The following is a 230,686-nucleotide window of genomic DNA, read 5'->3' as shown; positions in this document are numbered from 1 at the left end:
TTGCTATGGTTCCTTTGCAAGCTCAAAATTCACTAAAGTCATTGCATAATGTAAAGAAAATGATTGTTGGTGGTGCAAAAATGGACAAGGTTCTTGAAAATGAGTTGTCAAAAGTGACAACAAAAGTGTATGAAACCTATGGCATGACAGAAACTATTACTCATATAGCTGCTAAAAAAGTTGGGGAAAATTTCTTTTCGGTTTTGCCTAATATTAAAATCTCCCGAGATGACCGAAATTGCTTGGTTATTGATGCACCTTTAATTTCAAATGAATCGATTGTTACGAATGATTTGGTAGAAATTAATGAATACAATCAATTTGTTTTCTTAGGCCGAGTTGATAATGTAATAAATAGTGGCGGAATAAAATTGATTCCTGAAAAAATTGAACAAAAACTATCTGCTAAAATAAAGGAAAGATTTTTCGTCTCTAGTATTAAAGATCCTGAACTTGGAGAGAAATTAATTTTAGTTATTGAAGGAGAAAATCAATTGTTATCCGATGATTTTTTTGATGAATTAGACAAATATGAAAAACCTAAAGCTGTTTTTTATGTCCCAAAATTTTTAGAAACAGAAAATGGTAAATTAATACGAGCTGACATTGTAAATACTTTATAATCGAGTTACACTAAATAAAAAAGCATCCTAAAATATATTTTCAGGATGCTTTTTTATAAATGGTAAGAATGTTATACTTGGATAACGCCTAAATTGAATTTCTTTTCAATAGGAGCGTGGTTTGCCGCCTCAATCCCCATAGAGATCCAAGTTCTTGTGTCTAATGGATCAATAATAGCATCAGTCCATAATCTTGAGGCTGCATAATAAGGAGACACTTGTTCGTCGTATCTTGCTTTTATTTTATCAAATAACTCTTTTTCTTTGATTTCATCAACTACTTCTCCTTTTGCCTTGAGCGATGAAGCCTCTATTTGTGCAAGTACTTTTGCAGCTTGCGTTCCGCCCATAACGGCTAATTCAGCACTTGGCCAAGCAAAAATTAATCTAGGATCATACGCTTTACCACACATGGCATAATTTCCAGCTCCATATGAATTACCAACAATTACCGTAAATTTTGGTACCACAGAGTTGGACACTGCATTTACTAACTTGGCTCCATCTTTTATAATTCCGCCATGTTCAGATTTTGATCCCACCATAAAACCAGTTACATCTTGAATAAAAACTAATGGGATTTTTTTCTGATTGCAATTAGCAATAAATCGAGTGGCTTTATCAGCACTATCCGAATAGATTACGCCTCCAAATTGCATTTCTCCGTTTTTAGTTTTAACAACTTTTCTTTGATTCGCAATGATTCCTACGGCCCAACCATCAATTCTAGCATAACCAGTAATTATTGTTTGTCCATAACCATCTTTGTACGTGTCAAATTCAGAGTTGTCTATTAATCTGTTAATGATGTCCATCATGTCGTATTGCTCGCTACGTGCTTTAGGCAATATTCCATACATTTCATTTTCATCAAATTTTGGTTTTTCAGCTTTTATACGGTTGTATCCAGCTTTGTCAAAATCGCCTATTTTGTCAACAATATTTTTTATACGATCAAGTGCGTCTTTGTCATCTTTCGCTTTATAATCAGTCACTCCAGAAATTTCGCAATGGGTTGTGGCTCCGCCAAGAGTTTCATTATCAATACTTTCTCCAATTGCTGCTTTTACCAAGTAACTACCCGCTAGGAAAATACTACCTGTTTTGTCCACAATCATGGCCTCGTCACTCATGATAGGTAAGTACGCGCCACCAGCTACACAACTACCCATTACAGCGGCAATTTGGGTAATACCCATGCTGCTCATTTGTGCGTTATTTCTAAAAATACGACCAAAATGTTCTTTGTCAGGGAAAATTTCATCTTGTAATGGTAAATAAACTCCAGCACTATCTACTAAATAAATAATAGGCAATCTATTTTCCATTGCAATCTCTTGAGCTCTAAGGTTCTTTTTAGCAGTTATAGGAAACCAAGCACCTGCTTTTACAGTAGCATCATTAGCAACTACAATGCATTGTTTGCCTCGGATATAACCTATTTTTACAACAACTCCACCAGAAGGGCAGCCACCGTGTTCAGCATACATTCCTTCTCCAACAAAAGCGCCAATTTCTATACTTTTAGCCTTTGCGTCTAGTAAATAATCTATTCGTTCACGGGCAGTCATTTTGCCCTCACTATGTAATTTTTGAATGCGTTTTTCTCCACCTCCTAATTTTACGGCACTTAATTTTTGACGTAATGCAGAGAGTAGAAGTTTATTGTGGTCTTCATTTTTATTGAAGTTCAAATCCATGATTTATTAGATTAAAAAGTTTGTGCTAAAATACAAATTACTACAAAAATACGTTTATTATTTTGTCTAGTAAAATCAAAAAAATGTTTTTATTTTGGTTTTAAATAAAAAAACAGAAGCGAACTTCTGTTTTTTTTATGAATATGATAAAAATTATGTCTTTATTTTTTTGACTCGTTGACTAGTCTTTTTAAAATAGCCCATTGTTTTAAGGCATCACGAGCTTCAACAGCTGGATACCCTAACATTGTTTTTCCAGGGGCTATATCACCTGTAACACCAGATCCTGCTCCTACAATAGCACCATCTCCTATAGTTGTATGGTCTTTTATGGAAGCACTTCCACCAATAATAACTCCGTTACCTAATGTTACTGAACCCGCAAGTCCGCTATTGCCTGCCATGATACAAAATTTCCCTAATTTGCTGTTATGACCTATTTGTACAAGGTTGTCAATTTTACATCCGTCACCTAGTACAGTTGAACTAAATTTACCTCTATCTACGCAAGAATTGGCACCAATTTCAACATTATTACCAATGATTACATTACCTATTTGAGGGATTTTAACCAATCCGCGTTGAGGATCAGGTCTAAAGCCAAAGCCATCTGCGCCAATTGTTGCATTGGGATGTATGATGCAATCATTACCAACATGACAGCGTTCTCTGATCACGGTACCAGACCAAATAACAGTATTCTTACCAATGGTACATTCATCTAGAATAGTCACATTAGGATATATAGTACTGTTATCACCTATTACTACATTAGGACCCACATAGCATCCTGCACCAATCTGCACACCATTGCAAATTTTTGCACTAGCATCAATCACGGCTGTGGGATGAATGGCTGTATTGAATAGTGGAGTAGGTGGAGCAAAAAGTTCAAGAACTTGAGACATGGCTAAATCGGCATTCTTTACTTTAATAAAAGCACGATTATCACCAGGTTCAATACTAACATCCTCATTTACAACAGCTGCACAAGCTTTTGATGAAATCCAATATTTTTCGTATTTTTTATTTCCAATAAATGAAATTTCAGTGGCACCGGCTGCATCTAATTGCTCTGGTGCGGTAATACCGGTTAGGGTTGATCCAATAATTTCGCCTTGCAGAATTTCATTGATTTCTAGAATTGTATAGGATTTCATTAAAAAATAGAATGTTTTGAGTTATATTTTTCAAATAAAAGAATTTACTCGTAGTTATCCTAATTAATCTTTGATTTTAGCTAGAATGTCTGACTAATGCATTGTTATCTTGCAATTAAATGCTAATAGAAAGTTTGTGTTTTATTGCAGTTACTTTACCATCAACTTTTCCAGGTATCCATTTTGGTCCTTTAACTAAAGTCTTTATTGCCGCTAGATCAATTTCTTTTTTCACACTTTTTATTACTTCAAAATGATTTAAAGAACCGTCCAACTCTACATAAAATTCAAGTATGACCTCGCCCAAGCGATTATTTACTGATTTGAAATTTTGATCTAAATAACTAAAAAAAGCTTCTTTTCCACCAGGGAATTCTGGTTTTACGTAGTAAGGGAAAAACGCAATTTCTGTTCCATTTTCATCAAAACATTTTCCATCAACAAAGGAACCATTTAGGAAGTTTTCGATTCGCTTTACTTTTCCAGATTCATAGTAACGTGTTTGTGGACCTTCTTGTTTTCCTTTTACATAAATCGCTAAATACTCCTTTTTTCCGTTTGCATACCATCTTTCAGACGTACCATCAATTTGCCTTTTTTTATAGTTAGAATAGTTATCCTTAGAGTAAATGGTGTCATTTATATAAAAAGTAGTTCGGATTGTAGCTTTATCTTTTTGCTCATAAATACTGTAATATTTTGCTGTCTCTGCGTTTGGAAGTTCTTTAAAATCTTCTGTAAAATAAATTTTGTTTTGTGCAAAAACGTTAAAAGAAATCAATAAAATAAGTGATGTAAAAAAGGTTTTCATAAGTGTGATGTTTTTTTCAAAAATAATAAAAAATCCTACACAAAATAGAATTGTGTAGGATTTTATCTTTTATGATTCTTTTTGTCCCATCATCATCAGATAGGCTTTTAAGAATTCGTCTATTTCACCATTCATTACTCCATCAACGTTGCTGGTCTCATAGCCTGTTCGAACGTCTTTAACGAGCTTGTAAGGTTGCATTACGTAATTGCGTATTTGTGAACCCCATTCAATTTTCATTTTTCCAGCTTCAATATCAGCGCGTTGTGCTTGCTTCTTTTTAAGTTCAATTTCATATAATTGCGAACGTAACATTTGCATGGCTCGTTGCCTATTGTCTTGTTGCGAACGGGTTTCAGAGCATTGAATTTGAATTCCGGTAGGTTTATGAAACAGCTGTACTTTAGTTTCTACCTTGTTGACATTTTGTCCACCTGCACCACTAGAGCGTGAGGTAGTAATTTCGATATCTGCAGGGTTAATTTCAATTTCTATACTGTCATCAACTAAGGGGTAAACATATACTGAAACAAAAGAGGTATGTCTTTTAGCATTACTATCAAAAGGCGAAATACGCACCAATCGATGTACGCCGTTTTCTCCTTTTAGATATCCAAAAGAATAATCTCCTTCAAACTCAAGAGTTACCGTTTTTATTCCAGCAGCATCTCCTTTTTGAAAGTTCAATTCTTTAATTTTATAACCGTATTTTTCGCCCCACATCATGTACATTCTCATGAGCATTTCGGCCCAGTCGCAGCTTTCTGTTCCACCTGCACCAGCTGTAATTTGCACTACAGCACTAAGCGTATCACCTTCATCCGAAAGCATGTTTTTAAATTCAATAGCTTCAATGTGATTGTTAGTAGCATTGAATTGTGTGTCAAGTTCATCGGGTGTAAGTTCACCTTCTTTATAAAATTCGTAGGCAAGTTCCAATTCGTCTGTCATTTCAACAGCTTTATTGTAATCTTCTATCCACTTTTTTTTATTTCGAAGATTTTTCACTAGTAGTTCTGCCTCTTTTGGACTGTTCCAAAAATCAGGGGCAAAGGTTTTTTCTTCTTCGTTTGAAATCTCAATTAATTTGGCATCAACGTCAAAGATACCTCCTCAACGCACCAAGGCGCTCTACAATACCTTTTATTTGTTCGGTAGTTGTCATAAATTATTATTTTAATTTTTTAAAAATCGATTTGTAGTATTCCTTTTGTGCAATTGTTTTAGTTTTAACGGAACTTTTTGCAATATACAAACCGTATTATGTAAATTTGTGCTGCAAAAATAGAAATTTTTTACAAAGGGACAATTCGCGAACCATTCGCAATGAAAATAAAAGAATAATATGGAAATAAATTTAATTAGCGATACGATTACAAAGCCATCTCGTGAAATGCTTGTTCATATGTTAAATGCTGTAGTTGGTGATGATGTGTATAAACAAGATCCTACTGTTATTGAACTTGAAGCTAGGGTAGCACAAATGTTTGGAATGGAGGCAGGTCTCTTTTTTCCATCGGGAACAATGGCAAATCAAACCGCAATAAAATTACACACGCAGCCAGGGGAACAGTTAATTGCTGATAAATATGCACACGTATACCATTATGAAGGAGGCGGAGTTTCCTTTAATAGTGGAGTGTCTTGTTGTTTACTAGATGGAAATCGAGGAATGATTACCGCAGATCAAGTAGCTGCTGCTATCAATGATCCAGAGTTTTATCACAGTCCATTAACAAGTTTAGTGTGTGTTGAAAATACTACTAACAAAGGTGGCGGTGCTTGCTATGAACTAGAAGATTTACAAAAAATTAAAGCAGTTTGTGATGCGCATAATTTAAAGTTTCACTTAGACGGAGCTCGTATTTGGAATGCTTTGGTTGCTAAAAATCAAGATCCTAAAGAGTTTGGTAAACTTTTTGACACCATTTCAGTATGCTTGTCTAAAGGTTTAGGAGCTCCTATTGGTTCTGTACTATTGGGCGATAAAGAAACAATTCACAGAGCATTGCGTATTCGAAAAATACTTGGTGGCGGAATGCGTCAAGTAGGTTATCTAGCGGCAGCGGGATTATATGCTCTTGAAAATAATATCACGAGGTTAGCCGAAGATCACCGTAGAGCAAAAGAAATTGCCGAAGTGTTGAAGAAAACAAGTTGGGTAGCATCTGTAGAACCAGTTGAAACCAATATTTTAATTTTTTCTTTGGTTCCAAATTGTATCGAGAAAAATCTTATTGAACTCTTGAAGCAAAAAAATATCTTTATCAGTTCTATGGGTCACGGAAAATTAAGAATCGTGACACATCTTGATTATAAAGAGGTTATGCATACATATGTGCTTGAAACCTTGCAGAAATTAGTGTAAATAAAGTATAAGTTATGAATTATGAGTTTATAAATATCTTATAAACTCATAATTCATAAACTCATAATTCATAAACTCATAGTTACTGATTACTTGAACAAATTATCCATTCCAGGAATCATTGGCATGTCCATTTTAGCTACTGCATCAAGTTCAGCTTCGTTTGTTTTAGTAGCCTTTACAATCGCTTTGTTTAATACCAGGATTAAATAATCTTCTAATTGTTCTTTATCTTCAAGTAAAGCGTTATCAATTTGTATTGATTTTATTGCTCTATTAGCAGTTAGAGTTACTTTTAATAAACCATCAGTGCTTTGTTCATCAATAAGAACAGTATCTAATCTTTTCTTAGTATCTTCAATTTTTTGTTGGGTTTCTTTTAATTTACCCATCATGCCCATTAAATCCATGTTAAAATCATTTTAAGTTTTAAATACAAAATTACTACATTAGTGTTTCAATTCAATAAAAGAATCATGAAAAATAAAGCCTTACTAAGTGGTCTTTGTCTTATTTTTGCACTTTCAATAATTAAAATAAACGCACAGCAAATGTCCGAAAATATAAAAGCACCTTTAGCAAAAATAATTCCAACCGTTTTAGAGAAACACGGTGATACTCGTGTGGATAATTATTTTTGGTTAAACAAAAGAGAAAATCCAGAGGTTATTGATTACTTGAATCAAGAAAACAGTTACTATGAAGCTATGACTGCAGATACCAAAGGTTTTCAGAAAGAATTGTACGAGGAAATGAAATCTCGTATTAAGGAAGATGATGAATCAGTACCTTACTTATATAATGGATATTACTACATTACTCGTTTTGAAACAGGAAAAGATTATCCTATTTACTCTAGAAAAAAAGGAAGTTTAACTGCTGCCGAAGAAATTCTTTTTAACTGTAATGATTTAGCTAAAGGGCATTCTTATTTTCAATTGGGTGGATTAAGTGTAAGTCCAGATAACAAGTTTGCTAGTTTTGGTGTTGATACCATTGGAAGACGTATTTATACCATTCAAGTAAAAAATTTAGAAACAGGTGAAATCCTTTCTGATAAAATAGAAAATGCAACTGGTAGTTCTGTGTGGGCCAATGACAATAAAACGATTTTTTATACCAAACAAGATGAAGTTACACTGCGTTCTGATAAAGTATTTAAGCATAAATTAAATACAAGTTCGGATCAAGATGTACTGGTGTTTTTTGAAAAAGACGATACTTTTAACGTATCCGTTGGGAAAGAAAAATCAAAAAAATATATTGTAATAGGATCGGGGAGTACCTTGACTACCGAGTATAGAATCTTAAATTCAGAAACTCCTGATGCTGAATTTAAGGTTTTTCAACCTAGAGTTCGTGGTTTAGAGTATAGTATTTCACATTTTGGAGATTCGTTTTATATTTTAACCAATAAAGACAAAGCAACAAATTTCAAGTTGATGAAAACCCCAGAAAGTGCTACTGCAAAAGCGAATTGGGTCGATGTCATTGCGCATAGAGATGATGTTTTGCTGGAAGATATTGAAATTTTTAGAAATTATTTAGTAGTTGAAGAACGTTCTAATGGTTTAAACCACATTCGCATCAAGCCGTGGAGTGGTGAGGGAGAATATTATCTGCCTTTTGGTAGTGAAACCTACAATGCCTACACTACTACAAATGTAGATTTTGATACTGATATTTTGCGTTACAGCTATCAATCCTTGGCAACCCCATCTTCTGTAATTGACTTTAATATGAAGACCAAAGAAAAAGAGGTTAAGAAAGAGCAACAAGTTCTAGGTGGAAAATTTGATAAAAACAATTACACAGAGGAGCGTGTTTGGGCCACAGCAACTGATGGGACTAAGGTGCCAATTTCAATGGTTTATAAAAAAGGTTTGAAAAAGGATGGTACTAATCCGGTGTTACTTTATGCGTATGGTTCTTATGGCGTGACTATGGATACTTACTTTTCATCAACACGTTTATCTATTTTAGACAGAGGTTTTGTTTTTGCCATTGCGCACATTCGTGGTGGCGAAGATTTAGGAAGACAATGGTACGAAGACGGGAAATTGCTTAAAAAGAAAAATACTTTTACCGATTTTATTGATTGTTCCAAGTATTTAATTCAAGAAAAATATACTTCTCCACAACATTTGTATGCCGAAGGCGGATCAGCAGGTGGATTGTTGATGGGAGCAGTAGTAAATATGGCACCAGAATTATACCATGGAGTGATTGCTCAAGTGCCATTTGTAGATGTTATTTCAACTATGCTTGATGATACCATTCCTTTAACAACGGGTGAATATGACGAATGGGGTAATCCAAATGAAAAAAAATATTACAAATACATGTTGTCTTATTCTCCTTATGATAACGTAAAAGCACAAAAATATCCTAATATGTATGTTTCTACAGGCTTGCATGACTCACAAGTACAATATTGGGAGCCAGCAAAGTGGGTTGCAAAGCTGCGTACGCTAAAAACTAACGATACGGTGTTGTATTTAAATACAAACATGGATGCAGGGCATGGCGGGGCTTCAGGTAGGTTTGAGGCTTTAAAGGAATTAGCAAAAGAGTATAGTTTTTTATTAGATTTAGAAAAAATTAAAAACTAATTAGAATATTTTTGTTAAATTTGCACTGTTCGTAGTTGAATTAAAATTTGCTGCGACTAACTATTTTTTTTATGAAAAAAGAGATATCTGCTTATAATAATGTCTTAGAATTAATAGGTAATACTCCACTTATTAAGCTAAATAAAGTTACTGAAGATTTAGTTGGAAATTTTTACGCAAAAGTAGAAGCTTTTAATCCAGGACATTCCTCTAAAGATAGAATTGCATTATATATTATTGAAGAAGCTGAAAAAAGAGGCATTTTATCACCTGGTGATACTATAATTGAAACTACATCTGGTAATACTGGGTTTAGTTTGGCTATGGTAAGTATTATCAAAGGGTACAATTGTATACTAGCAGTAAGCTCAAAGTCATCAAAAGATAAAATTGATATGTTGCGTAGCTTAGGTGCAAAGGTTTATGTTTGTCCAGCTCACGTATCTGCAGATGATGAACGTTCCTACTATAACGTAGCCAAGCGTTTACATGAAGAAACCAAGGGTTCGGTTTATATTAACCAGTACTTCAATCAGTTGAATATTGATGCACATTACAATTCTACAGGTCCAGAAATTTGGAAACAAACTAATGGCGCCATTACGCATCTTGTAGCATGTAGTGGAACTGGTGGAACTATTTCGGGAACTGCAAAATACCTAAAAGAGCAAAATCCTAATATTAAAATTTTAGGTGTTGATGCTTTTGGTTCAGTGTTGAAAAAATACCATGAAACTAGAGAGTTTGATAACGAAGAAATTTATCCATACAGAATTGAAGGATTAGGTAAAAATCTAATTCCATCTGCAACCGACTTTGATATTATAGATAAGTTCATGAAGGTGACAGATGAGGAAAGTGCTCACACTGCCAGAGAAATTACTAAAAAAGAAGGTTTATTTGTGGGATATACTTCTGGAGCAGTAATGCAAGCAATTAAGCAATACGCAGAAGAGGGAGAGTTTGACGAAAATAGTAATGTAATAGCTATTTTTCCAGATCATGGATCTCGATATATGAGTAAAGTTTTTAGTGATGACTGGATGAATGAGCAAGGATTTTTTGACAGTATCAATGAAGAAGAAGTTCAAAAAATTGAATTCATAAAATAGATTATCTTACTATATTATCATATAAAACTCCAGAATTTTTCTGGAGTTTTTTTTTGCTATGTTTTTAGATTATTAATGTTGTGCATAGACAAAAAAAAACTCCTGATTGCTCAAGAGTTTTTAGGTTTTTAAGAAAGGAATTATTCTTCCATAGTATGATACACGTTCATCACGTCATCATCCTCTTCAATTTTTTCAATTAATTTTTCAACATCAGCCATTTCTGCTTCGGTTAGCTTTTTTGTAATTTGAGGGATACGTTCAAAACCTGATGATAAAATTTCAATGCCTCGACTTTCAAGTTCTTTTTGAATGGTTCCAAAACTACCAAAAGGAGCATAAATTAAAATTCCATCTTCATCAGCAAAAATTTCTTCGGCACCAAAGTCGATAAACTCTAACTCAAGTTCTTCTATATCTTGATTGTTATTTGGAATTCTAAAATTACAAGTATGATCAAACATAAACTCAACAGACCCTTGAGTACCCATAGTACCATTGCATTTGTTGAAATAACTTCTAATGTTTGCAACAGTTCTATTGTTATTATCAGTAGCAGTTTCAATTAAAATTGCAATACCGTGCGGAGCATAGCCTTCAAACAATTGTTCCTTGTAATTTGCTGTATCTTTGTCAGTCGCTTTTTTTATAGCACGCTCCACATTTTCTTTAGGCATATTTACTGCCTTAGAGTTTTGGATTACAGCTCTTAGTCTCGAGTTGGCCTCAGGATTGGGACCACCTTCTTTAACAGCCATTACAATATCCTTACCTATTCTGGTAAATGCTTTGGCCATTGCTGACCAACGTTTCATTTTTCTTCCTTTTCTAAACTCAAACGCTCTTCCCATTACTATTTGTTATTTTGAACTGCAAAAATACAATAATTATGCAGGTTTAAAAATCATTTTATTTCTTATAAAAAGGCAATTTTACCACCTTAGCTAATACATCATTTTTTCTAATACGAATAAAAATATCGCTATCTAGTGCGCTATTGGCAACTGTAACATAACCCATTCCAATTCCTTTGTTCATTGACGGAGACATGGTTCCAGAGGTCACAATTCCTATCACACTTCCTGATGCATCTACAATTTCGTAATCATGTCTTGGCACTGCTCGCTCTTGCATTTCAAATGCAACTAACTTTTTAGTTACTCCAGTTTCTTTCTGATTTTTCAGATTTTCAGCATTTGTGAAATCCTTAGTAAATTTAGTAATCCAACCCAAACCAGCTTCTAACGGAGATGTGGTATCATTGATATCATTGCCGTATAAGCAAAAGCCCATTTCTAAACGTAAAGTATCACGAGCCGCAAGTCCTATGGGTTTAATGCCAAAAGGAGCGCCAGCTTCAAAAACCTTATTCCATATTTGTTCTACCTCATCGTTCTTACAATAAATCTCAAAACCACCTGAGCCAGTATAACCCGTTGCAGATATAATTACGTTTTCAATTCCAGCAAAATCACCTACCTCAAAATGGTAATACGCAATGGCTGATAAATCTTTTGAAGTTAAGGATTGCATTGCTTCAACCGCTTTTGGTCCTTGAATGGCAAGTAAAGAATAATCATCCGAAATGTTTTTCATATCTACACCCAAATCGTTTTGAGCTGAAATCCAGTTCCAATCTTTTTCAATATTTGAGGCGTTAACTACCAGTAAATATTGCTCTTCCTTCATTTTATAAACCAGTAAATCATCAACTATTCCACCATCATTATTTGGTAAACATGAATATTGCGCTTTGCCAATCGTTAAACTTGATGCATCATTTGAAGTTACTTTTTGTATCAAAGCCAATGCATTTGGTCCTGTAAGCAAGAATTCTCCCATGTGAGAAACATCAAAAACGCCTACTGCATTACGAACCGTTTCATGTTCTGCATTGACTCCTTCGTATGAAATTGGCATGTTGTATCCAGCAAACGGTAGCATTTTTGCTCCCAAACTCTCGTGTATGTGCGTTAGCGCAGTATTTTTCATGGTGTTTTTGATATAAAATTTAAAGTCGCTAATTTATTGATTTTATTTTGGCTTACAAAGGCTGTAGGAGCAAAGTTTCAAACGTTTTCGGTATTTTTTAGTTTGTTAAAAAAAATAATTTTAAGGAGCTATTTCCTGCTATTCGCTTTATCTTTATTTACAAGTTACAGCCATTTTGATGGCTGTAACTTGTAAATAAAGGATACCGCTGCTATCAGGGCTATCAAATTTACTATATTGATGAATGTTTTTCTTATTAAAATGAATATCAAAAAATATATTATGATAACAAATCCCATTTACGTTTCGCTTAAAGAAAACCCTTAAAGTAATTTTTAAATAAATTGGATTAAATGCTCTTATTTGTTTTTTTATTTAAGTTCGAATTTTTGTAAATAATTAATTGTAGATTAAATTATTTGTACGGGTTTCTTGTTTTAAATTAATTATTGTATTTTTAAAAAAAAAAATGTCAATATTGATACCTATTAATCATTCTGAAATACTAAAGATTTATAAAGAAACCGATCAGTTTACACATAAAGGAATTCAGGGACATGCAATGATTATTGGTGGAAGTTATGGAAAAATTGGTTCAATAAGTTTAGCGTCAAAAGCTTGTTTAAAGACTGGTTGCGGATTGGTAACCGTTTTTATTCCTAAATGTGGGTATACTAGTATTCAAACTTCAAATCCTGAAGTTATGGTGCTAACTGATGAAGATGAAGAAGTTATATCAGAGATTCATTTTGAAATTAAACCACAAGCTGTTGGTATAGGTCCTGGATTAGGTCAATCGGATAAATCACATAATGCCTTACAACTGTTTTTAAAAACCTATAAAATCCCCATGGTTATTGATGCTGATGCTTTGAATATTATTTCAAAGTTTAAAAAATTATTAATCCATGTAGAACCCAAAACAATCATTACTCCACACCCAAAAGAATTACAATTGTTGATAGGTAGTTGGATTTCTGAAAAGGATAAGTTAAACAAAAGTATTTCTTTCTCTAAAGAACATCAACTTATCATTGTCATGAAAGGTTCTCCTTCTCGTGTTATTGATGGTGAAACAGTTTATGAGAATACGACAGGAAATGCTGCCCTAGCCACAGCTGGAAGTGGGGATGTATTAACAGGAATGATTACTAGTTTATTAGCGCAGTTATATTCTCCTCTTCATGCAGCTTTGATTGGTGTTTATCTTCATGGTTTAACAGCAGATATTGCACTTCCAGAAACGGGCTGTCAGTCCTTTATTGCTTCAGATATTATTGCCCATATTGGCAAAGCTTTTTTGAGTTTAGAAAAGGAACAGAAAATAAATTAAGACCGTAAAATCATTTCTTAATTTGTAAATTTGTGCCATAGCAAAATTGCTTTATCCAATTCAATTATGGAAAAACAACCCCATCTTAGGACCGTAAATGTTACGCGATACATCACACCCTTACGGGAAGGCGGTTCTTTACCAGCTCTTGCTGAGGCTGATGATGATTTTAAATATGTCCTAAAATTTAAAGGCGCCGGGCATGGCGTAAAAGCTTTGATTGCAGAATTGATAGGGGGTGAGATTGCCAGAGTTTTGAACTTAAAAATGCCCGAATTAGTATTTGCAAATCTAGACGAAGCTTTTGGGCGTAGTGAAGCTGATGAAGAAATTCAAGATTTATTACAAGGCAGTCAAGGACTTAATTTAGCCTTGCATTATTTATCTGGAGCTATTAATTTTGATCCTGTAGTAACTGCGGTTGACGCTAAACTAGCTTCACAAATAGTTTGGTTAGATGCTTTTATTACTAATGTGGATAGAACATTTAGGAATACCAATATGCTTATTTGGCATAAAGAGTTATGGTTAATTGATCATGGAGCAAGTTTTTATTTTCATCATTCTTGGAGCAATTGGGAGAAACATGCAAAAAGTCCTTTTGCCTTGATAAAAGATCATGTTTTATTACCAAAAGCCTCGTTATTACAAGAAACAAATCTTGAATTCAAATCGATTTTATCAACAGAAGTTATTAGAAACATTGTCAATCTTATACCTGATGTTTGGCTTCATTGGGAAGAAACTCAGGAACAGCCCGAAGCCATTAGGGAAGTTTATTTTCAATTTTTAAGTACTCGTTTAGATCATTCCGAAATTTTTATAACAGAAGCACAAAATGCAAGAGCAACACTTATATGAGTATGCCGTTATTCGTGTTGTGCCTAGGGTAGAGCGCGAAGAATTCCTTAATGTTGGGGTTATTCTTTTTTGTAAAAGAGCAAAATTTATAAAAGTTTTATTTGAAATTAATGAGGCTAAACTCAGTCTTTTTTCGAATGACTTAGACATAGAACAATTGAAATTAAACATTCAAGCTTTTGCAAAAGTAGCTCATGGTGAAAAAGATGCTGGGCCAATTGGACAATTTGATCTCCCTTCACGATTTCGATGGTTAACGGCGCTGCGTAGTTCAGCCATTCAAACTTCAAGACCACATCCAGGATTATGTGACAATTTAGACCATACAACTCAACGCCTTTTTGAAGACTTAGTGTTGTAGCATCTTGGTATTCAAAAATATCCTTTTAAATGCTTTAATTCAAAAGGGTATTTTCACTTTAAAGTCTTTCAGGTGAGGTTATGGTTTTACTAAGTACCATAAATTCTAAAGGTTCATTAGCAATAGGAATATGTACTTCACTTGACGGAAACGGTTCTCTCGCGCCAGTGTCCTCATAACCATTACGAAGGTACCAAGCAATTAATTCTTCACGTACCGTAATTACGGTCATGACAATTTTTGGCAAACCTAGTTCCAAAGCATGAATTTCAGCTTGCTGCAATAATTTTTTTCCAACACCTCCATTTTGCAAATGTGGTGCAACGGTCAACATGCCTAAGTACAAGTGCTCGGTTTTGTCAACTAGTAAAACGCAACCTACAATTTCGTTATTACTACTAAATTTTAGTATTGTATTTTTTGTATTTAAAATGGTTTCTTTTAATTCAGTCTCTGTGGTACGCAATCCTTCCAGAATGTTAGCTTCGGTGGTCCAACCTTTCTTGGAGGTTTCTCCGCGATAGGCTGAATTAATCAATTGATTCAATGCTGTAAGGTCTTCAAGTGTAGCTTTGGTAATCATATAGGACTGTTTTTTTAGATACCAAAGGTAAAAAAAACCATTTCACTATTACAATAAATTTGTTTCTTTTCAAGGGAACTGCAATTGCGTTTATTCAGAAAATTTAATATTTATCCTTTAATTAATTACTATTATTTTGCTCACAAAGAGGGGGCTAATGAGCAATTTTAATTGCTGTAAAACTTCCTTTTTTGTGAATTATCGGCATCGATATAGTTGATTTACACTGCAATTAAATTGACTTTTTGTAAATACTAAAGGAGGAAGTTAGTAATGTGCTGACTTCTGATAAATAGGATTAGCTTTTGCAAATAGATATTCTTATTCTACAATTGTTTATCGTTAATTACATGCTAAACTTTTAGTCCTTTTTTAAATTTTTTATTGCTACTGAGATCTTTTTTCAAGAACTGAAGTACTGGTTTTAGACTTTCAATGGGGCTTTCTTCCATTGGAGTATGACCGGTATTTTGTATAATAGCTAAGGAATTATGAGGCAAATCTTTATGAAACTTCGTTGCATTTTCTAATGGAATTAATAAATCTTCAGATCCCCATAGTATCAGTGTAGGCTGCTTGATTGTTTTGATGTTCTTGTAAGCTGAAGTGTCTTTTTCTATCGTAAAACGGTCTACAAATGCCTGACGATTACCTTCTCTCAAAGTTAGTTCATAGTAACGATCAACTAAATCTGGCGTCACTTTCGATTTGTCAAAATAAATATTTTCGACACTTGCTTGTACTATAAAATGCGGCGTAATATAAGTTAGAATTTTATTTAAAACGGGAGTTTGGCCAATTTTAAAAGCAACTGGTACACTTTTAGAAATTTGCCGATATCCTGCTGCATCTATTAAAATCAATTTTTCAACCATTTTAGGTTGTGCAACCGCAAAATTCCAAGCGATTTCTCCTCCTAGAGAATTACCAGCTAAAATGCATTGCTTAACTTTTATAGCATCCAAAAAGGTTTTGATAAATTCAGTGTAATGTTGAATCGAATAATTGCGATCAGGAAATGGTCCGGTTAAGCCATAGGCAGGCAAATCCATTCGGATCACGCGATTGGTTATTTTTAAACGGTTCGCCCACGCATCAAAGGTATGCAAACTGGATGCCGTGCCGTGAATAAGGACAATAGGGATGGTATCCTGTTGATTGCCTTCATCACGATAATGAACATTCATTCCGTCAATTGAAATAAAGGAGGAAGCCTCATTCGTATACTTTGTTTTCAAGTATATAAATGGAATATCACGATGACCAAAAAACAGCAGTATGGCGATAATAGCGATAGCTAAAAAGCCTCCAATAATTTTTATAAACTTAATTAAGTATTTCATCGACCTCCACTGATTGTTTGATGATAATTTCTTCCAATTTTTTGAAAGGAATTTGGTCCATCGCATGTTCTGCAATTGCTGTGATAGACAAAGATGGATTTACCCCAGGATTTGCTGAAATCATTGAACCATCTATGATATAGAGATTTTCGTATCCAAAAACTTTATTGTTTTTATCAATTACACCTTCACTAGCATTTGATCCCATCACTGCACCACCTAATATGTGAGCTGTAGAAGGAATTCCAGCGATAGTTTCTACGGCAAAAGAAGTACTGACACCATTTACAGCCTCACTGTATTCTTTGATCAATTGAACAGACTCTGGAATAAAAGGAGACGGTTTTTTACCTTTACTAACGGTTGAATTCATGAATCCAAAAAAGTTGATTTTGAGTTTTAGTGTACTGTCTAATGTTTGCATAAAAAGCAGTACTACCGTTTTTTTTGCCCAACTGTTTCTCAAATAAATTGTAAAATAATTTGCTGGCGACTTTACTAAAGCACCAATAACTTTAGCAATCCGAACAAAAGCGTTACTGCCTGTTACATATGGAAAGTGAATTAATTTCCACGCATTTGAACCTTCAGAATAGCGGCAAATTTCTAGGTGACTGTTTTCATCTGTATCTAAAATACTTCCGATGGCAACTCCTTTTGAAAAGTTTTTCTCTTTGTCAAGTGTGGAAACACTAACAAGAGTTTCATTATTAGTTCTAATGTCTTCCCCCAATCGATCTGAAATATTGGGTAATGATTTTGTCTTTAGTTGCAGTAGTAATTTAATAGTTCCTAACACACCACCAGAAAAAATGACTCCTTTGCTCTTAATGGTGCTTTTTTTGGTAAAAAATTGTGTACTTGTTTTTATGGAAACTTCGTAGCCATGGGTGCCATCTGAAGTATTGATTGGTTTAACATCATAGACTTCCTGCTCCGCCATAATAACCGCTCCATAATGTTGTGCGAGGTACAAATAATTCTTGTCAAGGGTGTTTTTAGAATTGTTTCTGCAGCCTGTCATGCAAGCACCGCAAAAATTGCAACCTGTTCTTTCAGGTCCTATTCCGTCAAAATAGGGGTCTTTTTTAGTAACGTTTTCTTCTCCAAAATAAACGGCAACATTTGTGGCATCAAATTTATCTTCCATACCCAATTTCTGGGCTACTTTTTGTAATCCAAGATCACCATCAAATAATTTAGGATTTTTAGCGGCGCCAAGCATTTTTAGTGCTTCTTGATAAAAAGGCGCGAGTTCTTTTTCCCAATCGTTCAAGGTACTCCAGCTTCCAGTTTTAAAAAAGGTAGATTTTGGAATGGGTAGCGTATTGGCGTAGACCAAAGAACCTCCACCAACACCAGTTCCCGAAAGAACAGCGACATGTTTAAAAATGGTAAGTTTCATGATACCAAAAAAACGGAGACTAGGTAACCAAAGCCATTTTTTAAAATTCCAGTTGGTTTTGGGAAAATCCGCTGCTTGAAACCATTTTCCTTTTTCGATCACGACTACTTTATACCCTTTTTTTGATAGTCGCAAGGCACTCACAGAACCACCAAAACCAGTACCTACAATAACATAATCGTATTCCATTGTATTTGTTTGATTATAATTTACCGCAAAGTTTGGATCGATGCTTTTGTAATTTTGTTTTTCTCAAATGTATAAAATGTTTTAATCTTAATAGAATAGTCTTGTCAATAATTCGTTGACTTTGTAAAATATATTTGGCTGTACTGATGTGATTGGCAAACTCAAAAATGAAATTCACTTTTTAAGGCAACAGTCTTTATTGGCTATAATAGCCGATACATTGCTAAAATTATCCATTTTTATGCTAACGTAAATTGAGGTCTTGAAAAAAGCTTATGCAATGCTATATTATTTAATCCATCCAACTTTTTTTTTCCAAAGATTAATTTCTATTTCTCTTTCAAAAAGGTTTTTTGGAACTGTTTGATTTTCATTTTCTGCTTGTAGTCTTATTTTTTGTGTTTGTTCTTCTATAGTATTTAAACCAATTTTTAATCTTCGAATGTTTACCATCGATAAATCATCGCACATATTTGGACTTAAGACACCATTTTTGTCCCAATCAAATTGAGTCCCAAATAATTGAGGTTTTCTCTCCAATACCGCTATTCTATCTGATAAACGAGCCAAATTTTCTTCGTAATTTTTATTTTCAACTATCCTGTTCTCTAAAATCTTCAAACATTTTTCATGAATTCAGGTTCGCTAATCGCATGTTGTATAATTAGCCACGCAGATTCACTTGCTTCAATTCCAACTTTTTCAACAGTAGGAAAACCTACTTCATCAATAATCGTATTGAGTTTTTTTGCATTGCTAATGTGAAGATTTTCCATTTCAAGAGCATAACCATGAGAGAGCTTTTTTTGCTCAATCAATTTTTGTCTTAATTCTAAATCCTTATTTTTTAATTTGATTATTTCATTTGCAATTTCAGAATAATTCATTTTATTAGAAAATTTTCGGTTTTAAAAATAGCTATTCCTTTCAGTCTATCTAAAAAAATGTTTTAAAAGTTGGAAGTTTTTCAGTTGTTATTTTCCAACCTTTTCAATTGGCCTGAAACGTAAAGCACTCCAAGTCTCATCAATAGATATTGCAGTTACTGTCGTAATGCCGAAATCTTCACCTGTCATACTAATTGTGTCTCTATTGATATCAGTTTTAATTTTTGATGTGCCTTTTGGATATGCAAACCATAAAACACTATCGTGTTCAATATTTTTTAAAACTGTTGTAAGAAAGTCTAAATATTCTTTCTTATTGTTTATAAAAATTAACGTGTTTGTGCTTTTATTTTTTTTATCAAAAGTTAGTTTAAAATCAAGTTTTAAAAATTCACTCTCCAAGGCTGATGGAGCATTAATGATTACTCCATTGTTTTTAAATTTAAATTTTTTTATGATCTCTTGCATTTTTTTTGTAAATATTCTATTAAAAATTGACGAGGGTTAAATGATAAAAATAGCAAATAATTAGGTCTAATATTTCCCATCTGATTTGATTTTTAAAACTTCAAATTCCTAAGCTTTGTATTTTCATCAATCATATTATTTAAAAGTATTTCTCTTTTCTCCATGTTTTTTTTAAAATATTTCACCACTTTTTAATGTGATTACAGTAGGTTCTATTTGTGAAAAACAAATGTTAATTGTAAAAATCAATAGCATTGATAGTAATTTTTATTTCATAGTTTGTAAGTTATTATCCGATTAATTTTCGGTTTTAAAAATAGCTATTCCTTTCAGTATGTCTTAAAAACTGCTTTTAACGCTTTTAAGTTATTGCAACTTTTTTGATCTTATAAAAATCATAGCAATGGCAGTTGTCACGATTCCCATCAGCAAAGCACCTATTGCACCTTGTTTAGCATAATTTGAATAGTTAAAGTTTGCTTCTGCTTCAGCAATCGATTTGAAGTAACCAATTTCAACAGAGCGTTTAATCACATTCGGAAAATATTCTGGTGAAATTATATATGAAATGATCCATTGAGTCAACGGACTTAATAATGCAATGATAACAGACAAAATTATACCCGAAATAAGCCCTTGTTTATAACTCATTTGGCCACCATAATAAACCTTCTTTTTTTCTTGTAACGCCATAACCATAAATCCTATAGCTGGAATTGCAAACAGGTTTGTAAGATAAAAATGGTAGTCAATATAGGTACTATGGAGTCCGCTCAACTTTTCTAATACCATCCAAAGTAATGTCATAATAGAGAATAAAATTGCCCATTTGATTTCAATTTTTAATTTTTTCATGGTCTATTTTTTAAGTTAGTTTCATATAGTTTTATCCATTCCCTAAGCCGTATCTTTCATAATATTACCATAAACTTAAGTTATATAAAAACTTTTAAACGAATACGTTATGGTTAATTATATAGTAAATATATTTGATTTAAATTACAAATTAAATTTTTTCTGGTAAAAGTTGCTTTTTGAGTATAAGAATAAACCGAAGTATAAAATGATTTAAAATCGCTATTTGAGTTCTAAAAAAGTAAATTCTTCCACTTCCAGTTCTAGTTATGAAAAATCTAGAAACAGCTGAATGAGCAGCACATGTTGGCTTGAGAGATGGTTACATCGCGTGATGCGAAAAGGGTATTTAACTTCAATCTTCTAATATGATGTACTGTATTATGACCTTAGAGTTTAAGAATAATTGGCTGGTTGCTAATCACCAAAAAGTACGTTCTTTCAGACATATACGCACGTATTTAAAAGTATATTTTGGGTGAAAACCTCATATACAATTTGACGTTGTTGCCGTTTTGATTGCGGAACTTAATGCATCAATTAAAGTGTTATTGTACCACAACTGCTTATTTTTTTCATCTATAGACGTAAAGAAACGCTGCTGATACAATCAGTTTTTGGTTTATTTATAGTATTATTTAGTTTTCTTTGCAGGTAATGTAAAATAAAAAGAAGAACCTGCGCCTTCTGTACTTTCTACCCAAATTTTACCTCCATTTTTTTCTACAAAGCCTTTCGATAATATTAATCCGATACCGGCTTCTTTATCCTTTTTCCATGTATTTGAAATAGTGGTTATTTCAGGTGTAAAGAGTTTATCTTTTATATTTTTTGTAATGCCAATTCCATCATCTTTTATCTCAATGATAATTGAATTTTCTTTTGTTTTCGCACGAACTACAATTTTGCCGTCTTTATGCGAATATTTTATTGCATTGTTGAGTAAGCTATGGAGTATAGAAGACAGCATTTCGCTGTCTGCAAAAACATTTATATTTTTCTTTATGTTGTTATGAAGGTGAACCTTATTTGCAACAGCAATGTCATTTAGCGCATCAAACACTTTTTTAACATCGGTATAAAGATCAATTTTTACGGGAGCAAAAGCTTCTGATGCATATTTTATTCTTGCCCATTCTACTAAATAATCCAACAGGTTTAATTGCTGTTTTGACGTTATATGAAGTAGTTGGAGCATTTCTTTTGTTGCATCCTTATCCATTTTATCAAAATTTTTATTCAGATATTCAGCAGTACCTGTTATACCTGTTAGTAGGGTTCTAAAATCATGTGAAAGTATAAAAAGTATACTTTCTTTATGCACGCTAAGTTCTTCTACATCTCTTGCATACTTTTCTGCATTCTGTCTCTCGGTTAGGTCTCGAAGGATTTTAACATACCCTTTTAATTCTCCATCTTCACCTTTTAAAGGATAAACTAGTCCGTATACATAAAATTTGCTTCCGTCTTTACGAATGTGCCATCTGTTGTCTGCAGCTTTTCCGTCTTGTAGTGCTTTTTTAATTTCAGCTTTTGGCAGGCCTTTGGTTTTGTCATCTTCAGTAAAAATGATATCAAAATCTTTCCCCAATATTTCTTCTACTTCATATTGAAATAATTGTGTTGAGCCTGAACTCCAGCTGTTTATTTTTAAGTCATTATCCATTGAAAAAATGGAATAATCAGGCATGCTGTCTATGACTTGACTAAAAAACTCTGCTGAAAGGATGTGCTCACCTTCGGGTGCGCTTGATTTTTTATTTTTCATCTGATTGGTTTAGAAATACTTTTTAGGGTTAAATTGCTGCTATTTGATTCCTTTTTTCTAGCGTTAATAATTCAAATTCACTCCAAAACCTAATCCCATATCACTATCGAAATGTGTTTTAATGCTAACGTTTCTTTTAATAATATAGCGTATTCCTGCCATGTATTCTTTATCGGTATTCCACATCAAATCCATTCTTAATCTTTTTGAAACGGGAATGTCCATTCGTTCAAATTGCAATCTGAAATTACCATCTGTAAAAACTTCGGCTTGTGCTTTTATAAGCATGGGCAATGTGTATTCTAATCCTGCACTAAATACAGAACGTTCGTCTTTGGTGCTACCTTGTCCAAAAACATTTTTCTCCATTTCACCATCTTCCATTTTTCTGTATCGCCAATCAAATCCAACAAACGGCATAATCCATTGCATTTTGCCAATGTAACGCCCAATGTGTGTTTCTGTTTCATAACCGTGCATGTTGTTATAACCCAATCTCCATTCTGTTCCGATGCTCCATCTTGTGTTGCTAAACATTGCCATTCCGTCGTTTCCATTCGTAGCAAAATCATTTTCTGCCATAAGATGAAATTTTCGGTCTTCGCCAAATAATTTTCGTTGTGCTAATTTTGGATTTGGTATTAATGGATTTGGTGCTTGATTTTCATACGTAAAAACTCTGCCCATTCCTGCCATCATGTGATAGAGGATATGACAATGAAAAAACCAATCGCCCTCTACATTAGCGTTAAATTCTAAAACATCCGTTTCCATCGGCATAATGTCGATGATGTTTTTGAGTGGTGCGTAATCGCCTTGTCCGTTAAGAATTCTAAAATCGTGTCCATGCAAGTGCATCGGGTGTCGCATCATGGAACCGTTGTATATTGTGATGCGAACATTCTCGCCTTTTTTGATTAAAATTTTATCGGTTTCAGAAACTACTTTATTGTCTAAACTCCAAACATAACGGTTCATATTTCCTGACAATTCAAATCGCAATTCTTTAACCGGTGCGTCTTTAGGTAGCGTTGTCTTTGTTGGAGACTTTAACATGGCGTAATTTAACGTTACAATTTCCGAAAGTTTATTACTGTTATAATCGTCTTCGTTGCTGCTTGATGCATGCGCGGCCATTTTCATTTCATTCCCATTGTGTTTAGAATGATCCATTTTTTTACCGTCACTTTTTTCTGCTTTGTCTTTACTCTTGCCGTTTTTCTGATCTCCAGTAATTTCGGGATACATAACTACGTTCATATCCATCTGATTGTAGGACATACTCATTCCCATATCGTCTAAATCACCGTTCATTTTCATCATATCATTCATCATTTTCATTCCTTCAAAATATTTTAATTTTGGTAGGGGAGAGGTAAGCTGTTTGATGCCATCACCTAAATAAAGTGATGCTGATTTTGTGCGGTCTTCAGAAGTAACCAAAAATTCATAAGCGGTTTTATCGGCAGGAATGGTAACAATTACATCGTAAGTTTCGGAAACGGCAACAATTAATCTATCCACTTCTACTGGTTCTACATCGTTACCATCATTAGCAACAACAGTCATTTTTCCGCCTGCATAATTGAGCCAAAAGTAGGTTGATGCACCACCATTTGAAATTCGTAATCGCACTTTATCGCCACCTTTGAATTGAGATAATTGGCTTTCGTTTTTACCGTTAATTAAGAATTTATTGTAATAGACATCACTCACATCCATTGCGTTCATTCGTTTCCATTCGTTCGTTACTTTGGTTTTGAAATGTCCTTGTTGGATTGCTTCGGCATAACTTTGCGTGGTACCTTTTTGAATGGCAAACCAATCGGTTGCGTTATGCAACATGCGGTGTACGTTATTTGGATTTACGTCTGTCCATTCACTTAAAAGTATTGGTACGCTTGGCAAATCATCAATTCCTTTTCTAAATGTTGGATCGTTTGGTTTTTTGAGCATTATAAAGCTGCCGTACATCCCGATTTGTTCTTGTAAACCCGAATGACTATGGTACCAATGTGTTCCGTTTTGAATGATTGGAAATGTATATTTGTGAGTAGTGTTTGGTTCAATTGGCATTTGGGTTAAATAAGGAACGCCATCTTCTTTGTTTGGTAAAAATAATCCGTGCCAATGCAATGAGGTACTTTCTTTTAGCTCGTTATGTACATAAATTTCTGCAATGTCACCTTCGGTAAAAGTGAGGGTTGGCATCGGAATTTGTCCGTTTACAGCAATGGCATGTTTTGGTTTGTCACCAAAAGTTACTAGTGTATCACGAACAAATAAATCATAACGAACGATTTTTTGAGCTGATGATATTGTTGAAATAAAAGAAAGACACAAGCTTAAAACAATTATTTTTGAGTTGTACGTATTGCAGCCCGACTTGAACGGAGCTCTTTTTTGCGAAGCGTAACGGGGCAAAAAAAGCGGGAGTGGAAGGCGGAATAGCTGCCCAAATGATTTTAATTTCATAATTTTTTTTTAAATCAGTATACATAACATAATGCCACTCATTGCAATCATCAATGCATCTTCAATAATAGTTACAGTACTCATGGGTAAATTGAAAACTGCTCCCAAACAGGCACATTGAATTTTCTTTTTGTTTAAGACGGATTGTAATACGCCAATGATACTGATACTCATTACGACTACTGTAAGTGAATTAGTTAGTATGGGATTAAAATTGATTAGAAACGCAATTCCCAATCCTAATTCAATAAAAACATACAGGTATGCCCATGCTGGAATTTTTTTTGCTAGAACATCATACATCACATAACTTTCAGCAAAACCTTTGATATTTAGTAATTTAAAAAAAGAGAAAATAAGAAAGAATCCTGACATAAAATGTCTCATTGCTTGCATAAAGTCAAATTTTGTATTTTGCGTTTGCACCAATGTAGTTACTAATAAAATGTAGAAAAAGATCAGCAAAATGGGTTTGTAGGTTTCAAACCATGATTTTGTTTTTTTACCAATTTCACTGTGATTGATTGCTGATATTTGGTATTTTGTGTCTAAAACGTGTTGTAAGTTGGGTAAAGCAATGTGTTTATCCATTGTAATAGTTGCGGTTTCAGTATCTTTTGAAACGGTAACATTTGTAACATTTTCTATTGTTAGTAGAGCCGATTTTACTTTTGCTTCACAACTTGAACAGGTCATTCCTAGTACTGTGTAGGTGTGTGTCATGAGTTTGTATAATTAAAATCAACTTCACAAAAAATAATGCAAAGTTGATTTATTAGATTTTAAAATAGTATTGAATTACATAACAGTTTCAGTTAATGGCATTCCGCATTTTGAACATTCACTGTTTAATTCACCTTGAACTTCTGGGTGCATCGGACAAGAAAAAATTTTGGTTGCCACTTCCTTTTTGGTTGTTTCTTTTACAAATACGGTGTCTTTTTCAATCAGTACAGTATTACTATCTGTACTTGTTCCATCATTTGTAATCACAGTTGTGTCAGTTACTACTATTTCATTTTCAGTTGTTGTTGCTTCTTTGCTTTTTTGGTTGCAAGAAATAGTTACTAATGCCAATACTACGGCTGTTAAAATTACATTTTTCATTTTTTTTATTTTTAAAAAACAAAACAAAATACTTTTTTAGATAAGTAGTTAGTCTTGAATTGATTATATTTTTACTTCTTGCAGATTTCTGCACATTTTCTATCTGCAATATTACAATGTCTTTGTATTTAGAATGTTACAGATTTATTTGTTTAAGTTGTGTAATTCACATTTCAATTACTTTATAGTCTCTACAACTTTACCACAGCTCAGCATCATTGAGCCATAATACGGATTTTTAACTGTATTTTCTTTGCTTAACCAGTTGGCCCCTTTACCATTGTTTGCCATTGGACAAAATTGGTAGTATGTTGGTGTTTTTTGTTTTGAGACTTTAATTAAAGCGTACATATTTGCTGAAAGCGTATCAAAATGATCTCTTTGTTTTTTCGCTTCTTTTGTGTTTGCAATGATTTGAGTATCTACTTTTATGGTTTTTAAAACTTTCATCCAAACGGTGTGTTGGTTTGTATTTAAAGTTTCCATTTTGACAGCATTTATTGCTGAAAGCAATTCTTTTGCTTTTGTAGATGCTGTGTTTCCGTCTGTTTTTACTAAAGCATTTTTAACCTCAAAATAGTTGTCGAAAACAGCTTTTAGTTGGTTGGTTTCCATCGTCTGTTTACTAGCACTTGGTTTTTTTGCTTCAACCGTTGTTTTTTCTGAATGATTTGCGTGTTCACTGTGGTCTTCTGCAACAATTTCTTTTTTAGGTTCTGTTTTTACATCAATTTTTGCTTCTCTATCGTATTGGCAACAGCCAGGAAGTTTTGAATATGCGTTATCAGGCGCAAGAAATTTTTCACTGTCATAACCAGATAATGCGATACGTTTTAAAATTTCATCTGGATTTGTTTTTTTGCTATCATACGTTACTGTAGCCATTTTTGTATCTGCGTTCCAATCTACAGTAGCTACATTTTTTATATTACCAGCTTTTTCGATTGCTGTTTCACACATCCCGCAGTTCCCATATATTTTTACTGTTTGTTGCGACAGTTCGGTATCGCTCGAGTTGGTTACTGAACTATTATTTTGTGCGTTGGATACTGTAAAAGATACCAATACTGTGATTGCTACCCATGTTTTTGACATTAGTTTCATTTTAATAAATTTTAATATTTGATATATAAATAATTTTGAAAACAATGTATTTGTTTTCGACAAGACCGTTTTATGGGTGTTAAAGTTCTAAATTATTATATTTTTGGCGGAAGCCAAACGGAGGTAAAACCTGAAGAAATAAAGGTTTCTGAATGGTGAAATTTTGGTTTTTCAGTGGAAAAATTAAAATTATTGTTGTTAAATTCTATTTCGTTGAACGAAATTAAACTAAAGTTTACTGTTGATGTGGTGCAGTTTGAATGACCACATTTTCCGCCACAACTATTGTCTTCTTCATTAGATTGTGTTTTTTTACAACACTCTTTCTTTTCGGTTTTAGAAGTCGCTTCTTTTTTGTTACACTCTTTTTCAGTTTTAGTTCCACATGCATAACCCAAAGATGGCAACAAAAAGAAGCCAAGCGATAGCATTATAATTAATATGTGTAACCTTTTTTTCATTTGTCAAAGATAAGGCGTAATTCTAAAATATTATGTTAATTTTCAGCAGGGTTTTGAGTGATTTGTGTAGCAAAGCGGTAGCAGTTACTATTTCGTTGCCAGATAACAGGCGTGGAGTAGCAAACGTATTTTTCTATTTTATAAAAACCAAACAAAGGAAGATAAACATCCTGAAAGTGAATTCTAGAGGTCGTTTTTGACAGCCTGATGTGCGTTCGCTTTTTTCTAGTTGCTAATTTTTTTTCAGCTATCTTCTGATAAATTGTAGTCCAAAATACCCTGGTGTATGGTCCAAAATGTTTAGGATCTCTGAGAATATTTGATCTTCATTATAAAAGATAATTTACTCAATCGGTTTTTTGGAGCGCCTTAATTATTTTACTGTATAGCAGTTGTTCATCAACAGGTTTAGAGACATAATCGTTCATTCCCATAGCTTGGGCTTTTTCTAAATCAACAGAAGTAACATCTGCAGTTAGTGCTATGATGGGAATATCAGATTTCATAATGTTACGCACGTATGCGGTTGCATCAAAGCCATTCATTTCGGGCATTTGTAAATCCATTAGCACCAGGTCGTACTTATTTTGTTCTAGTTTTTCAATCGCAATTTTTCCGTTGCCCGCAATGTCTACATCAAAGCCAAAGTCAGCAAGTATAATTTTAATTAAAAGTTGATTCAGTGGCATGTCTTCGGCAACCAATATGTTTATTTTTTTAACCTCGGCTTGAATGTTTGAAACCGATTCCGATTGCTGTTCTATTTTTTGATTTGTTTTAGCAAATTTTAATTGGAAACTAAAGGCTGATCCTTTGCGTAATTCGCTTTCCACGCGTATAGTGCCACCTTGTTGTTCTATTAATTTTTTAACGATGGTTAGCCCAAGACCAGTACCTCCATATAGGCGTGAGTTTTCATAAGTTGCTTGTCCAAAATCTTCAAAAATATGTTCGAGTTTGGTTTTGTGGATTCCAATTCCGGTGTCGGTTATGGTAAATTCAATAGTTATTTGCTCTGAATCTTGTTTAAGCAAGGAAACACAAATGGTTATTTTTCCTGCGTTCGTAAACTTAACAGCATTGCTTATTAGATTCAAAATGATTTGTCGCAACCGAATAGAATCGCCCATTATAATTTCGGGTATTGCGGTGTCAAATTGTTTTACCATTTCTAAATTTTTCTCCTTTATTTTCATATCGAATAATTGGAGCATTGATGAGAGCGAATCAGCTAAATTGAACGGAGTTTCTTCAAAAGTCATTTTACCAGCATCTACTTTGGCAAGGTCAAGAATATCGTTAATTAAAACAAGCAGGGCATCCCCTGAATCCTTAATTGCCGTTAAGTAGTCTTCCTGACTTTTGTCTAATTTCGATTTTAAGAGTACATTCGTAAACCCTATAATGGCGTTCATAGGAGTTCGTATTTCGTGGCTCATGTTGCTCAAAAATTGTTGCTTGGCTTGCATGGCATCCTCAGCAGCAATTTGCGCAGTTTCGGCTTTGTATTTAGCATCTTTCTGCTCGTGAATATCGGTATTAGTTCCTACCCACATTTTTATTTTTCCGTTTTCATCTTTAATGGGTAAAGCTCTGCTTAAATGCCATTTGTATGCACCGTGTTTATTTAAGATTCGGCATTCCATATCAAAAATTTCTCCTGTTTTAAAGGAGTTTGACCAATTTGTTTTAGTCATCTCCACGTCATCGGGGTGAATTACTTTTTCCCATCCCCAACCTTTTAATTTTTCAAACTCTAGTCCGGTGTCATCCAACCATTTTTTATTAAAATAAATCACATTACCCTTTGTGTCGGCATTGGTTATTTTTTGAGGCATAGAATCTAAAATCTGTCTTAAATTCCTTTCGCTTTCTATAATTCCCCTTTTTGCAATCACCTGCTCAGTTACTTCATTACCAATAATAGTAATACCTGAAATAGTTTGGTCCGCTTCTAAATAAGGCTGGAAAACAAAATTGAAAAAATACTCTTCCTTTATATTTCCATGCATATTTTTGGGGCTCTGTACTTCAATACCATGAAAAGGAATACCGGTGGCACGCACCTCATCAAGCATATCTAGGAATGTGGTGTTTTTAAGTTCGGGCATAATTTCAAGTAGCGATTTACCTTCTATATCGTTTCCTCTTCCCCACACTTCTTTAATCTGGTCGTTGGCAAGTTCAATAATCAGATCTTTACCTTTTAACACGGCAAAAGTAAATGGCGAATTCATCAGCATCATGTTATATCGCTTATCGCTTTCTTCTATTTTTTTGCGCGCCATCACCATTTCTGTTACTTCATACGCTATTTGTGTAACACCAGAAATGGAGTTGTCTGCGTCATAATAGGGTTGGAAAACAACGTTAAAATATTTATGCTTTAGCTTACCATTGTAGGTTACTTTCCCGAGTATTTCATTGGCATAGAATGGAATACCTGTTGTGTATACTTTGTCAATCATTTCAGGAAATGGCTGATCCTTAATTTCCGGTAATATTTCCAAAAGCGTTTTTCCTTCTACATCTTTACCTTTTCCCCAAAAATCTTTCATTAAATCGTTAGCAAGGGTAACCACCATGTCTTTTCCTTTTACTACACAAAAAGCAAATGGCGAATCCATAAGCATCATGTAATACCGATTGCTAATTTCTTCTATTTTCTTCAATGCTTTCTGGTCTGCATTGTGTAGTGTGGCTAATGCATTTTTTACAATCACAGCTGCTGTTACTTCATAAGCAATAATGGTTATCCCAGAAATAGTCTCATCTGCTTCCAAATAAGGTTGATACACAAAATTGAAATAAACATCCTCCAATTTACCATTGCGAAAAACCGGGCAAAGTACCTCATCTCCGCAAAAAGGAGTACCGCTGGTATAAACCTTATCGAGCAAATCGGGAAATTCGGAATCTTTGATCTCAGGTAAAACTTCAAGTAGAGTCTTTCCTTCTAAGTCCTTGCCTTTTCCCCACATTTCTTTTACGGAATCATTGGCAAGAGTAATTACCATATTTTTTCCCTTGAGTATAGCAAAACCAAAAGGTGATTTAAGAAGCATCATGTTGTATCGCTTTTCGCTTTCCTCCAGCTGCTTTATGGCTTTTTGCTCTGCATCAAGTTGCGCTACCAGTGTTTCATTTTCAGTAACATCATCAGAACGCTGAATGATATATTGTACGTTATTATTATGATCTAGAATAGGGGAGTTCACTACTTTCCAATACTTTGTTTCAAATCCACCACCTTCGGATGCGGGTTTAGGAATATCGTATCTTATTACCGGCAAGGTATCGGCAGTTTTATTCTTCATCACGCGGTTGAAAGAAGCTCGAATCGTACTTTCTCCATTTGGGTTTTTATTGTCTGGATTAGATGGAAAAACATAAAAAATGTCTTGTCCAGTAATGCACTCACGGGTAGTTTTGGTTTTTCTAATAAAATCGTCTGAAGCAGCAATAATGATAAAGCTGATATCTATAACAAGCATCAATGCGGGAGACTGCTCGAATATCCTGATGTAATCTTTTGCATCCATATGTTTGTAAATATCAGATAAAAAATCCGATTAATGAATGTAAAAGGTTGCCAATGATTTTATATTTGCTTGCTTAAAAATATCGGTATATCAAATGAAGTTCGCTTTATCAGAATTTTGACTGATGGGAAGCATAAGGATTTGCCACTTAGAAATGGCTGGGAGTTAGTAAACGCTCATTTGTCGTATAAAGGGAAGCTTAGAAAAAGGTAATTCTACAAAATACAGCTAGCTAAAATTGCTAGTATGGGAATGTGGTTATTTTTGAATTATTTTAAATGGAAGATTATCTAAAAACCTCAAAAAAAAAATTATTTTTTAGAGTATTAAAGTAAAGGATTTAAATTATAATTAAAACCATTCTCGGTAAAAACTGCTTTCTATAATAAAAATAAAACAAAGCGTAAAAAAGCCATAAAAATCACTATTTGAACCCCAAAATATAAAGCTTTCCCTTTTTGAAGTTTTTTAATAAATTATTCATCAGGAATATTATGTTCGTGCTATGGATGCAAAGGAATTCTTGTTATTGGCAGTAGTTTTTACTTATTATTTATATTTCTTTTATAATTTGGGTCAAAATCTACTATCCATTCTATACCAAATTGATCTCTAAACATTCCGAAATAAGAACCCCAAGGACTGTCATTAATTGGTATTTCAATATTTCCACCTTCTGAAAGGCCATAAAATAATTGACGAGCTTCTTCTTTACTTTCAGCGCTAATTGAAATTTTACTTCTAGTTTCATTTTCGTTATGTTTTCCCATTATTTCGGGAGTATCACTCGCCATTAAGACATTGTGTTTCCCAATTGGCAAAGCAATATGCATAATGCAGTTTGCTTCGCTTTCTGAAATTGGAAATTCAGGATTTGAAAAATCTTTGAAACGACTTATCATTGCAAATTCTCCACCGAAAACGGATTTATAAAATGTAAATGCAACTTCAGCATTCCCATTAAAATGGATATAAGGGTTTATTTGTGCCATTTTATTTTTTTTACATTTAACTCAAATTATTATTTTGGTTCTTCAGTTGGAAATTTTGAAACGTCCATATAAAAAATTTCCCATGTGTGTCCATCAAAATCTTCAATAGTTCGTTGCTGCATAAAACCATAATCTTTCATTTCTGTTGGTTCAATACCCCCTGCTTTAAGTCCATTTGACATTAAGTTATTGACTTCGTTCATACTATCTAATGATAATGAAAAAAGTCCTGCAATATTAGTTTTTGTGTCAGCAATAGGTTTAGATGTAAAACTTGTAAACTTCTCATGTGTTAAAAGCATTACAAAAATGTTTTCACACCAAACCATACATTTTGCGGTTTCGTCTGAAAATTGTGGATTATTTGTAAATCCTAATGCAGTATAAAAGTTAACTGATTTTTCAAGTTCTTTAACTGCTAAATTTATAAAAATTTGTTTTCCCATTTTTTATATTTTATGTGGTTCTCTTTATTGTAGTTCTTCGTGAAGCAATTATGGTCAATGTCATTTAGTTTAAAAATCTTTAAACAAACATTATTGGATTAATTTTTAAGTAAATATATTTGATTTGAACTACAATTAAAATTCTTTTAGATAAAAGTCAACTTATGGTTAAATAGGTTTAAAATTCGGCTTAGGTTGTGTAGTTTATAAATACGAATCCAATATAAGCTGAATTGAGAGTTTGATTGTTTTCATAGTTCCTGTCAAAATTGGTTTTAAGGGTAGGTGCAGGTTTGCTAAAAAGTAAAGGAAAAACACTAAAAAAACAAGCTAAAAACCGCTCCAAAAAAAATAAGATACTAAATCCTAATGATATTCTGAATATAATTGTTGCGGTATGTTATTTTTCTTGTCATTCAGTTTTCCCTTTGAATGTTGCATAAATTGCCATTGCGTGTCCGTGTCCTAATTCAAATTCTTCTTTGAGCCAATTTGTAATTTCGGAAGCCTTAATTTCCGGATTAAGTTTTCCGTCAATTATAAATTCTTTTGCTTCAGCCATTTTTTTAAAGTCAGCAGGAGTCTTTCCTGTTTTGGCTTTTATATTGTCTATGTATGCTTGAAATGACATAAATTTTTAATTTTCGTTAGAATTTAATTTATGATAGTAAATATATGAAATAGCCAAAATTCCGAATACAACCAATGGGAAAAATGTTAGTCCATTTAGTCCGTCAACTGCTCCGTGACTAATTGTTGCAAAAACAAAGTTAAATGCAAATCCGGCATAAGCCCATTCTTTTACTCGTTTCGGAACTTGTGGAATAACTAACGCCAAAACTCCTAAAATCTTAAAAACAACCAATGCGTTTCCAAAGTATTCTGGATAACCCAAATGTTTAATTCCATCTTTTGCTAATTCTGTTTGTGAAGTCAATGCAGGCATTAGTCCTTCAAATAAAGCAATGATTGTTGTCGCTGTCCAATAAATTATTTTGTCTTTTTTCATTTTTTTATAATGTTAATCTTCTGCCGTGAGTTGCGGTACAATGATCGCTAATGTTCCCTTGCTATGCGACTTTGCGTTCAAAGCGGGAGGAGTATTCTTCGCTAAGATAGAATTTATTCCTAAAAATAGAATTGAAGCTACTGAAAACCAGTAATAATTGCATAGGAAGTGTTAGCGGTTCTGACTTAACCGGATTCTTTTTTTTTATAATCTCTATGTATTTTTTTTGGACGAGATAAAATATGAAGTTTTTGTTATGATAAATTGTATTCCGGGTTTTACTATTAGATATAAAACCGCTCCAATTAAGCTAAGAATTGATATTATTCCGATGGGTAGCACACCACCAAAAGTAAAAGTCATACCAAGAACAAATCCTAGAAAACATTCAGCCTTGTAAATAGGCAAGAAAATTGCAAGAACTAACAATGAAACAATCATATAGAATGGTATTTCAGAATATCCTAAAGTAAAAAAAACGGATAGCAATAATCCGAAAGATAATGCTGCAATGAAGGCATAAAATATATTTACTGGGAATTTAGAAATAGTTGAATTATTTCTAATTCTCTTTTGTATTCTGTATAATAGAAACCACGTAAGCAATGGAATTAGAATTCCTCCCAACCAATTTGAAAATTTAGGTAAGTCTTCATTTTGTAGTATGTGATGGCTAGGTACACCATAATGGAAATGATCCCAAATTAAAAGCACCCAAATAGCAGCAGTAGTTATTGCAGTGAAATATAAACGAATCTTATAAAATTCCCTTTCTCTCATTTTATTTTACATTTTAGGATTTCAAATCTCTAGCAGTTTTCCATTGGCGCCTTGCATAACTGCTAAAATTCAGGTAACACAAGCAGTTTGGTACTAAATTAATCCCTATTTTAGGATTTGCCAAATCATCCAAATACAAACCAATTTCAAATTAAGCCTAATTCCCAAATTGCTTGTAGCGTGCGTTGTAAGCATTTCTATTTATTCAGCGCGGATAAATAATATTGGTTTATTCGTTTTTGGCTCTAATACTTCCATTACTGATTCAGTAAGCTTTACAATTTTGAGATTCAGTTTCTGTTTAGAAAACTCGTAATGAATAGTATTATTAACGGTATCAAATTTATAAGAACTACTAAATCTCTCAATTAATTTTTTGTTAGCATACATTTCAAATATTAAACTGTCTTTTTTGTAAGTTGTTTTTTCTACTACATTTTGTCCAGTTTGGTTAATAACATTTAGCATTTTCCAACTACCTATTAGCTTTTTTGACTCAATGTTTTTGCATGAAACTAATAATATGAGAATTCCAATTACGAAGATACTTTTCATTTGAAAATGATGTTTACGAATTGCTTAAAGTTCCGGCGCTTGACAAGGTTGCGAACTTCGGAACCGATTATTTTCTGGGAAAGATAAAATTTCTTGCGAAATGTAAACGTGAATTTACCATAAACCTCGCTTAAAAATCCTTAAACGAGGTTGTTTTTTATGCTTATCTTGAAATTTTACTTTTTTAAGAGAGTTGCGCAACAGCTACGTGTAGTGGGAGTAGCTTTTTTATTTATTCTACTAATCGGTTTTCAATGTCCATCCTTTCGTGTAAAACTCTCACAACTTCAATTTCATTAGTTTTATCTTTCTTAAATAAAATTAAATGTGATTTTACTTTTGAATATTTATATGATTTTCTAATTTTTCCAATGTCACGAGCCATATCAAAATTATCTACGATATATTCAATTTCGTCAATAATTAAGTTATAATATCTATTTGCTTGTTCAACTGACCAGTTTTCTGCTGTATAAATCCAAATGTTATTGATATCTTCTATTGCCTTTTCACTAATTATGTACTCTGACATTATTTTTGCAAATTAGCTTTTAGCATTTCAAGGTTTTTATTGCGGTCAAAATTTCTGATTTTACTACTCTTTTCGCCAATTTTTAGTTCATTGATCAAAGATTTTGTTTTAGTTTCTTCTTGTTCAAAAACTCTTAAAGCAGTTCTAACAACTTCACTTACTGAACTATATTTTCCTGTAGAAATTTGTTCATTAATAAAGTTTTCAAAATAGTCTCCTAATAATATTGATGTATTTCGTGCCATGATTTTTATTTTCACCAAAGATACCAATAATTGGTATTAAATTCAAAATTTTTTCGGCTTTTTTGAGCAAAATTTACTGCTAACGTTCTGGTAATAAAGCGATTTTGGGTTTTCAATTAAGCCCATTATTCGGATTTACTAATCTTCCAAATACAAAACCATCTTTCCATTAAGCCCAATGCCCAAATCCGTTGTAATGGCTGTTGTTCGTTCGGTTACTTTTAACATTATTCTCTTGTAACATACAATCCATTAATAATATTCTTGGAATTAATGTTAGTAAAAACTCTTTTAACTTTATTTAAAATTTTATGTTCAATTACTTCTCTTTGATATTTATCTGAGTAATCAATATCAAAGTTTAAATATAGATTGAAATTTTTAAGATTTTCTTTATTTTCAATTTCTTTCATTATTTCATTAAATATTATTTCTTTATCAGCAAGACTATATTTCCTTGAAACTTCAATAAAAAAATACAGTGTATAGTACAGATTTTTTTGATTAGCTAAAAAAAGAGTTGCTTCTTTTTCTATTTTTTATTTTCTTCACTTTCTTCATACATATTAACAAAAATATGCACAATACCGTATTTTGAGTAGTCAATTCTTGAATACTTAATTTCTTCTCCATTATACTGATAGTGAAGTTTTTCTTGTCCCATGTTAGTATAGGAAATAAAAAGAAGAATTATAATGAATATTTTTTTCATTTTTTTGTTTTAACATTACCGCAAACGTCAGACTATGAAAAAACTTCACACCCGAGCGATAGCGAATAGACGGAGTAATCTTTCAAACAAATATATTAAAAATATTGTAAGAAAAATAAATATTTTGTGTCCTTAAACATGCAATACATACAAGGAATACAGTGTAATCAACTGTAAATAGTGATTCTAGAAGACACGATAAGCCAAGACAATCCAGTTCTCCCGAAGCTTCGGGATTATCGATGCTTTTGTAAATAGCACCATCTTCTCTAAAAACAGCTTTCAATGACGTGAAAACCGACTTTTAAGGCTTTATATTTTTACAAACTAAAACCTAAAGCCAAAAATAAACCTCGCTTAAAATCCTTAAACGAGGTTGTTTTTTATGTTTATCTTGAAATTTTACTTTTTAAGAGAGTTGCACAACTGCTACGTGTGTTGGCAGTAGTCGCTTTATATAATGCTACTTAAATACTCTTCAGCTGTCATAATTGGAATTGTAGAGTGCTTAAAGTCTTTTCCGTTTCTGGTTATAATCATTGAGCAGTTAGATTGTAAAGCAGAAAAATATTGAACAGCATCTTCAAAATCTTTGAAATTCGAATTCAACGCTTTGTCAATTGTTTCCTCATTGACCTCACAAACTTCACAGATTATTTTAAACTTTCGAAGTTTATTCAAAACAGATTCGGATTTTTCATATTTATTTAAAACATAATCTATTGTCGTGAATGAAAGAGGTGAGACAATTAGAGTAAGTTTTTTTTGGTCTGCCAAGGTAGCAACCTTAGCAATTGAATCAAAAAAAGGAACTCTTTCTCCCAACAAATCTAATATGACGTTGGTATCTAAAAATATCCTGCTCATTTGTATTTTTGTTCTAAATAATCAGCACGATCTTTTTTATAATCATAATCATCTGGAATTTTAATTCCTGAAGAAAGACTTTTTACGAATGGCGAAATTTGTATGTCATTATTTATTTTATCTGAAGTCAAAGAATTAAGGTAATTTTCTATAATTCGAGATAAGCTTAATTTTTTTTCAGACGCATAATGTTTAGCTTTTTCAATTATCTCTTGGTCAAGCTTTAATGTGAGTTTAGTATTCATAATATAAAATATTTATACGTACAAATATACAAATTCAGGACGTAATAAATGTGAATTTCGATTTTTTTTTTGCGATTACTGCCAAAGTCAGTCTGTGAAAAAACTTCGGTTTACTTACAAACAAATATAACAAAAAAGTTGCGTAAAGACAGGATTTTTCGTATTTTTAATAATGCAACATATCCTAGGTATTTCTCGTCAACAACTGCGTTTTATAAGTTTAGAAGACACAATAAGTCCCGATAATCAGGTGCGATTTATAGATGCCTTTGTCGAATCTATAGACCTCTCTAAGCTTGGTTTTTCGGTAAAAACGCTCAAAACTGAAGGCCGCCCAAGTTTTAATAGTAAAGTGTTTCTAAAGATCTATTTATATGGGTATCTCAACGGAGTCAGAAGTGCTTGAGATTTAGAAAAGGAATGTATTAGAAACATGGAAATGCAATGGCTTTTAGAAGCTATTATTCCTAATTACCACAGCATATCCGATTTTAGAAAAAACAATCCTATTGCCTTGAAAAAGCTATTCAAACTCTATGTTCTTTTTTTAAAAGATGCCGATTTGATAGGTTGCGAAACCATTGCTATCGATGGTACCAAAAGCCGAGCCCACAATAGCAAGAAAGCCAATTTCAATCAAAAGAAAATCGACAAACATGTAGATTATATTGAAGTAAAAACCCAAGAATACTTAGATGCTTTGGAAGAAAATGATGCCAAAGATAACCCCGCTATAATTCCTGCCTTGCCGGCAGGCAGGCAAAATATCCAACAAAAGTTAGACCACAGCATTCACAAAGAGCACTACGATCGAATGCACCAAAAACTGACTCAAAACGCACGCTATGCCAAGCAAATGGTGCGAGTGAGAAGTAAAACCGTAGAACCAGTAATAGGAACGTTGGTCAATTTTACCAATATGAAATGCGAAGCATTCACGAACACCATTTAAAATCAATAAAAACTTGTGAGTAATCGCGTAAACACAAGAGGAATCAAGCAAGCCAACAAACACGTTTTGATGGCAGCATTAACCTATAATCTCAAGAAATACTTGAAGTTTATCACCAAAAAAACAAAAACAAAAGCCGGAGTTGTAAGTGTAATACAAGCAAAAGTACCAACTTCTCTAAAAACAGCTTTCATTGACTTGAAAACCGACTTTTTAAGGCATTTTATTTTTACAAACTACAACCTAAAACCAAAAATAAACCTCGCTTAAAAATCCTTAAACGAGGTTATTTTTTATGCTTATCTTGAAATTTTACTTTTTTAAGAGAGTTGCGCAACAGCTACTGCTGTTGTGCGTAGTTCTTATTATTTTTTCTTACAATATATTTTACTGTCTTTAAGTTTAAATCCAACGCTTGAATATAAATTTATTGCAGCCAATCTATGGTCTTCTGTAAAAAGAAGTATTTCAGAAAGTTCTTTTTCTTCACCTACTTTAACTAATAAGTTTATCAGTTTTCTTCCTATTCCTTTTCCTCGTGAAGCTGAGTCTACAACTACATCTTCAATCCACCCCTTGTTTCCGGATATAACTTTGTAAGTACACATTAATGCAATTCCAATTATTTTATTATTATCCTCACAATATGCAATTGTAATTTGGTTTTTCTCATTCAATATTTCTTCAAGTTCTAACTGAATTTTGTTTGGACTTAATTGACGGAATAATTCAGAAACTTGCACTTTAATGTCTTTGTTTAATTCATTTTTGTTTAAAATAGCTGTTTTCATTTTTTTTAAGTATTTTTTTCAAAAATACAATTTTATTAAGTTACTATTTTATTTCAAATTTTGAATAAAAGTCATGATTTTCTGGTAACACGGTAGAATTACGCACAACGTCCCCGCGCTAAAAGCAGTTTGGGACTAAATTAATCCCATTTTTCGGATTTGCCAAATCTTCCAAATACAAAACCAATTTCAAATTAAGCCTAATACCCAAATTGCTTGTAGCGTGTGTGCTTGTTGCACAACTCGAACAAATATATCAAAAAAAACTTGCAAAAAAGTAAAAGAAATTGTATTTTTAACTATGCAAGGAAGAAAAGAACTCACGCCAAAAATGCTCTATCAAGTTCATTTACAGGACCTGATTCCTGAGCATAATTTTTATCGATTGCTTGATACAGCTATTGATTTTCATTTTTTATATAAAGCTACTGCAAAGTATTATGGAGACGAAGGACAGGAGAGCATTGATCCCGTTGTGTTTTTCAAAATCTGTTTGGTTGGCTATTTAAACAACATAAATTCGGACAGGAAACTCATCGAATATTGCTCAAATTGTTTAGATGTTCGCCTTTTTATTCGGTATGACATTGATGAGGCTTTACCTTGGCACAGCACCATTAGTCGCACGCGTCAGTTATATGGTGAAGAAGTGTTTTTAAGTTTGTTTAAAGCCGTTTTAAAGCTGTGTGTTTCTAAAGGTATGATTCGCGGCAAGCGTCAAGCCGTAGACAGCGTTTTTATCAAAGCCAATGCCTCTATGGATAGTTTGGTAGAGAAAGAAGTATTGGAAGATGCCAGTGCCTTTGTAGATGAATTAGAAGAAAACAGTGAATTTAAAACTACCAGCACCAGAAAGAAACTAGTAGTACAACACCACAATTGGAAAAAAGAAGCTTATAAGAGCCAACCCAATCCCAACTTCAACATTGATAAAGTAGATGAACACGGCAATTCAATACGTCCGAGATTTGTATCGAATCATACGCATTATTCTCCCACAGATTCTGATGCTAGGGTAAGTGTAAAACCAGGCAAAGCAAGGCAGTTAAACTATTTTGGCCAAATCGCTGTAGACGATGCCCATCATGTAATAACAGGCGCCTGTTCTGATTTTGCAGACAAACGCGATAGTCAGTGTGTGGAAAAAATAGTAGAATTAACAGAGGAAAACCTAAATGAAAACGGCATTGAATTAGAAGAACTTTTAGCCGATGGAGGTTACAGTAGTGGAGAAGCTTTAAAGTATTTGAACCAAAAAAACATCGATGCCTATATTCCAAACTTCGGACAGTACAAACCCGAGCGAGAAGGTTTTATTTTCAACAAAGAACTGAACCAATATGAATGTATCAAAGAAGGTTCCAACAAGGCAATTTTGCTTTTTAAAGGCGAAAAGAACGATAGCAAAAGCTACACCAAATACAGCTATCGAAGTAGTGAGCGCGATTGCAAAAACTGTCCACTACGAGAACAATGCTGCGGAAAAAGCACTAAGTATAAAAAGATAGATCACAGCATCCACAAAGAACACTACGATCGAATGCACCAAAAACTGACTCAAAACGCACGCTATGCCAAGCAAATGGTGCGAGTGAGAAGTAAAACCGTAGAACCAGTAATAGGAACGTTGGTCAATTTTACCAATATGAAGCGCGTAAACACAAGAGGAATCAAGCAAGCCAACAAACACGTTTTGATGGCAGCATTAACCTATAATCTCAAGAAATACTTGAAGTTTATCACCAAAAAAACAAAAACAAAAGCCGGAGTTGTAAGTGAAATACAAGCAAAAGTACCAACTTCTCTAAAAACAGCTTTCATTGACTTGAATACCGACTTTTTAAGGCTTTTTATTTTTACAAACTACAACCTAAAACCAAAAATAAACCTCGCTTAAAAATCCTTAAACGAGGTTGTTTTTTATGCTTATCTTGAAATTTTACTTTTTTAAGAGAGTTGCGCAACAGCTACGTGTGTTAGCAACAGTAATTATTTCACGATGTATTTCGTTTTGTTCAGATTTCCAACACTTTCAAACATGTTTAATTCGATTCCCTTTTTCAAATCTCTACTAGCAGTTGCAGAAGAAAGGTCTTTGAAAATATTCATATAATCTTTTCTAGTAAATTCTTTTATGCCAAGTTTTAGAAAGTATTCTAATCTGTCTAAGTCTTTTAAAATTCTATTATTGTAATTAAGTAAACTGCCTAAAGATTTATCAATTACATCAAGCATGTATTCTATAAAATATGTTGATTTTCCTGATTTATCACTTAATGACAAAGATCTATAATAATCATCTTGCGTTTGGCTGATTAATGTTTCAAATGGCAAAAACTCAAAAATTGGATATTCAGACATTAAAATTAAAGTTTGCCATAATCTTCCCATTCTTCCATTACCATCTAAAAAAGGATGTATGAATTCCATTTCATAATGAAAAACACAACTTTTTATTAATGTCAATTCATCAGAGTCTTTAAGATATTCAAATAAGTCTTTCATTAGATGCGGAACATTTTCATGAGGAGGGGCAATGTGTTCTACTTTTGTTCCTTTAACTATTCCAACACCTTGTTTTCTATATTTTCCTGCACTCTCAATTAGACCATTCATTAACTCAAGATGTGCTTTTAAAAAGTTTTTATCAGATGAAAACTTATATTCTTCAAGTTTGTCATAAACCGTAATTGCATTTAATACTTCTAAGACATCTTTTTTTGGACCAATTACTCTTTTGTTTTCAATCAATGCAGTAATTTGTTCCTCAGTTAATGTATTACCTTCAATCTGTAAAGATGAGTGTATAGTTTTGATTCTATTTTGTTTACGAAGTTGTGGAGATTGCTTATTTAGATAATTAGCATTTACTTCTCCAATTTTTTCGGAAATAGAACTTATCAATTTTAAAATTTTAAGCGTTATGTCGTATGGTGGTTTCATTGATACTATCATTTGATATTATCAAAAGTAGCATTTTTTCTGCAGTCTCCAAAATTATTGTTGCTAACGTTCCGCGGCTTCGCGAGGTTTGGGACTAAATTTAGACTTGTTTTTCGGCTAAACACAAATTTCCCAAATACAGAACCAATTTTAAATTAAGCCTAAAATCCAAATCTTGCGAAACCGCTGTTACCAGCAGTATTTATTTTCTTTCAATTTTCACTAATCCTTGACGGGTTGCTAAATATAGATTTCCATTTCTATCAAAAGTCATTTTAGAAATATAAGATGTTGGAATTTCAGAATTTTCATTATGGTAATTCTCCCAATTATTGTTTAAATCATATCTTACTAAACCAGCTCTGTCGGTTGATATCCAAAGAACTTTTTCTGCCTTGTCATAAAGAACACAATTAGTATGATTAAAAGGCATTCCTGAATTAGCTGTTGTAAATTGTTTGAAAGTTCCGTCTGCATAGCATATTGCTATGCCTTCATCCCTGTTTACTTGTCCCGCATTTTTATCTCCAAATTCATAAAGTGAAAAATAAATATTTCCATTCTCATCTTCATCCATTGAAGTTATACATTTTCCTTTCAATACGGTTGATGTATTTTCAAAGCTAGTTGCCTTACCATTTTCATCAATCATAGTTGATCCGTTAAATGTTCCAATCCAGATTCTGTTTTTTGAATCTTTTTTAGCAAAATATACTCTATTTGACGGTAATTCTTTTACAATTTCTTTATTTATAGTTTTCCATTTTCCATTTGAGAAAATAGTTAATCCTTTGTCTGAACAAAAGAAAAGTTCATCTGTTTTTGAATTATTAATTATATCATATGCTCCATCAATTCCAATTTCATTGATATCATGTTTATTCCAAATTTTATTATAACTATAAATACTTTGTAATCCGTCAAACCATTTTGTATTGTTGTTATCTACTCCAATAGCGAAATAACTTTCTTTAACTTTAGTGTTTGTATTGTTTGCTTCAAGATTGCTAAATTCTGAACCATTAAATAATTGAACGCCATTATCTACAATCAACCAAAGCACTCCATCTTTGTCGAAAGAAATATTATCTAGGGAATTGTCTGTGAGTTTGGAATTTTTTGTATTCCAAACAGTCATTTTATAATTTTTTATATTTTCATTTTTATAAGTGTAGTTTTTGTTAAATATTTCTGGGCTATTTGGTTTGTCAAAAGACATTTTAAAAGCATCAATATCTACTCTTTCAATTTTGCCAGAGATTATGTCGTCCTTTACTGTAAATAACAATGTTATTGAAACTTTTTCTTCTTTCTTGTTTTTAGTTATTGCAGGTAACCATTTATTGAAATTATTTAACTCTTCAATGGCTTTTAGAGAAATTGGACTATTTGATTTATCATTATGACTAAGTACACAACCTTTACCTTTTGAATCAACCAAAACTTGAAACTTAACAGTACCGCTAATACCCTTAAGGTTTAACGATTCGTTTAATCGTTCTTGTAATTTTTCAAACTCTTTCTCTTTAAATGTTGTTTTAGTATCCCCACAGTCAAGACAAAACTTGTCTGCCTTACAGTTTTCTAATTTAACAGGAAACAAATTTTGAGCATTTAAATTGAAAGAGAAATACGTAGTCAATAAAATTAATATTGTTTTTTTCACTTGATAATTATTTTTTAAGTTTCTGTTGAGGCAATATTGCTGGTAACGTCTTGGCACTATAGCGGGTTTGGGACTAAATTAAGCCTATTCTTCGGATTTGCCAAATCATCCCAAATACAAAACCATCTTTCCATTAAGCCCAATGCCCAAATCCGTTGTAGTGGCTGTTACCAGCAGTTGTTCTTTGTCACGGCATCTATCTTTTTTCAAGAGATATAGCTTCTATATTTACTTTTTGACCATCTTTCAGCTTTTCTTTAGTGAATGGTTCAGCAAAACTTTCTGAACCATAATAACCTCTTCTATTAAGCATAAATCTGTACCCACAAGTACTATCAATTTTAATTTTAACTGAACCCATAGAATCTGTAATATATTTTCCATCTATTGGATAACGTCTCATTAAGTTCCATCCTATTTTTTCTTTTCTAACTTCAATGGTATCAAACGTGTTAATTCTGCGTTGTTTGGTTTCACTGTCAACTGAATTTATTGTTATAGTGATTTTGTTTTCAGAATCAGTTTTTCTGTTGCAATTTGTAATTAACAAAGCTACTACTGAAATACAAACTACTATTTTTGTTTTACTGATGTTTGATTGCATATTGATTTAAAAATTGCGCTAGATTCTTGAGTTGCGTTACAATTGCTGGTAACGTTCCGCTACTACAGCGGGTTTGGGACTAAATTAAGCCCTATTTTCGGATTTGCCAAATTATCCCAAATACAAAACCAACTTTCCATTAACCCTATTGCCCAAATCCGTTGTAGTAGCTGTTACCAGCTGGTTTTTATTCAAAATTCGGATTATAAATTTCCATTTTCAAATTTGTATTTTTTGTAATAAATTCGATTGCCTTATTTGAATTTTGCTCTTTGACTAAACTCAATACTTTCTTCTTTTCTGTATGATTTTCATTCAAAAGGAATAACTGAAATGAATTTGATTGATAATTTAAATTTGGTTCCCAACGTGTCACATTGCTCGGATGACGCTTTTCATAATTATAATTGGTTGATTTTATAAATTGAAGCAAAGTAATAATTTTCATATTTTCAGTTTCTACTTTTTGCTTAAATAGTTTTAAACCAAACAAATAATAACCAATATGAATTAACTTATTTTCAATTACAATTCCTTTTTTCAATAGCATTAAACAAACACAAACGACGACTGCTATTCCACAAATGAGTTTTAATAGGTTCATTATTAAATCAGGCTCAACTTTCATTAGCATCAGGAATACAAACACACACATGAAATTGAGAATAAATACATTTTTGAATTGATGAAAGTCTAAATTCCGTTCTAATATTATTTCCACTATAAATATGTTTTTTTTGGATTCTGTTGCTCTAAACTAGCTGGTAACGTTCCCGCGCTAAAAGCAGTTTGGGACTAAATTAAGCCCATTATTCGGATTTGCCAAATCTTCCAAATACAAAACCAATTTCAAATTAAGCCTAATACCCAAATTGCTTGTAGCGTGTGTGCTTGTTGCACAACTCGAACAAATATATCAAAAAAAACTTGCAAAAAAGTAAAAGAAATTGTATTTTTAACTATGCAAGGAAGAAAAGAACTCACGCCAAAAATGCTCTATCAAGTTCATTTACAGGACCTGATTCCTGAGCATAATTTTTATCGATTGCTTGATACAGCTATTGATTTTCATTTTTTATATAAAGCTACTGCAAAGTATTATGGAGACGAAGGACAGGAGAGCATTGATCCTGTTGTGTTTTTCAAAATCTGTTTGGTTGGCTATTTAAACAATATAAATTCGGATAGGAAACTCATCGAATATTGCTCAAATTGTTTAGATGTTCGCCTTTTTATTCGGTATGACATTGATGAGGCTTTACCTTGGCACAGCACCATTAGTCGCACGCGTCAGTTATATGGTGAAGAAGTGTTTTTAAGTTTGTTTAAAGCCGTTTTAAAGCTGTGTGTTTCTAAAGGTATGATTCGCGGCAAACGTCAAGCCGTGGACAGTGTTTTTATCAAAGCCAATGCCTCTATGGATAGTTTGGTAGAGAAAGAAGTATTGGAAGATGCCAGTGCCTTTGTAGATGAATTAGAAGAAAACAGCGAATTTAAAACTACCAGCACCAGAAAGAAATTAGTAGAACAACACCACAATTGGAAAAAAGAAGCTTATAAGAGCCAACCCAATCCCAACTTCAACCTTGATAAAGTAGATGAGCACGGCAATTCAATACGTCCGAGATTTGTATCGAATCATACGCATTATTCCCCCACAGATTCTGATGCTAGGGTAAGTGTAAAACCAGGAAAAGCAAGACAGTTAAACTATTTTGGACAAATAGCTGTAGACGATGCGCATCATGTAATAACAGGCGCCTGTTCTGATTTTGCAGACAAACGCGATAGTCAAATCGACGAAGGAGATTCATCGAATACCTATGAAAATAAAATTATAATGAGATAATGTGTGCAAAAAATAGTTGAACTAACACAGGAAAACCTAAATGAAAACGGCATTGAATTAGAAGAACTTTTAGCCGATGGCGGTTACAGTAGTGGAGAAGCTTTAAAGTATTTGAACCAAAAAAACATCGATGCCTATATTCCAAACTTCGGACAGTACAAACCCGAGCGAGAAGGTTTTATTTTCAACAAAGAATTGAATCAATACGAATGTATCAAAGAAGGTTCCAACAAGGCCATTTTACTCTTTAAAGGCGAAAAAAACGATAGCAAAAGCTACACCAAATACAGCTATCGAAGTAGTGAGCGCGATTGCAAAAACTGTCCACTACGAGAACAATGCTGCGGAAAAAGCACTAAGTATAAAAAGATAGATCACAGCATCCACAAAGAACACTACGATCGAATGCACCAAAAACTGACTCAAAACGCACGCTATGCCAAGCAAATGGTACGAGTGAGAAGTAAAACCGTAGAACCAGTAATAGGAACGTTGGTCAATTTTACCAATATGAAGCGCGTAAACACAAGAGGAATCAAGCAAGCCAACAAACACGTTTTGATGGCAGCATTAACCTATAATCTCAAGAAATACTTGAAGTTTATCACCAAAAAAACAAAAACAAAAGCCGGAGTTGTAAGTGAAATACAAGCAAAAGTACCAACTTCTCTAAAAACAGCTTTCATTGACTTGAAAACCGACTTTTTAAGGCTTTTTATTTTTACAAACTACAACCTAAAACCAAAAATAAACCTCGCTTAAAAATCCTTAAACGAGGTTGTTTTTTATGCTTATCTTGAAATTTTACTTTTTTAAGAGAGTTGCGCAACAGCTACGTGTGTTAGTGGCAGTACTTTTTCAATTTGATTGTTTTCAATGCTTTTATAAAATCTTTTTCAGTTTTCTCTTTAAGGTTTTCTCCATAAAATGAAAATCTAGTTTTATTTGAATTTTGATCTCCACCTTTTAAGCTATCAATATACATTCCAGTTGTTCCAAATCCTTTATTTCTTGTTGTAATTATTTTTGCTTTGAAACAATCAATTTTTACATTTTCAGATTTTTGACGTAAATAATTTTTAAAATCAATATTTCCAGTAATTGAATCAACAATTAAATGTTTAGTTTTCTTTAAGAGTATTTTCTGCTTTTCATTAAGTTCGGCGTAACTTTTTTTATCGAAAACCAATGGTAAATCATTTTTTGAGACATCTGGAGAATACGCTCCAATATCAAAAATTAATGTGTCATTTTCACTAGTTTGAATACCGCCAACATAACTATCAATGCTTTTCAATTCTATTTCATTCCAATTTTCAGGAACAGTTATTTCAAAAGTATCAAAATCCATTTTTTTAAATTCAGATTTCGGTTGACAAGAAATAAAAGCAATAGAAATAATTATTAAAATACTATTTTTCATAGTTAAAGTGTTGTTTTTCCGTTTCTGCGCTCGTATTGCCACTAACGTTATCGGGCTAGGCGAAGTGCCTTCTTTCGCCCGCTTCACTAATAATTGCTAAAATAGCCAAATTTTTTAATTTGTACTATTTTATCCAAAGAAGCGGAAGGCATTTTGCTTAGCCCGTGTTATGCGTAGTTACTGATCTATTTACAATCTATATCCTTATCAGTAACGGAGTTGGATAGACTACTCTTATCTTTTCTTTCAGCACAACCCAAATCAATGAAACCAATTATTTATTGCGCTTAGCAAGCCTGCTAGGCGAAGTTAATAATAGGGGTTTTAGGGCTCTATTTTTTTTGTGATGTTTAAGTTTTCGAAACTAAAGTATTGACTTTGTCATTTATTTTCGATAACTTAGCCAAGTCTTTTACGTTGTCAAACGTATTGAAAGTGAACTTTCTACGATTCTCAATCGAAAGACTTGAAGCCTAAATGCTTTATTCTTCCAAACATCCCAAAAAAAATATCCCAAAAATTCATTGTGCAAGAAACACTGTAGTCTACTGCCAATTACGCATAACGTTCCCGCGCTACAAGTAGTTTGGGACTAAATTAAGCTCTATTTTCGGATTTGCCAAATCTTCCAAATACAAAACCATATTTAAATTAAGCCAAATACCCAAATTGCTTGTAGTGTGTGTTAGCAGTAGTCTTAATATTTATTTCGATTTATAGTTCCGTGACATAATTTAATTGCTTCTTCAAGATTAAGTCTATGTTTTAGATTTAATGTTGATATTTTTTTACTATCAATTTCAGTTTTCTTATGAAATGATTTATCAATTAAATCATATTGTAAGATTGAATTTTCAAGTTTTTTATTTCTAATATTATTGTCAATAACTGATAGGAAAATATAGCAAATGTTTTTAGGCATAACAGACATCGTATCAACTTTATCTTTTAATAAATAGGAAGCACAAGAATATTTATTATGCTTTGTTTTTATGCTAAATAGACTTTGTTCATTTAGTTCGTCTTCTTTGTATTTTATTCCATTTACAGGAAGTTTTATTAATTTCTGAGTTGGATTATAAATTTTAACTACTAAATGAACGTTTTCTTGTTTTGGAAGTTCAGGTACTGTTTCAATAATTACTTTTTCGATTGAAAATTCTAATTTATTTAAAGTGAAAATTTCGCTGTCCAAAGTTGAGTTTTTATCTTTTTTACAAGATATTAAAAGTAATAAAATGAATATTTGAATTAGTTTTTTCATAAAAATCTTAATAACTTTTATTCATATTAAAACGCTTGTTTTTAGGTTATTGCGAAAGATTACTGCTAACTAGTATATATGCGAAACAAACTTTCGTGTATACGCCCAAATTTGGGTAGATTGGCGAAGGTTTGTTTCGCTTTTTGTTTTTTCAAATATAGTAAATTTCTCTTATAAATCATCAAACGGACTTTTAATTTGTTGCAAACTTTTCGTACTTACGTGCGTGTAAATTTCGGTAGTTTTACTGCTGCTATGCCCTAGTAATTCTTGAATGTAGCGTAAATCGGTACCACTTTCTAGTAAGTGTGTAGCAAAACTATGTCGCAACCAGTGCAAAGTGGCGGGCTTTGTTATTCCTGCTTTTTTAAGCGCCTGTTTCAATATGAGTTGTAAACTTCTGGCATCATAGGGTTGACCTTTGATTTGTCCTTCAAATAAGTATTTCATGGGTTTGTGAATGATATAATATTCCCGAAGCATTTCTAAAATTTTGGGCGACAATGGAGCAATGCGATCTTTTTGACCTTTTGCTTTTTTTAGTAAAACCAAGTTTCTTTTGGAATCGATATGAACGGGTTGCAGTGCTAATAATTCACCACAGCGCAAGCCACAACTATAAATCAAGGAAAGCATTGTTTTGTGTTTGAGGTTGCTGTGGGCATTCAAAATTAGTTTTACTTCTGCCTTGCTCAGTACATTGGGTAATACTTTGGCGCGTTTTGGTCTATGTATTTTGTCAATGTCAATTTTAGTGTCCATTACTATTTTAAAAAAGAGTTTGATGGCATTTACAATTTGGTTTTGATAGGATTCAGATAATTTTTTATTAAGAATGTAGTTGTTGTTGAATAGGATTACATCATTATTGTCAATGTCGGGGATGTTTTTTTCTGGAAAAAAGAGCAAAAATGTTTTTAGGGCCTCAGAGTAGGTGGTTATGGTGTTTTGGCTATAGCGTTTGGATTGCAGCCATTGTTTGAATTTTTCCAAATAATGAATTGCTTCTAGAGAAATTTGCTGTGTGGGGTCTGCTTGAATTTGAAACTGGATTCGGTTTTCAATAGTATCGGGTATGTGCCACAGTTTTTTTTGTTGGCTCCATCTAGCGCCGCTTATTTGCTTGACTTGTTGAATAAGATCTTGGTTTTTTTCAAAATAGAGAGCAATTCTATTTTCGTCTTTGTGTTTTAAGGGTGCTGCTTTCCAGTTCATTGTGCCTCTTTTTTGGGGTTGAAAGATACAATTTTTTTTTAAGATTTTTACTCCATCTTGTAGAATGAAGGGGTGTCTTTTTTTGTGTAAGGGATAGAGGTGGTATCCTTGTAGTGTAACGGAAAGATAAAGCCGAAAGCCCGACACGAAGTTTTTACGTAGGGGTACACCCAAAAGGAAATGAATGCTGTTTTGTGGGAATGGAGTGTAGGAAGGTGTTTTTTGATTTGGATTTTGTTTTTTTACCAGTACCAAAAAAAATCCCACCGAAGTGGGACTCTTAAAATGTGGATTGATTTATAAGATGTCGGTTTCTGAAACGGCATGAATTAATTTCTTATTTACAAATTCATCCATCCCCAATGCTGAAAGTTCTCTACCATAACCCGATCTTTTTGTTCCGCCAAAGGGTAAACTTTCGTTTGATTTTGTGGGTTGATTGATGAAAACCATTCCAGAATCGATTTGTTTTGCCATATTTTTTGCTCTTTCCATGTCTTTTGAAAAAATGGAACTTCCTAGACCAAATCGAGTAGCATTGGCCAATTCAATGGCTTCTTCATCATTTTTTACGCGGTAAAAACTGGCTACAGGACCAAATAATTCTTCTTGATACGCGAGCATATCTGGTTTTAAATGGGTTAAAATGGTAGGTTGCATGAAAGCGCCTTTTAAATTTGCTTGCTTTCCTCCAGTAACAACCGTTGCGCCTTGTTTTATGGTGGTGTTAACTTGGTCTAGTAAGGTGTCTAGGGCATCTTGACTGGATAATGGACCCAGTTGCGTTTCTTTGTCCATGGGATCACCCAGTTTCAAGGCTTCCATTTTTTTTGTAAATTTTTCTAAAAACGCATCGGCTACTTGCTCTAAAACGATAAATCTTTTTGAAGCCACGCAACTTTGTCCGTTATTGATCATTCGGCCTTTAATTGCTAAGTCGGTAGCACGGTCAATATCGGCATCTTCCAAAACAATAAACGGATCATTTCCGCCCAGTTCTAGTACTGATTTTTTAATGTTTTTCCCAGCAAATTGGGCTAGTGATGCGCCTGCTTTTTCACTTCCGGTTAAACAAGCACCTTGAATTTTTGGGTTTTCAATTAGTTTTTCAATCTTTTTCGAAGATAAAAACAAGTTGGTGTATAAACCTTTTGGAGCTTGTATTTGGGTAAAAATATCTTGAAATGCTTGGGCACATTGCGGCACGTTTGAGGAATGTTTGAGCACGATGGTATTCCCAATCATTAAATTTGGAGCAACTACGCGGGCAACTTGATAGAATGGAAAATTCCAAGGCTCAACGGCAAGAATAACACCAATTGGGGCTTTGGTCAAAACGGCTTCGCCTACTGCAGTAGTTATTTTTTGATCGGCTAAAAATTCAGCTCCATTTTTGGCATAATATTCAAAAATATTGGCGCAATATTCAATTTCATATTCTGATTGTCCGATTAATTTCCCCATTTCGGTGGTGATCATTTCAGACAATTCTTTCTTTTTTGATCGAAAGGTAGCAGCAATTTTATGTAGTAAATCTGCACGATCTGCGTAGCTTGTTTTTTTCCAGTCTAAGTAAGCGTCATGCGCATTGTCAATTGCTTGTTCTAACTGGGAATCTGTAATTTCGTCAAACGTTTTTAGCGTTTCTAAGGTATATGGATTAACGGATTTGATAGCCATAATGATGTTTTTAAGGGATTATTTAGTGTCGCTTTCGCTGTAAAAATTATTTTCTTCGTCTTCACTGCCCACTTGTTCTTGAGCGTCATCCAGTTCTGAACCGGGAATGTCTAAATCACTTCCAATTCCTTGTGTTGGCAACGCATTTTCGTCCCAAAGTTCTGGTTTATTTTCTAATTTCTTATTATTCGGAATCGCATCTATATCAATTTTTTTGTCTTGGTCCAATTGAACAAAAATATCCTCTGTGGCTGGATACTCTAATTTTTCCAGGTTTTTCTCAATAGTACTTTTAGAACTTTCGGCAGCAACCTTAGTGGTATCCTTTTTCATGATTTCTATGTTTTATTTTTTTGTAATTCGGCTAATAATCCAAACGATCACTGCTATTACGGCAATGACTATAAATATGCCAACTCCCATTCCTGCTTTAAAGATACCTTCTACTACCGAGCAACTAGTAAAAAAAAATGAAATTAGAACTAACGGAATGATTTTTTTGAGTATAGTTTGCATGATATTTTAGTTTTAAATTGTTACCCCAAATTTCAGTATTTTTTACTTTAAGAGTGTTACAGTATTTCTAAATTAAGTTATAATATTCTTGTTATAAGTGCTATTATTCATTCAAAATAAGAAATCAGTATTAAAAAAACAGAATTAGGTATTCCCAAATTGTAATTCTGTTATCTTTGCCAACAGTAAAAAAGTTATATGAAGTTTGATTTATTAAAAAATGATCCGCTATCTAAGGCCAGAGCGGGAACAATTACAACAGATCACGGTGTGATTGAAACGCCAATTTTTATGCCTGTAGGTACTGTAGCCTCTGTAAAAGGAGTACACCAAAGGGAATTAAAAAACGATATTAATCCAGATATTATTCTGGGGAATACCTATCACTTATACTTGCGTCCGCAAACTGAAATTCTTGAAAAAGCAGGCGGTTTGCATAAGTTTATGAACTGGGATCGCAATATTTTGACTGATTCTGGTGGGTACCAAGTATATTCTTTGAGTGCCAATAGAAAAATTAAGGAAGAGGGCGTTAAGTTTAAATCCCACATTGATGGTTCTTACCATTTTTTCACGCCTGAGAATGTTATGGAAATTCAGCGAACAATAGGTGCTGATATCATAATGGCATTTGATGAGTGTACGCCTTATCCTTGTGATTACAATTATGCCAAGCGCTCCATGAAAATGACGCACCGCTGGCTAGACCGTTGCATCAATCACCTGGACACGTTACCGTTTAAGTACGGGTATGAGCAAACTTTTTTCCCAATTGTTCAAGGAAGTACGTATAAAGATTTACGAAGACAATCAGCTGAATATATTGCCAATTCTAACCAACAAGGTAATGCCATAGGTGGCTTATCTGTAGGGGAACCAGCTGAGGAAATGTATGCCATGACCGAAGTAGTGTGTGAAATATTACCTGAGGATAAACCAAGATATTTAATGGGTGTGGGAACGCCCATAAACATTCTTGAAAATATTGCTTTGGGTATTGACATGTTTGACTGTGTGATGCCTACACGTAATGCCCGTAACGGAATGTTGTTTACGGCTCATGGTACCATAAACATAAAGAACAAGAAGTGGGAAGCTGATTTTTCAGTCATTGATGAAATGGGAATCACCTTTGTTGATACAGAATATACAAAAGCCTATTTGCGTCACCTTTTTGCAGCAAATGAATACTTAGGAAAACAAATTGCTACCATTCACAATCTTGGATTTTACATGTGGTTAGTGCGCGAGGCTAGAAAACACATCTTAGCAGGAGACTTTAAACCTTGGAAAGAGATGATGGTTAAAAACATGAGCCAACGTTTGTAAAAAAATGTTTCAGGTTTCAAGTGTAACGTTCTGGCGTTTGCTTTAAACCTGAAACTTTAAACTTGAAACAAAAACATGCTTACAATAATAGACAAATACATTCTTAAAAGATATTTAGCCACATTTGCGGTAATGTTGTTGTTGTTTATTCCAATAGGGATTGTGGTGGATGTATCTGAGAAGATTAATAAACTGCTTGAAAATAAGGTTCCTATTGTTGAAATAGCGCTTTACTATTACAATTTCACGGTTTATTTTGCCAATTCTCTTTTTCCTATATTTTTGTTTTTATCGGTGATTTGGTTTACTTCAAAACTGGCCAATGATACTGAGATTATTGCCATACTGAGTTCAGGAATCTCATTTACACGATTTTTGAGGCCTTACATTATGGGTGCTTCTATAGTATCAGTCTTTGTTTTGTTGATGGGATTTTTTGTGGTACCATCGGCTAGTGAAGGCTTCAATAATTTTAGGTACATGTACTTAAAAGGAGGCGGTAAAGAAGCCATGAGAGGCGATAACACCGATGTGTACAGGCAAATAAATGATACCGATTTTATTTATGTAAACAGTTTTAATACTGATACTAAGACGGCTTTTAGTTTTTCGCTAGAGCGTTTTAAAAACGATAAACTGGTACATAAAATTACAGCCAGTAGAATTACTTGGAACCCAAAAGACAGTACCTACACTTTGTTTGACTATGCAAAAAGAACAGTAGGCCCACTAAATGATGTTATTGTTAAACTCCCAGAAAAGAAGGCTGTTTTTGATTTTGACTTAGAGGATTTAACGCCAGTTGTGTATATAGCAGAGACCTTAAGTTTAGGTAAATTAAATGCATTTATTGACAAAGAACGCGAGCGGGGTTCTTCAAACATAAATGTATATCTCGTAGTTTTATATAAAAAGTATAGTGTACCCATTTCAGCATTTATTTTAACCATTATTGCAGTCGCTGTTTCATCCATGAAACGAAGAGGCGGAATGGGAACCAATCTAGCCATAGGAATTGCACTTGCTTTTTCATTTGTATTTTTTGATAAAATCTTTGGGGTACTAGCAGAAAAGTCCAGTATTCCGCCATTACTAGCCGTATGGTTACCCAATATTGTTTTTGGAATTTTAGCCATTTATTTACTACGAAATGCAAAACGATAATTTAAAAAGTTATTTAAACCTCCATTTAATTGTTTTTATATGGGGTTTTACCGCCATTTTGGGCGCTTTGATTACTATATCTGCTGATGCATTGGTATGGTTCAGGATGTTATTTGCAGGCATTTTTATAGCCGCTTTTTTAGTGTTTTCAAAAAAATCTTTTAAAGTTCCGGTAAAATCTTTATTGAAGTTAATGTTTGTTGGATTGTTAATCGCATTGCATTGGATCTTTTTCTTTAAAGCCATTCATGTCTCAAATGTGTCTATAACATTATCGGTGTTTTCATTAGGTGCTTTTTTTGCATCCATATTGGAGCCCTTGTTTTATGGCAGAAAAGTTTTGTGGTATGAAGTTTTTTTTGGACTCATCATCATTGCCGGGTTAGCCTTAATAATGCAAGTAGAAATCAACTATCTTGATGGGATGTTGTATGCATTGGTATCTATATTACTAGGAGTTTTATTTACCTTGATGAACGGTAAATTAATCGCTAATCACGATCCTTCGGTTATTTCTTTTTATGAGTTTGTAGCGGGAGTTGGATTTATATCTGCCTACTTTTTCATACAAGGAAAGTTTACAGCCGCTTTTTTTGAAATGACAGTAAACAACTGGATTCTAATATTAATACTTGCCTCAGTGTGTACCGCTTATGCTTTTACCGCCTCGGTCAAAGTAATGCAAAAACTCACACCTTATACCGTTATGCTTACCACAAATTTAGAGCCTGTTTACGGGATAATCTTGGCTTATTTTATTTTGGGTGGCAAAGAAAAAATGAGTTTTGAGTTTTACATTGGTGCCATAATAATTGTCATTACTGTGATTCTTAACGGAGTGATCAAACACTACCAGAAATCCAAAACGACATAGCTTTTGGCACGGTTTAGGAATCAAAATTTTTCACATAAATACTAAATTTACCTTTTTGAACGATTTAAAATTTTATATTTGCTGTTCGAAATAAAAACAAAAACGCAAAAATCCTATGGAATATTTAGATTTTGAGCTTCCAATAAAAGAACTTGAAGATCAATTGGACAAATGTCTTATTATTGGTGAAGAATCAGATGTTGATGTAACGAATACTTGCAAACAAATCAGCAAGAAACTAGAAGAGACAAAAAAGAATATTTATAAAAACTTAACGGCTTGGCAACGTGTTCAGCTTTCTAGACACCCAAATAGGCCTTATGTTTTAGAGCATATTACGAATCTTACCAAAGGTACTTTTTTGGAACTTTTTGGGGATAGAGGCTTTAAGGACGACAAAGCAATGATAGGTGGTCTTGGACAAATTAATGGACAATCGTTTATGTTTGTTGGTCAACAAAAAGGGATCAATACTAAAATGCGTCAGTTTCGTAATTTCGGGATGGCAAATCCAGAAGGATATAGAAAAGCATTGCGCTTGATGAAAATGGCCGAGAAATTTGGTATTCCAGTGGTAACACTTATTGATACTCCAGGAGCTTATCCAGGTCTTGAGGCTGAAGAGCGCGGACAAGGAGAAGCTATTGCGAGAAACATTTTTGAGATGATTAACTTGAAAGTGCCAATTATTACTATTATTGTAGGTGAAGGTGCATCAGGTGGAGCATTAGGAATAGGAGTAGGGGACAAGGTATACATGATGGAAAATACATGGTACTCTGTTATTTCGCCAGAATCTTGTTCGTCTATTTTATGGAAAAGTTGGGAGTACAAAGAACAAGCCGCCGATGCTTTGAAACTGACTTCAGCTGATATGAAAAGGCAAAAATTAGTTGATGATATCATACCAGAACCGCTAGGAGGAGCTCATTATGATAAAGAAACTACCTTTAAAACAGTAGAGCAGTATATCTTAAAAGGCTATAACGAACTGAAAGACTTATCAACAGCTGATCTTATAGCTCAGAGAATGGAGAAATACAGTAAAATGGGAGAGTTTAAAGAATAAAATCTTACAAATTTATAGTTCATCCGTCTCGTACTAAAACCTAGGTCGAGACGGATTTTTTTTGGGTTATGAACAAAAAATAGTTAGTTATCAACATTTATTTGTAACAACTCATCGCTGATTTTTTTTTAATTTATGTTACTTTCGCCTTATGGAAAATTTCAGAAATATTAATCCTGTAAAGGTTGATAAAAGCACAATAATAAGCTTAGAAAAAGGAAAATTGCAGCCTCAAGTACTTGAACTAGAGGAAGCTGTTCTAGGCGCAATGATGATTGATAAAAAAGGGGTTGATGATGTAATTGATATTTTGCAACCAGATGCTTTTTACAAAGAAGCACACAAACATATTTTTGAAGCCATCGTTCAATTGTTTACTGAGACACAACCTATAGATTTATTGACGGTATCGGCTCAGCTGAAGAAAAACGCAAAACTAGAGTTGGCAGGTGGCGATTTCTATTTAATTCAGCTTACGCAAAAGATATCCTCATCAGCGCATATTGAATTCCACTCTAGAATTATACTTCAAAAATTCATTCAGCGAAGTTTAATTCGGATTTCAACTGAAATTATTGAGGATTCTTATGATGAAACTACAGATGTTTTTGATTTATTAGACAGAGCCGAATCGAAGCTTTATGAAGTTACTCAAGGAAACATAAAACGAAGTTCAGAAACAGCACAAAGTCTTGTACTGCAAGCCAAAAAACGTATTGAAGAAATTGCAGGTCAAGAGGGATTAAGTGGTGTAGCAACTGGTTTTGATAAGCTAGACAAAATTACATCAGGATGGCAACCAAGTGATTTAATTATTATTGCTGCAAGACCAGCCATGGGAAAAACAGCATTTGTATTATCTATGGCTAGAAACATGGCTATTGATTTTAAAATGCCGGTTGCCTTATTTTCTTTAGAGATGGCATCGGTGCAATTAATTACACGTTTAATTTCATCCGAGACTGGATTATCATCTGAAAAACTGCGTACAGGTAAATTAGAAAAACACGAGTGGGAGCAATTAAGTACCAAAGTTAAAAATTTAGAAAAAGCACCTCTTTTTATTGATGATACTCCATCCTTATCTATTTTTGATTTACGTGCCAAGGCAAGACGTTTGGTTTCCCAACATGGTATCCGTATTATAATTGTTGATTATTTGCAGTTAATGACTGCAGGAGGTAGTGGTAAAGGAGGCGGAAACAGAGAGCAAGAAATATCTACTATTTCCCGAAATTTAAAAGCATTGGCTAAGGAGTTGAATGTGCCCGTTATTGCACTTTCTCAACTTTCGCGTGCGGTAGAAACGCGTGGTTCTAGTAAACGTCCGTTACTGTCTGATTTACGTGAATCTGGAGCTATTGAGCAGGATGCTGATATTGTATCCTTCTTGTACCGTCCGGAGTATTATAAAATAGACGAATGGGATGATGACGAAGCTTCGCCAACCACAGGTCAAGCCGAAATCATGATTGCAAAACACCGTAATGGTAGTATAGAAAACGTACGATTAAAGTTTATAGGACACTTAGGTAAATTTGACAACTTAGAGGATTATAGCGGCGGTTATGATGATTTGCCTTCTAGTATGAACCAAGATGACAATCCTTTTATTACAAAAAATTTACCATCGGCAAATGAAGCTTTTGGAAGTAATTTTAATGATGATGAAGATGATAGTGATGTGCCCTTTTAAAAGCATATCTTGATAATCTAAAAAATGCCCTCGAATGAATATTTTTTGAGGGCATTTTTTTTGGTGAAATTATCATTGTATTATTAATGAAATTATAATGTTCTTTTTTGAAAAAAATTAAATATCTTAGCTTCGCTTATTTAGTAAACTAAGTACTATAAACTAACCAATAAAAATATAACAATGATCAACGAAAACTTATCCGATCCTATTGAAGTTTCATTACAAACTGCTGAAAAGTGGACCAAAGCTTACAGGGGTAATCAAGAACTTGAAGATGCAAACAAGAAAGTAAATGCTTTTTTAATTCCAAGAGAAAGTCTAGAGGCGGTATTAGCCTTAAAAACAGATGCTGTGCGTGCCTATATTGGTATTAATGATAAAAAAGAAAAAACACTTTTGTTTGTAGGAGCAAATAAGGATGAAAAGGGCATTTATAGAGATGTTTTTGGAACTTCTCAAGTAGAAAAAGATGGAAACCTAGGTGAAGAAAGTGTTGTTTATGATTTTTCTAGACCTTGCCCTCCAAACGGTGACCCAGATAGCCCACTGCAAAATTAATAAACGTGTATTTGATTTTTGTTTACATAGGATATTTTCTATTAATACTAAATTTTATTTTATACTGGAATGGTTTTTCTAAACATGGAAAAACCTTTCAGTATCTTGTTTGTTATCTTACAGTTTTAGTGATTGTACAGGTAATTATGGAAATTTTAGTGTTACAAAGTAAAAATAACTTGTTCCTAGTTCATGCTTATTTTATCGGACAGTTTTTGTGTTTGGGATTTTTTTATAAAACATTAATGAAGACAAAAACACAAGTTGCTATAATACAATACAGTATGATAGCAGGTTGTGTACTACTTATTTTTGATTATGCACTCTATCCTGAACAATTTTTTAAATTTAATTTACTTGAAATTGCTCTTACCTCATTACTTGTTGTTTTGTATGCTGTAATGCATTTGTACAACATGTTGTTAGAACATAAGCAATATTACTTTCTAACTATAGGAATAATCACTTATTTATTAGCTAGTACCGTTCTTTTTTTTGTAGGAAACATAACAACTGGACTAAGTGATGAATTTAAATTATTGACTTGGAATGTAAATTCATTTTTAATAATTCTTTTTCAATTGCTTATTTTCGTTGAATGGAAAAAAAGTTTTTCTAAAAAAGCATTAAGAATTTATAATGGAAGAAAGTCAAATGTATGAAAAAGAGATTGTTGCGGTAATATTGTATACTTCTCTATTTTTTATACTACTAGCTGTAGGTTTAATCGTTTTTTTTTATTTTTCTCGTAAACGTATTATTGAAAAAGAATTAGAAAAAAAAGATTTAGAAATTCAATTTAAACAAGATCAAATTCAAGCCGTAATTTTAACGCAAGAAGAAGAACGAAAAAGAATTGCTCAGGATTTGCATGATGACATAAGTTCAAAATTGAATGTGGTGGCCTTAAACAGTCATTTGTTAAACAGTCCTAATTTGTCTGTGAACGAAGTTCAGGAAATAACGCAAAATATAATTGATTTAACAGGCAAAGCATTAGACAGCTCCAGAAAAATTGCACACGCGTTGCTACCGCCTGTTTTAGAAAAATTTGGTTTACACGCAGGAGTCGAAGAACTGTGTTTAGAGTATAGCAATTCAAAGGCTGTAATGGTAAATTATAGCTGTAGAACTGAATTCAACATAGCAGAAAATGATCGTCATTTACATGTGTTCAGGATTTTACAGGAACTAATGAATAATTCATTGCGCCATGGAAAAGCAACAAAAATTGCTATTCTTTTTGAGGAAATTGATAATAAAAAGCAATGCACGTATTCAGATAATGGCATAGGTTTTCTAATGCATAATTCCGAAAACATGAAAGGTTTAGGAATGAAAAATATTGAAAGCCGAATTGCTTTTTTAAAAGGTACTATCGATATAATATCAGCACCAAATGAGGGAGTTATAATTATTTTTAATTTTGAATGATGAAAAATAGCATAAAAATTATTATAGTTGATGATGAAATACTTTTTAGAAAAGGAATTTCATTTTTATTGGATAGAGAAAATAATATTGATGTAATTTATGAAGCTTCAAGTGGTGGAGAACTTTTGGCTTTTCTTGAAAGCAATCATGACAATCATCCTGATATTATCATAATGGATTTGAAAATGCAGGGTATAAATGGTGTAGAGGCTACAAAAATAATTCATACCGTTTATCCTAATATAAAAATTATTGCTTTAACAAGTTACAATACAAAATCCTTTATATTAAACATGATTGCTGTAGGAGCAGTGGCTTATCTAGTAAAAAATTCTACTCCACAAGAACTATTGGTTACTATTAATGAAGTCGCCGAGAGAGGATATTATTATACGGATTACATTATGAAGGTAATTCAAGAGGATATTTCAACAGTAAAGAAACCTAAATGTTTATTAGATTCTAATTTTTTGACAACTAGGGAAATTCAAGTATTAAAACTTATTTGTGATCAAAAAAGTAGTACTGAAATTGCAGACGCTTTGTTTATAAGTCCGAGAACTGTTGAAGGACATAGAAATAATCTACTTTTGAAAACAGAATCAAGAAATATTGCAGGTTTAGTATTATTTGCAATTCAAAACGAAATCATGGCTATTGATTAGAACAATCTAAAAAGTTAAAAATGTACAGAGATTTTAAAGTAATTATTTTGTTATTGACAATTATTGAAATAAAGGGGCTTGTTGAAGTTTTTGACTAATAAAAAGTTTCATAGTTTCCTCTAATTGCTCGTTTAATAACTCACTATCATAATAATTGAAAATAGTTTTTTTTAATGTAATACTTTGAATTACAAAATGAATCCTATAATCCATTTCTTGTATAGACATCTTTTTTACAAACTTAGAGTGAAAAGGATTCACAAAATAACTAAAACCCAAACGCATTGTTGATTTTTTTAAAATTCCAAACTCAATATCATTCAAAGAAATTTCAGTATGGGCAATTCGTATTCTTTTTAAGTTATACCTACTGTTCAAGTCAATATTTTCTTTTTTCATGATTAAAAAGTAAGCGTAATAAATATTGATCCAGAATGTTTTTTTTAAATCATCTGTATTTAAGTTTTTTTCTAATTTATCAGCACGAGTGAAATAAAGCTGTCGTCTTAATGAGGTTGTATCCCCATTTGATTGCGCTACAGATAAAATTTTAGCTGATAAAGTGGTGTAATAATTTTTCAAGGTTATTTTATTTTAAAATTATTTTAAGAAAGGTATTGGAAACATAGTACGTAGAAAAAAATTATGAATAAGACTAATAAGCAGAGGCCTATTTTTTTTAAAATATCCAAAGGGTTCATAGGTGTATTGTTAAAGCTGTTATTCCAAGTTTCATTTTTCATGGTTCGTTTATTTAGTTATTGCAAGTTAAGTTTAAACCTATAAGTGAGTACGCGTATTAATACGTGTTTTTATTCTCTATATTTAAATTAAATAGTTAAAATTTTTAACCATGAGTATCTTAGTTACTATATTTGGTTTATAAATAAATTAAACATGCAAAAACGTTTTATTATACTTGTATTATTCTTGTTTTCTTGTACCATCAAAGCTTCTTTTCTATTGTTGCCAATGGATGAATCGGTACAAAAAAATCATTTAAAAGCATACGGAATAACGTTTTGGTGTCTAAATAAAAATTACAAAGCCAGTTGGTTGCTTAATTATAGAGGCGGTTCTTTTTTGTTACCAGACGCTGATGAAATTAGAAAAGAATGTCAGATACGGGGAGTGAGTTTTGAAATTCTTTCAGATCAAGAACAAGCCACTATTTTAATTGAGATTTCAAGTCCATCACAAAACATGGAATCGGTAGTACTTGAAAAAGCCCCAAAGATTGCAGTGTATACTCCAAAAGGGAAACAACCTTGGGATGATGCAGTAACGCTTGTATTGACCTACGCTGAAATTCCATTTACGCCCATATATGATGAAGAAGTTTTATCGGATCAATTGTTGCTTTATGATTGGTTGCATTTGCATCATGAAGATTTCACTGGACAATACGGAAAATTTTATAATGCATTTAAAAATGTTCCTTGGTATATAGAGCAAAAGAAAGAAGCTGAACTGCTTGCAACCAAATTAGGGTACACAAAAGTTTCACATCAAAAAGGAGCTGTTGCCAAAAAAATTAGAGATTTTGTTGTAGGTGGAGGTTTTATGTTTGCTATGTGTTCTGCTACAGATAGTTTTGATATTGCATTGGCAGCAGATGGAGTTGATATTTGCGAGGCTATGTTTGATGGTGACGCTAGCGAAGGCAATTATCAAACCAAGATGAATTACAGCAGTTCATTTGCTTTTAAAGATTTTACATTAGAACGAAAACCAGAGGTATATGAATTCTCGGATATTGATATGACGCCTAAACGCAGAATACCACCAGATAAAGATTATTTCACACTCATGGACTTTTCGGCAAAATGGGATCCCATTCCTAGTATGTTATGCCAGAATCATACCCAGTTAATCAAGGGATTTATGGGACAAACGACAGCTTATGATGCAGGGTTGATAAAATCTAATGTTTTAGTCATGGGAAGCTGTGAGTTAAATGCAGAAGCTAGGTACATTCATGGTCAAAAAGGAAAAGGAATGTTTACCTTTTACGGAGGTCATGATCCTGAGGATTTTCAGCACCAAGTGGGTGATCCACCTACTGTTTTGGATTTGCATCCCAATTCTCCCGGATACCGCCTGATATTGAACAACGTATTGTTTCCGGCTGCCAAAAAGAAAAAATTGAAAACGTAAATCGTATTGAAAACAAAAAACCAGTCTTATGAACTGGTTTTCTGTTTTTTTAGCCCTGATGGAAGTGGCATCTCCCGATTTTAAAAAACAAGGCTTTTTGCCGTAGTTTTTTAAGCGGGAATATAACGGACAGCAGGAATAGCTCCAAGAAAAAAAACTAAAACGTCTCTTTTTCGTTTTCTTTGTCAAGGTATTCTTGAACTATTTCGATGGCATTAGTTACTACATCACTCAATGCGGTGATAAAACTGCCTTCTTCGGCGCAATTGATAGCGTGTTTTATGGCTTCAGTTTCTTTTGGAATAATTTCGTAAGTAACATCTTTACCTGAGGTTTTAATACCTTCAAGAATTAAATTGATAATTTCTTCTTCGGTTCTTCCTCTTAAAAACTTTTCTTGTCTTATGATAATGTGATCAAACATGCGTGCTGCAATGTGGGCACATTCTCTAATATCCTCATCTCTACGATCTCCTACGCCTGCTATAATTCCTATTTTTTTGGATGCAGTTACGCTTTCCAAATAATCAGCAACTCCTTTATATCCAGATGCATTGTGTGCAAAATCAATAAGAACTTTGAATTTTTTAAACTCGAAAATATTCATACGTCCAGGTGTTTGCGCTGCACTGGGAATAAAAGTTTTTAAAGATTGACTAATATCACCTGTTTTAAATCCCCATAAATAACTTGCTAGTGTTGCAGCAAGAACATTGGCAATCATGAATTTAGCTTTTCCTCCTAATGTTAGAGGGACTAGTGTGGCTTTTTCCACTCTTATTTTCCATTCCCCTTTTTTTATGGTTATAAAACCATTTTCATAAACGGCTACAGTTTTTCCTTCTGCGCATTGTTTTTTTATGAATTCGCTATCTTCATTTAAACTAAAGTATGCTACATTGCACTGGAGTTCGCTTGCAATTTTAATGCAATGTTCATCATCACCGTTTAATACTGCCCAACCATTCTTTTTAACACTTCTTACCACAGTTGCTTTTACTCTGGCAAGATCACTCAGGGTGTGAATGTCACTTAAACCCAAGTGGTCTTCTTGAATATTTGTTATAATACCAATATCGCAACGGCTAAATCCTAGTCCAGATCTCAGGATTCCACCACGTGCTGTTTCTAGGACTGCAAATTCTACTGTTGGGTCTCTTAGGATATACTCGGCGCTTAATGGTCCTGTTGTATCACCTTTTTCCATCATGTGGTTTTGTACATAAATACCATCTGATGTTGTAAAACCGACTTTGAAACCATTATTTTTAACAATATGTGCTAGGAGTCGGGTAGTGGTCGTTTTACCATTTGTTCCTGTCACCGCAATAATAGGAATTCTACATGATTTTCCGGGAGGATAGAGCATATCAATTACTGGAGCGGCAACGTTTCTTGGCAATCCTTCTGAGGGAGCCAAATGCATTCTAAAACCTGGTGCTGCATTAACCTCTAGAATGACTCCGCCATTTTCTTTTAAAGGTTGTGTTAAATTCTCGGCCATGATGTCAACTCCGCATACATCAAGTCCTATTACTCTAGAGATACGCTCTGCTAGAAAAATATTTTCAGGATGCATCATATCAGTCACATCAACTGATGTGCCTCCAGTACTTAAATTTGCAGTTGATTTTAAAAATACCGTTTCACCATTGTTAGGAATGGTTTCAAGTGTGTAGTTTAGTTTTTCTAGTAAATCTTCGGTATCACGATCAACATCAATTTGAGTTAATACATTTTCATGACCATAGCCTCTCCTTGGATCTAAGTTAGTCGTATCTATTAATTGCTGTATGGTATCAACGCCATTACCTACAACATGAGCAGGAACTCTTTTTGCTGCTGCTACTAGTTTGTTATCAATTACAAGAACTCTAAAATCAAAACCTGTAATGAATTTTTCTACAATCACTCGTTTGCCATAGGTTTGAGCAAATACAAGTCCTGATAGTGCATCTTCCCAATTGGTTACGTTTATAGAAGCACCTTTTCCGTGGTTTCCTCCCAATGGTTTAAGCACAATAGGATAGCCTATCTTTTTGATCACATCGGCTAAGCTTTCTTCATCAACACAAATACTTCCGCTGGCTACAGGAATAGAAGCATTCTCTAGCATTTTTTTAGTTTGTTCTTTGTTGCAAGCGATATCAACTGCTATACTACTTGTTTTACAGGTAATTGTAGCTTGAAAGCGCATTTGATTTATGCCATATCCTAATTGTACTAATGAGTTAGTTCCAAGACGTATCCATGGAATATCACGCGAAACGGCCTCATCTACTATACTCCCTGTACTTGGTCCTAACCGAACTCGTTCTCTAATTTCACGCATTTTTTGCAAGTCGGCATCAATATCATATTCCTTACCCGCAATTAAGGCTTCGGCAATTGCCACCGACGCTTCGGCAGCAAATAAACCTACATTTTCTTCAGTGTAACTAAAAACAACATTGTAAGTTCCTGGAGTTTTAGTTTCTCTGGTTCTACCAAAACCAGTTTCCATACCTGCTAAAGTTTGAATTTCGAGCGCAATGTGTTCAATTACATGTCCCATCCATGTACCTCGATCTACCCTTGAGAAAAATCCACCTCTACAACCTTCAGAGCATCGGTGTTCTATCATGCTGGGCAACATAGCTTCTATTCTTTCCCTAAAACCTTCGATTTTATTGGTAGGAAATTGTTCCATTTCCTCCAAATCCAATCGCATTTGGATTAATTTTTTTCTTTGAATACTCCAAATATTCGGTCCACGTAGGGCTTGTATTTTAATAATTTTCATAAAAGCAAAATGATTTTTTTAGGTGAAAGCCAAACAGATGTTTTTATTCTAGAATTTGAGTTTTGAAATATTTTTCAAAAACAATGTATTAGAAATTAAAATAAAAGCAAGGATTTTACTAATGTAGCCATTTTTGATTTGAAATAAAAATTTTATGCAATAATAAGTTTCAAATTGTATTTTTTTTAAATAAACGCCCTTGCAAATGGTACTTTTTAAGTTTTTAGTTATTTTTGCCAAATGAATATACTTGGAAAACTGATAATTATAGGTGGTGCTGTAGACAAAGGAAGTTTTACAGAAACTGATTTAGATAAAAATGCGAATACCAATTTAAATTTTTTTGAAACTGGAATTTTAAAAAGAATTCTTAACGAATCAAAGTATAAAGAGGAATCTAGAATAGAGATTGTTACAACGGCATCTGTAATTCCGCGTGAAATTGGTCCCGAATATGTAAAAGCTTTTACTTATTTAAATGCAAAGAACGTTGATATACTGACCATTGAACGAAGAGAGCAAGCAGCTGATCCCGAAGTTTTGGCACGATTAAAAGCGGCTGATATTGTAATGTTTACAGGAGGAGATCAATTAAGATTGAGTTCTATTTTGGGCGGAACTCCTTTTCACGATATGTTGCTTGATAAATATCATAATGAAGAGTTTATTTATGCTGGAACATCAGCAGGTGCAGCAGCAGCTTCAAACAATATGATTTACCAAGGCAGTAGCTCTGAAGCCTTGTTGAAAGGAGAAGTTAAAATAGCGAGCGGTTTAGGACTTATTGATGGCGTTATTATTGACACGCATTTTGTTCAGCGTGGGCGTATTGGTCGATTATTTCAAGCAGTTGTTGGGAATCCAAGAGTTTTAGGAATAGGTCTTGGAGAAGATACGGGTTTGTTAATTACCAATAATAAAGAGATGGAAGCCATCGGGTCTGGACTTGTAATTCTCGTGGACGGCCGAGAAATAAAAGATACTAATTTGACTAAAGTAGAATTGGGGCAACCCATTTCCATTTCGCATTTGGTCACACACGTAATGAGTAAGTTTGACACTTATAATTTGGATACACATAAAATGCACATTCAATCTTCGCATTATTTATAGATTCATCAGACTTAAATTCTAAATTTCATTATGAAACTAATTATACACGGCGGTTTTTTTTCGGAATCATCAACTTCAGATGATACTAAAATTGCAAAACAGAAAGCACTAGAAGAAATAGTAATGCGTTCTTATGAGTACTTAAAAACTCATACTGCAACAGAAACTGTTGTTTATGCAGTAACCCAACTTGAAAATGATACTCTTTTTAATGCAGGAACGGGTTCACAAATTCAAAGTGACGGAAAAATTAGGATGAGTGCTGCTCTTATGGATGGCGAAACACAAAAAATGAGTGGTGTAATCAATATAGAAGCTGTAAAAAATCCTATTGAGGTTGCAGCTCTACTGATGCATCAAGATGATCGAATTTTAGGAGGATCTGGAGCTACTAATTTTGCTAGAGCGAATGGGTTTGAGTATTTTTCGACAGAAATTCCGCAACGTAGAGCTGAATTTGAAGCCAAATTAAAAGCTACCGGAACAGGAACTGTAGGATGTGTAGCATTAGACCAAAATGGAAAAATTGCTGTAGCTACATCTACTGGTGGTAAAGGTTTTGAAATCCCAGGTCGAATTTCAGATTCGGCTACTGTAGCAGGAAATTATGCCAATGCCTTTTGTGGCGTAAGCATGACAGGAGTAGGAGAAGATATTGTAAGTAATGCTACGGCTGTAAAAATTGTTACCAGAGTAACTGACGGAATGCAACTAAAAGATGCTTTTGCTAAAACCTTCAATGAGTTACTACCTTATGATGGTTTTGCAGGTGCTATTGCTATAGATCACAACGGTACTATTTACCATCAAGATTCACATCCTAATATGGTTTATGCTAGTTTTGACGGAACCGAATTTGAGGTTTTTAAATAAATTAAAGCAACTTAAATGACATCCAAATAGGAATGTGATCAGATACTTTTCTAGCTTCTTCTAGTGAATTGAATTTATTGTAAAAATGAATTACTCCTGTATTTAAAAACGAAATTCGATTTGAATTGTAAAAGATATTGTCAAATTCTGACGCCAAACAATTGTTGTTTTGGCACTTCCTTTTCAAAGATGTTTTTTGGTTTTGTAACGCCGATTTATATCCTAATTTTTTTAGCGGGCCAAAAACAGAATGCGACTGTGGACAATTAAAATCACCTAAAAAAATCAAATTGAGATTGGAATACAAATTGGGTAAAAACTTGAAATGTTTGATTTCTGTTTCTGGCTGTCTACTTTTTGTAATGGCGTGAAAATTTACTAATGTGAATTGTTTTTTATCAAATTCAAAAGTGGCGTAATACGGTTCTCTATCTATTTCTAGATGGTATTTTTTTTCTAACCAAGGAGTTCCAATAAGTTTTACTCTGCTTGTTTTCCACAAAAAAGCATATCGCTCTGTTTTATAAGCGCTACTGGACGTAGGATTGCTGATGGAGTAATCCCATTTAGATCCTTTTCTATTTAGCTCATCTGCAAGCCTTGCCACTGCTTGTGCGCCACCGTAACCAGCAACTACTTCTTGTATGGCAATAATATCGTAATCTCTAGTGGTTTGTGCAATAAAATTGACGGTTTCATTGCTCTTTGATTTACCAAGATTTTCAATATTCCAAGAAATAACTTTGACTTGTCCAGTTAAAGACAACTGAACAAGTAAGAGTAAAAATAAAAAAATTGGTTTCAACGGTAAGTGTATTATAAGGATAAAAATCTTCGCAATTCTTAGTTTAGAATATCTTTTTTGGTTAACTGGATTTTAAAAAGGATCAGCAGTAACTCTAAATCTCATATTAGCTTTTACAGTAATATCCTGAGTCAAGGTTTCTTTTACAACAGCTCTAGTTCTAATAGTGTAAGATGGAGCTTTAACGTATTTGTCAAGTTTTGCCGAAGTGCACGTTAGGTTCAAAGTAGTGGCAGTTGAATTAATGTCTTCTAGAAATGCCAGTTCAATCTCGTCATTTGCATCTGTTGAAATAAACAATCGTATCGATTTTAGAAAACTAAATGATTTATTGCTAGGGTTAGTAATCGTTAATTTCAAATCAGTAATTTTCACATCCTTAACTAAATCGGCCTTCGTATTATTGTTTTCAAATGTGGCACTTGAATTTGTCGTAACATCAGGAGTAATAATTGTAAAAGCTGTTCCAACAGGAAAAGCACTGTCAATTTGTATACTTGTTTCATTGTCAATATTAAAAGTGAGTAAATCATCAATTACATTGCAAGAAGTTACTATTAATAACAATACAGCTATGGCTAAATAAATTTTTGTTTTCATAATTACATTTTGTGAATTTATTTTGGGATGTACGTAAATTTCTGTAGTATGGATTTTAGAAATTTAAAGTTTACAAGTTGAGAATAACATTGCAAGCAAATTAAATGAATATTTTTCAAAATTCAATTTTTCAATTCAAAATATAAAAAGTATTTTTGCGCATGCAACACAACGTACTTATTTTAGATTTCGGATCGCAATACACACAGCTTATTGCGCGTAGAGTTCGCGAATTAAATATATTCTGCGAAATTTTCCCATATAATCATTTTCCGAGTGATTTATCATCTTATAAAGCAGTAATTCTTGGAGGTAGTCCATTTTCTGTTCGCGCAGACGATGCACCCCATCCAGATTTATCTCAAATAAGAGGCAAACTTCCTTTATTAGCAGTTTGTTATGGAGCTCAATATTTATCTCATTTTAGCGGTGGTGAAGTAGCTGCATCTAATACAAGAGAATATGGTAGAGCTAATTTATCATTTATCAAGGAAGATGAGATTTTCTTTGAAGGTGTTTCTCCAAACAGCCAAGTTTGGATGAGTCATAGTGATAGTATCAAAGCTTTGCCAACAAATGGTGTAAAACTAGCCAGCACTCATGATGTTGAGTTTGCTGCTTACAAAATTGAAGGCGAAACTACCTATGCAATACAATACCATCCTGAGGTTTTTCACTCAACGGATGGTTCTAAAATGTTAGAGAATTTCTTAGTAAAAATAGCTGATGTTCCTCAAACCTTTACTCCAAATGCTTTTGTTGAAGAAATGGTATCTGAATTAAAAGAAAAATTACAGGACGATAAAGTTGTTTTGGGTCTTTCTGGAGGTGTAGATTCAACAGTAGCAGCAGTTTTATTACATCAAGCTATTGGTAAAAATCTATATTGTATTTTTGTAAATAATGGTTTGTTACGTAAAAATGAGTTCCAAAATGTATTAGATCAATACAAAGGAATGGGATTGAATGTAAAAGGAGTGGATGCTGGAGATCGTTTCCTCTCCGAATTAGCCGGTGTAAGTGATCCAGAAACCAAACGTAAAATTATAGGCCGCGTATTTGTAGAAGTTTTTGATGATGAGTCAAAAATTATCGAAGATGTAAAATGGTTGGCACAAGGTACTATTTATCCAGATGTAATTGAGTCGGTATCTGTAAAAGGACCTTCTGCAACGATAAAATCACATCATAATGTAGGTGGTTTGCCAGATTACATGAAATTGAAAATTGTGGAACCGCTCAGAATGCTTTTTAAAGATGAGGTAAGAAGAGTAGGTGCTTCATTAGGTATAGATCCAGAATTACTAGGAAGACATCCTTTCCCTGGACCTGGTTTGTCAATACGTATCTTAGGGGATATTACACCAGAAAAAGTACAAATTTTACAAGATGTAGATGCTGTTTTTATTGATGGATTGAAATCTTGGGGATTGTATGACAAAGTTTGGCAAGCAGGAGCAATTCTTTTACCTGTTAATAGCGTAGGAGTTATGGGTGATGAGCGCACGTATGAAAAAGTAATTGCATTGCGCGCCGTTGAATCTACTGATGGTATGACTGCTGACTGGGTTCATCTTCCGTATGAGTTTTTAATGAAAGTTTCAAATGATATCATTAATAAAGTTAAAGGGGTAAATAGAGTGGTTTATGATATCAGTTCAAAACCACCAGCAACAATTGAATGGGAATAGAACCAGTTCAATTAAAATAGCGTGATAATAAGCGCATAAGAATTAACGGTATCAGATTTTGGAATAAAATTTGATACCGTTGTTTGTTAAGGATTTAAAATTAATAAAAAAAGATGAAATATTTTTTAGCAGTATGCATGACAGCATTGTTGTTCAATTTGAGTACGCTTGCACAAAGTAAAGCTACAACTCACAAGGTTGAAAAAGGGGAAACTATCAATAGTATTGCTCAAAAATACAAAGTGACACCGTATGATATTTACCAGTTAAATCCAGATGTTCAAAAAGGATTGCAATTGAATAGTATTTTGTTGATTCCAAGTCCAAGTGCTAAAAAAGCTATTACTTTACCAGTAAAAAAAGAGGTAACTTCAACAAAACATGTCATGGCTCCAAAAGAGACTTTGTATGGAATTTTGAAAAAATATGATGTTACAACAGAGGAATTGCAAAAAGTAAACCCATTACTGGATGTTCAAGCTTTAAAAATTGGACAAGTTCTTGTGATTCCATCTAAAACGGCTTTAAAAAGTAATGTTCCTACGCAAGAAAAAGTGGTTAAACATATTGTTTTGGCTAAAGAAACTAAATATTCTATTGCGAATAAATACGGAATTACTATAGAAGAGTTAGAAAAGAAAAATCCTGAAATTGTATCTAATTTACCGATAGGTTACGAGCTAATTATTAAAGGAAATCCAGCCAAAATTGAAAAGTCAGTTATAGCAACTGAAGTTAAAAAAGAGTCTGTACAAATAGTTTCTAAACCGGTTTCTTCTAAAGTAAATTTTATAAGCTATTTTGTAAGACCAAAAGAAACGCTTTATAGTTTGTCAAAAATGTCTGGTTTAACTCAGGAAGAACTACTAAAAGAAAATCCAGCATTGGCTAATGGAGTAGAAGTAGGAATGGAGATCAAAATTCCAGAATCAGCTACTATCACACCGGTAGAAGCTATAAAAAAGGAATTTGCTGTCCTAACTAAGAAAAATAACGAGAGAAAGAAATTAGCCTTATTGTTGCCATTTAATGTTTCAAAAATTGAAAACGACACTGTAAATTCTATTACCGCACGCTTAAAGAAAGATAAATTTCTAAACATGACTTTAGATTTTTATTCGGGTGCTTTAATGGCAATTGATTCGGCAAAAACATTAGGGTTAAATGTAGAAATAAAAATACTAGATTCACAAGAATCTAAAAATAGTTCGGCCGTAGCAGCATTGACAAAAAGTAATAATCTCGAAGAATCTGACGCAATAATAGGACCATTTTATCAAGCAAATGTAGAGAAAATGGCAGAGCTTGTTTTGCAAAATCAAGTTCCAGTAGTATCTCCTTTGTCAAAAGAAAATGAAGTTAAATTTGCAAACATTTTCCAGTCGGTTCCTAATCCGGATGCAGTTAAGAATGCCATGTTTGACTACATGCGTACCAAAGGTGGGAATATGATTGCAGTTGTAGACAAGAAAAAAGGTTCAGTAATAAAGTTTATTTCAGACAATCACAAAGATGTGCGTTTTGTACCTCTTACCGCTACAGGGGGTGTATCTGCTGAGAGTATTAAAAGTTTATTAGTAAAAGACAAGATGAATTATGTAGTCATGGAAACCGAAAATACAGGCATGATCAAGGCTACACTTTCTGCATTAATGAGTGCTATGGCAACTTACAAAGTACAATTAGTTATTTTAGAACCTAATGAAACATTAGATACAGATGAAATTAATTTTTCAAGTTTAACAAAACTGAAACTGATGTATCCTGCTGTAAGCCGTGAAAATGAATCTCCAGAGGCTTTAATTTTTGAAAAAGAATACAAAAAGAAAAATAAAGTGTATCCAAGTGTTTTTGCAACAAGAGGATTTGATGTTACGTTTGATACGCTTTTGCGTTTGTCCCAAGGTAAAAAGTTTGAGGAAACAACCTTGGAAGTTACAACAGAGCAAGTAGATAATAAGTTTGATTACTCAAAAAACACCACGGGAGGGTATAGCAATAACGGAATTTATATCTTGTATTATGATACAGATTTAACGATTAAAGAAGCAAAGTAATGACATCAAGAGTAACATATTTAGGGGATTTAAGAACATCGTCGATTCATTTACAATCGGGTACAGAAATTCTTTCGGATGCACCAGTAGACAATAACGGAAAAGGGGAAGCTTTTTCTCCTACAGATACCGTTGCGAATGCATTGGCTACTTGCATGATGACTATTATGGGTATTAAAGCAAGAGATTTAAATGTTGATTTAAAGGGTTCTATTGCAAATGTTACTAAAATCATGAATGCAGAACCAAGAAGGATAGGTAAAATTGAAATCGCATTTGATATTTTTGGAACTCAAAATGAGAAAGAAAAAACAATATTAGAAAGAGCTGCCTTAACGTGTCCTGTCTTTTTAAGTTTGCATCCAGAAATAGAAAAAAGCATTTCGTTTAACTGGAAATAATACTTAGTAATCAATACATATAAAGCAAGAGATTTATTTCTTGCTTTTTTCTTTTTATAAAATGGATCAAAACCAAAAACAACTTATAAAACTGGCTCATACTAAAATGCCCTTTGGTAAATATGAGGGCTGGTTTTTAATTGAAATACCTGAATATTATATTGTTTGGTATGCCAATAAAGGCTTTCCAAAAGGTGAGTTAGGGCAACAATTACAATTGGTTTATGAATTAAAACTTAATGGCCTAGAGGATTTGATTCGGAATATTAAAAAAAAATATCCCAAACCATAGCATTTAAATTTTGCTTTTAAGTTATCAATATGGGTTTAATCCTTCCGTTTTTTAAACTATAAAATCTCAGAAGTATATGTTCTAATAGTCCAATTAAATTTGTACTTTTGCCACGTTTTTTTACACAACTACAACACAAAACTCAACAGAATGAATCAAACAAAATATATTTTTGTTACAGGAGGTGTGACTTCTTCTCTAGGAAAAGGAATCATTGCAGCATCTCTTGCAAAATTATTACAAGCAAGAGGATATCGTACAACTATTCAAAAATTTGATCCGTACATAAACGTTGATCCAGGGACGTTAAACCCTTATGAGCATGGAGAATGTTATGTTACAGATGATGGAGCTGAAACAGACTTAGACTTAGGTCACTACGAACGTTTTTTGAATGTGCCAACGTCTCAAGCTAATAATGTTACCACAGGTAGAATTTATTTGTCTGTGATTGAAAAAGAAAGAAGAGGAGAGTTTTTAGGTAAAACGGTACAAGTTGTGCCTCATATTACCAATGAAATTAAAGAAAGAATGCAGTTGTTAGGCAATTCTGGGGATTATGATATTGTAATCACAGAAATTGGTGGAACTGTAGGAGATATTGAATCCCTGCCATATATTGAGTCTGTTAGACAATTAGTTTGGGAGCTTGGAGAGCACAACGGTATTGTAATTCATCTTACCTTGGTTCCTTTTTTGGCTGCAGCTGGAGAATTAAAGACAAAGCCTACGCAGCACTCTGTAAAAACATTGATGGAAAGCGGTATTAAAGCGGACATACTTGTTTGTAGAACTGAGCACGAATTGTCAGAAGAATTGCGCAATAAATTAGCTCTTTTTTGCAATGTAAAACGTGAAGCGGTAATACAATCTATAGATGCTTCAACTATATATGAGGTTCCAAATTTAATGCTCGAAGAAGGATTAGATGTTGTAGCTTTGAAAAAATTAGATTTACCAAAGAAAGCAGCACCGGATTTAAAAAACTGGAACATTTTCTTAAAAAGATTGAAAAATCCTAAGCATACTGTCAACATTGGTTTGGTGGGTAAATATGTTGAAATGCAAGATTGTTACAAGTCTATTTTGGAGGCTTTTATTCATGCAGGCGCAGCCAATGAAACAAAAGTGAATGTAATTTCAATTCACTCGGAACACTTAGATGCTAGCAATATCAAAGAAAAATGTGCAAATTTAGATGGGATTTTAGTAGCACCAGGTTTTGGAGAAAGAGGAATAGAAGGTAAGATAGCTGCTGTACAATTCGCTAGGGAAAATAAAGTTCCTTTTTTCGGAATCTGTTTAGGAATGCAAATGGCGATCATTGAACAGGCTAGAAATATTTTAGGATATGCTGACGCCAATTCTACTGAAATGAATGAACATACAGCACATCCTGTTGTCAATTTGATGGAAGAACAGAAAACCGTTACTGATAAAGGCGGTACCATGCGATTAGGTGCTTGGAAATGTGACATCAAAAAAGATACACTTGCATACAAAATTTATGGAAAAGAAACCATATTTGAGCGTCATCGTCATCGTTATGAGTACAATAATGCCTATGTGAACCAGTTAGAAAATGCTGGATTGATATCCTCTGGAGTAAATCCTGAAACAGGATTGGTTGAAATTGTAGAGATTAAGGACCATCCTTTCTTTATAGGTGTTCAATACCATCCAGAGTACAAGAGTACGGTGGCAAATCCGCATCCTATTTTTGTTAATTTTGTAGCAGCTGCAGTTCAAGCAAAAAAAAAATAGTAAGGTTGTAGTGAAACATTTACTGAAACTTGCTACTAATAGATTAAACACTTTTAAATATTAAAATGGAACAAAAAAAATTTGACCTCAATTCAATTATCGGTTTTGCCTTAATTTTTGTAATCTTGATTTTTATCATGTATCAAAATCAACCAGATCCAAAGGTGGTTGCAGCAGAAAAAGCGCAAAAGGCATTGCAAATTAAAGAGGCAAAAGCAAAGGCTCTTGAAGTAAAAAAAGTTGAAATTGCTGCTCAAGCTGTTGCCGCAACTGGGGATACAACACAATTGGCACAATTAGAAAAATCTTTAGGTAGTTTTGCTTATTCTGCAACTTTGCCATCTGCAAAGGCTAGCGTAACAACAATTGAAAACGACTTGGTAAAACTTACAATTGCCAATAAAGGAGGATATATTGTTGAGGCTACTTTAAAAGAGTTTGAAAAATTTAAAAAAGGGTCAGGACAATTAGTCCAATTGATTAACGACAACAACGCTAGTTTGAATGTACAGTTGATCACTTTGGACAACCGCACTTTAAACACTAAAGATTTATATTTTGAATCATCATTAACAAAAATTGGTGCAGACCAAGTTTTGTCTATGAAATTAAAGGCTGGAGCCAATGAGTTTTTAGAGTATAAATATATTTTGAAACCAAATGATTACATGATTGGTTTTGATATTCGTTCTCAAGGTCTTCAAAAAGTGTTGAATACTTCAAAACCTTTAGATTTAGAGTGGAATTTAAAGGCAAATAGAAATGAAAAAAGTATTTCTTACGAAAATAAATATACTGAAATATATTTTGAGCACAAAGACGGTAAAATAGACTATGCTGGACTTGGAGCTTCTGAGAATGAGTTGCTTGAAAAACCTACATTTATAGCTTTCAAACAGCATTTTTTCTCAACTATATTAGTTTCTAAAACTCCATTTGAGAACGCCCAAGTAACATCAACTAACTTGATGAAAGATGAAAAAGTAGATACAACATTTACTAAATCATTTAAAGCAAATATTCCATTAGCGTTTACTAATGGTGAAATTGATCACAAATTAAGTTGGTACATGGGACCATCTGATTATAAAACATTGGCTAGTTATGATTTGAATTTAGAGAAAATTGTAACAATGGGTTGGGGAATCATCGGATGGATTAATCGTTTCATATTTGTACCATTATTTGATTTCTTAGGATCATATATTGCCTATGGTATTGCAATTATAGTTTTTACTATTTTGATAAAATTGGCTATGTCGCCTATAACTTTCAAATCTTTCTTGTCTCAAGCAAAAATGAAGTTATTGCGACCTGAAATTGCTGAATTGGGAGAGAAGTTCAAGAAAGATCCAATGAAAAAGCAACAAGAAACAATGAAGCTTTACAACAAAGCGGGCGTGAATCCTATGGCAGGTTGTATACCAGCATTGATTCAAATGCCTTTTTTGATGGCTTCGTTTCAGTTTTTCCCATCCGCATTTGAGTTAAGACATAAAAGTTTTCTTTGGGCAGATGACCTTTCATCTTTTGATGAAATTGTAAAATTGCCTTTTTACATTCCTTTTTATGGAAATCATATTAGTTTGTTTCCTATTCTTGCAGCGATAGCTATTTTCTTTTATATGAAAATGACATCTGGAGATCAGCAAATGGCAGCGCCACAACAAGAAGGTATGCCAGATATGGCCAAGATGATGAAGATCATGATTTACGTTTCGCCAATAATGATGTTGTTTTTCTTTAATAGTTATGGTGCAGGACTAAGTTTGTACAACTTTATATCAAACTTGGTTACTATATTAATCATGTTGGTAATTAAAAAGTATTTCATTGACAGTGATAAAATTCATGCACAAATTCAAGAAAACAAACTGAAAGAACCCAAAAAACAAGGTAAGTTTCAAAGAAAATTACAAGAAGTAATGGAACAAGCCGAAGCGCAAAAAGCATTGGACAAAAAGAATAAATAAATTAAATCTTTTAAAAACTCTCGAATTTTCGAGAGTTTTTTATTTTACTAAATAATTTAACCACCTTAAATTCGTTATAATCTAAAAAATTAACATGAAGATAATTTTAAAGAAAACACTTTTTGTTTTGATCTTTTTGAATTCGTATTTTTTCTATGCTCAAACCGATTTTAACAAATACGATGACAAAGGCAAAAAACACGGGTTATGGAAGGGAGTTTATGAAGAATCCAAAAGACCTCGTTATGAAGGAACATTTGATCATGGCAAGGAAACTGGTATTTTTAAATTTTATGATGATACAAAGGCCATGTCTGTTATAGCAACTCGTGAATTTAATTTAAAAAACAGTGCTGCTTACACAATATTTTTTGATCAAAAAAGCAATAAAGTCAGTGAAGGAAATGTGATAAACAAACTTTTTGAGGGACAATGGAAATATTATCACCAAGCCTCAAAAACCATTATGACTGTTGAGAACTATGTAAAAGGTAAATTAGAAGGTGTGCGCTCTGTGTATTATCCTAACGGTGCTATTGCCGAGGAAATTAGTTATAAAAATAATTCAAAAAACGGTCTCTATAAAAAAATTGCCGAAAACGGAGTTGTTCTTGAAGAAACATTTTATAAAGACAACATTTATAACGGTTCAGCAATTTTTAGGGAAGCAAGTGGATCAATTGCTTCTCAAGGGCAGTTTGTGAATGGAAAAAAAATGGGTATTTGGCAATTTTATGAAAAAGGAAAACTTGTCAAAGAAACAAATATGAGCCTGCAAGAAAAAAGTAAAAACACCAAAAACAATTAAAATATTCTTGGGAATTTCTAAAGTAAATCTTTTGTAACTTTACACCCTTAAATACTATAATTTTTTTTAGATGAAGCGTGTTGTTGTAGGACTTTCAGGTGGTGTAGATTCAAGCGTTGCAGCTTATTTGTTGCAACAAGAAGGATATGAAGTTATAGGATTGTTTATGAAAAATTGGCACGATGATTCAGTGACGATTTCTAATGAATGTCCTTGGTTAGAAGATAGTAACGATGCTCTTCTTGTTGCTGAAAAATTAGGTATTCCTTTTCAAACAGTTGATTTAAGCGAACAATATCAAGAGAAAATTGTGGATTACATGTTCAATGAATATGAAAAAGGTAGAACTCCAAATCCCGATGTGCTTTGTAATAGAGAGATAAAGTTTGATGTTTTTATGAAAATTGCATTGAGCTTGGGAGCTGATTTTGTTGCTACAGGACATTACTGTCAAAAAAGTGAAACTGAAATTGAAGGTAAAACAGTATATCAACTAGTTGCTGGTGCTGATGTTAATAAGGATCAATCTTATTTTTTATGTCAATTATCTCAAGAACAATTATCAAAATCATTGTTTCCAATAGGCGCATTGACCAAACCTCAAGTTCGTGAAATAGCAGCTCAAATGGAACTTGTAACAGCCGAAAAGAAAGATTCTCAAGGTCTTTGTTTTATTGGTAAAGTGAGGCTTCCTGAATTTTTACAGCAAAAACTTCAGCCTAAAGAAGGAGCCATTATTCAAATTGATAAAGATCATCCTATATATCAGCAAGAAGACAAATCAGGATTAACGGTAGAAGATTCACTCCGTATTGAAGCTACAAAAATTGCTTATACGCCAGAGATGGGGAAATTCATGGGTAATCATAAAGGAGCTCATTATTTTACTATCGGTCAGCGTAAAGGTTTAAATGTAGGGGGTACAAAAGACCCATTGTTTATTATTGCAACGGATGTAATTACAAACACCGTATATACTGGACTTACAAGCCATCATCCAGGTTTATTTAAAAAAGCATTAAAAATAATCAATGACGAAGTGCACTGGGTACGAGAAGATTTGGCTCTAGCCAATGGTGAAACTTTAGAAGTAATGGCACGTATACGATACCGTCAGCCATTACAAAAAGCAACATTACATCAATTTGAAAATGAAATGTTTATTTCCTTTGAAGAATCACAATCAGCAATTACTGAAGGGCAATTTGCAGCTTGGTATTTAGGAGAAGAATTAGTAGGCTCTGGTGCGATTTCTTGATTTTTTTAGAATTTCTTTGTACACATAATATATCAATTTTAAATTTTATACATTTAATAATACAGCGCACTATGAAAAAAAAATACTTCATCTTATTATTTATATGTACCTCTTTACTTCATGCACAACAGGATGCTTGGGTGTATTTAAAAGACAAACCTAGTGCACCAACTTTTTTTAATGCACCATCAAAAATGCTTTCGCAAAGGTCATTAGACCGACGAAGTACTCAGAAAATTGACTTAGATGCAAAAGATGTTCCAATAGAAAGTACCTATCTTAATCAAATAAAAAGCAAGAGCGGAGTTTCTGTTATGGCTACTTCAAAATGGCTCAATGCAATACATGTTAGGGGAACACAAACAGATCTCAATGCACTGAAAGCATTACCATTTGTTGAAAAACTTGATTTTGCAAATAAAGCGTTGAACCAATCAGCCAAAAGTATTGCGGTTAAAAAGGAAAAAAATGTTTCAAAAACAGCAAAGACGAAGATAGAGTATGCTTATGGCACATCATCTAATCAAATTCAAATGCTAAACGGGCACTTATTACACCAACAGAACTATACTGGTTCAGGTAAGATAATTGCGGTTATGGATTCTGGTTTTCCGGGAGTTAATTCAGCCCAACCATTTAAGCGATTAAGAGATAATAATCAAATTTTAGGAGGTTATAATTATGTTTTAAGAAATCCAGATTTTTACACGGGAACTTCTCATGGAACATCGGTACTTTCTACAATGGGAGGTTTTAAGGAAAGCCAGCTTGTAGGTACAGCACCAGATTCGTCTTATTATTTGTTTATCACTGAAAATGATACATCTGAAAATCCAGTAGAAGAATCACTTTGGGTTGAAGCTGCCGAAAAAGCGGACAGTTTAGGTGTAGATATCATCAATACTTCTTTGGGTTATTTTGATTTTGACAATACATCTTACAATCATACGTACAGTGAAATGGACGGAAAAACAGCATTTATGTCCCGTGGAGCTGAGATTGCTTTTTCAAGAGGAATGATTGTAGTTAGCTCTGCAGGTAATTCTGGTGCGTCTTCCAATCCAAATATAGCAGTTCCTGCAGATGCAGTTTCTGTTTTAGCTATTGGAGCCGTAAATGCAAACGAAATTAGAACTTCGTTCAGTTCAATAGGTCCTTCTTTTGATAATAGAATAAAACCAGACGTTATGGCTCAAGGTCAGTCAGCCATTATTTCAGATCCTTTGGGAAATATAGTAACAGCTAATGGAACTTCTTTTTCAAGTCCAATATTGACAGGTTTAGTAGCTTGTTTGTGGCAGGCCTTACCTAATAAAACAAATAAAGAAATTAGAGAAATAATAATCAAGTCGTCAGATAGATTTGCGGCTCCAAACAATCTATACGGATATGGAGTTCCAGATTTTAATGCTGCTTTCTCAGATCAGTTAGATTTAAATGAAATAGCAGTTAATGAAGTAGTTATTTATCCTAATCCCACTGCCGATCTACTATCTTTAATTTTGCCAAAAAATGGTACATCTGGAATAATACAATTTTTTAATACTGCAGGACAAAAAGTTTTTGAAAAAAAAATGGAGAATAACGACTCATCAATTTCAATTAAAGAACTCCAAACCGGATTGTATTTATACAAGTTCCAATCTCAGGATTTCATTAAAACTGGAAAAATTTACAAACAATAGTTATAGTTAGACTAATGAATAAAATTACGACACTTTTTAATATTAAGTATCCAATAATTCAAGGTGGAATGATATGGAATAGCGGTTACAAACTTGCAAGTGCGGTAAGTAATGCCGGTGGATTAGGGTTAATTGGAGCAGGATCTATGTATCCAGAGGTATTACGGGAACACATTCAAAAATGTAAAAAAGCAACATCAAACCCATTTGGAGTTAATGTGCCTCTTTTGTATCCCAACATTGAGGAAATAATGAAAATTATTGTAGAGGAAGAGGTGAAAATTGTATTTACTTCAGCTGGAAATCCCAAAACTTGGACTTCTTATCTAAAGCAAAACGGAATAACGGTTGTTCATGTTGTAAGCAGCTCTATTTTTGCGTTAAAATCACAAGAAGCAGGAGTAGATGCTGTAGTTGCTGAAGGTTTTGAAGCAGGAGGTCATAATGGAAGGGAAGAAACCACGACACTCACATTAATACCGATGGTTAAGGAAAAAATTCAAATACCATTGATTGCCGCAGGAGGGATTGCTACTGGCCGAGGAATGCTTGCCGCAATGACATTGGGTGCTGATGGGGTTCAAATGGGGAGTAGGTTTGTAGCTTCTGTAGAGTCTTCGGCACATATTGATTTTAAAAATACAGTTGTAGAAGTTAAAGAAGGGGATACCCAACTTACATTCAAAGAGCTTGCGCCTGTTCGATTAATCAAAAATAAATTTTATCAAGACGTTCAGGATTTATATGCAACTTGTCCTACTAAGGATGAATTGATACAATTACTTGGAAGAGCAAGAGCTAAACGTGGTATGTTTGAGGGTGACCTAGTTGATGGTGAATTGGAGATAGGTCAAATTGCAGGTATAATTCATAATGTAGCACCTGTAAGTGTAATCATGAATGATATTTTAGTACAGTTTGAGGAGGCCAAAAATGAAATGTCAAAAATTAATTTTTAAGAGATGAGAGTGAGCATTAAATTTTTAATTATACTGTTTTTTATAATAACGGGACCAGTTTTATACAGCCAAAATTATAAATTCAAAACTTCGTCCTTAAGTGTTTCTACAAAAAATGAAAAAGGCAAATGGGGGGAGTGGTCCGCGCCAAAAAATGTGAATCTAATTGTTACATTAGATACTAAGAAAAATAGAATAGTTGTTTATTCTCAAATTATCCAATTATTTGAAATCGTCGAGTATTATGATACTGATGAAAATGATATTGATAAAGTAGATACGTTTTATTGTAAAGACAATCAAGGAGAAGAGTGTACTTTGTCTATAATCACTAGAAAAAAACAAGAAAACAGAAAACAACTTTACATTAATTATGAGGATAGGATAATTGTCTATAATCTTATTTAATCCAAAAAGGTTGGTTTTATATGTCTTTAATATAAGAGTCGTATTCAAGATAAAATAACTCTAACGCATTCATTTTTTCATAATAAAAATCAAATATTTCATCCCAGTAGCTTCTATTACTCACACTCACGTGTAGTTTTTCAACCCAAATGCGACTAATAGTTTTCCCACTCTCTAAAGTATAGTCTTGCTCATATACTAGGGATGATATGTACTCTTCTTTTAATATGTTTTTTAAGGAAACAAGTTTTTCAAAATAGGCAATTCTTTTTTCGGTACTTCTATGTTCAATATCAATAAGTACTTGAGCTTTTTTATTGTCTACAAAAAACTTAAATGAAAAGTCTTTAATTTTTGTGTCATAGAGCAACCATTTTCTAGGGTATTTTTCAGCAAATGCTATCCAAAATTCTCGTTTTAATCTCTGGTTTTCCTCTTTGCTATACATGTGTAAGTATTTTGTTTGTGGTAAAATTTGCTATACTCTATTATCTAAACTACATTTAGATTTTATTTCAATTTGCAAAAATAGACATTGATTATGGATTTTCAAGAATTTTTAGAGATTGTTCCAGAAATAATAAATTCCCATTTACCAGCTTTTGACGCACACATAAAAATGGCTCCTCTTGAAAGAATAGAAAGCCTTAAAAAGGTAGATGTTTCAAATGAAATTCATAGGTTAGCTTCGGTTTTAATGCTTTTGTATCCCAAAAATGGAAAAGTCCACTTAGTTCTTATTGTTAGGAATTCGTATGATGGCGTACATTCAGCTCAAGTTGCATTTCCTGGTGGAAAACATGAAAAAGACGATTTGGATTTTTCATACACCGCATTGCGCGAAACACATGAGGAGATTGGAATTGACCCAAGTAAAATTAAAATCATTAAACCTTTTACAGAATTGTATATTCCACCAAGCAATTTTATGGTATATCCGTTTTTAGGAATTAGTAAAGAACCTCTCGATTTTATTCCTGATCCACTAGAGGTTGCTCAAATAATCGAAATACCCTTGATGCTACTTCTAAACAATGAAATTCTCGTTAACAAAAAGCAAATTACCTCTTATTCAAATGAGATTTTTGTTCCTGGTTTTAATATTAATGAACATATTGTTTGGGGAGCAACAGCAATGATATTAAGTGAACTGAAAGAGGTTTTGATTCAGGTATTACAACCTAATAGTTAATCATAGTTTTATCATTTTTCACATATTTTCCCAATTATTTTTTTTCGTAAGTTTGCATTTATTATAAAATTCAAAAAAATATGGGATTATTCAAAAGAAATCCTTTCGGACATATACTCTTTATCAAAAAATGGTTGATCAGAATTTTTGGAGCTTTTACGCATCGCAGGTATAGAGGCTTTAATGAACTTCAAATCGAAGGATCGGAGATCATCCGAAACCTACCAGATAATAATGTACTGTTTATATCAAATCATCAAACTTATTTTGCTGATGTTGTGGCTATGTTTCATGTATTCAATGCAAGCCTAAGTGGTAGAGAAGATAATATTAAGGATGTAACCTATTTATGGCAACCGAAAATGAACATTTATTATGTTGCTGCTAAGGAAACCATGCGTGCTGGACTTTTACCAAGAATTATGGCTTACGCTGGAGCAATTTCTGTAGAACGTACCTGGCGCCAAAAAGGTGTTGATGTCACAGAAAAAAAAGATATCAATCCAGATGATACCGAGAATATTAAAATCGCTCTCAAAGATGGTTGGGTAATAACATTTCCTCAAGGTACTACAAAATCATTCAAACCAGTACGTAAAGGCACTGCTCACATTATAAAACAACACAAGCCTATAGTGGTACCTATAGTTATTGATGGTTTCCGCCGTTCCTTTGATAAAAAAGGGTTGCGCATGAAAAAGAAAGGCATTCTTCAGTCTTTTATCATCAAAGATCCACTTGATATCAATTATGAAAATGACACCATCGATGAAATTGTAGAAAAAGTAGAATATGCAATTGAGCAACATGCATCGTTTTTAAAAGTAATACCAGCTGAGATCATTCAAGAGCAAGAGGAATTAAACAAAACCCGTAGATGGGAATATTAAATTTTTTTGCTGGGCGTTCCCTTATCTAAAACAACAAGAGTAGCAGTTGATCCTGCTATTCTTGTTGTTTTAGATAAGGTCGGGCTCTTCGCTGCAAGTCCTCGTTCCTTCCTTTTGGTCGTCACTGTGGGCTTTTCGCTGCTATCCCTAACGCGGTTTATGAGTGTAGAAGACGTTTTTGTTAGAGAAGATAATCACTACCTATATATATAAAGGTTTATGATGTTGTTATTGTGGTAAAGGTGCTACCTGTATATAATAGATAAGGATTTTATTATTGAGTAGATATAAACCGTTACACCTTATATATAGAATGGTGTCAAATCCCCATCAATGCTATGATTTCACTGTTTGGCAATCAAAATTCAAATTAGCTGGAAAAAAGTTTAGGTTTTAAGAGTCCTTTAATCAGTGCTTTAGTTTACAAGTTAAGAAAAGATTAAAAAAAGGTTCAAAAAAAGCTTGTAAAAGCGAATAAAGGTTGTAGTTTTGCACCCGCAATGGCGCAGACGTTCTTTAAAATACTGGCAAGAAAAACAAAGTGATTAGAGATTTACTCTTTAAAAAAAACTTTAAAAAAAGCTTGTGAGATTTAAAAACGAAAGTTATCTTTGCACCCCGCAAAACAACGGAAGTTCTTTGAGAGATTGATAAGAGAAAGAGAAGCGAACGAGATAAAAATTATCTCAAAAAAACTTCAAATTTTTCTTGCCAGTTAAAAAAAGAATAACTACTTTTGCACCCGCTTTGAGAAACAAACGAAAGGCGAAAAAATAGTAAGACACGTTCCTAGACATATTGAATTGACAGCCGTTTTGTTCGCAAGAACAGAACAAAAGAATAAGAGTAATAGAATCGGAAGATTTGAAAAAACCACTAGAATTTAGTCGAATAACAATAGTTCGCCACGGCGAACAAACAATATACGATGAAGAGTTTGATCCTGGCTCAGGATGAACGCTAGCGGCAGGCTTAACACATGCAAGTCGAGGGGTATAGGTTTTCGGACCTAGAGACCGGCGCACGGGTGCGTAACGCGTATGCAATCTACCTTTCACAGAGGGATAGCCCAGAGAAATTTGGATTAATACCTCATAGTATAGCAGTTTCGCATGAAACCACTATTAAAGTCACAACGGTGAAAGATGAGCATGCGTCCCATTAGCTAGTTGGTAAGGTAACGGCTTACCAAGGCAACGATGGGTAGGGGTCCTGAGAGGGAGATCCCCCACACTGGTACTGAGACACGGACCAGACTCCTACGGGAGGCAGCAGTGAGGAATATTGGACAATGGGCGCAAGCCTGATCCAGCCATGCCGCGTGCAGGATGACGGTCCTATGGATTGTAAACTGCTTTTGTACAGGAAGAAACACCTCTACGTGTAGAGACTTGACGGTACTGTAAGAATAAGGATCGGCTAACTCCGTGCCAGCAGCCGCGGTAATACGGAGGATCCAAGCGTTATCCGGAATCATTGGGTTTAAAGGGTCCGTAGGCGGTCAGATAAGTCAGTGGTGAAAGCCCATCGCTCAACGGTGGAACGGCCATTGATACTGTCTGACTTGAATTATTAGGAAGTAACTAGAATATGTAGTGTAGCGGTGAAATGCTTAGAGATTACATGGAATACCAATTGCGAAGGCAGGTTACTACTAATGGATTGACGCTGATGGACGAAAGCGTGGGTAGCGAACAGGATTAGATACCCTGGTAGTCCACGCCGTAAACGATGGATACTAGCTGTTGGGAGCAATCTCAGTGGCTAAGCGAAAGTGATAAGTATCCCACCTGGGGAGTACGTTCGCAAGAATGAAACTCAAAGGAATTGACGGGGGCCCGCACAAGCGGTGGAGCATGTGGTTTAATTCGATGATACGCGAGGAACCTTACCAAGGCTTAAATGTAGATTGACCGGTTTGGAAACAGACTTTTCGCAAGACAATTTACAAGGTGCTGCATGGTTGTCGTCAGCTCGTGCCGTGAGGTGTCAGGTTAAGTCCTATAACGAGCGCAACCCCTGTTGTTAGTTGCCAGCGAGTCAAGTCGGGAACTCTAACAAGACTGCCAGTGCAAACTGTGAGGAAGGTGGGGATGACGTCAAATCATCACGGCCCTTACGCCTTGGGCTACACACGTGCTACAATGGCCGGTACAGAGAGCAGCCACTGGGCGACCAGGAGCGAATCTATAAAACCGGTCACAGTTCGGATCGGAGTCTGCAACTCGACTCCGTGAAGCTGGAATCGCTAGTAATCGGATATCAGCCATGATCCGGTGAATACGTTCCCGGGCCTTGTACACACCGCCCGTCAAGCCATGGAAGCTGGGGGTGCCTGAAGTCGGTGACCGCAAGGAGCTGCCTAGGGTAAAACTGGTAACTAGGGCTAAGTCGTAACAAGGTAGCCGTACCGGAAGGTGCGGCTGGAACACCTCCTTTCTAGAGCCTTAGTGTTAGTAGTAATACACGCTAGGGAAAGAAGACGAAAGTTCAAGTTGGAAACAGATACCAACATTTTATTACTCTTGCTGTTAATTTAAAAAAAAAGAATAAAAATTTAAGAATAAGAGTGTCTCGTAGCTCAGCTGGTTAGAGTACTACACTGATAATGTAGGGGTCGACAGTTCGAGTCTGTCCGAGACAACTATTTACTCTTAGAGAAGGAAATTTTAGAAGAAGAGTGAAATCACGTTAAAGTGAGCACGTTATCCAACTGCGAACTGCGACTGATAACTGCCAACTAAAAACGGGGGATTAGCTCAGCTGGCTAGAGCGCCTGCCTTGCACGCAGGAGGTCAACGGTTCGACTCCGTTATTCTCCACAAATTTAGTCGAAAGACTAAAGTCTAAAAGTCAAAAGTAAGACTTTATGACCTTAGACTTTATAACTTTCGAGCTAAATAAAGTTCATTGACATATTGAGATAAGAAATAATAAAAAGTAGAAAGCGTTTTTTACTATTTATAGTAAAAGACAAAAAAAAACGGTCTTAATTAAATTTAAGATTGGTACAATAAGCAAAATAAGGGCGTATGGGGGATGCCTTGGCTCTCAGAGGCGATGAAAGGCGTGATAAGCTGCGAAAAGTTACGGGGAGCAGCACACATGCGTTGATCCGTAAATACCTGAATGGGGCAACCCACTATCTTGAAGAGATAGTACACCGATAGGTGGGCAAACCCGCTGAACTGAAACATCTAAGTAGGCGGAGGAGAAGAAAACAAAAGTGATTCCGTAAGTAGTGGCGAGCGAACGCGGATTAGCCCAAACCAATGTTGTTACGGCAATGTTGGGGTTGTAGGACCACGACATTTTATGTACAAGGAACCGGAAGTTACTGGAAAGTGACACCATAGAGGGTGATAGTCCCGTATGGGTAACGAGTATAATGAATAGTGGTATCCTGAGTAGGGCGGGGCACGTGAAACCCTGTCTGAATTTGGCGGGACCATCCGCTAAGGCTAAATACTCCTGAGAGACCGATAGTGAACCAGTACCGTGAGGGAAAGGTGAAAAGAACCGTGAATAACGGAGTGAAATAGATCCTGAAACCATACGCTTACAAGCGGTCGGAGCCCTTTCGTGGGGTGACGGCGTGCCTTTTGCATAATGAGCCTACGAGTTAACGTTGCTGGCAAGGATAAGTGGTTAAGCCACGGATCCGTAGCGAAAGCGAGTCTGAATAGGGCGCTTTAGTCAGTAGTGTTAGACGCGAAACCGTGTGATCTACCCATGGGCAGGATGAAGCGCTGGTAACACAGTGTGGAGGTCCGAACCGGTTGACGTTGAAAAGTCTTCGGATGACCTGTGGGTAGGGGTGAAAGGCCAATCAAACTCGGAAATAGCTCGTACTCCCCGAAATGCATTTAGGTGCAGCGCACGGCGTAAAGTTATATAGAGGTAGAGCTACTGATTGGATGCGGGGGCTTCACCGCCTACCAATTCCTGACAAACTCCGAATGCTATATAATGTTTCCGTGCAGTGAGGGCTTGGGTGCTAAGGTCCAAGTCCGAGAGGGAAAGAACCCAGACCATCAGCTAAGGTCCCCAAATATACGCTAAGTTGAAAGAACGAGGTTTGTCTGCCCAGACAGCTAGGATGTTGGCTTGGAAGCAGCCATTCATTTAAAGAGTGCGTAACAGCTCACTAGTCGAGCGGACGAGCATGGATAATAATCGGGCATAAGCGTATTACCGAAGCTATGGATTTCATATTAAATTATGGAGTGGTAGGGGAGCATTCTAACAGGGTTGAAGGTGTGTCGTAAGGCATGCTGGACTGGTTAGAAAAGAAAATGTAGGCATAAGTAACGATAATGCGGGCGAGAAACCCGCACACCGAAAGACTAAGGTTTCCACAGCTATGCTAATCAGCTGTGGGTTAGTCGGGACCTAAGGCGAACCCGAAAGGGACAGTCGATGGACAACGGGTTAATATTCCCGTACTAGTTATTACTGTGATGGGGTGACGGAGTGATGAAAGCGCCGCGAACTGACGGAATAGTTCGTTGAAGTACCTACCTATAAGACCCGCAGGCAAATCCACGGGTTTTGGGGAAATACGATAGTACTCGGATACTTCGGTAGAAGAGATAGTGCGCCTAAGGGCTTCCAAGAAAAACCTCTAAACTTCAGGTAATAAGTACCCGTACCGCAAACCGACACAGGTAGTCGAGGAGAGAATCCTAAGGTGCTCGAGAGATTCATGGCTAAGGAATTAGGCAAAATAGACCCGTAACTTCGGGAGAAGGGTCGCCAGCAGCAATGCTGGCCGCAGTGAAGAGGTCCAGGCGACTGTTTATCAAAAACACAGGGCTCTGCAAAATCGTAAGATGAAGTATAGGGCCTGACACCTGCCCGGTGCTGGAAGGTTAAGAGGAGATGTTATCTTCGGAGAAGCATTGAATTGAAGCCCCAGTAAACGGCGGCCGTAACTATAACGGTCCTAAGGTAGCGAAATTCCTTGTCGGGTAAGTTCCGACCTGCACGAATGGTGTAACGATCTGGACACTGTCTCAGCCATGAGCTCGGTGAAATTGTAGTAGCGGTGAAGATGCCGCTTACCCGCAGTGGGACGAAAAGACCCTGTGCACCTTTACTATAGCTTAGTATTGACCTTGGATAAATGATGTGTAGGATAGGTTGGAGACTGTGAAGTGGCGTCGCTAGGCGTTGTGGAGTCATTGTTGAAATACAACCCTTTGTTTATCTGAGGCCTAACCCCGCACAAGCGGGGGACATTGCTTGGTGGGTAGTTTGACTGGGGTGGTCGCCTCCAAAAGAGTAACGGAGGCTTCTAAAGGTTCCCTCAGTACGCTTGGTAACCGTGCGTAGAGTGCAATGGCATAAGGGAGCTTGACTGAGAGACATACAGGTCGATCAGGTACGAAAGTAGAGCATAGTGATCCGGTGGTTCCGCATGGAAGGGCCATCGCTCAAAGGATAAAAGGTACGCCGGGGATAACAGGCTGATCTCCCCCAAGAGCTCATATCGACGGGGGGGTTTGGCACCTCGATGTCGGCTCGTCACATCCTGGGGCTGGAGAAGGTCCCAAGGGTTGGGCTGTTCGCCCATTAAAGTGGCACGCGAGCTGGGTTCAGAACGTCGTGAGACAGTTCGGTCTCTATCTACTGTGGGCGCAAGAAATTTGAGTGGATCTGATTCTAGTACGAGAGGACCGAATTGGACAAACCTCTAGTGTATCTGTTGTCACGCCAGTGGCACCGCAGAGTAGCTACGTTTGGAAGGGATAAGCGCTGAAAGCATATAAGCGCGAAACCCACCACAAGATGAGATTTCTTTTAAGGGTCGTGGGAGATGACCACGTTGATAGGCTATAGATGTAAAGGCAGTAATGTCATAGTCGAGTAGTACTAATAACCCGTAAGCTTATGTACACCCTTTTCCCGAGTCGCAAGGCTCGGGGAGAAACTTTCTAATACACTTTTTATATTCTTTATCTCAGTATGTTAAGATATTATGTAATTGATGTTTATTATACAATGTAAACAACATTACAAAAATTGCCCAAAGCAATTATAACTTCTTAAGGTGGTTATTGCGGCGGGGCTCACCTCTTCCCATCCCGAACAGAGTAGTTAAGCCCGCCTGCGCAGATGGTACTGCAGTTATGTGGGAGAGTATGTCGTCGCCTTTCTTTGAAAAGCCTATCTGTAAAGATAGGCTTTTTTTTAATTTACTTTTAAGTAAGGTACCTTAGCTCAGATGGTAGAGCAATGGACTGAAAATCCATGTGTCCCTGGTTCGATCCCTGGAGGTACCACAACCAAAGCTCGGATGGTGAAATTGGTAGACACGCTGGACTTAAAATCCAGTGAACAGCAATGTTCGTGCGGGTTCAAGTCCCGCTCTGAGTACAAGAAGTACCCTCTAACACAATCGTGTTCGAGGGTTTTTTTGTTTAGAGGATATGGTATTATTTTACTTTGTTATTTTAAGGATGTTTTTTTTCTGCTCCTGTATTTGATCTGCTAATTTAAAATTTGTTCAATTATAATAGATAAATTTTCCTATAATTAGTTTGGTAAGTATCAAAAAAAAGTCAAATTGACTCTTAAAATTCTGTCAAATGGTTAAATTTAAATTCAATGATGTCTGGATATACTTTTTTTAGTATTTACTTACGTGACTGGAGCCTGGTTTTTATTCAGTTGTGGAAATATTTCATATTTAATTATTAAACTTTAACTTGTAAGTATTTTTAATTTTCGTGGAATTTTTTTAAAAATCATAATGGAAAAATTATCTAGTATTAGTTATCATACTTTATGACATTTCTAAATTAGAAGCTATAATTACAAGTGATAATTAAACTTCTTGGAACAATATTAGTTGTATAAATACTTGTATAGTAATCTGATGTGCGAACTTCAATAAAGCGCTCGTTATTTAAAATGTTTTTTGCATTGAAACTGTAACTGAATTGTTTGTTTTTAGGAATATATTTAACTAATAAATCGAGGAAAGAATAATTGGCTTTCTTGTTTATTTTATAAAAATCATACGTTAAACTGGAAAACCATTTTTTATTAGGTGTATAAAACAATTTGAATGCATTATTCAAATCTTGGTTTTCAAAACTAGCATTAGCATTTGTTTTATTTTTAGTCAAATTGAATTGAAGAATATTTTGAAAATTAAGTTGGCCATCAAAAGCTGACTTCAAAAACAGTTCATTCCTACTGCTTTTACTTATGTTATTTCGTAATTCGGAATTGTTGATGAGATTTTTATAATCGTAAATATTGTATTGAGTTCTAAATCTTATCGTGGATTGTATAAATGGTAAATACTTTTCTATTTTAAAACTTAAATCTACATTTCTGAATTTTTCATCCAAAAGGAAATAGGCTATTTGTGAATTATTTTGATCAATATTTAGATTGGAGAAAAAATTACCTTTGTTTTCAGAATAATTGATACTTGCATTCATTAAAAATTGTTTTGACAGGTCATATAAATTGTAACCGATAGCATAGGAAGCTGTTCTTTGTAGTTGTAAATCAAGATTGTTTTTTATTGTGGTTCTGTTGCTAACAAGAATGTTGTTTGGATAGTTGTAATTGTCAATCAAAGGATTTACTCTTGAACTTAAATTAATATTAAAACTAGATACTCTGCTGAATTTATAACTTAAACTAATGTCTGGCTCAATTAAAATCGAAGTGTTTTTAATTTCGGTGTTTGAGGCTTTATTTTTGATAGCCTGATGTAATAAAGCGCTATTAAAATTAGAAATAATAAGTATGTTTCCCCAGTCATAATCTAACTTATTATTAAAAAAAACTTTAGTTTTGATGAAATCAATATCGTTAGCGCTTGTATTCTCTGTCGGATTCTCTTCTGTCTGTAGATCAGAGTAGAGCGGATTTGATATCAATTCAGTTCCAAGGATTGAATTGTATTTAGCTTTTTTTATTTTACGAATGTAATTAGCTTGAAGATCAAAAAACGCTTTTCTTTTTTGGATACCTTGGATGGCACTTACAGCGGATGTTTGTGATTGTGCTTTGAAATTCTGATATAGATTATCAAATGTTTGATGTGATGTAATTTGAATTGCTTTTTTATCCGATAGTCTTTTTGTAAACTGAAATTTAGATTTTAAAAATAAATTTTCTGTTCGTAATTCAGTATTAAAAAAGTCTTTTTCATTTTGAAATAATGAAGAAGAAGTATTGATTTTTTCATTATTGATGATAAAGTAGTAATCAATAGTTGATGTTTTTGAAATAGAATGCTTAACGTCAAAATCCATTCGAAAAAACATTGGTTTTTTATCTGCATTTATTTGATCGCTTGTTGCAAATTTTTGATCGTTTATTAAATTATTAGTCTCGTTTAAACTTAAAGAATTAATAAGATCTTTTACAAAATAAAAATTTGATTTATAAGTAGTGTTAGGTCCTGTTTTTAAAGAGATGTTGTAGTTAGCAAATATGGAATTATTAAGTATAGTTCTTTTATTGTCTAGTATATTTAATGAACTAAATTCGGATATGATTTTGCTATTTTTAAAAGCAGTGTTGGCATTTTCATTTTGTGTTCTAAAATTGCCAAAATAATCAAATGGCGAATAGTTGACAGCAACATTATTAAAACTAATAGTGCCAAAGGATTTAATTTTTGAGGATAGTGTTAAGAAATTAATGTCAGTGTCTACAGCAGTTTTCATTTCTTTAAAAGTTCCTAAAGATGAATTCAAACTTCCTGAGATGTCTCTGATATTTTTTTTTAGTTTAAGATTTAATGCTACTTTTCCATCGCCTTCTAGACCTTTTAAAAGTTTGTTGCTCGAAAAATTTTCAAGTGCTTGAACTTTATCAATCATGTCTACATTAATATTTTTGGTGCCAATTGTGTAATTGCCACTAAAAAGATCATCGCCGTCTAGCTGTACTGTCTCTACAGCTTTGCCTTTGTATTTAATTTCACCTGTATTGTCATTTACTTCCATTCCGGGTAGTTTCCTAATGATGTCTTGTATTTTTCTATCAGATCCATCTTTATAAGACGCCACATTAAAATTGACAGTATCTTTTACCTCAGTGTAAGGCTTTTTTTTAGCAAAAATTTTTACATCTTTTAGCAGTATTGTGGTCTCGTGATTTAATGTAAAGTCATGTGTGTAAGTTGTACCTTGTTGAGGGTTCAATATGGTATGACCTACTTTAGCATAATTATTTGCGGTTACTTCAATATATAGGTTTTTATATGCTTTGGTAAGTCTAATTTCATATGCACCGTTTCTGGCTACTGTAAATTCTTTAATACCTCTAGCATTAGCTGAATCTTTAATGACAACACTTGCAGTTACAAGGTCTATTTGGTCCGATGATGTAATTTTGCCTTTAAGAATTTGTGCTTTTAAACTTATTGTAAAGATTACGAAAACTAATAATGTTCCTGTTATCCTCATTTATTTAAATTCTATTATGGGTAAATCTAAATCGTTGATCGTCATTTTTAAAACAGAATCTGGATTTTTAGATTTTTTATATTTAAATTGAGTTTCTACACTTTTTATTCTAGCTTTAATTCTTTCAGCACGATCTTCTATTTTTTTGAATGTTGGTAAGCTGTATAGATATGTGCTACTAAGCATTTTTTTTATAGATGTAAAATAAAAATTATGATTTCTATCTATGCTATGTACTTCAATAATTAAACCTGGTAAACCTGATAATTTCCATGGGCCATCATGAATTGCTATTTCACTAGTAAACCAAATTTCAAACTCGCGACCATAAACAGATGCAATTGCTTTTTGACAATTGTAGGTACTTATAGTTTTAAATTCGTCTTGAATTTTAAAATCTATTTTTTCTAATTTTTCTTTAACAAGAATGGCTCCTGATGTTCGTACATAAATAGAATCTGTTTCCATAAATTTTGTAACTACATATCCTATGCTGTCACCATAAACCATCCCTTTATCCTCTGATTTAAATTTTTCTTCTAAATCTTTATTAGGATATTGCAATTCTTGTTCGTATCGGCCATTAATTACTCTGTCCTTGATGAATTTAGATCTAACATTGTCTGTATATAGATAACATTTGGAAATGGTTTTAGCATTGCCAAAACTGTCATTTGTTTCACTTGTGTAATCGTATTCAATTTTATATTGGCTGTAACAATTACAAGCTAATAATAATAGTATCAGTAGTTTTTTCATGTTTTATTCAAAAAAAGTTCTAGGAATATCAAGGTTATTTATGGTAACTGTGAATTTTACATTGGGATCTCCTTGAGCCTTATTAAACTTAAATTTATTTTCTTCAATTTCTAAATATCTTTTTTGAAAGGTTTCTAAATCAATCGTTTTCTTGTACGGAAAAGCTATAGTAGCATTATTTAAAGGTTTTGTTTTGTTGATACTTCTGGCAAGATATAAATGAAGGTTATCGGTAGATTTTATTTCTAATATAAGCCCTGGTAATCCTTGAAATAGCCATGGGCCATCACTGATAGGAATTTCGTTTGTAAACCAAAGTTCAAATTGCCTATTTTCAAAATTCACTAATGCTTTTTGACATTTATAATTGCAAATTGATTTATATTCCTCTATTATCTCATATTGAAATTTCACTATTTTTCGTGGTATTTTTACATATTCAGACTTGTCATTTAAAAGTCTCATATAGATAGAATCTTTACTAAAGTTTTTGGCAATCACGTACCCTAAACTATCTCCTTTTGCATATTTGTTACTTTTATTAGCACTTTCCTCTAAATCAGTCATTGAATTTTCAAATTTCACATCTACTACGCCATTAAAAACACGGTTTTTTACAAATCTTGAATAGATACCATCAGTAACTAAAAAAGTATTGGCTCTTACAATGCTGACATTACCAGGTAACTGATTGGTGATTACATAGTCGTATTCCACTTTATACTGTGCCGTTACAACATTTAAAAAATTAAGAAAGATGAAAAGGATACCTATTTTTTTCATGAAGAAATATTAAATTTTAAATAAATTAAACGAGGTGTTTGCTATTCTATTTTTTTATATTTTGACTTGTATTATAAAACGAATTATTAGAATATCGAATATATTACTTTTTTGATGTAAAATTATAATATTGTTATGTATTAGTACAACTAATCTTTAAAATACTAATAGTTTAGTTTTTTTAGTGTCATAAAATCATTTTAAATTGTTTACTCTCTTGATTAATATTTTACTACATTAGATAAAAAATAAAAAATATATATTTTTATGAAAAGAAGATCTTTTTTGGCTTCATCGGCTATTGCAGCCATTGGAATAAATACTTTTTTGGTTGCTGGGTGCGAGTCTAAATCTAATGATAAAAATACATCAGCTTCTAGTGAGGAGTTTAATTTGAGTTTTGAACTTGATGAAGAATCTATTACTTCTTTGCAATCTAAATTGAAATCGGGCACTTTTACATCGGAACAATTGGTGCGTTTGTATTTAAATAGAATTGAAGAAATAGATAAAAAGGGTCCTAAACTCAATTCAGTAATAGAGGTTAATCCAGATGCTTTAACCATTGCAAAGCAACTTGATGAAGAACTTAAATCTGGAAAAAGCCGTGGTGCGATGCATGGAATCCCCGTTTTGATAAAAGACAATATTGATACGGCTGACAAAATGCAAACAACGGCTGGATCTTTGGCAATGGTTGGGAACATAGCTTCAAACGATGCAACTGTTGTGAAAAAGTTAAGAGATGCAGGCGCAGTAATCATTGGTAAAACTAATTTAAGTGAATGGGCTAACTTTAGATCAACACAATCCTCATCAGGATGGAGTAGTAGAGGTGGTCAAACCAAAAATCCTTATTTTTTAGATCATAATCCTTGTGGTTCAAGTGCGGGTTCAGGAACAGCAGTTTCGGCAAATTTGTGTGTAGTGGCAGTAGGTACAGAGACAGATGGCTCTATTGTTTGTCCGGCTTCAGTAAATGGAATTGTAGGTATTAAGCCTACTGTTGGTTTAGTTAGTCGTTCTGGTATTATTCCTATTTCTAAAACGCAAGATACAGCTGGACCTATGGCTAGAACAGTATCTGATGCTGCTATCTTATTAGGTGTATTAGCTTCTTTAGATCAAAAAGATCTTGTAACTCTTGAAAGTAAAGGAAAATCTGTAACTGATTATAGTTCTTTCTTAAAATTAGACGGATTAAAAGGAAAGAGAATTGGTATTGAAAATAAACCGCAAGGAGAGAATCAATATATAAATGCTCTTTTTGATGACGCTATTAAATTATTAGAGAAGCAAGGGGCTACGGTTGTAAAAATTGATTATATAGATAAAATTAATGCATTAGGACAAGCTGAGTTTGAAGTTTTGCAATATGAATTCAAGGATGGACTCAATCAGTATTTAGCTACCGCAAATGCTAAAGTAAAAACATTAAAAGACGTTATTGATTTTAATAGTGCAAACGAAGATAAAGCGATGCCTTATTTTAAGCAAGAAACTTTATTGAGTTCTAATTTGAAAAAAGATTTAAATGCTTCTGAATATAAAGATAGTCTAGAAAAGAGTTTTAATAGAAGTAAAAAAATATTGAATGAAGTCATGGCTCAAAATAGTCTTGATGCCATTTGCGGAATTACAATGGGTCCTTCATGCAGTATTGACACTATTTATGGTGACCGTTGGGGAACTTATTCATTAACTTCACCAGCAGCAATGAGCGGTTATCCTCATATCACAGTGCCGTGTGGGCAGGTATATGAATTACCTGTTGGGCTTTCCTTTTTTGGTAAGCCGTACACCGAAGGCTTGTTAATTTCTTTAGGATATGCGTATGAGCAAGCCACCAAAAAAAGAGCAGTACCAAAATACAAGGCCTCTTTCTTGAGTTAAATTGAAAAAGGGATTAAGTCATTCTTACTTAATCCCTTTTTATCATTTACTTAAAGTTGATAGAGAGCGAATTTACACAGTATCTTTGACCTGTTTTTGTAGGGCCATCATTAAAAACATGTCCTAAATGACTGCCGCAAGTGGCGCATAAAATTTCAGTACGTTTCATTCCGTGAGATACATCATCAATATACTGTACTTTGCCGGGTATTGATTCATCAAAAGAAGGCCATCCGCAATGTGCATCAAATTTTGTATTGCTTTCAAATAAACTTTCATTGCAAGCTCCACAAGTATACGTTCCTTTTTCAAAATGTAAATTGAATGTTCCTGTATGCGGATATTCGGTGCCTTTGAGACGTAAAATTCTATATTTTTCTTCTCCCAAAAGTTCTTTCCATTCTTCTTCTGTTTTTTCTATTGGATATTTCATGTTGTAAGTACTTTATGAATTTAATTTTTTAAAAAATCTATTGTTGCTTCAATTACTTTTGAGTTTCCTAATATTTTTCGATGCCCAAGACCGTTTGTTATCATTAATTCTCCTTTTTTTAAATGATTATGAATGTTCTTTGCAGCAGTTACTGGAACTTCTGGATCATCTTCATCATGAATTACTAGAACAGGGATATGTACTTCCTTTGCTGCATGAGATGCCGAATAATTATTCATATCATCCTTGTATTTTTCTTCAAAATGAGCGCGTAATGAAATAGCTATTTTTGGGTCTAGTTTTAGTTTAGCAATAAAGTCATTTATAATATCTGACACAACATCACCGCTACCAATAATAATTGCTTTATTGACTTTGATTCCATTTTTAATAGCGTTTAGTACTGCCATTCCGCCTAATGAATGGCCAACAATACCGTCAAACGGACCATGTATTTTATCAATTTCAAGTATGGAAGCTATAAAATCAGTCATAACAGCAGAGGAACCGTTAGATTTTCCATGTGCAGGCGCATCAAAACTTATTGTTTTATAATTTTTTTGCAAAAGGGCATCTGCTATTTTAAATAATTGCGTGCCACGACCTGACCAACCGTGAACAAGTAGTATTTTCCTATCACTTTTTCCATATTCATAGAGCACAATTTCTTTGTTGATTTCAGGAATGTGTAAACTACTTTTTAAACTTTTACTTTCCATTGTGAGTTCTCTTTTGGGAACTTTATATTTTGTAGGTGTAGTGAACAATTTTGCAGCAAATAGTGTAACTAGTTTTGGAGAAAAAAAAGCGATTAATTTGCAAGTGTGTAAAATTATCGTGGGAATTTTTAAGGATTGTGTATGAACGGTACTCTTTTTTGTCATTATACTAAATTTTCGATAGGATTATTTTTTTGTAATTTTTTTACTAAATTTAGTAAAACATAAAAGTACTTTTTTTTAAATTTTTAAATGAAAATTAAATGTTTTTTTAACATAAAGTATTTTTAACACAAATTTTATTCATGGAGTTATTTCATATTAGCGCTGAATGTTTTCCCGTTGCAAAAGTTGGTGGTCTTGCCGATGTTGTAGGAGCCTTACCAAAATATCAAACTAAAGCAGGTCATGAAGTTCGGGTTATTATTCCAGAATATGATGTGGTTTTTATGAATGAAAATGCATTTGAAACTGTTTTTAAAGGCAATGTATCTTTAGGGAATTTAAATTTTCCTTTTAGTGTTCATAAAGAGTCAACAAATAAATTAGGATTTGAATTGTATTTGGTTGCTATCCCTGAATTATTTGATAGGAAGCAAGTGTACGGGTTTCCGGATGATATAGAACGCTTTTTGGCTTTTCAGATCGCTGCTTTAGATTTTATTTCAAATAGAGATACAATTCCAGATATTATCAATTGCCATGACCATCATACAGGTTTAATTCCGTTTATGATGTTGTACTGCTTTAAATATGAAAAACTCCGAGCAGTTCCCACCGTGATTACAATTCATAATGGTTTGTACCAAGGACAATTTGGGTTTGAAAAAATGAATTACATTCCAGAGTTTGATTTAATTCATAAAAATGTTTTGGAATGGGATCATTGCATTAATTCATTGGCTGTAGCCGTAAAATGTGCAGGTGGAGTTACTACTGTTTCTCCTAGTTATTTAGACGAAATAAATGGTTTTGCTAATGGTTTAGAATCACTTTTTCAAAATGTTAGATACAAATCTAAAGGTATTTTGAACGGAATAGATGTAGAGATTTGGAATTCGATGACGGATGCTATGCTGGAGAAAAATTATTCTATAGCTGACTTTGAAACTGGAAAAAAGGCCAATAAAGAAAAGCTTTGTTCACTTTTTAATCTAGATGCAACAAAACCACTTTTTAGTTTTATAGGAAGATTATTTGATGAAAAAGGAGGTGATTTGCTACCAGACGCAGCATTCTTTGCCTTGAAAGAACATGCCAATGAAATCAACATTTTTGTTTTAGGGTCTGGAAATGCAACCATTGAGGACAGATTAAAAAATCTTATTCCGGAATTTAAAGGTAATTTTAATGCCAGTATTGGTTACAATGAAGCTTTAGCGCATTTAGTTTATGCAGGTTCTGATTTTATGTTAATGCCATCAAGAGTGGAGCCTTGTGGACTAAATCAAATGTATGCTATGCGTTACGGGACAATTCCAATTGTGAGAAGAACAGGAGGATTAAGAGATACTGTAATTGATTTTGGTGATGATGGAAACGGTATTTGTCATGATCAGGCATCTGTTGTGGATATTTGTTATTCGATAAGGCGTGCAAAACAGCTTTTTGAAAACAAAGAAGCAATTAATGAAGTTATTGAGAGAGGAATGAACACAGACAATTCATGGGAACGTGTCTGTCAAGAATATTTAGAAATGTACAATACTATAATTGACAAAAAATGAACGCTAAAAAGAAAAATGTTATTGCAATTATTTTAGGTGGTGGACAAGGTTCCAGATTATATCCTTTAACAGAGTCGAGATCTAAACCTGCTGTGCCCATTGGAGGGAAGTATAGATTGGTAGATATTCCTATTTCAAATTGTATGAATTCAGATATTTATAGAATATTTGTATTGACTCAATTCAATTCGGCTTCCTTAAATGCTCACATAAAAAACACCTATAACTTTAGTATTTTTAGTCATTCTTTTGTTGATATATTGGCTGCGGAGCAAACTCCAGATAACCCAACTTGGTTTCAAGGCACTGCAGATGCTGTAAGACAATGTATGCCCCATTTTTTAAACCATGAGTTTGATTATGCATTGATTTTATCTGGGGATCAATTGTATCAAATGGACTTTAATGAGATGGTTGAAGAACATATCAAGCGACAAGCCGATATTACCATTGCAACTTTACCCGTTAATGCAAAAGATGCACCTGAATTTGGGATTTTAAAAACGAATGCCGAAAGTTGTATTGAATCTTTTATTGAAAAACCGGCTAAAGAATTATTGCCAGATTGGGAATCTGATGTGAGTGACCAAATGAAAGAAGAGGGTAAGCATTACCTCGCTTCAATGGGGATTTACATCTTTAACAAAGATTTGTTAGTAGACATCATGTCAAATAAGGAAACAAAAGACTTTGGAAAAGAAATTATTCCCCAAGCAGTGGGTCATAAAAAAATACTAAGTTATCAATATGAAGGATACTGGACCGATATTGGAAACATAGATTCTTTCTTTAAAGCTAACATTGGTCTTACAGAAGATTTACCAAAGTTTAATTTGTTTGATGATACCAATAAAATTTATACTAGACCGAGACTTTTACCACCTTCTAAATTTCAAAAGACCATGGTTGAACGTTCTTTGATATCTGAAGGCTGTATTTTGAATGCCAAAGAAATAAACAATTCTGTGATAGGAATTCGTTCAAGAATAGGCACTGGAACAGTTATTCAGAATTGTTACATTATGGGAAATGATTTTTATCAAAACATTGATGAGATGGATGCTGATGTTACTAATGGCAAACTATTAGTAGGAATTGGTGAAAGGTGTTATATCAATAATGCATTAGTAGATAAAAATTGCCGAATAGGAAATGATGTCCACATAAACGGTGGCAACCATCTCTCTGATTTTTCTACGGATTTATATGCTATTAAAGACGGTATTGTTGTTATAAAAAAAGGAGCTGTAATACCAGATAATTTTAGTATTAAATAGTTTAAATTCCACATCATTTACATGTATACAATACCTATATGAATACTGTTATCACACACTCCATTTTTACTGATTTTGATATTGATTTGTTTAAAGCTGGCAAGCATTTTCGTCTTTATGAAAAATTGGGAGCACACATGATATCTTTGAACGGAGTGCAAGGGGTTTACTTTGCAGTTTGGGCACCATCGGCTCATTCAGTATCTGTTGTAGGGGATTTTAACTTTTGGCAGCAACATTCGCATTCATTAAACGTACGGTGGGATTCATCAGGAATTTGGGAAGGTTTTATTCCAAATATTGAAAAAGGAGCCATTTACAAGTACAAAATTCAATCTAGTATTGATGGAGTTGTCACTGAGAAGGCAGATCCATTTGCTTTTTTTTGTGAGCAACCGCCAAAAACAGCCTCTGTAGTATGGGATCTTGATTACGATTGGAACGACACAAAATGGATGCAAAACAGAAAAGAAAGTAATAGTTTAAACAAACCTTTTTCTGTATACGAGATGCATTTGGGGTCTTGGAAACGTCACGTTGAGGATAATAGTTTTCTTTCGTATCAAGAATTAGCACTTGAATTAGTTCAATATCTCAAAGAAACTGGGTTTACTCATGTAGAGTTTATGCCTATAATGGAGTATCCATACGATCCATCTTGGGGATATCAGTTAGTAGGATATTTTGCGCCAACATCTAGATTTGGAAATCCTCAAGATCTCATGTATTTGATAGATAAATTACATCAAGAGGGAATAGGAGTAATTCTGGATTGGGTGCCATCCCATTTTCCAGATGATGCACATGGTTTAGGATTTTTTGATGGTTCTAATCTTTTTGAACATCCAGATCGAAGAAAAGGCTACCATCCAGATTGGAAAAGTTTGGTATTTAATTACGGACGCAATGAAGTTCGTTCTTTTTTAATCAGTAACGCCTTGTTTTGGTTACAGCATTACCATGCAGATGGATTGCGCGTAGACGCAGTGGCTTCCATGTTGTATTTGGATTATTCTCGAAAAGAAGGAGAGTGGGAGCCCAACATTTACGGAGGTCGGGAAAATCTGGATACAATCAGTTTTCTTAAAGAGTTTAATGAAGCAGTTTATCTTAATTACGAAGGTGTTCAAACTATTGCAGAGGAAAGTACATCGTTCCCAATGGTTTCAAGACCTACCTCTATAGGTGGTTTAGGTTTTGGGATGAAATGGATGATGGGTTGGATGCATGATACCTTGGATTATTTTAAAAAAGATACTATTTATAGAAAATACCATCAAAATGAATTGACATTTTCCATGACATATGCCTTTACAGAAAATTTTATGTTACCACTTTCACATGATGAAGTGGTTTATGGCAAAAAATCTATTTTAGGAAGAATGCCTGGTGATGAGTGGCAAAAATTTGCAAATCTTAGACTTTTATATGCCTATATGTTCATGCATCCAGGTACCAAGCTCTTGTTTATGGGCGGTGAATTTGGTCAAAGTAGCGAATGGAATTTTGAAAAAAGCTTAGATTGGCATTTATTAGAATTTTCTTTTCACAAAGGAATTAAAAAGATCATTACAGATTTGAATGCATTGTATAAATCGCAACCTGCATTGTATGAAAAACAATTTACTCCTGATGGTTTTGAATGGATTAATTATTCAGATCATCAAAATGCAGTTTTTTCATTTATCAGAAAAGGAAATAATCATGGAGATGATTTAGTTGTTGTGTGTAATTTTACACCAGTGCTTAGAGAAAACTATAGTATTGGGATACCAAGATCGGGTACTTTACAATCTATATTTAATAGTGACGAGACTATTTATGGAGGAAGCGGTGTTCAAAACTTAAACAGAATGTTAATTCAAAGTATTCCTTACGATGGTAGAGATTATTCGGTTGCTTTGATTCTTCCTCCATTGAGTGTAATTGCTTTCCAGATTGTATAAAATTTGTGTTCAAACTTTAATTTTTATTTAAAAAAATGGATAGTGCATATCAAGAATCATATATAACGTTTTCGTTAATAAATAGCATGTTTTAAAGAGATTACGTTCGTTTTTTGTATGTTTGATTTTTGAAAACCAGCCCAAATAAATACCATACCACATGATTACAAATACAGAACTAGAATATAAAGGAGATTTGTATCCTACAAAAATAGTATCGTTTGAACATGATGTTGATTCTGTTTATTTTCACACAGACAACAGTGTTATTTTAAAAGTAACGGTATTAAGAGATAGTTTAATACGTTTTAGATTTACTACTAAAGGCTATTTTAGCAATGATTTTTCGTATGCAGTAGATAAAAGCCATTCTCATGGGTATAATTTTCTTGAGGTAAGTGAGCACGAAGTGTTTTACCAAATAAAAACAAGTAAAGTTAAGTGTAGGATTCAAAAATCAGACATGAGACTTTCTATTTATGACTTAGAAGATACCATTATTTTAGAGGATGAACTAGGATTTCACTGGGAAGAAAGTTATGAATATGGTGGGAACATTGTAAAAATGAGTAAGTCCTCAAAAGACGGGGAATGTTTTTACGGTTTAGGTGATAAAGCCACTCAAATGAATCTTAAAGGAAAACGTATTGAAAATTTTGCAACAGATCAATATGCATTTCAAAAAGATCAAGAACCACTTTATAAAGTAGTTCCGTTTTACATAGGTTTACACAACAAAAAATCATACGGAATTTTCTTTGACAATACTTTTAGAACATTTTTTGATTTTTGTCATGAACGCCGCAACGTAACTAGTTATTGGGCCGAAGGTGGTGAAATGAATTATTATTTTATTTACGGTCCACAAATGCAAGATGTGGTAACAACTTACACAGATTTAACAGGAAAACCAGAGTTACCGCCTTTATGGGCGCTGGGATACCATCAATGCAAGTGGAGTTATTACCCTGAAAGTAATTTAAAAGAAGTTGCTGCAAAGTTTAGAGCGTTAAAAATACCTTGTGATGCTTTGTATCTTGACATTGATTACATGGACGGTTTTAGATGTTTTACATGGAATAAAAACTATTTTCCAGATCCTAAACGAATGGTAGCCGAGTTAGCCGAAGATGGTTTTAAAACGGTTGTTATAATTGATCCTGGGATAAAAATTGATAAAGAATATTCGGTTTACAAAGAAGCATTGACAAATGATTATTTTTGTAAACGTGCCGATGGTCCTTACATGAAAGGGAAAGTTTGGCCAGGAGAATGTAATTTTCCTGATTTCACAAATCCCACAGTAAGAGAATGGTGGGCTGGTCTATTTAAAGAATTAATATCGGATATTGGTGTAAAAGGAGTTTGGAATGATATGAATGAACCCGCCGTTATGGAGGTTCCTAATAAAACATTTCCTATGGACGTGCGTCATCATTACGATGGAAATCCATGTAGCCACAGGAAAGCACATAATATTTATGGTACTCAAATGGCTAGAGCCACTTATCATGGTGTAAAACGTTTTGCCTACCCTAAAAGACCTTTTGTTATTACGCGATCAGCTTATGCTGGTGCGCAACGCTACACCTCTTCTTGGACAGGTGATAATGTAGCTACATGGGAGCATTTGTGGATTGCAAACATACAAGTACAGCGCATGTCTATTTCAGGAATGGGTTTTACGGGTTCAGATATTGGTGGTTTTGCAGAGCAGCCCTCGGGGGAATTGTATGCAAGATGGATACAATTAGGAGTATTTCACCCCTTTTGTAGAACACATTCTTCTGGAGATCATGGCGATCAAGAACCTTGGGCTTTTGATGACGAAGTGATTGATATTACAAGAAAGTTTGTAAATTTAAGATACCAATTGTTGCCTTACTTGTATACCATGTTTTGGCAGTACATTGAAGAAGGTGTACCAATGTTAAAACCATTAGTTTATTTTGATCAAGAAGATACTCAAACCCACTATCGTAATGATGAGTTTGTTTTTGGAAATCAAATAGTAGTCTGTCCCATTTTAGAACCTAATGCTTTAGGTAGAAGAATGTATTTACCTCGTGGCGAATGGTATAATTACTGGACAAACGAGTTGTGTAAAGGAGGAAAAGAACTTTGGGTGGATACCAAGTTTGATCAAATTCCAATATTTGTAAAAGCAGGATCTATTATTCCTAAATATCCGGTTCAGCAATATGTAGGCGAACTCGAGTTTGATGAGTTGATACTAGATGTTTATTACAAAGACGGTAAAGAATTATCTGTAGTCTATGAGGATGCTCAAGACGGTTATGATTACAAAAAAGGACGCTATAGTTTTATGTCTTTTCAAGCTACTGGTAAAGAGAATGAATTGATTATTCAAGCTCATCAAGAAGGGAAGTACGTTACTAATTATTCTAAATATAAGATGAATTTAATAGGGTTGCCTTTCAAAGTACAAGCAATTGAAATTGACAATGTAGCAGTCGCATTTGATAGTGATACCTTAGAAAAAGAAGGATATATTCTTGTTGAAAAAGGATTTATATCTTTTCATATTATGGGTAACTTGGATTAATATTGAAACTATTTACATTAATTATATAAGTAATGCAGACACATTTTTTGTATTTTTGATTCTTATAAAATTACAGTTATGAAAAAATATGTATTAGTTAGTTTGGTTACATTAGGAATTGTTTATTCTTGCGCTACCAATCCCATTACAGGAAAAAAAACACTTAACTTTGTGCCAAATAATCAGTTATTTCCAACAGCCTTTCAACAATACGATACATTTTTGAAAGAGAATAAAGTAATTACAGGAACTGCCGATGCAAAGAAAGTGGAGGCTATAGGTTTCCGAATTAAGGCTGCTGCTGAGAAATATTTAACATATTTAGGTCAAGGACAGTATTTAGTAGATTATCGATGGGAATATAAATTAGTCGACAACAAAGAAGTTAACGCATGGTGTATGCCAGGTGGAAAAATCGTAGTTTATTCTGGGATTTTGCCAATTACTAAAGATGACGCAGGCCTAGCAACAGTTATGGGACATGAGGTTTCGCACGCTCTTGCAGATCATGGTGCGCAACGTATGAGTGCCTCTCAATTGCAACAATTAGGAGCCGTAGGAGTAGCAGTTGCGACTGGAGGTAAAAGTGAAAAAACACAACAAGTATGGAGTCAAGTTTATGGATTAGGCTCTCAGGGTTTAGGAATACTTCCATTTAGTAGAGCTCACGAAACAGAAGCTGATAAAATAGGATTGGTTTTAATGACAATTGCAGGATATAATCCTGAAACGTCTATTGCTTTTTGGCAGCGCATGTCGGCTCAATCTAATGGTCAAGCACCACCAGAATTTATGAGTACACACCCGTCAGATGCTACCCGAATTGCTAATTTACAAGCGTACATACCCGAAGCAAAAGCAATTGCTGCTAAAGTAGGAGTGATAAGATAATATTGTTTTTTATTATGTAGAAAGCTATCCGTAATGGATAGCTTTTTTTGTTTACATAAGATGATTTTATGAATAATGATTTCTTAATGTGTAAAAAAATAAGGTTTTGCATTGTTCTTGAAAAAAAATAAATACATTCGTAAACAAAAAAATCACATGGCTGAATTAGAAAAAGGAAGTAAAAAATTATTAAATGCGTGGGCTTTTTATGATTGGGCAAACTCTGTCTATACTTTAACTATTGCATCAGCTGTTTTTCCTATTTTTTATGATGCTTTATTTTCAGACCGCAGTCATTATATTGATGTTTTTGGGATGCACCTTAAGAATTCAGCATTAATAAGTTTTATTACTGCTTTTGCTTTCTTAATAGTTTCATTCTTATCTCCATTATTATCTGGAATAGCTGATTATGTTGGAAATAAAAAGGCGTTTATGAAATTCTTTTGTTATTTAGGGGCCTTATCCTGTATGGGTTTGTATTGGTTTGACCTTGAAAATATATATGTTGGTTTATTATTTTATTTATTAGGACTAATAGGATATTGGGGGAGTTTGGTTTTTTATAACTCTTATTTACCAGATATTGCTCATGAAGAGCAGCAAGATCAAATAAGTGCTAAGGGCTATTCCATGGGATATATAGGGAGTGTAATTTTATTAATTATTAATTTATTGATGATTATGAAACCTAAGCTTTTTGGGATTTCTGGAACAGATGGAGAAGCAGCCATGAAAGCAATGCGCTACTCTTTTGTTATGGTAGGTGTTTGGTGGATTCTTTTTAGCCAATATTCATATTATTATTTACCCAACGGCAACAAAAATAGCGGTCACAAAGTTACCAGTCAAGTAGTGTTTAATGGTTTTAATGAACTTAAAAAAGTATGGCTTTTATTGCAAGAAAATAAAGCTTTAAAAGCATATTTAAGAAGTTTTTTTGTGTCGAGTATGGCTGTACAAACCGTGATGCTGGTAGCTACTTATTTTGGTGCACAAGAAATTCAATGGCCTACTAAAGAAGAAGGAACTGTAGGTTTGATAATTTGTATTTTGCTTATTCAATTAGTCGCAGTTTTAGGAGCTTTCTTAACTTCAAGAGCTTCAAGTAAATTTGGTAATATCCCAACATTAATTTTTATCAATTGCTTTTGGGTTTTACTTTGTGTTGCGGCATACTTCATTACTCAACCTTTAGAGTTTTATATAATGGCGAGTTGTGTAGGACTTGTTATGGGGGGCATTCAGTCGTTATCAAGGTCTACTTATTCAAAGTTGTTGCCTCAAACTACGGATACGGCATCGTTTTTTAGTTTTTATGACGTAGCCGAAAAAATAGGTATTGTTATAGGAATGGTGGTTTATGGAATTGTAGATCAAATTACTGGAAGTCCCAGATTAGCTATTGCTATATTAGCGCTTTTCTTTATAATTGCTGTAATTCTGTTGAATAAAGTACCAAAAAAAGGTGTTTTACAATCGTAAAACACCTTTTTAATATCTTTTGAAATAGGTTTTTAGGATTTCGATATATTCCCTGATCCACTTACTTTGGTGTCTTTTTTCTTTGGATCACCTTTGTATTGAATGTCACCCGAACCCGAAACTCTAGCGTGTAAGTTATCAGAACAAAAAACAGTAGTATCTCCTGAACCTGATACGGCAGCATGAACGTTTTTAGCCTTCAGTTTTGAAGTATCGATATCTCCAGAACCGTTTAGAGCTGTATTTAATTCGTCTGTAGTTCCTGAAATAGTGACATCTCCGGATCCTGTTACATCTATTGCAACTGAATTTGAAGCTACTTCTAAATTAATATCCCCAGAACCAGTTAACTGAACTGAGAATGAATTGCTATTGATTGTTTTTTTTGTATTAATATCACCTGATCCAGTCAAACTTAATTTGTTGATTTCCTCGAAGGGAACCGAAATTAAAATTTGCTTGCCTTTACTCGTGCTCAAGTACTTATTTTTTTCGGAACTAATTTTAAGTATATTGTTTACAACTTCAATTTTTATGAAAGGAATTAAATTTTCCTCTCCTTTAACAGTAATGTCTCCTTCTTTTCCTGAAACCAGCTCTACATCAAAGAAACCAGATACGGCAATAGCATCATAATCTGTTGTCGTTCTTTTTTCAGAAACTATGTTTCCATTTCCTTGAATTTTATTTTTGCTAGACCACTGAGCAAAGGTTAAAGTAGTGGATAATAAAGCGCAACCTGCAAGTAATAAAAGTGATTTTTTCATAATTAATTTAGTTTAATTTATTGGTTTTGTGTGAGCACTACGTTCCCATAATTAGATGTAATAGTCATGCTATTTATTCCTTTTCTTTTATGAAAGCCTGTGTATTTTTTTATTTGTGAAGTTTCTTCTTTACTGTCCATTTCAAGAGCGCTATCGTATTTTAGATTAGCATATTTTAAAACGGCATTCAAGTCAAAATAATAATTGGGTTGAAAACCAATAGTTATTCCTGTATAAGCTGCTGATATCATTTGAGACTTAGCTTTAGCATGAACAGATTGCATAGCAAGCGAACTATACTTTGTTTGGAGTGATAAGCTTCCTGTAATTTCTCCTATTTGAATAGTAAGATAGTCTCCACTAGCTTCTAGGTTTCTTATTTTTGAGATTTTAATTTTACCATAATCACTACTATAAGCAACAGAATCACTATTTAAGATTTCTATATCTGTATAATCAGATGTTAATTGAAGTTTGGAGGTCTCCTCAATCTTAATACTTGAATATCGGGCGTTTATTTGTCCGTTTTTGATAAGCTCTATGCTGGAATTGTTGCAATATTCTATATTGATGTCGCTAATTCCTTGTAATTTCCCAGTGGTAATCTTACCATATTTGCATTTTATTTCAGCATTTGATGCAATATCAGTCGTGGTAATGTTACCATATTTGTTATTCAATTTAATACTTCCATTTCTAGGTATTTTGAGAATATAATTTATTTCAAAACTATTTTTTTTCCCAGAACTTTTAATATTCGAATTTTCAAATATTGTTTTTGCGGTTACTAATCCTTTTAGAGCTTGGATATCAATTGTTATAGCGTCTATTTTTTGATTGACCCAATTTTCGTTGTCACCACTAACTCGTATTTGAACATCCAGTTCAATTTTATCTTCGTCCCATGTGGTTACTACAAGAGATCCGTATGAATTATCTACCGCTAGAATAGCGTTTGAATTAACATAGTATGCTTTTTTGATGTTTTTTTGTTTGGAATGTATAAAATCATTTGTAGCTGCCTGCACTAAAAATGGTACTAACAGCAATAATAGTATGTAGTTATATTGTTTTTTCATCTGGAAAGACATTTTTGTTTTCGTTGTTTTCAAGGTGTTCGAGTACCTTTTGCAAAAAAGAAATGCGTGTTTGTAAGTTACTAATCATGGCATAAATAATCTGTTTACTTTCGCCATTAACCTCTAATTCCTGAATTATTTTTTCATAGTCAGCATCTAGCTGCTTCATTTGTTTTAGAGCATCAGTTATAATTTTCTTGTTTTCTGGTGACTTCTTTTCTTCAATTTTTGCTAATTCTCTTTCAATTAAAACTGTAAAAATAGAATCGGTTTGTATGGTTTCTCTTGATGCGTATTGCAGTTCAGAAGGTTTTTCATAAGAAGGTTTGCATAGTGTAATCCCCATGAATATTATAATTGACGCAGCTATACCAATACTTGTAAAGAGTTTCCAATTAAATTTCTTTTGATTTAATTTTTCTTTAAAACGCACTTCATGATTAGCCTCTAAATTCTCAATGTCCCATTGAAATTGGTGTTTAATAAAGAGTTCGTCTATTGGGTCTTCGTTCCTTTTCATATTTCTTCTAATTTTTTTCTCAAACTGTCTTTGGCTCTGCTCAATGTAGTTCTGCAATTGGCATAACTAATATTTAAAATTTCACTAATCTCTTCTTGATCATATCCTTCAATGTAAAATAATGTCAAAACCATCTGATAGTTGTATTTTAAAGTTGCTATGGTTTCTAAAATTTGTTTGACTTTCAAATTAGTAAAGTCACTATTCATTGAAAAATCCGCATCTTTATCTTCAATTTTATGTAACGTCACCTCAAAATCTTCTTGCTTAAACTGATTGTTTTTTTTATAAAAATCAATGCTTTGGTTGACCACAATTCTTTTTAACCAAGCGCCAAATGAAACTTCTTGTTTGTAATGTTCTAGTTTTGAAAATGCTTTCAAAAAACTTTCTTGCATTACATCCTCAGCATAATGGCTGTCTTTTACAATTCTAAAAGCAACATTATACATAGCAGAAGCATAACGATTGTATACTTCGTATTGTGCTTTTTGATTGTTTTGCTTACACAATACAATCAGCTCTTCGATATTACATTGGTTAATGTTCAAATAGTGGTTTCGTTTTAATAAAGACTTGGGTTCGGAATCAATGTTACACTTTATGTAAAAATAAGTTTTAAAGATATTGATTTACTGCAAATCATTTGTTTTTATGAATCTTATTTATAAGATCATTAGCATTTGGTTCATTTCTTTTGGCACAAAGATTGAGACTTTTACTTGATGGTCATATAATAAAGATTAATCCTTGTTTTTTTCAATAAAGACGATTCTGAAATCTTATATTTGTGATCCAAAAACTTTTTTTAATGACAAAAAGACTTAAATAAATATATGTCAAATCATAAAATACTTACCATTGACAATTTGTCACTTCAGGAATTTGATTCAGAAGCAGATTTAATTCCATTATTGACTCCAGAGGACGAAGAAGAAATGAATAATGAAGCTTTACCTGAATTGCTTGCCATTTTACCTTTGCGTAATATGGTTTTATTTCCTGGTGTTGTTATCCCAATTACTGCTGGACGTGATAAATCGATTAAATTGATTAATGATGCCAATGCAGCAGGGAAAACAATAGGAGTAGTGGCTCAAATAAATGAAGAAGACGAAGATCCAACCAAAGAAGATATTCATAAAATAGGTACTGTTGCTCGTATTTTACGCGTTTTAAAAATGCCAGATGGCAATGTGACTGTTATTTTACAAGGTAAAAAACGTTTCGAAATTGATTCAGTAGTTTCAGAGGAACCGTATTTAACTGCGAAAATAAAAGAAGTACCAGAAAAACGTCCGAAGAAAAATGATACGGAATTCTTAGCTATTCTTGATTCCATAAAAGAACTAGCCATTCAAATAATCAAAGAAAGCCCAAACATTCCTAGCGAAGCAACTTTTGCAATAAAAAACATTGAGAGTCAATCTTTTTTAATCAATTTCGTGACTTCAAACATGAATTTATTGGTTAAAGAAAAGCAAGATTTATTGGCTATCAATGAATTGAAAGGAAGAGCACTAGAGACTTTACGTTATATGAATATAGAGTTGCAAAAACTCGAATTAAAAAATGATATTCAGTCAAAAGTTCGTTTTGATTTAGATCAACAACAACGAGAATATTTCTTGCACCAGCAAATGAAAACCATTCAAGAAGAATTGGGTGGCGTTTCGCAAGAGGAAGAAATGGACGAGATGCTTCAAAAATCCTTAACCAAAAAGTGGGATGAGAAGACTAAAAAGCATTTTGAAAAAGAACTTTCTAAAATGCGCAGGATGAACCCTCAGGCACCAGATTTTGGTATTCAAAGAAATTACTTAGAATTGTTTCTTGATTTGCCTTGGAACGAATATTCTAAAGATATTTTTGATTTAAAACGCGCTCAAAAAATCTTAGATAGAGACCATTTTGGTTTAGAAGAAGTTAAAAAACGAATGATTGAGCATTTAGCTGTTTTGAAATTGCGTAACGATATGAAATCGCCAATCATTTGCTTGACAGGACCTCCAGGTGTTGGTAAAACCTCTATTGGGCGTTCTATAGCTGAAGCGTTGGGTAGAGAGTATGTGCGAATTTCATTGGGTGGTTTGCGTGATGAATCTGAAATTCGTGGTCACAGAAAAACGTATATTGGCGCTATGCCAGGCCGAATAATTCAAAGTTTGAAAAAAGCGGGTACATCAAATCCGGTTTTTGTTTTGGATGAGATTGATAAATTGTCAAACAGTCATCAAGGGGATCCATCATCAGCATTGCTAGAAGTTTTAGACCCGGAGCAGAACAATTCTTTTTATGATAATTTCCTAGAAATGGGATATGATCTTTCAAAAGTAATGTTTATTGCAACTTCAAATAATATGGCAGCCATTCAACCCGCTTTGCGAGACAGAATGGAAATCATAAAAATGTCAGGCTATACCATTGAAGAAAAAGTCGAAATTGCGCGTCAGCATTTGTTTCCTAGACAATTAAAAGAACATGGTTTAACGACTAAAGATTTGACTATTGGTAAAAAACAATTGGAAAAAATTGTGGAAGGCTATACCAGAGAATCAGGCGTACGTGGACTTGAGGGTAAAATTGCGCAAGTGATTCGAAATGCAGCCAAGTCAGTTGCAATGGAGGAAGAGTATAATAAAAAAGTAACTGACGAAGATCTTGTAAAAACACTTGGTGTTGCGCGTTTAGAACGTGATAAATACGAGAATAATGATGTAGCAGGAGTAGTTACTGGATTAGCTTGGACTTCTGTAGGTGGTGATATTTTGTTTATAGAATCTTTGCTTTCTCCAGGGAAAGGCACCATGAGTATTACTGGTAATCTAGGTACTGTAATGAAAGAATCGGCTACAATTGCTTTGGAATACATTAAGGCCAATACCAAACTTTTAGGATTAGAGTCGGATATGCTTTCTAAATACAACATTCATTTGCATGTTCCTGAAGGAGCAACTCCAAAGGATGGACCTAGTGCAGGTATTGCTATGTTGACGTCATTAGTTTCCTTGTTTACTCAAAAACGTGTTAAGAAAAACCTTGCCATGACTGGCGAAATTACTTTGCGTGGTAAAGTATTACCTGTAGGCGGAATCAAAGAAAAAATCCTAGCTGCTAAGCGTGCAAATATTAAAGAAATCATCTTGTGTCACGAAAATAAAAATGATATTGACGAGATCAAACCAGAATATTTAGAAGGACTTACTTTTCATTATGTAAAGGAAATGAGCGAAGTATTGCAATTTGCTTTAACAGATCAGAAAGTTAAAAACGCAAAAACATTGTAAGTAAGTCGTTTTCGAAATCAATAAAAATCCAAATTCCAAAACTGTTTTTTCAGTTCAAGAATTTGGATTTTTTTATAAATGGGATATCGTTATTGCAATAGTGTGTTTACTTTTTGTATGAAAATAGTTGGGAATAATTGTGGCGCTTTCAAGTGGTCGCCCTCATATATCCAAAGTTCTTTTTTAGTTTTGGTATTGTTATACACCGTTTCACATTGGCTAAACGGCACGTCTTTGTCAGTTTTAGAATGAATAAATAAAACAGGTACTGATTGTATGCTTTTGATATCTTCTGCTGCGGAATAAGGTGAAGTAACATACATACGGATCATTTGATGTTGTGCTTCGGGAGTTTTACTAACTGCTATTTCTGTAAAGGAACTAATTACGCCGTCTACAATTAATCCGCTTATTTTATCTTGATTGTTTTTGGTTAAATTAACCGCAACTTGTGTTCCCATTGATGCGCCGTAAATGATGATTTTTTTGTTTTTAAAGTCGGTATTTTTAAGAATTTGATTAAAAACAGTTTGAGCGTCAGCTGCAATGTTGAGGTGAGTGGGTTTACCACTTGATTTTCCGTAGCCTCTCATGTCAATCATAATTACTTCGTAGCCATTTTTAACCAAAGGTTTTACAAAAGGTACATAACTCATACAATTACCACCTGCACCATGAAAATAAAGGATAGTCGCCTTGGGTTGTTTTTGTTCTGGTGACAAAACAACAGTATTGATAGTGTCTTTTTCAATATAATAATTATGCTCTTTGAATTGTAAAGAATCTATTGTGATGGTTTTTGCTTTTTTTGGATAATAAAATTTATCATCCATTTGCGCTTGAACATTGCAGAAATATAAAAATAGTAGCGTAGTAAAAAGTAAATTTTTCATGGTTTTTAGTTTTAGGTTTGAATTCTTTGTCAAAACTAGGTGTAAACCAAACGTTTCAAAAAGGTTTTATACTGAACTGTTGATTTTAAGGACTGAATTGTCCCTTTTTAAACTTTTCTTTTTCTAAAAAATAATATCTTCGCACTGGCGTTATCATTTTATACTTTTGGCGCTTTTGCAACATGTTTAAAAAAATATTGATATTCAGTTTGTTACTCTACGGTACCGCATCAATCGGTCAGATAGGCGGTAAAACAATATATCAGTTTTTAAATCTCGTTGCCTCTCCAAGGCAAGCGGCTTTAGGAGGAAAAGTGTTGACTATATATGATAATGATGTGAATCAGGCCCATTTTAATCCGGCCACAATCAATGCTGAGATGGATAATCATTTAGCACTGAATTACGGAAATTACTATGGAGCTCTTACTTACGGGACCGCTTCTTATGCGTACACCTATGACAGACACTTGCAAACGTTTCAAGCGGGTGTAAATTATATCAATTATGGTAGTTTTGAGGGCTATGACGAAAATGGTCAAGCCACAGCAGCCTTTTCAGGAAGCGAAGTAGCTTTATCTATGGGGTATGCGTACAATGTTCCTTATACCGATTTGCATATTGGTGCTAGTGCCAAGTTGATTTCGTCTAGTCTAGAAACCTATCATTCTTTTGGAGGAGCATTAGACATTGGGGCTTTATATATTGATGAACGGAACGATGTCAATTGGGCGTTGGTCATACGAAATCTAGGTACTCAATTTTTAACTTACAATGGTATTCGAGAAAAGTTACCTCTGGAGGTTTTAGTAGGAGTTTCGCAAGAGTTAGAAAATGTACCTATTCGATGGCATTTAACATTAGAGAATTTACAACAATGGAATATTGCTTTTGCTAATCCAGCACGATCAGAACAATCTTTTAATGGAACAGCAACTTCTGAAAAAGTATCTTTTGTAAATAATGCTTTGAGGCATGTAATTGCAGGAGTAGAGTTGTTCCCAAAAAGAGGATTCAACTTGCGTTTGGGATACAATTTTAGGCGAGCCGAGGAATTACGCATTCTGGAACAACGTAATTTTTCGGGACTTTCTTTTGGTTTTGGACTCAAATTAAACAAACTCAAGTTCAATTATTCCTATTCCAGATACACGCTTGCTGGAAACACGAGTCTCTTTGGGCTCACCATAAATTTTCAAGAATAGTTTATTCATTTCAAATACTTTAAATTTTATATTTTGACAAAAAAAATTACCATTGCGATAGATGGATTTTCATCAACGGGAAAAAGTACGCTAGCAAAACAATTAGCAAAACATTTAGGATATATTTATGTAGACACAGGAGCAATGTATCGTGCCGTAACTTTTTTTGCAATGAAACAAGGATACATCAATGCAGATGCTTTTGATAGTACCACTTTAATTGCAAGTTTGCCTGCAATTAGACTGCATTTTGAATTTAATACGGAGTTAGGATTTGCAGAGGTTTTTTTGAACGATGTCAATGTTGAAACCGAAATTCGAACCATTGAAGTATCGCGTTTTGTGAGCAAAGTTGCTGAGGTTTCTCAAGTTCGAGCTAAGTTAGTGGAACAACAAAAAGAAATGGGCAAGAACAAGGCAATTGTCATGGATGGACGAGACATTGGTACTGTGGTATTTCCTGATGCCGAGCTTAAAATATTCATGACGGCAAGTGCTAGCACCAGAGCACAAAGGCGATATGATGAGTTAGCAGCCAAAGGTGATGCGGTAACCTATGAGGAAGTCCTAAAAAATGTAGAAGAAAGAGATTACATAGATACCCATCGCGAAGATTCACCTTTAGTGATGGCAGAAGATGCAATTGAAATTGACAATTCACATTTGAGTCGTGAGGAACAATTTACTCAAGTTTTAGAAATGGTCAACGATATCACTAAAACGATATAATTATTTGCAGATATCATTTTTAATGGTAGATTTACGCCTTGTAAATTTTTTAAAGTAAAAAAAACAATTCATCTCATGGGAATTAAAAATAGATTGATCATAATGAGTTTTCTTCAGTTTTTTGTGTGGGGAGCTTGGTTGATTACAATTGCAAATTATTGGTTTGGTACAAAAAGTTGGGAAGGAACCCAGTTTGGATTGGTTTTTAGTACCATGGGGATAGCGTCATTGTTTATGCCAACCCTAACTGGTATTATGGCAGACCGATGGATCAATGCTGAAAAGTTGTACGGAGCGCTACATATATTTTATGCAGGAGTATTGTTTTATATTCCTCAAGTTACAACACCTGAAAATTTTATTTACATCATGCTTTTGGCTATGTGTTTTTACATGCCAACTATCGCATTGAGTAATTCAATTTCCTACAATGCGTTAAAATTAAACAATAAAGATGTCATCAAAAATTTCCCACCTATTAGAGTTTGGGGAACAGTTGGCTTTATTGCAGCTATGTGGATAACTAATTTAACAGGTAATAAAGCAACTGAATATCAATTTTATATTGCGGGATTAGCAGCTGTAGCCCTTGGTTTGTATGCCTTTACATTGCCACCGTGTAAACCACAACGATTGTCAAAAGAGAACGCCTCTTTGATGGAGACTTTAGGATTGGAGTCGTTTAAATTATTTGCTGATTATAAAATGGCATTGTTCTTTGTTTTCTCCATGTTTTTAGGAGGAGCACTGCAATTAACAAATGCTTATGGAGATGTTTTCTTGGATGAGTTCAAGCATTTTCCTAAATACGCCGATTCATTTGTAGTAGAATATTCTACAATTATCATGTCGATTTCCCAAATTTCAGAGACCTTGTTTATTTTGGCAATTCCGTTTTTCTTGAAACGTTTTGGAATTAAGCAAGTCATGTTAATAAGTATGTTAGCGTGGGTATTACGTTTTGGGTTGTTTGCTTATGGAAACCCTACAAGCGGTTTATGGATGATTATTATGTCATGTATAGTGTACGGAATGGCGTTTGACTTCTTTAATATCTCGGGATCCTTATTTGTTGAAACGAATACAGATGCAAAAAACAGATCGTCAGCGCAAGGATTGTTTATGATGATGACCAATGGTTTTGGAGCTGTTTTGGGTAGTTTTACATCAGGTTGGGCAATAGATAAATATTTTACAAAGTCATTTACGAGTACTACAGATTTAGCAGGTTTCTTGCAAACGGAGCCAACTAATGCTAAAATGGCTGATTTTGTAACCAGTCAAGGTAAAACAATAGGAGCAGACGGACTTTTTGATTCGGTTATATTAATGAAAGATTGGCATACCATTTGGCTTGCTTTTGCCATTTATGCGTTGATAATAGCAGTTGCATTTGCTGTTTTATTCAAGCACAAGCACAATCCTTTGGATGTAGAAAACGTAAGTCATTAAATAGTATATCAATATAAAAAACCCGAGATCAAAGAATTGTTCTCGGGTTTTTTATAATTTCAAATCAATTATTCCTTTAAGGAGTCTTTAAAGGATTGCAGATTATATTCACTTTCGAAATCCAGAATTTTCAAAACTTCAGATAGTGTTATTATCTTTCTTTGAATTAAAGTTCGTAAAAAAGGATATATTGATTCATGTTGCGCCTCATATTCTTGTCTGAAATAAATTTTATTTTTCACACCATTTTGTAAGCTATATTCAATCCAATTATTTGTACCGTTTGAAGCTAAAGGTTTCAAATTAGGACTGCGAGGATTGACTCTCGAATAGAGTTCCCCGATAAAATCCTCTACAGATAATTGAATGGATTGAATTTCTGATAAATCAATTTTAGTATTGTTAACGATAAGGTATTCTTTTTCAAAAACAATGAATCCTTCTAATTTGCCTTTGATTGGCTTAATTCTATCTGTTCTCGTAACACGTAAGTATATGTGAACAATAAGAAATACTATCAGTATCAAGTTGATAATATTTTGGTAAGGTTGCACGTGCATATTAAAAAATAAGGTTACAAAAAATGCCAAAGGGATATAAAAAGCTATATTAATGTTGAGTGTATGTTTGTTTTTATTAGGTATAAAAATTTGAAATGAATTGTACATAAACCTTCTTTTCTTACAAATATATGTAATTAGTAAGAAAATGTATTGATAAAGTTGATTTCATTGTATTACGTTACTATTTTGAATGATAGCACTCTATTATCATGTTGAATTTCGCTCCTGATTTTCAAACAATTATCTCATGTTTAAAATTTTGGTATTAAAGATTAAAGTATTACTTTTGCAAACCTTTTGGTGAATAAGAGTTTCCTTTAGGATTACATAAAATATACAAACAACTTCTGCTGTTTTCTATCACACCATGAAACTCGAGAAAATACAGAATACAAATTTTTAATCAGCATGTCTGAACAAGTAAAATCACAAGAAGAGTTTTTAGCAAATTTTAACTGGCACAATTTCGAAGAAGGTATTGATGCTGTTGATGAAAAAAACTTATTAGAGTTTGAAGAATTAGTTTCTAAAACTTTTATTGCAACTGATCAAGAAGAAGTTGTAGAAGGTACAGTTGTAAGAATTACAGATAGAGACGTTATCGTTGATATCAACGCTAAATCTGAAGGTGTAATTTCATTGAATGAATTCCGTTACAACCCTGCATTAAAAGTAGGTGATACTGTTGAGGTATTAATTGACATCCGTGAGGATAAAACAGGTCAATTAGTATTATCTCACCGTAAAGCACGTACTATCAAATCTTGGGATAGAGTTATTTCGGCTAACGAAACAGGTGAAATCGTTAATGGTTTTGTTAAATGCAGAACTAAAGGTGGTATGATCGTTGACGTTTTCGGAATTGAAGCGTTCTTACCAGGATCTCAAATTGATGTTAAGCCAATTAGAGATTACGATGTATACGTAAACAAAATGATGGAGTTCAAAGTTGTGAAAATTAACCACGAATTTAAAAACGTAGTTGTATCTCACAAAGCGCTTATTGAAGCGGATATTGAAATCCAGAAAAAAGAAATCATTGGTCAATTACAAAAAGGACAAGTATTAGAAGGTGTTGTTAAAAACATTACTTCTTATGGTGTGTTTATTGACTTAGGTGGAGTTGATGGATTGATTCACATTACTGACCTTTCTTGGTCTAGAATCAACCACCCATCTGAAGTTCTTGAATTAGATCAAAAATTAAACGTTGTAATCCTTGATTTCGATGATGAGAAAACAAGAATTCAATTAGGATTGAAACAATTAAACGCTCACCCATGGGATGCTTTAAATGCTGATTTAAAAATTGGTGATAAAGTAAACGGTAAAGTAGTTGTAATCGCTGATTACGGTGCATTTATTGAAGTTGCTGAAGGTGTTGAAGGTTTAATCCACGTTTCTGAAATGTCTTGGTCTACGCACTTACGTTCTGCTCAAGATTTCGTAAAAGTTGGTGATGTTGTTGAAGCTGTTATCTTAACTTTAGATAGAGATGACCGTAAAATGTCATTAGGTATCAAACAATTGTCTCAAGATCCTTGGACTGATATCACTGCTAAATACCCAGTAGGTTCTAAACATACAGGTATCGTTAGAAACTTTACAAATTTTGGAATTTTCGTAGAACTTGAAGAAGGAATTGATGGTTTAATCTACATCTCTGACTTATCTTGGACTAAGAAAATCAAACACCCATCTGAATTTGTAAATGTTGGTGAGAAATTAGAAGTAGTAGTATTAGAGTTAGATGTTGACGGACGTAAATTATCTTTAGGTCACAAACAAACTACTGCTAATCCTTGGGATCAGTATGAAGATTCATTCGCTGTAGGAACTATCCACAATGGTGAAATTTCTGAAATTGTTGACAAAGGAGCTACTGTAGAATTCGGAGATGATATCGTTGCTTTCATTCCTACTCGTCACCTTGAAAAAGAAGACGGAAAGAAATTGAAAAAAGGCGATACTGCTGATTTCAAAGTAATCGAATTCAACAAAGAATTCAAAAGAGTAGTTGCATCTCACACTGCTATCTTCCGTGAAGAAGAAGAGAAAAATGTGAAATCAGCTTCAGAAAACACATCATCTAACTCTTCTACAAATGCACCAGCTGCAACTTTAGGAGATAACAATGATATGTTAGCTGCATTGAAAGCTAAAATGGAAAAATCAGAGAAAAAATAATTCTCCGTTTTTTTATAAATAGAAAGTCCCACAGCAATGTGGGACTTTTTTTGTGCTTGAATTTTTCTGGGAGCTAATCCTGCTATTCGCTGCAATCTTTTACAAAGCTTCTAGCTAGAGGCTAAAAGCTTTATAAAAGGATTTACGCTGTTATCAGGCCTAGGAAAGCAGTTTTTAGTTGATATTCTTTACTAATCATTTTAGTTTTTTAATTATGCATCGTTCAACTTTTTCTCACCGCGGATTTTATTGAATCTTATTAGTGTGAATTTGTAAAATTCGTGTTTCATTTTTTAATGGCATATCTCTAATGAGCTATATTCTAGTTAGCTACCAATAATTGAGATTCTTCGGGTGTAAAATCATTAACTATCGCGTAGGTATCAATTTTGGCAATAGCCATTTCATCTAAAATATCAACTAGATTTTTATAGTTGCATTTTTTACTCGGTTTTATTATGACAATTGGTCCTCTGGAAGAATCACCGTAAAACTCTTGAATTGATTTTTTTTTGTTGTGAAGCTCTTGACGAATTCCATTTGAATCGTAAGATAACATTTTGGGTTTTTCAATCGGGTAGGATAAAAGGCCTTGATAGCTTACTAACTTGTTGTTGTTGTCTAGTAAAATGGTTATCGTGCGTATTTCTGTACCTGATCCACAACTTATTGTACCATCCCATTCTGGATTCTTATCGGGTAACCCCATGCTCATACTTTTTGGCTTTGCCAAATCAATAGTGACCATAAAAAACACTATCAAAAGAAAAGACACGCTAACCATAGCGGTTAAATCAACTCTAGACTCTAATTTTTTGCTTCTAATTTTTAAAGGTAGGTTTTTCATAGCTTAAATTTCATATCCTAAGGTACTAAAAATAGTTTAAGGTTGTTAAAAAAGTGCTAATTTATTTATATGTTTATTTGTCAATGTACTGACATATAAATACTTGCATTTTTAATTTGCTTTTCTTTGTTTTTTACTTGAAACCATATTCATAAAAGGTGCGTAAATGACTTCATATAACTTAAAAAAATAAATTTTATGAAAACTAGAAAATTTTTATCAGTTGCTTTTATGGCATTAGTATTTGGAGCAACTTCTTTCGCTCAAAAAACAGTAATGGTAGGTGGAGCTGCCATGTATCCTTCAAAAAACATTGTTGAAAATGCTGTAAATTCAAAAGATCACACCACACTAGTTGCAGCAGTACAAGCAGCCGGACTAGTAGAAACATTACAAAGTAAAGGACCATTCACCGTTTTTGCCCCAACAAATGCAGCGTTTGATAAGTTGCCAGCAGGTACAGTTGATACTTTATTAAAACCAGAAAATTTAAAAACATTGCAAACTATCTTAACTTACCATGTAGTTGCAGGGAAAATGAATGCTGTAGATATTGCAAAAGCAATTAAAGCAGGAAATGGAAAAGCTACACTAAAAACAGTAAGTGGCGGAACATTAACAGCTTGGATGAAAGGTAAAGATCTTTACATTACAGATGAAAATGGTGGTCAGTCAAAAGTTACTATTGCGGATGTGAACCAATCAAATGGTGTTATTCACGTAGTAGATACTGTTGTGTTACCTAAAAAATAAATGTAAGAATGAGGTTGATTTTTGGTTAGTTTTTGTAGCCCTACACTTTTTGTGTGGGGCTATTTTATTATAATCAATTTGTAAAATCGTAAATATGGAAACTTTTCTTTACTTATTTTTCTTATAAATAAACGATTTTTAAATAAATGTTAAAAAAAAGTGTAGTTTTGTTTAAATTTTAATACTATGACTATAAAATCACCTTTTTTTTCGACTAAGGTTGTTTGTTTTGTTGTTTTTTATTTCGCTTTTCTTTCGCATTCTGCTTACAGTCAATGTGAAGGAATTGCTGGTACTGATAACGTAGCGCTTGATATTTGTGATATAACAAACATTTCCAGTAGAAACATAGATCTTAAAACGCAACTTGGTTCGCATTCTGCTGGCGGTACGTGGAGAGATGAAGATAGATCAGGCGGTCTCAATAGAACCACAGGAATTTTAAATGCTCAATTAATTCGTCGTAGCGGAACATATAGGTATTCTTATACCGTTACAACAAGTTCAGGTTGCATTGATACAGCTATAGTTACGGTTAGAGTAGGAGGATATACCGGAGTTCCTGGTGCGAATACCTCTATTTGTAATACAGAATCTGCATATAATTTATTTGAAGCTTTTAATGGAGATTTTCTTCCTCCACAAATAGGCGGAACCTGGGTAGGAAATACCACTAGTCTTGGTTTGAACAATAATACTCTTAATACCATCAATCTAAATCCCGGTAGTACATACGAATATACCTATTCTATTCCTGCTATTGGTTCTTGTCCTGCTCCACCTGATGTAAAAATATTTATAACTATTTATCGATCTCCTATTGCTGGAATCCCTGAGGAAGTCAAATTATGTTCTAATGAGTTAAACTCTTACACTAACTATAATCTATTTGATGGTTTAGTAGGCGAGGATGCTGGAGGTGTATGGCGAGAAAGTGGTACTAACGAGTTAGATGATACTGATGATACAGACTCTGTTGTAAACATTCAAAATATATACAACACGCGCGGGCCAGGATTTTACCGTTTTACGTATACTGTTTTATCAGATAACAACGTGTGTGTAGACCAAACATCAGTATTGTTTATTACTTTAGAAAAACAGCTGGATTATACAGGTGCCACTTTGCAGGTAAATGCACCAATTTGTGAAAATGAGCGTGGTACAACAGAATTTTCAGCTTCGATAAGAAATGTAGTTGCTATTCCCAATGGAGTATATACGGTTACATATACCATTTCTGGTAATTCCACTGTTTTTTCGACTACGCAAAATTTTACCAATAACGTTTTTACTTTTCCTTTGCCATCTAGTAATTTTAATGCTGTTGGAAATTATACCATAACCATACTAAATATAGAAAGCGCAACCACTCTAGGAATTTGCACTAATATAATTCCTGCTATTGCCGCTGATATTGTAATAAACCCAATTCCACAAACAAATAATGCCTCCTTACTTATAAATTCTATTTGTCAATCAACAAATGCAGAAGTTACTTTATCAGGAATTAGTAATCTAACAGATGGGGATTATAGTATTGTGTATTCTTTATCTGGAAGTAATAGTCTTGCTAATCAAAGCATGAGCATTACGGTTCGTGCAGGAGTTGCATCATTCCAGATTCCTGCTTCGCAAATTCCTAATGTGGGAAATACTAATTTTATCATTAGCAGAATTGCAAACTTGGCTACTAATTGTACCAATACCGCATCAATAGTTAGCTCGTTTTTGATAAAAGCGCTACCAGATGCGCGCAATTTATCAGTTGCTATTAGAGCCGTTTGTAAAGATCAGCCCGTAGTTGTTGAACTTTCGGGATTAGGGAATTTAACCGCTATAACAATTAGTTACTCTTTGTCTGGTGCCAATACTAGCGGTCTTCAAATGGTTCCTTTGCTTGTTAATGCTGGTAGAGCCACTTATACCATTCCTAATTCATTATTATCCAATACCGGAACAACATTATTTAATTTACAATCTCTTACAGATTCAAATACGAGCTGTCTTGCTTTAATGAATACTATTAGCAAAGATTTTGTGATTAATGCCTTGCCTATTACACCCATTACAAGCAATCAAGAATTTTGTAAAGTCCAAAATGCTACCGTAGCCAGTCTAGTACCTAATGGTCCTCAGTACAGATGGTTTAATTCACTTACAAGTACAACTGCCTTACCTGCGGCAACGGTATTGCAATCTGCGAATTATTACGTAAAAGAGGTAAATACAGCTACAGGGTGCGAATCTGGTTTAGCTCTTGCTCAAGTTGTTATTAATGAATTGCAAACTCCTGTTCTACTACAAAATGGTGAAAAATTTTGTGGGTTAGATTTGCCTACTATTCAAAGTTTATCCAGTAATGTAACTTCAAATGGAACTGTGGTGTGGTATAATGCTGCTATAGGAGGAAATTTATTACCTAACACAGCATTACTGATAGATAATGGAATATATTATGGTTTTGATTCAACAAATACAAACAGTTGTTTGTCAACAACTCCTTTACAAGTAACGGTTTCCTTAACTAATTGTAATGTAACGCCTCAGTTTTTTATTCCAGATGGGTTTTCACCCAATGGTGATGGTGTAAATGATACTTTTTCTATTCCAGATATTGATTTTATCTATCCCAATTATGCATTAGAAATATTCAACAGATACGGAAGTCTCCTGTATACGGCTAATAAAAACAAGCCAAAATGGGATGGTACTTCATCAGACTCTAAAACAAGTAGCAACGGAAAAGCGCCTGAAGGAGTTTATTTTTATGTTATTCATTTTAATAAAGACGGAATTTCACAAAAGCAAGGACGCCTTTATTTAAACAGATAACAATCTTTATTTTTTAAAAAATAATACATGAAAAAATTCATAATACTATCAAGTATTTTCTTGATAATAACAAAATTAACGGCGCAACAAGACCCTCAATATACCCAATACATGTATAATATGAGTGTTTTAAATCCTGCTTATGCTACAGGAATAGAGTCTAATTTAAATTTGGGTACCTTGTATAGATCCCAGTGGGTGGGTGCTGTGGGTGCACCAAAAACATTGACATTATTTGCACACATGCCTGTAAATGAAAAAGTAGAAGTAGGGTTTTCATTAATATCAGATGATATAGGCGGCGGAGCAAAAAAAGAAAATAATTTTTTTGCAGATTTTGCTTATTTACTTGAGTTTAATAACAATCATAAAGTATCCTTTGGTGTAAAAGCTGGATTTACCAATTTGCAAACAAATTTTGATGGTTTTGTATTTGAAAGTGGTAATCCTGGAACAGATGATGCTTTTTCAGAAAACAGAAATGACATCATGCCTAATGTAGGTGTTGGAGCCTTTTATTTTACAGACAACTATTATGTGGGTTTTTCTGCCCCAAATTTATTAGCCACAAAACAATTTGAAAATAGGTCGGGTAACAATTCCTTTAGTAGAGAAAACACCCATGTTTTCCTAACAGCTGGATATGTATTTAAAGTATCTGAACAATTCAAATTTAAGCCAGCTGTTATGTCAAAATACGTTTCAGGTGCGCCAATATCTCTCGATGTAACTGCAAATCTTTTGTACAATGAAAAATTTGAGTTTGGAGCGGCATATCGACTGGGAGATTCAGTAAGTGCTATGATGAATGTAAAAGCTACACCAAGTATTCGTGTTGGGTATGCTTACGATTACAACACCTCTAGCCTTGGTGCATTTAATTCGGGAACACATGAGATTTTTGTATTGTTTAATTTAGATTTATCCAGCAGAGGATATGATAAATCACCACGATTTTTCTAAGACATAAATTATGAAAAAAATATACTTGCTACTATTGGTATTTTCTATCCAATTACTTCATGCACAAGACGACAATCTAAAAAGAGCTAACCAACTTTTTAAACGCACTTTTTACAATAAAGCAATTCCATTGTATAAATCAATAATACAAGATAATAATTCGAAAATTGTACTTCAAAACCTTGCTGACAGCTACTATTATACCAATGATTTTAATACTTCTCAGTATTACTACAAACTTTTAATTACAAATTTTGGAAATGAAATTGGGGAAGAATATTATTTTAAATATTCACAAACTTTAAAAGCATCTGGAAAATATGATGAAGCTTATACTGTTTTACAAAAATATTATGCTTCCTTATCAGATAAAGATGTTTTAATCAAGTATCAAAAAGGACTTCAAGTTCTTGAAAACGTTAGTGCTATTGGGGATAGATACCAAATTAAAAATTTGAAAATAAATACACCCAATACAGAGTTTGGAGGCTTCATTACAGGAAGTTCTTTTGTATTTGCTGGTGTCAAATCTAAAATGGGTATGTTTGATAAACGTTTTAAATGGAATGGCGAATCATATCTTGATTTGATGGCAATTCCGTTACGCAATGTAAACGCAGTTGATTCAGTAGCCACTGGTTTTGACAACAAAATAAACACAGCTATGCATGAATCAAATGCTGTATTTACAAAAGATGGGAAAACCATGTTTTTCACCAGAAATAACTATAAAAAAGGCAGACGCGGAAAAAATAAAGATAAAGTTTCTAATTTGCAGTTGTTCAGAGCTTCATGGAATAACGGAAAATGGACAAATATAATTTCGTTGCCGTTTAATAATGATAATTATTCAACTGAACATCCAGCATTAAGCATGGATGAAAAAACATTGTATTTTGCTTCGGATATGCCAGGAACATTGGGTTCATTTGATATTTTTTCAGTAGAAATTTACGGAGATACTTTTGGGGTACCTGTTAATCTAGGTAATACAATTAATACTGCTAGAAAAGAGCAATTTCCATTTGTTTCAAAAGACAACAAATTGTATTTTTCATCAAATGGACATGAAGGGTATGGTGCATTAGACGTATTTGTTTCGAATTTACAAAATGGAGTTCCTACGCAAGCTGAAAATGTTGGGTTACCCATAAACTCGGGGTATGATGACTTTGCTTTTTTTATTAATTCAGATTTAAAGGAAGGTTTTTTCTCTTCAAACCGCTCAGGAGGTAAAGGCAGTGATGATATTTATTCGTTCACAGAAGAGAAACCATTGATTATTGAAGATTGTAAGCAATATATAACTGGAATTATTACAGATATTGATACTAAATTACCATTAGATAATGTTGTGGTAAAATTACAAAACGCTGATGGTGAAATAATACAAAGTAGCATAACAACTAGCGAAGGTAAATTAAGTTTTGAAGTATTATGTAAATCCACATATAGAATTACGGCAGAAAAAGACAATTATACTTCAGCATTCAAAAAAATAGTAGTTAATGCTGAGCGCAAAAAAAATAATGATGCTTCCATGCAAATTAAATCAAATGAGGTAATTAAACGAGAGCAGCAACTTGTTTTAGAGGAAGAAGAGAGAAATAAGCTCACTGCTCTAGCTTTGCAACAAGAAAAAGAAAAAGTAGCTCAGGCTGAGAAAATAAAAAGCATAGCGATAAATGCAAAAAGAAATCAAGAATTAGCTGAAGCCAAAAAAATTGAAAAAGTTGCTACTATTTTAGCAAATGAAAAAGATGTTGTAAAAGATAAAGACCGCTTAATCATTAAGACCGATCCTATTTATTTTGATTATAATTTATGGTACATCAGAAAAGACTCAAAAACTATCTTGAATAAAGTTGTTGCTTTAATGAAAAAATATCCAGAAATGATAGTAGAAATAGGTTCCCACACTGATAATAGAGGAAATGAAAAATTTAATAAAGACTTATCTCAAAAACGAGCACAGGCTACAAGAGATTACTTTTTAGAGCAAGGAATTTCACCCAAACAAATTTTTGCAAAAGGATATGGTGAATCAGTTCAAATTATAAAATGTATTCCTGAAGAGAGCTGTACCGAAGAAGAGCACGAGCTCAACAGAAGAAGTGAATTTGTAATTAAGAGTTTATAAAAAAAGTATACATATGAAAATGCCCCAAAAAGTGATTCGCTTTTTGGGGCATTTTTCATGAAATTTATTGTGTAAAAATAGAATTTTAAATAATAACGATTTTATTTTTTATGGCATAAAGTACAAGGCCAATTCTAGTTTTAATTTCAAGTTTTTCAAATAGGACCTCTCTATAACCATCGATTGTTTTTGGGCTTAGAAACATTTCCTCTGCAATTTCCTTATATGTTTTTTCGGTGCAGGCTAGTTTTAAGAAAATGAGTTCTTTTTCTTTTAAAATGATTTTTTTACTGTCACTATCAATTCTATTGATCAAAATTGATGAAACTAACTCAGTAAAATAATAGCCTTTTTCAATTACCGCAATAATTGCTTCTTGAAAGATTTTTGGACTAGTATCTTTTAGTAAATATCCTTTTGCACCATTGGTAATCATTTTTATGATGGTTTCATCGTCATTGTTTACTGAGAGGGCTATAACGTTCAAGTTGGGTTGGTTTTCCTTTATCCATTTAATGGTGCTTAATCCATCTAAAATGGGCATGTTAACATCTAAGAGCACTAGATCTACTATGGTTTCAGGGTTTTCTTGAAGATGATTGATAAATTCTTTGCCATTCTCGAAGCTATTAACCACTTCAAAATCATCAAAACTATTTATTAAGAGTTTTAAAGATTGAGAAAAGAGTAGATGATCATCTACAATAATTATTTTATTGGTAGTCTTCATGATTTGTAGTTAAAGGATAAATTAACTTAATTGAGGTGCCATTATTATTGGAATGTATATCTACTGATGCTCCAATAAGTTGAGCTCTTAGTTTCATGTTGTTCAATCCAGAACCGGTAGATAATTCATTGGTATTGTATCCAATTCCGAAATCTGTTAAGGTAAATAGGAAATAATCTTTTGAAGTTTGAATTGTAATTTCAAAGGTTTCACTATGCGAATGTTTTAAACTATTGTGAATGGCTTCTTGAAAAATTCGGTAAATAAATAATTCATGTTCAAAATGTATTTGTGGTGAAATACCATCCCAATTTAAAATACATTTGATTTTCTTTAATTTTTTAATTTTATCTAAGTCTAGCTGTATAGCTTCAATGAAATTGCATTGCAAGGTATTTTCTTTATTAATTATTCGTGATAAAATTCTAATTTCATCCAGTGCGTTTGCAATGATATCTTTTAGATTATTAAGTTCTTTGGGTTTAACAATTTTATTTTCATCCTGCAGGAATAAGTTCAAATGCATTATGGCCACAGATAGTATTTGGCCAATATTATCATGAAGTTCTTTACTAATTTCGGATAAGGTTTGATCTTTGATTTCTATCCTTGTTTTTACTAATTCAGATTGAAAGTAGTGCTTGGATTTCATTTGTTCAATCAAAAAAGAATTCTTTTTCTTTGAAAAATAAAAGAACAAAGTCAGTAGTATTACAATTAGTGTAAAGAAAATTATACTAAGTGAAATTATTAATAGTTGTATCTCTTTTCGCTCCATAAAAATCCGATGATAAAACAGCCGTTCATTAATAGATTCAATATAAAAAGCACTAAGCTAAATATTGATTCATCATTTTTTATTAAAAACCATTTTATAGCCAACATAAACGGTAAAAAAGGTACGTGAAAAAGCAAAATTCCAAGAATAAACCAAAAGTAAATTGATTTCTTGAAATTAAGTATTTTTTTAGAATTAAAAATTTCTATGAAATAGCAACATGATAAGAGTAATACAAAAACTACTCCAAGTGCAAAACTATTGGTGAATACGGTATCGTTATGATATTGAAAATAGTAAAGGTTAAAAAAGTAAAATAAATAGAAGATAATTAAAAAGCAAATTGCAATTCTTTTAAATTCTAATTTAAGTAAGAGCGCGTACAACAATACGATATAAGCAGTGAAACTAGCTAACATATAAAAATTATAGACTGAAAAATTAATTAATCCAGTCCATAATGTAAAGTATTTGCCTATAAATTCCGTTAAAAACGAAAATACAATTATAAACAATATAAATTTAGCTTTATTATTAGGCAATTTATAATAGAATCGAAATCCTATTAAACTTGATAATAAAGCTAAATAAATAATATAAAATCTTAAATCTTCAAACATTTATTAAATATAAGGGATTGGAGGTGGATTACCAATAGAGCCATAGTTTAATGGCGCAATATTCAAGGAGTCATCATTTTCTATAGATTTTTCTATTTTTGACACTTCTGTAGTTTTTTTAATTTTTTTTGTCCCTGTTGGAGCTAAAAAAATAGTTGTTAAACCTGCTTTTTCAGCATATGCTTTATCTTCGGGATATGCGCCAAAATGAAAGCGAATACCATCAATTTCACCTTTTTGCTTTTTTGCTTCAGCTTTTATGTAAGCAATATAGTTTTCTAATTCTACTATTGAAAACCAAATCGCATTAGCATCTTCTTTTTTTATAGCTTCCTTGATCAAAGGATATCTGGTTTTATTATAATTTTCATTTAGCAATTTAGCAAATTCTTTAGTAATAAGTTGTTTTGGCTTAATTGGTTTTTGTTCCATAATGTTTTTTAGTTAAGGTTATATTATTAAAAGGTAACAGGACAAAAATATTTCAATTCAGCAGATACCACAAGGGGAAATATCCCCTTTTTTTTAGGGTAAATCTAAAAATAAAATAGGGTGTCTTTACTCTTTTGTGAAAACTAGTTATGTCACAACTTTGTATCAATCCATTTGGTGCACAAAATGGAGAGGTGGAATCTGAAAAACCTTAATAAGAGAGTAAGAATTAAATTTTAATAATAATAGTTATGTCAAATTTAGTCGCAGAATTAAATAGTTTAGATTTTAGTGTTTACATCGGTGGACCATTACAAGCAGCTGTTCAAGCTCAAAATGCAGCCTCTATGGCACAAGTTAATTTTATACAATCAGTTGGTTTTGAAGATGGAGCTTCTGCTACTGATCCAAAAAAGTTACGTTATGTAGATTTCAACTATAAAAAATCGGTACCTAATCCAAATTATGATCCAGATCCTACAAAAGCATCCGTTCCAGGAAATACAAAATTTGATGATAAAGAGGTGGAAATTAGAGTTCCATTCTTAACGATGTTGTCTATTCCAAGTATCAGAATAGAAGAAATGACCATTGATTTCAATGCAAAGCTTACTTCTACAGAGACCAAAAGTGTTTCTAGTGAGTTTGCCGCAAGTGCTGAACTTGGTATTAATTACAAAATTGTCAATTTCAAAGCTTCTGCTTCGTACAAGAGGACTTCAGTTACGGGTTCAAATGTTGAGAAAACCTATAATCTAGGCGTACACGTTCGTGCTGTTAATGATGAATTACCAGCTGGATTAGATCGTATATTAACAATGCTAGAAGACAGTATAGCTAGTGTAAACGCGTAATAATATTAAAATAGATTGGCTGTCTTGTTGGGGTGGCCAATCTATTTAAAAAATAAGAAACTATGATAAAATTGAATGATTACCTAGGAAGTATTGTGGCTAGTTTTACCAATGCTAAAATAATGTCTGACCTTCAAACTGTAAAATTGGCCGAAGAATATGCAAAACATGATTATTTGAAACATTTTTCAATTCCAAGAATGCGTATTGACGATGTTGAAATGACAATTCCCATTGCTTTAGATGAAATTGAAAACATCTCAAAACCTCCAGTAATTGGTTTTGATAGTATCAAGATTAACACTTTAGTTTATAGTTTCCTATTAGAAAAATTTGGAATCTTAAAAATTACAAAAGAACCTACTAAATTGCTACAAACGGAGACAGCTAGACAAGTAAGTACTTTGGAAAAACAAATTAAACTAACCAACAATTTTGATTCAGTTTCGGGTTTTTCAAAAGAAATCGTAGTGTATTATTTAAAGATAATTGAAAAATATGCTTTGGTAAACAAAGAGGTATTAGCCAAAATGAACATTGATTTGATTGTTAGAGATTTAATAACAGTTTTAATGCGAGAAATTACAATTAGTAAAGAGGTGGAGGCTTTAGCTAATCTTAATATAGTTGTTGAAGCTAATAAATTAAGAGAACTTAAGTCTGAAAATTTAATCTACATTAAATTAAAAATTTCTGAAAACGGAATGGAGTGGAGTAGATCTGAAAATGCTAAAGGAGAAATAGAATCAAAATTATTACCTGAATAAAGATGAGAAAATCAACATTAAACCTAGTTAGCGTTTTGAAAAATAACTTGTTAGAGTTTCCAAAAATAACGAGAAGTCTTCAAACAAAAGATCCTTTATTTATCGAAAAATTAACAGCTTGGATTGCTAAAAATGAAGAGATTTTAAGCACATATACTATCAGTGAAGTAGCTGAATTGTCCGGTTTACAAAGTAAATTATTGATTCCAAGGTTTTCTGATAATAAAAGTATCTCTTTAAAGAAAGCACAATTAAAAGCTGCCTCGGAGATATTATATGATTTACAAAGCTTGATATTGACAGTTTTGAAACCCTTTGAATTAAAAGTTGAAGAGTGTAGAGAACTGGTAAAGCAAATCTTATTGATCATTAGCCAGGCAAAAGTTGTAAAGTATGATCCTGATTTGCCGTTTGAAAATTTTGTAGATGCTATCTGGAAATTTACGACGTCAAATGAACAATTACAAGCTGGAGCAATAAAATTGAAAACAATGTTGATTATGTCTGATATTCAAATGCTTATTGCCGAAGAAATAAACTTAGAAGATTATTGCTAAAAAGAAAACTGTAAACTATTTTTAGTCTTTCAAAATATTTAAAAAAGCGGTCGACTACAATTTAAAGCAACCGCTTTTTTAATTTCCTCAATATATATTATCTTAAAACGGCACCAAGTTCTGTTTCAAAGTTCTTTTGCAACTTACTCATAATTTTATCGATTTGAGCATCAGTAAGTGTTTTTGCATTGTCTTGAATGGTAAAACTCAAGGCATATGATTTTTTGCCTTCGGGTAAGTTTTGACCTTCGTAAACATCAAATAGATCAATGTTTTTCAAAAGTCCTTTTTCAGTTTGTCTAGCCAAGTTGTATAAGCTTTCATAACTAACTGTTTGATCTAGCAATAAAGCTAAGTCTCTGCGTACCTCAGGATATTTTGGAATCTCTGTATATTTAATTTTAGTACTTATTTTTTTAAGGATTAAATCCCAGTTAAAGTCAGCATAAAACACTTCTTGTTTGATTCCAAAATGCTTTAATATTACTTTTTTAACTACTCCTAATGAAACGATTGTGTCATTCCCAACAACTAGTGAAATTCCTTCAGCAAAAACATCAAGTTCAACTGGTTTAGTTTGTAATTTATCAATACCCAATCGAGATAAAATACCCAAAACATATCCTTTAAACAAAAAGAAATCAGAAGTTTTTTGTGTTTCAGTCCAGTTTTCTTGGTTTCTATTACCAGTAAGTAATAAACTTAAATGTTTTTTCTCTTCATAACCAGCAAGGTAATTGTGGTATGTTTTACCAAACTCAAATAATTTTAAATCAGCGTTTTTACGATTAATGTTATATGATACTGCTTCAAGACCAGAGAATAGTAATGATTGTCTCATGGTTGATAAATCAGCACTCAAAGGATTTAACATGGTTACATTATTCGTTGGATTTAGTTGATCAGAAAGTGTAACGTAGTTTGCCGTTGTCAATGAGTTAGCCATCATTTCATGAAATCCTTGAGAGTTCAATTGAGAGGCAATAACATTTTGAATTTTATAATCTTCGTTTCTTGGAGCGTTGAAAACGGTAGCATTCAATTTATTTGAAAAAGCAATATTGTTATAACCGTAAACTCTTAAAAGTTCTTCAATAACATCAATTTCTCTTTGAACATCAACACGGTACGCAGGAATAGTCAATCCCAGTCCAGCATCCGATACACTATTTACTTTAATGTCTAATGAAACCAGTATTTTTTTAATAGTATCTTTGGGAATTTCCTGCCCAATGATTTTATTAACATTTTTAAAGTTCAGAAAAACATTAAAATCTTCAATTTTCTTTGGATAGACATTCACTACATCTGATGTAATTTCACCACCGGCAACTTCTTGAATTAATAATGCGGCACGCTTTAAGGCATATTCAGTGATGCTAGGGTCAATTCCTCTTTCAAATCTAAAAGAGGCATCGGTATTAAGTTGGTGTCTTTTGGCTGTTTTTCTAATGCTTACAGGATTGAAATAGGCACTTTCCAAGAAAATAGAACTAGTGCTTTCTGAAACTCCAGATTTTTTCCCGCCAAAAACACCAGCAATACAAAGTGGTCCTTTTTCATCACAAATCATTAAGTCTTCCTCATGCAATTCTCTTTCAATATCATCAAGAGTGGTAAATTTTGTCCCCGTCGCAAGAGTTTGAACGACTACTTTTCCGTTTATTTTAGCAGCATCAAAGGCATGAAGGGGCTGACCCAATTCGTGTAAAACGTAATTCGTAACATCAACAATGTTATTTTTTGGGTTTAACCCAATAGCTTTTAATCTATTTTGTAACCAAGCAGGAGAAGGTTTTACTTCAATACCTGAGATTGTAACACCACAATATCTAGGTGCTAATTTTGGTTCTTTAACATCAATATCAATCTTTAAAGTTCTTTTATCTACTCTAAAATTACTAACTGAAGGTGTAATAAGCTCTACGCTAACTCCATTTTGTAACAGTCCTGCTCTCAAATCTCTTGCTGTACCTAGGTGACTCATGGCATCAGCACGATTTGGTGTTAATCCTATTTCAAAAACTTCATCATTTTCTATTTTAAACACAGTTGCAGCGGCTGTTCCAGGAACCAATGAATCGTCAAGGATCATGATTCCGTCGTGGCTTTCACCAAGACCTAATTCGTCTTCTGCACAAATCATACCGTGGCTTTCTTGACCTCTAATTTTTCCTTTCTTTATCGTAAAAGCATTACCCTCTTTATCATACAATTCAGTCCCAATAGTAGCAACAGGAACTTTTTGTCCTGCACCTACATTACTAGCACCACAAACTACTTGTATTGGTGTGCCGGTTCCTATATCAACAGTTGTTATTTTCAGTCTGTCAGCATCTGGATGTTGTACACATGTTAATACATGACCTATAACTACTCCTTCTAATCCTCCTTTAATAGATTGGTACTTTTCAATCACTTCTACTTCAAGCCCTAAGTCTGTAAGCAATGCAGCTGTTTCTTCGGATTTCCAGTCTATTTTTATAAATTGTTTTAACCAGTTGTATGATATTTTCATTTGTATTTTTTAATGATATTGCTTTACAAGTCCCGTTTTCAAAGACGCGTGCAAATATAAGGATTGCAGTTTGTAGTAAGAAACTATTTTTTTTGTTTTTTAAGTTATAATTGTATTCATTTTAAATTACTGATTTTTAAAACTTTTGAAAAAAAAATTAAAATTATTTAATTCGTATAAAATTATATTTAAAAAAATGTATTTGAAAATTTTATGCTATAAATTGAATGAATTATGCTATTTAGTTTCTTAAAAGTTAAATATTTTTGGATAAACTAAAAAAAAGTATAAAATGAGTACATTACTTCAAAGACCTGAATTTAAGGCTAAATATGATAATTATATTGGAGGAAAATTTATTGCTCCTGTAAATGGGAACTATTTTGATGTTGTTTCACCTGTAGATGGTAAAGTGTACACACTAGCAGCACACTCCAGTAAAGAAGATTTAGAACTTGCCGTAGATCATGCGTATAATGCCTTTCAAACTTGGGGTAAAACATCGGTTACAGAACGAAGTAATTTATTGAATAAAATAGCACAAGTTATTGAGGACAATCTTGAATATCTAGCTATTGTTGAGACTATTGATAACGGAAAAGCCATTCGTGAAACTATGGCCGCAGATTTACCTCTTGCTATAGATCATTTTCGTTATTTTGCAAGTGTAATTAGAGCTGAGGAAAGCACTATTACAGAGCTTGATTCTCAAACGGTTTCAATTGCATTAAGTGAACCTCTTGGAGTTATTGCACAAATTATCCCATGGAATTTCCCTATTCTTATGGCTGTTTGGAAACTTGCTCCTGCACTTGCTGCAGGAAATACTGTAGTTTTGAAACCAGCCGAAAGCACGCCAATTTCAATACTTATCCTTATGGAACTTATTGGGGATTTATTACCAGCTGGAGTTGTAAATATTGTAAACGGTTTTGGATCTGAATTAGGTCGTGCCTTGGTAACCAATAAAAAAGTATCAAAAGCAGCATTTACAGGGTCAACTCCTACGGGAAGATTAGTGATGCAATACGCTACAGAAAATATTATACCAGTAACATTAGAACTAGGAGGTAAGTCCCCTAATATTTTTATGAAATCTGTTGCTGACGCAGATGATGATTTCTTTGACAAAGCTGTTGAAGGTGCCGTAATGTTTGCATTAAATCAAGGTGAAATATGTACTTGTCCATCCAGATTATTGGTACATGAAGACATTTACGATCAATTTATTGCAAGAGTTATTGAGCGAACCAATGCCATAAAATTAGGTAACCCTCTTGATACAAACACCATGATGGGCGCACAAACCTCATTAGTTCAACAAGAGAAGATTATGGCCTATATTAACCTTGGTATTGAGGAAGGTGCCGTACTATTAGCAGGTGGCGAGGCAAATGAGATGGGTGATGATTTATCTGAGGGGTATTATATCAAGCCTACTTTATTTAAAGGACACAATAAAATGCGCATCTTTCAAGAAGAAATTTTTGGACCTGTACTTGCAATTACCACATTTAAGACTACAGAAGAGGCAATTGCCATAGCAAATGATACCATGTATGGACTAGGAGCTGGTTTATGGACTCGCGATGCGCATGAAATTTATCAGGTTCCAAGGGCAATTCAAGCGGGTAGAGTTTGGATCAATCAGTATCATTCTTATCCAGCAGGTGCGCCTTTTGGAGGTTACAAACAATCTGGAATTGGTAGAGAAAACCACAAAATGATGCTAGGACACTACCGTCAAACCAAAAATATGCTTATTTCTTATGATAAAAAGAAGTTGGGTTTCTTTTAATAATTTCAATTTTTAATAAACCTCATTTCATTAACAAACCTGGCAGTTCTCTCTGTCGGGTTTTTAAATTAATATAATAAAGATGCAAAAAAGAATAGATGCCACAGAAAAAGCAATAGAATTAATTAAAATTTTAAAAGAAAAACACGGTGATTTGATGTTCTATCAAGCAGGAGGATGTTGCGAAGGTACGCAGCCACAATGTTTTGAAAAAGGAGGTTTTTATCAAAGAATGGGGGATGTGTGCATTGGTACGATTGAAAACACAGAATTTTGGGTGGATAAAGATTTATTCGAATATTGGAAACATGCTCACTTTACTTTAGATGTTATTGATGCTTTTGGTGTAGGTGGTTTTTCATTAGAAACTCCGATGAAAAAAACATTTAAAATTATTTACCGACTCTTTACACCCGAGGAAACTGCTTCTTTAGAACCTGTATTTTATATCGAATGAATTAATTAACATACAACAATTGGTATTGTTTTGGGGTAATACCTTCATGTTTTTTAAAGAGTCTAATGAAATAATTACAATCTTCAAAACCAGACAGATAACATATTTCGTTGATTTGCATGCTCGGGTTTTTTAAAAGTTGTTTGGCGCATTTTATCTTTTCGTTTATTATGAATTCAACGGGTGTCATGCCCAATTCTCTTTTAAAAAACCGATAAAAAGATGTTGTACTCATACATGCTTTTTCGCTAAGTAGCTTCATGCTAAATTTCTCCTTTAAATTTTGTCTTATAAATTCAATAACAGGATTCATAGGATTATTAGTTTGCGAAAACGAGCCTTCACTCACTGCTTTTGCTGTTTGAGTTTGAATAATCCTAATTAATAATTCTTGCAAAGTTAGGTCGGCAAGTGCATCTTTGGTTATGGAGACACTCATACATTCTTTAATCAGTTTGTTGATTGTTGTGGCTAATTCAATATTGTTGTAAAAAAAATAATTTTGGTAATTCAATTGCCAGAATTGATTATCACCTTCTTTAGGATATCTTTCGTTTAAAAAATGTAAAGTATCTGTTATTTTTTTCGGGTCTATCGCCAAAGCTAAACACTGGGTAGGGTTGTTTTTTGAAGCTTCTGGAAAATCAATTTTCATAGCTACATTTGATGGTATAACAACTGTTTCGCCTGGCAAATACACAAAACCAGGATCATCAAAAAGGTGCATTACTTTTTTACCTCTCAACATACTAGTAACTACAAAATCATTAAATTGTAATGGTACTGAAGTTGATGTTTCGTAGGTTTCGAAAATATTTAATTCACAGTGATTTAGTGAGTAAACAGTTCTGTTTTCTACTAATGTTTTTAAAGATTTTTCACTTGTTAATAATGGTGGTTGTATTAAAGCTCGATTCGTATTCATATCCTTAAATTTGTTAAAAAACAGAATCTAAATTTACAAAATTAAATAGCTAGTAATTGAAACTTTAACACAATTTAAATAAGTTCCTCTATATGCTTCTTGATGTTGGCAGCAATTTTTGGAGTGGGTAAATCATTCTCATCAGTACCAAAAGGATCCTCTATTTCCTCTGCTATTAATTCAAGACTAGCTAGTACATAAAAGATAAAAATTACAACTGGTACCACATAATAACCTAAACTAAAAGAGTATCCAAAAGGTAAAGTCATTACATAAAAGAATATGAATTTTTTCAAGAAAGCGCTGTAGGAATAAGGAATAGGCGTATTTTTTATTCTCTCACAAGCGCCACATATTTCGGTAAATGATTTTACCTCTTCATTTAATACGATCAATTGATCACCAGAAATTACATTTGTTTTATAAAGCTCATTTATTTTTTTAAACAATAATTTAGCAACTTGATTCGGTTTGTGTTTTTCATGGTCTATTTCAATTATGGAATCATCAAACAATTCTTTACTAGTTTCTATATCCTTTAGATGCTCATCAAGAACAGTTGCGTACGTAGGAATCCATTTTTTAAAATATTCTAGATCCTCCTTATTAGTAAGCATTACCGAAAGTTTAATGGCAAAATTACGGCTATTATTCACGAGTGAACCCCATAATTTTCGACCTTCCCACCATCTATCATAGGCTGTATTGGTTCTAAAAACAAGTAAAAGTGATATTACAAAACCAAGCATACCGTGCATAATGGTAATATTCTTTACATAACTGTTGTCACCAAGTTTAAAATATTCAACTTCTAGATATCCAACAAAGCCAGAGTAGATACCAATAGCAATCATAATCGGAAACAGTGTCCTAAACGTATCTGCTTTGTGAAATCTAAAAATAAATGTAAACCAATCTTTGGTATTGTATGAAATCATAATGCTACTTAAATTTTTAGAACACCAAATTTCCAGCCAATTCTCTAAGTGCTATTTCTGAGAGTTTTCCTTGAAATTTAGCATTGTTATAACGCACTTTTGCATTCACATAATTGAGCTGTGCGGTTCTAAACTCCAGGGTTGTTATTGTTCCTATTCTAAATTTGTCAAGGGTAATATTTAAATTTTGCTTGGCTATAGCCTCGTTGTTCTCTTCTAGTGTGATCAACTCTAAATTAGTTAAATACGTTTGGTAAGTAGTCGCTAATTGGGAGTTGAGAATCAGATTTTGTTGATCAATATTCAATTTGGCATTTTCAACAAGTAATGAAGCCACTTTTTCGTTTCTTCTTTGATTGAATCCATCAAAAATATTTACTGATGCTGTAAAACCATAATTAAAACCTCGAGACTGTGCTTGAGCCACAAATCCTAAACTAGATTGACTTTCAGAAAAATTATAGGCACTATTAACACGTATGGTAGGGTATCGTCCTGCTTTTACTTGTTTTAGTTCCAATTCGGCTACTCTTTTATTGATTATTTGTGCTTCTATTTGCGGGTTTTGCTTTTCTGCCAGTGCCTTAAGTTCAGGTAGTAGTAACAATTTATCTACATCTAATTTATCAATAACTGTAAAGTTTGTAGTAACATCTCTTGCTAAAAGTTGGTTCAAAGCAATTTTACCGTTAGCATATAATTCTTTCTGACGCAACAAAGCTACTTGATCAGTGTTTAAGTCTACTTGGGCATTCAAAACCTCAAGCTTTGATGCTTTACCAATTGTGAATCTGTTTTGAGCGAGTTGCAATCGTTGATTTGAGATGACAATTGTAGTGTCAAGTGCAGCAAGTTGTTGTTGTTGCTGCACTAAGTCATAGTAAGCCGCATTTACATCGCTAATTCTAGTAATGATGGCAAGTTTAAGTTGCGCTTCTCCTAGTTTTTGTAACTCTTTTAACTGATCTCTTCTAGCAAACATGCGCATTCCGTCAAAAATGGTCCAATCTAATCCTACGCCGTAGGTTAAACTGTTGTTTTTCGCATTATCAAGTTCGTTTTTGGTTCCGTCCTGTCTGGTTTGTGAACTATTTTGTATGCTATTATTATCAACAACATTTGCTGACAGAGTTGGTAGCATGCCAGCATTTCCTAAACTTACATTTGTTTTTTGAATTAAGGAATTATTGGATGCAATTTTAATTTCATAATTGTTTTCTAATGCAATTTTTAATGCAATTTCAAGTGAGAGAACTTCTTGAGCCTCAACTTTTGGTATAAAAAATAACAGTAAAATAAAACTGTTTAACAGTATTTTAGTATGTTTCATAGGTTTCTTATTTTGTTTAGATTTTATTGTAAAATCCTTTTTAATAATCTAAACAGCTCTATTTTATAATTTTAATTAAAATTTTTCTCATACTCCTCAATATGATCAAATTCTGGATAATGTTTACGAGCTTTAGACCACATTAAGTAAAGTGCTGGAATTACAAATAGTGTCAGTACTAATGAAAAAATAGTTCCTCCTACAATAACTACTCCCATTCCTATTCTACTTGTAGATGCCGCTCCTAGAGATAATGCAATAGGTAAAGCACCTAGAGAAATGGCTAAACTAGTCATTAATATCGGTCGCAATCTCGCTTCTGATGCTTCAAGAATCGCCTCTAATTTTGGTTTTCCTTGTTCTCGTAACTGATTGGCAAATTCGACAATAAGGATTCCATTTTTGGTTACCAAACCAATAAGCATTACGGTTCCAATTTGACTAAAAATATTCCAAGTTTGATCAAATAACCACAATGAAAATAAAGCTCCCGCAACGGCCATTGGCACAGTCAAAATAATAATGAATGGATCAATAAAACTTTCAAATTGCGCTGCTAGTATTAAGAATATCAACAATAAGGCAAGCCCAAAAGCGAATGCAGTATTTGAACTACTTTCAACAAAATCCCGAGATTCACCGCCCAAGTCGGTTGTAAAAGTATCGTCAAGCACTTTTGCTTTTATTTCGTTCATGGCATCAATACCGTCGCTAATACTTTTGCCTGGAGCAAGACCTGCAGATACTGTTGCAGCCATATAACGGTTGTTGTGGTACAATTGCGGCGGATTGCTTTTTTCCTCAATGGTCACAACATTATCCATTTGAATTAATTGTCCCATATTATTTTTTACAAACATTGAGGTTAAGTCTAACGGTTTTGATCTGTCTTCTTGATCAAATTGTCCAATGACTTGATACTGTTTTCCGTTCCTCATAAAATATCCAAAACGTTGTCCGCTCAAAGAAAGTTGCAGCGTTTGTGCAATATCAATAACTGATATACCCAAGCTTTCTGCTTTTTCTCTATCTATGGTAACATTTACTTCGGGTTTATTGAATTTTAAGTTTACATCACTTACCGCAAACGTTGGATTCTTAGATACTTCATCCATAAAAAGCGGAATTTTCTCTTCAAGTTTGTTAAAGTTAGGTGCTTGAATAATGTACTGAATTGGTAACCCACCACGTCTATTTACGGCAATGGTCGGCTGTTCTATCACTGATGTCTTTGCATCAGGATATTGTTTCGTCCATTTGGTAAGTTTTTCGGCTATTTCTTTTTGTGTATTTGGTCTTTCATTGGGTTGAACCAAAGATACTCGTATGAAACCACTGTTTACAGATGAAGACCCAAAACCAGGAGAAGTGATTACTAAAGCCACTTTTTTGGCAGGAATAGAATCATCAACCAATTTAGAAATTTCTTGCATGAATCGGTCGGTGTATTCATATGAGGACCCTTCGGGAGTAGACATACGCAATACAAAACCAGAACGGTCGTCATAAGGTGCGGTTTCCTTTTGCAAAAGTGTAAAGAACATATATATCAATCCGAAACAAGCAATCAAGATTGGGAAACTCAACCATTTTTTCTTCATGAAACTTGATAACGCACTTGCATAACCATTGTTAAGTCTTTCAAAATAAGGTTCAGTACGAATGTAGAATTTTGATTTTTTTTGTTCGCCACCTTTCATTAAATACGCATTCAACATTGGCGTAAGCGTCAAGGATACAAAAGCGGATATCAATACGGCAGCTCCTATGACTACTCCAAATTCCCGAAAGAGTCGGCCAACAAATCCTTCTAAAAAGATTACAGGAAGAAAAACCGCGGCTAATGTGATTGAGATTGAAATTACGGCAAAGAAGATCTCATTCGATCCCTTAATCGCAGCTTCGATAGGTGTCATACCTTCTTCTACTTTCTTGAAGATATTTTCGGTCACCACAATCCCATCATCAACTACAAGACCTGTAGCGAGAACGATAGCTAATAATGTCAATACATTTATAGAGAAACCAAAGAGCCACATAATAAAGAACGTAGCGATTAATGATACTGGAATATCAATTAAAGGTCTAAAAGCAATTGCCCAGTCTCTAAAGAATAAATAGATGATTAAAATTACCAAAATAATTGAGATTCCTAACGTTTCAGCAACTTCAATAACTGATTTTTTTACAAATATGGTATTGTCTATGGCAATATTAAGCTTGATATCTTTTGGTAAATCTTTCTTTAATTTTTCGAATTCTTTATAAAATGCGGCCGAAATATCCAAATAATTAGCACCAGGTAGCGGTACAATCGCAATTCCTACAAGAGGAGTACCTGACTGAGTCATTTTGGTTTCGGTGTTTTCAGGGCCTATGCTTGCTGTTCCTACATCACTAAAACGCACTACTTTTTCTCCTTCAGTTCGAATAATTATATTGTTAAACTCCTCGGCAGTTGAAAGATTTCCAATTGTTTTTACAGTAAGTTCCGTATTGTTTCCGGTTAATTTTCCAGATGGTAACTCCACATTTTGTTTGTTCAATGCATCACGCACTTCAGCTACTGTACAACCGTAAGCAGCAAGCTTCACGGGATCAATCCACAAGCGCATGGCATAACGTTTTTGACCCCAAATTTGAACGCCACTTACACCCGGAATTGTTTCTAGACGTTGTGAGATAACGTTTTCAGCATAATCACTTAATTCTAAAGCATTACGAGTATCACTTTGTACTGTCATAGAGATAATTGCATCTCCGTTGGCATCAGCTTTTGAAACTACTGGCGGACTGTCAATATCTTGTGGTAAGTTACGCACTGCTTGTGATACTTTATCACGTACATCATTAGCAGCATCTTCAAGATTTTTATCTAAGTTAAATTCAATGGTGATGTTGCTGCTCCCTTGAGCGCTAGATGAAGTTACGTTTCTAATACCATCTATTGAATTTATCGCCTTTTCTAGCGGTTCAGTAATTTGTGATTCAATAATATCAGCATTAGCACCAGCATAACGGGTACTGATGGATACTTGTGCGGGATCTATAGAGGGAAATTCTCGTACTCCAAGAAAGGTATAACCAATCAATCCAAACAAAACAATGGCTACATTGATTACGATGGTAAATACAGGTCTTCTAATACTAGTGGTTGATAAACTCATTTAAGGATTATAATTAAAGTTGCTAATTTAGATTTTGGTTTGCAAGATTCTAAAAGCTTTTTTTATTTGATTTTTACTTTTACTGGAGTTTCATCTTTTAAGGACATTACTCCACTTGTAATAACAGTATCACCTGCTTTTAATCCAGATAGTACAAGTAATGAAGAAGCAGTTCTAGTAGCAGTTTCAATCATAACTTCTTTGGCTTGACCGTTACTTGTAATAAATACTTTCTTTCCTTTTTGTACTGGGATTACTGCTTCGGTAGGAACTACAATGGCATCTTTTATAATATCTAGCGGCAATTCTACGTCAGCAAAAGTACCTGGTAATAAAATTCCGTTTTTATTATCTGCAATAGCACGAACTTGAAGTGTACGTGTAGCTACTTCAACCTCTGGTTCTATGGCGTATACTTTGGCACTAAATATTTCAGTAGATCCTGCAACCTTAAAACTCAGCGAAGTGCTGTTTTTAACTTGAGTAGCATATTTTTCAGGAATAGAAAATGTAATTTTTAATTTGCCTGTATTAACCAGTTTTGCAACAAGAATAGCAGGAGTGATGTACGTTCCTGGTGATATGGATCGCAATCCTATTTTACCAGAGAAAGGTGCTCTTACTGCTGTTTTTGCTATTTGAGCTCTTATCAATTGACTTTGTGCTTGTGCTGATTTTAAATCGGCTCGAGCCAAATCAAATTCTTCCTGACTAATGGCTTCTTTTTGCAATAATAATTTTGCTCTTCGCTCATTTTCTGATGCTAAACCTTCGCGAGTAGTAGTTTGTCTTAGTTGTGCACGCAGTTCAATATCATTTACCTTGAATAAGATTTGACCTTTACTAACATTGCTTCCTTCTTGAAAATAAATTCCTTCTACAATTCCAGATACTTCACTTCTAATCTCGACTTGTTCATTAGCCTCTATGGATCCAGATAATGATAAATTGTTATCAAAAGTTTCTGGAGTGGCAACAATTCCAGTTACATTCATGGTTTTGCCTTTTCCTTTTGGGTCTTTAGAGTCGCCACCTTCGCTTTTGTTTTCGCTAATACGGTATCCTATAAAACCAATAAATCCGATGAGTAACAAGGCGTAAACGAGGTATTTTATTTTCATAATTTGAGTTGTAAAGTAAGATTTAGTTGCAATAAAATAAGTTAAATTCAAAATTAGCCTTTATGATTGAATATTGACTTCATGTTAATTATTATTTAACGTTTGTACCTACAAGTATTAACAATAAAAACAAAAATGCCACTTCACAATAAAAATGCTAAAAAAACTTTGACATTAGAAAAGCCTAAAGGTTTAATCTCTGTTTGTAAAAAAATATTATTTTTTGATAAATTATAATAAAGGGTTTAGAAAATGAAGATTATTCTTAAAAAGAATCCTTAAAAGAAGATTGCAATTATGCATTGTGTAAAATAGATCAAAAAGGAAATAGTTCATTTTAGACTATTTCGAATCCTAGGCATATTAAAACCGAGTATAATTTAACTGATATAGTTCCAGATATTTTTCTTTTTTGTCATTTCTATAAAAACCGCGCGTAGTGCTGCATGTTCTGGTTTTTGCATGGGAGCATCATCCTTTAATAATTTGACAGCATAACTACGAGCGAGAGCCAAGGTATCTCTGTCTCGAACTAAATCAGCTATTTGAAGATTTAAAACGCCACTTTGTTGTGTTCCCATGATGTCACCAGGTCCTCGGAGTTTAAGGTCTACTTCTGCAATTTCAAAACCATCGTTAGTTTGTACCATGGTTTCCATTCTGGTTTTACTATCGTTACTCAATTTATGGCTTGTCATCAATATGCAATAACTTTGTTCAGCTCCTCGACCTACACGTCCGCGTAATTGGTGTAGCTGTGATAACCCAAAACGTTCTGCACTTTCAATAATCATAACACTCGCATTGGGTACATTTACTCCAACTTCAATTACCGTAGTTGCAACCATAATGTTGGTTTTACCTTCAGCAAAACGCTTCATTTCGGCATCTTTATCTGCGGGTTTCATTTTTCCGTGAAGAATAGAAATGGCATATTGCGGTAAAGGAAAATCTCTTGAAATACTCTCGTAACCGTCCATTAAATCTTTGAAATCCATTTTTTCAGATTCTTGAATTAATGGGTACACAATATAAATTTGGCGGCCCAAAGCAATTTCATCCCGAATAAATTTCCAGACTTTTAATCGGTTACTATCGTATCTATGAACTGTTTGTATGGGTTTACGTCCCGGCGGAAGTTCATCAATAACCGAAATATCAAGATCGCCATAAAGGCTCATGGCTAGTGTTCTAGGTATAGGAGTTGCAGTCATTACTAGAACGTGTGGAGGAACAATTTCCCCACCTTTTATTGGATCAGGATTTGATTTTTTCCACAATTTAGAGCGTTGTTCAACCCCAAAACGATGTTGTTCATCAATAACTGCAAGACCTAGATTTTTAAATTTTACTTTATCCTCTAGTAAAGCATGTGTACCAATGAGTAGGTGCAAAGATCCATTTTCTAATTCTTCATGAATAATGCGGCGTTGAGCAATTTTTGTAGATCCTGTTAGTAATTTTATATTGATGTTTAATGATTGCGCTAGTTCTGATAATCCTATAAAATGTTGGTTGGCTAGAATTTCGGTAGGAGCCATCAAGCACGCTTGGTAGCCATTATCAAGTGCCAAAAGCATGCTCATAAAAGCTACAATGGTTTTGCCAGAACCTACATCACCTTGTAACAAACGATTCATTTGGGCTTGGCTACCCATATCCGATCTAATTTCTTTAACGACTCTTTTTTGAGCATTTGTCAATTGAAAAGGCAAATGATTTTGATAGAAATCATTAAAATACTGACCAACGGTAGTAAATGGGTGCCCTTTTATTTTGTGCTTTCGAACTAAGTTTTTAGTTATCAATTGCAACTGAATGAAAAATAACTCTTCAAAAATAAGCCTGAATTTGGCTTTAGCCAATACCTCCGTATTTTTTGGGAAGTGAATATTGAATAAAGCAGCATTTTTTGGAATTAGTTTTAATTCATCAATGATTTTTGCGGGCAAAGTTTCAGTAAACAAAGTGTGCGTTTCATGAAACAATTGCTGCATGAGTTTGTTAATCACTCTGTTTGTAATACCTCTGTTTGTCAAGGTTTCAGTTGATGGATATACGGGTTGCATGGCCGATCGTAAGCTTTTTTCATGCTCGCTCAACAATTCAATTTCTGGATGCGCCATATTGAAGTTACTACCAAAAGCAGTACATTTTCCAAAAATAACACACATTTCATTAATCTTTAGGCTTTCCCTAATCCACTTGTGACCCTGAAACCACACAAGTTCCATTTGGCCTGTATTATCAACAAAAGTAGCTACTAATCTTTTTTGATTCTTGCCAAATTCAACCGTTTTAATGTTTACAATTTTACCAATAATTTGAATTTCAGCAACTGAACCAGCACTTCTAGAATGTAGTTCATTAATTTTATAATACCGTGTCCGGTCAATATATCGGTTTGGAAAGAAATTGATTAAATCCTGATACTTATAGATTCCTAATTCTTTTCTAAGTAGTTCAGCCCTGTTGGGACCAACGCCTTTCAAAAATTCAATAGGGGTAAGTAAGAGGTTGTTTGACATTGAAAATTAATTAATTGTGGATCTTTTAGTGCATTTAATAACACTGAGCTTAAAGCGTAATTCTGTTTTGATAATTTGTAAAATGCGAAGATAGTTTATTGATTGGAAATTTGGAAATGAGTTCTTTTGGAAATGGAGTAGCAATCATATATATTTGGTACTAAAATTAAGGAGTTGTTTTTTTAATGATCTTCTAAAAGTTCATAATCTAATAAAACTACTCAAAACTCTTGAAAAAAAATAAAAAATGACAACTCATCTCGCATTACTTCGTGGCATCAACGTATCTGGTCACAGTATGATTAAAATGGAAGCGCTAAAATCAGCTTTAGAAGCAATAGGTTTTCATAATGTACAAACATACATTCAATCTGGTAATGTTTTTGTGGATACGGATGAGCAAAGTGGCGCCGCGGTAGGATTTAAAATAAAACAAGAAATTTTTAAAGTTTTTGGACATGAAGTTCCAGTTGTGGTTGTTACGCAAGGAGATTTAGAAAGATGTTTTCAGGAAAATCCCTATTTAAAAGAGAAAGAAATTGATACTAAAAAGTTATACGTTGCATTTTTGTCTACAACTTTGCAGGGAAATAGTATGAATGATCTTAAAATTAGTCAATTTAAGCCAGATGAAGCCAGTATTGACGGAAATAAAATTTTTATAAAATATGCTGTTGGAGCTGGTAAAACGAGGTTAGATCAAAAATATATTGAAAAAAAATTAAATGTTATTGCAACAATTCGAAATTGGAACACCGTTACTAATTTGCTGCAAATTTATAAGGAGCGAATGGGAAATGACTTGCTATAAGCTAAAAATTATTTTTTTGTAGTTCATCAAATTTCGTTTTTTTAAGTACCTAAAAAAGAATAAACCTAATTGCGAATTTTGTATCTTTAAACAACTTTTAAATTGAAATTCATGAAAAAATTAATAGCATTAGTAATTCTCAGTATTTCATTTCACTCTTGTATCAAAGAGCAAGAAGGCAATGGTTCTAAAGAAGATATTTATGGGAAATGGAACTTGGTTTCCATGTTTGGATCAAGACCGAATTCTGTTACAACTGGTGAAGCAATGTCTTGGCAAGAATCGTATACTTTTGACAAGGACAGTACTTTTACTAAAACTCGGGTAGATAACGCAAAAAGCACAACAGTATCAGGTACATTTTCTTTTAAAAAAGAAACTGATGGCGAATACTTAATTCTTACTCATACAAAGAAAACGGAACTCATAGGCAGTTGCATGGGAAATTTGCAAGAGATTTTCTATTTTTCAGATGAAAATACCCTTTCAAGTACTTGGAAAAACTGTGATGGACCTGGTTTAGAATACAAGAAGTAATTTTACTAAATGTTATTTTTTGTGTTTTAAGTGTTCAATGGAGTTTCTAAACTACTAAATTTTTTATAATTTTTTTCCATTGTAAATCCTTTAAAAATGGAATAGTTTACCTTTGAAGTATGCTAAAACAGGTAAATATTCTTTGAAATAATTTACTTACTATTTACTTAGAATACTTAAATGTTTTGGTTTAACCTCAAAAACGAACCATGATAAAGACAGATGCATACAAACATGAATACGAGCGTTTACAAACACTTGAATCGTATTCGATTTTAGATACTTTGCAGGAAGAGGAATATGATAATTTAACGTTTTTGGCTTCGCAAATTTGTGGTACACCTGTAGCTTTACTTGGTTTTGTTGATGAAACAAGACATTGGTTCAAATCAACTGTAGGAATTAATAATCTAACTCAAAATCCTAGAGAATATTCTTTTTGCACGCATGCAATTCAAGAGCCTAATACTGTTTTCATTATTCCAGATGCTCGCTTGGACAACCGCTTTCTTAATAATCCCTTGGTTACGGGTGATATGAAAGTTGTTTTTTATGCAGGCGTTTCTCTGGTAAATGATGAAGGTTTTCCATTAGGGACTATTTGTGTAATTGATCATAAACCTAATTCTTTGTCGCCAGCACAAATTAAATCGTTAGAAGCCTTGTCTCAACAGACAATGAAACTACTAGAATTAAGAGTTAATAAAATTAAATTAGAAGGAGCGCTTCATTCACTAGAAAATAAGAATATTGAGTTAGAACAATTTGCATATACGGCAGCCCATGATTTAAAATCTCCATTGGCTAATATATCGGGTCTTACAGATTTTTTAATCGAAAATTACAATGACAATATTGATGAAGAAGGCATCGAAATCATTCAATTGATTAAAAGTTCCTCTTTAAAATTAAGAGAAATGATAGAGAGTTTGTTGCTGTATAGTAAATCAAACAAATTGTCCCATGAAAACTACACCAAAGTATCCATTTCTAAACTTGAAAAGGAACTTGTTGATCTCTTTTCTTTTAATTATAATTGCAGTATTGTAATACAATCGGAGTTGCAATTTGTAGAAACTAATAAAACAGCATTTGAGCAAATTTTAATCAATTTAATTTCAAATGCTATTAAATACAGTGATAAAGAACAAACAAGTATAAATATTTTCATTTCTGAAGAGGTTGATTATTACAAAATTACCGTATCAGATAATGGTGCTGGTATTGAAAAGGAACATCAAGAAGTAATTTTCGAAATCTTTGAAGTCGCTATAGATAAAGATCGTTTTGGAGAAAAAGGTCACGGGATAGGATTGGCTACTGTTAAAAAAATAATCGAAAATATGGGAGGAGATATTACAGTAAATTCGGAAATAGGACTTGGTGCTACGTTTGATTTTACTTTGGCGAAAGCCGAAAAAAAGTAATATTTTATGACTACAGTTTTAGAGGCTAACCGGAATTAAATCGCAATACCAAAACCCAAAGTCATACACGCTTTCATCACTAGTATCACAAGCTGTATTAGAGGACTCGTTTGTTGCTGGTTTTTCATATTTTCTATAGACAATTTCTCCTTTTTCGAATAGTATAGGTGTAGAGAATATTGGTCCATCATAGGTAAAAGTATGAAACTCTCCGTTTTCTCCACAAACATCTACATCGCTTGGCAAATCATCCAAAAAATCTTGATCTATAGTTCTTCCTACAAAACTTTTGTCTAAAAACCGTTCGTTTACACAAACAACAATGGTTTTAAATCCCAATGAAATGAACTCCTGAATTAAGTCTTGAGTTGGCGTTTTCCATAGCGGAAACAAACCTTTTATTTCAACTTCGGCAAGTTTATCTTCACGGTATTTGCGTAAATCTTCTAAAAATATATCCCCAAAAATAGAATGTGTAATGCCTTGTACTTTGCAATTTTTTAGGGTTTCTTTCATGATGTTATCATAAATTTCCATGGTAGGCATTTCTGGAATTTGCATGATTTCAAGCGGTAATCCAATGCTTTTAGCCTGAAGTTCTAGTAAATCTACACGCACTCCATGCATGGATACGCGCTGGTATAACTGGTTTACACTTGTAAGTAGTGTTATGATTTCAAGAGTAGGGTCTTGTAGGGTCTTGTATAATGCTAGTGCAGAGTCTTTGCCGCTGCTCCAGTTAAAAAGGGCTTTGTTTTTCATACGATTTAGTAATACAAAAGTTTTGACGAAATATAAACGAATTTCATACAGAAAACCTTTGTAACTTTGAATTTTAAAGGATTATTAAGCAATGAAAAAAGTTCTATTTTTATTATTTTCAACAGTTGCCATGGCACAGCAATCAAATCACGTTGATTTTATAACTGCTTTGGGCAAAGTTACAATAAATGATACTTCAAAAATTGTAGAGGGTACAGTAGAATTTGAATTTAAAGTGTTAAATTCAATTGACACCATAAAAATTGACGCTCAAAATATGGAGTTTTTTAATGTGAAATTAAATGATAAACCGGTTCCATTTATAAATACTCGTAAAGAAATGCAAATTGTTTTTCCATTTGTTAAAGGCAAAAACAACTTGACTTTTGATTATCAGGCAAAACCCAAACAAGCCATTTATTTCATAGGTTCGAAAGCTACAGATGATTTACAGATATGGACTCAAGGGCAAGGAAAGTATACAAGTAATTGGTTTCCAAGTTTTGATGATGTAAATGAAAAAGTGGTGTTCAATTTGGATATTATTTTTGATAAAAAGTATGAAGTTTTGTCGAATGGGGTATTAAAAAAACAATCCAATCAAGGTGAAACAAAAAAATGGGAATATCGGATGGAAAAACCCATGAGTTCGTATTTGTTGATGTTAGCCATTGGTAAATTTAGAAAACAAACGCAGCGTTCAAAGTCAGGTGTTCCTCTAGAACTATATCTAGATGAAAAAGACAGCCTCCTTTATGAAACAACCTACATGCATACCCAAAAAATATTTAATTTTTTAGAAAAAGAAATAGGTTTTAATTATCCTTGGCATGTTTATAGACAAGCGCCGGTTAAAGATTTTCTTTATGCTGGAATGGAGAATACGAGTGCAACTCTTTTTAATACGCGCCATGTTGTGGATGCTATAGGGTTTAAAGACCGCAGTTACCTGAATGTAAATGCACATGAATTAGCGCACCAATGGTTTGGAAACTTGATTACGGCAGAAACAGGTACACATCACTGGTTGCAAGAGGGATTTGCAACCTATTTCGCATTATTAGCGGAACGTAACATTTATGGAGAGGATCATTTTTATCATGCCTTGTATGAAACAGCGCAGCAATTAAAATTTGCATCTAGAACTGATACCATTCCGGTTTTAAATCCCAAAGCAAGTTCTCTCACTTTTTACCAAAAAGGAGCGTGGGCGCTTTTTGTAGTGCATGAAACTTTAGGATACAAAAATTTCAAGAAAGTGATTAAAAACTATCTCCAAAAGAACGCATTTCAAAACGTAAATACACAAGATTTTTTTGATGAAATTGCAAAAGTTTCAAAATTTGATACTGAAAAATTTAGTAAACTATGGCTAGAAACTACAGCTTTTAATACATTAGAAGCTAATGAATTATTGCTGAAAAATAAATCTATTCAACAGCTTTTTGAAGTGAACAAACTAAAGAATACACCATTTCAAGAAAAGAGACAGTACTTAGAAAAAGTAATGCAATCGGATGTTTATTTTAAAGTCAAAGAAGCAGTTTTAAGTCAGATTCAAAAAGAAAGTTGGAGCGATAAACTTAAACTCTATCAATTGGCTTTAAACTCTAATAATACATCTTTACGACAATTGCTGGCAGTTATGGTCACTACAATTCCAGAAAATTTTAGATTGCAATATGAAACCTTGCTTTTAGATGCATCTTATGAAACGCAAGAAATTGCATTGACCACTTTATGGAATAATTTCCCGAATCATCGAACACGCTATTTGGATGTATCCAAAAACTGGATTGGTTTTAAAGATTTAAACCTTCGAATTGTATGGCTTTCAATGGCGCTGGCAACACCAAGCTATGCTTTGGATCAAGATAATTTACAAAAGGAATTGATATCCTACACGGCTCCAATTTACGAAGCAAGCTTGAGGCAGAATGCATTAGAACAGCTTTTACTGAATCAAATTTTGAGTGATGAAGTGTTACGAAGTCTAGTAAATGCAACCACTCATCATGCTTGGCAGTTTTCTAAATTTGGTCGAGAAACAATCCGAAAATTGCTAAAAAATTCTGAAATAAGAACTGTTTTTCAAACCTTGCAACCCACTCTTTTAGAACAAGAAAGGTTACAATTGCAACGGTTATTGAATGAATAGTTTATGAAGTTGAAACTAATTGGTTACCACAACTCACTTACTTCGTTTTTTAGGTAAGCCAGCGCAGCATTACTTGGAGATTGTTTGTCTAGTAAATCATTTAAGATTTTTTCTCGCATGGCGTCAGCATTTACAATATCTTCGGTTCTACTTACTTTGCGAATCATTTGAATCGTACTGTTCTTTGCAGTCAAAATAATAGTCCAAGAAGCATCGGATAGATACAATTGTTGGGTTAAATTATGTTCAAACTCTTGTTCAATTTGCGAGATAATCAAGTTTTCATAGTCACTTTTTTCTTGAGAAATAGGAGCAACTCTCAACAACATTTTAGTGGGATTGATACGCTCTAGAAATAACACCATGCGCTCGTATGCTTGAATTCTTTGCGGAAAAGCTAGTTTTTGATTTTCTTTTTGAATCAACCATCTTCGGGTATTTTGTTGATCTTTGAAATAAGATATAAAAATAGAATAAGCAACACCTCCAGTAATCAATGAGGGTAATGTATAAGCCAGTATTTCAAGAATTTTTGTCATGTTTCTATTTTCTAATTTTTTGCAACAAAAATATACTTTTTTAATCATAAATCAACCCCTGTTTAAACGAATAACTGCAAATGGAATCTTATTTTTGCATACAATTCTTTAGAAAATAATAATACAACTCAATGGATTCATATATTTTACCATTATTATGTTTAGCAGCATTCGCGGCCGGTTTTATTGACGCAGTAGTAGGAGGAGGTGGTCTTATCCAAACTCCTATGGGACTTATTCTATTACCAAGCTTGCCCGTTTCAACGGTTATTGGTACCCTAAAAGTTCCAGCTTTTAGCGGAACGTCTTTTGCGGCCTATCAATATTTAAAAAAAGTAACTTTAAACTGGAAATTACTCGCTGTAATGATGGTATTAGCATTTCCTTCTGCCTTTTTAGGATCTACCATGCTCACGTATGTAAGCAATGATTTTATGAAACCAGTGCTCTTAGTTGTTTTGTCATTGCTAGTAGTGTATACTTTTGCAAAAAAGAATTTTGGCCAACATATTGAGAAAAATCAATCCACAAGAACCCAAATTGCGAATGCAATAGGAATAAGTTTTGTGATAGGGATGTATGATGGTTTTATTGGGCCTGGAACGGGAAGTTTTTTGGTTGTTGCCTTTATAGTTATCATGGGTTTTGATTTTTTGCATGCTTCCGCCAATGCTAAAATGGTCAATTTAGCAACAAATTTTGGCTCTATTTGTTTGTTTATCGTAAAAGGAAAAATTATTTGGGCTATAGCTTTGCCCATGGCTGTATGCAATGCTTTAGGAGGCTGGCTTGGTGCAAAAGTTGCTATAAACAAGGGGAATTCCTTTATTAGGATCTTCTTTTTGATTGTCGTAGTGGGTACATTAATCCGTTTTGCTTATGATGTTTTTTGGAAATGAAAAGCAAGTAATTCAAAGCATTTAGATTCAAATATACAAATGCAAATGTTGTCGTATTTACATCTAAAACTTCGTTCAAATTCGTTATTTTTGCTTTACAAAATATACAATTATCCATGCAGAATTATATAGATCAACTTAATGAAGCCCAACGTGAACCTGTTTTACAAAAAGATGGTCCCATGATCATTATTGCTGGTGCAGGCTCAGGAAAAACTAGGGTGTTGACCATAAGAATTGCTTACCTCATGCATCAAGGAATTGACGCATTTAGCATCCTTTCTCTAACATTTACCAATAAAGCAGCTCGTGAGATGAAAAAAAGAATCTCAGATATTGTAGGAGCTGGTGAGGCCAAAAACTTATGGATGGGTACTTTTCACTCGGTTTTTGCCCGTATTTTAAGGTCAGAGGCTGAGCATTTAGGATACCCATCTAACTTTACTATTTACGATTCGCAGGATTCTCTAAGAGCAATTTCGGGAATTATTAAAGAAATGCAGCTGGATAGAGATGTGTACAAACCCAAACAGGTTTTAGGTCGTATTTCTAATTTTAAAAATAGTTTAATAACGGTTAAAGCCTACTTTAACAATCCGGAATTACAGGAAGCCGATGCTATGTCTAAAAAACCTAGAATGGGCGAAATTTATCAAAATTATGTAGACCGCTGCTTTAAAGCAGGTGCTATGGATTTTGATGATTTGTTATTAAAAACTAACGAGTTGCTTACACGATTCCCAGAAGTATTAGCCAAGTACCAAAACCGTTTTAGATACATACTTGTTGATGAGTACCAAGATACGAATCACTCTCAATATTTAATTGTAAGAGCTTTATCAGATAAATTTCAAAATATTTGCGTTGTGGGAGATGATGCTCAAAGTATTTATGCTTTTCGAGGTGCAAACATCAATAACATTCTTAATTTCCAAAAGGATTACGAGGGTGTAAAAACTTTTAGACTAGAGCAAAATTACCGTTCCACAAAAAATATTGTTGAAGCCGCAAATACCATAATCGATAAAAATAAGGTAAAGCTAGATAAGATCGTTTGGACCGCAAATGATTTTGGACCCAAAATAAAAGTTCATAGAAGCTTAACAGATAATGAAGAAGGGCGCTTTGTGGCAAGTACTATTTGGGAACAAAAAATGCAGCAACAACTTACTAATGGGGCATTTGCTATTTTATACAGAACCAATGCGCAATCTCGTGCTATGGAAGATGCTTTGAGAAAAAGAGACATTCCTTATCGTATTTATGGAGGCTTATCTTTTTACCAAAGGAAAGAGGTAAAAGATGTTTTGTGCTATCTTAGACTAGTTATTAATCCTAAGGACGAAGAAGCCTTGATGCGTGTGATTAATTATCCTGCAAGAGGAATAGGAAATACAACTATTGAAAAGCTAACCATTGCTGCAAATCATTACAAGCGTTCTATTTTTGAGGTAATGCAAAATATTGAACGAATTGATTTAAAATTAAATTCGGGAACCAAACAAAAACTATTGGATTTTGTAACCATGGTTCAGAGTTTTCAGGCCATTAATGAAAATCAGGATGCCTTTTATCTTGCCGAACACGTAGCCAAGAAAACAGGTTTAATTCAAGAACTTAAGAAAGATGCTACTCCTGAGGGAATGGCTAAGATTCAAAATATTGAAGAATTGTTAAACGGTATCAAGGACTTTACCGAAGGCCAAGTTGAGGTTGATGGCGCCAGAGGATCTCTAGCGGAGTTCATGGAGGATGTAGCCTTAGCAACAGATTTAGACAAAGATACCAGTGACGAAGATCGTGTGGCACTTATGACAATTCACTTGGCAAAAGGATTAGAATTTCCTCATGTTTTTGTGGTGGGAATGGAAGAAGATTTGTTTCCAAGTGCCATGAGTATGAGTACCCGAAGCGAACTTGAAGAAGAACGTCGTTTGTTTTACGTAGCGCTCACTAGGGCTGAGCATCAAGCGTATTTAACCTACTCTCAATCTAGATACCGCTGGGGTAAATTAACAGATAGTGAACCGTCTCGATTTATTGAAGAAATTGACAGTCAATATCTGGAATACATGACACCTCCAGAAAATAATTATAGATACAAACCCATGATTGATAGTGATATCTTTGGGGATATTGATAAATCTAAATTACGTCTTGCAAAACCCTCAAATGGAGTTCCACCCGTAAAAAAATATAGTGAACCAGAACGTAATCAGGAGATTACAATTCGAAAATTAAAACCTTTAAATAGTAACGCGCCATCAACTAATACAGGAATGCTTGAATCGGGTCTCATGGCTGGTAAAATAGTGATGCACGAACGTTTTGGCAAAGGCGAAGTTTTAAATTTGGAAGGAGTAGGAGCTGATAAAAAAGCCGAAATCAAATTTGAAGTTGGAGGTATAAAAAAATTACTATTACGCTTTGCCAAACTTAATATCATCGAATAAGATTTAAAAATAAACCTGCAAAGGTTATTAGAAAGTCTAAATTAAAGCAACTTAACATATAAAAAATGGCTCAATTTATTAAAATATACGAAAATAATCCAAACGAAGCTGCAATAGCAAAAGTGGTAAAAACACTTCGTGATGGAGGGCTAGTTATTTATCCCACAGATACAGTGTATGGTTTGGGTTGCGATATTACTAACACCAAGGCTCTTGAACGTATTGCAAAAATCAAAGGAATCAAACTTGACAAAGCAAACTTCTCTTTTATTTGTCATGATTTAAGCAACCTATCAGATTATGTAAAGCAGATAGATACACCCACATTCAAGATTTTAAAGAGAGCACTTCCTGGACCGTATACTTTTATTTTGCCCGGTAATAATAATTTACCAAAAGAGTTTAAAAAGAAAACTACAGTAGGGATCAGGGTTCCAAACAACAGTATAGTTCTTGAAATAGTAAAACAACTAGGGAATCCAATAGTCTCTACCTCAATAAGGGATGAGGATGATGTAATTGAATATACAACTGATCCTGAATTAATATTTGAGAAATGGCAAAACCTTGTAGACCTTGTTATTGATGGGGGGTACGGAGATAATGTAGGATCTAGTATAATAGATTTGTCTGGAGATGAACCAGTTGTGATTAGAGAAGGGAAAGGTGATTTAAATATTTTATAAAGAGTTTATGATGACATTTTTAAGGGTAATTTTAGTTTTGTTTTTAGTGCAAAATACTGTTGCACAATCTATTTCTGGTAAAGTTGTAGATGAAAAATCAAAACCTATTGAAGCTGTAAATGTCTATTTTGATGGAACAACAATAGGTACTCTTACAGATAAAAACGGAAATTTCACCCTTAATTTTGGTGCTAAATTAAATAGTATTTTAGTTGTAAACTGTTTAGGATATAATCCAGAGTATATCACTAATTTTAAACCAAATGAATTCTTAAACATAAAACTTAATATGTCTGTTAATGTACTCCGTGAAGTGGTGGTACAGCGTGATGGTTTTCCAAGAGCACAAAAGATGGAGGTTTTTAAAAAGCAATTTTTAGGAACTACAAAACATGGAAAAAGTACCGTTATTGAAAACGAAGAAGATATTTATTTTGCATATGATGCCAAGACAAAAGTTCTAGAAGCTTTTGCTGATAATCCTTTGCGAATTATTAATAATTCTCTAGGATATAAGATAAACTACCAACTTGTCAAATTTGATTGCAAATTATATCCATGGACAACTATGCCTAAAGCGGTCAGAAATTGTTACTATGCCGGTCTTACTCGATTTGAAAGTATATCCAATCTTGCTAAAATTAAGAAAAAAAGAAATGCTGTTTACGATGGTTCTCGTTTGCATTTTTTTAGAAGTGTAGCAGCTAATAACTGGAAAAATGATGGTTTTAGATTGTTTAGAAAGAGTTGGGAAGTAAATCCCGCGGCTTTTTTTGCTGTTAAAGATACTCTTGATTTTAAGAAGATTACGGTTACTACCAATAAATATCAACCTGCTATTGTGAAAATTTTAGCTGAATTTGATTTATTACGAAAAGGGGATCAATCTAAAATAATTTTTGAAACGGATACTTTTTTTGTAGACAAACTAGGAAACAATTCCCACTCAGACAAAATTTATTTTTCTGGTTCTATGAGTGAACAAAAAGTAGGAGATATGCTTCCTATGGATTATGGAATTAATTGAATCTAAATAAAATAGTTTCAATCAAAAGGGAATTGTAAGACTAAGTTTTAGAGCTTTTTTTTCTATAAAATGCATAGTGGTCTTGAACTATTACATATTTCCTAATAGATATAAATCGAATAGGTTATATCAAAACAAAAGTGAAAAATGGTTTTCTTTTTTTTAAATTAGATTAGTTCAGCTTAATATTGAATCTATTTAGTATTACGCTTCCACAGTTTAACCAACTCATACCATAATACAGAAACTGCACCAACTCCAGTGGCTATCAATACTTGTTTCACGGTAAGATGTTCAAATTGAAAAAAATTGGTGAGTGGTTTTAGATAAAGCAACAATCCCGTAATAGCTATGGTAATTCCTGTAATTATGAAAACCAAATTGTTTTTATATTTTAAAGTAGTCAAAATAGAATAGTAAAAAGAACGGTTTATTAGAGTTAAAAATACATTTGAAGTCACTAATACCACGAAAACCATTGTTCGTGTGATGTTTTCATTAAACCCATTGTATACTGAAAATTGATAAACAGATAAAGTTCCTATTGTAATAATTAAACCCTGAAGTATACTTGTAGAAAGTTCTTTCCAGCTAAAAAAAGTAGTGGTAAATGGTCTTGGTTTTTGCGTCATTGTATTCTTTTCCATAGGTTCATTTTCATAGACTATGGAGCAAGTTGGTCCCATAACTAATTCTAAAAATATAATGTGAATGGGTGAAAAAATATTGGGATAAATCCATCCTAATGCCAAAGGGATAAATACGGTAAGTATAATGGGAATATGTATGGATATGATAAATTGTATTGCTTTTTTTAAATTTGAAAAGATTTTTCTACCCATTGCGATAGCATCTACCATTTTTGATAAATCATCATTGATTAAAATAAGTGATGCGGCTTGTTTAGCAATTTCGGTGCCTTTTTTTCCCATTGCAATACCTATATGAGCAGCTTTTAGTGCAGGGCCATCGTTGACACCATCTCCAGTCATGGCCACAATTTCTGAATTCGATTTTAGTGCATTTATGATTTTTAGTTTTGCCTCCGGAAACATTCTAGTAAATAAATTGATTTCTGAAACTTGTTTTTTGAATTCTTTATCGGATAATTGCATTAATTCGTCACCAGAAATACTTTTCTCATAGCCTATAAATCCTATTTGTTTGGCTATTGATGAAGTGGTTTCGGCATTGTCTCCAGTGATGATTTTTACTTTAATTCCTGCTTTATAAAAATGTTGCAACACCAGATGGATGTTTTTCTTTGGCGGATCATAAAAAGCTACAAGTCCATAGAATTCAAATTGAAATTCTTGTTGGGTTTTGGGATAATTTTTTTCTTCAAAAATTGCTTTTCCAACTCCTAAAATTCGATATCCTTCAGCTGATAATTCCTTTATTGCGTTTAAGATTGCAGCTTTTTCTTCATTCGAAAGTTTTGAAATGGCCATTATAGCTTCTGAAGCACCTTTGGCAGCAATAATCATTTCTCCGGTTTTATTTTCGAAAATATGTGTCATCATAGGAGGTTTTCCAGATAATGGATATTCATGAATCATTTTAAAATCGGGCCTTTGGTCATTTTCAATAACTTTAGAATAGATTTCGTGCAAGGCTGTTTCCATGGGATCAAAAGGAACGGGTTCACTTGCCCACATGGAGGTGGTAATTAATTCTTTTTCTTCATTGGATAATTTATTTCCAATAGCTGTAATTTTTTGAGATTTGAGTGTAAATATTTTAGCGAGACTCATTTTATTTTCGGTAATCGTTCCTGTTTTGTCAATGCAAATTACTGTAGCGCTTCCTAAAGTTTCTACAGTCTTCATTTGTTTAACGATAATTCCATTTTCCATCATTCGCCAAGCACCAAGAGCCATAAAAGTGGTAAATGCAATAGGAATTTCTTCGGGTAAAACACTCATAGCAAGTGTTAATGCTTTGAGCAAGCTGTCTAATATATTATGAGAATTTAAAAAATTTATTATCCAAACAATCACAAAAATTACGGCTCCTGCAATAGCCATTTTTTTTACAAAATTGCCAATTTGAACTTCTAAGGGCGTTTTCTCTTCTTGAATTTCTTCTAGGCTTTTACCTATTTTCCCTAATTTAGTTTCGGCGCCAATAGCAGTAATGGTTGCAATTGCTAGTCCGCTTGCTACGGTTGTACCGTGATAAACAGCGTTATCTTTGGTCGATTTGTCTTTGGTAACCGACATAGATTCTCCAGTGAGGATAGATTCATTTACAGAAAAATCATTTGAGGATTCAATGATTCCATCAGCTGCAATTGCATTTCCTTCTTCAATTAATAAACTGTCACCTATTACTAATTCTTCGGTCTTTATTTCGATAACTTCACTATTTCTAATGACTTTGCATTTGGGTTTTGTAAAATCTTTTAATTTTTCTAAAGCGTTATGACTTCTTGCTTTTTGATAAGATGAAATTGTAGCTATCAAAATAATTGCTGAAGCTAAAAAAATACCATCCGAAGTTTTTCCGCTAATGAAATAAATGGTTGATGCTACCAACAATAAAATGGTCATAGGATCTTTTACAATCTGAATTAAGCCATTTAAAAATATATTGGTTTTTTTATAGACCGTTTTATTCTGACCGTATTTTTCTCTTGCTTCAACTACTTGCGCATCTGTTAAGCCATTAATATTAAAGGTATTAGAATTCATAGGAATGTTTGATAATATTGAGGATTTTAGTTTAATATCTAGGTTTAAAGTTTCAAATTCCGCAATCGCAGTGCATTTCCTATTACCGAAACTGAGCTAAAACTCATTGCTAGGGCAGCTATCATTGGCGAAAGCAAAATTCCAAAAAATGGATATAAAACTCCTGCTGCGATTGGTACACCTAGCACGTTATAGAAAAAGGCAAAAAATAGGTTTTGCTTACTATTTCTCATAACGGCATGGCTTAAATTTTTGGCTTTTACGATGCCTTGTAAATCGCCTTTTACTAAAGTTATCTTGGCACTTTCTATGGCTACATCGGTTCCTGTCCCCATTGCGATTCCAATGTCAGCTTGCGCCAATGCAGGTGCATCATTGATACCATCTCCTGCCATAGCTACAATATTGCCTTCTGCTTGTAATCGTTTTATTTCTTTGAGTTTATCTTCGGGTAAGCAACCTGCTTTGTAAGAAGTTAAATTCATTTCATCCGCAACAGCTTTGGCAGTATTCACATTGTCTCCAGTAAGCATAATTACTGCTATACCTTGACGAATTAATTCTTTTATGGCTGCTGCGCTAGATGTTTTTATAGCATCGGTAATGGATACAAAACCAACAGCAACGCCATCTACAGCAATATAAGAAACTGTTTTTCCAAGTTTTTGTTCGGTACTAATTTTGTTTTCTAAATCATCTGAAACTGCAGCTTTTACTTGTTCCATTAGTTTTTTATTGCCTAATGCGATCTTTTTATTGGTTACTGTTCCTATAACTCCTTTTCCTGCAATGGCTTCAAAATCTTTAACTTCAATTAAAGAAATAGATTTTGTTTTAGCATAATTTACAACGGCTTGCGCCAAAGGATGTTCACTGTATTGATTTAATGAAGCGATGTTTTGTAAAAGATCATTTTCGTCATTATTTGACGAATAAACCTTTTCTACCGATGGTTTTCCTTCCGTTATTGTTCCAGTTTTATCGGTTATTAGCACATTAACCTTATTCATATTCTCTAAGGCCTCAGCATTCTTTATTAAAACTCCTGATTGTGCCCCTTTCCCCACGCCAACCATAATTGACATAGGTGTTGCCAAGCCTAAAGCGCAAGGACAGGCGATAATTAATACCGCTATGGCATTTATAAAACCATAAACTAATGATGGTTCAGGACCAAATTTTGCCCAAATGAAAAAGGTTATAGCCGAAATAATAACTACAGTATGTACAAAATATTTAGCAATCTTATCGGCTAATTTTTGAATTGGCGCTCTTGATCTAGAAGCATCATTTACCATTTGAACGATTTGTGAAAGCAAGGTTTCTGAACCTACTTTTTCAGCCATCATGACAAATGATTTGTTGCCGTTTATCGTTCCAGAAATTACATTATCGCCTTTCTTTTTGTCAACAGGAATGGGCTCGCCCGTAATCATGGATTCATTAATACTGCTTTCGCCATCAGTGATTTTTCCATCCACAGGAATTTTTTCTCCAGGTTTTACCCGCAATAAATCGCCTTTTTTGATATCGTGAATTGAGATTACTTTATCGCTTCCATCGATAACCAAAGTAGCTTCTGTTGGTGCGAGTTTTAATAATTCTTTGATGGCACCGCTTGTTTGACTGTGCGCTCTGGCTTCGAGTAATTGCCCCAATAAAACCAACGTTAATATGACCGTTGTCGCTTCAAAATAAAGTGAAACGGATCCGTTGTGTGTTTTAAATTCAGCCGGAAAAATATTTGGAAAAAACAATCCAACCAAACTAAACAGAAAAGCAACACCAGACCCAATTCCGACTAAGGTGAACATATTCAAGTTCCAAGTAATTATCGATTTCCAAGCACGCTCAAAAAACATCCAACAGGCATAAAAAACAACAGGAAGCGATAAAAGTAGTTGTACCCAATTCCATTTTGAGGCCTCCATTAATTCTAATAATGGATTGTTATGTAGCATTTCTAACATTGAAATCACGAAAATAGGAACAGTAAATACGACTGCTATTTTCATTTTTTTAACCAAATCTTTATAGGTCTTTTGGTCTTCGGTATCACTTGGATTCATTGGTACTAAATCCATTCCGCAAATAGGGCAAGCGCCTGGCGTTTCGCTAATAACTTCGGGATGCATTGGACAAGTATATGAGGCTTTACTAACAGTCAAGTCTGGTCCTTTGACTAAATCCATTCCACATACAGGACAATCGCCTGCTTTATCATATACTTTTTCGCCCTCACAATGCATCGGACAATAATATTTGCCATTAATAGTAACTGGCACTTTAATTTCTTTTTTATCGCTATGGGTATGAGTAGAGCAACAAGATTTTGAAGTAGTTTCATTGGTTATTACCAGTTGAGGTATTTCACCGTTAATCATTTCTATATTATATTTTCCATCAGCAGCTAAAGCTTCTTGAAACTGTGTTGTAGGAATGTGCTTTACCATAGTAATAGTAGCTATTGGTGGATGTAATGAAACTTTTGCTTCAACGCCATCCATAGCATTCAATATTTTTTCGACTTTGGTGCGACAACCATCACAAGTCATTCCGGTAATGTTGTAAGTGTGTATCATTTTTTATTTCAATAAATACGATAAATTAAACTTGTAATGACTTACTAAGTTCAATTCAGTTTTGTAATGTTGAATTATTTACTTTCCTCTGTTTTTTCAGGAACAGGCTCTGTTAATTTCATACCACATTTTGAGCATTTGTCATTCATTTTTCCTTGTACTTCGGGATGCATTGAGCAGGCATACCTATTTTCTTGATTCCCCATCATTTTAGTTTTATTGTTCATTATTGTACTGTCATTGTCCATCATGGTACTATCATTGTTCATCATGAGGGAATGATCTGTTCTAGTTTCAGTATTTTTTTTATTACAAGATACCAATACGGTTGCCATTACTATGGCTGAAAAGAGTATTTTTTTCATTTTTTTTAGATTTTAATTCATAAATAGTTAGACCATGTTAAGCGATACAAATACCTTTTGTTTAGAATTTAATGAAGGTCGTGCATAATTGATTTATTTTATTGCAATAAATAATACTAATTTACTGATTTTGGGATTGATAAACTAGTATTTATAGTTGTAGCATATTTTATATTTTAAGTAGGAAGGAATAACTGTTTAAACTAGCTGTAAATCTTGGTGAGTTTTAGTTATACTTTTTTTTAATCGGCTTTGGTGGTTTTGGGTCTTGGTGTTTATAATAGGAATATCAACTAGTATTATTGACAATTCATTTAGTATTTCTTCAAAAGTTTGCTCTAGTAATTCAATAGTTTTTTCCATTTTTTGAGCATTTTTTAAATCTAAAAATTAGTCGTCAAATTCAATATATAAATCATTTTGTACTTGCGTAACACCTGGAGCATTCCATGCAATTCTACTAGCTTCATTTTTCTGATAACAAGAATCTACGTGTCCAATTAAAGTAACAACATTATCAACTACATAAACACGGATATCTTTGTTTTTTATCGCGCAGTTGCGCTCAATGGCAATTTCAATATCTTTTTTTTTAATGGTGTCTTTTGATGAGGAAATTATTTTGATATTATTTGTAATTCCTGTAATTCCGATGAGGTTATTAAGTGCATTTTTAGTTGCTTCTTTTTGATAATTCCATTCGAGTTGGCCACTCAAAAATACCCATCCATTTTCAACAAGGACTTTAATTTTTTCGGTTGGAATATCCCAATGCCACATAAAAATATTCTCAATTACATTCTTAATTTCAGTATCGGGTCTACTTTCATCGGTACCGCAAACCACTTTGATATCTTCGAGTACTGTTGCTACTCCAGCTACGTTTTTAGCAGCTTGTTCAGCTTCGTTTTTTTTAGCATAAGTATTTACTGATCCGGTTAGAGTAACCACGCCTCTATTAGTCATTACCCCAATTTCTGCGGCTTGCAATAGGGGTTCCCAATTGATTGCATCCACAACATTTTTTTGCAGTTCTTCGTTGCTTTTCATTTTGAAATTATTTAGTTTATAATGTATGTAAAGCTTTAGTTTTCATATAGATCTTAAAATGACCCAGAGCATCAAAAAAAATGATTTTTGTTACTTTAATTGGAGTTGGTCAGTAGTTATGGAATGGCGAAAACTACTTCATTTTCTGTCTTTACCTTATCTTCAAATGAATTGAAATTACTGATTGTTACCCTAGCAATTTCGTCTAAAGCTTCTTTAGTAAAGAAAGATTGGTGTGGCGTAATTAAAACATTATTAAAAGACATTAGTCTTTCGATTTGGTCGTCTTTTATAATTTTATCTGATAAGTCTTTAAAGAAAAGGTTTTCTTCGCCTTCATACACATCGATTCCTAAATATCCAATTTGAGCATTTTTTAGCGCTTTGATTGCATCCTTGGTATTGATAATGGCTCCTCGACTTGTATTAATGATCATAGTTCCTTTTTTTATTTTTGAAAAAGTCACATTATTAAAAAGATGTCTAGTTTTTGGAGTTAAGGGACAATGAATTGAGATAATATCAGATTGTTCTAATAATTTTTCAAAAGAAACATATTTGACTCCTTTTTCAATCAGTGATTTAGATGGTAAAATATCATTTGCGATAACTTTGCAACCAAATCCAAGCATTATTTGACAAAAAGCAGTTCCAATTTTTCCGGTTCCAACAACACCAACCGTTTTTTCAAACAGATTAAAACCCATTAAATTTTGAAGCGAAAAATTATTTTCCCGAACTCTATTGTAAGCTTTATGTGTTTTTCTGTCGAGTGTTAAGATTAATGCGGTTGCGTGTTCTGCAATGGCTTGAGGCGAATAAGCGGGTACGCGCATCACTTTTATGTTATGCTTTGCAGCAGCCTCTAAATCTACATTATCATAGCCAGCCGTTCGCAAGTCAATCAGTTTTATGTTTGCTTTTGCAAGTTGGTCAATTACATTAGCATCTAGTTTATCAGTCAATTGAATGCTTACTGCATCAAAACCTTTTACAACGGAAACTGTTTCTGCATTTAGCGGAGTTTCAAAATAGGTGAGTTGGTGTTTACCTTCAACATTAAATTTATCAAGATATTCACGTTCGTAATATTTTGTACTGAAGATGGCTATTTTCATTTTTTGAGGACTATTTTTAATTTTATTTAGTTGATTATTTGTTGTTTATAATTCAATTTTTAATTTACAAGCTGTAAGTTTCTATTGTCAGTGAAAACTGTTTTAGTCTTATTGTATTCTATTTCTGCTCTGCATTTTTGTATTGTTAGTCTTGCCATTAGATAACTCACCGTAGATTCTGCTCCTTGATTGAGGTTGATGTAGTCTTCTTCTAAACCATCATAACAACCACCTGTGCACGGATTGTAAATTATTTTTTGGAGATGATTGTTACCCAGAAACCAACTAAAAGCTGTTTCCATTTTTTGTAGATAGGCAGTATTTTTAAAAGTATCGTAAAATTTAGCTAGAGCCAAGATGGTATAGGCAACATCAATAGGTTGTTCTCCGCCAATTACTTCTTTTGTAACGGCTTTGTTATAGTGTAACCATCCTTTATTCGAAATGACTTTGATAGAATTTTCAGTTATTGTTTTTGATAATAAAAAATCAAAGGAAGTCTTGGCTATTTCTTTGTAAATCATGTCGCCGGTAGCAAGGTAAGCACAAAGTATGGCTTCGGGAAGAATGCTGTTTCCATAGGTCATATAGCTCTCAAACCAATGCCAATTTGCTTTAGATTCATGTCTGTACATTTGAACTAATCGGTTCGCTAATAGTTTTATGAGCGCCTTATTTTCAAAATTCATTTCTTTTTTATTGCTGTAATAAATTCCTTTTATAGTAAATGCCATTGCCCTTGTTGAATGCATGCTGGTAGCTGATTCTAAGGCAGCTTGCATTGTTTTTTTGGCTTGGGTGATTAATGATTCTGGTAATAAATCATGCATAGAAGCTAGAAATCCTAGCGCCCAAATTGCTCTTCCGTTAGAGTCTTCTAGATTTTCACTATTCTGATCTGTAAACTTTTTATTTTCGTTTACATAATTCAAAAAGGAACCGTCTTTTTGTTGACAAAACTGGATAAACTGATAATATTGAGTGATATAGGCCAAATCTTTCTCATCATTTGTCAATTCAAAATGCTGACACATGGCTACTAATGCTCTTGCATTATCATCTAGAGTGTAGCCGCTATTTAAATCGGGCTTGTTGATAATGGAGAACTGTATCATTGCAAAAGGCGTGGTCAAACTTTTAAAGTGTTCTAAATTGATTGCGGGAGTTTTGTACTTTAATTTAGATTTTCGATCCATTACACTATTTAACAACAAGGCATGTGCAATTGCAGCGTTTTCCCAAGCTGTTGGCGCCATTTTATGAATGCCTTTATTGGAGATTTCCTTACATAACTGTGGATTGTTTAATAAATTTAAAACTTGTTTTTGCAATTGCTCTGAATTTTCGAAGTCAATAATTATTCCGCCTCCATTTTTTAATAATTCAGAAGCATGGGGAATAGGGGTAGAAATTACGGGACAACCACAACTTATAGCATAAGAAAATGTTCCGCTCACCGCTTGATTTGGATCTTTTGAGGTAAAAAGATAAATATCCGTAAGTTGCAAATAATCCAGTAATTGCTCAAGCGGTAAATAAGCATTGATGAATTTTACATGCTCTTTTAGCCCTAATATTTCGATTTTTTGCTCTAAACTATCGCGGTATATTTCACCTTCTTCCTTAACAACTGATGGATGCGTTTTCCCAATTATAAGAAAAAGAATATCTGGATTTTCAACAACAATTAAGGGCATGGCATCTAATGTAGTTTCTATTGATTTTCCAGAACTCAATAATCCAAAAGTTGAAATCACTCTTCTTTTTGATAGGTTGTATTTTTCTTTTAAAGCTTCCTTATCCGTATGTTTTACTAAATGAGTTCCGTGTGGAATGACGGTAATCTTGTTTTTTAAAATACCGTAATCGTTTTCCAATAATTTTGCCGAAGCATTTGTCATAACTATAAATGAATCTACAAGCGCATTCATTTCGGCTATGTTTTCTTTTAATATTTCACTTGTATTGGGTAGTACGGTATGAAAAACAATAATTATGGGTTTATTTATTGCTTTTAAAAAAAGGATAAAATCTGCTTCATTCGTTTTGAACAAACCAAATTCATGTTGTATTAATGCAAGAGCTATATACTTATTACTATTGATATTTTGTGCAAGAGCATCATAAGAATATCTATTGTCCGTTTCTAAAACATAAGTTACCTCATCATCATAAGCATACTTATTATTTTGCAATTCCAAGGCTGCAATTTTAATGTTGAAGGTATTCTGGAATTTGTTGTTTAACGCTAAAATTAAATCCTGTGAATACGTAGCTATACCACATTCACGGGGTGGATAAGTAGTAATGAATAAAATTTCGGGCAGGCTTTCTTTTTCTTGAATTTGAGTTTTATTCAAATTATAAGATGTACCATTTTGAGCTGGAAATGTTTTGTTTCGATTTGATCTTAGTTTATTTATCATCTTGTTTATTGTAAAGTAATAATTCTTTGATTAATGCCGAAACGGAAACAGAAGTAGTAGCAATTCTCTCGTCTGCAGCACCATAATAAATGTATAAAGTGTCATCGAATACTACAGCTCCCGTTGGGAAACAAACGTTATTTACTTCGCCTTTTAGTTCCCAATCTAATTCGGGTTTAAATAGGGGATAAGGTAAGCGAGCGATTTCTTTTCTTGGATCCTCCAAATCTAGTAAAGCGGCACATGCCGAATATATATATCCGTAAAGACCATCTTTGACACCGTGGTAAATGATTAGCCATCCTTGATCTGTTTCTATGGGAGGACAGCCACCACCTACATAACTAATTTCATGATCATGTTTTGAACTAAGCAGCACATGATCATTAAAATTACTTAGATAATCTTGATAGAAGGCTTCGGTCAAATCTTTTAAATTTTCAACGCCTACAACTATTTGAATATCAGGTTTTATTCGATGCATGAAGTGAAATTTCCCTTTAATTTTTCTTGGAAAAAAAATAACATTTTTATCCCAAATCAGTGATTTTTCCAAATCAGATTCTAAAACACCAATGTGTTCGTTGTAACGAAAATATTTTTTATTAATAGGACTACTTTGCTCTGCCAGTTGATCAAATGCAGCATAGCTAATTTGTGGAACTATAATTCCTTTTTTTTCAAAATGAATTAAATCTTTAGAAATAGCAAGACATCCTAACGCGTTTATACCATCATAGGCAGTATAAGTTAAGTAGTATGTGTCTTCTATTTTTACAATCCTAGGATCTTCCATGCCTTGACATTCGTAGTCAAATTCAGGCGATAGCAGTGACTCCGTGTCTCTATTTTTTACTACTAAAGGCCCTTCAAGTTTACAATACCCAATGCTGGAATGATTGCCTCGGCTTACTGCACGATAAAACATATGTACAAAATTGCCATCTCTTATGGCAGCTGGATTTAGTACACCCTCATCTTCAAATGGAATTAACGTTTTGGCTAATAATACCCCTTCTTTTTTGACTTGTATCATTTGTTTTATAATTGAAGTGAAGATTGACTGTTGTCAATCTTCACTAAATTAATTTAATAGTTTGTTTTCAATTCAACCCTACGATTCTTAGCACGTCCCAGAGCTGTAGTATTGGTTGCTATAGGATTACTTTCGCCTTTTCCTATTCCTGTTATTCTGGCCGAAGCAATTCCTTTCCCAATCAAATAATTCCGAACAGACTCGGTTCGTTTTTGTGATAATTCAATATTAAATTGATCTGATCCGTTACTATCTGTATAACCTTCAATGACTAAACTAGCAGCATCGTATTTGAATAGTATTTTTGTAAGTTCATCCAGTTGCGATAAGGAGGCTACTTTTAGTTTATCGCTATTGTTTTCAAAGAATATTTTGCTTCCTAAATAAGTAATACGCACTGCATCTTGTTTTGTAATTTCGGGGCATCCTTTGTTTGCCATCGTACCTTTAACTTCGGGACATCTGTCGTCTAAATTAGCAATTCCGTCTCCATCGCTATCCGGACATCCTTTTAAAGCTAGTAATCCTGCAACATCAGGACAACGATCCATATCGTCCATGACACCATCGTTATCGCTATCCATGATACAACCCACTTTATCTACACGACTTCCTGCTTTTGTATTGGGACATTTATCATCTAAATCAGGCACACCATCGTTATCACTATCTGGACAGCCTTTTAAAGCGTTAGGACCCGCTAGTTCTGGACATCTATCCTCTGAATCAGCAACACCATCGTTATCCTTGTCTGGACAACCATTCAATGAAGCAGTTCCTGAAACGTCGGGACAACTGTCTAAATAATCAGCAATACCATCTTTATCCCGATCTAAAGGACAGCCTTTTTTATCCACACTAATTCCTGTTGGAGTATCAGAACAGTTGTCATTTTTGTCTGAAACTCCATCCTGATCGGCATCTTTTACACTTCCAAGATTAAAGGTTAGCCCAATCATGTGCGAGAGGTAGCTGTCTTTTTCGCCTGCTGTCACTCCATCTCTTCGATCTTTATTAGAGAAAGAAAAAGTTTCTTGAAGATTTAGCATAATTTCTGGGGATAATCTAAAATTGATACCTCCTCCTGCAGTAGGCAAGGCATAGTCAATTCTATCTTGATCAAAATTAACCTGATTGTCAAAAAGGATAATACCAACACCAGCTAACACGTAAGGTCTAATAATATATTCAGGAGCCGTCAGGTTGAAACGCAGGTTGAATGAAGCTGCATTAAAATCGCTTTTAAAACTCCCCGTGTCACCATTGTATCCAATAGTACCTTTGGTTAATAATAAATTGGCATCAAAAAGTTTTCCTAAATATCTAGAAACAGATACACCTCCAAAGCCATACATAGCTTTATCTGTTTTGTAAAAACTGCGTCCAAGATCTCCATGATATTGTGTTGCACCTCCATGAATACCAATGTTCCATTTTTTATCGGCAGTTTGTGCATTTAATGCTGCTGCATACGCTAAGCATATACATACTAGTTGTATTTTTTTCATTTTAATTGTCATTTAGATTAGTAATTTTTTCGCCTTCAAGTGTTTCTAGCAGTAATTTTGCCACCGCTACTGATGAGGCTGCATTTTGTCCTGTGACCAGCAAACCATCTTGCTTTACATAAGATTCAGAATCTTTTCCCTTACTATAAAGTCCACCTAATTTAGTAAGTTCATCTTCCAGTAAAAAAGGTACTATTTTGCTTAGCTGGACTGCTTCTTCTTCGGTATTAGAAAATCCGGTTAGTTGTTTTCCCTTTACTAAATAATTGCCATTTTGAATTTTAACATGTACTAAAGCAGCTGGTGCATGACATACAAAGGCAATTGGTTTTTTGTTATTGCAAAAGTCTTCAATGAGATGTATAGAATCTGGATCATTTGCCAAATCCCATAACGGACCATGGCCACCAGGATAAAATACAGCATCATAATCCGCTTAGTTTATTTCGCTTAATTTTATAGAATGCGCTACAAGGTCAATAGCAGTATTGTCTTTGTAGAATCTTTGAGTATATTCGGTTTGTGCTTCTTTGTCTTCACTCTTCGGGTCAACTGGAGGCTGACCGCCCTTTGGAGAAGCAATTGTGATTATAGCACCTGCATCTTTAAAAATAAAATAAGGAGCTGCGAATTCCTCTATCCAAAACCCCGTTTTTAGGCCACTGGTTCCTAAAACATCATGTGATGTAAGTACAATAAGTATTTTCATGTCGCTACTATTTATTTAAAATATTATTCTTTTTTAGAATTCTACTTGAGATTATCTATTTACAGTATTTTACCCGTATCGTAATTCAAGAAACTTTTAAATTCAAATTTGAGTCTATTTGGTTGAATTGGAAATGACCATACGCACATCAAAAAGTGATGCCAAGCACTTTTAAACTTTAATTTTGAAAAGAAAACAGGATTTTTTTAAAGTTTTATTTTCGTTTTTTAAAATATTCCATACCAATTAAAATTTGGTGATGTTTAGTTTTTTAGTTAGATTTTAAATGATTTAATCTATTATTCTTCAATCAATAATTCATTTTCAACACTAATAACGCCTCTTGTTTTCCAAGCAATAAATCCTGCAATTTCTTTTTGATACCATGATTCCACAGTCCCTTTTAAAATTATCTTTGAATCTAATACCTCAATTTCTATATCTTTTGAATCCAATGCAAGATGGTTTTCTAGTGCAAGCCTAAGAGTCGTTTTGTCTATTTTAGTACCCGATTGAGATTTTATTTTAATTTTATTGCTAACTCCTTTTACACCAATTAGACTTACAATAGCTTGTCTGGCAGCTTCTTTCTGATAGTTCCATTCTAATTCTCCAGATAGCGTTACCCATCCTTCAAGTACCTTAACTTTAATGGTATCATTTAGTGTATTCCAGTTCCATCTGAAAACAGTAAGAATTTCATTTGTGATTGCTATATCTTTTTTCTGTTCCAAGCGATTTATAGTTACATCAATTTTATTGATTACTGATTGTACTCCGGATATTGCACTTGATATTCTTTCGGCTTGCGTTTTCTTTTTATAGGTATCTACATTACCTTTTAGAGTTATTACTCCATTATTTGAAATGACAATTATAATGCAATCAACACTAAAAAGGTCCCATTTTAATGCTTGAATTACATTTTGCCGTAAAATATCATCTGTTATCATTTTCCGTTTTTAATATCAATACTATATTGTTTTAAAGCACTTTACAAAGTTGGTTTATATAGTATTGTATTGAAATGAGCATCGGCTGAACTATAAGTGATTTACATCACTTATGATTCTTTAAAGCTTAAAAGAGTAAATTTCAAAAGATATAGATATAATACTATAAGGAGTTAACTACTTAGGTAGACTTATCTTTACATAAGTCAATACACTTTGACAAAATAAGTTATGGAGAAATCTGCTTTACTAGATGCCCTTGTGCATAACGCCATTGACGGTATCATAACTATTGATGAATTGGGCATTGTAGAAAGCATAAATCCATCTGCATGTAAACTTTTTGATTATGCTGAACCAGAAGTATTAGGTGAAAATATTTCAATGCTAATGCCTTTTAACGATAAAGTGGCTCATGATTCCTATTTAAAATACTACAAAATGTCTGGTCAATCACATATTATGGGAATAGGAAGAGAACTCATTGGTAAAACTAAGAATGGTTATCAATTTCCATTTAAAATAGGTGTAAGTGAAGTGAAACATGCAGGAAGAAAAATTTACGCCGGATTTATTCATGATCTTACCCAGCAAAAAAAGGATGAAGAACGCCTTAAAAATTATGCTTCCCATCTAGAAGAACTTGTAGAAGAGCGAACAAAAACCTTAAACGATACGATTAAAGCACTTGAAAAAGCAAAAGCAAAAGTAAGTGCCAGTTTAGAGAAGGAAAAACTAATCAGTAAATTAAAAAATAGGTTTTTATCTATGGCTTCGCATGAATTTCGAACTCCATTGAGCACGGCACATTTATCAGCTTCTCTTATCGAAAAATATGCTGAGCCGTTAAATAATGCTAATATCATTAAACATGCGGGTAAAATAATTAATGCTGTAACAAATTTAACTACTGTATTGAATGATTTTTTATACATAGAACAATTAGAAGTAGGCAATGTAAAAGCTAAACCCACATGTTTTGATCTGGTACAATTAGCGGAAGAAATTACAGAAGAGATGCAAGTACTAGCCAAAGAAAAACAGCAAATACATTTTACGCATTATGGATATCAGAAACTCATAACCCTAGACCAGAATTTAATTAAAAATAGTATTATCAATCTAATTACCAATGCTATAAAATATTCAGAGGATGGTTGTACTATTGAATTTACAACAGAAATTAATGACAGCAATTGTATCATTTGCGTGAAGGATGAAGGAATTGGAATTCCTGAAGAAGATCAATTGCATTTATTTGAACCTTTTTTCAGAGCACATAATACGGGTAATATCCCAGGAACTGGACTTGGTTTAAATATTGTAGCACGTTATATCGCCTTAATGAATGGTTCTATATCCTATGTAAGTACTATAAATGAAGGAACATCATTCACACTAACATTTTTATCGATATGAGCAAAGTATTAGTAATTGAAGACAATAATGAAATAAGAGAAAATATAGTAGAAATTCTTGAATTGGCAGACTATGAAGTTTTTGTTGCTAAAAATGGCAAGGAAGGAGTTGATAAAGCTTTACTCTATTTACCTGATGTAATTTTGTGTGATATCATGATGCCTGTGCTAGATGGTTATGATGTACTGTATCTTTTAAATAAAAATCTAGAAACCACTGCTATCCCCTTTATTTTTATTACTTCAAAATCCGAGCGACTTGATTTGCGTAAGGGAATGGAAATGGGTGCCGATGATTATCTTACAAAGCCATTTGGGAGATTAGAACTTTTAAATGCTATTGAAAGCAGATTAAAAAAAAAAGAAAGCCAGCACCATTTTTATAGTAAATCATTAGAAAATTTAGATAAGCTGGTTTCTGAAAACAGTGGATTAAAAAAATTAAAAAAAATTATAGACGAACGAAAAACTAGATTTTTTAAAAAGAATCAGGTAATACATTATGAGGGCGATAATGCAACAGGAATTTACCTTGTAGTCTCGGGGAAAATTAAGACTATTAAAATGACCGAAGATGGACATGAACTGATGACAGGAATATACCAAGAGGAGGATTTTTTAGGGATAAATATCATTCTTTGCAATAAACCGTATGATGATACGGCAACTGCCATGGAAGATAGTTATTTGTGTTTTTTTCCTAAAATACAATTTGATAAAATGTTGCAGCAGTACCCTGACATTGCTGGAAAATTTCTTGAAATATTATCCAATGAAATTCGAAACAAAGATGCGAGTCTACTGCAGCTAGCTTACCAATCAGTAAGAAAACGAATTGCCGAAGCACTTTTGCAGTTGTTTAAGCATGATAGTACTATTAGAATTAGTAGGGATGAACTCGCAGCACTTACTGGAACTGCCTCTGAAACCGTTAGCCGTACCTTAACCGAATTTAAAAATGAAGGACTGATTGAAAGAAAAGGAAGTACAGTAACAATTCTTGATTATGATAAAATCAGTAAAATGAAGAACTAGTTTCTTATTAAAAGATGTAGATTTTAATTAATAAATTGAAATTGAAATTTGTTTGTTTTCAATATTCAAAAGATGAGGTTTGAAGTTCATTAAAAGTGCCGTAAATACTGTTGCCGATTATCAAAAAGTAGTAGATAATATTAATGCAAATGCTACTGATGATATCGTAAAAATAGATTTTCCAGTAACTATGGTGTACTATAATTACTTCGAAAAACTGATTCTAGATGAAGCTGATTTTAAATCTTTAATCGATTATTGGAATCTATATCCTGATCTTTTGAGTAAGATTAATGGTTTAAATATCAATTACCCTATTACAGTAAATAGCTATAACATTTCTAATCAGTTCGCTAGTTCCATATCAATCATTAGCGATCAAGCCTTTTTTTATTTTATAAAAAAATTTGACTCCTAGTCAGTATATTTCCTTACAATATCCTATTTCAATATTGGATCACAATAATCAACCAAGGACAATTTCAAATGTCTTGTCCTGAAATAGCGATACACAAAAATTAGTTATCAAACTCAGCTTACTGGTTTTGGTTAGGCTTCCATTCAAACATTATAATTCAATTAACACCTCAAAAGATAGCCTCATCATCTTAATGCCTAATTTTGTACTACAAATAAAATTTTTATGAAAAACGCTATTCCTATATCTTTATTAGAATTGGCTTTAATTACTGAAAACAGCAATGCCAGTAAAACCATTCAAAAAACCAAAGAGTTAGCGCAACTGGCAGATCATATGGGATACAATCGGTTTTGGTTGGCAGAGCATCATAATATGGCTCATGTGGCCAGTACGGCAACGGTGGTTTTGATTGGTTATATTGCCAGTGAAACTAAAAATATTCGGGTAGGATCAGGTGGGATCATGTTGCCCAATCATTCGCCATTGATCATTGCGGAACAGTTTGGCACCTTGGCTACTTTGTATCCTAACCGAATTGATTTAGGTCTTGGAAGAGCACCAGGAACTGATGCCTTGACAGCACAAGCCATTCGAAAAGATTTTTTTGAAGAAGCCCAACAATTTCCCAAGAATGTATCCAAATTGCAAAAATATTTCTCGGAGGCCAATGCTACAGGAAAAGTAAGAGCTTTTCCGGCCGAAGGGATGAATGTGCCCATTTGGATTTTAGGTTCGAGTATGGATAGTGCAAAATTGGCAGCTGAATATGGCTTGCCGTATGCTTTTGCAGGACATTTTGCACCCAGACAAATGCTACAGGCATTTGAATTTTATAGAGAAAATTTTCAACCTTCTACCTTTTTGAGCGAACCCAAAACAATGGCTTGCGTGAATATCATAGCAGCCGACTCTGATGAAGAAGCTCAATTTTTATCGACTAGTTTGTATCAAATGTTTTTGAATTTAATACGAAACGATAGAAAAGGTTTGCAACCTCCCGTAGCATCTCTTAATGAAATGATGAATGAGGAAGAACGCTTTCACGTGAATCAAATGACTGCTTGCACCTTTACAGGAAGTAAAGAGAAACTGACTAAAGATTTAAAAGAATTTATTCAATATACTCGCATAAATGAATTGATGATTACCAGCCCCATTTTTGACCATCAAGATAAATTAAAGAGTTTACAGATTTCTAAATCGGTAATGGATGCGATTAATGAATGATAGGGTAGTTACCAATAAAAAAACGCTGTAAAATTTAAGTTTTACAGCGTTTCGCTTTTAATTCCGCGGAGAAAGAGGGATTCGAACCCCCGGACCTGTTACAGTCAACAGTTTTCAAGACTGCCGCATTCGACCGCTCTGCCATTTCTCCAGTATGTCGCTATCATTTTTTGATTTCGAGTGCAAATATAATAATTTTTTTCGAATCTGCAACATTCTATTATGATTTTACTAAAAAAAGAATGTTAAAAAATAAGTATGGTATACGGATCAATTTTTTAAAACAAAAAAATACCACAATTTTTTCATCTTTATATTTTGCTAAGAAAATTGGATTAATACCGAATCTCTAGAAGGGGAGTGGTGTAATGAAAACGAAAACATTTGTAACAGAAAATTTTTAAGGCTTTTATGAAATAAAAAAGCCCAAAACTTGCGTTTCGGGCTTTTCTTGCGGAGAAAGAGGGATTCGAACCCCCGGACCTGTTACAGTCAACAGTTTTCAAGACTGCCGCATTCGACCGCTCTGCCATTTCTCCAGTATGTCAATCTCATTATCTGATTTCGACTGCAAATGTAGCGTTCTTTTTGGGTTATGCAAGTGTATTTTTGAAAAAAAATAAAGATAATTTTGATTTATTTTATAAAATATTCATAATCTTATGGTTACAAATAAATTATTTTTTACTTTTTTTTCAAAACAAACTAATACCTTACGTATTCTTTTATTTCTAATCCATAACCAATCATTCCAACGCGTTTTGTGCCTTCGGTATTGGTTACTAATCTTATTTTTGAAATGTCAATGTCATGTAATATTTGAGCACCGATACCAAAATCTTTGCTATCTATAATAATTTTTGGTGCTTTTAGAGTTCCATTTTGCTGTAAAACTTTTAACTCAGTCAATCTATTTAAAAAGTTTAAAGATTGTATGTCTTGATTTATGAAAATTAACGCCCCTTTTCCTTCTTCATTAATCACCTTAAACATGTCATCTAATTGTTGGTCGGCATTATTAGTTAATGTCCCCAATAAATCATTATTCACAAGTGACGAGTTAATTCGGGTGAGTATGGAATCACCTAAGTTCCAAGTTCCTTTGGTTAAGGCAATATGAATTTGCTTGTTTGTTGTTTGTTGGTAAGCTCTTAATCTAAAAGTGCCAAAACGGGTTTCTATATTGAAATCTTCTTTTTTTACAATCAAACTATCATGTTGCATTCTATACGCTACTAGGGCTTCAATTGAGACTAATTTTAAATTGAATTTCTTGGCAACTTCTACTAATTGTGGAAGACGAGCCATAGTTCCATCTTCATTCATTATTTCTACAATGACACCGGCAGGTTTAAACCCAGCAAGTCTTGCAAAATCAATGGCAGCCTCTGTATGACCTGTTCTTCTTAATACACCACCTTGTTTTGCTATAAGCGGAAATATATGTCCAGGTCTAGCTAAGTCGTGTGGTTTTGTATTTTGATCTACCAATGAAAGAATTGTTTTAGCTCTATCAGATGCTGATATTCCCGTAGTAACTCCATTTCCTCTTAAATCTACCGAAACTGTAAATGCAGTTTCCATAGGATCTGTATTATTACTTACCATTACATGAAGTCCTAATTCTTTACAACGGTTTTCTGTCAATGGCGCACAAATTAATCCACGTCCGTGTGTAGCCATGAAGTTAATCATTTCGGGTGTTACCATTTCGGCTGCAGCCAAAAAATCACCTTCGTTTTCACGATCTTCATCATCAACCACTATGATTATTTTACCTTGTCTGATGTCTTCTATTGCTTCTTCAATAGTGTTAAGTTGAATTGTATTTGAGCTCATTGTGTGTTAGTTTTGTGTTGTTGGGAATAATTTTTTAAATAACTTTTGAAAAGGCAAAAGAATTACATCCATATTAATAAGTCCTATGTCGTTAGTTGCACGATAGGTTAGTAATATAGCAAAAGGTGTTAGTATAATAGAGGATAGCCAAGCTCCTAAAAAAGGAGTCATTCCATCTTCTTGTGCAAGTCTTTTTCCAAATGTATTGATGAAATGGTAGGTTATAAAAATAAGAACAGCAAAAACAATTGGCAATCCTAAACCACCTTTTCTAATTATTGCTCCAAGGGGTGCACCAATAAAAAACATTAAAAAACAGGCAAATACAATTACAAATTTGTCGTAAAATGCAATTAGGTGTTTGTTGATGTTTTTTTGTTTGTTCAAAATTTCACTTCTAATTGTTTCAATAGAGTAGGAGGTGTTGGTAATGTTGCTACTTGCTATTTTTAAAATATCTGATTTTTGCTGATTGGTATACAAACTCAAAATATCAGTAGGTAGCTCTTTTTTGACTTTTGTTTTTGGGAAAACTTTTGGAGCAGGATAATTTATTCTTGCAGTTGGATTTTCTGTAAAATTTTTAACTTCCGTTTTAATATTTTTGTTTAGAGAATCAAGGGTATATGACAGTTCATTTATCGTTAACATCGTATTGGTATTGGTTACCGATGCATCGTTGACGTCAGTTTTATTCAACTCTGATAAATCAATATTTATAATTTGTTTTTTAAATGAACTTTTAGCAAAAGGCATTTTGCTTCTATCTTCATAGTTTTTTGGAACAATATCTTCATAATAATACCCATCGTTTAAAACTAATTGGAGAATACTAGATTCTTCACTACTTATTAACGAACCATTTTTGGCTTTTATTACTGTTTTACTCCCATCACCAATTTTAGATTTTTTGTGAATGGTTATTCCTGTAAGCTCATTGCCTTCTTTTCCTGATTTTTTGTTGACTTTAATGTTGTAAAACCCTACATCATTAAATTGTCCTTCAGCAATAGCAAGTGCTGGTTTTACTTGAGCTATATTTTTACGGAAATTAATAAACTTATATTCAGCATATGGAATAACATTGTTGGCAAAAAAGAAAGCCATGATGCTCAACAATATGATAAAAATTGTTAGCATTCTCATGGCTCTTTGTAGTGATATTCCAGAGGATTTCATGGCTGCAAATTCATAATTTTCAGCAAGATTCCCAAACGTCATTATTGAAGCTAGTAAAATAGATAATGGTAATACGAGCGGAACTATACGAGGCATCGCAAAGGCTAAAAATTTAATAACCATTACTAGGTCTAAATCTTTACCCGCTAATTCTGATATAAATAACCAAACGGTTTGTAAAATAAAAATAAAAAATAAGATTACAAATACAGTTGTAAATGTAGTCAGGAACGTTTTTAATAAGTATTTGTCAAGAATTTTCACCTAGTGCATTAATCTAATTTGTTGATGTAGTAATTTGGATATTTACTTGCCGCAAAGGTAAATTGATTTTTTGACAAAGGTTGATTGGTTTTAAAAGAATTAACGGTTAATGTGGTTTTTGTTCCTTTTTTACCTATTTCAATAAGATTATAAATGTGTTTCGTTTGAATATCAATACCCAATAAAACCTCTTTTCTTTGATCTTTTGTACTTACAGGTACTAATTTTATATATTGAATTTTTCTACCCTTAACATTTTGAACAATATCCATCGTGTATTTATAACCTGAATTAAAAAAGGTTAACATTTTTGATGGTGTTATGGCATTGTCATCTTTTTCATTTACAGTTGAAATTGTAATTTCTTCATCCTCGGGTACTATGGTATATGTTTTTTTTCCATCAAAAACTTTAGTAACTCCCATGAAATTCAATACGTATTGATTTCCTTTCATGGTAACATTTCCCTTGCTATCTTGGTTAATATTTTCCTTAGAGTTGTTAAGGGAATATTTAAAATCGATAGTGATGTTATTGTAACTTTTAACTTTTGCTGTTACTTGATCAAGTAAATCTTTAGCTTTTTTATCCTGAGCAGAAACTGAAATCGTAAGTAAAAAAAGTATACTAAAAGTGATAATTTTTGAACTCAAAGTTTTCATCTCAATCTTTTTTGTTTTCAAAGCGTTTAATTTCATGTTTTAATTATTTTGTTCATTATTGAAAAATTGATCTAGAGAACTCATATCAAGTATGTTTACGCTTCTTGCTTTACTTCCTTCAAATGGTCCAACTATACCAGCAGCTTCTAATTGATCAATAAGTCTGCCTGCTCTGTTGTAACCTAATTTTAACTTACGTTGGAGTAATGAAGCCGAACCTTGTTGTGCATTGACAATAATCTCTGCAGCTTCCCTGAAAAGCGTATCTCTTTCAGAAATATCTATATCAAGATTAATGCCACTTTCTTCTCCAATAAACTCTGGGAGCAAATACGCAGTAGCATAGGCTTTTTGAGCTCCAATAAATTCTGTTATTTTTTCAACTTCTGGCGTGTCAATAAATGCACATTGTACACGAACTACATCATTACCATTTGTGTATAACATATCTCCACGTCCAATCAACTGATCAGCTCCTTGTGTATCCAGAATTGTTCTTGAATCAATTTTTGAAGTTACTCTAAATGCAATTCTCGCAGGGAAATTGGCTTTTATTAAACCTGTAATTACATTCACAGATGGACGCTGAGTTGCTATAATTAAATGTATTCCAATAGCTCGGGCTAATTGAGCCAGTCGTGCAATAGGGACTTCAACTTCTTTACCTGCAGTCATGATCAAATCGGCAAATTCATCTACTACAAGAACAATGTAGGGTAAAAATCGGTGTCCATTTTCTGGATTCAATTTTCTAGCCTTAAATTTGTCGTTGTACTCTTTGATATTTCGTACCATCGCGTCCTTCAATAAGGAATAACGATTGTCCATTTCTACACAAAGAGAGTTTAATGTATTTACAACTTTAGCATTATCTGTAATAATAGCATCATCCATGTCAGGGAGTTTTGCTAAATAATGGCGTTCTATTTTATTAAAAAGAGTAAGTTCTACCTTCTTTGGATCGACCAACACAAATTTTACTTCTGCTGGATGTTTTTTGTACAATAATGATGTTAAAACCGCATTTAACCCAACTGATTTTCCTTGTCCAGTAGCACCTGCCATCAATAAGTGCGGCATTTTGGCTAAATCCACAACAAAAGTTTCATTAGAAATAGTTTTTCCAAGTGCGATAGGTAATTCCATTTCGGCCTCTTGAAATTTGGCTGAGCCAATGACACTTTTCATAGAAACCATAGTAGGGTTCTTATTTGGTACTTCAATACCAATAGTTCCTTTTCCTGGGATAGGAGCAATAATACGTATTCCTAAAGCGGATAAAGACAATGCGATATCATCTTCAAGACTTTTAATTTTTGAAATTCTAATTCCAGCCTCGGGTACAATTTCGTATAATGTAACCGATGGACCTACGGTAGCTTTTATTTGTGCAATTTCAATTTTGTAATTACGGAGTGTATCTACAATTCTGTTTTTATTTTCTTCTAGTTCTGCCTGGTTGATTGTAATACCTCCGGTTGAATATTCTTTTAGTAAATCAATTACAGGAAATTTATAATTTGATAAATCAAGAGTTGGATCAAATAACCCAAAATCAGCCACAAGCCTTGAAGCCAGATTCTCTTCAATGATATCTTCTTCAGCAGCTTTTTCAATCACGAAAGTATCTTCGGTATTTTTAATGATTTCAGGTTCCCTTTGAGGCGCAACAACCATTGAGAGTGGTTTTGTTACAGGTTCTCTTATCAGATCAGATGCATTGTTGATAGTAGGTTTAAGCGCTTCTTTATTAATTTCAAATTGATTTCCATTCGTTTTTAAATGAATATCATCTTTTTCTTCTTCATCAACAGCAAATTCCTCCAAGTTGTAATTACTATTGGATTCATTTTTTGTTGAAGCATTTACAGATTCTATTGTATTCTCTTTGGATCTATCAAAAAAGGATTGAATGGTTTCCGGCGAAAGTTTCATTTTGAAAATGATATAAATCACCAATCCGAAAATTAAGGTAAGCAAGGTTCCCGTTTTACCCAAATAATCTTGTAAGAATAAATTGAGTTCATAACCAATAATACCCCCTAATTCGGGTAGTGAAGTAGCAAAAAAACCAAAAAGAATTGAAAGCACAATAATTGCAAATAAGTCCCAAAACCAAATATTTTTCAATCTCTTAACGGGAATTCCCACGATAAGATACATACCTGATAAGAAAAATAAGCGAACAAATATAAAAGAAGCAACACCAAAACCTTTATAAACAAAAGTGTCTGCTAGTAGTGCTCCAAATTTACCAAGCCAGTTTTGAACAAGTTCTTCTCTACTAGTTATTTCTTGAACTGCACTTTGATCTTGCTGTCCGTAAATGAAAAATGAAATAAAGGCCAATAACAAGGCCACAGAGAATAGTACTAGCATGGTGCCAAAAACTATTTTCTGTTGTTTAGAGATTTGGATTTTTTGGGTACTCGTAGAAGTAGTTTCCTTCTTTTTATTGATAGGTGCTTTTACTGTTTTTGCCATTGATGTATTTATAAATTACCTAGAAAAGAAGGGGAAGTAAATAATTAAACCAATAACAAGTGCTGTTATAGCCGCGAAGAAAACAGCACCAGCAGCAATATCTTTGATAAACCCAATTTTTTCATGAAAATTAGGATGTATAAAATCAGCAATCTTTTCCACCGCAGTATTTAACCCTTCTATGCTTATTACCATACCTATAGCTAGGGTTTGTATTAACCATTCCGTTTTTGAAATACCAAAATAAAAACCAGCTATGGTTACAATGACTCCAAGGAAACATTGTACCATAATGCTGTGTTCTGTTCGTATTAATTTGGTTGCGCCATTAAAAGCAAAACGAAAACTTTTTAATCGCCCTGTAAAAAAAGTATTGTCTTTTTTGAACTCCATTAAGTAAGTTTTATAGAACGCTTAAAGCTGCTTCATAATTAGGTTCGTCAGCAATCTCAGCTACTTGTTCTGTATGGGTAATAACACCATTTTCATCTACAACAATTACAACTCTTGAGTGTAATCCTGCAAGTGGGCCATCTGTAATTTCTAAGCCGTTTGTTTTACCAAAGTTTCCTTCAACAAAGTCAGACAAATTTACTACATTTTCTAAACCTTCAGCACCACAAAAACGATTTTGCGCGAATGGTAAATCTCTAGAAATGCACAAAACTATAGTATTATCTAAAGCACTTGCACTTTCGTTAAATTTTCTAACAGATGCTGCACAAGTTCCTGTGTCAATACTTGGGAAAATGTTTAAAACTAATCTTTTACCAGTAAAATCTTGTAATGATACAACTGATAAATCAGTTTTAACTAATTTAAAATCAGTAATTTTACTTCCTATAGTTGGTAATTCGCCCGAAGTGTGTATTGGATTTCCTCCTAATGTTATTGTAGCCATGTTTTGTGTTTTTTTATGAAGTTCAAAAGTATGAAATTTATTTAAGAATAATGACTCAAAAACTGTTCTAAAATAGTTGTTTTTTTATAATTAATCTTTGTAGTTGTTTTGGTTTAACCAAAAAAAACGCACCCTAAAAAGTGTGCGTTATATTCTTATTGTAGTACTGATTATTTGTCAATAGAACCTAAAACTCGTTTCATGAAGGAGTTTAAAGCTTCTTTTTTATCAGTGCCATTTTTAACAAGTTTGTGTACTTCTAAGGCACCATACATATTTGAAATTAACTCTCCTATAACATCTAATTCTTCATCTTTTAAGGACGAAATCTCAGTCATAGATTCAAGAACATCAATGGTTTCAATTAAAAAGTCTTCGTCATTTTCTTCAATAAATTGAGTTAAATGTTTAATTACGGGTAGTTTCATTTTTTATAAATTTTCAGTATCTAATTTTTATAAGTAAAAGGTTTTAAATTTCATTTGCATTAGAATTTTAAGTAATGCATGGAATTTTAAACTTTAAACAAAAATATCATTACACTATTTCTTTTACCAATTCGTTTAAAACTTCGGCTTTATTGGTCTGAGTTTCGTTTACCAATTGTCCGTTTACAAATGTTGCAAATGTTGGTAAATTACTCACGTTAGCTAATTTTCTTGATTCTGGAAAGTTTTCAGCATCAACAAGAGCGAAAGTTATAGTTTCATTTTCTGAAGCTAATTTTTTGAACTTAGGCTTCATGATACGACAGTTTCCACACCAAGAAGCAGAAAATTGCACTACCACTTTTTCCTCTTTTGCAATTAAATCTTTAAGCGTATCATCGGTTAATTCGATTAACATATTTTTTTATTTAAAATTCAATTGCAATTTCAAATTTCAATTTTTTTTAAATGAAATTCGAAATTGCAATTGATATTGTATTGATATTAGTTTAAACTCAAGTATTCAGCAGTACTAATTCTATCAGCACTCATTGCTTCTTTACCAGCTTCCCAGTTAGCAGGACATACTTCACCTTTTTCTTGTATGTGTGTGTAAGCGTCTACCATACGTAAGTATTCGTTTACGTTACGGCCAAGTGGCATATCGTTAACACTTTCGTGGAAAATTTTACCAGTCTCGTCAATCAAATAAGTAGCTCTGTAAGTAACATTTGATCCTTCAATAATGATAGAATCAGTTTCTTCGCTGTATCCAGTTGACTCTATATCTAAAATACCTAAAATGTTAGAAAGGTTTCTGTTTGTGTCAGCAAGAATTGGATAAGTAACACCTTCAATTCCACCGTTGTTTTTTGGTGTGTTCAACCATGCAAAATGCACTTCGTTAGTATCGCAAGATGCACCAATTACAATTGTATTTCTTTTTTCAAATTCAGGTAATGCTGCTTGAAAAGCGTGTAATTCAGTTGGACAAACAAAAGTAAAATCTTTTGGATACCAAAACAACAATACTTTTTTGTTGTTGTTTGTAGCTTCTTCAAAAATATTTATTTTTAAATTATCACCCATTTCAGAGATGGCGTCTACTGCAATACTTGGAAATTTTTTACCTACTAATGACATTTTTTTACTTTTAAATTGTTGTTTTTTTGATGGTGCAAAAGTAGTCATACTTTGTAATAAATAAAACGCTCAATGATTATAAATGTTTATTGATTGATAAGGATTTCTTATGACATGAAATTTAAATTTATAACATGTTAATTTTTACGGGAAGTGTACCTTTACTCTTGTCATTATTCAAAAGCTGCTCAGCAGTAATTTCCTGAAATTCTTTAAAATCTTGGTAGGTGTGTACTAAACCTTTTGCTTTTTTTAAGTTGGGTATAATTTGTAAAGCATAAGGATTTCCAAAAGTGTACACAAAACAGTTTTTATTTTGAAGCAATTCACTTAAAAAATGCAAAACCGAATCTTCGATTTCAAAATTATGCAAAGGTTTTGCTTTCGGTACAAAAAGAGCGACCAAAACCGTTTCAAATGCATCCAATTGACTTTTTAAAGTTTCTAAATCATTACTATTAGCATTACAATAGAAATTTGAAGTCGGTAATTCGGATTCTAAAGTTTCGAAAAAATAATTATTAGCCTCTTTGTAAATACTTACTTTGGCTAAACTATTCTTTTTTTGTGCTTCAAAAATGGAATTTGTGTTGTCCGAATCTATTAAAGTAGTTATGCTCTTTTGGGCAATTTTAGAATTTAAGTCGGATGTTTTTTTAAAATCAAAATCGACTTTTTTATTAGTATCTATTTGATTGTCAATGTCAAGAATCCCAACTTTTTCTTTGCACTGCATGATGCGATCAAAACTTGCATTAATCCTTTCAAGAGATGCATTTTTTACAATTTCATCTATTCCTTCGGCTACGTTTTCAGCAAAACACAATACATCATTTCCAGCGTGAAAAGCTTCCCATTCTAGTTGTCCTTTTTTCTCATATAATTTAGAAACACTGTGCATGTTTAAGGCATCAGATATAATAAGACCTTTGTAACCCAGTTGCTTTCGCAAAAGTGTTTCGATTATATTTTTTGATAAGGTAGCCGATATGTTTTGGTTTTCATTCCAAGACGGCACTGCTAAATGACCAATCATTATAGAATCGACGTTATTTTTAATTCCTTCTATAAAAGGTACTAATTCATTTTCCATCAATTCTTCTCGTGATTCTTGAAGCACTGGTAATCCTAAATGTGAATCTACGCTAGTATTTCCGTGACCTGGAAAATGTTTAAGACAGCCTAAAACTCGGGCGTCAGTAAGGCCTTGTAAATAAGCAACAGCAAAATCAGCTACTTTTTTTTTGTCTTCGCCAAAAGATCTATACCCAATCACAGGATTGTTGGGATTGTTATTAATATCAGCCAAAGGTGCTAAATTGTAATGAATTCCAACTGATTTTAAATCTAATCCTATTTGTTTTCCAACATGATAAACCAAATCAATTTCACTCTGTGGTAAAGCGCCCAGTGCAATGGCATACGGATATTGAGGTGTTTTTTCTACGCGCATGGCCAAACCCCATTCGGCATCAATGCTCATTAAAAGGGGAGTAGAGGCGCATTTTTGATAGCGGACAATCAATTCTTGTAATCGAATGGCGCTATCATCATTGAATTCTATTTTTTTATTCGATTCGTAATTTGTTGCAGCACTTGCACGACTGTGAAAAAAAGTCAGTCCACCAATGTTGTATTTTTTTATAAGAGATTCCATTTCTTGAATGTGCTCTTCGCTGTCATTGATAAAAACAGCTGGAAAGAAAAATTGACCTACTTTTTGTTCTAATGTCATTTTGAAAGGAATATGTCGCTAATTTTAAACCTATAAGTCATGTAAGTTAAATTATATAGAATAAATAATTACATAAATCGGAGTGTATAAAAACAGTCATTTTAAGAAAGACTTACCTACTTAAAAGAACTTATATAACTTATATGTTAAAAAAAGCTAGTTTGTTTTTTCTTGTTCTGATTTTTTACCAAAATCCTTTGGAAAAATTAAATATCTGGACAAAATGATTCCTGGAATGGTTGCTAAAAACACCCAAATAAAGAAATTGCCGTACCCTAAATATTCTTGAATGTATCCGCTCAACATGCCAGGTAACATCATTCCAAGTGCCATAAAACCTGTAGCTATAGAATAATGTGATGTTTTTGATTCTCCTTCGGCTACATAAATTAAATACATCATAAAGGCTGCAAAACCTATACCGTAGCCTAACTGTTCAATGATAACCACAGCAGTGATATATGGATTAAAAGACCAATCGATAGTAAAAAGATTCAAGTCTAAATTAAGGTTAATTAGTGTAGTTGGTTGAAAATGAGCTAACAATACAAATCCAATAATAGGCAAATGCATGATCAAAATCATAGGTAGCATACAATAGCCCAATCCTTTTTTTGAAATAGCAATACCGCCTAAAATCCCACCAATAGTTAGCGCAATTAACCCAAAAGTCCCGTAAATAAGTCCCACATTTTCGGTGGTTAATTCGAGTCCACCTACTGTTTTTTTATCTACTAAAAAAGGAGTAAGCATTTTAAGAAGTTGAGATTCTCCCAGCCTAAAAAGCAAAATAAAAGCCAGAATTAAACCGATTTGTTTCTTTTTGAAAAAACTAGCAAAAACGGTGCTGAAATTCTTTTCTTCTTTTACAACGGTTTCTAATGTTAATTCTTTTTTTGGAGTAGAAAAATAATTATAAATCGTTAAGAAAATCATTACTAAACCAACGGAAATCATTGTATAGGACCATGCTTTTTGCGTATTAGCATAATGATGTTCAAGATAACCTGCAAGCAAAATAATCAATCCATTTCCTGTAAGCATAGAAGCTCTGTAAAATGTACTTCTAATTCCTAGGAAAAAAGACTGCTGATCTTTGCTCAATGCTAGCATGTAAAATCCATCACTTGCCACATCATTAGAAGCTGATGCAAATGCTGCTACCCAAAAAATGGATAAACTCAACAAGAAAAACTGACTTGTAGGGATAATAAAGCCAACAAGTAAGAATGCAATGGAGATGAATAATTGCATGCTTAAAAACCAATTTCTTTTGGTTCCATGCAAGTCTATAAATGGGCTCCACAATGGTTTAATTACCCATGGTAAATAGAGTAAACTTGTGTAAAAGCCAATGTCCTCATTGCTAATACCTAGGTTTTTGTACATCAATACAGAAACGGAAATAATAATTACATAAGGAAATCCCGATGCAAAGTTTAAAAGTGGTATCCAGTACCAAGGTCTATTATCTGTTGCCATAAATTTTTAGAAATTTAGTGTTCTGCTACGTTTATAAATGTAGGGGCGCTTTCATTTCCATAATAGTCAATAAAAGTAACTGCGCAGGTTTTGTTTTTATGCAATTTATAAGTTGGAACAAATATTTGCAGCGTTTCTAAATTTTCAATCAAAGCTACTTTGTCTATAATGTGACTTGCATCATTAAAATCGATTTTAGCATTGGCCGAAGAGCCGTAAAGTACTGCATAACGCATCTTTGAGCCCGTAGGATATACAATTTGAAATCCCGATGCAATTTCATTACTAAAAGCCGCTTGAACTGCTGGTACAACTTCATTTTTCTTAATGGCAGCTGGAACCACGGTAGGTAATGCTGGGTATTTATATTGGTTTTGTGCTAGTAGCGTCGTAACATTTTGATTTTTATTTACAAATGATTTGGCGCTAAAAAAAGCATTTCCTTGCACGTTTTTATACGTTCTGGTTAAATCAATTTGATTGGGTATTTCATTGGGATTGTTCCATTTTTTATCAGAATCTGCGTTGACTTTATAACTGCTATTTCCGATGTAAATGGCTGTATTATTAGAGTTTTCAGACCACCAGCGTAGAAGTTTTGCATACGATGCTTTTGGATGATCAATGCTCCAATACAACTGCGGAATAATATAATCAATCCATTTTTGATCCATCCAAGCCAGAGGATCGGCAAATAAATCATCATAATTGGTTTGACCTGCTTCGGTATCAGAACCTTTTGGATCAACTGATTTGTTGCGCCATACTCCAAAGGGACTTATGCCAAATTGAACCCAAGGCTTATTTTTCTTGATAGTAACAGCTACATCTTTTACAAAAGTGTTCACGTTAGAGCGTCTCCAATCTTCTAGTTTCATAACGTTTCCATATAACTTAAAAGACGCACTATCATTAAATTCTTCTCCCGGAATGCGATATGGGTAAAAATAATCATCAAAATGAATGGCATCAATATCGTAATTTGTCACTATTTCATTTACCACATTCAATAAATGTGCTTGTACTTCTGGCAAAGCTGGATTATAATATATTTTTCCACCATATTTGATCATCCACTCAGGGTGTTTGAAATAATCGTGCTCAGAACTTAATATTTGGGTATTGTAATCCATCGTAGCTCTGTATGGATTTAACCACGCATGAAATTCAAAACCTCTAGTGTGTGCTTCAGTAATCATCCATTGAAGTGCATCGTAGTAAGGATCTGGAGCTTTTCCTTCTTTTCCTGTTAAAAAACGTGACCATGGCGCAAGTTGTGTAGGGTAAAATGCATCACCCACGCTTCTTATTTGCACTATAACAGCATTGTAATTTAGTTTTTTATAAGTGTCAAGGAGTTCTAGATAATCCGTTTTTTGTTTGCTTACGCTATCGGTTCCTTTTTTAGGCCAGTCAATATTTACTACAGTTGCTATCCATACAGCTCTAAATTCATTTTTTGGATGAAGAGTTGGTGACTGCGCTATACCGTTTGTAAAAAAAAGGAGTAAAAGAATAGTGAGAAATATGTGGTTTTTATGAGTCTTCATTAAAGTCAAATCGTTTTAATTTTCAAAAATAGTTTTTTTAGTGAAATAGAATGCCAAAATTTGAAATATTCACTAAAACAACATTGCAATTTGTAGACCAAAACTAGAGTTTCATTCGCCATCTTTCAAATTAAGATTCTAAATTGTTCTTTTATCTTCTCTATTTTTTGGTTTAAAACCAAGTGATATTTTTATATTTGTAAATTAACAACTTTAGCACATATAGATGTCAATATCGCTTCAATTGGAACAATTATCCCAATCATTTGAGGGAACTCTTTTACAAGATGAATTACATAAAACCTTGTATGCCACAGATGCATCTGCGTATCGTATCAAACCACTTCTTGTAGCCATACCCAAAACCGAAAATGACATTATCAAAATCATACTGTTTGCTACTCAAAATAAAATTTCAATCACACCAAGAACCGCTGGTACATCACTAGCTGGGCAAACGGTAGGAAACGGAATCATTGTAGATGTTTCTAAACATTTTACAAAGATAATTTCATTTGATGCTACAAATAAAACCGTAACGGTTCAGCCAGGAGTGATTCGGGATGAACTTAATTTGTATTTAAAAGAATACGGTTTATTTTTTGGTCCCAATACGTCTACTTCAAACCGATGTATGATAGGAGGAATGGTAGGTAACAATTCCTCTGGAACTACATCCATACGCTATGGAGTTACAAGAGACAAGGTTCAGGAGATTCATGCCATTTTAAGTGATGGCTCGAAAGTTGTTTTTAACGAAATTACTTCTGATGCATTTATCGAAAAAACAAAAGGAAATACGCTTGAAAGTGCTATTTACAGCTCTTTATATGAGGAACTTTCAAATGTTGAAAACCAAAAAGAAATTATCGATGAATTTCCAAAACCTGAAATACATCGTAGAAATACAGGCTATGCAGTTGATTTGCTGTTACATTCAGAGCTTTTTGGTGGAAACCAAAAAACTATAAATGTAGCCAAGCTGATTTGCGGAAGCGAAGGAACTCTTGCTTTTATTACTGAAATTACATTAAAAGTAGACGTACTTCCGCCTACAAATAATGTAATGGTTGTAGCTCATTTTCATTCTATTCAAGAAAGTCTTGAGGCCGTAGTTACTGCTATGAAGCATCATTTATACACTTGTGAAATGATGGATGACACCATACTTGATTGCACAAAACACAATAGGGAGCAGGCTAAAAATAGGTTTTTTATTCAGGGTGAACCCAAAGCAGTGATCATGCTTGAAGTAGCCTCTTATGTAAGTATGGAGGATGCAGAAAATCAAGCAGATCTATTAATAGCGGATTTAGAAAAAAACAATTTTGGCTATGCCTTACCTAAAATTTATGGGACTGATATTGATAAGATTAATGAGTTGCGAAAGGCTGGTTTAGGACTTTTGGGAAGTATTGTTGGTGATGACAAAGCTGCTGATTCTATTGAAGACACAGCGGTTGAATTAAGTGATTTACCGCAATACATTGCTGATTTCTCAACCATGATGGAATGTCACGGCCAAAGTGCTATTTACTATGCTCATGCTGGTGCTGGTGAATTGCATCTTAGGCCAGTACTGAATTTAAAGACCAAGGAAGGGGTTAACCAATTCAGAAATATTGCTACAGAGGTTGCTATATTGGTCAAAAAATATAGAGGTTCACTTAGCGGAGAACATGGAGATGGTATTGTGAGAGGTGAGTTTTTGCCTTTTATGATTGGGCAAAAAAATTACGAATTGCTTAAGAGGATAAAATTTGCTTTTGATCCTCATTGTATTATGAATGAGGGTAAAATTGTGAATGCTTTCAAAATGGACGAAAACTTACGGTTTGAAGCCGGAAGAATAGAACCAGAAATCAAAACGATTCAAGATTTTTCGGATAGTATGGGCGTGCTTAGAGCAGCCGAAAAATGCAATGGTTCAGGAGATTGTAGAAAATTACCATCGGCAGGTGGAACCATGTGTCCGAGTTATAGAGCAACTAGAAATGAGAAAGATACTACCCGCGCAAGGGCTAATGCATTGCGTGAATTTTTAACACATTCACAACAAGACAATAAATTTGACCATAAAGAATTGTATAAAGTTTTTGATTTATGTGTAAGTTGTAAAGCATGCGCGAGTGAATGTCCAAGTAATGTAGATGTTGCTGCATTGAAATCGGAGTTTTTGTACCAATATCAAGAAACGAATGGCTATTCTTGGAGAAATAAAGTTTTTGCTTACAATGCTAAACTTAATGGCTTGGGAAGTCTTTTTCCCAGACTTACTAATTACATGGTTAATTTACCATTTGTGAAAAAAAGCATGGGAATTGCACCCAAAAGAGAAGTGCCACTATTAGCTAAACAAACTTTTAGAAAATGGTATGATAAAAATAGTGAGAACGAAATAAATCGTGTTTTTGAAAACGGAAAAGTATTCTTGTTTTGTGATGAGTTTACAAACTATTATGATGTTTCAGTTGGTATAGACACTTATAAAGTATTGACAAAATTAGGGTATCAAGTAATTCTTTTGGATCATGAAGAAAGTGGACGTGCATTTATATCAAAGGGTTTTTTAGAACAAGCCAAAGCAATTGCAAATTATAATATTTCTGTTTTTTCAGAACATATTTCTGAAGACGCACCTTTAATTGGTATCGAACCATCAGCAATTTTGACTTTTAGGGATGAATACCTTCGCCTAGCAGATGATAAATCAAAAGCTAAAGAATTAGCTGAAAATGTATACACTATTGAGGAATACTTTAAAAATGAGATTACAAAAGGTAAAATTACAAAAGCTCATTTTTCAAATAAAAAACAAACCATAAAAATACATGGACATTGTCACCAAAAAGCATTGAGTACTACACAAGCTACTTTTGCCATGCTAAATCTTCCTGAGAATAGCACGGTTACCATCTTCAATTCGGGTTGTTGTGGTATGGCAGGTTCTTTTGGTTATGAGAAAGAACATTACGAAGTTAGCATGCAAATGGGAGAGGATACTTTATTCCCAAAAATTAGAACCGCTGATCCTGAAATAGTTCTAGTTGCAGCAGGTACAAGCTGTAGACATCAAATTTTTGACGGAACAGGAAAAAAAGCAGAACATCCTATCACAATTTTGAAAAGTTTCTTAATCTAAATTATTAAAATAACATCAAATAAGTTAAAATTAAGTGAATTTAATTTTTTATAGAATATTAAATAATTTATTTGACTTTTATTTTCATAATTCAAGTCATTTAAATCAAAAAATATTTAAAAAATAAGTGTATAAAACCGTATTAATTCAATTAGTTTTATACTTTTGAAACCGCAACTAACTTTTAGGAATATTTTATATAGAAGTTTTGCACGAATAGTATCAATTAAAATAGTCAACATGGCATTAAAGGGTTTGTTTAGAAAAAAAACAGTTCAAGATATTTTAAATCAAGTTGAAAAAAACAATGCAGATGGTCACAATGCATTAGGAAAACATTTAACAGCTAGAGATTTAACTGCTTTTGGAATTGCTGCAATTGTAGGAGCTGGTATTTTTAGTACCATTGGTAAAGCAAGTGCTGATGGTGGACCAGCAGTAATTTTCTTGTTTCTATTTACGGCTATTGCCTGCAGTTTTGCTGCTTTTGCCTATGCTGAATTTGCCTCAATGGTTCCTGTTTCTGGAAGTGCATATACGTATTCTTATGTTGCTTTTGGTGAAATTATAGCATGGATTATAGGTTGGGCTTTGATTATGGAGTATTCCGTCGGGAATATTACAGTAGCCATATCTTGGAGTGATTATTTTACCAGTTTGCTGTCTAGCGGAGGTATTCATTTGCCCCAATGGATCCAAATGGATTTCTTATCGGCGTCACGCGGATTTGACGAAGCCACAGCGCTCATGCAAGCTGGAAAAAACTACACAGATTTAAGTCCTGCATTACAAGATGCTTACACGGCTTGGAATACATCTCCAGTAATTGGTTCTTTTCATTTCGTAGCTGATTTACCCGCTTTATTGATCATTGTTTTGATTACTGCATTAATTTACCGCGGTATGAAAGAGTCGCGAAATGCGAGTAATATCATGGTTGTTGTAAAATTATGCATTGTTCTTTTAGTCATAGCCGTGGGTGTTTTTTATGTGGATACTGCAAATTGGCATCCATTTGCTCCTAATGGAGTTTCGGGTGTTTTAAAAGGAGTTTCAGCCGTATTTTTTGCTTATATTGGTTTTGATGCTATTTCAACTACTGCAGAAGAATGCAAAGATCCACAACGTGATTTACCTCGTGGTATGATGTGGGCTATTATTATATGTACGCTGTTGTACATTGCTATTGCACTTGTGCTTACTGGTATGGTGAGTTATGATTTACTTAATGTAGGTGATCCGCTTGCTTTTGTATTTGAAAAACTAGATTTAAAATGGATGTCGGGTATTATTGCGGTAAGTGCAGTAGTAGCAATGGCAAGTGTTTTATTGGTTTTTCAAATGGGACAACCTCGTATTTGGATGAGTATGAGTCGTGATGGTTTGTTGCCAAAACGTTTTTCTAAAGTGCATCCTAAATATCAAACTCCTTCGTACGCTACCATCGTTACTGGTTTTGTTGTAGCTATTCCGGCTTTGTTTTTAAACTTAACATTGGTAACAGATTTATGTAGTATTGGGACTTTGTTTGCTTTTGTGCTAGTGTGTGCGGGTGTCTTGGTTTTGCAAAATAAAAAAGATATTCCTCGTGGTAAGTTTAAAACACCATATGTGAATTCAAAATTTATAATGCCTGTTTTATTACTTATAGGAATTGTGGCTGCATTTGGATATAACAATAAAGCAACAATGGATTTTATTACCAATGAAACTCAACTCAATAGTCCATCTTCAATAATTACTGCTCTAAATAAAGAAGAAACTCAAAAAGTGTATCAATATTTAGTAACTGTTGATTCAAAGAACAGTACGGTTGAAACAACAGATCTAGAACAATTATTGAGTCAATATCAAGGTGATGATGTGCAGTATTCAAAAATCATCTCTGGACTTCCTGTTGACGACTCTATTAAGTACGAAAGTGGTTTTAGCTTGTTTAAACATAAAATTCCAATGTGGATTTTTATTATTACACTACTTGGACTTACAGTTTGGTCTTACAAAGCAAATTTATCATTAATACCATTACTAGGTTTAATTTGCTGCCTGTACATGATGGCTGAATTAAGTGTATGGAACTGGATTTATTTTGGAGTTTGGTTACTAATCGGACTTGTAGTTTATTTTAGTTTTAGCCGAAAAAATAGTAAACTCAACATTTAAAACTTTTTTAAATACCTTGACAAACCTTTATGCAAATAAAGGTTTGTTGTTTTTAAAAGCTTTTTTTGCTAGACCTGAAAACTTTTTCAAGTGTTTTAAATCTTTATTTTAAAAATAATTGAGATTGAATGGATATTTTTATTTTTGATAATCCAAAATCCATTTTCCTATATTTGCTATCTAAAATGTACACCCATAGTGACTCAAATCAATAAACTCAAAATATTTAATGATCCCATTTACGGTTTCATTACCATTCCGAATGCTTTAATTTACGACTTGATTCAGCATCCGTATTTTCAGCGTTTGCGAAGAATTTCTCAAATGGGATTATCCTATTTAGTATATCCTGGTGCCAATCATACTCGTTTTCATCATGCGTTAGGGTGCATGCATTTGATGCAAAAAGCAGTTGATGTGCTACGCTTTAAAGGAGTACAGATATCGCTAGAAGAGGAAAATGCACTTTATATTGCCATTTTATTACATGATATTGGGCACGGTCCTTTTTCTCATGCTATGGAAAAAAGTATTGTAGAGGATGTGCACCATGAAGCTATTTCATTGCTTTTTATGAATAAATTAAACATTGAATTTAATGGGCAACTCAGTTTAGCAATCCAGGTTTTTAAAGGAGAATACAACCGAAAATTCATGTTGCAATTGATCTCTAGTCAGCTAGACATGGATCGAATGGATTATTTAAAAAGAGATAGTTTTTATTCGGGCGTTGCAGAAGGAAATGTAAACTCGGAGCGTTTAATCCAAATGATGAATGTGGTAGATGATTATCTTGTCATTGAGGAAAAAGGTATTTATTCTGTGGAAAAATTCTTAATGTCTAGAAGATTAATGTATTGGCAAGCCTATTTGCATAAAACAAGTCTTGTGGCTGAGTTAATTTTGATGAAAATCTTAAAACGTGCTAAAGAATTGACTTTAAAAGGGGTTGTGCTTCCTTGTAGTGACCCACTTTTATATTTTATGCAAAATAAAGTTACCATAGATACATTTGATGACAGTACGTTAGATTTATTTGCGCAATTAGATGATTTTGACATTATAGGAGCTTTAAAAAGTTGGCAAAAAAATGATGATTTTATATTGTCTAACTTGAGTAAAATGATAATAAACCGTGATTTGTTGAAAATAAAGTTAACAACTGAAAAGGTAACCCAAGAGGATTTACAACCCTTGCAAGAGCGATTTGCGGCTCTCAAATCTATTTCATTATCAGATACAAATTATTTTATTTTTAAAGGAAAAATCAAGAATCAAGCCTACAGTAAAGAAGCGGATCCGATACGAATTCTTAAAAAAGATAGTACAATTGAGGATGTAATTGAGTCATCTGATCAGTTAAATTTGAAATCATTATCAAAGTTGGTTACCAAGTATTATTTATGTTTCCCAAAACAACTGTTATAAAAACAGCATTTAAAATCTATTTTTTTATATTTTTGTCGCAATGAAATTTACAGCAGCACAAATAGCGGAGATTTTGGAGGGAGAGGTTGTAGGCAATCCTATGGCTGAAGTTTCTACATTATCAAAAATTGAAGAGGGGACAGAGGGGTCTCTAACTTTTCTTTCAAATCCAAAATATAACAATCATATATATTCAACTAAAGCATCTATAACTATTGTAAATCAAAGTTTTGTGCCTGATAATACGGTTTATACAACCATGATAAAAGTTGATGATGCTTACGCATCGTTTACAAAATTGTTAGAGTTTTATGACCAAGTTAAACAAAATAAAGCAGGAGTTGAGCAACCTTCATTTATCTCGAAAAATGTAAAAATTGGTGCTAATTTATACTTGGGAAGCTTTAGTTATGTGGGCGAAAACGTAGTTTTGGGTGATAATGTAAAAATTTATCCAAATTGTTTTATTGGTGACAATGTGATTTTAGGTGATAATACAACTCTTTTTGCTGGTGCAAAAGTGTATTCTGAAACGATTATTGGGAAAAATTGTACCATTCACTCTGGTGCAATCATTGGATCTGATGGTTTTGGTTTTGCTCCAAATCCAGACGGAACGTACACAAAAATACCTCAAATAGGCAATGTAATTATTGAAGATAATGTTGATATAGGTTCTTGCACTACTGTTGATAGAGCTACCTTGGGATCTACCATCATTAGGAAAGGTGTAAAGCTTGATAATCAAATTCAGATTGCTCATAATGTTGAGATAGGAGAGAACACCGTTATTGCAGCTCAAACTGGTGTAGCTGGTTCTACAAAAATTGGCCGAAGCTGCATGATAGGAGGTCAGGTTGGGATATCTGGCCATTTAACAATAGGTAACAATGTTCGTATTCAAGCACAATCAGGCGTGGGACGTAACGTAAAAGACAATGAAGTTTTACAAGGAAGTCCTTCATTTGGGTATAATGATTTTAGTAAGTCCTACGTGCATTTTAAAAATTTACCTAAAATTGTTGCCGAAATACAAGAATTAAAAAAGAAAATTTTAAACCAAAAAAATGGAAACAATGGTTAAACAGAAAACCATCAAAACAGAAATTTCACTTACAGGAGTGGGCTTACATACCGGAAAAGAAGTTAAAATGACTTTCAAACCAGCTCCCGTGAATAATGGTTTTACTTTTGTAAGAGTTGATTTAGAAGGACAACCAGTTATTGAAGCTGATGCAAATTATGTAGTAAACACGCAAAGAGGGACAAACTTAGAAAAACTAGGTGTAAAGATCCAAACTCCTGAGCATGTTTTAGCAGCACTAATAGGTTGTGATCTTGATAATATCATCATAGAACTAAATGCCTCAGAACTACCAATTATGGATGGTTCTTCAAAATATTTTGTAGAAGCACTTGAAAATGCAGGTTTTGAAGAGCAAAACGCTAAGCGTAAAGTATATGTTGTAAAAGAAGTAATTTCTTATCTTGACGAAGCATCAGGAAGTGAAATTTTAGTAATGCCAAGTGATCAATACTGCGTAACAACAATGGTTGATTTTGGAACTAAAATCTTGGGTACTCAAAATGCAAATCTAAAAAGTATTGCCGATTTTAAAAATGAAATTGCTGATTCGAGAACATTTAGTTTCCTTCATGAATTAGAGTCATTATTAGAAAATGGTTTGATTAAAGGAGGCGATTTAAACAATGCAATTGTATATGTTGATAAGGAAATTTCAGCATCTACTATGGAAAATTTAAAGGTTGCATTTGGTAAAGATGAAATTTCGGTTAAACCAAATGGAATTCTAGACAACCTAACTTTACATTATCCTAATGAGGCTGCAAGACACAAATTATTAGATGTAGTAGGTGATTTAGCTTTAATAGGTACTCGAATTCAAGGGAAAGTAATTGCAAATAAGCCAGGACATTATGTGAATACACAATTTGCAAAAAAAATGGCCAAAATCATTAAAATTGAACAAAGAAATTATGTTCCTGTTTATGATTTGAATCAAGAACCTTTGATGGATATCCATAAAATTATGGCGGTATTACCTCATAGACCTCCATTTTTATTGATTGATAGAATTATAGAAATGTCTGAAAGTCATGTTGTAGGTATGAAAAATGTTACAATGAATGAAAATTTCTTTGTAGGACATTTTCCAGAGGCTCCAGTAATGCCAGGTGTTTTAATTGTTGAAGCAATGGCACAAACCGGAGGAATACTTGTATTAAGTACGGTGCCAGATCCTGAAAATTATTTGACTTATTTTATGAAAATTGATAATGTCAAGTTCAAGCACAAAGTATTACCAGGTGATACTTTGATATTTAAGTGTGATTTAATAACGCCTATTCGAAGAGGGATTTGTCATATGCAAGCAAATGCTTACGCAAATGGTAAGCTTGTAGCCGAGGCTGAACTTATGGCGCAGATTGCAAAAAAACAGTAAAATTGGATTGACATGTTTTAAAACATGAAACTTTCAATTGCAATAATTTAAAATTAATAAAAAAGCTGATGAATCAACCACTAGCCTATGTTCATCCCGGTGCTAAAATTGCCAAAAATGTTGTAATAGAACCTTTTACAACCATTCATAATAACGTTGTTATTGGGGATGGAACTTGGATAGGTTCAAATGTTACCATAATGGAAGGTGCAAGAATTGGAAAAAATTGTAATATATTTCCTGGTGCAGTAATATCTGCAGTTCCACAAGACTTAAAATTTGGAGGAGAAGATTCATTAGTAATCATAGGAGATAATTGTACTATAAGAGAAGGCGTAACTATAAATAGAGGAACAATTGCATCTGGACAAACAGTGATTGGTGACAATTGTCTTATCATGGCAACTGCACACATCGCACATGATTGTCACGTAGGGAATAATGCTATAATTGTTAATGGTGTTTTACTAGGTGGACATGTTACCATTGGGAATTATGCCATTATAGGCGGATTGTCAGCGATACATCAGTTTATTAGTGTAGGAGATCATGCTATGATTTCTGGAGGTTCTTTATTAAGAAAAGATGTACCACCTTACACTAAAGCTGCCAAAGAACCGCTTTCCTATGTGGGTATTAATTCTGTTGGTTTAAGAAGACGAGGTTTTTCTTCTGATAAAATTAGAGAAATTCAAGATATTTATAGAATTTTATATCAAAAAAATTATAATGTTACCCAAGCTTTAGGAATTATTGAAGCCGAAATGGAAGCAACTCCAGAAAGAGATGAAATAATTGATTTTATTAGGAACTCTTCTCGAGGAGTTATGAAAGGATATTCAGGAAATTATTAATGCTGTTGTAATACGCTTCTGATAGAAGAATAATGAGAATAGCAATGATTGTGCATAGATTTTTAAGAGAATTAAATACAAATAATTAACAAGTTTTCATTTTGACTTTTGTACTTAATAGTAGATTACTTGAAATGGAAAAAATAAATAAATAATAAAATGGCATCTACTTCAGATATTAAAAACGGATTGTGTATCAAGTACAACAACGATATTTATAAAATTATTGAATTCTTACATGTTAAACCAGGAAAAGGACCAGCATTTGTGAGAACAAAATTAAGAAGTTTAACAAATGGTAAAGTATTAGACAATACTTTTTCGGCAGGTCATAAAATTGACGAAGTTCGTGTAGAAAATCATAAATTTCAATTTTTATATCCTGAAGGTGACGAGTTTCACTTTATGAACACGGAGACTTTTGAACAAATTACATTGAATAAAAATATTTTAGATTCTCCTGATTTATTAAAAGAAGGTGAAAACGTGATGGTAAGTATTAACACTGAAACTGATTTGCCATTATCTGTAGATATGCCAGCTTCTGTTATTCTTGTAGTTACGTATGCTGAGCCAGGAATAAAAGGAAATACTGCAACCAATGCTACTAAATCTGCTACGGTAGAAACAGGTGCTAGTGTAAATGTACCTTTATTTATCAATGAAGGTGACAAAATTAAAATTGATACAGCAAGTGGTTCTTACATGGAGCGCGTGAAAGAATAAGTTCTTACTTGTTCTATTTTTCAAAATATTTTGATTTTAATAAAAAATAGTAAATGAAGTTCCAAAAAAGACATGCTATACAAGAAATAGCAAGCATCATCAATTGTAAATACATTGGTGATGCTGATTTTCCTGTTTACGGTATGAATGAAATTCATGTTGTAGTACCAGGAGATATCGTTTTTGTTGACCATCCTAAATATTATGATAAAGCATTACAATCTGCGGCAACCATAATATTAATCAATAAAGAGGTTGCTTGTCCTGAAGGTAAAGCATTGTTATTATCTGATGATCCGTTTCGAGATTTTAATATTTTAACAAGGCATTTTAAACCCTTTCAATTTTCTAATGTTGCTATTTCTAGTACTGCTGTAATTGGTGAAGGAACAGTTATTCAACCCAATACTTTTATTGGAAATCATGTTGTCATTGGAAATAATTGTTTAATACATTCTAATGTTGCTATTTATGACCATACTGTAATAGGTAATAATGTCATAATACACGCTGGTACTGTTTTAGGGGCTGATGCTTTTTATTATAAAAAACGTCCAGAGGGTTATGATCAATTGGTTTCTGGCGGTAGGGTTGTTATTGAAGACAATGTTGGGATAGGTGCTCTTTGCACCATTGATAAAGGAGTGACTGGAGATACAACTATTGGTGAAGGAACAAAAATTGACAACCAAGTGCATGTAGGGCATGATACCGTTATTGGTAAAAAATGTTTAATTGCATCTCAAACTGGTATTGCAGGTTGTGTAATTATTGAGGATGAAGTAACCATGTGGGGACAAGTAGGTACTACAAGCGGAATCACAATTGGTACAAAGGCAGTAATAATGGGTCAAACTGGAGTGACAAAATCTATTGAAGGTGGAAAGTCATATTTTGGGACTCCAATTGAAGAATCAAGAGAGAAATTAAAACAGTTGGCCAACATTAAAAAAATTCCCGAAATTTTAAATAAAATTAAATAATATGTCTGCTAAAGAAATTGTTCAGAATTTTTACAAATCAGATGCTTTTATTGATAGTACAGTTTTAAAAGATTTTTTGCATCCAGAAATTGTTTTAGAGTGGAATAGTAGCAAAGGATTTGTAGAGCATAATTTTGCTTCTTTACTGTTACTTTCGGATGAATTAAGTAAAGCCTATGTACGATCAAAAGTTCGAATAAATCATGTTGTTGCTGAAAATGATTTAGTATCCGTGCGTTATTCGCATTTTGTAAAAACAATTGAAAACCCTAGAGAAGAGATGCTTTTGGCACATTTTATTGTGATTTGGCAAATTAAAGACGATAAACTCTATCGCGGTTTTCAAATGAGCCAATTATCATAATATTTAGTGTCAAAAAAAAAATTTTTGAATACCAATTACTGATTAGTATTTTATACTTTTGCATAACGATTTTAAAAACTACATAAATAATATATCATGAGTGTTTTAGTTAACAAAGATTCCAAAATAATAGTTCAAGGTTTTACAGGAAGTGAAGGGACTTTCCATGCTTCTCAAATGATTGAGTATGGTACTAATGTTGTAGGTGGTGTAACTCCTGGTAAAGGAGGAACAAGTCACTTAGACAGACCTGTATTTAATACTGTAAAAGATGCTGTTGACCAAGCGGGAGCTGACACAACTATCATTTTTGTACCACCAGCTTTTGCTGCTGATGCTATTATGGAAGCTGCTGATGCTGGAATTAAAGTAATCATTGCAATTACTGAAGGAATTCCTGTTGCTGATATGATAAAAGCAAACAGTTATGTAAAAGAAAGAAATGCAAGATTGATAGGACCTAACTGTCCTGGAATTATTACTCCAGGTGAAGCTAAAGTAGGGATTATGCCAGGCTTTGTTTTCAAAAAAGGAACTGTAGGTATTGTATCTAAATCAGGAACATTAACCTATGAAGCTGCTGATCAAGTTGTAAAACAAGGATTAGGAATAACAACTGCTATCGGTATTGGTGGTGATCCAATCATTGGAACAACTACAAAAGAAGCTGTTGAATTGTTAATGAATGATCCAGAGACTGAATGTATCGTAATGATAGGTGAAATTGGTGGTCAACTTGAAGCTGATGCTGCAAAATGGATCAAAGCGGATGGAAACCGTAAGCCAGTTGTAGGTTTCATTGCGGGAGTTACTGCTCCAGCAGGGCGTACAATGGGTCATGCAGGTGCAATTGTTGGTGGATCTGACGATACAGCTGAGGCTAAAAAACAAATCATGAGAGAATGTGGTATTCACGTTGTGGATTCACCAGCTGAAATTGGTAAAAAAGTAAAAGAAGTTTTAGGATAATCTAAGCTTTTTCTAAATAATAGTAAAGCCTCACAATTTGTGAGGCTTTTTTATGATAAATAGAATTAAAAAAATACCTTTGCGCTTTATTGAAAATCTGATTTTATATCAAAATCAATAAAATACAAATGAACTTGTTATGGTTTATTTTACAACTCGTAAGGTAATGTTCATGGCTAGTTCCTAATAAATAATATATATGTACAAAGAATTAGAAAAATTCAAAGTTACCAATCAATTTTCTTTCACAATCGAAGATAGTCTTGCTGAAGTTTGCAATGCTTCGGATGGATCGGGTGTATTTTTAGTATATGCTATAGGTGATTCAAAAGAGTTGATTATGGTAGGTTCTACAGGAACTGTTCAAAATAATGGAACCTTGAAAATTAAAAACGGTGGTCTTAACGAAAAAATTGTTGAAGGTCATCAATTTGCAAAAACGGGAAGAAAATATTCTTGGCCTGCACAAATGAAAATTGAAGATATCACCACACTTGAAGTAGTTTGGTATGAAACATTTAATACAGACTCAAAAGGAATTCCAACTGCAGTTGAAGGTGTGATTTTACAAAATTTCTTTGATGAAAATGGAAGATTACCAAGATGGAATGTAGCTTTTTAAGTTCATTTTGATTAAAAATTAAAAGTCCCCAAATCTACATTTGGGGACTTTTATGTTATTTAAAAGGTGTTGACCATTTTGTATCTACATAGACATTTGTTCCAGTTAAGGTTTTTAGAAAGGCGATTAAAGCGTCTACTTCTGAGGCATTTAAATTTAATTTTTGACCAAAACCATTTGGCCTTAACCTAGCGTCAAGATTTGTATTTCCAGGTGCTAGGTTTATTGTGCCGTAATGGCCAATTACATTTTGAAGCGTATTCAAATTTGCGGTATGCATGAAAGCGCCATTGGTACTTCCATCTGCTTTTACCAAGTCTCTAAGTGATGGTGATTTAGTATTTGTGATGTCAATTCCATTTCCATTTAGTATCCCGATTATTCCATTATTTCTACTGTTTGGGTCAATACTAAATTCAGGAGCTTGATGGCAACCCGCACAACCTACTCCTCCAGCAGTTCTATTTCCAGTAGCGTCAAAAACAGGCGGTGTTAAAAATAAATTTTTACCTTGGTTTTCTTGAGCTGTAAAATTAGGAAACTGTTGGTTGTCATTTGCAACAAGAGCTCGACCAGCATCATATTTTGCATCGAATGATTGAATGCTTCTTACAAATTGTGATAAAGCTAACTGAATTTTGTTTTCAGTAATATCTTCGGATCCATATACAAACTTGAACAATTCTTTATAATACCCTATGTTTTGTAGTTTAGTAATTAATGCAGTAAAGTTGCCATCGCCTAATGTGCCACTAAAACCCATTTCAATATGGTCTTGAATAGGTTGGGTTACTTGGTTCTCTAAAGTTGAAGCTCTTTCATCCCAAAAGAATTTATTTTCATTTGAAAATCTAGTATTTATTAATCTCATGGAGTGTCTACTAGTTGTTCCGTTTACTCCTGTACTAGCTGCTGCAACATCTCCAAAAGCATTTGCTTGAATGTGACAAGAGGAGCAGGAGATGGTATTTTTTGACGATAAATTCTTATCGTAGAATAAGACCCGTCCTAAAGTGGCACCTTTATCTGTAATGGCATTCCCCGCAGTATTATCTTTAGTGATATAGCTAGGAATCGTTTGGTTCGAATAATTATCCAGTTTGTTAACATTTATTTTGCCGGTAAATGTTGTTGTAATATTAGGATACGGATCAATAGCTACATATTCATTTGCGTCATCATTTTTACTACAACTTAGAACTAAAATAAAGCTTATTAATGATAGGAATTTTTTCATAATGATTCTATTAATGTTAATATTATATAGATTGTATATTAAATTGTGATAATGTTTAGACTATGTTTGTCAAAAATAGTTTAATTTATGATAATTTTTAATTTGATAACACTTTATTTTATGAGATTTTTAATTTTAAATAAAGTTCGGTTTGTTAAATATTGCATAATATTTTAAATTTTAAAGTGTTTGTTTAGTTTATCATAAAATATTAATTACTTTTGCACCCGTTATCACGAATCCTTCAATAGGATAGCAACCTGCAACAACAAGCAAGGTGCTAAAACGATAAGCCAAATCTTTTGGAAAAAATGTTGTTTACATTCCCAATACCAGCTTTGTTTTTCGTCATAACACTTAATTTAAAATTATTTTTATGACAAAGTTTACTAAGGAATTTGGAAATCCTTTTGCATTGATTCCGCTATTTATTTTTATTTTTATTTTTTTAGGAGCAGGTATTTTGCTTAATGATTTTTATGCTTTTCCTTCTCCTGTTGCTGTTTTAGTAGGTATTGTTGCTGCTTTTATTTTATTTAAAAACAGTACAGAAGATAAAGTTGATACTTTAATTGCTGGTTGTGGTGATAGTAAAATTATAACCATGTGTTTGATTTATTTATTTGCAGGCGCTTTTGCTGTGGTGAGTAAAGCCATGGGTGGAGTTGATGCAGTTGTGAACCTAGGTATTAATACCATTGATGCAGCGTATTTTCCATTGGGAATTTTCTTAATAGCCTCGTTTTTATCAACTGCTACAGGTACTTCTGTTGGAGCTATAGTTGCAATAGGACCTATTGCGATGTCACTTGCTGATAAAAGTGGTGCTTCTATGCCATTGATAGCAGGCGCTTTACTTGGTGGCTCTATGTTAGGAGATAATTTATCAATGATATCAGACACTACCATCGCTGCCACTCAATCTCTAGGTTGTGATTTAAAAGATAAGTTTAAGATTAATTTGTTTATCGCGCTTCCGGCGGCAATTGTAACTATTTTAATTTTCTTTTATTTGGGATTTAATTCAGATGTTGTTTCTGTGGATATAGCAAAAAGTGATTATTCATTATGGGCAATCTTGCCTTATGTTTTAGTGATAATTTTAGCAGTTGTAGGTGTCAACGTTTTTTACACCTTACTATTAGGTACCATAATTGCGGGTTTTATTGGTTTTTATAATGATTCTTTTACAGTAATGGAGTTTACTCAGAAAATTTATGAAGGATTTACGAGTATGACCGATATCTTTCTGCTTTCAATGCTTACAGGAGGATTAGCAGCTATGGTGGACAGGGCTGGTGGTATAACATGGGTTTTAAATCAAATCAAAAAAAGAATTAAAAGTAAAAAATCAGCACAAACTGGAATTGGAGTATTAGTAGGATTTGCAAATTTAGCTATTGCAAATAATACAGTTTCTATTGTTATTACCGGGCCCATAGCAAAGGAAATTAATGATGAATACGGGTTGAGCGCTAAAAAATCGGCTACTATTTTAGATATTTTTTCATGTGTAATACAAGGGATATTGCCTTATGGTGCTCAGATATTGTTGATATTAAACTATGCAAATGGTAAATTAAATTTTATAGATATTTTAAGTAATGCGTGGTATCATTTGTTTTTGCTAGTATTTACATTGATTGCCATTTATGCTGCTTTTTGGGATAAACTAGCATATCGTTTTTTGAAGGTTTAATTGTAAAAATTATTGTTCATAATTAAAGCTAAATTTTTTTTAAAAAAGGAAATAGTATATATTTGGCAAGTCGTTTTTAGCCCTGATAGCAACGGAAATCCTTTTGGGTACGCGACAGCGGACCTAAAAGATTGCAGTGAATAGCAGGAATAGCTTCAAATAAAAAATAAACTAATTTTTGAATATGAAATTACTAGAAGGAAAAGTTGCCATTATCACAGGCGCAAGTCGCGGAATTGGAAAAGGGATTGCAGAGGTTTTTGCTAAACATGGAGCCAATGTTGCTTTTACATATAGTTCATCAGTAGAATCTGCGATGGCTTTAGAAAATGAGTTAAACGCTTTAGGTATTAAAGCTAAAGGATACCAATCAAACGCTGCAGATTTTAACGAAGCACAAACATTTGTGGATGCTGTTTTGGCTGATTTTGGAACGGTTGACGTGTTGATTAATAACGCTGGAATTACAAAAGATAATTTATTGATGCGTATGTCCGAAGAAGATTTTGACAACGTGATGGATGTGAATTTGAAATCGGTTTTTAACATGACAAAAGCGATTCAGCGTACTTTTTTAAAGCAACGTTCGGGATCAATTATTAATATGAGTTCAGTGGTAGGGGTAAAAGGTAATGCAGGACAAACGAACTATGCAGCATCTAAGGCTGGAGTTATTGGTTTTTCAAAGTCTGTAGCACTGGAATTAGGATCTCGCAATATTCGTTGTAATGTAATTGCGCCTGGATTTATTGAAACCGAAATGACTGCAAAGTTAAACGAAGATGTTGTAAAAGGTTGGAGAGATGGAATTCCGTTAAAAAGAGGTGGCTCTACAGAGGATGTGGCTAACGCTTGTCTTTTCTTTGCTTCGGATATGAGTGCTTATGTTACAGGGCAAGTATTGAATGTGTGTGGAGGAATGCTTACCTAGGTTTGTGAAATGAGTATTTAATTCATTCTACACTTCTAATGAATTCTAGATTACATTTAAGTTTTCAAATTTAAAATATTTTAATAAACACTACATGACAACATCTACCTTGCTACTATTAGTTTTATCATTATTAATAGCGGGCGTATTGTCATATTTTCAATATTTATACAAAGCTAAAAACAAGTCAAAATTGAGTTTGTTTTTAGCTTTTTTTCGTTTTACCTCTATTTTTTGTCTGTTTTTATTATTGCTAAATCCGATAATTACTCGGGATAATTTAGTCATCACAAAGTCGCCTCTTGCTGTTGTGGTTGATAATTCAAGTTCTATAGCTTTTCTTAAAAATGAGAAGAAAACTAAAGCAATACTCCAAAATATTCAGAGCAATACGGCTTTGAATGATAAATTTGACGTTCAAGTTTTTCAATTTTCTGAGGATTTTAGTCCTTTGTCAAGTATTGATTTTAAAGGCAGTCAAACCAATATTGATCTTGTAGCAAACAATCTAAAAAGTATATTTAAAAATACAGTTTTTCCAACGGTTTTGCTTACTGATGGAAATCAAACATCAGGTAACGACTATGTTTATAGTTTTGAACCATCAAATAGAGTATTTCCTCTTGTAGTAGGTGATACTGTTACTTATCTTGATTTTAAAATCAATCAGTTGAATGTGAATAAGTATGCTTTTCATAAAAATAAATTTCCAGTAGAGGTGTTTTTACAGTATTCAGGTTCAAAAACGATGGATGCTGATTTTTCATTGTCTCAAGGGAAAACTATTTTGAATAAGCAAAGCATGCGTTTTTCTCCTTCAAAACGAACACAATCCCTAACGTTGTTTTTACCTGCAGATAAAATAGGATTACAACTTTATAAAGCGACAATTACTTCAAAGGTAAAAGAAAAAAACACCTTTAATAATGTAAAGAATTTTGCAGTTGATGTTATAGATCAAAAAACAAATATTGCAATAGTATCAGCAATAAATCATCCGGATTTAGGAGCTTTAAAACGAGCAATAGAATCTAATGTACAGCGTAAAGTTACTATTGTTAAACCTAACGATATTAAAGATTTAACACCATATTCGGTTTTGATTTTGTATCAACCTAATTCAGATTTTAAATCAGTTTTTGATGCCAATACAAAATTGAAAATCAACAGCTTTATTATTACTGGTAATAGTACTGATTTTAATTTTTTGAACAATCAGCAAACGTCACTTAATTTTAAAATGAGTGGACAAAAAGAGGATTATTTACCTGTTTTTAACAATCAATTTAATTTGTTTGCTGCTGAAAATATTGGCTTTGAAAATCTGCCTCCTATTCAAAATCCATTTGGCACTATAACTACAAATGCTGGCGTTACCGTATTGTTATCGTCAAGAATTAGAGCAATTGATACGCAGATGCCTTTACTGGTTTTTGCAGAAAGTCAATCCGGTAGAAATGCTTTTTTAATGGGAGAGAATAGCTGGAAATGGCGTTTACAGTCTCATGTGACTAACAAATCTTTTGAAAAATACGATGTATTCCTTGATAAAATTATTCAGTTTCTAGCTTCAAACAATTCCAAAAAATCATTGGTGGTTGAGCATGAACGTTTTTACAACTCAGGAGAACCTATTGAAATAACGGCACAGTTTTTTAATAAAAATTATGAATTTGATGAAAAAGCTCGACTATCTATTTCTTTAAAAAATAAAGGCAATAAGCAAACTAAAAATTACGATTTAGTTAAAGGGAACAATACTTACAAAGTCAATCTTGATGGTTTAAAGGCGGGATCTTATGATTTTGTAGTTCAAGAATTGAATTCTAAAACATCTTATACAGGTAGTTTTGAAATTTTAGATTTTGATATTGAAAAGCAATTTGTAAATTCAGATGTTGAAAAACTAAGCCAATTAGCAACTCATACTAGCGGAAAAGTATTTTTTGCAAATCAAGAAGAACAATTAATAAAGACTCTATTAGATAGTCAAGAATACAAAGCCATTCAAAAAAGCAATAGTGTTAAAACACCATTAATTGACTGGATTTGGTTACTCATAATTATTGCTATTTCACTTGCTACAGAATGGTTTGTACGTAAATACAATGGTTTACTATAATTCAGATTTATTATGGATTTTAGACTAAAAGTTTTTTATACCGTTGCCAATCGATTGAGTTTTACCAAAGCCGCAGCTGAATTGTTTATCACTCAACCTGCCATTTCAAAGCATATACAAGAATTAGAAGAACAATACGGAATCAAATTGTTTGATAGAAACGGTTCTAAAATAGCATTGACACACGCTGGGACTGTATTGTTAAAACATGCAAAAAATATTTTTGAAATGTATCGTGAGATTGATTTTGACATGAGCACGCTTATCAATCAGCGCTCAGGTTTATTACGATTGGGCGCGAGTACAACAATTTCACAATATATTATTCCGCCATTATTAGCTAAATTTCATTTAAAACTACAGGACGTCAAAGTAAGTTTGTTAAACGGCAATACGGAACAAATTGAGTACGCATTGGTACAGCAAGAAATTGAAATGGGCATTGTAGAAGGGCAGTCTAAAAATAAATTAATAAAATACATACCATTTTTAAAAGATGAATTGGTTTTAGTTTGTAATAGCTCCAATCCGCTGGTGCAACAAGATGAGATTGAGCTAACTGACCTTAAAAAAATGCAATTTTTAATACGTGAACAAGGTTCAGGAACACTTGAAGTAATTGAGCATGCTTTAAAACCTTTTGAAATTAAAGGCTCTGATTTGCAAGTAGAAATGCAATTGGGAAGTACTGAAAGTATTAAATCGTATTTATTGAACTCGAACTGTGTTGCTTTTATGTCAATTCATGCCGTGCAAAAAGAGCTTCAAAACAATGAATTGGCTATTCTAGATATTAAAGACTTAGTAATCGAACGTTATTTTTATATCATTACATTACAAGGAAAAACAGATTCTTTGTCTGAATTGTTTATTCAAAATATTTCGAATCATTATAATTTAAAGTTATAGTAGATTATAATTTACAATTGGTGCTTTTAGATTAATGTACGCACCTTTGTAAAGTACTAATACAACAACTTTACATTGGAAACTTCTCATAAAGATATTCATAAACAATCCTATTTATTTTTTAGCGAAAGTAAACTTATACAACAACTGTTTTTTGTTGGGATGCTTTTAATTTGTACCACCGTTTTTGTTTCGCCTCCAATTGCTTTAGGATTAGGATTGATTGTGGCTAATGTATTTGGGCATCCTTTTTTAGCATGGAATCAAAAAGCTACTAATTACTTGTTGCAATTTTCAGTTGTTGGTCTAGGTTTTGGTATGAATGTTCAAAGCGCAATGGCTGCAGGAAAGGAAGGCTTTTTATTTACCATTATTTCAATTGTCAGTACATTGATTTTAGGAACTTTGTTGGGTAAATGGTTTAAAGTTGAAAGTAAAACATCTCATTTAATTTCTTGTGGAACAGCAATTTGTGGTGGAAGTGCTATAGCAGCAATTTCACCCGTTATTAAATCTGACGAAAAACAAACCTCGGTAGCGTTAGGAGTGATATTCATACTAAATTCGGTTGCTTTATTTCTATTTCCAGCTATCGGTCATTATTTTAAAGTATCTCAAAGTGATTTTGGAATGTGGTGTGCCATCGCTATACATGATACTAGCTCCGTTATTGGAGCAGCTAGTAAATATGGTCCTGAGGCTTTACAAATTGCGACAACCGTAAAATTAGCACGGGCATTGTGGATTATTCCAGTTGCTTTATTCACGGCTTTTATTTTTAAAAACAAATCGGGTAAAGTGAAAATTCCATATTTTATCGGATTCTTTATTTTGGCGCTAGTTGCCAATACATATTTGCCACAAGTGCAGATTTTTGCACCGCAATTGGTTTCCATTTCTAAAATAGGACTCACGATTACCTTATTTTTGATTGGAGCAGGTTTAAATAGAAAGGTTTTAAAATCAGTTGGATTTAGACCACTTGTTCAAGGAATAACACTTTGGGTTTGTATTGCGAGTTTTACTTTTATATGGATTGTCTTGTTTTGAATTTAAAAATAAGCATCTAGCTAATCATTATATTTTAGTCAAATTTTTTTAGAAATGATTTAACATAATCTCAAAATGTTTTTCTTTATTATCACAAATTAATGAAATACATTTGCTTTTCTAAAAAAATAACATTTAATGAAAAATTTTAAATTTAAATCTACATTTATTGCATTATCGTCAGTTGGAGTTGCGTTTTTTTTAATTTCATGGGGCGTAATTGGTCATGAGCGTATCAACCGAGCAGCTGTAATGGCATTGCCTAAACCACTGCAGACTTTCTTTTACAATCATATTGATTTTATTACTCAGGAATCAACAGTTCCAGATTTAAGACGCAATGTTTTGAATGATAAAATGGAACCACCACGTCATTATTTTGATATGGAAAACTTTGGTGATGCAGCTTCTTTTCCTAAAACAATGGAAGAAGCTAAAGCAAAATATGACGAAAAGTTTTTAACCAAAAATGGAATCTTACCTTGGCATATTCAGGATTTAATGGTGAAATTAACAAAGGCTTTCAAAGAAAAGAGAAAAAACGAAATCCTTTTTATTGCGGGTGATTTAGGGCATTACATAGCAGATGGTCACATGCCATTACATACATCTGACAATCATGACGGTCAAAATACAAATCAAAAAGGAATTCATTCTTTGTGGGAAAGCCGCTTACCAGAGTTGTTTGCTAAGGATTATAAGTTCAACGTTCCACAAGGTGTGTATTTAGAAAATGTGGAGAAAGCAACTTGGGATTTGATTTTTGATACACACAGCTTAGTAGAGCCGTTATTAGCGATTGATAAAAAATTAAGAACAGCAACACCCGAAAACAAAATTTTTGTTACTGATGCAGCTGGTGAAATTGTAAAAAATAAATACGGAGGTACCATGTATTCTGATGAATATGCAAAACAATTGCATGCTGATATGAACGGAATGGTTGAAAAGCAAATGCGAAAAGCTATAACTGTTACAGCTAGTTTTTGGTATACGGCTTGGGTAAATGCAGGAAAACCTGATTTGAGTGGTCTAGATACTCCAGAATTGACTAAAAGAAATAGCAAATTGCTAAAAAAAGACATGAAAACGTACTTGAAAGGAAATCTTTTTGGTTTAACAAGCGATAAAGAATAAGCTGTATTAATTTAAAAATGAAGCGGGTGAAACATAAGTCTCACCCGCTTTTTTTTGTTAATTTATTTTTTGATATTTTTTATTCTTTAGGATATCAGATGCCGATTGGTAATAGGAAATGGTTTCTTTAACAAGATCGGTTCTCTCGTTTTTTAAGGGAACTTGATCGTAATAAATTTGAAAAATTGGATCCACTTTTTGGTCTGTTTTTAAATGCAACTCAAATTGTTTAACCCTCTGTTTTGGTGAAATAATGGTTAGAACGTTATCTTTAATTAATCCTAAATCTTGATACGTAGCAATCAAAGCTCTTGGTTTATAGTCTGCTTTTAGTACGTCTTGTCCATAAAATTTACTTTGGTAATCAAAATTTAGAAGTCCAAATACCGTAGGCATAACGTCTATTTGTGACATTAGGTTAGTGTATTGAGCTGGTGCAATAAAACCAGGACTGTAAATCATAGCTGGAATACGGTATTTATCAACCGGTAATTCTGTTTTTCCTGCACTTGATGCACAATGATCAGCTACAATCACAAAAACGGTGTTGCTAAACCATGGCTGTTTTTGTGCCATTGCAAAAAATTTGCGCATAGCATAATCCGTATACTTCACGCCGCCATCACGAGATTTAGCATCGCCAGGAATGTCGATTTTACCATTCGGATACGTAAATGGCCTGTGATTGCTAACAGTCATGATGTGGTTGAAAAATGGTTGCCTTGTTTTTGCTTCTTGATTCATAATTTTAATAGCCTTGTGATACATATCATCGTCACAAACACCCCAAATATTAGCAAAAGTGATTTCGCTAGGTTCAAATGTTTTTTTATCTACAATGTCATAGCCATTGCCTGTGAAAAAATCCTCCATATTATCAAAAAAAGCATCACCTCCATACATGAATTTAACTGCATATCCCTTTTGCTTGAAAATGCTCCCTGTTGAAAATTTATTTTTATTGTCTTCGCGCTTCACAACACTTTCGCCTGCAGTAGGAGGAAAGCATAGGGTTACGGCTTCAAGGCCTCTTACGGTTCTATTTCCAGCCGCATAAAGATTGGTGAAAACCAAACTTTTTGTCGCCAAACTATCTAAAAAGGGAGTAATACCATTTTCGTTACCATACATTTTCATAAATTCAGCACTGTAACTTTCAATCGTGATTAAAACAACATTTTTATTTTGTTCAGCAGCTACATTTTGAATGTCTCGTAAAGAGCTATTGTCTGTAATATTTGGAATTTGTTGTTTTAGCTGAGAAAATGCTTCTTGAGTTGGTATCGTTTTATAAAATTTGAAGTAATCCAATTCGCTGTGTACAAAAGCAAAATAAAATTTATAAATGCCGTTGGCTTGTAGCTCATTCGCAAATACATTTCTCGAATTTTCTTTCGTCGATAAATAAGGCAAAGCAAGCAATGCAACACCAAAAAGGAAGAGATAGATTCCTGATATTTTAATTTTTTGTGTAAAAGTGGGAATGTTTTCTATATAACTTTTTGTTTTTTGGACAATGAAATACGTAATGATACCTGCTAATGCAATCAAAGTTGAAAACAATGGAATAACGGGATAAGACTCCATGATGTTTCCTATTACTTCATTAGTATAAATTAAATAATTGACTGCAATAAAATTGTAGCGAACACCAAATTCATTCCAAAAGAAATATTCACTGATACCATTTTGCAAAATCAACAGAACATATAGTAAAATAACAAAAGAGAACAACCAAAACCGAATAGCATTGCGATATTTCGGTAGGAAAAGTAAAAGGCCAAAAAGGAGCGTTTTTATAGAAAGAAAACCAATTGCAATTTTTGGTAACGCGCTACCATATTCGTTCAAAATAGTATTACCAAAAGCTACGTAGCAAAGTAGTACCACAAAGAACCCTAAAATTACATATCCGTATGGGGAATAGTATTTCGCATTTGATATAAATAAAAGGTAAAGCCATAAAAATAAACTTAAGAGCACAAAAATTAATGCATCCGATAGAAATCCTAAAATGAATATTGAAAAAGTTTCAATAACAGTAAAGGATGTTTGAGTAATTGGATGAAAAAATAAAATCAACCGGACTATAAAGCTAATACTGACAAAAAACAATACTAAATAGTTGAAAGGCGACGTTATCTTAAAAAGCTTCATATTTTATTTTTTATCGTAAAAGTAACTTTTATTAATGTAGTATTATTTTAAGATTTGCTTAATGTTAGTAATAAGATTAATATTAACTTAAGAATAGCCGTTAGACAAACTAGTAATCAATAAAATAAATAATTTTACAAAGAATTCAAATTCAAGTTCAAATGAAAAAATGCAGTATTGTTTTATTCCTTATGATAGGAACAATAGGTTTTTCTCAAAGCTGGAAAACATCTTTTACAGAAGCGAAAGTTCAAGCAGCCGCCGAAAATAAAAACATACTTTTAGTTTTCTCAGGATCGGATTGGTGTGCTCCTTGTATAAAATTAGACAAAACCATTTGGCAATCTGAAGAGTTTAAAAGAGAATCTGCTCAAAAATGGGTGATTTACAAAGCTGATTTTCCAAAGAAAAAAGCCAATTTATTACCAGCAGAGTTAACGGAAAGCAATAAAAAGTTAGCTGATCAATACAACAAAGCAGGGAATTTTCCGCTAGTACTTTTATTAAATCCTGCAGGTTCAGTATTAGGAATTAGTGGTTATAAGAACGTGAGTCCACAAGAGTATATTAAATTGATTCATTCTTTCGAACAAAAATGAAAAAAATAGTCTTCTTAATAGTAGTTATTTGTAGTCTTTCGGCACATTCACAAATCATTCACAAACGCAAGTTGTTTATGTTAGGGAGCCCGTTTGAGGTTACTGCTGTTGCAAAAGATACAATTGTTGCCAACGAATATATTGATTTGGCTATAGCTGAATCAAAACGAATTGAGAATTTAATCTCAGATTGGATTCCCACTACTCAAATTTCTCAAGTCAATAAAAATGCGGGCATAAAACCTGTTAAAGTCGATGCTGAAGTTTTTGAATTGGTCGAAAGAGCTATAAAAATTTCGAAGTTAACTAATGGAGCTTTTGATATTTCTTATGCTTCTATGGATAAAATTTGGAAGTTTGATGGGTCGATGAAAGTAATGCCTACTGAAGAAGCAATCAAACAATCAGTATCGAAAATTGGCTATCAAAACATCATATTAGATCCTAAAGAGCAGACTATTTTTCTGAAATTTGAAGGAATGAAATTAGGATTAGGAGGAATAGGACAAGGATACATAGCCGATAAGATAAAAAGTTTATTATTTTCTAAAGGATGTTTGTCAGGAATCATAAATGTTTCGGGAGATATCAATGCATGGGGAAAGCAACCTGACGGGAAACCTTGGACAGTGGGAATTGTAAACCCCGTAAATAAAAATAAAATTTTCGCCACTTTTCCACTCACCGATAGCGCGGTGGAGACTTCAGGAAGCTACGAGAAATTTGTTGTTTTTAATGGCAAAAGATACTCACACATCATTGATCCAAGAACGGGATATCCAGCTACGGGAATTGTAAGTGTGTCTGTATTTGCAAAGCAAACAGAAATTGCAGATGCTTTAGCTACGGGAATTTTTGTGCTAGGAGTAGACGTTGGTTTGGATTTAGTCAATCAAATCAAAGGAATAGAATGCATTATTGTAGATGATAAAGGTAAAATTCATTCATCAAAAGGAATAGATGCAAAAAATACAATCAATTAAAAAGTAGTTCAATGATAAAGAAATTAGGATTAATACTAGTAGGATTGTTTGTTTTGCAATCTTGTAGTGCTGTAAAGGAATATGAAAAAGAAAAAATTAACGATCCTGATATGAAACTATCAGCGAGAATGGCAGAGCGTTACGAAACTTCTTTTCAAATATACCGTGAAGCTTCAGCTGGAGCCAATGGCGGTAAATCGGGTGGTGGTTGTGGTTGTAATTAACATTGCAAATATTTGACTTTAATAGCAATTCAATTAAAATGAAGATAAAAATTATAGCACTCTTGCTAATTGTAACAGCAACTGCATTTGCACAAGATACAACCAAGGAACCTGTATTTAAAAAGCGCGTATTAGAAACTACCGAAGTTGATTTTTTGGCAAGTTATTATACGCAAAATGGCTCAAGATCCGCTGTTTCGGGAGGACTTGGTTCTGAAAAACTTTCTGATGTCGCTTCAAATATTGTAGTGGCAATGCCATTAAACGATGACGATGTTTTGACTATTGATTTGGGTATTTCGGCATATTCGTCAGCTTCCTCTAGTAATATAAATCCTTATGACGCTGCAAATAGCACGCCTTGGCAAGCTTCTTCAGGTGCGTCACAAAGCGATCAGCTTACATCAATTGTTGCTAATTACAGCCATAGTAGTGACTCACGAGATGTTATTTGGAACGGAGATGTGTCTTTTTCTAATGAGTATGATTACACTTCTGTTGGGGTAGGTGGTGGAGTAGCACGTTTGTTCAATGAAAAAAACACAGAACTTAGCGTAAAAGTTAATGCGTATTTAGACCAATGGAGACCTATTTACCCTAAAGAGTTATCAGATTTTGATAGTAATGGAAATGGGTTTTTAAATCAAGGTATTTTTAATGGTAGAACTATTTGGGATCAAAATGGACAAGCATCGACAGCTTATTTACCAAGTGCTTTCAAGCCAGTTACGGCAGTAAATAGGAATTCATTTTCCGCTTCATTTGGATTTTCACAGGTTTTGACCAAGAAATTACAAGTTTCTTTTTTCTTTGACCTGTTGCAACAACAAGGACTTTTATCTTCACCATATCATAGAATGTATTTTGCTGATAAAGCAAATTTTTATGTAGGACAGCCTCAATATATTGCTAATTACACCAATGAAAGCAACAAAGGAGCCTATCAATTAGCCGATGATATAGAGCGATTGCCTGATACTCGTTTTAAACTTCCAATTGGAGCACGATTGAATTATTATGTAAATGAACGTGTTGCTTTGCGAACCTATTACCGCTATTATTCAGATAATTGGGACATACAATCGCATACAGCGAGTATTGAAGTTCCAGTAAAACTGACGGAGAAGTTTACGGTATTCCCAATGTACAGGTATTATACACAAACTCAGTCTAAGTATTATGCTCCTTACGAAACCCATTTGTCAACTGAAAAATTTTATACCTCAGATGCTGATTTAGCTACTTTCGATGCCAATCAATATGGTTTTGGGGTTAATTATACAGATATTTTTACAGCTGCTAAAGTTTGGAAATTTGGATTGAAAAATATTGATTTTAGATTCAATCATTATAAACGAAGTGACAATCTAACAGCCGATATTGCAACTGTTGCATTTAAATTTATAATGCAATAAAGCTTAATTTTACAAAAAAAAAACATGCACTTATTAATTGTTGAGGATGAGGCAGGAATTGTTCAGTTTTTGCAACAAGGATTAGAGGAGGAAGGGTATACTGTAAGCAGCGCTGCTGATGGCGTTATTGCATTTGAAATAATTCAAAAGGAAAACTTTGACCTCATTTTATTAGATTGGATGTTGCCAAAAATGACAGGTTTAGAACTCTGTAAAGCCATTCGGTTGAAAAACAATACAACACCTATTATTTTTTTAACTGCTAGAGATACGGTTCAAGAAACCATTGAAGGTTTGAAAGCAGGAGCCAACGATTATATTAAAAAACCATTTAGTTTTGACGAATTATTAGAACGAATTAAGATCCATTTTAGGAATCAAGGTGAGATTACAAAACTCACATTGGGAAGCATAACAATTGATATTGCCCAACATAAGGTAGTAGTAAACGATACGGAGGTAGCTTTTACACAACGCGAATTTGAGCTTCTGACTTACTTAATTAAAAATAAAGGTAAAGTTTGTACCAGAACACAAATTATTGAAGATGTTTGGGACATTCATTTTGAATATGACACTGGTGTTATTGATGTTTTTATGAATGCTATTCGTAAAAAATTGAATTTAAAAAATGAACAAGACAATATAAAAACTGTCCGAGGAGTAGGCTATATTGCTAATGATTAAATAAAAATGCAACAACTTTCATTTAAAAATAGAATTGCTTTCAATTATATTGTCACCACTGCTTTATTGATTTTTGTGGTGTTTTGTATAATATATTCTATTGTAAGATTTAGTGTGTACAGTCATGTCAATACTGATATTAATAGCGAAGCGGACAAACATATAAGTGAAATTGAAATCGTTGGTAATTCATTTCATTTGATTCACAAAGAGGAGTGGAAGGAGCGCGAACACAATACACTTGATGTGAATCCCGTTTTTATTCAATTTATAGATCAAAATGGAAAATTAATAGAAAAATCACCGAATCTTAAAAAAATTACTTTGTCTTTTAATTCAAAGTATGGTGCAAATGTACTTTTTGACACCACTTTAGCCAATAGTGCCATCAGGCAAATACAAGTTCCTATTTACAATAAATCTAAAATTATTGGATATTTAATCGTTGCTATGTCTCTTGAGGATTCAACAATGGTACTCGAAAATATATCTGAAGTATTGATTATTACTTATCCCATAATTTTAATTGTACTTTTTTTTCTAGCTCGTTTTATTGCTGGTCGATTTATAAAGCCCATCAGTTCTATTATAACAACCTCCAATGATATAACAAAAGACAATCTATCATCGCGTATATCGCTACCTCCACAGCAGGATGAATTGTATGTTTTATCACAAACAATCAATAATTTGTTAGACCGCATTGAAACCGCTGTAGAACGAGAAAAACAATTCACTTCTGATGCATCGCACGAACTCAGAACACCGTTAACTGTGATTAAAGGAACACTTGAAGTGTTGATAAGAAAACCTAGAGAGCATGCTGAATATACTGAGAAAATAAACTTTTGTGTTCATGAAGTAAACCGCTTGAATAATTTAGTAGATCAATTGTTATTGCTGGCACGATTTGAAAATCAAAAGCAGACGATAAAAACAGAAAAAGTATACTTAAATGCCTTATTTTTAGATACTATTTCTCGATTTTCATCGATCATTCAAAGCAAGAAAATCAATGTTAGTACCAATTTTGCTGCGGAACATTACACAGAAACAGATGGTTATTTATTTTCGATAGTAATTAATAATTTAATTTCGAACGCTTTAAAATATTCAAATCAATTCGGAAGCTTAACAATAGTTTTGAAAGAAGTTAACAATATAATTGAATGCCAAATTAGTGATACCGGGATAGGAATTCCTGCTGAAGATGTGGATAAAATTTTTAATCAATTTTACAGATCTCAATCCAGTAGTCATCCCGAAATTAAAGGTACTGGTTTAGGACTTTCTATTGTAAAAAGATTATGTACTTTACTCAACATTGATATTGAAATTGCTAGTCAAGAAAATAAAGGAACCACTATTATTTTAAGATTATTTGAAGCATAACTTAAGTAGTTCTTAAGGAATTTGTTATCTTTCAACCTTACTTTTGGGGTATAAAAAAGATCAATAATGCTTGAAAAAATAATTGCTTTCAGTTTAAAAAACAAACTCATTGTTTTACTATTCACAATCGGAATTTTTGGATTTGGTCTCTTTTCTGTTTTCCAAATTTCAATCGGTGCTGTTCCAGATGTGACCAATAACCAAGTACAGGTAATTACAACTTCACGTAACCTTTCTACACAAGACATTGAACAATTTATCACTTATCCGGTTGAAATAGAAATGGCTAATTTGCCTGGAGTAAAGGAAATTCGATCGATTTCGAAATTTGGTTTATCTGTTGTTACCATTGTTTTTGATGAAAATCTAGGAACGTATCTTCCACGACAACTTATCGCAGAGAAAATTAAAACAGCCTCCGAAAAAATTCCGCAAGGTTTTGGAACACCAGAAATGGGTCCAATTACTACAGGACTTGGCGAAATCTACCAATACACTTTAGAAGTAAAACCAGAATTTAAAAACAATTATTCTGTAACAGATTTACGCACCATTCAGGATTGGGTAGTAAAACGCCAGTTATCTGGAATTAAAGGTGTTGTAGAGATTAATACTTGGGGTGGTTTTTTAAAACAATATGAAATTGCAATTAGTCCATCGAGTTTAAAAGCCATGAATATTTCGACCGCTGATGTTTTCACCGCTCTCGAAAAAAACAACAGTATTGCGGGTGGTGCCTATATTGAAAAAGTGAATCAAAGTTATTTCATCAGAGGTGAAGGAAAAGTAAATTCATTGGAAGATATTGGCAATATTGTAGTCCAAAACAATAATGGTTTGCCTGTATACATCAAGAATGTAGCGCAAATTAGTTACGGTCATGCCAACCGTTTTGGTGCCATCACTGGCAATGGCGAAGGTGAAAAAGTTTTGGGACAAGTAATGATGCTCAAAGGCGGAAACTCTAAACAAGTTATTGATGATGTTAAGAACAGAGTTGCCGAAATCCAAAAATCACTGCCTGAAGGGGTTTACATAAACGGATTTTTAGAACGAAGTGAATTAGTAGGAAAAACAACTTTTACCGTTGCCGAAAACTTGATTTTAGGATGCTTAATCGTTATTTTTGTTGTGGTGCTATTGCTAGGAAACTGGCGTTCTGGCTTGGTAGTGGCCTCTGTAATTCCGTTGTGTTTGTTGTTTGCTATTTCGTTCATGAATATATTTGGTATCGATGCCAATTTGATGAGTCTAGGAGCGATAGATTTTGGAATTATCATCGATGGTGCTGTTATTATTGTTGAATTTATTGCCTTTCAAATAGCTAGTAAATCCGCTCATTTAGGGAATCTTAGTAAGGAAGAACGCCAGCTAGAGATTGATCAAATCACCTATAAAAGCGCTTCCAAAATGATGAATTCGGCTATTTTTGGCCAGTTGATTATTCTGATTGTTTTTATTCCAATTCTGTCCTTATCTGGAATCGAAGGTAAGATGTTCAAACCAATGGCAATGACGTTTAGTTTTGCTTTATTAGGCGCCATGATTTTTTGTTTTACTTACGTTCCTGTCGTTTCTTCATTGTTTTTGAAACCAAAAGAGGAAAATCCAAACTCTATTTCAAATAAGTTAATTCATAAGTTGAATTCGTGGTATTTGCCTATTATTAGTTGGGCTATAGCCAATACCAAAAAGGTTTTATATGGTGCTCTTGGTTTATTATTGCTGGCTGCAGGCTTATTTGCAACGATGGGAGGAGAATTTATTCCCACATTAGATGAGGGTGATTTTGTGATTCAGCCCGTTTTAAAAACAGGAACGTCATTGACTAAGACGATTGCAATAACTACAAAAATTGAAAAAATAATCCTTAAAAATTTTCCAGAAGTTACACAGGTTGTCAGTAGAATTGGTGCTGCCGAAGTGCCTACAGATCCCATGTCTATGGAAGAAAGCGATGTCATTGTGAAATTGAAACCCAAATCAGAATGGACTTCGGCTGCTACCAAAGATGAATTGGCAGATAAAATAAAAGAAGCTTTAGAAAATCAAATTCCGAATATGGAAATCGAATTTACGCAGCCGATAGAAATGCGTTTCAACGAATTAATTTCGGGAACCCGATCTGATGTAGCGGTTAAAGTTTTTGGCGAAGACTTGGGTATTTTGGCTCAAAAAGCAGAGGAAATTAAAAATGCAATTGCAAAAGTAGAAGGTGCTTCGGATATTATCATCGAAAAAACGAAAGGTTTACCGCAAATGTCCGTAGTTTATGATCGTTCTAAAATTGCCCGTTACGGATTGAATATTGCCGATTTGAACGAAATGATTGCCCTTGGCTTTGCCGGAAAAACCGTTGGAACTGTTTTTGAAGGCGAAAAACGTTTTGATATGGTCGTGCGTTTGGATCAAACCAACCGACAAGACATTGAGGATTTACGTAATTTGTATGTATCAACTCCAAATGCCGGACAAATTCCATTGCGTGAACTGGCTTCTATTGAATATACTGAAGGTCCTGCGAAAATTTCTAGAGATAATACCAATAGGAGAATTGTAGTGGGAATCAACGTTAGGAATCGTGATTTACAGAGTGTAGTTACCGATATTCAGAAAATTGTTGAAAACAAAATCAAATTACCATCAGGCTATTACGTGAAATATGGTGGACAATTTGAAAATTTACAAAGCGCTAAAGCCCGATTGATGATAGCAGTTCCTATCGCTTTATTTTTGATTTTTATCCTTTTGTATTTTGCATTTGGCTCCGTGAAAGAGGCGTTAATGGTCTATTCAGCGATTCCTTTGTCAGCAGTGGGCGGCGTTTTGTTTTTATGGATACGTGATTTGCCGTTTAGTATTTCGGCAGGCGTTGGATTCATCGCGCTTTTCGGAATTGCCGTATTGAACGGAATTGTCCTAATCGAACATTTTAAAGAACTCAAACACCAAGGCATGAAAGATATCGATGCATTAATTTTAAAAGGAACCACCGATAGATTACGTCCGGTTTTATTAACCGCTGCGGCTGCTGCATTAGGATTTTTACCTATGGCAATTTCATCTTCTGCAGGAGCCGAAGTGCAGCGGCCCTTAGCAACGGTTGTTATTGGCGGTTTGTTTACGGCAACTATTTTAACGATGATTGTATTGCCTATTTTATACAAAGTTTTTGAGAATCAGTCTTTCAAAAAAGCGAAACTAAAGAAAACTCAAAATGCAACTTTTATCATTATGCTAATGCTGAGTTCTTCATTTGCTTTTTCACAAAATACTAATCCAGAATTAGATAGTTTATTGTCGAAAGCAATGCAAAACAATAAAGGTATTAAAGCGGCTCAATTGCAAGTGGATAAAACAAAAGCCAACATTAAAACGGCTAATACTTTTGATAAAACCAATATTTATTATAGTTACGATCAAAATAATTTGGCACTCAATAACGAACCTTTACGAGTATTTGGTGTACAGCAACGTTTTTCTTTTCCAACGGTGTACGGAGCGCAGAAAAAAGTATTTTCTTCTGAATATGAAAGGGAAAAAGCCAATTTTGATATTCAAAAAAACAAACTTTCTTTAGCTGTTTCTAAATCGTATCAGCATATCGTTTATTTGCAACATCAAGAAAAACTGTATCAGTATTTAGATAGTTTGTACCAAAATTTCTCTAAAGCAAGCGACAGACGTTTTGAATTAGGAGAAACCAACTATCTGGAAAAAATTACGGCTCAAGCTAAATTCAGACAAATAAGAACCAAGCTTTCGCAAATTGAGAATGACAAAAAAGCACAATACGAGCTGTTGCAATCTTTGCTTCAAAGTGATGAAATAATAAAAATAAATAGTAATTCAATTACGCCTCTAAATACTTTTATTGATGCAACAAGTAAATTATTTTATACTGCTTATTTAGAAAGTGTTACTAAAAATTATAAAAACCAGATAGAGCTGCAAAAACAACATTGGCTACCGGATATTAACTTGGATTATTTTCAAGGAAGAAATAACGGTTTATCACAGTCGTTGTATGGTTTTCAAGTTGGTTTAGCAGTACCGATTTTATTCTCGGGACAAGTTGCTAAAAGTAAAGTCGCACAGCTAGAATTACAAAGTTGGGAGCTACAAAAACAAAATGAAGAAGTAAAAATAGAAAAGTACATTAATCAAAAAAAGAACGAATTAGCCAAACATCAAGAAGCCATAAATTATTACAATACGTATGGCAAAAAATTATCGGATGAGATTATTAAAGTAGGGAATAACAGTTATAAACACGGTGAGATCGATTTTTTCCAATACATCCAAAGTCTAGAAAATGCCACAACAATTCAAGTGGATTACTTAGATACTATCTTACAATTCAACCAAACCCAATTAGATTTACAATACCTAAATTTTTAAAATACAACTAATGAAAAAATCTCTCTATATAATTGCTTTATCCTTTGTTTTATTTTCTTGTAAAGAATCGAAAAAGGAAGAATCAGAACCAAAAGATAACGGATTAATTACAGTATCTGCAACCCAATTCAAAACCTCAGGAATGGAGATCGGGAGTCCAGCAGAACAGGATTTTGAAGTAACAGTAAAAGCATCTGGAAAAATTGATGTGCCGCCACAAAACCGAGCCAAAGTAAACACTTTTATGGGTGGTTACGTAAAATCGACGACGCTTTTGGTAGGAAATAAAGTAACTAAAGGACAAGCTTTATTAACGCTACAAAATACCGAATTTTTAGATATTCAAAAAGAATATATGGAAGTTGCAGAGCAACTTAATTTCTTGAAATCAGAATATGACCGCCAAAAAACCTTGTACGATGAGAAAATTACTTCGCAAAAAAACTACTTAAAAGCCGAAAGCGACTATAAAAGAGCCAAAGCAATGCATCAAAGTTTACGTGCTAAATTGGTGCTTTTGAACATTAACCCTCGAAATGTTGAAAGAGGAATTTTGACTTCAACAATTACTATTTTTTCTCCAATAACGGGTGATATTGTGATTATGAATGCCAATGTAGGTATGTATGTAGCACCTTCGGATGTGATTTTAGAAATTGTCGATACTGATCACTTGCATTTAGAATTAGCCGTTTTTGAAAAAGATATTTTGAATGTAAAAATTGGCCAAAAAATACATTTTAAAGTTCCTGAAGCATCCAAAGAAGTTTTTAATGCCGAAGTACATTTGGTAGGAAAATCTATTGAAGGAAATGACAGAACGATTAATATTCATGGACATTTAGACGATGTTATAAAGCAAAAACTGTTGACAGGCATGTTTGTAGAATCTGAAATAATTATCGATTCTAAAAAAGGTTTAGCGATTCCTGCTGAAGCATTGGTGACAGAAAATAATAAAAATTTTGTACTTTTAGTCAAGAATGAAAAAAACGGGTATTCGTTCCAGAAAGTAAGTGTAACTATTGGATCGAAGTCTGAAAAGTTTGTCGAAATACTGCCAAATGCTGCAATATCTGCTTCATCAAGACTATTAACAAAAGGAGTTTTTGATTTGGTTAATTAATAAAAAATGAAATAATGGACTTGAATAAACTTAAAGATCAATTGCAAACAGAGGTTGATACCGCCTTTTTGTACGATAGTATTGCTGCCATTCAGTCTGATGAAAATCTTTCGAGAGTTTTACTAAGCTTAGGCGAAATCGAGAAAGGACATGCAAAACACATGTTAGATAAAGTTCGTACCATAGAACCCAATTTCAACATGCCTATGCCATCAGGTAGAGCCAAATTTCAATTGAAGTTGGGTAAAATTTTTGGATACAGTTCGATAATTAGCTCCTTATCTTCAATAGAAAAACAGTTTGCCGAAAATTGGGTTCGAAATAAAATTAAAACTGGTGAAAAACCAACCGGGTTTGAGCACAATCACCTAAATATCATTGAAGCTGTAAATAATAATGCTGCTCTAAATGTTTCTGGGGGGCTGCTGTCTAAATTTGAAAGCAGGCATAAATCCGTAGGAGGAAATGCCTTACGAGCGGCAGTTTTAGGTTCTAATGATGGATTGGTTTCTAATATGAGTTTGGTCATGGGAGTTGCCGGAGCAGCCGTTTCTAATGATACGATATTGTTAACCGGAATTGCAGGACTTTTGGCTGGTGCGATATCAATGGCGTTGGGCGAATGGCTTTCGGTACAAAGTTCCAGAGAATTAAACCAACGCCAAATTGATTTGGAAACCGAAGAATTAGAAGCTTCTCCCGAAGAAGAAAAAAAAGAATTGGTTTTATTGTATCAAGCCAAAGGGATGAATGCAGTCGAAGCACAAAAATTAGCTGACAAAGCTTTTGAAAATCCACAAACAGCGATTGATGCCATTATCACGGAGGAATTAGGAATTGACAAAGAAGAGTTAGGAGGATCAGCTTGGGAAGCAGCTATAGCATCGTTTGTATTATTTGCTATCGGAGCAATTATTCCATTGTATCCATTTATGATTTTAGATGGAAAAAATGCCATTTTATTAAGTGTCGGAAGCAGTGTCGTTGGGCTTTTTGGGATAGGAGCAGCCATAACTTTGTTAACGGGAAAAAGCATTTTATTTTCAGGATTCAGACAAGTGGCTTTCGGTCTGTTAGCTGCAGCAGTTACCTACGGAATTGGTTCGTTAATTGGCGTATCCTTGGCAGGATAAAATTCTAAAAAAATCACATATTATTAACAAATACTAACTAAAACTATAAAATTATGAATGATGCACACTTACACCTAGTTGTAAACCACTTTCCTATTATTGGAACAATCCTTGGACTCGGAATTTTAATCGCTGGAATAGTGCTTAATAACAAATCCGTTCAAAATACAGCTTATGTATTATTTATTATTTCAGCTGTTTTTGGCTTTTTTAGCATGTCTACCGGCGAAGGAGCAGAGGAAATGGTGGAAGATTTCGCTGGAATTGGAAAAGCAATTATTCATGAACACGAGGAAATGGCTGAAAAATTAGCAATTGTTTTGTATGCACTGGCAATTACATCATTGTTTGGTCTCTATTCTAATTTGAAAAACAAACCAAAAGCGAAGCTAGTTTCATATATTGCTACAGTAGTTGCAATCATTGCCGTGTTTTTTGCGCAGCAAACGGGTACAACAGGAGGTGAAGTTCGTCATACTGAAATTAGAACCGATAGTGCCGCTGTAGACAATAACATAGAGAAAATAACCCCTGCTAATGAGGAGGAAAAGGAATAAAAAAAGTATTTTAACAAAAAAACAATATTAAGTTAAAGTATTAATTGCTTTTTAATTAAAAAAGACTTTATCTTTGCAAAGAAAAATAAAACACATGTTTACAATACAATTACATCATCATCATTTTCATTATTGCTCTCAAGCGATGTGTTAATGATATGCATGTAAATCATCATATTTAAAAACCCGTTTGAGTACATCAAACGGGTTTTTTATTACCTCAAATTGTACTCAAACATTATCATTCTAAAAAAACAAAAAACAAAAAAATGAGTACATTAAAAATTGCAATTCAAAAATCAGGTCGTTTAAACGAGGACAGCATTCAAATTCTAAAAGATGCTGGTATCTCCATTGATAACGGAATCGACCAATTAAAAGCCGAAGCCTCTAACTTTCCTCTTGAAGTTCTTTACTTAAGAAATTCAGATATTCCACAATATTTAATGGATGGCGTAGTAGATATCGCCATTGTTGGGGATAATTTATTGGTTGAAAAAGGCGGAAATATTGAAGTTATTCAAAAATTAGGGTTTTCAAAATGCAAAGTATCTGTTGCTGTGCCTAAATCTTTTCAATACAAATCTGTAAAAGATCTTGACGGAATGCGCATTGCTACATCGTATCCTAAAACGGTATTGGATTTCTTTAATTCTAAAGGTGTTACGGTTGACATTCACCAAATTTCAGGTTCGGTTGAAATTGCTCCAAACATTGGTCTTGCTGATGCTATTGTAGATATTGTATCCAGCGGAAGTACATTGTTTAAAAATAATTTAAAAGAAGTTGAAGTTATATTTAAAAGTGAAGCAGTTTTAGCTGTTTCTCCAAAAGTAAGTCCAGAATCTCAAAAAATTATCGACACGTTGAAATTCAGAATCGAGTCGGTTTTGAGAGCTAGAAAGTCAAAATACATTTTGATGAACGTTCCTAATGATAAGATTGAAGCAGTTGGTAAAATTTTACCGGTATTACGTAGTTTAACCGTTTTACCATTGGCACAAGAAGGTTGGAGCAGTGTACACTCTGTAATTGATAAAGATACTTTTTGGGATGTTATCGATCAGTTGAAAGAGGCTGGAGCCGAAGGTATCTTGGTATGCCCAATTGAAAAAATGGTCTTGTAAAGACTTTAGTGT

General features: G+C 33.4%; 195 protein-coding genes, 6 tRNA genes, 3 rRNA genes, 1 pseudogene and 1 riboswitch (1 of these 206 cut by a window edge). Of the genes and pseudogenes, 105 read left to right on the top strand and 100 right to left on the bottom strand.

Annotated features, from left to right (window positions below):
- Positions 1-623 carry the 3' portion of an AMP-binding protein gene (locus K5V07_RS08825; protein WP_221918166.1) on the top strand. Its footprint begins 427 nt before the window's first position, so only the last 623 of its 1,050 coding nucleotides appear in the window; its start codon lies beyond the left edge, outside the window; it ends in the stop codon at positions 621-623.
- 71 nt (positions 624-694) lie between these two features.
- On the opposite strand, the gene K5V07_RS08820 is transcribed toward K5V07_RS08825, so the two are convergent.
- From K5V07_RS08820 to prfB, 4 genes are all read right to left on the bottom strand, one after another.
- A complete protein-coding gene (locus K5V07_RS08820; protein WP_144893793.1) occupies positions 695-2,323 on the bottom strand; it encodes an acyl-CoA carboxylase subunit beta in 1,629 nt (542 codons plus the stop codon).
- 161 nt (positions 2,324-2,484) lie between these two features.
- Positions 2,485-3,483, bottom strand: a complete 999-nt coding sequence (gene lpxD, locus K5V07_RS08815) for a UDP-3-O-(3-hydroxymyristoyl)glucosamine N-acyltransferase (protein ID WP_221917170.1) — start codon at positions 3,481-3,483, stop codon at positions 2,485-2,487.
- A gap of 115 nt (positions 3,484-3,598) precedes the next feature.
- Positions 3,599-4,294, bottom strand: coding sequence for an energy transducer TonB (locus tag K5V07_RS08810; protein WP_221917169.1), 696 nt, complete (start codon positions 4,292-4,294; stop codon positions 3,599-3,601).
- A 69-nt stretch (positions 4,295-4,363) separates the two neighbouring features.
- A protein-coding gene (gene prfB / locus K5V07_RS08805; protein ID WP_182650915.1) for a peptide chain release factor 2 occupies positions 4,364-5,459 on the bottom strand; the annotation gives its coding sequence in 2 pieces (ribosomal slippage) (positions 4,364-5,395 and positions 5,397-5,459; 1,095 coding nt in all).
- Positions 5,460-5,639: 180 nt separating this feature from the next.
- Between prfB and K5V07_RS08800 the strand changes: the two genes are divergently transcribed.
- The gene (locus K5V07_RS08800; protein WP_182650914.1) at positions 5,640-6,662 is read left to right on the top strand and encodes a low specificity L-threonine aldolase; all 1,023 of its coding nucleotides are present in this window, start codon (positions 5,640-5,642) and stop codon (positions 6,660-6,662) included.
- Between the two features lie 89 nt (positions 6,663-6,751).
- On the opposite strand, the gene K5V07_RS08795 is transcribed toward K5V07_RS08800, so the two are convergent.
- Entirely contained in the window at positions 6,752-7,072 is a 321-nt protein-coding gene (locus K5V07_RS08795) for a YbaB/EbfC family nucleoid-associated protein (RefSeq protein ID WP_221917168.1), read from the bottom strand.
- Positions 7,073-7,138: 66 nt separating this feature from the next.
- On the opposite strand from K5V07_RS08795, the gene K5V07_RS08790 reads away from it, so the two are divergent.
- Both K5V07_RS08790 and K5V07_RS08785 read left to right on the top strand, forming a co-directional pair.
- Positions 7,139-9,274 (top strand): S9 family peptidase, encoded by a 2,136-nt coding sequence (locus tag K5V07_RS08790; protein WP_221917167.1) that lies wholly within the window; start codon positions 7,139-7,141, stop codon positions 9,272-9,274.
- A 71-nt stretch (positions 9,275-9,345) separates the two neighbouring features.
- The gene (locus K5V07_RS08785; protein ID WP_086453818.1) at positions 9,346-10,386 is read left to right on the top strand and encodes a PLP-dependent cysteine synthase family protein; all 1,041 of its coding nucleotides are present in this window, start codon (positions 9,346-9,348) and stop codon (positions 10,384-10,386) included.
- Between the two features lie 140 nt (positions 10,387-10,526).
- Here the strand turns inward: K5V07_RS08785 and K5V07_RS08780 are convergent, their stop codons facing one another.
- On the bottom strand, positions 10,527-11,237 hold the full coding sequence (locus K5V07_RS08780) for a YebC/PmpR family DNA-binding transcriptional regulator (protein ID WP_086453819.1): 711 nt from the start codon (positions 11,235-11,237) through the stop codon (positions 10,527-10,529).
- Between the two features lie 58 nt (positions 11,238-11,295).
- On the bottom strand, positions 11,296-12,378 hold the full coding sequence (gene gcvT, locus K5V07_RS08775) for a glycine cleavage system aminomethyltransferase GcvT (RefSeq protein ID WP_221917166.1): 1,083 nt from the start codon (positions 12,376-12,378) through the stop codon (positions 11,296-11,298).
- Positions 12,379-12,847: 469 nt separating this feature from the next.
- Between gcvT and K5V07_RS08770 the strand changes: the two genes are divergently transcribed.
- The 3 genes from K5V07_RS08770 to K5V07_RS08760 all read left to right on the top strand — a co-directional run bounded on the left by K5V07_RS08770 (position 12,848) and on the right by K5V07_RS08760 (position 14,933).
- Positions 12,848-13,711: an NAD(P)H-hydrate dehydratase gene (locus K5V07_RS08770; protein ID WP_221917165.1), complete on the top strand. Its 864-nt coding sequence runs from the start codon at positions 12,848-12,850 to the stop codon at positions 13,709-13,711.
- A gap of 66 nt (positions 13,712-13,777) precedes the next feature.
- Positions 13,778-14,572 (top strand): HipA family kinase, encoded by a 795-nt coding sequence (locus tag K5V07_RS08765; RefSeq protein ID WP_221917164.1) that lies wholly within the window; start codon positions 13,778-13,780, stop codon positions 14,570-14,572.
- The gene (locus K5V07_RS08760; protein ID WP_221917163.1) at positions 14,550-14,933 is read left to right on the top strand and encodes a DUF3037 domain-containing protein; all 384 of its coding nucleotides are present in this window, start codon (positions 14,550-14,552) and stop codon (positions 14,931-14,933) included. Before K5V07_RS08765 ends, K5V07_RS08760 begins: the two co-directional genes overlap by 23 nt.
- A 58-nt stretch (positions 14,934-14,991) precedes the next feature.
- Here K5V07_RS08760 and K5V07_RS08755 read toward each other — a convergent pair whose 3' ends face one another.
- The 26 genes from K5V07_RS08755 to K5V07_RS08635 form a co-directional block, all read right to left on the bottom strand.
- Entirely contained in the window at positions 14,992-15,516 is a 525-nt protein-coding gene (locus tag K5V07_RS08755) for a GNAT family N-acetyltransferase (protein ID WP_221917162.1), read from the bottom strand.
- Between the two features lie 353 nt (positions 15,517-15,869).
- Positions 15,870-16,859, bottom strand: a complete 990-nt coding sequence (locus tag K5V07_RS08750; protein ID WP_221917161.1) for an alpha/beta fold hydrolase — start codon at positions 16,857-16,859, stop codon at positions 15,870-15,872.
- Positions 16,843-18,453, bottom strand: a complete 1,611-nt coding sequence (locus K5V07_RS08745; RefSeq protein ID WP_221917160.1) for a GMC oxidoreductase — start codon at positions 18,451-18,453, stop codon at positions 16,843-16,845. The genes K5V07_RS08750 and K5V07_RS08745 overlap by 17 nt, the downstream gene beginning before the upstream one ends.
- A 288-nt stretch (positions 18,454-18,741) precedes the next feature.
- Complete coding sequence (locus K5V07_RS15030; RefSeq protein WP_255577874.1) at positions 18,742-19,074, bottom strand: hypothetical protein; 333 nt, start codon at positions 19,072-19,074, stop codon at positions 18,742-18,744.
- Positions 19,071-19,340, bottom strand: coding sequence for a hypothetical protein (locus K5V07_RS15025; protein WP_255577871.1), 270 nt, complete (start codon positions 19,338-19,340; stop codon positions 19,071-19,073). The genes K5V07_RS15030 and K5V07_RS15025 overlap by 4 nt, the downstream gene beginning before the upstream one ends.
- An 87-nt stretch (positions 19,341-19,427) precedes the next feature.
- The gene (locus tag K5V07_RS08735; RefSeq protein WP_221917159.1) at positions 19,428-19,808 is read right to left on the bottom strand and encodes a hypothetical protein; all 381 of its coding nucleotides are present in this window, start codon (positions 19,806-19,808) and stop codon (positions 19,428-19,430) included.
- A gap of 366 nt (positions 19,809-20,174) precedes the next feature.
- The gene (locus K5V07_RS08730) at positions 20,175-20,663 is read right to left on the bottom strand and encodes a DUF4199 domain-containing protein (protein ID WP_221917158.1); all 489 of its coding nucleotides are present in this window, start codon (positions 20,661-20,663) and stop codon (positions 20,175-20,177) included.
- A gap of 634 nt (positions 20,664-21,297) precedes the next feature.
- Positions 21,298-22,431, bottom strand: a complete 1,134-nt coding sequence (locus K5V07_RS08725) for a PAS domain-containing sensor histidine kinase (protein WP_221917157.1) — start codon at positions 22,429-22,431, stop codon at positions 21,298-21,300.
- Positions 22,432-22,494: 63 nt separating this feature from the next.
- Positions 22,495-24,906 carry a multicopper oxidase domain-containing protein gene (locus K5V07_RS08720; protein ID WP_255577870.1) on the bottom strand — a complete coding sequence of 804 codons (2,412 nt, stop codon included), beginning with the start codon at positions 24,904-24,906 and terminating at the stop codon, positions 22,495-22,497.
- Positions 24,907-24,915: 9 nt separating this feature from the next.
- The gene (locus tag K5V07_RS08715; protein WP_221917156.1) at positions 24,916-25,629 is read right to left on the bottom strand and encodes a heavy-metal-associated domain-containing protein; all 714 of its coding nucleotides are present in this window, start codon (positions 25,627-25,629) and stop codon (positions 24,916-24,918) included.
- 75 nt (positions 25,630-25,704) lie between these two features.
- Positions 25,705-26,013, bottom strand: coding sequence for a heavy metal-binding domain-containing protein (locus K5V07_RS15020; protein ID WP_255577869.1), 309 nt, complete (start codon positions 26,011-26,013; stop codon positions 25,705-25,707).
- 177 nt (positions 26,014-26,190) lie between these two features.
- Positions 26,191-27,117 (bottom strand): DUF3347 domain-containing protein, encoded by a 927-nt coding sequence (locus tag K5V07_RS08705; RefSeq protein WP_221917155.1) that lies wholly within the window; start codon positions 27,115-27,117, stop codon positions 26,191-26,193.
- Between the two features lie 95 nt (positions 27,118-27,212).
- Positions 27,213-27,578, bottom strand: a complete 366-nt coding sequence (locus K5V07_RS08700) for a hypothetical protein (protein WP_221917154.1) — start codon at positions 27,576-27,578, stop codon at positions 27,213-27,215.
- A 347-nt stretch (positions 27,579-27,925) separates the two neighbouring features.
- Complete coding sequence (locus K5V07_RS08695) at positions 27,926-31,120, bottom strand: PAS domain S-box protein (protein WP_221917153.1); 3,195 nt, start codon at positions 31,118-31,120, stop codon at positions 27,926-27,928.
- Between the two features lie 542 nt (positions 31,121-31,662).
- Positions 31,663-32,112 carry a VOC family protein gene (locus K5V07_RS08690; protein ID WP_221917152.1) on the bottom strand — a complete coding sequence of 150 codons (450 nt, stop codon included), beginning with the start codon at positions 32,110-32,112 and terminating at the stop codon, positions 31,663-31,665.
- Between the two features lie 29 nt (positions 32,113-32,141).
- Positions 32,142-32,558, bottom strand: coding sequence for a VOC family protein (locus K5V07_RS08685; protein WP_182651509.1), 417 nt, complete (start codon positions 32,556-32,558; stop codon positions 32,142-32,144).
- Between the two features lie 412 nt (positions 32,559-32,970).
- The gene (locus K5V07_RS08680; protein WP_182651510.1) at positions 32,971-33,189 is read right to left on the bottom strand and encodes a DUF4287 domain-containing protein; all 219 of its coding nucleotides are present in this window, start codon (positions 33,187-33,189) and stop codon (positions 32,971-32,973) included.
- 6 nt (positions 33,190-33,195) lie between these two features.
- Complete coding sequence (locus tag K5V07_RS08675) at positions 33,196-33,567, bottom strand: DoxX family protein (protein WP_221917151.1); 372 nt, start codon at positions 33,565-33,567, stop codon at positions 33,196-33,198.
- 213 nt (positions 33,568-33,780) lie between these two features.
- Entirely contained in the window at positions 33,781-34,347 is a 567-nt protein-coding gene (locus K5V07_RS08670) for a hypothetical protein (protein ID WP_221917150.1), read from the bottom strand.
- Positions 34,348-34,548: 201 nt separating this feature from the next.
- Positions 34,549-34,902 carry a hypothetical protein gene (locus tag K5V07_RS08665; RefSeq protein WP_221917149.1) on the bottom strand — a complete coding sequence of 118 codons (354 nt, stop codon included), beginning with the start codon at positions 34,900-34,902 and terminating at the stop codon, positions 34,549-34,551.
- 232 nt (positions 34,903-35,134) lie between these two features.
- Positions 35,135-35,434, bottom strand: coding sequence for a type II toxin-antitoxin system RelE/ParE family toxin (locus tag K5V07_RS08660; protein WP_221917148.1), 300 nt, complete (start codon positions 35,432-35,434; stop codon positions 35,135-35,137).
- Positions 35,434-35,679, bottom strand: a complete 246-nt coding sequence (locus tag K5V07_RS08655) for a type II toxin-antitoxin system ParD family antitoxin (RefSeq protein ID WP_221917147.1) — start codon at positions 35,677-35,679, stop codon at positions 35,434-35,436. Before K5V07_RS08655 ends, K5V07_RS08660 begins: the two co-directional genes overlap by 1 nt.
- 227 nt (positions 35,680-35,906) lie before the next feature.
- Entirely contained in the window at positions 35,907-36,092 is a 186-nt protein-coding gene (locus K5V07_RS08650; RefSeq protein ID WP_221917146.1) for a hypothetical protein, read from the bottom strand.
- A gap of 119 nt (positions 36,093-36,211) precedes the next feature.
- On the bottom strand, positions 36,212-36,391 hold the full coding sequence (locus K5V07_RS08645) for a hypothetical protein (RefSeq protein WP_221917145.1): 180 nt from the start codon (positions 36,389-36,391) through the stop codon (positions 36,212-36,214).
- 453 nt (positions 36,392-36,844) lie between these two features.
- Positions 36,845-37,258 (bottom strand): PIN domain-containing protein, encoded by a 414-nt coding sequence (locus K5V07_RS08640; RefSeq protein ID WP_221917144.1) that lies wholly within the window; start codon positions 37,256-37,258, stop codon positions 36,845-36,847.
- Positions 37,255-37,503, bottom strand: coding sequence for a DUF6364 family protein (locus tag K5V07_RS08635; protein WP_221917143.1), 249 nt, complete (start codon positions 37,501-37,503; stop codon positions 37,255-37,257). Before K5V07_RS08635 ends, K5V07_RS08640 begins: the two co-directional genes overlap by 4 nt.
- A gap of 439 nt (positions 37,504-37,942) precedes the next feature.
- Here K5V07_RS08635 and K5V07_RS15015 point away from each other — a divergent pair, with 439 nt between their 5' ends.
- Together K5V07_RS15015 and K5V07_RS08625 are read left to right on the top strand one after the other, a co-directional pair.
- Complete coding sequence (locus K5V07_RS15015; protein WP_255577868.1) at positions 37,943-38,455, top strand: hypothetical protein; 513 nt, start codon at positions 37,943-37,945, stop codon at positions 38,453-38,455.
- Between the two features lie 15 nt (positions 38,456-38,470).
- A complete protein-coding gene (locus K5V07_RS08625) occupies positions 38,471-38,725 on the top strand; it encodes a transposase (RefSeq protein ID WP_221917142.1) in 255 nt (84 codons plus the stop codon).
- 95 nt (positions 38,726-38,820) lie between these two features.
- Here K5V07_RS08625 and K5V07_RS08620 read toward each other — a convergent pair whose 3' ends face one another.
- On the bottom strand, positions 38,821-39,246 hold the full coding sequence (locus tag K5V07_RS08620) for a GNAT family N-acetyltransferase (protein ID WP_221917141.1): 426 nt from the start codon (positions 39,244-39,246) through the stop codon (positions 38,821-38,823).
- A gap of 301 nt (positions 39,247-39,547) precedes the next feature.
- Here K5V07_RS08620 and K5V07_RS08615 point away from each other — a divergent pair, with 301 nt between their 5' ends.
- Positions 39,548-41,143, top strand: a complete 1,596-nt coding sequence (locus tag K5V07_RS08615) for an IS1182 family transposase (protein WP_255577866.1) — start codon at positions 39,548-39,550, stop codon at positions 41,141-41,143.
- 92 nt (positions 41,144-41,235) lie between these two features.
- On the opposite strand, the gene K5V07_RS08610 is transcribed toward K5V07_RS08615, so the two are convergent.
- The 4 genes from K5V07_RS08610 to K5V07_RS08595 form a co-directional block, all read right to left on the bottom strand.
- Complete coding sequence (locus K5V07_RS08610) at positions 41,236-42,189, bottom strand: Fic family protein (RefSeq protein WP_221917140.1); 954 nt, start codon at positions 42,187-42,189, stop codon at positions 41,236-41,238.
- A gap of 202 nt (positions 42,190-42,391) precedes the next feature.
- Positions 42,392-43,855: a two-component regulator propeller domain-containing protein gene (locus K5V07_RS08605; RefSeq protein WP_221917139.1), complete on the bottom strand. Its 1,464-nt coding sequence runs from the start codon at positions 43,853-43,855 to the stop codon at positions 42,392-42,394.
- A 196-nt stretch (positions 43,856-44,051) separates the two neighbouring features.
- Positions 44,052-44,459, bottom strand: a complete 408-nt coding sequence (locus tag K5V07_RS08600; protein ID WP_221917138.1) for a hypothetical protein — start codon at positions 44,457-44,459, stop codon at positions 44,052-44,054.
- Between the two features lie 187 nt (positions 44,460-44,646).
- Positions 44,647-45,180, bottom strand: coding sequence for a hypothetical protein (locus K5V07_RS08595; protein WP_221917137.1), 534 nt, complete (start codon positions 45,178-45,180; stop codon positions 44,647-44,649).
- 240 nt (positions 45,181-45,420) lie between these two features.
- On the opposite strand from K5V07_RS08595, the gene K5V07_RS15010 reads away from it, so the two are divergent.
- Both K5V07_RS15010 and K5V07_RS15005 read left to right on the top strand, forming a co-directional pair.
- Positions 45,421-46,308, top strand: a complete 888-nt coding sequence (locus tag K5V07_RS15010) for a transposase (protein WP_255577865.1) — start codon at positions 45,421-45,423, stop codon at positions 46,306-46,308.
- 3 nt (positions 46,309-46,311) lie between these two features.
- On the top strand, positions 46,312-47,070 hold the full coding sequence (locus K5V07_RS15005) for a transposase (RefSeq protein WP_255577864.1): 759 nt from the start codon (positions 46,312-46,314) through the stop codon (positions 47,068-47,070).
- 79 nt (positions 47,071-47,149) lie between these two features.
- On the opposite strand, the gene K5V07_RS08585 is transcribed toward K5V07_RS15005, so the two are convergent.
- The 6 genes from K5V07_RS08585 to K5V07_RS08560 all read right to left on the bottom strand — a co-directional run bounded on the left by K5V07_RS08585 (position 47,150) and on the right by K5V07_RS08560 (position 52,406).
- Positions 47,150-47,731, bottom strand: a complete 582-nt coding sequence (locus K5V07_RS08585) for a hypothetical protein (protein ID WP_221917136.1) — start codon at positions 47,729-47,731, stop codon at positions 47,150-47,152.
- 697 nt (positions 47,732-48,428) lie between these two features.
- Positions 48,429-48,995 (bottom strand): hypothetical protein, encoded by a 567-nt coding sequence (locus K5V07_RS08580; protein WP_158728225.1) that lies wholly within the window; start codon positions 48,993-48,995, stop codon positions 48,429-48,431.
- 171 nt (positions 48,996-49,166) lie between these two features.
- A complete protein-coding gene (locus tag K5V07_RS08575) occupies positions 49,167-50,210 on the bottom strand; it encodes a site-specific integrase (protein ID WP_221917135.1) in 1,044 nt (347 codons plus the stop codon).
- Between the two features lie 297 nt (positions 50,211-50,507).
- Positions 50,508-51,890, bottom strand: a complete 1,383-nt coding sequence (locus K5V07_RS08570) for an NAD-dependent succinate-semialdehyde dehydrogenase (RefSeq protein WP_221917134.1) — start codon at positions 51,888-51,890, stop codon at positions 50,508-50,510.
- Between the two features lie 18 nt (positions 51,891-51,908).
- The gene (locus tag K5V07_RS08565) at positions 51,909-52,223 is read right to left on the bottom strand and encodes a hypothetical protein (protein WP_221917133.1); all 315 of its coding nucleotides are present in this window, start codon (positions 52,221-52,223) and stop codon (positions 51,909-51,911) included.
- 12 nt (positions 52,224-52,235) lie between these two features.
- Positions 52,236-52,406, bottom strand: a complete 171-nt coding sequence (locus tag K5V07_RS08560; RefSeq protein WP_221917132.1) for a hypothetical protein — start codon at positions 52,404-52,406, stop codon at positions 52,236-52,238.
- A 198-nt stretch (positions 52,407-52,604) separates the two neighbouring features.
- On the opposite strand from K5V07_RS08560, the gene tgt reads away from it, so the two are divergent.
- The 9 genes from tgt to K5V07_RS08515 all read left to right on the top strand — a co-directional run bounded on the left by tgt (position 52,605) and on the right by K5V07_RS08515 (position 61,198).
- Positions 52,605-53,735, top strand: coding sequence for a tRNA guanosine(34) transglycosylase Tgt (gene tgt, locus K5V07_RS08555; RefSeq protein WP_221917131.1), 1,131 nt, complete (start codon positions 52,605-52,607; stop codon positions 53,733-53,735).
- 75 nt (positions 53,736-53,810) lie between these two features.
- Positions 53,811-54,899 carry an LptF/LptG family permease gene (locus K5V07_RS08550; RefSeq protein WP_221917130.1) on the top strand — a complete coding sequence of 363 codons (1,089 nt, stop codon included), beginning with the start codon at positions 53,811-53,813 and terminating at the stop codon, positions 54,897-54,899.
- Positions 54,886-55,773, top strand: coding sequence for a DMT family transporter (locus K5V07_RS08545; protein ID WP_221917129.1), 888 nt, complete (start codon positions 54,886-54,888; stop codon positions 55,771-55,773). Before K5V07_RS08550 ends, K5V07_RS08545 begins: the two co-directional genes overlap by 14 nt.
- Positions 55,774-55,888: 115 nt before the next feature.
- Positions 55,889-56,842 (top strand): acetyl-CoA carboxylase carboxyltransferase subunit alpha, encoded by a 954-nt coding sequence (locus K5V07_RS08540; RefSeq protein WP_144894222.1) that lies wholly within the window; start codon positions 55,889-55,891, stop codon positions 56,840-56,842.
- Between the two features lie 151 nt (positions 56,843-56,993).
- Complete coding sequence (dnaB, locus tag K5V07_RS08535; protein WP_086453927.1) at positions 56,994-58,538, top strand: replicative DNA helicase; 1,545 nt, start codon at positions 56,994-56,996, stop codon at positions 58,536-58,538.
- Positions 58,539-58,721: 183 nt separating this feature from the next.
- Complete coding sequence (locus K5V07_RS08530; RefSeq protein WP_221917128.1) at positions 58,722-59,099, top strand: hypothetical protein; 378 nt, start codon at positions 58,722-58,724, stop codon at positions 59,097-59,099.
- A gap of 245 nt (positions 59,100-59,344) precedes the next feature.
- A complete protein-coding gene (locus K5V07_RS08525) occupies positions 59,345-59,761 on the top strand; it encodes a hypothetical protein (RefSeq protein WP_255577861.1) in 417 nt (138 codons plus the stop codon).
- Positions 59,739-60,533, top strand: coding sequence for a sensor histidine kinase (locus K5V07_RS08520; protein WP_221917126.1), 795 nt, complete (start codon positions 59,739-59,741; stop codon positions 60,531-60,533). The genes K5V07_RS08525 and K5V07_RS08520 overlap by 23 nt, the downstream gene beginning before the upstream one ends.
- Positions 60,533-61,198, top strand: coding sequence for a response regulator transcription factor (locus tag K5V07_RS08515; protein WP_221917125.1), 666 nt, complete (start codon positions 60,533-60,535; stop codon positions 61,196-61,198). The genes K5V07_RS08520 and K5V07_RS08515 overlap by 1 nt, the downstream gene beginning before the upstream one ends.
- A 60-nt stretch (positions 61,199-61,258) precedes the next feature.
- On the opposite strand, the gene K5V07_RS08510 is transcribed toward K5V07_RS08515, so the two are convergent.
- A complete protein-coding gene (locus tag K5V07_RS08510) occupies positions 61,259-61,780 on the bottom strand; it encodes a DUF547 domain-containing protein (protein ID WP_158634597.1) in 522 nt (173 codons plus the stop codon).
- Between the two features lie 315 nt (positions 61,781-62,095).
- On the opposite strand from K5V07_RS08510, the gene K5V07_RS08505 reads away from it, so the two are divergent.
- On the top strand, positions 62,096-63,355 hold the full coding sequence (locus tag K5V07_RS08505) for an asparagine synthetase B (RefSeq protein WP_221917124.1): 1,260 nt from the start codon (positions 62,096-62,098) through the stop codon (positions 63,353-63,355).
- Between the two features lie 157 nt (positions 63,356-63,512).
- Here K5V07_RS08505 and cphA read toward each other — a convergent pair whose 3' ends face one another.
- Complete coding sequence (gene cphA / locus K5V07_RS08500) at positions 63,513-66,137, bottom strand: cyanophycin synthetase (RefSeq protein WP_221917123.1); 2,625 nt, start codon at positions 66,135-66,137, stop codon at positions 63,513-63,515.
- 240 nt (positions 66,138-66,377) lie between these two features.
- Here cphA and K5V07_RS08495 point away from each other — a divergent pair, with 240 nt between their 5' ends.
- Both K5V07_RS08495 and K5V07_RS08490 read left to right on the top strand, forming a co-directional pair.
- A complete protein-coding gene (locus K5V07_RS08495; RefSeq protein ID WP_158730457.1) occupies positions 66,378-67,250 on the top strand; it encodes a cyanophycinase in 873 nt (290 codons plus the stop codon).
- Between the two features lie 30 nt (positions 67,251-67,280).
- Positions 67,281-68,123 carry an isoaspartyl peptidase/L-asparaginase gene (locus K5V07_RS08490; RefSeq protein ID WP_221917122.1) on the top strand — a complete coding sequence of 281 codons (843 nt, stop codon included), beginning with the start codon at positions 67,281-67,283 and terminating at the stop codon, positions 68,121-68,123.
- Between the two features lies 1 nt (position 68,124).
- On the opposite strand, the gene K5V07_RS08485 is transcribed toward K5V07_RS08490, so the two are convergent.
- On the bottom strand, positions 68,125-68,928 hold the full coding sequence (locus tag K5V07_RS08485; RefSeq protein WP_221917121.1) for an endonuclease/exonuclease/phosphatase family protein: 804 nt from the start codon (positions 68,926-68,928) through the stop codon (positions 68,125-68,127).
- Between the two features lie 72 nt (positions 68,929-69,000).
- Complete coding sequence (locus K5V07_RS08480; protein ID WP_221917120.1) at positions 69,001-69,528, bottom strand: hypothetical protein; 528 nt, start codon at positions 69,526-69,528, stop codon at positions 69,001-69,003.
- Positions 69,529-69,689: 161 nt separating this feature from the next.
- On the opposite strand from K5V07_RS08480, the gene guaA reads away from it, so the two are divergent.
- The 11 genes from guaA to K5V07_RS15000 all read left to right on the top strand — a co-directional run bounded on the left by guaA (position 69,690) and on the right by K5V07_RS15000 (position 82,824).
- The gene (gene guaA / locus K5V07_RS08475) at positions 69,690-71,219 is read left to right on the top strand and encodes a glutamine-hydrolyzing GMP synthase (RefSeq protein WP_221917119.1); all 1,530 of its coding nucleotides are present in this window, start codon (positions 69,690-69,692) and stop codon (positions 71,217-71,219) included.
- A gap of 113 nt (positions 71,220-71,332) precedes the next feature.
- The gene (locus K5V07_RS08470) at positions 71,333-73,276 is read left to right on the top strand and encodes a LysM peptidoglycan-binding domain-containing protein (RefSeq protein WP_221917118.1); all 1,944 of its coding nucleotides are present in this window, start codon (positions 71,333-71,335) and stop codon (positions 73,274-73,276) included.
- On the top strand, positions 73,276-73,677 hold the full coding sequence (locus K5V07_RS08465; RefSeq protein WP_144894235.1) for an OsmC family protein: 402 nt from the start codon (positions 73,276-73,278) through the stop codon (positions 73,675-73,677). Before K5V07_RS08470 ends, K5V07_RS08465 begins: the two co-directional genes overlap by 1 nt.
- A gap of 61 nt (positions 73,678-73,738) precedes the next feature.
- Complete coding sequence (locus tag K5V07_RS08460) at positions 73,739-73,969, top strand: DUF3820 family protein (protein ID WP_144894236.1); 231 nt, start codon at positions 73,739-73,741, stop codon at positions 73,967-73,969.
- A 150-nt stretch (positions 73,970-74,119) separates the two neighbouring features.
- A complete protein-coding gene (locus K5V07_RS08455) occupies positions 74,120-75,733 on the top strand; it encodes a CTP synthase (protein ID WP_182651582.1) in 1,614 nt (537 codons plus the stop codon).
- A gap of 65 nt (positions 75,734-75,798) precedes the next feature.
- Positions 75,799-77,706, top strand: coding sequence for a membrane protein insertase YidC (gene yidC, locus K5V07_RS08450; protein WP_144894238.1), 1,908 nt, complete (start codon positions 75,799-75,801; stop codon positions 77,704-77,706).
- 94 nt (positions 77,707-77,800) lie between these two features.
- Positions 77,801-78,514, top strand: a complete 714-nt coding sequence (locus K5V07_RS08445) for a toxin-antitoxin system YwqK family antitoxin (protein ID WP_221917117.1) — start codon at positions 77,801-77,803, stop codon at positions 78,512-78,514.
- Positions 78,515-78,584: 70 nt separating this feature from the next.
- Positions 78,585-79,772 carry a tRNA 2-thiouridine(34) synthase MnmA gene (mnmA, locus tag K5V07_RS08440; protein WP_221917116.1) on the top strand — a complete coding sequence of 396 codons (1,188 nt, stop codon included), beginning with the start codon at positions 78,585-78,587 and terminating at the stop codon, positions 79,770-79,772.
- 71 nt (positions 79,773-79,843) lie between these two features.
- Positions 79,844-81,457 (top strand): S8 family serine peptidase, encoded by a 1,614-nt coding sequence (locus tag K5V07_RS08435; RefSeq protein WP_221917115.1) that lies wholly within the window; start codon positions 79,844-79,846, stop codon positions 81,455-81,457.
- A gap of 14 nt (positions 81,458-81,471) precedes the next feature.
- Positions 81,472-82,416 carry a nitronate monooxygenase family protein gene (locus K5V07_RS08430; protein ID WP_221917114.1) on the top strand — a complete coding sequence of 315 codons (945 nt, stop codon included), beginning with the start codon at positions 81,472-81,474 and terminating at the stop codon, positions 82,414-82,416.
- 156 nt (positions 82,417-82,572) lie between these two features.
- Complete coding sequence (locus tag K5V07_RS15000; protein WP_255577860.1) at positions 82,573-82,824, top strand: hypothetical protein; 252 nt, start codon at positions 82,573-82,575, stop codon at positions 82,822-82,824.
- Positions 82,825-82,840: 16 nt separating this feature from the next.
- Here K5V07_RS15000 and K5V07_RS08420 read toward each other — a convergent pair whose 3' ends face one another.
- Positions 82,841-83,272, bottom strand: coding sequence for a DUF4268 domain-containing protein (locus tag K5V07_RS08420; protein WP_144894244.1), 432 nt, complete (start codon positions 83,270-83,272; stop codon positions 82,841-82,843).
- A 93-nt stretch (positions 83,273-83,365) separates the two neighbouring features.
- Between K5V07_RS08420 and K5V07_RS08415 the strand changes: the two genes are divergently transcribed.
- The 9 genes from K5V07_RS08415 (at position 83,366) to K5V07_RS08375 (ending at position 91,284) form a co-directional block, all read left to right on the top strand.
- Positions 83,366-84,016, top strand: a complete 651-nt coding sequence (locus K5V07_RS08415; protein WP_221917112.1) for a CoA pyrophosphatase — start codon at positions 83,366-83,368, stop codon at positions 84,014-84,016.
- A gap of 80 nt (positions 84,017-84,096) precedes the next feature.
- On the top strand, positions 84,097-84,906 hold the full coding sequence (locus tag K5V07_RS08410; protein WP_221917111.1) for a 1-acyl-sn-glycerol-3-phosphate acyltransferase: 810 nt from the start codon (positions 84,097-84,099) through the stop codon (positions 84,904-84,906).
- Between the two features lie 925 nt (positions 84,907-85,831).
- Positions 85,832-87,345 (top strand): 16S ribosomal RNA (locus tag K5V07_RS08405).
- 131 nt (positions 87,346-87,476) lie between these two features.
- Positions 87,477-87,550: transfer RNA gene (locus K5V07_RS08400), tRNA-Ile, on the top strand.
- Positions 87,551-87,654: 104 nt separating this feature from the next.
- Positions 87,655-87,728: transfer RNA gene (locus K5V07_RS08395), tRNA-Ala, on the top strand.
- Positions 87,729-87,917: 189 nt separating this feature from the next.
- A 23S ribosomal RNA gene (locus K5V07_RS08390) occupies positions 87,918-90,804 on the top strand.
- Positions 90,805-90,954: 150 nt separating this feature from the next.
- Positions 90,955-91,064: ribosomal RNA gene (rrf, locus tag K5V07_RS08385) — 5S ribosomal RNA — on the top strand.
- Together the 16S, 23S and 5S rRNA genes with 4 tRNA genes alongside form the textbook arrangement of a ribosomal RNA operon.
- Before the next feature lie 53 nt (positions 91,065-91,117).
- Positions 91,118-91,190, top strand: a tRNA-Phe gene (locus K5V07_RS08380).
- An 8-nt stretch (positions 91,191-91,198) separates the two neighbouring features.
- Positions 91,199-91,284, top strand: a tRNA-Leu gene (locus tag K5V07_RS08375).
- Between the two features lie 425 nt (positions 91,285-91,709).
- On the opposite strand, the gene K5V07_RS08370 is transcribed toward K5V07_RS08375, so the two are convergent.
- Genes K5V07_RS08370 through K5V07_RS08360 form a run of 3 tightly spaced genes read right to left on the bottom strand, consistent with a single transcriptional unit; the run spans position 91,710 to position 95,888 of the window.
- On the bottom strand, positions 91,710-94,346 hold the full coding sequence (locus tag K5V07_RS08370) for a hypothetical protein (protein ID WP_221917110.1): 2,637 nt from the start codon (positions 94,344-94,346) through the stop codon (positions 91,710-91,712).
- Positions 94,347-95,105, bottom strand: a complete 759-nt coding sequence (locus K5V07_RS08365; protein WP_221917109.1) for a GLPGLI family protein — start codon at positions 95,103-95,105, stop codon at positions 94,347-94,349.
- 3 nt (positions 95,106-95,108) lie between these two features.
- On the bottom strand, positions 95,109-95,888 hold the full coding sequence (locus tag K5V07_RS08360; protein WP_221917108.1) for a GLPGLI family protein: 780 nt from the start codon (positions 95,886-95,888) through the stop codon (positions 95,109-95,111).
- A 267-nt stretch (positions 95,889-96,155) separates the two neighbouring features.
- Between K5V07_RS08360 and K5V07_RS08355 the strand changes: the two genes are divergently transcribed.
- Entirely contained in the window at positions 96,156-97,781 is a 1,626-nt protein-coding gene (locus K5V07_RS08355; protein WP_221917107.1) for an amidase, read from the top strand.
- A gap of 46 nt (positions 97,782-97,827) precedes the next feature.
- On the opposite strand, the gene msrB is transcribed toward K5V07_RS08355, so the two are convergent.
- The gene (gene msrB, locus K5V07_RS08350) at positions 97,828-98,214 is read right to left on the bottom strand and encodes a peptide-methionine (R)-S-oxide reductase MsrB (RefSeq protein WP_221917106.1); all 387 of its coding nucleotides are present in this window, start codon (positions 98,212-98,214) and stop codon (positions 97,828-97,830) included.
- Between the two features lie 20 nt (positions 98,215-98,234).
- Positions 98,235-99,098 (bottom strand): alpha/beta fold hydrolase, encoded by an 864-nt coding sequence (locus K5V07_RS08345; protein WP_221917105.1) that lies wholly within the window; start codon positions 99,096-99,098, stop codon positions 98,235-98,237.
- A gap of 140 nt (positions 99,099-99,238) precedes the next feature.
- Here K5V07_RS08345 and K5V07_RS08340 point away from each other — a divergent pair, with 140 nt between their 5' ends.
- The 6 genes from K5V07_RS08340 (at position 99,239) to K5V07_RS08315 (ending at position 108,825) form a co-directional block, all read left to right on the top strand.
- On the top strand, positions 99,239-100,660 hold the full coding sequence (locus K5V07_RS08340; RefSeq protein ID WP_221917104.1) for a glycogen synthase: 1,422 nt from the start codon (positions 99,239-99,241) through the stop codon (positions 100,658-100,660).
- The gene (locus K5V07_RS08335) at positions 100,657-101,937 is read left to right on the top strand and encodes a glucose-1-phosphate adenylyltransferase (protein WP_221917103.1); all 1,281 of its coding nucleotides are present in this window, start codon (positions 100,657-100,659) and stop codon (positions 101,935-101,937) included. Before K5V07_RS08340 ends, K5V07_RS08335 begins: the two co-directional genes overlap by 4 nt.
- 38 nt (positions 101,938-101,975) lie before the next feature.
- Positions 101,976-103,883 (top strand): 1,4-alpha-glucan branching protein GlgB, encoded by a 1,908-nt coding sequence (gene glgB / locus K5V07_RS08330; RefSeq protein ID WP_221917102.1) that lies wholly within the window; start codon positions 101,976-101,978, stop codon positions 103,881-103,883.
- A gap of 160 nt (positions 103,884-104,043) precedes the next feature.
- Complete coding sequence (locus K5V07_RS08325; RefSeq protein WP_221917101.1) at positions 104,044-106,449, top strand: glycoside hydrolase family 31 protein; 2,406 nt, start codon at positions 104,044-104,046, stop codon at positions 106,447-106,449.
- Between the two features lie 78 nt (positions 106,450-106,527).
- Complete coding sequence (locus K5V07_RS08320; protein ID WP_182651300.1) at positions 106,528-107,340, top strand: M48 family metallopeptidase; 813 nt, start codon at positions 106,528-106,530, stop codon at positions 107,338-107,340.
- Positions 107,341-107,496: 156 nt separating this feature from the next.
- Positions 107,497-108,825, top strand: coding sequence for an MFS transporter (locus tag K5V07_RS08315; protein WP_221917100.1), 1,329 nt, complete (start codon positions 107,497-107,499; stop codon positions 108,823-108,825).
- A 32-nt stretch (positions 108,826-108,857) separates the two neighbouring features.
- On the opposite strand, the gene K5V07_RS08310 is transcribed toward K5V07_RS08315, so the two are convergent.
- The 4 genes from K5V07_RS08310 to K5V07_RS08295 are packed head-to-tail and all read right to left on the bottom strand — an operon-like array spanning position 108,858 to position 111,742.
- A complete protein-coding gene (locus tag K5V07_RS08310) occupies positions 108,858-109,592 on the bottom strand; it encodes a head GIN domain-containing protein (RefSeq protein ID WP_221917099.1) in 735 nt (244 codons plus the stop codon).
- Between the two features lie 17 nt (positions 109,593-109,609).
- Positions 109,610-110,671, bottom strand: coding sequence for a hypothetical protein (locus K5V07_RS08305; RefSeq protein ID WP_255577853.1), 1,062 nt, complete (start codon positions 110,669-110,671; stop codon positions 109,610-109,612).
- Positions 110,655-111,191 carry an anti-sigma factor gene (locus K5V07_RS08300; RefSeq protein ID WP_221917098.1) on the bottom strand — a complete coding sequence of 179 codons (537 nt, stop codon included), beginning with the start codon at positions 111,189-111,191 and terminating at the stop codon, positions 110,655-110,657. The genes K5V07_RS08305 and K5V07_RS08300 overlap by 17 nt, the downstream gene beginning before the upstream one ends.
- Positions 111,188-111,742, bottom strand: a complete 555-nt coding sequence (locus K5V07_RS08295) for an RNA polymerase sigma factor (RefSeq protein ID WP_221917097.1) — start codon at positions 111,740-111,742, stop codon at positions 111,188-111,190. Before K5V07_RS08295 ends, K5V07_RS08300 begins: the two co-directional genes overlap by 4 nt.
- Positions 111,743-112,027: 285 nt before the next feature.
- On the opposite strand from K5V07_RS08295, the gene lon reads away from it, so the two are divergent.
- The gene (gene lon, locus K5V07_RS08290) at positions 112,028-114,478 is read left to right on the top strand and encodes an endopeptidase La (protein WP_221917096.1); all 2,451 of its coding nucleotides are present in this window, start codon (positions 112,028-112,030) and stop codon (positions 114,476-114,478) included.
- A gap of 89 nt (positions 114,479-114,567) precedes the next feature.
- Here the strand turns inward: lon and K5V07_RS08285 are convergent, their stop codons facing one another.
- On the bottom strand, positions 114,568-115,371 hold the full coding sequence (locus tag K5V07_RS08285) for an alpha/beta hydrolase (protein ID WP_221917095.1): 804 nt from the start codon (positions 115,369-115,371) through the stop codon (positions 114,568-114,570).
- Between the two features lie 182 nt (positions 115,372-115,553).
- On the opposite strand from K5V07_RS08285, the gene porQ reads away from it, so the two are divergent.
- The 3 genes from porQ to K5V07_RS08270 all read left to right on the top strand — a co-directional run bounded on the left by porQ (position 115,554) and on the right by K5V07_RS08270 (position 118,757).
- On the top strand, positions 115,554-116,576 hold the full coding sequence (gene porQ / locus K5V07_RS08280; protein WP_221917094.1) for a type IX secretion system protein PorQ: 1,023 nt from the start codon (positions 115,554-115,556) through the stop codon (positions 116,574-116,576).
- Positions 116,577-116,609: 33 nt separating this feature from the next.
- Positions 116,610-117,305, top strand: coding sequence for a (d)CMP kinase (gene cmk, locus K5V07_RS08275; RefSeq protein WP_221917093.1), 696 nt, complete (start codon positions 116,610-116,612; stop codon positions 117,303-117,305).
- Between the two features lie 75 nt (positions 117,306-117,380).
- On the top strand, positions 117,381-118,757 hold the full coding sequence (locus K5V07_RS08270; protein ID WP_221917092.1) for a nucleoside permease: 1,377 nt from the start codon (positions 117,381-117,383) through the stop codon (positions 118,755-118,757).
- A 68-nt stretch (positions 118,758-118,825) separates the two neighbouring features.
- Here the strand turns inward: K5V07_RS08270 and K5V07_RS08265 are convergent, their stop codons facing one another.
- Positions 118,826-119,425: a hypothetical protein gene (locus tag K5V07_RS08265; RefSeq protein ID WP_221917091.1), complete on the bottom strand. Its 600-nt coding sequence runs from the start codon at positions 119,423-119,425 to the stop codon at positions 118,826-118,828.
- A gap of 303 nt (positions 119,426-119,728) precedes the next feature.
- Here K5V07_RS08265 and rpsA point away from each other — a divergent pair, with 303 nt between their 5' ends.
- Entirely contained in the window at positions 119,729-121,507 is a 1,779-nt protein-coding gene (gene rpsA, locus K5V07_RS08260; RefSeq protein WP_221917090.1) for a 30S ribosomal protein S1, read from the top strand.
- A gap of 322 nt (positions 121,508-121,829) precedes the next feature.
- Here the strand turns inward: rpsA and K5V07_RS08255 are convergent, their stop codons facing one another.
- Positions 121,830-122,354 carry a biopolymer transporter ExbD gene (locus K5V07_RS08255; protein WP_221917089.1) on the bottom strand — a complete coding sequence of 175 codons (525 nt, stop codon included), beginning with the start codon at positions 122,352-122,354 and terminating at the stop codon, positions 121,830-121,832.
- Between the two features lie 198 nt (positions 122,355-122,552).
- Here K5V07_RS08255 and K5V07_RS08250 point away from each other — a divergent pair, with 198 nt between their 5' ends.
- The 4 genes from K5V07_RS08250 to K5V07_RS08235 all read left to right on the top strand — a co-directional run bounded on the left by K5V07_RS08250 (position 122,553) and on the right by K5V07_RS08235 (position 129,045).
- A complete protein-coding gene (locus tag K5V07_RS08250; RefSeq protein ID WP_221917088.1) occupies positions 122,553-123,107 on the top strand; it encodes a fasciclin domain-containing protein in 555 nt (184 codons plus the stop codon).
- A gap of 186 nt (positions 123,108-123,293) precedes the next feature.
- A complete protein-coding gene (locus tag K5V07_RS08245) occupies positions 123,294-125,942 on the top strand; it encodes a gliding motility-associated C-terminal domain-containing protein (RefSeq protein ID WP_221917087.1) in 2,649 nt (882 codons plus the stop codon).
- Positions 125,943-125,969: 27 nt separating this feature from the next.
- Positions 125,970-126,905: a type IX secretion system membrane protein PorP/SprF gene (locus K5V07_RS08240; RefSeq protein WP_221917086.1), complete on the top strand. Its 936-nt coding sequence runs from the start codon at positions 125,970-125,972 to the stop codon at positions 126,903-126,905.
- A 10-nt stretch (positions 126,906-126,915) separates the two neighbouring features.
- A complete protein-coding gene (locus tag K5V07_RS08235) occupies positions 126,916-129,045 on the top strand; it encodes an OmpA family protein (protein ID WP_221917085.1) in 2,130 nt (709 codons plus the stop codon).
- A gap of 85 nt (positions 129,046-129,130) precedes the next feature.
- On the opposite strand, the gene K5V07_RS08230 is transcribed toward K5V07_RS08235, so the two are convergent.
- The 3 genes from K5V07_RS08230 to K5V07_RS08220 all read right to left on the bottom strand — a co-directional run bounded on the left by K5V07_RS08230 (position 129,131) and on the right by K5V07_RS08220 (position 131,605).
- Entirely contained in the window at positions 129,131-129,775 is a 645-nt protein-coding gene (locus K5V07_RS08230; RefSeq protein WP_221917084.1) for a response regulator transcription factor, read from the bottom strand.
- Positions 129,759-130,427, bottom strand: a complete 669-nt coding sequence (locus tag K5V07_RS08225; RefSeq protein WP_255577848.1) for a sensor histidine kinase — start codon at positions 130,425-130,427, stop codon at positions 129,759-129,761. Before K5V07_RS08225 ends, K5V07_RS08230 begins: the two co-directional genes overlap by 17 nt.
- A gap of 749 nt (positions 130,428-131,176) precedes the next feature.
- On the bottom strand, positions 131,177-131,605 hold the full coding sequence (locus K5V07_RS08220; RefSeq protein WP_221917082.1) for a hypothetical protein: 429 nt from the start codon (positions 131,603-131,605) through the stop codon (positions 131,177-131,179).
- 251 nt (positions 131,606-131,856) lie between these two features.
- Here K5V07_RS08220 and K5V07_RS08215 point away from each other — a divergent pair, with 251 nt between their 5' ends.
- The 3 genes from K5V07_RS08215 (at position 131,857) to K5V07_RS08205 (ending at position 133,783) form a co-directional block, all read left to right on the top strand.
- Positions 131,857-132,459: a DUF2589 domain-containing protein gene (locus K5V07_RS08215; protein WP_221917081.1), complete on the top strand. Its 603-nt coding sequence runs from the start codon at positions 131,857-131,859 to the stop codon at positions 132,457-132,459.
- Positions 132,460-132,521: 62 nt separating this feature from the next.
- A complete protein-coding gene (locus K5V07_RS08210; protein WP_221917080.1) occupies positions 132,522-133,226 on the top strand; it encodes a hypothetical protein in 705 nt (234 codons plus the stop codon).
- A 2-nt stretch (positions 133,227-133,228) separates the two neighbouring features.
- Positions 133,229-133,783 carry a hypothetical protein gene (locus K5V07_RS08205; protein ID WP_221917079.1) on the top strand — a complete coding sequence of 185 codons (555 nt, stop codon included), beginning with the start codon at positions 133,229-133,231 and terminating at the stop codon, positions 133,781-133,783.
- A gap of 97 nt (positions 133,784-133,880) precedes the next feature.
- On the opposite strand, the gene pheT is transcribed toward K5V07_RS08205, so the two are convergent.
- Positions 133,881-136,301, bottom strand: a complete 2,421-nt coding sequence (gene pheT / locus K5V07_RS08200) for a phenylalanine--tRNA ligase subunit beta (protein ID WP_221917078.1) — start codon at positions 136,299-136,301, stop codon at positions 133,881-133,883.
- Between the two features lie 292 nt (positions 136,302-136,593).
- Here pheT and K5V07_RS08195 point away from each other — a divergent pair, with 292 nt between their 5' ends.
- Complete coding sequence (locus tag K5V07_RS08195) at positions 136,594-138,099, top strand: aldehyde dehydrogenase family protein (RefSeq protein WP_221917077.1); 1,506 nt, start codon at positions 136,594-136,596, stop codon at positions 138,097-138,099.
- An 82-nt stretch (positions 138,100-138,181) separates the two neighbouring features.
- The gene (locus tag K5V07_RS08190) at positions 138,182-138,556 is read left to right on the top strand and encodes a DUF779 domain-containing protein (protein ID WP_144891042.1); all 375 of its coding nucleotides are present in this window, start codon (positions 138,182-138,184) and stop codon (positions 138,554-138,556) included.
- A gap of 1 nt (position 138,557) precedes the next feature.
- On the opposite strand, the gene K5V07_RS08185 is transcribed toward K5V07_RS08190, so the two are convergent.
- The 6 genes from K5V07_RS08185 to recG all read right to left on the bottom strand — a co-directional run bounded on the left by K5V07_RS08185 (position 138,558) and on the right by recG (position 148,565).
- The gene (locus K5V07_RS08185) at positions 138,558-139,481 is read right to left on the bottom strand and encodes an AraC family transcriptional regulator (RefSeq protein ID WP_221917076.1); all 924 of its coding nucleotides are present in this window, start codon (positions 139,479-139,481) and stop codon (positions 138,558-138,560) included.
- Between the two features lie 74 nt (positions 139,482-139,555).
- Positions 139,556-140,419, bottom strand: a complete 864-nt coding sequence (locus K5V07_RS08180; protein WP_221917075.1) for a bestrophin family protein — start codon at positions 140,417-140,419, stop codon at positions 139,556-139,558.
- 16 nt (positions 140,420-140,435) lie between these two features.
- Positions 140,436-141,749, bottom strand: coding sequence for a TolC family protein (locus tag K5V07_RS08175; RefSeq protein ID WP_221917074.1), 1,314 nt, complete (start codon positions 141,747-141,749; stop codon positions 140,436-140,438).
- 71 nt (positions 141,750-141,820) lie between these two features.
- The gene (locus K5V07_RS08170; RefSeq protein ID WP_221917073.1) at positions 141,821-144,916 is read right to left on the bottom strand and encodes an efflux RND transporter permease subunit; all 3,096 of its coding nucleotides are present in this window, start codon (positions 144,914-144,916) and stop codon (positions 141,821-141,823) included.
- Between the two features lie 62 nt (positions 144,917-144,978).
- Positions 144,979-146,037, bottom strand: a complete 1,059-nt coding sequence (locus K5V07_RS08165; protein WP_221917072.1) for an efflux RND transporter periplasmic adaptor subunit — start codon at positions 146,035-146,037, stop codon at positions 144,979-144,981.
- 380 nt (positions 146,038-146,417) lie between these two features.
- Positions 146,418-148,565, bottom strand: a complete 2,148-nt coding sequence (gene recG, locus K5V07_RS08160; RefSeq protein ID WP_221917071.1) for an ATP-dependent DNA helicase RecG — start codon at positions 148,563-148,565, stop codon at positions 146,418-146,420.
- Positions 148,566-148,812: 247 nt separating this feature from the next.
- On the opposite strand from recG, the gene K5V07_RS08155 reads away from it, so the two are divergent.
- The 3 genes from K5V07_RS08155 (at position 148,813) to K5V07_RS08145 (ending at position 151,340) form a co-directional block, all read left to right on the top strand.
- Positions 148,813-149,376 carry a DUF1697 domain-containing protein gene (locus K5V07_RS08155; RefSeq protein WP_182651022.1) on the top strand — a complete coding sequence of 188 codons (564 nt, stop codon included), beginning with the start codon at positions 148,813-148,815 and terminating at the stop codon, positions 149,374-149,376.
- 111 nt (positions 149,377-149,487) lie between these two features.
- Positions 149,488-149,913, top strand: coding sequence for a hypothetical protein (locus K5V07_RS08150; protein WP_221917070.1), 426 nt, complete (start codon positions 149,488-149,490; stop codon positions 149,911-149,913).
- A gap of 209 nt (positions 149,914-150,122) precedes the next feature.
- A complete protein-coding gene (locus K5V07_RS08145) occupies positions 150,123-151,340 on the top strand; it encodes an ATP-binding protein (protein WP_221917069.1) in 1,218 nt (405 codons plus the stop codon).
- An 18-nt stretch (positions 151,341-151,358) separates the two neighbouring features.
- Here the strand turns inward: K5V07_RS08145 and K5V07_RS08140 are convergent, their stop codons facing one another.
- Positions 151,359-152,102, bottom strand: a complete 744-nt coding sequence (locus K5V07_RS08140; protein WP_182651026.1) for a diphthine--ammonia ligase — start codon at positions 152,100-152,102, stop codon at positions 151,359-151,361.
- A 91-nt stretch (positions 152,103-152,193) separates the two neighbouring features.
- Here K5V07_RS08140 and K5V07_RS08135 point away from each other — a divergent pair, with 91 nt between their 5' ends.
- Complete coding sequence (locus K5V07_RS08135) at positions 152,194-154,260, top strand: M1 family metallopeptidase (protein ID WP_221917068.1); 2,067 nt, start codon at positions 152,194-152,196, stop codon at positions 154,258-154,260.
- A gap of 23 nt (positions 154,261-154,283) precedes the next feature.
- On the opposite strand, the gene K5V07_RS08130 is transcribed toward K5V07_RS08135, so the two are convergent.
- Complete coding sequence (locus tag K5V07_RS08130; protein ID WP_176330691.1) at positions 154,284-154,799, bottom strand: hypothetical protein; 516 nt, start codon at positions 154,797-154,799, stop codon at positions 154,284-154,286.
- Positions 154,800-154,930: 131 nt separating this feature from the next.
- On the opposite strand from K5V07_RS08130, the gene K5V07_RS08125 reads away from it, so the two are divergent.
- The 4 genes from K5V07_RS08125 (at position 154,931) to K5V07_RS08110 (ending at position 159,864) form a co-directional block, all read left to right on the top strand.
- Positions 154,931-155,698, top strand: coding sequence for a TSUP family transporter (locus K5V07_RS08125; protein WP_221917067.1), 768 nt, complete (start codon positions 154,931-154,933; stop codon positions 155,696-155,698).
- Positions 155,699-155,814: 116 nt separating this feature from the next.
- Entirely contained in the window at positions 155,815-158,151 is a 2,337-nt protein-coding gene (locus K5V07_RS08120; protein ID WP_221917066.1) for an ATP-dependent helicase, read from the top strand.
- A gap of 65 nt (positions 158,152-158,216) precedes the next feature.
- The gene (locus K5V07_RS08115) at positions 158,217-158,837 is read left to right on the top strand and encodes an L-threonylcarbamoyladenylate synthase (RefSeq protein WP_086453380.1); all 621 of its coding nucleotides are present in this window, start codon (positions 158,217-158,219) and stop codon (positions 158,835-158,837) included.
- A 7-nt stretch (positions 158,838-158,844) separates the two neighbouring features.
- Entirely contained in the window at positions 158,845-159,864 is a 1,020-nt protein-coding gene (locus K5V07_RS08110) for a carboxypeptidase-like regulatory domain-containing protein (RefSeq protein ID WP_221917065.1), read from the top strand.
- A 194-nt stretch (positions 159,865-160,058) separates the two neighbouring features.
- Here K5V07_RS08110 and K5V07_RS08105 read toward each other — a convergent pair whose 3' ends face one another.
- The 11 genes and pseudogenes from K5V07_RS08105 to K5V07_RS08055 form a co-directional block, all read right to left on the bottom strand.
- Positions 160,059-162,557, bottom strand: a complete 2,499-nt coding sequence (locus tag K5V07_RS08105) for a cation-translocating P-type ATPase (RefSeq protein ID WP_221917064.1) — start codon at positions 162,555-162,557, stop codon at positions 160,059-160,061.
- Between the two features lie 44 nt (positions 162,558-162,601).
- Complete coding sequence (locus tag K5V07_RS08100) at positions 162,602-165,139, bottom strand: heavy metal translocating P-type ATPase (protein ID WP_221917063.1); 2,538 nt, start codon at positions 165,137-165,139, stop codon at positions 162,602-162,604.
- Positions 165,140-165,213: 74 nt separating this feature from the next.
- A complete protein-coding gene (locus K5V07_RS08095; protein ID WP_221917062.1) occupies positions 165,214-165,504 on the bottom strand; it encodes a heavy metal-binding domain-containing protein in 291 nt (96 codons plus the stop codon).
- Between the two features lie 198 nt (positions 165,505-165,702).
- Entirely contained in the window at positions 165,703-165,867 is a 165-nt protein-coding gene (locus tag K5V07_RS08090) for a hypothetical protein (protein WP_221917061.1), read from the bottom strand.
- A 27-nt stretch (positions 165,868-165,894) separates the two neighbouring features.
- Complete coding sequence (locus K5V07_RS08085) at positions 165,895-166,554, bottom strand: BON domain-containing protein (RefSeq protein ID WP_221917060.1); 660 nt, start codon at positions 166,552-166,554, stop codon at positions 165,895-165,897.
- Positions 166,555-166,670: 116 nt separating this feature from the next.
- A complete protein-coding gene (locus K5V07_RS08080; protein WP_221917059.1) occupies positions 166,671-167,672 on the bottom strand; it encodes a 2-hydroxyacid dehydrogenase in 1,002 nt (333 codons plus the stop codon).
- Between the two features lie 59 nt (positions 167,673-167,731).
- Positions 167,732-170,098, bottom strand: coding sequence for a glycosyltransferase (locus tag K5V07_RS08075; RefSeq protein WP_221917058.1), 2,367 nt, complete (start codon positions 170,096-170,098; stop codon positions 167,732-167,734).
- Entirely contained in the window at positions 170,088-171,134 is a 1,047-nt protein-coding gene (locus K5V07_RS08070) for a pesticidal protein Cry7Aa (protein ID WP_221917057.1), read from the bottom strand. The genes K5V07_RS08075 and K5V07_RS08070 overlap by 11 nt, the downstream gene beginning before the upstream one ends.
- A gap of 53 nt (positions 171,135-171,187) precedes the next feature.
- Positions 171,188-172,642, bottom strand: coding sequence for an OmpA family protein (locus tag K5V07_RS08065; protein WP_221917056.1), 1,455 nt, complete (start codon positions 172,640-172,642; stop codon positions 171,188-171,190).
- Between the two features lies 1 nt (position 172,643).
- A pseudogene (locus K5V07_RS08060) lies at positions 172,644-173,351 on the bottom strand (type 1 glutamine amidotransferase domain-containing protein).
- A 299-nt stretch (positions 173,352-173,650) separates the two neighbouring features.
- A complete protein-coding gene (locus tag K5V07_RS08055) occupies positions 173,651-174,304 on the bottom strand; it encodes a BON domain-containing protein (RefSeq protein ID WP_221917055.1) in 654 nt (217 codons plus the stop codon).
- 231 nt (positions 174,305-174,535) lie between these two features.
- Here K5V07_RS08055 and K5V07_RS08050 point away from each other — a divergent pair, with 231 nt between their 5' ends.
- The 4 genes from K5V07_RS08050 (at position 174,536) to K5V07_RS08035 (ending at position 178,405) form a co-directional block, all read left to right on the top strand.
- The gene (locus K5V07_RS08050) at positions 174,536-175,723 is read left to right on the top strand and encodes a PAS domain-containing sensor histidine kinase (protein ID WP_221917054.1); all 1,188 of its coding nucleotides are present in this window, start codon (positions 174,536-174,538) and stop codon (positions 175,721-175,723) included.
- Positions 175,720-176,757 (top strand): response regulator, encoded by a 1,038-nt coding sequence (locus K5V07_RS08045; protein ID WP_255577843.1) that lies wholly within the window; start codon positions 175,720-175,722, stop codon positions 176,755-176,757. The genes K5V07_RS08050 and K5V07_RS08045 overlap by 4 nt, the downstream gene beginning before the upstream one ends.
- Before the next feature lie 79 nt (positions 176,758-176,836).
- Positions 176,837-177,175, top strand: a complete 339-nt coding sequence (locus K5V07_RS08040) for a hypothetical protein (protein WP_255577842.1) — start codon at positions 176,837-176,839, stop codon at positions 177,173-177,175.
- A gap of 225 nt (positions 177,176-177,400) precedes the next feature.
- Positions 177,401-178,405 carry an LLM class flavin-dependent oxidoreductase gene (locus tag K5V07_RS08035; protein WP_221917053.1) on the top strand — a complete coding sequence of 335 codons (1,005 nt, stop codon included), beginning with the start codon at positions 177,401-177,403 and terminating at the stop codon, positions 178,403-178,405.
- Positions 178,406-178,471: 66 nt separating this feature from the next.
- Here K5V07_RS08035 and K5V07_RS08030 read toward each other — a convergent pair.
- From K5V07_RS08030 to K5V07_RS07965, 14 genes are all read right to left on the bottom strand, one after another.
- Positions 178,472-178,556 (bottom strand) — tRNA-Ser (locus K5V07_RS08030).
- A gap of 303 nt (positions 178,557-178,859) precedes the next feature.
- Positions 178,860-178,944, bottom strand: a tRNA-Ser gene (locus tag K5V07_RS08025).
- A gap of 166 nt (positions 178,945-179,110) precedes the next feature.
- Positions 179,111-180,244, bottom strand: a complete 1,134-nt coding sequence (ribB, locus tag K5V07_RS08020; protein WP_221917052.1) for a 3,4-dihydroxy-2-butanone-4-phosphate synthase — start codon at positions 180,242-180,244, stop codon at positions 179,111-179,113.
- A gap of 6 nt (positions 180,245-180,250) precedes the next feature.
- Complete coding sequence (locus K5V07_RS08015; protein ID WP_144890931.1) at positions 180,251-181,687, bottom strand: LptF/LptG family permease; 1,437 nt, start codon at positions 181,685-181,687, stop codon at positions 180,251-180,253.
- Positions 181,688-181,695: 8 nt separating this feature from the next.
- Positions 181,696-182,349: an outer membrane lipoprotein carrier protein LolA gene (locus tag K5V07_RS08010; RefSeq protein WP_221918161.1), complete on the bottom strand. Its 654-nt coding sequence runs from the start codon at positions 182,347-182,349 to the stop codon at positions 181,696-181,698.
- Between the two features lie 39 nt (positions 182,350-182,388).
- Positions 182,389-184,833 carry a DNA translocase FtsK gene (locus K5V07_RS08005; RefSeq protein WP_221917051.1) on the bottom strand — a complete coding sequence of 815 codons (2,445 nt, stop codon included), beginning with the start codon at positions 184,831-184,833 and terminating at the stop codon, positions 182,389-182,391.
- Positions 184,834-184,848: 15 nt separating this feature from the next.
- A complete protein-coding gene (locus K5V07_RS08000; RefSeq protein WP_182651996.1) occupies positions 184,849-185,226 on the bottom strand; it encodes a diacylglycerol kinase family protein in 378 nt (125 codons plus the stop codon).
- A gap of 10 nt (positions 185,227-185,236) precedes the next feature.
- Positions 185,237-185,734 carry a thiol peroxidase gene (gene tpx, locus K5V07_RS07995; RefSeq protein ID WP_221917050.1) on the bottom strand — a complete coding sequence of 166 codons (498 nt, stop codon included), beginning with the start codon at positions 185,732-185,734 and terminating at the stop codon, positions 185,237-185,239.
- 170 nt (positions 185,735-185,904) lie between these two features.
- Positions 185,905-186,162 carry a hypothetical protein gene (locus K5V07_RS07990; protein ID WP_086453945.1) on the bottom strand — a complete coding sequence of 86 codons (258 nt, stop codon included), beginning with the start codon at positions 186,160-186,162 and terminating at the stop codon, positions 185,905-185,907.
- Between the two features lie 109 nt (positions 186,163-186,271).
- Entirely contained in the window at positions 186,272-186,580 is a 309-nt protein-coding gene (locus tag K5V07_RS07985) for a co-chaperone YbbN (RefSeq protein ID WP_144890923.1), read from the bottom strand.
- A gap of 86 nt (positions 186,581-186,666) precedes the next feature.
- Positions 186,667-187,305 (bottom strand): peroxiredoxin, encoded by a 639-nt coding sequence (locus K5V07_RS07980; protein ID WP_086453956.1) that lies wholly within the window; start codon positions 187,303-187,305, stop codon positions 186,667-186,669.
- A 127-nt stretch (positions 187,306-187,432) separates the two neighbouring features.
- Entirely contained in the window at positions 187,433-189,040 is a 1,608-nt protein-coding gene (locus K5V07_RS07975) for a glycoside hydrolase family 3 protein (RefSeq protein WP_221917049.1), read from the bottom strand.
- Positions 189,041-189,196: 156 nt separating this feature from the next.
- The gene (locus tag K5V07_RS07970; protein WP_221917048.1) at positions 189,197-190,522 is read right to left on the bottom strand and encodes an MFS transporter; all 1,326 of its coding nucleotides are present in this window, start codon (positions 190,520-190,522) and stop codon (positions 189,197-189,199) included.
- Between the two features lie 14 nt (positions 190,523-190,536).
- Entirely contained in the window at positions 190,537-192,072 is a 1,536-nt protein-coding gene (locus tag K5V07_RS07965; protein ID WP_221917047.1) for a glycoside hydrolase family 10 protein, read from the bottom strand.
- Between the two features lie 226 nt (positions 192,073-192,298).
- Between K5V07_RS07965 and K5V07_RS07960 the strand changes: the two genes are divergently transcribed.
- From K5V07_RS07960 to K5V07_RS07910, 11 genes are all read left to right on the top strand, one after another.
- Positions 192,299-195,214: an FAD-binding and (Fe-S)-binding domain-containing protein gene (locus K5V07_RS07960; RefSeq protein WP_221917046.1), complete on the top strand. Its 2,916-nt coding sequence runs from the start codon at positions 192,299-192,301 to the stop codon at positions 195,212-195,214.
- A 240-nt stretch (positions 195,215-195,454) separates the two neighbouring features.
- On the top strand, positions 195,455-197,377 hold the full coding sequence (locus K5V07_RS07955; protein ID WP_221917045.1) for an amino acid permease: 1,923 nt from the start codon (positions 195,455-195,457) through the stop codon (positions 197,375-197,377).
- A 198-nt stretch (positions 197,378-197,575) separates the two neighbouring features.
- The gene (locus K5V07_RS07950; RefSeq protein WP_221917044.1) at positions 197,576-198,805 is read left to right on the top strand and encodes an HD domain-containing protein; all 1,230 of its coding nucleotides are present in this window, start codon (positions 197,576-197,578) and stop codon (positions 198,803-198,805) included.
- A 40-nt stretch (positions 198,806-198,845) separates the two neighbouring features.
- Complete coding sequence (gene lpxD, locus K5V07_RS07945; protein ID WP_221917043.1) at positions 198,846-199,889, top strand: UDP-3-O-(3-hydroxymyristoyl)glucosamine N-acyltransferase; 1,044 nt, start codon at positions 198,846-198,848, stop codon at positions 199,887-199,889.
- Complete coding sequence (locus tag K5V07_RS07940) at positions 199,882-201,270, top strand: bifunctional UDP-3-O-[3-hydroxymyristoyl] N-acetylglucosamine deacetylase/3-hydroxyacyl-ACP dehydratase (protein ID WP_182651432.1); 1,389 nt, start codon at positions 199,882-199,884, stop codon at positions 201,268-201,270. Before lpxD (K5V07_RS07945) ends, K5V07_RS07940 begins: the two co-directional genes overlap by 8 nt.
- Positions 201,271-201,338: 68 nt before the next feature.
- On the top strand, positions 201,339-202,124 hold the full coding sequence (lpxA, locus tag K5V07_RS07935) for an acyl-ACP--UDP-N-acetylglucosamine O-acyltransferase (protein ID WP_144890907.1): 786 nt from the start codon (positions 201,339-201,341) through the stop codon (positions 202,122-202,124).
- A gap of 159 nt (positions 202,125-202,283) precedes the next feature.
- Entirely contained in the window at positions 202,284-202,850 is a 567-nt protein-coding gene (gene efp / locus K5V07_RS07930; RefSeq protein ID WP_144890905.1) for an elongation factor P, read from the top strand.
- Positions 202,851-202,903: 53 nt separating this feature from the next.
- The gene (locus K5V07_RS07925) at positions 202,904-203,833 is read left to right on the top strand and encodes a UDP-3-O-(3-hydroxymyristoyl)glucosamine N-acyltransferase (RefSeq protein WP_221917042.1); all 930 of its coding nucleotides are present in this window, start codon (positions 202,904-202,906) and stop codon (positions 203,831-203,833) included.
- Between the two features lies 1 nt (position 203,834).
- Positions 203,835-204,197, top strand: a complete 363-nt coding sequence (locus tag K5V07_RS07920) for a nuclear transport factor 2 family protein (protein ID WP_144890901.1) — start codon at positions 203,835-203,837, stop codon at positions 204,195-204,197.
- Positions 204,198-204,293: 96 nt separating this feature from the next.
- A complete protein-coding gene (gene sucD, locus K5V07_RS07915) occupies positions 204,294-205,166 on the top strand; it encodes a succinate--CoA ligase subunit alpha (RefSeq protein ID WP_086454387.1) in 873 nt (290 codons plus the stop codon).
- A 199-nt stretch (positions 205,167-205,365) separates the two neighbouring features.
- The gene (locus K5V07_RS07910) at positions 205,366-205,788 is read left to right on the top strand and encodes a hypothetical protein (RefSeq protein ID WP_221917041.1); all 423 of its coding nucleotides are present in this window, start codon (positions 205,366-205,368) and stop codon (positions 205,786-205,788) included.
- A gap of 55 nt (positions 205,789-205,843) precedes the next feature.
- Here the strand turns inward: K5V07_RS07910 and K5V07_RS07905 are convergent, their stop codons facing one another.
- On the bottom strand, positions 205,844-207,025 hold the full coding sequence (locus K5V07_RS07905; protein ID WP_221917040.1) for a cytochrome-c peroxidase: 1,182 nt from the start codon (positions 207,023-207,025) through the stop codon (positions 205,844-205,846).
- 225 nt (positions 207,026-207,250) lie between these two features.
- Positions 207,251-207,347, top strand: a riboswitch (SAM-I-IV-variant riboswitch).
- A 54-nt stretch (positions 207,348-207,401) separates the two neighbouring features.
- Here K5V07_RS07905 and K5V07_RS07900 point away from each other — a divergent pair.
- From K5V07_RS07900 to K5V07_RS07875, 6 genes are all read left to right on the top strand, one after another.
- The gene (locus K5V07_RS07900) at positions 207,402-208,724 is read left to right on the top strand and encodes a Na+/H+ antiporter NhaC family protein (protein WP_221917039.1); all 1,323 of its coding nucleotides are present in this window, start codon (positions 207,402-207,404) and stop codon (positions 208,722-208,724) included.
- Between the two features lie 184 nt (positions 208,725-208,908).
- Complete coding sequence (fabG, locus tag K5V07_RS07895) at positions 208,909-209,655, top strand: 3-oxoacyl-[acyl-carrier-protein] reductase (RefSeq protein WP_221917038.1); 747 nt, start codon at positions 208,909-208,911, stop codon at positions 209,653-209,655.
- A 94-nt stretch (positions 209,656-209,749) separates the two neighbouring features.
- A complete protein-coding gene (locus tag K5V07_RS07890; RefSeq protein WP_221917037.1) occupies positions 209,750-211,777 on the top strand; it encodes a hypothetical protein in 2,028 nt (675 codons plus the stop codon).
- Positions 211,778-211,789: 12 nt separating this feature from the next.
- The gene (locus tag K5V07_RS07885) at positions 211,790-212,686 is read left to right on the top strand and encodes a LysR family transcriptional regulator (RefSeq protein WP_221917036.1); all 897 of its coding nucleotides are present in this window, start codon (positions 211,790-211,792) and stop codon (positions 212,684-212,686) included.
- Positions 212,687-212,848: 162 nt separating this feature from the next.
- Positions 212,849-213,736, top strand: coding sequence for a YeiH family protein (locus K5V07_RS07880; protein ID WP_221918160.1), 888 nt, complete (start codon positions 212,849-212,851; stop codon positions 213,734-213,736).
- A 138-nt stretch (positions 213,737-213,874) separates the two neighbouring features.
- A complete protein-coding gene (locus K5V07_RS07875) occupies positions 213,875-214,873 on the top strand; it encodes a zinc dependent phospholipase C family protein (RefSeq protein ID WP_221917035.1) in 999 nt (332 codons plus the stop codon).
- Positions 214,874-214,930: 57 nt separating this feature from the next.
- On the opposite strand, the gene K5V07_RS07870 is transcribed toward K5V07_RS07875, so the two are convergent.
- A complete protein-coding gene (locus K5V07_RS07870) occupies positions 214,931-217,030 on the bottom strand; it encodes an LTA synthase family protein (RefSeq protein ID WP_221917034.1) in 2,100 nt (699 codons plus the stop codon).
- Positions 217,031-217,191: 161 nt separating this feature from the next.
- Between K5V07_RS07870 and K5V07_RS07865 the strand changes: the two genes are divergently transcribed.
- The 11 genes from K5V07_RS07865 to hisG all read left to right on the top strand — a co-directional run bounded on the left by K5V07_RS07865 (position 217,192) and on the right by hisG (position 230,674).
- The gene (locus tag K5V07_RS07865) at positions 217,192-217,629 is read left to right on the top strand and encodes a thioredoxin family protein (protein WP_221917033.1); all 438 of its coding nucleotides are present in this window, start codon (positions 217,192-217,194) and stop codon (positions 217,627-217,629) included.
- On the top strand, positions 217,626-218,612 hold the full coding sequence (locus K5V07_RS07860) for an FAD:protein FMN transferase (protein WP_221917032.1): 987 nt from the start codon (positions 217,626-217,628) through the stop codon (positions 218,610-218,612). Before K5V07_RS07865 ends, K5V07_RS07860 begins: the two co-directional genes overlap by 4 nt.
- A gap of 11 nt (positions 218,613-218,623) precedes the next feature.
- On the top strand, positions 218,624-218,836 hold the full coding sequence (locus K5V07_RS07855) for a DUF4266 domain-containing protein (protein ID WP_144890877.1): 213 nt from the start codon (positions 218,624-218,626) through the stop codon (positions 218,834-218,836).
- A gap of 38 nt (positions 218,837-218,874) precedes the next feature.
- Positions 218,875-220,251: a DUF3570 domain-containing protein gene (locus K5V07_RS07850; RefSeq protein WP_221917031.1), complete on the top strand. Its 1,377-nt coding sequence runs from the start codon at positions 218,875-218,877 to the stop codon at positions 220,249-220,251.
- Between the two features lie 24 nt (positions 220,252-220,275).
- The gene (locus tag K5V07_RS07845; RefSeq protein WP_221917030.1) at positions 220,276-220,938 is read left to right on the top strand and encodes a response regulator transcription factor; all 663 of its coding nucleotides are present in this window, start codon (positions 220,276-220,278) and stop codon (positions 220,936-220,938) included.
- 6 nt (positions 220,939-220,944) lie between these two features.
- Positions 220,945-222,330, top strand: coding sequence for a HAMP domain-containing sensor histidine kinase (locus K5V07_RS07840; protein WP_221917029.1), 1,386 nt, complete (start codon positions 220,945-220,947; stop codon positions 222,328-222,330).
- A gap of 66 nt (positions 222,331-222,396) precedes the next feature.
- Positions 222,397-226,731, top strand: coding sequence for a CusA/CzcA family heavy metal efflux RND transporter (locus tag K5V07_RS07835; protein WP_221917028.1), 4,335 nt, complete (start codon positions 222,397-222,399; stop codon positions 226,729-226,731).
- 10 nt (positions 226,732-226,741) lie between these two features.
- The gene (locus K5V07_RS07830; RefSeq protein ID WP_221917027.1) at positions 226,742-227,857 is read left to right on the top strand and encodes an efflux RND transporter periplasmic adaptor subunit; all 1,116 of its coding nucleotides are present in this window, start codon (positions 226,742-226,744) and stop codon (positions 227,855-227,857) included.
- A 14-nt stretch (positions 227,858-227,871) separates the two neighbouring features.
- On the top strand, positions 227,872-228,990 hold the full coding sequence (locus K5V07_RS07825; protein ID WP_221917026.1) for a VIT1/CCC1 transporter family protein: 1,119 nt from the start codon (positions 227,872-227,874) through the stop codon (positions 228,988-228,990).
- Between the two features lie 53 nt (positions 228,991-229,043).
- On the top strand, positions 229,044-229,547 hold the full coding sequence (locus K5V07_RS07820; RefSeq protein ID WP_221917025.1) for a hypothetical protein: 504 nt from the start codon (positions 229,044-229,046) through the stop codon (positions 229,545-229,547).
- 269 nt (positions 229,548-229,816) lie between these two features.
- Complete coding sequence (gene hisG / locus K5V07_RS07815) at positions 229,817-230,674, top strand: ATP phosphoribosyltransferase (protein ID WP_144890860.1); 858 nt, start codon at positions 229,817-229,819, stop codon at positions 230,672-230,674.
- Positions 230,675-230,686: the final 12 nt, after the last annotated feature.

Origin of the sequence: Flavobacterium sp. CHNK8 (assembly GCF_019774515.1) — a bacterium.
In the GTDB taxonomy this organism is placed as follows: domain Bacteria; phylum Bacteroidota; class Bacteroidia; order Flavobacteriales; family Flavobacteriaceae; genus Flavobacterium; species Flavobacterium tiangeerense.
Note: the sequence above shows the minus strand (reverse complement) of the source record. Positions and strands in the feature narration are given on the sequence as shown.

Bases quoted from the DNA above. Each gene is read 5' to 3' on its own strand.
- K5V07_RS08820 (WP_144893793.1), bottom strand. From the start codon at position 2,323: ATGGATTTGAACTTCAATAAAAATGAAGACCACAATAAACTTCTACTC.
- lpxD (WP_221917170.1), bottom strand. From the start codon at position 3,483: ATGAAATCCTATACAATTCTAGAAATCAATGAAATTCTGCAAGGCGAA.
- K5V07_RS08810 (WP_221917169.1), bottom strand. From the start codon at position 4,294: ATGAAAACCTTTTTTACATCACTTATTTTATTGATTTCTTTTAACGTT.
- K5V07_RS08800 (WP_182650914.1), top strand. From the start codon at position 5,640: ATGGAAATAAATTTAATTAGCGATACGATTACAAAGCCATCTCGTGAA.
- K5V07_RS08795 (WP_221917168.1), bottom strand. From the start codon at position 7,072: ATGGATTTAATGGGCATGATGGGTAAATTAAAAGAAACCCAACAAAAA.
- K5V07_RS08790 (WP_221917167.1), top strand. From the start codon at position 7,139: ATGAAAAATAAAGCCTTACTAAGTGGTCTTTGTCTTATTTTTGCACTT.
- K5V07_RS08785 (WP_086453818.1), top strand. From the start codon at position 9,346: ATGAAAAAAGAGATATCTGCTTATAATAATGTCTTAGAATTAATAGGT.
- K5V07_RS08780 (WP_086453819.1), bottom strand. From the start codon at position 11,237: ATGGGAAGAGCGTTTGAGTTTAGAAAAGGAAGAAAAATGAAACGTTGG.
- gcvT (WP_221917166.1), bottom strand. From the start codon at position 12,378: ATGAAAAATACTGCGCTAACGCACATACACGAGAGTTTGGGAGCAAAA.
- K5V07_RS08770 (WP_221917165.1), top strand. From the start codon at position 12,848: ATGTCAATATTGATACCTATTAATCATTCTGAAATACTAAAGATTTAT.
- K5V07_RS08765 (WP_221917164.1), top strand. From the start codon at position 13,778: ATGGAAAAACAACCCCATCTTAGGACCGTAAATGTTACGCGATACATC.
- K5V07_RS08760 (WP_221917163.1), top strand. From the start codon at position 14,550: ATGCAAGAGCAACACTTATATGAGTATGCCGTTATTCGTGTTGTGCCT.
- K5V07_RS08755 (WP_221917162.1), bottom strand. From the start codon at position 15,516: ATGATTACCAAAGCTACACTTGAAGACCTTACAGCATTGAATCAATTG.
- K5V07_RS08750 (WP_221917161.1), bottom strand. From the start codon at position 16,859: ATGAAATACTTAATTAAGTTTATAAAAATTATTGGAGGCTTTTTAGCT.
- K5V07_RS08745 (WP_221917160.1), bottom strand. From the start codon at position 18,453: ATGGAATACGATTATGTTATTGTAGGTACTGGTTTTGGTGGTTCTGTG.
- K5V07_RS15025 (WP_255577871.1), bottom strand. From the start codon at position 19,340: ATGAATTATTCTGAAATTGCAAATGAAATAATCAAATTAAAAAATAAG.
- K5V07_RS08735 (WP_221917159.1), bottom strand. From the start codon at position 19,808: ATGCAAGAGATCATAAAAAAATTTAAATTTAAAAACAATGGAGTAATC.
- K5V07_RS08730 (WP_221917158.1), bottom strand. From the start codon at position 20,663: ATGAAAAAATTAAAAATTGAAATCAAATGGGCAATTTTATTCTCTATT.
- K5V07_RS08725 (WP_221917157.1), bottom strand. From the start codon at position 22,431: ATGAAAAATAAAAAATCAAGCGCACCCGAAGGTGAGCACATCCTTTCA.
- K5V07_RS08720 (WP_255577870.1), bottom strand. From the start codon at position 24,906: ATGAAATTAAAATCATTTGGGCAGCTATTCCGCCTTCCACTCCCGCTT.
- K5V07_RS08715 (WP_221917156.1), bottom strand. From the start codon at position 25,629: ATGACACACACCTACACAGTACTAGGAATGACCTGTTCAAGTTGTGAA.
- K5V07_RS15020 (WP_255577869.1), bottom strand. From the start codon at position 26,013: ATGAAAAATGTAATTTTAACAGCCGTAGTATTGGCATTAGTAACTATT.
- K5V07_RS08705 (WP_221917155.1), bottom strand. From the start codon at position 27,117: ATGAAACTAATGTCAAAAACATGGGTAGCAATCACAGTATTGGTATCT.
- K5V07_RS08700 (WP_221917154.1), bottom strand. From the start codon at position 27,578: ATGAAAAAAAGGTTACACATATTAATTATAATGCTATCGCTTGGCTTC.
- K5V07_RS08695 (WP_221917153.1), bottom strand. From the start codon at position 31,120: ATGGATGCAAAAGATTACATCAGGATATTCGAGCAGTCTCCCGCATTG.
- K5V07_RS08690 (WP_221917152.1), bottom strand. From the start codon at position 32,112: ATGGCACAAATAAACCCTTATATCCATTTTAATGGGAATGCTGAAGTT.
- K5V07_RS08685 (WP_182651509.1), bottom strand. From the start codon at position 32,558: ATGGGAAAACAAATTTTTATAAATTTAGCAGTTAAAGAACTTGAAAAA.
- K5V07_RS08680 (WP_182651510.1), bottom strand. From the start codon at position 33,189: ATGTCATTTCAAGCATACATAGACAATATAAAAGCCAAAACAGGAAAG.
- K5V07_RS08675 (WP_221917151.1), bottom strand. From the start codon at position 33,567: ATGAAAAAAGACAAAATAATTTATTGGACAGCGACAACAATCATTGCT.
- K5V07_RS08670 (WP_221917150.1), bottom strand. From the start codon at position 34,347: ATGAGAGAAAGGGAATTTTATAAGATTCGTTTATATTTCACTGCAATA.
- K5V07_RS08665 (WP_221917149.1), bottom strand. From the start codon at position 34,902: ATGAAAAGTATCTTCGTAATTGGAATTCTCATATTATTAGTTTCATGC.
- K5V07_RS08660 (WP_221917148.1), bottom strand. From the start codon at position 35,434: ATGTCAGAGTACATAATTAGTGAAAAGGCAATAGAAGATATCAATAAC.
- K5V07_RS08655 (WP_221917147.1), bottom strand. From the start codon at position 35,679: ATGGCACGAAATACATCAATATTATTAGGAGACTATTTTGAAAACTTT.
- K5V07_RS08650 (WP_221917146.1), bottom strand. From the start codon at position 36,092: ATGAAAGAAATTGAAAATAAAGAAAATCTTAAAAATTTCAATCTATAT.
- K5V07_RS08645 (WP_221917145.1), bottom strand. From the start codon at position 36,391: ATGAAAAAAATATTCATTATAATTCTTCTTTTTATTTCCTATACTAAC.
- K5V07_RS08640 (WP_221917144.1), bottom strand. From the start codon at position 37,258: ATGAGCAGGATATTTTTAGATACCAACGTCATATTAGATTTGTTGGGA.
- K5V07_RS08635 (WP_221917143.1), bottom strand. From the start codon at position 37,503: ATGAATACTAAACTCACATTAAAGCTTGACCAAGAGATAATTGAAAAA.
- K5V07_RS15015 (WP_255577868.1), top strand. From the start codon at position 37,943: ATGCAATGGCTTTTAGAAGCTATTATTCCTAATTACCACAGCATATCC.
- K5V07_RS08620 (WP_221917141.1), bottom strand. From the start codon at position 39,246: ATGAAAACAGCTATTTTAAACAAAAATGAATTAAACAAAGACATTAAA.
- K5V07_RS08615 (WP_255577866.1), top strand. From the start codon at position 39,548: ATGCAAGGAAGAAAAGAACTCACGCCAAAAATGCTCTATCAAGTTCAT.
- K5V07_RS08610 (WP_221917140.1), bottom strand. From the start codon at position 42,189: ATGAAACCACCATACGACATAACGCTTAAAATTTTAAAATTGATAAGT.
- K5V07_RS08600 (WP_221917138.1), bottom strand. From the start codon at position 44,459: ATGCAATCAAACATCAGTAAAACAAAAATAGTAGTTTGTATTTCAGTA.
- K5V07_RS15010 (WP_255577865.1), top strand. From the start codon at position 45,421: ATGCAAGGAAGAAAAGAACTCACGCCAAAAATGCTCTATCAAGTTCAT.
- K5V07_RS08585 (WP_221917136.1), bottom strand. From the start codon at position 47,731: ATGAAAAATAGTATTTTAATAATTATTTCTATTGCTTTTATTTCTTGT.
- K5V07_RS08580 (WP_158728225.1), bottom strand. From the start codon at position 48,995: ATGAAAAAACTAATTCAAATATTCATTTTATTACTTTTAATATCTTGT.
- K5V07_RS08575 (WP_221917135.1), bottom strand. From the start codon at position 50,210: ATGAACTGGAAAGCAGCACCCTTAAAACACAAAGACGAAAATAGAATT.
- K5V07_RS08570 (WP_221917134.1), bottom strand. From the start codon at position 51,890: ATGGCTATCAAATCCGTTAATCCATATACCTTAGAAACGCTAAAAACG.
- K5V07_RS08565 (WP_221917133.1), bottom strand. From the start codon at position 52,223: ATGAAAAAGGATACCACTAAGGTTGCTGCCGAAAGTTCTAAAAGTACT.
- K5V07_RS08560 (WP_221917132.1), bottom strand. From the start codon at position 52,406: ATGCAAACTATACTCAAAAAAATCATTCCGTTAGTTCTAATTTCATTT.
- tgt (WP_221917131.1), top strand. From the start codon at position 52,605: ATGAAGTTTGATTTATTAAAAAATGATCCGCTATCTAAGGCCAGAGCG.
- K5V07_RS08550 (WP_221917130.1), top strand. From the start codon at position 53,811: ATGCTTACAATAATAGACAAATACATTCTTAAAAGATATTTAGCCACA.
- K5V07_RS08545 (WP_221917129.1), top strand. From the start codon at position 54,886: ATGCAAAACGATAATTTAAAAAGTTATTTAAACCTCCATTTAATTGTT.
- K5V07_RS08540 (WP_144894222.1), top strand. From the start codon at position 55,889: ATGGAATATTTAGATTTTGAGCTTCCAATAAAAGAACTTGAAGATCAA.
- dnaB (WP_086453927.1), top strand. From the start codon at position 56,994: ATGGAAAATTTCAGAAATATTAATCCTGTAAAGGTTGATAAAAGCACA.
- K5V07_RS08530 (WP_221917128.1), top strand. From the start codon at position 58,722: ATGATCAACGAAAACTTATCCGATCCTATTGAAGTTTCATTACAAACT.
- K5V07_RS08525 (WP_255577861.1), top strand. From the start codon at position 59,345: ATGAAGACAAAAACACAAGTTGCTATAATACAATACAGTATGATAGCA.
- K5V07_RS08520 (WP_221917126.1), top strand. From the start codon at position 59,739: ATGGAAGAAAGTCAAATGTATGAAAAAGAGATTGTTGCGGTAATATTG.
- K5V07_RS08515 (WP_221917125.1), top strand. From the start codon at position 60,533: ATGAAAAATAGCATAAAAATTATTATAGTTGATGATGAAATACTTTTT.
- K5V07_RS08505 (WP_221917124.1), top strand. From the start codon at position 62,096: ATGCAAAAACGTTTTATTATACTTGTATTATTCTTGTTTTCTTGTACC.
- cphA (WP_221917123.1), bottom strand. From the start codon at position 66,137: ATGAAAATTATTAAAATACAAGCCCTACGTGGACCGAATATTTGGAGT.
- K5V07_RS08495 (WP_158730457.1), top strand. From the start codon at position 66,378: ATGAATATACTTGGAAAACTGATAATTATAGGTGGTGCTGTAGACAAA.
- K5V07_RS08490 (WP_221917122.1), top strand. From the start codon at position 67,281: ATGAAACTAATTATACACGGCGGTTTTTTTTCGGAATCATCAACTTCA.
- K5V07_RS08480 (WP_221917120.1), bottom strand. From the start codon at position 69,528: ATGAAAACAAAAATTTATTTAGCCATAGCTGTATTGTTATTAATAGTA.
- guaA (WP_221917119.1), top strand. From the start codon at position 69,690: ATGCAACACAACGTACTTATTTTAGATTTCGGATCGCAATACACACAG.
- K5V07_RS08470 (WP_221917118.1), top strand. From the start codon at position 71,333: ATGAAATATTTTTTAGCAGTATGCATGACAGCATTGTTGTTCAATTTG.
- K5V07_RS08465 (WP_144894235.1), top strand. From the start codon at position 73,276: ATGACATCAAGAGTAACATATTTAGGGGATTTAAGAACATCGTCGATT.
- K5V07_RS08460 (WP_144894236.1), top strand. From the start codon at position 73,739: ATGGATCAAAACCAAAAACAACTTATAAAACTGGCTCATACTAAAATG.
- K5V07_RS08455 (WP_182651582.1), top strand. From the start codon at position 74,120: ATGAATCAAACAAAATATATTTTTGTTACAGGAGGTGTGACTTCTTCT.
- yidC (WP_144894238.1), top strand. From the start codon at position 75,799: ATGGAACAAAAAAAATTTGACCTCAATTCAATTATCGGTTTTGCCTTA.
- K5V07_RS08445 (WP_221917117.1), top strand. From the start codon at position 77,801: ATGAAGATAATTTTAAAGAAAACACTTTTTGTTTTGATCTTTTTGAAT.
- mnmA (WP_221917116.1), top strand. From the start codon at position 78,585: ATGAAGCGTGTTGTTGTAGGACTTTCAGGTGGTGTAGATTCAAGCGTT.
- K5V07_RS08435 (WP_221917115.1), top strand. From the start codon at position 79,844: ATGAAAAAAAAATACTTCATCTTATTATTTATATGTACCTCTTTACTT.
- K5V07_RS08430 (WP_221917114.1), top strand. From the start codon at position 81,472: ATGAATAAAATTACGACACTTTTTAATATTAAGTATCCAATAATTCAA.
- K5V07_RS08420 (WP_144894244.1), bottom strand. From the start codon at position 83,272: ATGTATAGCAAAGAGGAAAACCAGAGATTAAAACGAGAATTTTGGATA.
- K5V07_RS08415 (WP_221917112.1), top strand. From the start codon at position 83,366: ATGGATTTTCAAGAATTTTTAGAGATTGTTCCAGAAATAATAAATTCC.
- K5V07_RS08410 (WP_221917111.1), top strand. From the start codon at position 84,097: ATGGGATTATTCAAAAGAAATCCTTTCGGACATATACTCTTTATCAAA.
- K5V07_RS08370 (WP_221917110.1), bottom strand. From the start codon at position 94,346: ATGAGGATAACAGGAACATTATTAGTTTTCGTAATCTTTACAATAAGT.
- K5V07_RS08365 (WP_221917109.1), bottom strand. From the start codon at position 95,105: ATGAAAAAACTACTGATACTATTATTATTAGCTTGTAATTGTTACAGC.
- K5V07_RS08360 (WP_221917108.1), bottom strand. From the start codon at position 95,888: ATGAAAAAAATAGGTATCCTTTTCATCTTTCTTAATTTTTTAAATGTT.
- K5V07_RS08355 (WP_221917107.1), top strand. From the start codon at position 96,156: ATGAAAAGAAGATCTTTTTTGGCTTCATCGGCTATTGCAGCCATTGGA.
- msrB (WP_221917106.1), bottom strand. From the start codon at position 98,214: ATGAAATATCCAATAGAAAAAACAGAAGAAGAATGGAAAGAACTTTTG.
- K5V07_RS08345 (WP_221917105.1), bottom strand. From the start codon at position 99,098: ATGACAAAAAAGAGTACCGTTCATACACAATCCTTAAAAATTCCCACG.
- K5V07_RS08340 (WP_221917104.1), top strand. From the start codon at position 99,239: ATGGAGTTATTTCATATTAGCGCTGAATGTTTTCCCGTTGCAAAAGTT.
- K5V07_RS08335 (WP_221917103.1), top strand. From the start codon at position 100,657: ATGAACGCTAAAAAGAAAAATGTTATTGCAATTATTTTAGGTGGTGGA.
- glgB (WP_221917102.1), top strand. From the start codon at position 101,976: ATGAATACTGTTATCACACACTCCATTTTTACTGATTTTGATATTGAT.
- K5V07_RS08325 (WP_221917101.1), top strand. From the start codon at position 104,044: ATGATTACAAATACAGAACTAGAATATAAAGGAGATTTGTATCCTACA.
- K5V07_RS08320 (WP_182651300.1), top strand. From the start codon at position 106,528: ATGAAAAAATATGTATTAGTTAGTTTGGTTACATTAGGAATTGTTTAT.
- K5V07_RS08315 (WP_221917100.1), top strand. From the start codon at position 107,497: ATGGCTGAATTAGAAAAAGGAAGTAAAAAATTATTAAATGCGTGGGCT.
- K5V07_RS08310 (WP_221917099.1), bottom strand. From the start codon at position 109,592: ATGAAAAAATCACTTTTATTACTTGCAGGTTGCGCTTTATTATCCACT.
- K5V07_RS08305 (WP_255577853.1), bottom strand. From the start codon at position 110,671: ATGAAAAAACAATATAACTACATACTATTATTGCTGTTAGTACCATTT.
- K5V07_RS08300 (WP_221917098.1), bottom strand. From the start codon at position 111,191: ATGAAAAGGAACGAAGACCCAATAGACGAACTCTTTATTAAACACCAA.
- lon (WP_221917096.1), top strand. From the start codon at position 112,028: ATGTCAAATCATAAAATACTTACCATTGACAATTTGTCACTTCAGGAA.
- K5V07_RS08285 (WP_221917095.1), bottom strand. From the start codon at position 115,371: ATGAAAAATTTACTTTTTACTACGCTACTATTTTTATATTTCTGCAAT.
- porQ (WP_221917094.1), top strand. From the start codon at position 115,554: ATGTTTAAAAAAATATTGATATTCAGTTTGTTACTCTACGGTACCGCA.
- K5V07_RS08270 (WP_221917092.1), top strand. From the start codon at position 117,381: ATGGGAATTAAAAATAGATTGATCATAATGAGTTTTCTTCAGTTTTTT.
- K5V07_RS08265 (WP_221917091.1), bottom strand. From the start codon at position 119,425: ATGTACAATTCATTTCAAATTTTTATACCTAATAAAAACAAACATACA.
- rpsA (WP_221917090.1), top strand. From the start codon at position 119,729: ATGTCTGAACAAGTAAAATCACAAGAAGAGTTTTTAGCAAATTTTAAC.
- K5V07_RS08255 (WP_221917089.1), bottom strand. From the start codon at position 122,354: ATGAAAAACCTACCTTTAAAAATTAGAAGCAAAAAATTAGAGTCTAGA.
- K5V07_RS08250 (WP_221917088.1), top strand. From the start codon at position 122,553: ATGAAAACTAGAAAATTTTTATCAGTTGCTTTTATGGCATTAGTATTT.
- K5V07_RS08245 (WP_221917087.1), top strand. From the start codon at position 123,294: ATGACTATAAAATCACCTTTTTTTTCGACTAAGGTTGTTTGTTTTGTT.
- K5V07_RS08240 (WP_221917086.1), top strand. From the start codon at position 125,970: ATGAAAAAATTCATAATACTATCAAGTATTTTCTTGATAATAACAAAA.
- K5V07_RS08235 (WP_221917085.1), top strand. From the start codon at position 126,916: ATGAAAAAAATATACTTGCTACTATTGGTATTTTCTATCCAATTACTT.
- K5V07_RS08230 (WP_221917084.1), bottom strand. From the start codon at position 129,775: ATGAAGACTACCAATAAAATAATTATTGTAGATGATCATCTACTCTTT.
- K5V07_RS08225 (WP_255577848.1), bottom strand. From the start codon at position 130,427: ATGAAATCCAAGCACTACTTTCAATCTGAATTAGTAAAAACAAGGATA.
- K5V07_RS08220 (WP_221917082.1), bottom strand. From the start codon at position 131,605: ATGGAACAAAAACCAATTAAGCCAAAACAACTTATTACTAAAGAATTT.
- K5V07_RS08215 (WP_221917081.1), top strand. From the start codon at position 131,857: ATGTCAAATTTAGTCGCAGAATTAAATAGTTTAGATTTTAGTGTTTAC.
- K5V07_RS08210 (WP_221917080.1), top strand. From the start codon at position 132,522: ATGATAAAATTGAATGATTACCTAGGAAGTATTGTGGCTAGTTTTACC.
- K5V07_RS08205 (WP_221917079.1), top strand. From the start codon at position 133,229: ATGAGAAAATCAACATTAAACCTAGTTAGCGTTTTGAAAAATAACTTG.
- pheT (WP_221917078.1), bottom strand. From the start codon at position 136,301: ATGAAAATATCATACAACTGGTTAAAACAATTTATAAAAATAGACTGG.
- K5V07_RS08195 (WP_221917077.1), top strand. From the start codon at position 136,594: ATGAGTACATTACTTCAAAGACCTGAATTTAAGGCTAAATATGATAAT.
- K5V07_RS08190 (WP_144891042.1), top strand. From the start codon at position 138,182: ATGCAAAAAAGAATAGATGCCACAGAAAAAGCAATAGAATTAATTAAA.
- K5V07_RS08185 (WP_221917076.1), bottom strand. From the start codon at position 139,481: ATGAATACGAATCGAGCTTTAATACAACCACCATTATTAACAAGTGAA.
- K5V07_RS08180 (WP_221917075.1), bottom strand. From the start codon at position 140,419: ATGATTTCATACAATACCAAAGATTGGTTTACATTTATTTTTAGATTT.
- K5V07_RS08175 (WP_221917074.1), bottom strand. From the start codon at position 141,749: ATGAAACATACTAAAATACTGTTAAACAGTTTTATTTTACTGTTATTT.
- K5V07_RS08170 (WP_221917073.1), bottom strand. From the start codon at position 144,916: ATGAGTTTATCAACCACTAGTATTAGAAGACCTGTATTTACCATCGTA.
- K5V07_RS08165 (WP_221917072.1), bottom strand. From the start codon at position 146,037: ATGAAAATAAAATACCTCGTTTACGCCTTGTTACTCATCGGATTTATT.
- recG (WP_221917071.1), bottom strand. From the start codon at position 148,565: ATGTCAAACAACCTCTTACTTACCCCTATTGAATTTTTGAAAGGCGTT.
- K5V07_RS08155 (WP_182651022.1), top strand. From the start codon at position 148,813: ATGACAACTCATCTCGCATTACTTCGTGGCATCAACGTATCTGGTCAC.
- K5V07_RS08150 (WP_221917070.1), top strand. From the start codon at position 149,488: ATGAAAAAATTAATAGCATTAGTAATTCTCAGTATTTCATTTCACTCT.
- K5V07_RS08145 (WP_221917069.1), top strand. From the start codon at position 150,123: ATGATAAAGACAGATGCATACAAACATGAATACGAGCGTTTACAAACA.
- K5V07_RS08140 (WP_182651026.1), bottom strand. From the start codon at position 152,102: ATGAAAAACAAAGCCCTTTTTAACTGGAGCAGCGGCAAAGACTCTGCA.
- K5V07_RS08135 (WP_221917068.1), top strand. From the start codon at position 152,194: ATGAAAAAAGTTCTATTTTTATTATTTTCAACAGTTGCCATGGCACAG.
- K5V07_RS08130 (WP_176330691.1), bottom strand. From the start codon at position 154,799: ATGACAAAAATTCTTGAAATACTGGCTTATACATTACCCTCATTGATT.
- K5V07_RS08125 (WP_221917067.1), top strand. From the start codon at position 154,931: ATGGATTCATATATTTTACCATTATTATGTTTAGCAGCATTCGCGGCC.
- K5V07_RS08120 (WP_221917066.1), top strand. From the start codon at position 155,815: ATGCAGAATTATATAGATCAACTTAATGAAGCCCAACGTGAACCTGTT.
- K5V07_RS08115 (WP_086453380.1), top strand. From the start codon at position 158,217: ATGGCTCAATTTATTAAAATATACGAAAATAATCCAAACGAAGCTGCA.
- K5V07_RS08110 (WP_221917065.1), top strand. From the start codon at position 158,845: ATGATGACATTTTTAAGGGTAATTTTAGTTTTGTTTTTAGTGCAAAAT.
- K5V07_RS08105 (WP_221917064.1), bottom strand. From the start codon at position 162,557: ATGAATTCTAATACCTTTAATATTAATGGCTTAACAGATGCGCAAGTA.
- K5V07_RS08100 (WP_221917063.1), bottom strand. From the start codon at position 165,139: ATGATACACACTTACAACATTACCGGAATGACTTGTGATGGTTGTCGC.
- K5V07_RS08095 (WP_221917062.1), bottom strand. From the start codon at position 165,504: ATGAAAAAAATACTCTTTTCAGCCATAGTAATGGCAACCGTATTGGTA.
- K5V07_RS08090 (WP_221917061.1), bottom strand. From the start codon at position 165,867: ATGGAAAAAACTATTGAATTACTAGAGCAAACTTTTGAAGAAATACTA.
- K5V07_RS08085 (WP_221917060.1), bottom strand. From the start codon at position 166,554: ATGAAAAGCAACGAAGAACTGCAAAAAAATGTTGTGGATGCAATCAAT.
- K5V07_RS08080 (WP_221917059.1), bottom strand. From the start codon at position 167,672: ATGAAAATAGCCATCTTCAGTACAAAATATTACGAACGTGAATATCTT.
- K5V07_RS08075 (WP_221917058.1), bottom strand. From the start codon at position 170,098: ATGATAAATAAACTAAGATCAAATCGAAACAAAACATTTCCAGCTCAA.
- K5V07_RS08070 (WP_221917057.1), bottom strand. From the start codon at position 171,134: ATGATACAAGTCAAAAAAGAAGGGGTATTATTAGCCAAAACGTTAATT.
- K5V07_RS08065 (WP_221917056.1), bottom strand. From the start codon at position 172,642: ATGAAAAAAATACAACTAGTATGTATATGCTTAGCGTATGCAGCAGCA.
- K5V07_RS08055 (WP_221917055.1), bottom strand. From the start codon at position 174,304: ATGATAACAGATGATATTTTACGGCAAAATGTAATTCAAGCATTAAAA.
- K5V07_RS08050 (WP_221917054.1), top strand. From the start codon at position 174,536: ATGGAGAAATCTGCTTTACTAGATGCCCTTGTGCATAACGCCATTGAC.
- K5V07_RS08045 (WP_255577843.1), top strand. From the start codon at position 175,720: ATGAGCAAAGTATTAGTAATTGAAGACAATAATGAAATAAGAGAAAAT.
- K5V07_RS08035 (WP_221917053.1), top strand. From the start codon at position 177,401: ATGAAAAACGCTATTCCTATATCTTTATTAGAATTGGCTTTAATTACT.
- ribB (WP_221917052.1), bottom strand. From the start codon at position 180,244: ATGAGCTCAAATACAATTCAACTTAACACTATTGAAGAAGCAATAGAA.
- K5V07_RS08010 (WP_221918161.1), bottom strand. From the start codon at position 182,349: ATGAAAACTTTGAGTTCAAAAATTATCACTTTTAGTATACTTTTTTTA.
- K5V07_RS08005 (WP_221917051.1), bottom strand. From the start codon at position 184,833: ATGGCAAAAACAGTAAAAGCACCTATCAATAAAAAGAAGGAAACTACT.
- K5V07_RS08000 (WP_182651996.1), bottom strand. From the start codon at position 185,226: ATGGAGTTCAAAAAAGACAATACTTTTTTTACAGGGCGATTAAAAAGT.
- tpx (WP_221917050.1), bottom strand. From the start codon at position 185,734: ATGGCTACAATAACATTAGGAGGAAATCCAATACACACTTCGGGCGAA.
- K5V07_RS07990 (WP_086453945.1), bottom strand. From the start codon at position 186,162: ATGAAACTACCCGTAATTAAACATTTAACTCAATTTATTGAAGAAAAT.
- K5V07_RS07985 (WP_144890923.1), bottom strand. From the start codon at position 186,580: ATGTTAATCGAATTAACCGATGATACGCTTAAAGATTTAATTGCAAAA.
- K5V07_RS07980 (WP_086453956.1), bottom strand. From the start codon at position 187,305: ATGTCATTAGTAGGTAAAAAATTTCCAAGTATTGCAGTAGACGCCATC.
- K5V07_RS07975 (WP_221917049.1), bottom strand. From the start codon at position 189,040: ATGACATTAGAACAAAAAGTAGGTCAATTTTTCTTTCCAGCTGTTTTT.
- K5V07_RS07970 (WP_221917048.1), bottom strand. From the start codon at position 190,522: ATGGCAACAGATAATAGACCTTGGTACTGGATACCACTTTTAAACTTT.
- K5V07_RS07965 (WP_221917047.1), bottom strand. From the start codon at position 192,072: ATGAAGACTCATAAAAACCACATATTTCTCACTATTCTTTTACTCCTT.
- K5V07_RS07960 (WP_221917046.1), top strand. From the start codon at position 192,299: ATGTCAATATCGCTTCAATTGGAACAATTATCCCAATCATTTGAGGGA.
- K5V07_RS07955 (WP_221917045.1), top strand. From the start codon at position 195,455: ATGGCATTAAAGGGTTTGTTTAGAAAAAAAACAGTTCAAGATATTTTA.
- lpxD (WP_221917043.1), top strand. From the start codon at position 198,846: ATGAAATTTACAGCAGCACAAATAGCGGAGATTTTGGAGGGAGAGGTT.
- K5V07_RS07940 (WP_182651432.1), top strand. From the start codon at position 199,882: ATGGTTAAACAGAAAACCATCAAAACAGAAATTTCACTTACAGGAGTG.
- lpxA (WP_144890907.1), top strand. From the start codon at position 201,339: ATGAATCAACCACTAGCCTATGTTCATCCCGGTGCTAAAATTGCCAAA.
- efp (WP_144890905.1), top strand. From the start codon at position 202,284: ATGGCATCTACTTCAGATATTAAAAACGGATTGTGTATCAAGTACAAC.
- K5V07_RS07925 (WP_221917042.1), top strand. From the start codon at position 202,904: ATGAAGTTCCAAAAAAGACATGCTATACAAGAAATAGCAAGCATCATC.
- K5V07_RS07920 (WP_144890901.1), top strand. From the start codon at position 203,835: ATGTCTGCTAAAGAAATTGTTCAGAATTTTTACAAATCAGATGCTTTT.
- sucD (WP_086454387.1), top strand. From the start codon at position 204,294: ATGAGTGTTTTAGTTAACAAAGATTCCAAAATAATAGTTCAAGGTTTT.
- K5V07_RS07910 (WP_221917041.1), top strand. From the start codon at position 205,366: ATGTACAAAGAATTAGAAAAATTCAAAGTTACCAATCAATTTTCTTTC.
- K5V07_RS07905 (WP_221917040.1), bottom strand. From the start codon at position 207,025: ATGAAAAAATTCCTATCATTAATAAGCTTTATTTTAGTTCTAAGTTGT.
- K5V07_RS07900 (WP_221917039.1), top strand. From the start codon at position 207,402: ATGACAAAGTTTACTAAGGAATTTGGAAATCCTTTTGCATTGATTCCG.
- fabG (WP_221917038.1), top strand. From the start codon at position 208,909: ATGAAATTACTAGAAGGAAAAGTTGCCATTATCACAGGCGCAAGTCGC.
- K5V07_RS07890 (WP_221917037.1), top strand. From the start codon at position 209,750: ATGACAACATCTACCTTGCTACTATTAGTTTTATCATTATTAATAGCG.
- K5V07_RS07885 (WP_221917036.1), top strand. From the start codon at position 211,790: ATGGATTTTAGACTAAAAGTTTTTTATACCGTTGCCAATCGATTGAGT.
- K5V07_RS07880 (WP_221918160.1), top strand. From the start codon at position 212,849: ATGCTTTTAATTTGTACCACCGTTTTTGTTTCGCCTCCAATTGCTTTA.
- K5V07_RS07875 (WP_221917035.1), top strand. From the start codon at position 213,875: ATGAAAAATTTTAAATTTAAATCTACATTTATTGCATTATCGTCAGTT.
- K5V07_RS07870 (WP_221917034.1), bottom strand. From the start codon at position 217,030: ATGAAGCTTTTTAAGATAACGTCGCCTTTCAACTATTTAGTATTGTTT.
- K5V07_RS07865 (WP_221917033.1), top strand. From the start codon at position 217,192: ATGAAAAAATGCAGTATTGTTTTATTCCTTATGATAGGAACAATAGGT.
- K5V07_RS07860 (WP_221917032.1), top strand. From the start codon at position 217,626: ATGAAAAAAATAGTCTTCTTAATAGTAGTTATTTGTAGTCTTTCGGCA.
- K5V07_RS07855 (WP_144890877.1), top strand. From the start codon at position 218,624: ATGATAAAGAAATTAGGATTAATACTAGTAGGATTGTTTGTTTTGCAA.
- K5V07_RS07850 (WP_221917031.1), top strand. From the start codon at position 218,875: ATGAAGATAAAAATTATAGCACTCTTGCTAATTGTAACAGCAACTGCA.
- K5V07_RS07845 (WP_221917030.1), top strand. From the start codon at position 220,276: ATGCACTTATTAATTGTTGAGGATGAGGCAGGAATTGTTCAGTTTTTG.
- K5V07_RS07840 (WP_221917029.1), top strand. From the start codon at position 220,945: ATGCAACAACTTTCATTTAAAAATAGAATTGCTTTCAATTATATTGTC.
- K5V07_RS07835 (WP_221917028.1), top strand. From the start codon at position 222,397: ATGCTTGAAAAAATAATTGCTTTCAGTTTAAAAAACAAACTCATTGTT.
- K5V07_RS07830 (WP_221917027.1), top strand. From the start codon at position 226,742: ATGAAAAAATCTCTCTATATAATTGCTTTATCCTTTGTTTTATTTTCT.
- K5V07_RS07825 (WP_221917026.1), top strand. From the start codon at position 227,872: ATGGACTTGAATAAACTTAAAGATCAATTGCAAACAGAGGTTGATACC.
- K5V07_RS07820 (WP_221917025.1), top strand. From the start codon at position 229,044: ATGAATGATGCACACTTACACCTAGTTGTAAACCACTTTCCTATTATT.
- hisG (WP_144890860.1), top strand. From the start codon at position 229,817: ATGAGTACATTAAAAATTGCAATTCAAAAATCAGGTCGTTTAAACGAG.